Consider the following 224,414-nt stretch of genomic DNA (forward strand, 5'->3'; position numbering starts at 1 on the left):
TCCAAGGTACGGGCCACGCTGGCCCAGAATGGCATTCAGGCCACCCTGGTGAAAGTGAAGGAAGCCCCGGGCGCGCGCTGACCCGCCTTTGATACCCACTTCCGAGGAGCCTCCGCCATGATCCATCGCCGCCGCTTCCTGAGCCTCGCCGCCGCCGGCGCAGCGCTTGTCTGCCTGCCTCCCGGCCTGGCGCGCGCCGCCGTGGCCGCAGGCCGCGACTACGCCCTGGTGGAATTCCCCCAGCCCACCCTGGATCCCAAGCGGGTCGAGGTGCTGGAGCTCTTCTATTACGGCTGCCCCCACTGCTTCGAGCTGGAACCCCTGCTCAACCAGTGGCTCAAGCGCCTGCCGCGCCACGCCTATTTCCGGCGCATGCCGGCCATCTTCAACGACGCCTGGGTCCCCCTGGCCAAGGCCTACTACGCCGCGGAGGCCCTCGGCGTGCTGGACAAGCTCCACGGTGACCTGTTCAACGCCATCCACCTGCAGGGCATCAACCTCAACAAGCGCGACACCCTGCTGCGCTTCGTGGCCCAGCGCGGCGTCGATGCCACCCGCTTCGGCGCCGCCTACGATTCCTTCGGCGTGCAGGCCAAGGTGCAGCAGGCGCGCGACCTCACCAGCGCCTATGGCATCGAGGGCGTGCCCTCCATGATCGTGGACGGCAAGTACCGCACCTCCAGCAGCATGACCGGCAGCCACGAAAAGCTCTTCCCGGTGCTTGACGAACTCATCGCCCTTGCCTGGAAACAGCACGGGGCGAAACGATGACGCAGCAGTGAGACGCCCATGACCATTCGCGTGATCCTGGTGGACGACCATCCGCTGTTCCGCAAGGGCCTGGAACACCTGTTCGCGAGCGAACCGGACGTGGCGATCACCGGGCAATTCGCCACCCTGGCCGAGGCCCGCAAGTGGCTGCAGGAAGGCGGGCAGGCGGACGTGGCCCTGCTCGATCGCGGCCTCCCCGACGGCGACGGCCTGTCTCTGGTCGGCGATTTCCGGCGCGCGGGCCTGCGCGTGGTCATGCTCACCATCGCCGACGAGGATCGCGAGATCCGCGACGCCATCGAGCGGGGCGTGGATGGCTACATCCTCAAATCCAGCGAGCCCGAACAGATCCTCCAGGCCATCCGCTCGGTGCATGCCGGCCACAGCATGCTACCCGCCCACATCATGCAGAAGATGGCGCGCGGGGAACTGGCCCAGAACGTGTTCGACAAACTGTCCCAGCGCGAGCTGGAGATCGTCACCTATGTGGCGCGGGGCATGAGCAACCGCGCCATCGGCGAAGCCCTGGGCCTGTCCGAGAATACCGTGCGCAACCACCTGCGCAGCATTCTGGACAAGCTGGGCCTGGCCAACCGGGTCCAGGTGGCCACCCTGGCCCTGGAACAGGGTCTGGTGCGCCGTCGCGATAGCGGCAAACCCCAAGGCTGACGCGGGCGGCTCGACCACCCCCCGGGCGCCCGGGAGGCCACGCCCGGGGTTGCAGCAACCCCGGGGCACGGGGAAGCGGCCCACCCGCCTGGCGCAGGCGCCCAGCTGCAGTTAGTTGATTAGGACTAGACAGCCCTGGTTTTTGTGTTATATTGGCAGGGCAAGTGTGATGCTTGTTTCTGTTCAACTAGTGCTTTCCGCCCCGACTCCCCTCGGGGCTTTTTTTTGCCCCGCAGCCGCAAGCCCGAATGCTATGCTCCCACCGGAGCGTGTGGAGGCGAAACGATGAAAGCGGCGGAACTGCTCGTGCGCTGCCTGGAAGAGGAAGGCGTGCGCTTCATCTACGGCGTGCCGGGCGAGGAAAACCTGGACGTGATGGACGCCCTGCTCGGTTCGTCCATCCGTTTCATCACCACCCGCCATGAGCAGGGCGCGGCCTTCATGGCCGACGTGGAGGGTCGGCTCACCGGACGGCCGGGGGTATGCCTGTCCACCCTGGGGCCGGGGGCCACCAACCTGGTCACCGGCGTGGCCGACGCCAACCTGGACCATGCCCCCCTGGTGGCCATCGCCGGCCAGGCCGCCACCAACCGCCTGCACAAGGAGTCGCACCAGGTGCTGGATCTGGTGAATCTGTTCCAGCCCATCACCAAATACGCCACCCAGATCCTCAATCCGGAAATCATCCCGGAGGTGGTGCGCAAGGCCTTCAAGACCGCCGGCAGCGCCAAGCAGGGCGCCTGTTTCATCGAATTCCCGGAAAACATTGCCCACATCGCCGACGTCGAGGCACGGCCGCTGCGCCCGGTGCCGGTGACCCTGCCCCATCCCGCGCCGGAGCGGGTGGTGGCGGTGGCCGAGGTGATCAGCCAGGCCCAGTTTCCCCTGATTTTGGCCGGCAACGGGGTGGTGCGTGCACGCTGCTGCGACGCCCTGGTGGCCTTTGCCGAAAAGCTCAACATCCCGGTGGTGAGTACCTTCATGGCCAAGGGGGCGATCCCGGATTCCCATCGTCTGTCCCTGGGCACGGTGGGCCTGCAGGCCCACGATTACGTCTCCTGCGGCTTCGATCGGGCCGACGTCATCATATGCGTGGGCTACGACCTGGTGGAATATCCGCCCCGGCTGTGGCACCGCTCGGGGGACCGCAAGATCCTCCACATCGACACCCATCCGGCGGAAGTGGATGCCTTCTACCAGGTGACGGACGGCGCGCTGGGGGATTTCCGTGCCACCCTCGCCGCCGTGGCCGGACAGGCCCGGCCCTACCACGGGGCGCTGCACGAGCGCCTGCACGAGACCATTCTGCGCGAGCTGCACGCGGACGACGATGACGTGGAGTTCCCGGTCAAGCCCCAGCGCATCGTCGCCGACCTGCGCCGGGCACTCGGTCCCGAGGACATCGTCATCTGCGACGTGGGGGCCCACAAGATGTGGATGGCGCGCATGTATCCCTGTGAGCGCCCCAATACCTGCATCATCTCCAACGGCTTCGCCAGCATGGGCATCGCCGTCCCGGGCGCGGTGGCGGCCAAGCTCAATTTTCCCGAGCGCAAGGTGGTGGCGGTGACGGGGGACGCCGGCTTCCTGATGAATTCCCAGGAAATCGAGACCGCCATGCGCCTGAAGCTGCCCCTGGTGATCCTGATCTGGAACGACGAGTCCTACGGGCTCATCGAATGGAAGCAACAGATCCACTTCGGCCGCACCGCCCACGTGCGCTTCACCAATCCGGATTTCGTGAAATACGCCCAGGCCTTCGGTGCGCGCGGCTGGCGCATCTCGCGCACGGAGGAACTGCTGCCGGTGCTGCACGAAGCCCTGGCCTGCGACACCGTGGCCATCATCGACTGCCCGGTGGACTATCGGGAAAACCTGCGGCTGACCCAGAAGCTGGGGGAGATGGTCTGCCCCATCTGATCCGAACGGGCGCGCTTCAGGCGAAAAAACCCTTGTCCCACAACTCCAGGGTGAGGCGCACGTAATCGCGTGCGCCGGGGCTCGAAGGGGCGAAGGCCAGCACATCCTTGCCCACGGTGGGACTGGTGGCGAGGGCCACGTTCTCCACCACGCGGGTTTCACACACTTCCTCCCCGAAGCGCTCGCGCAGCTTGTCGTGGATCTCAAAGGCGAGCTTGCGCCGGGCATCGAAACGGGTGAGCACGATGCGTTTCTCGATCCGCCGGCCCAGCGGCCCCTCCAGGGCGCGCAGGGCGAGGTCCAGCTTGTGCACGCCCTGGAAGGACAGGAAGTCCGCCGAAACCGGCACCAGCACGCGGTCGGCGGCGAGGATGGCGTTGAGGGACAGCACGCCCAGCATGGGACAGCAGTCGATGAGGATGGGCACGCCCTCCCGTGCCAGCTCCTCCTCCAGGCCCTGCTTCAGCCGGCGCGCCGCGCTGGCGCTCCTGCCGTGCAGGGCCTCGATTTTGGACAGCTCCATGTGGGCGGGAATCACGCGCACCCCGTTGGGCAGTTCCCGGGTGAGCTGGGCCAGCACCTTCTCCTCGCGGAAGAAGGCGGCCACGGAATCTGCGCCCGCGATCTGCCCGAGGCCCACGGACAGGGTGAGATGGGCCTGGGGATCGAGGTCGATGGCAATGGGGTCCTTGCCCATGCGGGCGAGGGCCGCCGCCACGTTGAGGGTGGTGGTGGTCTTGCCCACCCCCCCTTTCTGGTTGAATACGGCGATGACCGCCAAGAATCCGCTCCTGCGCCGAACCTTCCTAGTTTACCGGCCGAAGCGGAGCTTGCCGATGGCCGTCACACCCTGAGGGCGTCCAGGGCCTTGCCTGCGGCCAGCCAGTCCTGCACCCACTTGGGCTTGCGGCCGCGTCCGCTCCAGGTCTGCTGGGGATTGTCCGGGTTGCGGTACTTGGCCGTGGTGCGGGCCCGTGCCGGCGCCTTGCGCCGGCGGACAGGGGCGGCGCGCTTGCGGCCGCCACCCAAAAGCTCCTCCAGCTCGAACCCGCGTGCCGCGGCGAGGGCTGCCAGCTCCTTCAGCGCCTTTTTCTTCTCCGCGGTCGCGCGGCGCGCGATCTCCTTCTCCACACGAGCCTTGAGCGACTTAAGTTCCTTGAGGGAAAGCGTCTTGAGATCCATTTTTCTCCTTTTCCGGGAAGGGTCAGGCCTTTACTTTATAGCTCGGCCCCGGCGCGGCGCCCGCGCGCCTACCATTCTACTCTGCCGCGCGCCGCGCGGGGCAAGGCTCATTCCACGGTGACGGACTTGGCCAGGTTACGCGGCTTGTCCACGTCGGTGCCTTTCTGGAGCGCGGCATGGTAGGCGAGCAACTGCACCGGGATGGCATGCACCACCGGCGACAGCACCCCGGCATGACGGGGCGTGCGGATCACGTGCACCCCTTCCGACTCGGTGAAGTGGCTGTCCAGATCGGCGAACACATAGAGCTCGCCGCCCCGGGCGCGCACTTCCTGCATGTTGGACTTGAGTTTCTCCAGCAGGGCATCGTTGGGCGCGATCACCACCACCGGCATATTGCTGTCCACCAGCGCCAGGGGCCCATGCTTGAGCTCACCCGCGGGATAGGCCTCGGCGTGGATATAGGAGATTTCCTTGAGCTTGAGCGCCCCCTCGAGGGCAATGGGGTAGTGCACGCCGCGGCCCAGAAAAAGGGCGTGCTCCTTGCTGGCGAAGCGTTCTGCCCAGACCTGGATCTGGGGTTCGAGATTGAGGGCATGCTGGACGCTGCCCGGCAGCTGACGCAGGGCGTCCAGGTAGGCCGCCTCCCGCTCCGGAGGCAGCCGGCCCGCCAGTTTGGCAAGCGTCGCGGTCAGAACGAACAGCGCCACCAGCTGGGTGGTGAAGGCCTTGGTGGAGGCGACACCGATCTCGGCGCCGGCGCGCGTGTAGAACACCAGACGGGAGGCACGGGGAATGGCGCTTTCCTGCACGTTGCAGATGGACAGGGTGAGCTCCTGCCCCAGGGATTTGGCGTATTTCAGCGCCTCCAGGGTGTCCAGGGTCTCGCCGGACTGGGAAATGGTCACCACCAGCTGATCGGGGCGCGCCACCACCGGACGGTAGCGGTATTCGCTGGCGATGTCCACGGCGCAGGGAATGCCGGCGATGGCCTCCAGCCAGTAGCGGGCCACGGAGCCTGCATAGAAGCTGGTGCCGCAGGCCAGGATCTGCACACTCTGCACGCCGGACAGCAGGGCGGCCGCCTCGGCCCCGAACAGCTCGGGCGCAAAACCCCGCTCCAGCACGGGCTCGATGGTGTCGGCAAGGGCCCGCGGCTGCTCGTGGATTTCCTTCTGCATGAAGTGGCTGTAGGGCCCGAGCTCCAGGGAAGCCAGCGAGACATCGCTCACGTGGATGCGCGGCTTAACCAGCCGCCCCGCGCGATCATGGATTTCCACGCCGTCGCGGCGCACGATGGCCACATCGCCTTCCTCCAGATAGATCACCCGCCGGGTGCTCGCCAGCACGGCGGAGACGTCGGAGGCGATGAAGTTTTCGCCTTCGCCCAGGCCGATCAGCAGCGGACAACCCATGCGCGCCACCACCAGCTCGTCCGGATCGTCCAAGGCCACCACCGCGATGGCATAGGCGCCCACGAGCTCCTCCACCGCGGCGCGCACCGCCTGGTAGAGGTCGTGGCGCTGCTGGTAGTGATGGTGCACCAGATGGGCAATGACCTCGGTGTCGGTCTGGGACTCGAATTCGTAGCCCAGCGCGCGCAGCGCCTCGCGCTTGGCCTCGTGGTTCTCGATGATCCCGTTGTGCACCACCGCGATCAGCCCGCGCGAGACATGGGGGTGGGCGTTGGGTTCGGTCACGCCCCCGTGGGTGGCCCAGCGCGTGTGGCCGATGCCGATTTCTCCCTGGAGGTTCATGCCCCGGGCCGCGGACTCCAGTTCCGCCACGCGGCCCACGCGGCGCACACGCCGGATCCCGCCATTGATCACGGCCACACCGGCGGAGTCGTAGCCACGGTATTCCAGCCGGCGCAGGCCTTCGATGAGCAGGGGAACGACGTTGCGCCGCGCGATGGCGCCTACGATGCCGCACATGGATGTTCTCCGTCAGGATGCGGGCCCGGGCCCCTCACTTCTTCTTCACCGGCCGCTGCCAGCCTTCGATGGTGGTCTGTTTGACGCGGGAGAGGGTGAGCTTGCCCGCCGGTGCATCCCGGGTGAGGGTGGTGCCCGCCCCCAGGGTGGCGCCCGCACCCACCGTCACCGGCGCCACCAACTGGGTGTCGGACCCGATGAAGGCGTCGTCCTCGATCACCGTGCGGTGCTTGTTGGCCCCGTCGTAATTGCAGGTGATGGTGCCGGCGCCGATGTTGACACGCCGGCCGACGCTGGCATCCCCCACATAACTGAGGTGGTTCACCTTGCTGCCCTCGCCGATCTGGCTGGCCTTGATTTCCACGAAATTGCCGATGTGGACTTCGTTAGCGAGACTCGTGCCAGGACGGATGCGGGCGAACGGGCCGAGGCGGCAGGCGGGGCCGATCTCGGCGCCGTCGATGTGGCTAAAGGCCTGAATCCGCGTGTCTTCCGCGACGATCACGTCCTTCAGCACACAGTGGGGCCCGACCTGCACCCGGTCCCCCAGATGCACCCGGCCCTCGAACACGCAGTTGACATCGATGACGACATCCCGACCGCAGGTGAGGGTGCCCCGCACGTCGATGCGCGCCGGGTCCAGGATGTGGGTGCCCGCCCCGGCCAGGGCGCAGGCGAGATTGCGCTGATAGATGCGCTCCAGCTCGGCCAGCTGCAGCTTGGTGTTGACCCCCAGCACCTCCCATTCGTGATGGGGATGCACCGTCTCGATGGGCAACCCCTCCGCCACCGCCATGGCGATGATGTCGGTCAGGTAGTACTCCCCCTGGGCATTGCCGTTGGACAGCCGGCCCAGCCAGTCGCCCAGACGGGCCGTGGGCGCAGCCAGAATGCCGGTATTGATTTCGGTGATGGCCTTCTCCTGGGCACTGGCGTCCTTCTGCTCGACGATGCGCAGCACCCGCCCGGCCTCACCGCGCACGATGCGGCCATACCCGGTGGGATCCTGGAAATGGGCCGTGAGCAGCGCCAGCCGGTCCGGACCGGCATGATCCAGCAGGCGGCGCAGGGTGGCCTCCGGCGTCAGGGGCACATCGCCGTAAAGGACCAAAGTGACGCCGCCACTCACCAGATGGGGCAGGGCCTGGGCCACGGCGTGGCCGGTCCCCAATTGTTCCGCCTGATGCACCCAGTGAATGTCCGGGCCCGGAATCGCCGCCGGCACCGCCTCGCCGCCGTAGCCATAGACCACGCACAGGCGCGCGGGAGCCAGGCGGCGCGCCGTATCCACCACATGCTGCAGCAGGGGCCGCCCTGCGAGGGGATGCAGCACCTTGGGCAGGTCGGAATACATGCGGGTGCCCTTGCCGGCGGCGAGAACGACGACATTGAGGGGTGAAGTCATGGAGGAGCCCGGGGATCGGATCAGCGTTGGTGTCCTGGGAAACCGCCTTCAGGCGCGCCGGGAGTGGGTGCGAGGCAAGGCCGGCCGCGATGTTCCGGATTATAAACCGCCGGCATGGCGCAAGCCCAAATGAAAAAGGCGGCCCAAGCCGCCTCCTTCCTGCCTGCGTGGGGGCTATTTCAGCTTGCGCAGGCGCTGGATCGCCGCCAGCTGGGCCACGGCCTCCGCCAGCTCGGCCTGGGCCTTGGCGATCTCCATGGCGCCGGTGCGATTCTTCATGGCCTCCTCGGCGGCGCGCTTGGCTTCCAGCGCCTTGGCCTCGTCCAGGTCCTTGCCGCGCACTGCGCTGTCCGAGAGCACGGTGACCACGTCCGGCTGCACTTCCAGAAGCCCGCCGTTGACCCAGATCAGCTCTTCCTCTTCCTGATCCGGCACCTTCACCCGCACCGAACCGGGCTTGAGGCGGGTGACCAGGGGCGCATGGCGCGGATAGACGCCCAGTTCCCCGGCTTCCCCGGGCAGGATCACGAACTCGGCCGGGCCGGAATAGAGCAGCTGCTCCGCGCTCACCACGTCCACGTGTATTGTCATTGCCATACCTTTGCTTTCCCCTCAAGGGTCTCGCCGGGTGCAGGGAAGCGGGGCGCTGCCCCGCTGCCTGCCTCACTGGAGCGTCTTCGCCTTTTCGACGGCTTCCTCGATGGTGCCCACCATGTAGAAGGCCTGCTCCGGCAGATGGTCGTACTCGCCGTTGACGATGGCCTTGAAGCCCTTGATGGTCTCCTTGAGGGGCACGTACTTGCCGGGCGCACCGGTGAACACCTCGGCCACGAAGAAGGGCTGGGACAGGAAGCGCTGGATCTTGCGGGCACGGGCCACCACCAGCTTGTCCTCGGGGGAGAGTTCGTCCATGCCCAGGATGGCGATGATGTCACGCAGCTCCTTGTAGCGCTGCAGGGTGGCCTGCACCTGGCGCGCCACGTTGTAGTGCTCCTCGCCCACCACCAGCGGATCCAGCTGGCGGGAGGTGGAATCCAGGGGATCCACGGCGGGGTAGATACCCAGGGCGGCGATGTCCCGGGACAGCACGACGGTGGCATCCAGGTGGCCGAAGGTGGTGGCCGGCGACGGGTCGGTCAGGTCGTCCGCCGGCACGTACACCGCCTGGATGGAAGTGATGGAGCCCACCTTGGTGGAGGTGATGCGCTCCTGCAGCTTGCCCATTTCTTCCGCCAGCGTGGGCTGGTAACCCACCGCGGAGGGCATGCGGCCCAGCAGCGCCGACACCTCGGTACCGGCCAGGGTGTAGCGGTAGATATTGTCGATGAACAGCAGCACGTCCCGGCCCTCGTCGCGGAAATACTCCGCCATGGTGAGGCCGGTGAGGGCCACGCGCAGACGGTTGCCCGGCGGCTCGTTCATCTGGCCATAGACCAGGGCCACCTTGTCCAGCACCCCGCCTTCCTTCATCTCGTGATAGAAGTCGTTGCCCTCGCGGGTGCGCTCACCCACACCGGCGAACACGGAATAGCCCGAGTGCTCCACCGCGATGTTGCGGATGAGTTCCATCATGTTCACCGTCTTGCCCACGCCGGCGCCACCGAACAGGCCGACCTTGCCACCCTTGGCGAAGGGGCAGATGAGGTCGATCACCTTGATGCCGGTTTCCAGAAGCTCCCGCGAGGCGGCGAGCTCGTCGAACTTGGGCGCGTGGCGGTGAATCGAGGCGGTCTGCTCGGCGCCGATGGGCCCCTTCTCGTCGATGGGTCGTCCCAGCACGTCCATGATGCGGCCCAGGGTCTTGGGACCGACCGGCACCGAAATGGGGGCGCCGGTGTTGTCCACCTTGAGGCCACGGCGCAGGCCATCGGTGGACCCCAGCGCGATGGTGCGCACCACGCCGTCACCCAGCTGCTGCTGCACCTCCAGCGTGAGATCGGTACCGACGACTTTCAGCGCATCGTAAACCTTGGGCATCGAGGCGCGATCGAACTGCACGTCGATCACCGCACCGATACACTGAACGATAGTTCCTTGGCTCATGGTCGTTTCCTAAATTAGTCCAGATTCGAAATCTTTCGCGCTTGCCGCGGGGCGCAGGAAAAACGCTCCGCAAGTTTTGCGTGCACCCGGGTTCTCACACCGCCGATGCGCCGCCGACGATCTCCGACAGCTCCTTGGTGATGGCCGCCTGACGGGTCTTGTTGTACACCAGGGTCAGCTCGTCGATCAGGTTGCCGGCGTTGTCGCTGGCCGCCTTCATCGCCACCATGCGGGCGCTCTGCTCGGAGGCCATGTGTTCCGCCACGGCCTGGTACACGGTGTATTCCACGTAGCGCTTGAGCAGCGTGTCGATCACCACCTTGGCATCCGGCTCGTAGATGTAGTCCCAGTGATGCTCGAAGATGCCCCGGTCCTCACCACCCTCGATGCGGGACAGCTGGTCCGGCTGGTCGACGATGGGCGCAAGCTGCATCATCACCGGCTCCTGCTTCATGGTGTTCACGAACACCGTGGAGCAGAGATGGATTTCGTCGATCTCGCCCGCCATGTACTTGTCGAGCATCACCGTCACCGGCGGCAGGAGCTTGTCCATGTGGGGCGTATCGCCCATGTGGGTGAGATAGGACACGACGTTGGCGTTCATGCGCTGCATGAAGCCGAAGCCCTTGTTGCCGATGGCGCACACCTGCACCTGTTTGCCCTGGGCGTCCCATTCGCGCATCTTCGCCAGCGCCACGCGCAGGACGTTGGTGTTGAGACCGCCGCACAGGCCCTTGTCCGAGGTGACCACGATCAGCCCCACCGCCTTCACCTGCTCACGCTTCTGCAGCAGGGGATGGCGATACTCGGTGCGGGCGTAGCTCATGCGGCGCATCACGGCGCGGATCTTGGCCCCGTAGGGACGCGCGGCACGCATGCGCTCCTGCGCCTTGCGCATCTTGGAGGCCGCCACCATCTCCATGGCCTTGGTGATCTTGCGCGTGTTCTTGACGCTGTTGATCTTGGCACGAATCTCGCGGCTGCTAGCCATTGTGTTTCCTCAAGCAGTGAAGGCAGGCACGCCTGCCGTCCATCCTCAGTACGTGCCCGTCTTCTTGAAGTCCTCGACGGCGGCGGCGAGTTCCTTCTCGGTGGCCTCGTCGAGGTCGTTGGTGGCGGAGATCTTCTCGAGGATGTGCGGGTACTTGCTCTTGATGTGGGCCTGCAGCGCCGACTCGAAGGCCAGCACCTTCTTCACATCCACGTCGTCCAGATAGCCCCGGTTGACCGCGAACAGGGACACCGCCATCTGCGCCACGCTCATCGGGCTGAACTGGGGCTGCTTCATCAGCTCGGTGACCCGCTTGCCGCGCTCCAGCTGTTTGCGCGTGGCCTCGTCCAGATCGGAGGCAAACTGGGCGAACGCGGCCAGCTCGCGGTACTGGGCCAGCGCCAGACGCACGCCACCGCCCAGCTTCTTGATCACCTTGGTCTGGGCGGCACCGCCCACGCGGGACACCGAGATACCCGCGTTGATGGCGGGCCGGATGCCGGCGTTGAACAGGTCGGTCTCCAGGAAGATCTGGCCGTCCGTGATGGAAATCACGTTGGTGGGCACGAAGGCGGTCACGTCACCGGCCTGGGTTTCGATGATGGGCAGGGCGGTGAGCGAGCCGGTGCGGCCCTTCACCTCGCCGTTGGTGAATTTCTCCACGTACTCCTCGTTCACCCGCGCCGCGCGCTCCAGCAGGCGGCTGTGCAGGTAGAACACGTCGCCGGGATAGGCCTCGCGACCCGGCGGACGGCGCAGCAGCAGGGAGATCTGGCGATAGGCCCAGGCCTGCTTGGTCAGGTCGTCATAGACGATGAGGGCATCCTGGCCGCGGTCGCGGAAGTACTCGCCCATGGCGCAGCCCGCGTAGGGGGCGATGTACTGCATCGCCGCCGAATCCGAGGCGGAAGCGGCCACCACGATGGTGTACTCCATGGCGCCGTACTCTTCCAGCTTGCGCACCACGTTGGCGATGGTGGAGGCCTTCTGGCCGATCGCCACGTAGATGCAGAACATGTTTTGACCCTTCTGGTTGATGATGGCGTCCACCGCCACGGCGGTCTTGCCGGTCTGGCGGTCGCCAATGATCAGCTCCCGCTGGCCGCGCCCGATGGGCACCATGGAGTCGATGGCCTTGAGACCGGTCTGCACCGGCTGGGACACCGACTTGCGCGCGATCACGCCGGGGGCGATCTTTTCCACGGGGGAGGTGAGCTTGGCGTTGATCGGGCCCTTGCCGTCGATGGGACGGCCCAGGGCATCCACCACGCGGCCCAGGAGTTCCGGGCCCACCGGCACCTCCAGGATGCGGCCGGTGCACTTGACCGTGTCGCCCTCGGTGATGTGCTCGTAATCGCCCAGCACCACCGCACCCACGGAATCGCGCTCCAGGTTGAGCGCAAGGCCGAAGGTGTCGCCCGGGAATTCCAGCATTTCCATGGCCATCACGTCGGACAGCCCGTGGATGCGCACGATGCCGTCCGTCACGGACACCACCGTGCCCTGGGTGCGGGTGTCCGCGCCGGTTTCCAGGCCCTGGATCTTGTTCTTGATCAGTTCGCTGATTTCAGAGGGATTGAGTTGCATAGCTACTCCTAAGATTTGAGCGCGGACGCCATTTTGGCGAGCTGGCCGGCCACGGAACCGTCGATCACCACGTCACCGACGGTGATGCGCGCACCGCCAATGAGGTCCGGCTCCACCCGGGTGCTGACTTTCACGCGGCGGCCGAAGCGCTTCTCCAGCCCCGCCACCAGATCCCGCACCTGCTCTTCGGTGAGGGGGAAGGCAGAGGCGATCACCGCTTCCAATTCGTTCTCGTGCTCGCGCCGCAGCGCCTCGTACAGTTCGGCGATGGTGGGCAGCAGGGCCAGGCGATCGTTTTCGCTGAGGAGCTGGATGAAGTTGCGGCCGGCATCCGTGACGCCGGTCCCGCACACGCCGAGAAACACCCGCGCCAGATCGGCGGGCGGCACGTTCGGGTCGGCGATCAGCGCGGCCATCTGCGGGTCCCTGGCGACAGTGGCGCACAGCTCCAGCATGCGCGACCAGTCGACGAAGGCGCCGCTTTCCCGAGCGATGCGGAAGACCGCTTCGGCATAGGGGCGCGCGACGGTGACGAGTTCGGCCATCAGAGTTCCTTCTTGAGCGCTTCCAGCAGGTCGGCGTGGGCCTTGGCGTCGATCTCGCGGCGCAGGATGCGCTCGGCGCCCGCCACCGCCAGGGCGGCCACCTGGTCGCGCAGCATCTCCCGCGCGCGGGTGGCTTCCTGTTCGATCTCGGCCCGTGCCGCAGCAATCATGCGGTCGCCTTCCGCCTTGGCGGCATTCTTGGCTTCCTCGATGATCTCGGTGCCACGCTTCTCCGCCTGGGCGATCACCTCCGCGGCCTGCTGCTTGGCTTCGCGCAGCACATCGGCGGCCCGCTTGGAAGCGAGCTCCAGCTCGTGCTTGCCCCGCTCACCGGCAGCCAGCCCATCCGCGATGAGCTTTTTGCGTTCCGCCAGCGCAGCCATGATGGGCGGCCACACGTACTTCATGCAGAACCAGACGAACACGGCGAACGTGATCGACTGCCCGATCAAGGTGAGATTGATGTTCATGCGTCTACCCTTTGAGAGGGCCTGTGGGAGACAGGCTTAACCGGCCAGGGCGAAGATGACGTAGAACGACACACCCACGGCGATCATCGGCACGGCGTCGGTCAGACCCATCATGATGAAGAACTGGGTCCGCAGCATCGGGATCAGCTCCGGCTGGCGCGCGGCGCCCTCCAGGAAACGCCCGCCCAGGACACCGATGCCGATGGCGGCACCCAAGGCGCCCAGGCCCATCATGATGGCACCGGCGATGATCAGCATTGCTTGGATTTCAGTCATTGCACTCTCCTGTTTGCAGAATCAAAGAATCAAACCAGAACCTTTGCGTGGCGGCGCCTCAATGGTGCTCGGGCACGGTGTGCGCCATGTCCATGTAAACGATGGTCAGCGTCATGAAGATGAACGCCTGCAGCGTGATGATCAGGATGTGGAAGATGGCCCAGCCCAACTGCAGCAGGCCGCCGAACAGGCCCAGGATCCAGCCGCCGTACATCAGCGCGATGAGGATGAAGATCATCTCGCCGGCATACATGTTGCCGTACAGTCGCAGCGACAGGGACAGGGGCTTGGCCAGCAGGGAGACGAATTCCAGCAGGAAATTGACAGGGATGAACAGGGCCTGCAGCAGGGGGTTTTTCGAGCTGAACGGGTGCAGGGTGAGCTCGCCCAGGAAGCCGCCCGCGCCCTTGATCTTGAAGCTGTAGTAGAGCATCAGCACGAACACGGCGAGGGACAGGCCGAAGGTGATGTTGGGATCCGTGGTGGGCACCACCTTGAAATAGACGTGGTGGGGATCCATTCCAAACAGGCTCGCACCCAGCTGGCCGGCAAGGAAGGGCAGCCAGTCCACCGGCAGCAGGTCCATGAGATTGAGCAGGAACACCCAGGCGAAAATGGTGATGGCCAACGGCGCGACCAGGTCGTTCTTGCCGGCGAAGGAGCCCCGGACGTTGGTATCGACGAACTCGCAGATCCATTCCGCGAAATTCTGCGCCAGGCCGGGCACGCCCGATGTCACCCGACGCGCCACACGGCGGAAGAACCAGAGAAACACCAGGCCGAGGGTGATGGACCAGAACATGGAATCCACATGGATGGCCCAGAACCCCATCTGCTTGGCCTCGGCGGCGGAGTGGGCGAAGGTCCAGGTGTCCTGCTGCAACACCACCTTCTGGCCATCGATCTCCCGCTCGGTGCCCGCGGGCAGCTTGCCGAAGGTGAGGTTCTGCAGGTGATGCTTGATGTAGTCGGACGAAGTGAGGTTTTCAGACGACATGTTTTCGCTTCTTGGCTCAGGTATCCGTTCCATGCAGCAGGGGGGCGATGAACCAGCCCAGCTGGCCCACGACAAAGCCCGCCGTCAGCGCCAGGGGCTCGAGGCCGATGGCGCCCAGCCCCAGGCCCAGCAGCAGGGCGACCAGCGCGAAGCGCTCCAGACTGGATCGGTAGGCCCCCGCGAGCGGGCGGCGCGCCATGTTCTCCCCTTGCGCGCCCCGGCGCATGCGCCACATCAGCAAAGCGGTGTTCGCGAGGGCGATCAAAACGCCGAACGAGGCTGCCTCGGCCGCCGCCGGGCCCGACAGCTGCAACGCGGCCCCGGTGGCAAGCACCAACAGGACGAGCTGCAAATTCAGCACCTGCCGGGGATGCCGGATTCCACGCTGCGCTCCCCAGGCGGGTCTCATGGGCGGCAAACCGAGAAAAGACCGCGATTATAGCCAGGGGCTTATAAAAGCGTCAAATACCCCGGAAAAAGCCGCCGTATGTTACCAATTCAGGAAACACTGATAAACCCTCATGCGCCGCGCAGGCGGGCGAGGATGGCATCGAGCTGGTCGAGATTGGCGTAATCGATGGTGAGGCTGCCCGCACCCCGGCGCCCGTGACGGATGCGCACGGTCGCACCCAGTGTCTCCGACAGCTCTTCCTGCAGACGCAGGATGTCGCGATCCGGTTCGGCGCGCTGCGCGGGGCGGGCGGGTTTGAGCAGGCGCGCCACCAGTCTTTCCGTTTCCCGCACCGACAGCCCCTTGGCCGCCACCTCGTGGGCCACGGTGAGCTGCTGGGCGGCCGGCAGCGGCAGAAGCGCCCGCGCATGACCCATGTCCAGCGTGCCGGCGAGCACCATGTCCTGTACCGCCTGGGGCAGCTGGCGCAGGCGCAGGAGATTGGTGACCGCGGAGCGGGAACGGCCCACGGCCTCTGCTGCGCCCTCGTGGGTCATGCCGAATTCCTCGATCAGGCGCTGGATGCCATGGGCTTCCTCGATGGGGTTGAGGTCCTCGCGCTGGATGTTCTCGATGAGCGCCATGGCCAGCGCCGCCTCGTCCGGCACCTCACGCACCAGGACCGGCACCTGCCGGAGCCCCGCCATCTGGGCGGCGCGCCAGCGGCGCTCGCCCGCGATGATCTCGTAACGGCCGGAGGGCAGACGCCGCACGAGAATGGGCTGCATGACGCCCTGGGCCTTGATGGAGGCCGCCAGCTCCGCCAGGGAGGCGGGATCCATGTGGGCGCGCGGCTGATACTTGCCCGGCTGGAGAAGCCCGATGTCCAGTTCCCGCGGGGTGTCCGGGGTGGACGGCGCGGCTTCGCCTCCCAGAAGGGCGTCAAGGCCGCGGCCCAGACCTTTCATCTTTGCCATGGAAGTTCCTGTGTCACGGCGTCACCCCCACGCCCTCGCGCCGGCGCAGGAACTCCCCGGCCAGCGCGAGATAGGCGAGAGCGCCCTTGGAGGAACGGTCGTGATAGAACACGGGCAGCCCATAGCTGGGCGCCTCGGCCAGGCGCACGTTGCGGGGAATGATGGTGCTATAGACCTTGTCGCCGAAATGCTGGGTGAGCTGTTGGGAGACCTGCTGGGCCAGGGCGTTGCGCGGGTCGAACATGGTGCGCAGAAGCCCCTCGATCTCCAACTCCGGGTTGAGATGGGCGCGCACCTTCTTCACGGTGTTGACCAGATCGGTCAGCCCCTCCAGCGCGTAGTACTCGCACTGCATGGGAATCATCACCGAATGGGCCGCCACCAGGCCGTTGAGCGTCAGCAGATTCAGTGCCGGCGGACAGTCGATGAGGATGTAGTCGTACTCCCCGGCCACAGCCTCCAGTGCCTGGCGCAGCCGGCGCTCGCGCCGCTCCTCGTCCACCAGCTCCACCTCGGCGCCGGCCAGCTCCCGGTTGGCCGGCAGCAGATCGTATTTGGCCTGGGGCGCAGTGAGGCGGGTTTCCGCCACCGTGTGCTGTTCCAGCAGCACGTGGTACACCGTGCGCTCAAGCCCGCTCTTGGCGATGCCGCTGCCGGTGGTGGCGTTGCCCTGGGGATCCAGGTCCACCAGCAGCACGCGCCGCCGGGCCGCGGCCAGCCCTGCGGCCAGATTGACGCTGGTGGTGGTCTTGCCCACGCCACCTTTCTGGTTCGCAATCGCCAGTATCCTGACCATTTTCAGCCCACCTCCATCACCACCAGATGCCGCTGCGCCGCCAGCCCCGGCACCCGAAGCGGGATCACCTCGCGCAGCGTCACATCCGCCGGCAGCTGGCCCAGTTCCTCATGGGGATAGAGGCCCTTCATCGCCAGCAGCCGCCCGCCCGGCGCGACCAGGTGTCGGGCCAGGCGCACGAATTCCCGCAGATCGGAAAACGCCCGGGAAATCGCCGCGTCCGCGGGCGCGGGCAGGTGCAGATGCTCCACGCGATCGCACAGCACCGAGGCGTTGATGAGCCCCAGCTCCACCAGCACCTGCTGCATGAAGCTGGTTTTCTTGTGGCTCGAGTCCACGAGCAGCACCCGCATCCCGGGCCGGGCGATGGCCAGCGGAATGCCGGGCAGGCCCGCGCCGGCCCCCACGTCCACCAGAGTTGCCGGTTCACCCAGATGGGGCAGCACCGACAGGCTGTCCAGCAGGTGCTGGGTGACCATGGCCTCCGGCTCGCGCACGGCGGTGAGATTGTAGACCTTGTTCCACTTCACCAGCAGATCCAGGTAGGCGAGCAGGCTCGCCTCCTGCTGGGGGCTGAGTGCCAGGCCCAGTTCCTCGAGGCCCGCGTGCAGGGTGTCCGCCAGGCTGGCCACGGTCATGCGCTTTTCTTCTCCCGCCGTTTCAGGTGGACAAGCAGGAGGGAAATGGCGGCCGGCGTCACGCCGGAGATGCGCGCCGCCTGGCCCAGGGTCTCGGGCCTGTGGGCGTTGAGCTTCTGCTGCACCTCGATGGACAGGCCCCTCACTTCACGGTAATCCAGATCCGGCGGCAGGCGCAGGTGCTCGAAGGCGCGATGGCGTTCCACTTCCTCCTTCTGGCGCTCGATGTAGCCCTGATACTTGGCCTGGATCTCCAGCTGTTCGACGACCTGGGCGTCGCTCACCGGAGCGGTCCCTTCCGGCAGCGCACCGGGCAGGCTCATCAGGCTGGCATAGCTCACGCCGGGGCGACGGAGCAGGTCGAACAGGCTGTATTCCCGCTCCAGGGGCTGGCCCAGCACCCGCACCGCATCGGCCTCGGGCACGATGCGGGGATTGACCCAGGTGTCCTTCAGGCGCTCCTGCTCGCCGGCGATGGCATCGCGCTTGCGGTTGAAGTGCTCCCAGCGCGCATCGTCCACCACACCCAGGCGGCGGCCGATTTCAGTGAGGCGCAAATCGGCATTGTCCTCGCGCAGGGACAGCCGATATTCGGCACGGCTGGTGAACATGCGATAGGGCTCCATCACACCGCGGGTGATGAGGTCGTCCACCATGACCCCGATATAGGCCTCGCCGCGCCCCGGACACCAAGCTTCCCGTTCCTGCACGTAGAGGCCGGCGTTGATGCCGGCCAGGATGCCCTGGGCGGCGGCTTCCTCGTAGCCGGTGGTGCCGTTGATCTGGCCGGCGAAGAACAGGCCCCGGATGGCCTTGGTCTCCAGGGAGCTTTTCAGCGCCCGGGGGTCGAAATAGTCGTATTCGATGGCATAGCCCGGGCGGGTGATGTGGGCGTGCTCGAAGCCGCGGATGGAGCGGACCAGCTCCAGCTGTACGTCGAAGGGCAGGCTGGTGGAAATGCCGTTGGGATAGATCTCATGGGTGGTGAGGCCCTCCGGCTCCACGAACACCTGATGGCTGTCCCGGTCGGCGAAGCGGTGGATCTTGTCCTCGATGGAAGGGCAGTAGCGCGGTCCCACCCCTTCGATCACCCCGGTGTACATGGGCGAGCGGTCAAGCCCGCCCCGGATGATCTCGTGGGTGCGCGGGTTGGTATGGGTGATCCAGCAGGAGACCTGGCGCGGATGCTGGCTTGCGTCCCCCAGGAAGGAAAACACGGGCACCGGGTCGTCCCCCGGCTGTTCCGTCATCACGGAATAGTCGATGGTGCGGCCGTCGATGCGCGGCGGCGTGCCGGTCTTGAGGCGGCCCACCGGCAGCTTCAGTTCCCGCAGGCGTGCGGCGAGGCTGATGGAAGCCGGATCGCCCGCGCGCCCGGCGCGGTAGTTGGCAAGCCCCACGTGCACCAGCCCGCCCAGGAAGGTGCCGGCGGTGAGCACCACGGCGCGCGCCCGGAAGCGGATCCCCAGCTGGGTCACCGCGCCCGCCACGTGGTCGCCTTCCAGAATGAGATCGTCCACCGCCTGCTGGAAGATCCACAGATGGGGCTGGTTTTCCAGCCGGCGGCGGATGGCCTGTTTGTAGAGCACCCGGTCCGCCTGGGCACGGGTGGCGCGCACCGCCGGGCCCTTGCTGGAATTGAGGATACGAAACTGGATGCCGGCCTCGTCGGTGGCCGCCGCCATGGCGCCCCCCAGGGCATCCACTTCCTTCACCAGGTGGCCCTTGCCAATGCCACCGATGGAGGGATTGCAGGACATCTGCCCCAAAGTCTCGATGTTGTGGGTAAGGAGGAGCGTATCCACCCCCATGCGGGCGCAGGCGAGCGCCGCCTCGGTGCCGGCATGGCCGCCACCGATCACGATGACACCGAAGACCTGGGGGAAGTCCATGGCTGGAAACGTCCGGAAAAGGTGTCCATGATACGTGAAAAGCGCGCCCGCCGTAAGCGCGGCGCCGTGTAGAAACAGGGGCTTATGCCGCCGGGACGGTTTGCGCTAAGCTGAAAACAGGACCGAGCCACAAAGTACGCATCATGCCCAGACTGTTGAACCTCGCCCGCGCCGCCCGCCTCGTGGGCACCTCGCGCGGTACCCTGCAGCAGAAGATCCAGGCCGGGGAGTTGCAATCCTTCGATGGCCGGGTGAGCCTGGAGGAACTCCAGCGGGTGTTTCCGGACGCGGCGCTGGAAGACAACACCGTCCTGGAACACGTGGAGGGCATCAAGGAAAAAGCCTTCGGACGCCGCATCGCCGAACGCACCCTGCCCCCTGCCGAGGTGTTGGCCGCGCGCGTGCACGAGATGGGGAAGGAACTGGCGGAATCCAAGGCCCTGCTCGCCCACAGCACCGGCGTGCTGGAACGGCTGAACCAGCTCCTGGACGAGTGGACGCAACAGGACGACGCCACCGCCCGGACGGCACGCCGGCTCAAGGCGTGGCTGCACGATCAGCTGCTGGCCTCCCCGGCCACGGAGGACCGCGCCTGGGGCCTGCTACTGCGGGACAGCCTGCTCAGGGTGATGGCCGCCCAGGTCCGGGTGCTGCCCACCGGGGAAGAGTTCTTCGTGGAAGGGGGGGACACCATCCTGGAAGCCGCTTTGCGCGCCGGCGTGCCCCTCGCCTACGGCTGTTCCAGCGGCCAGTGCGGCACCTGCCGCGCCCGGGTGGTGTCGGGCGAAGTCCGGCAGGTGCGGCCGACCGAGTACAAGCTGCCGCCGGGTGCGCGTGAGCGGGGCGAGGTGCTGCTGTGTTCCACCACCGCGGTGACCGACCTGGTGCTGGAGGCTTCCGTGGCCCAGACCGGCCGGGACATTCCCGTGCAAAGCCTGCGCGCCGAAGTACGCGGCGTGGAGCATCCCACCCCCGAGGTGGCGGTGCTCCATCTGCGCACCCCCAAACGCAACCGGCTGCGTTTCCTGGCCGGGCAACGGGTGCGCCTGACCTTTGGCCAGTCCCTCACGGCGGAGCTGCCGGTGGCCAGCTGTCCCTGCGAGGACCGGCATCTGGAATTCCACGTGCGGCGCATGGAAGGCAATCCCTTCGCGGACCACGTGTTCCACTCGCTCACGCCCGGGGAGGAGGTGGGGGTGGAGGGTCCCTTTGGCGACTTCGTGCTGGACCGCCGCTCCACTAGGCCCATTCTGTTCCTCGCCTTCTGCACCGGCTTCGCTCCCATCAAGAGCCTGATGGAACATGCGCTGGCGCTGGAAAATGCGCCGGCCATCCATCTGGTGTGGGTCGCCGCGCGGCCGGAGTCCCTGTATGCCGCCAATCTCGGCCGCGCCTGGGCCGATGCCCTGGACCACGTGCATTTCACCCCGGTGCTGGCGGGGGGCGATCTGGAAGCCACCGCCAGCCGCCAGGCGGAAGTCGTGCCGCGCGTGCTGGAGCAGGCGTTGGGCGCACGCCCCGGGCTAACGGAGATGGATGCCTATGTCGCCGGCCCCACGCTGGCGGCGCAGGCCGCGCGGGCCTGGCTTGCCGCGCGGGGCGTGGTTCACCTGGTGACCGACGAGGAGGGCTGAACGCCCGCCCGGCGGCACACAGACTTATTTCCCGATGCAGAAGCGCGAGAAGATCTCGCCCAGGAGATCGTCCGGGGTGAATTCCCCCGTGATGGTGGCGAGCTGGTTCTGGGCGAGCTTGAGCTCCTCGGCGAGCAGTTCCAGCGCCTGCCAGTTGCGGTCCGCCGCCTCCAGATGGCGGCGCGCCTGCTCCAGGGCGCGCAGATGCCGGGTGCGCGCCATGAAGACGCCTTCCCCGGTCTGGTGCCAGCCCGCCAGTTCCAGCAGCCGCTGCCGCAGCAGATCAATGCCCGCCCCGCTTTTGGCGGACAGGTAAACGCTGTCGCCTTCCAGCCGGGCGGGCTCGCCGGTGAGGTCGATCTTGTTGAACACTCTAAGCACGGGCAGACCCCCCGGCAGCCTGGCGAGAATGGCGCTGTCCGCCTCGGCCAGACCTTGGCTCGCTTCCATGACCACCAGGGCCAGATCGGCCTTCTCCACGGCCGCCCAGGTGCGGGCGATGCCCAGACGCTCCACCTCGTCGGCCGTGTCGCGCAGACCGGCCGTATCGATGATGTGCAGGGGAATGCCGTCGAGGTGGATTTCCTCGCGCAGCGTGTCGCGGGTGGTGCCGGCCACGGGGGTGACGATGGCCACCTCCTCGCCGGCCAGCCGGTTGAGCAGGCTGGATTTGCCCACGTTGGGCCGGCCAATGAGCACCACCTGGAGCCCCTCGCGCAGGAGGCTGCCCTGGCGGGCGCGGGCCTGCACCGTGGCCACGCGCGCCAGGAGGTCGGCGAGCTTGTCCCGGGCGCGGGCCGCGCTGAGGAAATCGATTTCCTCCTCCGGAAAGTCGAGGGTGGCCTCCACCAGCATGCGCAGGTCGATGAGCGCATCAACGAGGGCCTGGATCTCCCGGGAGAACTCCCCACGCAGGGAGCGCAGGGCGCTTTTGGCTGCCTGGGTGGAGGCGGCATCGATGAGGTCTGCCACCGCTTCGGCCTGGGCCAGGTCCAGCTTGTCGTTGAGATAGGCGCGGCGGGTGAATTCGCCCGGCTCGGCCAGGCGCGCCCCCAACTCAAGGCAACGTTCGAGCACCAGCTGAAGCACGGCGGGGCCGCCATGACCCTGGAGCTCCAGCACGTCCTCGCCGGTGAAGGAGTGGGGGGCAGGGAAAAACAGGGCGATGCCCTGGTCCAGTACCTCGCCGCCCGCTCCACGGAAATCCGCCAGGGTGGCGTGGCGCGGGGCGGGCACGCGGCCGAGCAGGGCCTGGGCGATTTCCCGCACCGCGGGTCCCGAGACGCGCACCACCCCAATGCCGCCCCGGCCGGGGGGCGTGGCTACCGCGGCGATGGTGTCACTTGGCCCCACCCTTGGTCTCGACGCCCAGGACGGTATTGATGCGCCACTGCTGGAGGATGGAGAGCAGATTGTTCACCAGCCAGTAGAGCACCAGGCCCGCGGGGAAGAAGAAGAACATCACCGAGAACACCACCGGCATGATCATCATGACCTTGGCCTGGATGGGATCCGGCGGCGTGGGATTGAGCTTGGTCTGGACGATCATGGACAGGCCCATGAGCACTGGCAGCACGTAGTAGGGGTCGGGCGCGGTGAGATCCTGGATCCAGAGGGCAAAGGGCGCGTGGCGCATTTCCACGCTGTAGAGCAGCACCCAGTAGAGGGCGATGAAGACCGGAATCTGGATCAGGACCGGCAGACAGCCGCCCATGGGGTTGATCTTCTCGGTCTTGTAAAGCTCCATCATGGCCTGATGCAGCTTCTGGCGGTCGTCGCCATACATCTCCTTGATCTTCTGCAGGCGCGGGGCGACTGCCTTCATCTTGGCCATGGAACGGTAGCTGGCGGCGGAGAGAGGGTAGAAGGCCAGCTTGATGAGCACGGTGAGAGCAATGATGGCCCAGCCCCAGTTGCCCAGCAGGCCGTGCAGGGTCTTGAGCAGCCAGAACAGGGGCGCGGCAATGATGGTGAGCATGCCGTAATCCACCGCCAGCTCCAGGCCGGGGGCGAGGGTCTTCAGGGTCTCCTGGTCCTGGGGACCCACGTAGAGCCCCGTCCGGAGACTGCCCGTGCGGCCCGGGGCAATGCGACCCACGGGCAGGACCACGCCCGCGGCATACAGGTGATCGGCGAGCTTGCGCGTGTAGTACTCCCGCTCCGGGCCGGCGGGCGGCAGGTAGGCCGCCAGGAAATAGTGCTGGAGCATGGCCACCCAGCCGTCCCGGGCCTTGACCGGGGGCTTGCCCTTGGCGATGTCGGAAAAGGCAATTTTGTGGAACTTGGCCGCCTCGGTGTAGATCGCCGGGCCGGTATAGGTGGGCATCAGGCTGGATTCCCCCGCGGGCGGGCTGTCGTCGCGCAGGAACTGGAAATAGGCGTCCGCATCGATGTCGGCCGCGGTACCGTTGTGAACGTCGAAGCGCACGTCCACGAGATAGCTGCCGGGCCGGAAGGTATACACCTTGTCCACCCGCACCCCGGTGGGGCTCTGCCAGGTCAGGCGCACGTCTAGGCTCCCTGCCCCGGGCGCGAGCTGGTACTCACTCTTTTCGGCCTGGAACACCTCCTTGTGGGTGGGCAGGGTGCGCCCCAGCAGGCCACTTTGGGCCACGTACCAGTGGGGAGGCTCGTCCGCCAGCAACACCATGGGCTTGCGGCGGTCTTCGGTCGCCCCATGGCGCAGCAGCACCAGCTTGCGCAGATCGCCACCTTGAGTGTCGATTTCGGCCTCGATCACGTCGGTTCGCACCCGGATGCGCTGGCCCTTGGGGAGCACCGCACCCTGGGCGGCGGGGGGCTGCGTACCCGCCAGCGTCTGCCGGGGCTGGGGCACGGCGTCGGCGGAAGCAGCGCTGGTAGCGGGTGCCGCCGGGGCCTTGGGCGCGTGGTAGTCCTGCCAGGCCTCCCAAAGAAGGAGGAGGGAAAAGGAAAAGACGATGAAGAGAATCAGGCGCTGGGTGTCCATCGAAGGGTCTCGGAAGAATCTCGAAGCAAGGGCCCCGTTCAGCTGCCCGACGTGACCGGGGGCTCACCGCGCGCCGGCGGCACCGGGTCGCTGCCGCCCGCCGCCCAGGGATGGCAGCGGCCGATACGGCGCAGGGCAAGCCACGCTCCCCGCAGCGCGCCATGCCGGCGAACCGCTTCGCAGGCATAGTCCGAACAGGTGGGGTGATAGCGGCAGTGGGCGCCAATGAAGGGGCTCACCAGGAGCTGATACCCGCGAATCAGGCCAAGGAGGAGTCGGGACATGGGCAGAGTTTAGCCAGAAGCTGGGACAGTTCTTGGCGCACGGTCTGGAAATCCTCGCGCCCGAAGCGGCGGGTGATGCGCACCACCAGGTCACAGCTCCCCAGCCCGGGCTGGGACAGCCGGAACACTTCCCGCACCACGCGCCGCATGTAGTTGCGGTCCACCGCGCGCGGGGCCACCCGGCGGGGCACCATCACCGCCAGACGGGGAAAACCCAGGTCGGTGGGCCTGACCTGGACCGTCACATAGGCGCCCGCGGAGCGCCGCCGAAAATCGAAAACGGACGAGATCTCGTCCGTTTTCCGCAAATGGCTGCGTTTGGGGAAGCGGTACCGGGCCTTCACCGATGGGGGCCGCGCACCGCCGGCGCCTTCAGACGGCGAGACGCTTCCGGCCCTTGGCGCGACGGGCATTGATGACGGCGCGGCCGCCTTTGGTCCGCATGCGCACCAGGAAACCATGGGTACGCTTGCGGCGGACGACGGAGGGCTGGTAGGTGCGTTTCATGTTGGCCTCTAACAGGGGTCGAAGATCGGAAACTGCGTATTTAACCGGGAAAAGCCTTTCTCTGTCAATGATTAAATCCTTGTCGGCGGCAGTTCGGCAGGCGTCGCCGCTGTGGATAACTTCGTCGGATGGGGTACAATGGGCGCTTCCTTCCCCGCCCGTCCCCTGGGCTGCGTCCTTCCCCAGCACAGACCTTAAAGAGGCATGAACCGGATGGATGGCTTTTGGCAGCGCTGTCTCGACCGCTTCAGCAAAGAGCTGACGCCCCAGCAGTTCAACACCTGGATCAAGCCCCTCCAGGCCGAAGGGGGCGAGGCAGGCGTGCGTCTGCTGGCGCCCAACCGCTTCGTGCAGCAGTGGGTGAAGGACAAATTCCTGGGGCGCATCCAGGAATGGGCGGAGACCGAACTGGGGCGTCCGGTGAACATCGAGGTCGTGCTGGGCCAGGCCGAGGCCCGGGCCCCGGCCTTTGCCCCTGAGAACAAGTCCTTCTCGCCCCCCAAGCCGGGGCGGGAAGGGCATTCCGGACTCAATCCCGCCTTCACTTTTGCCAACTTCGTCACGGGCAAGGCCAACCAGCTCGCCCGGGCGGCGGCCCTGCAGGTGGCGGAAAACCCGGGGTCAGCCTACAACCCCCTGTTCGTGTACGGTGGCGTGGGGCTGGGCAAGACCCATCTGATCCAGGCCATCGGGAACCTGGTGCTGGAACACAACCGCCATGCCAAGATCAGCTATATCCACGCGGAACGCTACGTGTCCGACGTGGTGCGCGCCTATCAGCACAAGTCCTTCAACGACTTCAAGCGCTATTACCATTCCCTGGACCTGCTGCTGATCGACGACATCCAGTTTTTTGCCGGCAAGAGCCGCACCCAGGAGGAATTCTTCTACGCCTTCAACGCCCTGATCGAGGCACACAAGCAGGTGATCATCACCTGCGACACCTATCCCAAGGAGATGCAGGGCATCGAGGACCGCCTGGTGTCCCGCTTCGGCTGGGGACTCACGGTGGCGATCGAACCACCGGAACTGGAGATGCGGGTGGCCATCCTCCTCAAGAAGGCGGAAGGGGAGAAGGTCGCCCTGGGCGAGGACGTGGCCTTCTTCATTGCCAAACAGATCCAGTCGAACGTGCGGGAACTGGAAGGGGCGCTCAAGCGGGTGGTCGCTTACTCGCGCTTCACCGGCCACCCCATCACGGTGGATCTGGCGAAGGAGGCCCTCAAGGACCTGCTCGCGGTGCAGACCCGCCAGATTTCCATCGAAAACATCCAGAAGACCGTGGCCGACTACTACAAGATCAAGGTGGCGGAGATGTACTCGAAAAAGCGCTCGCGGGTGGTGGCGCGTCCGCGGCAGATCGCCATGGCCCTGGCCAAGGAACTCACCCAGCTCAGCCTGCCGGATATCGGCGATGCCTTCGGCGGTCGCGATCACACCACGGTGCTACACGCCTGCCGGCGCATCGAGGAGCTGCGCAGCCAGGATCCAACCCTAAACCGGGATTTCGCCCTGCTGATGCAGACGCTCCGGGGGTGATGCAGCCGGGATGGACTGGGGACGTTTTGTGGACAAGTCGTCCCCCGGGGAGGCGGACAGAAAGCATCCACAAAACCATTCCTTGGCCATCCCCAGTGCCATGCACAGGCCATCTGAAGCTAAGTTATTGTAAGGTTGTAATTTTTTGAGTTTTCCACATATCCTGCAGGCTTATTAGACTTACCATCAGGAAAGAAACAACAATGCTATTGACTCAGACCGACAGGGAAACGCTGCTCAAGGGCCTTTCTGCCGTCACGGGCATTGTCGAGCGGAAACACACCCTGCCCATCCTGTCCAACGTGTTGCTGGAAGGGCAAGACGGGCGGCTGGGGTTCCTGGCCACCGATCTGGAGATCCAGGTCCATGCCGAGACGGCGCCGGTGGAGGTCCAGCAGCCTTTTCAGACCACCTGTTCGGCGCGCAAGCTGCAGGACATCCTGCGTGCCCTGCCGGAGGGGACCCAGGTCAGCCTGGACCTGCAGGATTCGCGGCTCCTCCTCAGGGCCGGCAAGAGCCGGTTCACCCTGCAGACCCTGCCGGCCGAGGACTTCCCCCGTTTCCCCGCCGGGGACGGGAGCGAGCGGGAAATCCGCCTGACCCAGAAGACGTTGCGCCAGGCCATCCATCTGGTGCAGTTCGCCATGGCCCAGGCAGACATCCGCTACTACCTCAATGGCATGCTGCTGGTGGTGGGGAATGGGGAGCTGCGGGTGGTGGCCACCGACGGGCATCGCCTGAGCCTGTGCCGACGGGAGGTGGAGCAGGCCTCGGGAGAACCCCAGGAAATCATCGTTCCCCGCAAGACGGTGCTGGAGTTGCAGCGCCTGTTGTCCGATGCCGACGAAGAGGTGAGTATCCGGCTGGGCAAAAACCAGGTGCATTTCAGCTTTGGCAGCATACTGCTGGATTCCAAGGTGGTGGACGGCAAGTTCCCGGACTACACGAGGGTAATTCCCGTCGGCTACAGGAACCGCTTCCGGATCGACCGGTTTACCCTGCTGCAGGCGCTTCAGCGGGCCGCCATCCTGTCCAACGAAAAGGTGCGGGGGGTGCGGCTGGTCCTCACCAAGGACAGCCTGAAGGTCCTCTCCAACAATGCGGAGCAGGAGGAAGCGCAGGAAGAGCTGGATATTGAATATGCGGGGGATGCCCTGGATATTGGATTCAACGTGAGTTATCTGCTGGATGTGTTGAACCACCTGCAGAGCAGGGAAGTGGAGTGGGCGCTGGGCGATTCCTCCAGCAGTGCGCTGCTGACCGTCCCCGATGACCCGGGCTTCCAGTATGTGGTGATGCCCATGCGTATTTGACATGTTTCACGTGAAACAAGGACCCTTTGGAAACCCCCATGAGTGATTTGAACGTCAGGAAGTCCGGCCGGGAGTGGTGTGTCTTTTCCGGCGAGGAGAAAGTGGCCTGCTTCAAAACCGAGCAGGAAGCCAACCAGCACAAGGCCGACCTCGAGGCGCAGAGCTACGATTCCTCGGCGATCAAGGTGCTGCGGGGCCTGGAAGCCGTGCGCAAGCGTCCCGGCATGTACATTGGCGACACCGCCGACGGCACGGGCCTCCACCACATGGTGTTCGAGGTGGTGGACAATGCCATCGACGAAGCCCTGGCGGGCTATTGCAATGAAATCCGCGTGACCATCCACACGGACAACTCCATCAGCGTCACCGACAACGGGCGCGGCATCCCCACCGACATTCATCCCGAGGAAGGGCGGTCGGCGGCGGAGGTGATCATGACGGTGCTCCACGCCGGCGGCAAGTTCGACTCCAATTCCTACAAGGTGTCCGGCGGCCTGCACGGGGTGGGCGTTTCCGTGGTCAATGCCCTGTCCGAATGGCTGAAGCTCACCATCCGCCGGGACGGCAAGGTGCATTTCATGGAATTCCGCCGTGGTGAGCCGGTGGCACCCCTGCGGGTGATCGGCGAAACCAGGCAGCGGGGTACCGAAGTCCATTTCATGGCCGACAAGGAAATCTTCGGCCCCATCGAATACCACTACGACATTCTCGCGCGCCGGCTGCGGGAACTGTCCTTCCTCAACAACGGGGTGGCCATCACCCTGGTGGACCAGCGCACCGGCAAGGAGGAAAACTTCGCCTTTTCCGGTGGCGTGAAGGGTTTCGTGGAGTACATGAACCGAGCCAAGACCGTGCTCCACCCCAACATCTTCTACGCCAGCGGCGAAAAGGACGGCATCACCGTGGAAGTCGCCATGCAGTGGAACGACTCCTACCAGGAAAACGTCCTATGTTTCACCAACAACATTCCCCAGCGGGACGGCGGCACCCACCTCACCGGCCTGCGCGCGGCCCTCACCCGCACCCTGAACAACTACATCCAAGGCGGCGATCTGGCCAAGAAGGCCAAGGTGGAAACCACCGGCGATGACATGCGGGAAGGCCTCACCTGCGTGCTGTCCGTCAAGGTGCCCAATCCCAAGTTCTCCAGCCAGACCAAGGACAAGCTGGTTTCCTCCGAGGTGCGCCCGGTGGTCGAGGAAATCGTCGCGGCCAAGCTGGGGGAATTCCTCGCGGAACATCCCACGGATGCCAAGGCCATCGCCTCCAAGATCATCGAGGCGGCGCGCGCCCGGGAGGCCGCGCGCAAGGCCCGGGAGATGACCCGTCGCAAGGGGGTCTTGGATTCCATGGGACTGCCCGGCAAGCTGGCAGACTGCCAGGAAAGGGACCCGGCCCAGTCCGAGCTTTACATCGTGGAGGGCGATTCCGCCGGCGGCTCCGCCAAGCAGGGACGTGACCGAAGGTTTCAGGCGATCCTGCCCCTCAAGGGCAAGATCCTCAACGTGGAGCGGGCGCGTTTCGACAAGCTCCTTTCCTCGGCCGAGATCGCCGCCCTGATCACCGCCCTGGGCACCGGCATCGGCAAGGACGAGTATTCTCCGGACAAGGCCCGTTATCACCGCATCATCATCATGACCGATGCGGACGTGGACGGCTCCCACATCCGCACGCTGCTCCTCACCTTCTTTTACCGCCAGATGCCGGAGCTGATCGAACGGGGCTACGTCTACATTGCCCAGCCGCCCTTGTACCGGGTCAAGCACGGCAAGCAGGAGCGCTACCTCAAGGACGACCATGAACTGAAGCAGTACCTGCTCGAACTCGCGCTCCACGAGACGGTGCTCACCCCCGCAGCCGGAGCGCAGCCCCTCACGGGCGAGGCCCTGGAAGGGCTGGCGAAGTCCTATCTCCTGTCCGAGGCGGTCATCGAGCGTTTGTCCAAAGTCATAGATAAATCAACGCTTTACGCACTGCTCAAGGCGCCCGCCCTGGATCTTTCCGATCTGGCTGCGGCGCAACGCTCGGCTGCCGCCCTGGCCGGCGTGCTCAACGATCCGGCAGTGACTCTGCGCGCCGAATACAACGAGGCCACCGAGAGCTGCCGCATCGTCATCACCCGGACCTATCACGGCAACCTGCAGGTCTCCGCGCTGGACCGGGACTTCGTGGAGAGTGGCGACTACGCCCAGCTGCGTGCCACGGCCGACCTCCTGCAAGGTCTCCTGGGCCCGGGGGCCAGCATCCGCCGGGGCGACAAGGAAATCGCCATCACCGATTTCAAGCAGGCCCTGGACTGGCTCATGGAAGACGTGCAGCGCAACCTGCAGATCCAGCGCTACAAAGGCCTGGGGGAGATGAATCCGGAGCAGCTGTGGGAGACCACCATGAATCCCGCGGTGCGCCGTCTCCTCAAGGTCCAGATCGAGGACGCCATCGCGGCGGACGACATTTTCACCACCCTCATGGGGGAAGCCGTGGAACCCCGGCGCGCCTTCATCGAAACCAACGCCCTGGTGGCGCGCAACATCGACGTCTAGGCTTCCCAGCCAAAAGGCCGCGGCGACGCGGCCTTTTTCATTACCCCTTGTCCGGGGGCGTCACCACCTCGCTGTAGCCGCATTCCTTGCGTGGGCAGACCTTTTCGGTTCCGCGCCGCTTGGTGGTCTTCAGGGTCAGGATGGGCCAGCCGCACTGGGGACAGGGCTCGGCCAGGGGGGGATTCCAAACGGCGTACTTGCACGCCGGGTAGGTGCTGCAGGAATAGAACAGCTTGCCGTACCGGCTCTTGCGCTCGATGAGGCTGCCCTTGCCGCATTCCGGGCAGGCAATGCCCGTGTCCCGGGGCTTTTCCAGGGGCTCGATGTAACGGCACTTGGGGTAGGCTGCGCAGCCGATGAACTTGCCGTAGGGTCCGGACTTGATCACCAGCCCGCTGCCGCATTTGGGACAGTGGCGTCCCTCCAGCATTTCCGCGGGGGCCGCAGCCGCCTGCTCGGCGGCGGTTTCATTGGCATTGCGGGTGTAGTCGCAATCGGGATAGCCGGTGCAGCCGATGAAGCGGCCCCGCTTGCCCAGGCGCAGCGTCAGGGGCTTGCCGCACTTGGGGCAGGCCTCGTCGAGCTGTTCGGTGGTGACGTCCTTGCGGGCGATGGCCTGCTTTTCCGCGAGCTGGCGCGAGAAGTCCTGCCAGAAGCGCTCCAGAACCGGGATCCAGTCCTCCTTGCCGGTGGAAATGTCATCCAGCTGGTCCTCCAGGCGCGCCGTGAAATCGTAGTCCACGTAACGCGTGAAGTGTTCCGTCAGGAACTTGTTCACCACCCGGCCCACGTCCGTGGGCACGAAGCGTTTCTTGTCCAGCACCACGTACTCGCGCTTGAGCAGGGTGGAGATGATGCTGGCGTAGGTGGACGGGCGCCCGATGCCGTACTCCTCCAGGGCCTTGACCAGGCTCGCCTCCGAATAGCGGGGCGGTGGCTGGGTGAAGTGCTGCTCCCCGAACAGCTCGTCCACGGGAATGGCTTCCCCTTCCTCGAGGGACGGCAGCCGGGTTTCTCCTTCTTCCTCTTCCGGGGCCTCGTCCTCTCCCTCGAGGTACACGGCGATGAAACCGGGGAAGGTCATGGTCTGGCCGCTGGCGCGGAACAGGTTGCCCGCGCCCAGCTCGATGTCCAGGCTGACGGTGTCGAATTTGGCCGGGCTCATCTGCGAAGCGAGTGCCCGCTTCCAGATCATCTCGTAGAGCTTAGCCTGTTCCGCGGTGAGGTATTTGCGCATCTCCTGCGGCGTGCGCGCAATGGAAGTGGGGCGGATGGCCTCGTGGGCCTCCTGGGCGTTTTTCGACTTGTTTTTGTAGGTCACCGGCTGTTTGGGCAGATAGCCCGGCTCGAACTGCCTGGCGATATAGGCCCGGATGTCCTCCACCGCCTCCTGGGCCAGGTTCACCGAGTCGGTGCGCATGTAGGTGATCAGGCCCACCGCGCCGCCGCCGATGTCCACGCCCTCGTAGAGCTGCTGGGCGATGCGCATGGTCTTTTCCGCGGAGAACCCCAGCTTGCGCACCGCCTCCTGCTGCAGGGTGGAGGTGGTGAAGGGGGGCGCCGGCGCCCGGGTCTTCTTGCGTCGCTCCACGGCGCGCACGATGGCTTCCTCACCGGCGGCGCGCAGCTTGGCGAGCACGCCGTCGGCTGTGGCGGCATCGCTCAGGTCGAACTGCTCGAGCTTGCGTCCCTCGAACTGGAACAGCCTGGCGCCGAAGCTCTGGCGCCCCTTGTGGGAGCGCAGATGGATGCTCCAGTACTCGCGGCTGACGAAGGCCTCGATTTCCTGCTCCCGCTCCACGATGAGGCGCAGGGCGGGGCTTTGCACCCGGCCTGCCGACAGCCCGCGGCGCACCTTGCGCCACAGCAGGGGCGAGAGATTGAAACCCACGAGATAGTCCAGGGCACGCCGGGCCTGCTGGGCGTTCACCAGGGGCATGGAAATGTCCCGGGGATGGGTGATGGCCTCCTTCACCGCGTTCTGGGTGATCTCGTAGAACACCACCCGTTTCAGGGGCTTGTCCTTGAGCAGCTTTTTCTCCCGCAGGATCTCCGCAATATGCCAGGCAATGGCTTCGCCCTCCCGGTCCGGGTCGGTGGCCACCAGGATTTCGTCCGCCTGCCTGACCGCCTTGGCCAGGGTTTCCACATGCTTGGCGTTGCGCTCGATGAGCTGATACTTCATCGCGAAGCCGTGCTCCGGATCCACTGCCCCGCTCTTGGGAACCAGATCCCGCACGTGCCCGTAGGAGGCCACCACGTCGAAGCCGTTGCCGAGGTACTTCTTGAGGGTCTTCGCCTTGGAGGGCGATTCGACGATGAGCAGACGCTGGGACATGACGGAGGGAACCGGGAGAAGTCGGGCGCCGGATATTAAGGGCTCACAGCCCGGGCTGGCAAGCCGAACGGGGGGTCAGTGCAGGCGGCCGCCGGTTTGGCCGGTGAGGAAATCTTCCATGAAGACGTAATCCCGTCCCCGGCTCCAGAGCACCATGAGCACGATCCATTTCAGCTGCTCGGCGGTGACGTGGGGCTCGTTCAGGGCTAGGGCACGGTCGATCACGCACTCCCGCTCCAGGGGCGTGAGGACCCCCGAGGCTTCCAGGAAGGCGATCAGCCCCTGGCTTTCGGTATCCAGCCGCAGTTGCTCCGGCGCGGCATAGCAGCGCAGGGCGTCGCTTCCGGCCAGGCTTTCGGCATAGCCTTCGGCCTCGCTCAGGGTCGCCAGTCCCCTGAACCAGTCGAAGGCCTGGGAGATTTCCGCATCCCCGAAGCCGGCGGCCGACAGTTCCCGCGCAAGCCTGCTTTGATCGGGCTCGAGCTCGACTTCGAAGTAGTTTTCGAAGAGGTAGACGAGGATGTCGAACACGGGCGCTTCCCGATCAATGGTAGGAAGGGAACTCAATGGATTGCCTGATACAGGCCACCGGGAAGCGCGGCCACGCGGCCCGCCAGCTCCAGTTCCAGCAGGATGGAGGAAAGCCTTTCGGGCGTCAACCCTGTGCGCGTGACCAGACTGTCCAGGCCGAGGGGGGCGTGGCCGAGGGCGCGCAGACACGCCTCGGCCTCCCGGGACAGGGGCGTCTCCCCGGCTGGGGCGGGGTCGGGCGCGCGCGCCCGCCAGCCCAGTTCGTCCAGGATGTCCTGGGCGCTTTCCACCAGTTTCGCGCCCTCTTTGATCAGGCGGTGACACCCCTTGCTCAGGGGCGAATGGATGGAGCCGGGCAAGGCAAACACCTCGCGCCCCTGTTCCGCCGCGAGGCGGGCCGTGATCAGGGAACCACTCTTCAGGGCGGCTTCCACCACCAGCACCCCGCGGGCGAGTCCGCTGATGAGGCGGTTGCGGCGGGGAAAGTTCTGGGCCCGGGCAGGTGTTCCCAGGCAGAATTCCGACACCAGGAGTCCGTCCTCGGCCAGGCGGTGGGCCAGGCTACGGTTGGCGGCGGGATAGACGATGTCCAGTCCCGTGCCCACCACGGCGATGCTGCCGCCGCCCCCGGCCAGCCCCCCTTCGTGGGCGGCGGCATCCACCCCCAGGGCCAGGCCGCTCACGATGCAGAATCCCGCCCGGGACAGGGCCTCGGCAAAGGCCTGGGCATCGCGGCATCCCTGCGCCGTGGCGTGGCGGCTGCCGACGATGGCGAAGCCCGGGCGCGCAAGCAGGGCCGGGTCGCCCTTCAGGTAGAGAAGCGGTGGCGGATCCGGGATCTCCAACAGGCTCCGGGGATAGGCGGCATCCGCCAGGGTGAGGATCTGGTTGGCCGGATCCTCCAGCCAGCGGGCCGTGGCCTCCAGGATGGCCGGGTCGAACCGGCGCGCGGCGATGGCCTGGGCGAGTTCCGGCTCCACCACCTTGGCCAGGGCCGGGGGCGCCGTGGCCAGGATGCGGTCGGGGGTTCCGAAAGCGGCGAGCAGCCGGCGGAAACGCTCCTGGGACAGGCCGGGAATGAGGGAGAGGCCGACCCAGTCCAGGCGTTCGTCGGCGACGCTCATCGGCTCGAGCGGGACGACGGCCTCAGGGGTTGGTGACCACGTCTCCCTGATGGACCGCAGACGCCGCCTGCATCACCAACGCGTAGGCCACCCGGTCGAAGGTGCGGAACACCAGGAGCAGACCGTAGCGCTCCTCCGGCAGGGTGACCGTCGCCTTGTCGGCATCCTCCGGCGGGCAGGGGCCCCAGGCCTGGGCGCGGTCATAGAACTGGTCGAAACTGATCTTTGCGTCTTTCTTCAGGCACTCGGTCTGGTGCCAGTTGCGCAGGGGCCGGGGCTCCTTGGCCTTGTTCTCTGCCACGGGCACGGTCATCCCGTGGCGGTAGATGGCCAGCACCTGGCCCCTTTCCAGACCGTCCCGGCTGCCCCGGTTGAGGGCGACGATGGCCTTGGGCCCGGCTTCCGCCACGCCCGAATACACCGAGACGATGCGTCCCCGGACGGGCCGGTCCGGGGCGTGGGGCACGAAGTTGCTGAGCTCGCCTTCGCTCACGCGCACCAGGCGGTCGCCCCGGTTGATCTCGGCCACCGCGCGCAGAATCTCGATCGTGGAGGTCTCGCCAAAACGCTTCACCCGGGCTTCGCCCAGATAGACCGCCTCATAGCCCAGGATCTCCTGGGTGTCGGGGTCCACCAGGGCTCGGCCGGGCCGGAACACCTGCCACTGCTGGGGATCGCCCGGCTTGAGCCCGGTCACATAGGCCCGGTTGCCGGCACCGATGACCACCCGGTTCTCCTCGGAGGCGACGATCTCGGGCGCACCGGCCAGACCATCCTTCTCGATCACCAGCGGCTGGGACAGGAAGGGCCCGATGTCCGCCGGAGAGATCACGGGAATGGGCGGTGTGTCCGGATGGGGTTCGATGCGTGCGGAAGGCGTAAGGACCACCGTCTCGCGGCCCGTGTATTTCTGGTTCTTCACCAGGCGCAGGCGGGCCTTGCCGTCGGCCAGGCGCTCCAGCACCACCACATCGCCGGGATAGATGCGGTGGGGATTGCGGATCTGGTCGCGGTTGAGCTGCCAGATCTCCGGCCAGCGCCAGGGCTGGTCCAAAAACTTGCCGGCGATGCCCCACAGGGTATCGCCCTTGACCACCACGTAGCGCTCGGGCGCGCCGTCCTTGACCTGCGCCTCCTGCGCGCGGGCGCCCGGGGAAACAAAACTGCCGATGACGAGCAACGTTATAATGGCTTTGCGCATGGGCACCCTCGATCGACGTGCAATGGCGGGGAACTCCAGCCAAAACGTGCGGCCTTATGCAATCCGGATGCTGGAGTTTGGTTTAAATTCTGCATATAAAAGCTTCACTGGGCAAGCGTTTTTTCGATGGCGATATTAAAAATCCTACATTACCCGGATGAACGTCTGCACACGGTGGCCAAACCCGTGGCGGTGGTGGACGACCGCATCCGCAGGCTGGTGGACGACATGGCCGAAACCATGTATGCCGCGCCCGGCATCGGCCTGGCCGCCACCCAGGTGGACGTACACGAACGGGTGATCGTCATCGACGTCTCGGAAACCCGCGACCAACTGCTGGTGCTCATCAATCCGGAGCTTTTGCGCGTGGAAGGGCAGGCCGAACACGAGGAAGGCTGTCTGTCCGTACCCGGCATCTACGACCGCGTGACCCGGGCGGCGCGCATCACGGTGCGCGCCCTGGACCGCAACGGCCAGCCCTTCACCCTCGACGCCGAGGGTCTGCTTGCGGTGTGCATCCAGCATGAGATGGATCATCTCCAGGGCAAGGTGTTCGTCGAGTATCTGTCCCGCCTGAAACAGAACCGCATCAAGCAAAAGCTCAGGAAACGCCAGCGCGAGACCATGTGAGGCGGCCATGCAGCTCGTGTTTGCGGGCACGCCGGAATTTGCGGCCGCCGCGCTGAAATCCTTAATCGCTGCCGGGCACGACATCGCCCTGGTGCTCACCCAGCCGGACCGCCCGGCGGGCCGCGGTCTCAAGCCAAAACCCAGCCCCGTCAAGGCCCTGGCGCTGGAACACGGCCTTGCCCTGGCCCAGCCGGCGAGCCTGCGGGAGGCCGCGCTGCAGGAAACCTTACGCAAGATTCATCCGGAAGTGATGGTGGTGGCCGCCTACGGGCTGATCCTGCCCCGGGCGGTGCTGGACATTCCAACCCGGGGTTGCCTCAACATCCATGCGTCCCTTTTGCCGCGCTGGCGCGGCGCGGCTCCCATCCAGCGCGCCCTGCTCGCGGGGGATGCCGAGACGGGCATCACCATCATGCAGATGGACGAGGGGCTGGACACCGGGCCCATGCTGCTCCGGAAGCCCTGTGCCATCGAGCCCGAGGATACTGCCCAGACGCTCCACGACCGGCTGGCCGCCCTGGGTGCCGAGGCCATCGTGGAAGCCCTGGACCGGCTCGACAGCCTGGTGCCGGTGCCCCAGGACGAAGGGCTTGCCACCTACGCGCCCAAGCTCACCAAGGAGGAGGCCCTGATCGACTGGAACCAGTCCGCCGAGACCATTGCCCGGGCGGTGCGTGCCTACAATCCCTTTCCCGTGGCCTACACCTGGCTCGACGGCGAGCGCCTGCGCATCTGGTTTGCCCGTGCCGAGGCGGGCGAGGCGCCGCCCGGGCGGGTGGTCGCCGTCGGTCGGGAAGGCGTGCAGGTGGGCACGGGGGCAGGCCTGTTGCGCATCACCGAGCTGCAGCGGGAAGGCGGCCGGCGGCTCAGCGCGGAGGCATTCGCCGCGAGCCGGCTGCTGCGGCCGGGCCAGCAGCTTGGCCGTGCGCCCAGCTGAGGCGCCCCCGGCACCGGTGCCCCCGCGCCCAACAAGCCCGCCGGGGCCGCCCGGTTGAAATTGTTCCGACCCTGCTGCATCTAAGGACGCGGAAGCTTTTTTGGAGAGAAAAATGTTTGGCAACTGGATCAAGACGGCCCTGCTCATGGCGGCCATCGTCGCCCTGTTCGGCGCCATGGGACTTGCGCTGGGCGGGGCCACCGGCATGCTGCTGGGTCTCGCCTTCGCGGCCGCGACCAATTTCTGGGCCTACTGGAATTCGGACCGGCTGGTGCTGCGCATGTACCACGCGCAGGAGGTGGACGCCGCCAGTGCCCCCGGGCTCTACGGCATCGTCGCCGAGCTGGCAAACCGGGCGGGCCTGCCCATGCCCCGCGTCTATATCATCGACGAGGACCAGCCCAATGCCTTCGCCACCGGACGGGATCCGGAGCATGCCGCCGTGGCCGCCACCACCGGCATCCTGCGTCTGCTCACGCCCCGGGAGCTGCGGGGCGTGCTGGCCCATGAGCTCGCCCACATCCGGCATCGCGACACCCTGATCTCCACACTGTCGGCCAGCATTGCCGGCGCCATTTCCACCCTGGCCCAATTCGGCATGCTGTTTGGTGGCCGTGGCGACGAGCGTGAAGGCGTGCATCCCGCGGTGGCGCTGTTGGTCATGATCGTGGCTCCCATCGCCGCCCTCGTCATCCAGATGGCGATTTCCCGCACCCGGGAGTTCGAGGCCGACCGGGGCGGTGCGGAAATCTCGGGCGATCCCGAAGCCCTCGCCGCCGCCCTGCAGAAGATCCACGCCTATGCCCACCAGCTGCCCATGCCCACGGCGGAGGCGCATCCGGAGACCGCCCAGATGATGATCGTCAATCCCCTCACGGGCGGCGGCCTCATGAGCCTGTTTTCCACCCACCCGCCCGTGGAGGCTCGCGTGGCGCGGCTGTTGGCGCTGGCACGTGGCGTGGCCTGAGCCCCAGGCCCTGGCGGCACAGGCAGTGGCCGCGGTGGCGGCCGGGCGCAGTCTGAGCCAGGCGCTGCCGCAGGCGTTGCAGGGTGAACTGCCGCCGCGCCTGCGGGCGGCGGCCCAGGACCTGAGCTATGGCACCCTGCGCCATTACGCGCGCCTGGAAGCCCATCTCAAGGCTCTTGCGCCGCGTCCCGTGACGGATGATCTGGTGCGCGCCCTGGTCCTGGTGGGGCTGTATCAGCTGTTCGCGGCGCGCGCACCCGAGCACGCCGTGGTGCATCAGACCGTGGAAGCCGCGCGCCGCCTGGACAAGCCCTGGGCGGCAGCCTTCGTCAACGGCGTGCTGCGCAACTACCTGCGCCGGCGGAACGAGCTGGAGGCGCAGGCGGAACGGCGTGACACCACCCGCTTCAGCTACCCCCGCTGGTGGATCGACCGGCTGCGCCGGCAATACCCCCAGCAGTACCGCGCCCTCCTCGAGGTGGGGCTGGGCCATCCCCCCATGACCCTGCGTGTGAATCTGCGCCGGATCGGCCGCGACGCCTACCGGGAATTTCTGCGTGAAGCGGGCATTGCCAGTCAGCCGGTGGGCCCCGCGGGGCTGCGTCTTGCCCTGCCGGTGCCGGTGGAAGCGCTGCCGGGCTTCGCCGAGGGACTGGTCTCGGTGCAGGATGCAGGGGCCCAGCGCGCCGCCGAGTGGCTGGATCTCGCGCCGGGGCAGCGGGTGCTGGATGCCTGTGCCGCCCCCGGTGGCAAGACCGCGCACATCCTGGAGACGGCTGATGTGGACCTCACCGCGCTGGACCGGGACGCCCGGCGTCTGGCGCGGGTGCAGGAAAACCTGGACCGGCTGGGCCTGCAGGCGGACGTGCGCGCGGGCGATGCCGCGCAGCCGGAGGCGTGGTGGGATGGCCGTCCCTTCCAGCGCATCCTGGCGGATGTGCCCTGTTCCGCCTCGGGCGTGGTGCGGCGCCATCCGGACAGCAAATGGCTGCGCCGGGACAGCGACATTCCCGCCCTGGCCGCGGAACAGGGACGTATCCTGGATGCGCTGTGGCGCCTGCTTGCCCCGGGTGGTAAATTGCTGTACGTCACCTGTTCCCTGTTCGCCGAGGAAAATCAGGCCGTTGTCCAGGCCTTTCTGGCGCGGCAGTCCAGCGCCCGTCTGCTGCCCCTGCCGGAGCATCCGGAAGGCTGCGTCCAACTCCTGCCAGACTCCAACCATGACGGCTTCTTCTATGCCCTGCTCGGCAAGCCCGCGGCCTGAGCGTCGGCTGCGTGCCCTGGCTGGGGTGATCCTCGCCGGCTGCCTGGCCTGGCTGTCTGCCGCCTGGGCGGCAGACGGGGCCACCATCAAGTCCGCGGAGCTCATTCCCGGCGAGGAGTGGTATTACCTCTACGCCGACATCGACGTGAACTTCCCCAAGGCGCTGGAGGAGGCCCTCAACAAAGGCGTGAGCCTCAACTTCATGCTGGAGTTCGAGCTCACCCGGCCGCGCTGGTACTGGCTCGACGAGACCGTGGCCAGTGTGCGCCAGAACCTGCGCCTGAGTTATCACGCGCTCACCCGCCAATACCAGTTCTCCAGCAATCAGGGCAACCGTTCCTATGCCAGCCTGGCGGAAGCGAAGGAGGAACTCCGGCACATCACCGAATGGAAGGTGCTCGACCGCAGCCAGCTCAGGAAGGGCGTCACCTATCAGGGGGCGTTGCGCCTGCGTCTGGACGTGAACCAGCTGCCCAAGCCGCTGCAGGTGGAGGCCCTGAGCTCCCGGGACTGGAGCTTCAACTCGGACTGGTACCGCTTCACCGTGACGCCCTGAGCCATGCGCTACGTGGTCGGCTTTTCCATCACCCTGGGCACGGTGCTGCTCTACCTGCTGTGGCGGGCGAGCAGCAACACCGCGCTGTTCGCCGAGCACTACACCCTGCTCATCGTGCTCAACGCGGTGGTAGCCAGCCTGCTTTTGGCGCTGATCGGTTACGAAATCTGGCTGGTGCGCCGGCGCATCCGCGCCCAGCAGTTCGGCGCGCGGCTCACCAAGCGCCTGATCCTGGTGTTCGCCCTCATGGCCATCGTGCCGGGCACGGTGATCTATGGGGTGTCGGTGCAGTTCCTCACCCGGTCCATCGAGTCCTGGTTCGACGTGCGTGTGGACAACGCCTTGGAAGGTGGCCTCAACCTGGGGCGCAGTGCCCTCGATGCCCAGCTCGCCGAGCTCACCCGCAAGGCGGAGGCCATGGCCCTGGCGCTGGCGGACGAGCCCGCCAGCGGCCACATCACCACGCTGAACCGTCTGCGGGAACAGGCGGGTGTGGCGGAAGCCACCCTGTTCTCGGCGCGCGGGTCGGTGATTGCCTATTCCAGCGCCGATGCGCGTGCCTTGAGTCCCGAGCTGCCGGGCGCCGCCATCCTGCGCCAGGTGCGCCAGCAGCAGCCCTACCGGGGCCTGGAGGTGCTGGGCGAGCGGGGCCTGTATCTGCGGGCGGTGGTGCCGGTGAACGTGCTGTCCCTGGCCGAGGACATCCGCATCCTGCAGCTGATGCAACCCGTGCCGGAGAAGCTGGCCCGCGATGCCGAGGCGGTGCAGGCGGTCTATCGCGACTACCAGGAACTTTCCTTCTCGCGCCGCAGCCTGTCGCGCCTGTTCACCCTCTCCCTCACCATGACCCTGCTGCTCGCCCTGCTCTCGGCGGTGGCGGCCGCCTTTGTCGTGTCCCAGCGTCTGAGCGCACCCCTGGGGCTGCTGGCGGAAGGCACGCGCGCGGTGGGCAAGGGTGATTTCACGCCGGTACAGCCCGTCAAGGCGCGCGACGAGCTGGGGATGCTCATCAATTCCTTCAACGCCATGACACGCCAGCTGGCGGAGACCCGGGCCCAGGTGGAATCCAAGCAGCGCCAGCTGGAGGCGGCCAAGGGTTATCTCGAAACCATCCTGGCGCACCTCTCCAGTGGTGTGCTGGCCTTCGACGAACGCTTCCATCTGCGCACGGCGAATCCCACCGCGGCCCAGATCCTGGCGGTGGATTTCGATGCGCTGCGTGGCCTCAGGGCCTTCGCCTGGGGCGAGCGGGCAGCGCGCCTGGCGCCCTTCTCCGAGGCCCTCGCCCGACATTTCCGTGACGCGGGGGACCGGGACTGGCAGGAACAGATCGAACTTGCGCGGGAAACCGGCAGCCAGGTGCTGCTTTTGCGCGGCACGCGCCTGCCGGCGGAAGCCGAGGGCGGCTACGTGGTGGTGTTCGACGACATCACCCACCTGATCCAGGCGCAACGCGCCGCCGCCTGGGGCGAAGTGGCGCGGCGCCTGGCCCACGAGATCAAGAACCCCTTGACGCCCATCCAGCTTTCCGCGGAGCGGCTGGAGCACAAGCTGGCCCCCAAGCTGGAGCCGACCGATGCCGCCATGCTGGCGCGTGCCACCCAGACCATCGTCAACCAGGTGGCGGCGCTCAAGAGCATGGTCAACGACTTCAGCGAATATGCCCGCGCGCCCGCGCTCGAGGCGCGGCCGCTGGATCTCAACGCCCTGGTGGGCGAGGTGCTCACGCTCTACGAGCATTCGGAGGTGCCCGTGACCACCGAGTTTGGTGCGGGACTAGCCGTCGAGGGGGATGCCAAGCTGCTGCGCCAGGTGATCCACAACCTGCTGCGCAATGCCCAGGATGCCCTGGCCCAGTCGGCCGACGGACGCATCACGGTGCGCACCGAAGTGAGCGGCAGCTGGGCTCAACTCAAGGTCATGGACAACGGCCCGGGCTTCCCCCAGGAGATCCTGGCGCGGGCCTTCGAGCCCTATGTGACCACCAAGGCGCGGGGCACGGGACTGGGGCTTGCCATCGTCAAGAAGATCGTGGACGAACACCACGGCGAGGTGGAGATCCGCAATCTGGAGCCCCAGGGGGCCTGCGTCTGTGTGCGTCTGCCCCTGACACGCCCCCAGGCCAGCGAACAGGCGGCATAATCACCCCATGAGCAACATTCTCGTAGTGGACGACGAAGCGGGTATCCGCGAGTTGCTGCAGGAAATCCTGCATGACGAGGGCCACCAGGTGTGGCTCGCCGAAAGTGCCCAGCAGGCGCGCAGCCTGCGCGACGCCAACCAGCCGGATCTCGTGCTGCTGGACATCTGGATGCCGGACACCGACGGCATCACGCTGCTCAAGGAGTGGTCAGCCAACGGCCAGCTCACCATGCCGGTGGTGATGATGTCGGGCCATGGCACCATCGATACCGCGGTGGAGGCGACCCGCATCGGGGCCTACGATTTCCTGGAAAAACCCATCGCCCTGCAGAAACTCCTGCACACGGTGAACCGGGCCCTCAAGCGCGCCGAAGTCCTGGCGCGTCCCCGGGAAGGGCTGGCCGCCCTGGGTGGCGGCCCCGTGGTCGCGGCCCTGCGCGAGCGACTGGCGCAGGTGGCTTTGCGGCGCGAGCCCGTGCTCCTGCTGGGCGAGCCGGGCTGCGGTTTCGAGCATTGCGCGCGCGTGCTGCACACACCGGGCACGCCATGGCTGGCACCGGAGGACACCGCCTGGCTGCTGGACAATCCCCTGGACACCCTGCAGCAGGCCAGGGGCGGGCTCCTGTACCTGCATGACGTGGGCCGTCTCAACCGGCTGGAACAGAAGGGCCTGGCGCTGCTCCTGCCCAAGCTGGCGCGCAGCGAGACCCGCCTGGTGACCAGCGCCACCCCGGCCCTCAGGCGGCTCGCGGAGAGCGGCGCGTTCGATGCCGACCTCTACCATGCCCTGTCCGCGATCACCGTTCCGGTGCCGGCCCTGCGCAGCCATCGCGAGGACGTGCCGGACATCGCCCGCGCCCTGCTGGAGCGGCTGGTGGAAGCGCGCAGCGTACCCCTGCGCCGCTTCAGCACGGCCGCCCTCAACGCCCTGCGCCAGCACGACTGGCCGGGCAATCTGCACGAGCTGGAAAACGTGGTGCGCAGTGCGGCCCTGGCCGCGCTGGGAGACGAAATCGGCCTGGAGGAAGTCACCCCGCTGCTGCAAGCGCCGGCAGCCGCGCCGCCGGGCCCGCCCCTCGACCTGGACCAGCCCCTGCGCGAGGCGCGCGATGCCTTCGAAAAGCTTTACTTCGAGTACCACATCGCCAAGGCCGGCGGCAACATGAGCCGCGTGGCCGAGGCGGTGGGCCTGGAGCGCACCCACCTCTACCGCAAACTCAAGCAGCTGGACGTGCGCGTCACCCGCCGGAACGACTGAAAAACCCTGAATCTGGCAGGGCCGGCAGCGCCGGGCCGATAATGCTGCCGGCCTGTCTTTACCCAACGCACTCGAGAAAGGAACCTGAATGAGCGACGCTCTCAACTACCTGGTCGCCGCCCGCGGCGATGCCCTCGGTCACTACTTCAAGTTTCTCAAGGACGCGGGCAAACACCTGGACCCGAAGACGCGGGATCTCATTTCCGTGATCACCAAGGTGCATGCCCAGACCGAGGCGGGCTTCAAGCAGTATCTCACACGCGCGCTGCGTGACGGCGTGAAGCCCATCGAGGTGATCGACGCGCTGATCATGGCTTTTCCCGCCCTGGGCCTGGCCAAGATCGTGTGGGCGGCGGAAATCATCCTCGCCATGGACATGCCGGAATTCCGCCCGGAGAATCTCACCCGGGAGGCGGCCTGGCACGACGTGGGGCCGGTGGAGGGCTTCAAAGACGGCGAGACCGCGCGTGTGCCCTGCGACACCCGCGAGCTGTTCGTCTATCGCCAGGGGCAGGAATTCCGGGTCTATGACAGCCGCTGTCCCCACCAGGTGACCAACATCCCCCATCTCGCCCTGGAAGGCACCACCCTCACCTGCCCGAAACACCACTGGAAGTTCGACATCACCACCGGCGAATGCATCGCAGTGGGCAACCAGCCCCTGCGGCGCTTCGAGACCAAGGTCGAGAACGGCCGGCTGCTCGCCTATTGGTGAGGCCCGGAACCGCGGCTGCTGCCTGCGTGCCGGCCGGTCCCGGTAGTGACACCGGCGCCGGCTGGCCCCTATAATCGGTGGTTTCGCAAGGCATTTTCGTCCATCCAGGGAGTCATCATGTCCGTCAAGCACCCCGTCGTTGCGGTCACGGGTTCCTCGGGCGCCGGCACCACCACGGTGAAGCGCGCCTTCGAGCACATCTTCCGCCGCGAGAACATCACCGCTGCCATCATCGAGGGCGACAGCCTGCACAGCCTGGACCGCAAGGCCTTCAAGGAAGCCGTGGCCAAGGCGGAGAAGGAAGGCCGGCGTCCGCCCAGCCACTTCGGGCCGGAGGCCAACCACTTCGACCTGATCGAGAAGACCTTCAAGGAATACGGCGAGAAGGGCACCTGCATGCGCCGGTTCTACATCCACAGCGAGGAGGAAGGCAAGCCGTGGGGACAGGAGCCCGGCACCTTCACGCCGTGGGAGCGCATCGGCAAGGGCACGGATCTGCTGTTCTACGAGGGCCTGCACGGCGGCGTGGTCACCGACAAGGTGAATGCCGCCCAGTACGTGGACCTGCTGGTGGGGGTGGTGCCCATCGTCAATCTGGAGTGGATCCAGAAAATCCATCGCGATGCAGCCGAGCGCGGCTATGCGCCGGACGTCATCGTGGACACCATCCTGCGCCGCATGCACGACTACGTGCACTACATCACGCCGCAGTTCTCCCGCACCCACATCAACTTCCAGCGGGTCCCCACGGTGGACACCTCCAACCCCTTCATCGCCCGCGACATTCCCACGCCGGACGAGAGCTTCGTGGTGATCCGCTTCCGGCGCGAGATCGCCCAGACGGTGGATTTCCCCTACCTGCTCAACATGATCCCCCATTCCTTCATGTCGCGCCCCAATACCATCGTGGTGCCCGGCGGCAAGATGGGTTTCGCCATGGAGCTGATCCTCACGCCCATGATCCACGAGCTCATCGCCCGCAAGAAGAAAGCCACGGCCCGCAAGACCACCGCGCGCAAATAGGGTCTCGTCCGCCGGCCAAGCCAAGGCCGCCATGGGCGGCCTTTTTCGTCGCCGGGTGCCGCCTCACCCCGCACAGGGTGCCGGGAAGCGCCTGCCGGATGCACTATTCGCGGACGGTCCATCCCTTGCGCCGGCGCAGGCGGCAGCGGCTCGTCCCACCGCTGCCGCTGCCCGCGCCCGGGGGCAGCGGCCCGCCCAACGCGGGGTGGCCATGCTGCCGTCAACGGTGCGGTGGAAGGACTATAGTTCTTCCATGGTTTACCGCGTGCTCGCGGACGTGGTCCTTGCGGCCCATCTGGGTTTCATCCTGTGGGTGGGGCTGGGCGGCTTTGTCCTGCGGCGCCGGCCGCGGCTTGCCTGGCTGCATCTTCCCGCGGTCGTGTGGGGCGCGGCGATCGAATTCACCAACGGCGTTTGTCCCCTCACGCCCCTGGAAAACAGCCTGCGCCGCGCAGCGGGTCAGGCCGGCTACGGGGGTGGCTTCATCGAACACTATCTCGTGGCACTCATCTATCCGGAGGCCCTGACGCCCGCGTTGCAATGGCTGCTGGGCGGACTGGTGCTTGCCATCAACGTGCCCCTCTACATCTGGCTGTGCGCGAGGCTGTGGCGCGGGCGCAGGCCGCGTCGCTGCGTATAATGAAGCTTTGCGCCGATTCGCCGTGACGCCAGCCTTTCTCGCCAACCTCAATCCGGAGCAGCTCGCCGCCGTCACCCTCCCCCACGAGTCCGCCCTCATTCTCGCGGGCGCCGGCTCCGGCAAGACGCGGGTGCTCACCACGCGCATCGCCTGGCTGATCCAGACCGGCCAGGCGAGCCCCGGGCACGTGCTCGCCGTGACCTTCACCAACAAGGCGGCCCGGGAAATGCTCACGCGCATCGCTGCCATGCTGCCCATCAACACGCGGGGCATGTGGGTGGGCACCTTCCACGGCCTCGCCAACCGCCTGCTGCGCGCCCATCACCGGGAGGCGGGTCTGCCCCAGCTGTTCCAGATCCTGGATGCCCAGGACCAGCTCGCCGCCATCAAGCGCCTGCTGAGGGCACACAACGTGGACGACGAGAAATATCCGCCCCGGCAGGTGCAGTACTTCATCAACGACGCCAAGGAGCAGGGGCTGCGCGCGGCGCAGGTGGATGCGCCGGATGAGGCCAGCCGGGTCTATCGTGACCTCTACCAGGCCTACGAGGAGCAGTGCCAGCGGGAGGGGGTGGTGGATTTCGCGGAGCTTTTGCTGCGCTCCTTTGAGCTTTTGACACACAACGAGCCCCTGCGCGCCCATTACCAGGCCCGCTTCCGCTACATCCTGGTGGACGAGTTCCAGGACACCAGCCGTTTCCAGTACGAGTGGCTCAAGCTGTTGGCGGGGCAGGACAACGCCGTGTTCGCGGTGGGCGACGACGATCAGTCCATCTATGCCTTCCGGGGCGCCCATGCCGGCAACATGCAGGATTTCCTGCGGGACTTCCGTGTGCGGCAGATCATCAAGCTGGAGCAGAACTACCGGTCCCAGGGCAACATCCTGGATGCGGCCAATGCCCTGATCGCCCACAACGCCGGCCGCCTCGGCAAGAACCTGTGGACCGCCCAGGGAGCGGGTGAACCGATCCGGGTGTTCGCCGCGGCCACGGACCAGGAGGAAGCCCAGTTCGTGGTGGAGGAAGTGCGCGCGCTGCGCGACGAGGGACTGCCCCTGTCCGAGATCGCCCTTTTGTACCGTTCCAATGCCCAGTCACGGGTGCTGGAACACGCCCTGTTCTCCGCCGGGCTGCCCTATCGTGTCTATGGGGGCCTGCGTTTCTTCGAGCGCCAGGAAGTGAAGCATGCCCTGGCCTACCTGCGTCTGATGGCCAACCCGGAGGATGACAACGCTCTTTTGCGGGTGATCAATTTCCCCGCGCGCGGCATCGGCGCGCGCACCATCGAGCAAATCCAGGAAGCCGCGCGGGAACAGGGCATCTCCCTGTGGGCGGCGGCCTGCCGCCGCGGCGGCAGGGACAGCACGCGGGGCGTGCCGGCCTTCGTGCTGCTGATCGAGGCCCTGCGCCGGGACACGGCCGGCATGAGCCTTGCGGAGAAGGTGGAACACATGCTCCACGCCAGCGGCCTGCTGGCCCACTACCGTGCCAGCCGCAGCGAGCTAGACCGGGTGGAAAACCTGGAGGAACTCATCCCCGCCGCAGCGGCCTTCGAGGCGGAGTACGGCGCCGAGCCCGAGGGCGACCTGCCCGACGTGCTCACGGCCTTCCTCGCCCACGCCGCGCTGGAGGCCGGGGAGCACCAGGCTGCGAGCGGTCAGGATGCGCTCCAGCTCATGACCGTGCACGCGGCCAAGGGCCTGGAATTCGACGCCGTGTTCATCACTGGGCTGGAGGAAGGCCTGTTCCCCCATGAGAACAGCCTGTTCGAGCACGCGGGGCTGGAGGAGGAACGGCGCCTGATGTACGTGGCCATCACCCGCGCCCGCCGGCGGCTCTACCTCAGTCATGCGGAAACCCGCATGCTCCATGGCCAGGTGCGCTATGGGATTCCCTCCCGCTTCCTGGACGAGATCCCGCGCCATCTGCTCGCCCCGGTGGGCGGCGCGGCTCTTCCCCCGGCGCCGGCGGTGCCGGCAGCGCCCGACCATGGCTGGCGGGTGGGCCAGAGTGTGGTGCACGCCAAGTTCGGCGTGGGTGTGATCGTGGACTGCGAAGGCCGTGGGGCCGATGCGCGGGTGCAGGTGAATTTCCGCGAAGGGGGCCTCAAGTGGCTGGCGCTGGAATACGCCAAACTGAGCCCGGCCTGAAGCCTTCCCGTAAGCGGCGCTGCCGGTCCCGCCCTGCGCCGGGGTGCCGACCGCCCCTCAATGCCCTGCGTTCTGCGGCGCTGTCTCGAATACGTCCACGTAGGATGCATACATGGACGCCAGGACCACTGCCGCGAAGGCACAGAACAGCGGGAACGCGAGGAACAGCCCGAAGATTTGCGCGACCGCCGGCCCGGCGATGCGCAGCGTGAGCCCGACCACGCCCTGCAGCATCAGGGAAGCGAGGGCGTCCAGCAGGAAGAGCAGCACGCCATAGACCAGAAACGGCCAGACGTTGCGCAGGCTGGCCGCCAGGGACAGGCGCAGCGCCGCCCCGGCGGAAAGCCCTTGGAACAGCACCAGCGCCGGCGCAAACCAGTTGGCCATGGCCAGGGGCAAAAGCAGCGCCAGCATGAGCAGGCTGGGCAGGGTGAGCCGGGTGAGGGCTTCCTTGAGCACCGCTTCATCCGGCTGGGGGCTTCCCATGAGTTCCAGCAGGCGCGTCATTTCCTCGCGCCAGCCCAGGGAGAAAATGAGCATGGCCACCAATACCGCGAGCAGGTTCACGCCGCCCACGGCGATCAGGGAGCGCGCGGCCGTACGCAGACCCGCCGTCAGGTGGGAGAAGCCCAGCGGCTCGCCGGCTGCCGCCGCCCGTCCCGCTGCCATGAAGCCGGCGGCAAGCCCGGGGGTGAGCAGGAACACGGCCAACAGCCCCAGGATCGGCAGGGTGCCCAGCAGCAGGGTTCCGAGGAAGCTCATCCCCACCAGGGCCAGCCACGGCCAGGGCTGCGCCAGGAACAGTGCCACGCCGGCGCGCAGCCAGCCGTAGCCATACAGGGGATTGCAGCGGCGGATGTTCATGGCACCCAATGCCCGCGCAGTTCGGCTTCGTGCTGGATATGACTTTCCAGCACGCGCTGGAAGTGCCGGGGATCCTTGGCGTGGGTGACTTCGCCGGCACGGGGGAAATGCAGGTCAAAGAGGCGCGACAGCCAGAAGCGCAGCGCCGCGGCACGCAGCATCACCGGCCAGGCCCCCTTCTCGATGGCGGTGAGGGGCCGGCGCCCGTGATAGCTCTTCAGCATGGCGGAGACGCGGGCGCCATCCAGGGTGTAGTCGTCCTTCAGGCACCAGTCATTGACCGTGATGGCCAGGTCATAGAGCCAGGCATCGTTGCAGGCGAAATAGAAGTCGATCACCCCGGACAGGCGCGGGCCCACGAACAGCACGTTGTCGCGGAACAGGTCGGCGTGGATCACGCCCCGCGGCAGGTCCTCGAAGCGGTAGAGCGCCTGGAAGCGCAGTTCCTCCGTCAGCAAAGCCTGGGCCTGGGAATCGAGCTTTGCCATCACCGCCCGTGCCGTCTCCCGCCACCAGTGGGGCCCGCGGGGATTGGCGAGACTTGCGCCATAGCTTCTGCCCGCCAGATGCAGATCCGCCAGCACTTCCCCCACCTGGGCGCAGTGATCCGGGCCCGGCTGCATGTCCGGCGCGCCTTCCAGGCGGGTGACGATGCAGGCGGGCTTGCCCTTGAGGGGGTTGAGGTAGCGGTTGTCGAGGCTGGCGATGGGCTGGGGACAGGGAATGCCGTGGCTCGCCAGATGGGCCATGAGATGGATGTAATAGGGCAGGCTTTCTTCCGCCATGCGCTCGAACAGGGTCAGCACATAGCGGCCGTGGCTGGTGGTGACGAAATAATTGGTGTTCTCGATGCCGGCGGCGATGCCCTGGAACTCGATCAGCGTGCCCAGGGAATACTGGCCGAGCCACTCCCTGAGCTCCTCCGGAGTGACGGTGGTGTAGACGGACATGGGAATTCAGAACTGGTGGATCACCCAGCGCGGCACGCGCGTGCCCGAGTCGAGGTTGTCCATGCGGATGAAGCTGCCGTCGCCCTTGTCGTCCACCAGGTAATAGGGCTTGCCGTATTTGGGCGTGATTTTCATCATGTAGAGCTTGCCGCCGATGCGGAATTCCTCCACCACGTCCTCGCCGCGCTGGCGGATGGTCACTTCGGGCTCCAGTTGGGGGTTGAGCTCATAGCCCGGCGGGGGCGGGGGCGGTTCCGGCACCGGCTGCAGGTTGGGAGGCAGCGGCGCGCGCTCCTGGGCGAAGGCGGCACTGGCGAAACAGAACAGGAGCGGCAGGGCACGGCGCATGGAATGTCCTCGCAGGGGGAGCATGAGCGGGCATTATACCGTGGGCGCTGCCGGCCTTCCCGGCGCCCATCACAGGTGCAGCTGGATCTCCCGCTCGGCGGCCGTGGGTTCGAAGCCGCGCAGCTCGTAATGCTTGAAGATCGCCTCCACCACCGCCTTTGGCTCGTCGATGAGCTGGATCAGGTCCACGTCTGCGGCATCGATCATGCCTTCCGTGACCAGGGTCTTGCGGAACCAGTCCACCACCGGCGCCCAGAAGGGGGAATGCACCAGGATGATGGGCATCTTGCGGGTTTTGCCGGTCTGCACCAGGGTGAGCGCCTCGAACAGTTCGTCCAGCGTGCCGAAGCCGCCAGGCATCACCACATAGGCCGAGGCGAAGCGCACGAACATCACCTTGCGCGCGAAGAAATGGCGGAAGGTCTGGGAAATGTCCTGGAAGGGATTGGAGTGCTGCTCGTGGGGCAACTGGATGTTGAGGCCGACGCTGGGCGAGCGGCCGAAATAGGCGCCCTTGTTGGCCGCCTCCATGATGCCGGGCCCGCCGCCGGAGATGACCGCGAAGCCGGCGTCGGAAAGCTGGCGCGCGATCTGTTCCGTGAGGAGATAGTAGGGATGATCCGGCGGGGTGCGCCCGCTGCCGAAGATGGACACCGCGGGGCGGATGGCGGCGAGACGTTCGGTGGCTTCCACGAACTCTGCCATAATCTCGAACACCCGCCAGGATTCCCGCGGCGAGAAGGCGCGCGCCTGAATGTCGGGATCCAGGATCTTCGGAAGTTTTTCTTTCATCGATATTCGACCCCGCGAGAATGAAAACCCTGCTGCTGGTGGACGGCTCGTCCTATCTCTACCGCGCCTTCCACGCCCTGCCCGATCTGCGCAACGCCGAAAACGAGCCCACCGGCGCCATCTACGGCGTGCTCAACATGCTGCGCCGGCTGCGCAGGGAAGTGCCGGCCGATTATATCGCCTGCGTATTCGACGCAAAAGGAAAGACCTTCCGGGACGAGCTCTATCCCGAGTACAAGGCCCATCGTCCGCCCATGCCGGACGATCTCGCCGCGCAGGTGGAGCCCCTCAAGGAAGCCATCGCCGCCATGGGCTGGCCGCTATTGGTGATCGACGGTGTCGAGGCCGATGACGTGATCGGCACCCTGGCCCGGGAAGCGGAACGCAACGGCATGCGCACCGTGATTTCCACCGGCGACAAGGACATGGCCCAGCTGGTCAATGCCCACGTCACCCTGGTCAACACCATGACCAACGAGACCCTGGACGAAGCGGGTGTGGTGCAAAAATTCGGCGTGTCGCCGGAACGCATCGTGGACTATCTCACCCTCGTCGGCGACAGTGTGGACAACGTGCCGGGGGTGGACAAGGTGGGTCCCAAGACGGCAGTGAAATGGCTCACCCAGTACGGCAGCCTGGACAACCTCCTGGCCCATGCCGGCGAGATCGGCGGTGTCGTGGGGGAAAACCTGCGGCGGGCGCTGCCCTGGCTGCCGCGCACGCGCGAGCTGGTCACCATCCGGCGCGATCTGCAGTTGCCGGTGCACGTGACCGAACTGGTGCCGCGGGAACCGGACCGGGACAGCCTGCGCCGGCTGTTCACCCGGTTCGGCTTCAAAAGCTGGCTTAAGGAGCTGGACGCCGCGGCCGATGCGCCGGCCGGTGGTGATCCCGGCCCCACCCCTCCCGCGGGCCAGGCGGTGTACGAAACCCTGCTCACGGAAGCCCAGCTGGAGGCGTGGCTGGCGCGCCTCATGGCTGCGGAGCTCGCGGCGGTGGACACGGAAACCACCAGCCTCGATCCCATGCAGGCGCGCATCGTCGGCATCGCCTTCGCCACCGGTCCCCATGCGGCGGCCTATCTGCCCCTGGCGCACCGCTACCCGGGGGCACCGGCGCAGCTCGACCCCGAGCGTGCCCTCGCCCGCCTCAAACCCTGGCTGGAGAATCCGGCGTGCCCCAAGCTGGGTCAGAATCTCAAATACGACAAGCACGTGTTCGCCAACCACGGCATCCGGCTCGAGGGCATCGCCCACGACACCCTGCTCGAGTCCTACGTGCTGGAGGCGCACAAATCCCACGACCTGGATTCCCTCGCCCACCGCCATCTGGGCTACAAGACGGTCAGCTACGCCGAGGTGGCGGGCAAGGGCGCCAAGCACATCGGCTTCGACCAGGTGAGCATCGAAGCGGCCACCCGCTATGCCGCCGAGGATGCCGACATCACCTGGCGGCTGCACGAGGTGCTGTTCCCCCGCCTGGCCCGGGACGCCAGGCTGCGGAAGGTATATGAGGAGATCGAGCTGCCCACGCTGGAGGTGCTGTGGGACATGGAGCGCACGGGCGTGCTGCTCGACTGCGCCAGGCTCGCGGTACAGAGCGAGGAGATCGGACGCAAGCTTTTGGAGCTGGAGAACCAGGCCCATGCGCTGGCGGGCCAGCCCTTCAATCTCAACTCACCGCGCCAGATCCAGGACATCCTGTTCGGCCGCCTGGGGCTGCCGGTGAAGAAGAAAACCCCGGGCGGCGCCCCTTCCACCGACGAGGACGTGCTGGCCGAGCTGGCCCTGGACTATCCCCTGCCCAAGCTGATCCTGGAATACCGGGCGCTCGCCAAGCTCAAGTCCACCTATACCGACAAGCTGCCGCGCATGGTGGACCCCGTCACGGGGCGCGTACACACCAGCTACAACCAGGCGGTGGCGGTGACCGGCCGGCTGGCGAGCTCGGATCCCAACCTGCAGAACATTCCGGTGCGCACCGCGGAAGGCCGGCGCATCCGCGAGGCCTTCATCGCCCCGCCCGGCTGCCAGCTCGTCTCCGCGGACTATTCCCAGATCGAGCTGCGCATCATGGCCCACCTGTCCCAGGATCCGGGCCTGCTCAGGGCCTTCGCCGAAGGCCAGGACATTCACCGCGCGACCGCGGCGGAAGTGTTCGGCATGGCGCCGGAAGCGGTCACGGCGGAGCAGCGGCGCTACGCCAAGGTGATCAATTTCGGGCTGATTTACGGTATGTCCGCCTTCGGGCTCGCCGCCCAGCTGGGCATCGAACGCAGTGCCGCCCAGGCGTGGATCGACCGCTACTTCGCCCGCTATCCCGGTGTGGCCGCCTACATGGACCGCACGCGCCGGCTCGCGCGGGAACAGGGCTATGTGGAAACCGTGTTCGGCCGGCGCCTGTGGCTGCCGGACATCCACAGCAGCAGTCCCGCCAGGCGCCAGGCGGCGGAGCGCGCCGCCATCAACGCGCCCATGCAGGGAACCGCCGCCGATCTCATCAAGCTCGCCATGATTGCCGTGCACCGTTGGCTCAAGGCCCGGCAGCTGCATAGCCGTCTCATCCTGCAGGTGCACGACGAGCTGGTGCTGGAAGTGCCGGAGGCCGAACTGGCGGTGGTCAAGGCCGAACTGCCCCGGCTCATGACCGGCGTGGCCCGGCTCGACGTGCCGCTGGAGGTGGAAGTGGGCGTGGGTCCCAACTGGGAGCAGGCCCACTGAGGCGCCGGGCGGAGCACCGGGTCGTCGTTGAGAAAGCAGGACGCTGCGTATAAAATGGGCGCCTTTTCCCCGGCCGTCCCGCCATGCAAATCGGTCCCCATCGTCTGCGCAACAATCTGATCGTCGCTCCCATGGCGGGGGTCACGGACCGGCCGTTCCGCCAGCTGTGCAAGCAGATGGGGGCGGGCATGGCCGTGTCGGAGATGGTCACCTCCAACTCGTTGCTCTACGGCTCCGCCAAGACCCAGCGCCGGGCCAATCACGATGGCGAGGTGGAGCCGATTTCGGTGCAGATCGCCGGGGCCGATCCGCGGATGATGGCCGAGGCCGCCCGTTACAACGTGGACCATGGTGCCCAGATCATCGACATCAACATGGGCTGTCCGGCGAAGAAGGTGTGCAACGTCATGGCCGGCTCCGCCCTGCTGCAGAACGAAGCCCTGGTGGCGCGCATCCTGGAAGCGGTGGTGAAGGCCGTGCCCGAGGTGCCGGTGACCCTCAAGATCCGCACCGGCTGGGACCGGGAACACAAAAACGCCCTCAACATTCTGAAAATCGCCGAGGCCGCCGGCGTGGCGGCGCTGGCCATCCACGGCCGCACCCGCGCCTGCGGCTATTCCGGCGAGGCCGAGTACGACACCATCGCGGCGGTGAAGGCCGAGGCCCGCATTCCCATCATCGCCAATGGCGACATCACCTCCCCCGAGAAAGCCAGGTACGTGCTCGACTACACCGGGGCGGATGCCATCATGATCGGTCGCGCGGCCCAGGGCCGGCCGTGGATTTTCCGGGAAATCGAACACTATCTCGCCACCGGCGAGAAGCTGCCGGAACCGGAGGTGTCGGAAATCCATGCCGTGCTGCTGGCGCATCTGGAGGCGCTGTATGACTTCTACGGCGAATACACCGGGGTGCGCATGGCACGCAAGCACATTTCCTGGTACACGCGCGGGCTGGCCGGTTCGGCGGCCTTCCGCCACCGCATGAACCAGCTGGAATCGAGCCGGGAGCAGGTGGCGGCGGTCAATGCCTTTTTCGGTGAGCTCGCCGCGCGCAGCACGCGCCTGGTGTACGCAGCAGACGAATCCAAAGCAGAGCTCGAAGCCGCGTAGGCGGTCATCGGGCCGGAAGGGAACAGGGATGGCATCCAAGGAAACCGAGCTTTCCGCCTGCGTGCGCAAGGCCGTGCACGATTACTTCAAGCATCTGGATGGGGAGGAGCCCGGCGGCATCTACGACATGGTGATCAGCTGCGTGGAAAAGCCGCTCATCGAGACCGTGCTCCAATATGCCCAGGGCAACCAGACGCGCGCCGCGGAATGGCTCGGCATCAACCGCAACACCCTGCGCAAGAAGATGCAGGCCTACAAGATCAAATAGCTTTTTGGTGTCACGTCTATGAGTCGAATCCAGCGCGCCCTCATCAGTGTCTCCGACAAGGCCGGCATCGTCGACTTCGCCAGGGGGCTGGCCAAGCTCGGCGTGGAGATCCTGTCCACCGGCGGCACCGCCCGGCTGCTTGCCGAGCAGGGCGTGCGCGTGATCGAGGTGGCCGATTACACCGGTTTTCCGGAAATGCTGGACGGGCGGGTGAAGACCCTGCACCCCAAGATCCATGGCGGGATCCTTGGCCGGCGCGACGTTCCCGAGCACGTCAAGGCCATGCAGGAAGCCGGTATTCCGCCCATCGACATGGTGGTGGTGAACCTGTATCCCTTCGCCGCCACCATCGCGCGCCCCCACTGCACGCTGGCGGATGCCATCGAGAACATCGACATCGGCGGCCCGGCCATGGTGCGCGCCGCAGCCAAGAACTACCAGCACGTGGCGGTGGTGGTGGATCCGCGCGACTACCGGGCGCTTCTGTCGGAGCTCGAGATGACGGGTGGCATCCTCGCCGGCGAGACCCGCTTCAACCTGGCGCGCAAGGCCTTCGCCCACACCGCGGAATATGATTCCACCATCGCCAACTATCTCACCGCCATCGATTCCCAGGGGCGGCGCGAGGGCTTCCCGGAACGCTTCAACATCAATCTCGTGCGGCTGCAATCCCTGCGCTACGGCGAAAATCCCCACCAGAAGGCGGCCTTCTATGCCTATCCCGGCGAGAAGGCGGCTTCCGTCGCCACGGCGCGCCAGCTCCAGGGCAAGGAGCTTTCGTTCAACAACATCGCCGATGCCGACGCGGCGCTGGAATGCGTGAAGCAGTTCCGCGACGGGCCCGCCTGTGTCATCGTCAAGCACGCCAACCCCTGTGGCGTGGCGCTGGGGGGCACCCTGCTGGAAGCCTATGAGCGGGCCTACCGGACCGACCCGGAGTCCGCCTTCGGCGGCATCATTGCCTTCAATGGCGAGCTCGATGGCGAAACCATGCGGGTGATCGTGGAGCGCCAGTTCGTGGAAGTGATCATCGCCCCCAGGATTTCCGCCGCCGCCCTGGAAGCTGCCGGCGCCAAGAAGAACGTGCGGGTGCTGGAATGCGGCGAATGGCCGGCGGAACCCGAGCCGCGCCTGGACTTCCGCAAGGTGACCGGCGGCGTGCTGGTGCAGGACGCCGATTTGGCCCTGCACGGCGAGCTCAAGGTGGTGACCCGGCGCGCCCCCACCGAACGGGAAATGGCCGACCTGCTGTTTGCCTGGCGCGTGGCCAAGTTCGTCAAGTCCAATGCCATCGTCTATGCCCGGGACCACATGACCATCGGCGTGGGCGCGGGACAGATGAGCCGCGTCAACTCGGCGCGCATCGCCGCCATCAAGGCGGAGCAAGCGGGGCTTGCCGTCGCCGGGGCGGTGATGGCCTCCGACGCCTTCTTCCCCTTCCGTGATGGCATCGATCAGGCGGCGCAGGCCGGCATCACCGCCGTGATCCAGCCCGGCGGCTCGTTGCGCGACGAGGACGTGATCGCCGCGGCGGACGAACATGGCATGGCGATGGTGTTCACGGGCATGCGCCATTTCCGCCACTGAAAGGACCCATGGCGCGCGCCATCGCCGTCGGTCTGCTGCTCGGGGGCGCCGTGGCCTGCGCCCACGGGGCGGACGGAAACGGTCTCTGGGCGCGCGGACGGGACACCGTGGCGCGAATCTGGCAGGCGGGTGACAGTGATTTCTATCTGCCGCTGCACACCCACCACCTGCGCTTCGCCTACGAGCGCGCCAAGATCGACAGCTATCAGGAAAATCCCCTGGGTCTGGGCTATGGCCGCAGCCTTTACCAGGACGGCATCTGGCGGGGCCTCTATTGCTGTGGCAGCCGGCGCCGGACTGGCGCGTGGGCGGGGGCTTCACTGTCTTCGTCATGACCCGCGCCGACATCGGGCATTACACCCCCTTCCCGGGCGTGCTGCCCATGGCCTCCCTGGGCTGGCGCGCTGCATCCTTGGAAATGGCCTACGTGCCGGGCAGCCGCGGCGCCGGCAATATCCTGTTTTTCTGGGGCCGCATCGAATTGGACAGGCAATGAGGCAAGCATGAAGACACTGGTCATCGGCTCCGGCGGGCGGGAACACGCCCTCGCGTGGCGCCTTTCGCGCTCGCCGCGCATGCAGAAGGTATTCGTGGCACCCGGCAATGCCGGCACGGCGCTCGATCCGAACCTGGAAAACGTGCCCCTGACGGAGATCCCGGCGCTCGTCGAGTTCGCCCGCCGGGAGGGCATCCACCTCACCGTGGTGGGGCCGGAGGCTCCGCTGGCGGCGGGCATCGTGGATGCTTTCCGTGAGGCGGGTCTGCGCATCTTCGGCCCCACCCGGCAGGCGGCGCAACTGGAAGCCTCCAAGGACTACGCCAAGGCCTTCATGAAGCGTCACGGCATTCCCACGGCGGCCTACGCCACCTTCACGGACGCCGCCGCGGCCCATGACTACATCGAGGCCCAGGGCGCGCCCATCGTGGTCAAGGCCGACGGCCTTGCCGCAGGCAAGGGCGTGGTGGTGGCCATGACGACCCAGGAGGCCCATGCCGCAGTGGACATGATGCTCGCCGACAACCGCCTGGGCGAGGCGGGCGCGCGGGTGGTGATCGAGGAGTTCCTCGCCGGCGAGGAGGCGAGCTTCATCGTCATGGTGGATGGCGAGCACGTGTTGCCGCTGGCCACCAGCCAGGACCACAAGCGGCTTCTGGACGGCGACCGGGGGCCCAATACCGGCGGCATGGGCGCCTATTCCCCCGCACCCGTGGTCACCCCGGAGCGGCATGCCCGCATCCTGCGCGAGATCATCCTGCCCACCGTGGCGGGCATGCGCGCCGATGGGGTTCCCTACACGGGCTTCCTCTACGCCGGCCTCATGATCGATGGCCAGGGCAATGCCAAGGTCCTGGAATACAACTGCCGCATGGGCGACCCCGAGACCCAGCCCATCATGATGCGCCTCAAGAGCGACTTGCTCACCCTGCTGGAACATGCCACCAGCGGCAGCCTGGACCGCGTGGAGGCGGAATGGGACCGGCGCACCGCCCTGGGCGTGGTGCTCGCCGCCGCCGGCTATCCCGACGCGCCGCGCAAGGGCGATGTCATCACCGGGCTGCCGCCGGCAGGCGAGGACTACATGGTGTTCCACGCGGGGACGGCCCTCAGGGACGGCCAGGTGGTCACCAGTGGCGGACGGGTGCTGTGCGTCACCGCCCTGGGCGACACGGTGCGGATGGCCCAGCGCCGCGCCTACGAGATCGCCAGCCAGATCCACTTCGACGGCATGCAGATGCGTCACGACATCGGCTACCGCGCCCTGCGGCGCTGAAGCCACACGCGGGAGAAGACCATGGATATTCTGCGCGTCCGGCAATTCCTCACCGAACTGCAGCAACTCATCGTGGAACGCCTGGAGCAGGTGGACGGCAGGCCCTTCCGGCGCGATGCCTGGACGCGCCCGGAGGGGGGCGGCGGCCTGAGCTGCGTGCTCGAGGAGGGCAACGTGCTGGAGCGGGGCGGCGTGAACTTTTCCCACGTGCGCGGCGAGGCCCTGCCCCCCTCGGCCAGCGCCAGCCGCCCCCAGCTCGCGGGCCGGCGCTTCGAGGCCATGGGGGTCTCCCTGGTGCTGCATCCACGCAATCCCTATGCCCCCACGGTGCACATGAACGTGCGTTTCTTCGTGGCGGAAAAGGAAGGCGCTGAGCCGGTGTGGTGGTTCGGCGGCGGCATGGATCTCACGCCCTATTACGGCTTCGAGGAGGACGCCGTGCATTTCCACGCCACCTGCCGCGCAAGCCTCGCGCCTTTCGGCGAGCACTACTATCCCCGCTTCAAGAAATGGTGCGACGAGTACTTCTACCTGCGGCACCGGGGCGAGCCGCGCGGGGTGGGCGGCATCTTCTTCGACGATTTCAGCGAACGGGGCTTCGAGCACGCCTTCAATCTCACGGAAAGCGTGGGTGACCATTTCCTGCCGGCTTACCTGCCCATCCTGGAGCGGCGCATGGACACGCCCTATGGCGAGCGCGAGCGGGATTTCCAGGCCTACCGGCGCGGCCGCTATGTGGAATTCAATCTGGTTTACGACCGGGGCACCCTGTTCGGACTGCAAAGCGGCGGGCGCACCGAATCCATCCTCATGTCCCTGCCGCCGGTGGTGAAGTGGCGCTACGACTGGAAGCCCGAGCCGGGCACCCCGGAAGCGCGGCTGTACACCGATTTTCTCGTGGCGCGCGACTGGGTCTGACCCGGCTTGCGCCTATACTTGAGCGGGCATGGGGGTCTTCAATCTGCCCAACCTCCTCACCACCCTGCGCGTCATCGCCGCGCCCCTGCTGGCCTGGGCGCTGGTCGGCCGCCAGTTCGAGCTGGCCTTCTGGGTGTTCGTGGCGGCAGCCGTCACGGATGCACTGGATGGCTGGATTGCCCGCCGCTTCCATCTCCTCACGGCCTATGGCGCGGTCATGGATCCCCTGGCGGACAAGCTGGTCACCCTGGTGTGTGTGGTGCTCCTCACCTGGCTCGGTGTCGTGCCCCTCTGGCTCACCCTGGCCCTGGTGGTGCGCGACACGGTGATCGTGGGGGGCGCTTTTGCCTATCAGCGCGCCTTTGGCGAGGTGCACATCCAGCCCACCTGGCTGGGCAAGCTGCACACCCTGGTGGCCTTCGCCCTGTTCGCCCTGGTGCTGGCGGAGGGCGCCCGCTACCTGGAGCTTGCGGTCTGGCGCGACGCCCTGTTCTGGCTGGTGTTTGCCTTTACCCTGGCCAGCGGCGTGCAGTACGTGGTGCTGTGGGGGCGCAAGGCGGCCCAGGCCTCACGCCGATAGGTGTGCCAGCCAGTCGCCCGCCGGCCCCGGCCGGTGGAAGTGGTAGCCCTGGAAGCGCTCGCAGCCCAGCCGCCGCAGGAACTCGAACTGGGCGGCCGTTTCCACCCCTTCCGCCACCACCTCGAAGCCGAGATGGGTGGCCATGGCCAGGATGGTCTCCACCAGGGCCACGTCGTTGAGGTCGTGGGGCACGTCCGTGACGAAGCTCTTGTCGATCTTGAGCTCGGACACCGGCAGGCGTTTCAGGTAGGCAAGGGAGGAATAGCCTGTGCCGAAGTCGTCGATGGAAAAGCGCACGCCCAGGGCGGCCAGCGCCGTCATGCGTGCCACGGCCTCCGAGGCGTGCTCCACCAGCAGGTTTTCCGTGATCTCCAGCACCAGATAGCCGGGATCCGCGCCCGTCTCGGCGAGGATCGCCTGCACCCGCCCCACCAGCTCGGGATGGTGGAACTGGCGCGGACTCATGTTCACCGCGATGCGCAGGCTGTGCCCGGCGGCGGTGAGGCGGGCGATGAGCCGGCAGGCTTCCCGGAGCACCCATTCCCCGATGGGCACGATGAGCCCAGACTCCTCCGCCACCGGGATGAAGCTTGCCGGCGGAATCAGCCCATCCCGCGGATGGCGCCAGCGCAAAAGGGCTTCGGCGCCCACCGGCCTGCCCTGTCCATCGACCTGGGACTGCAGGAAAAGCTCAAAGGCCTGCTGTGGGATTGCTTCCCGCAGCGCCTGTTCCAGGGCGTAACGGCGGCTCACGGCCTCCTGCATGGTAGTCTCGAAATAGGCGATCGCGTTGCGCCCGCCTTCCTTGGCGCGGTACATGGCAATGTCCGCCTCCCGCATCAGGTCGTCGATGCTTTCGTGGTTCTTGGGGAACAGGGTGATGCCGATGCTGGCATTGGAGACATAGCTGCTTTCCCCGATGTTCACCGGCTGTTCCAGCGCCACGCGGACCTTCTCCGCCACCGACAGGGCCAGTGCCGCGGCATCCGTCAGGTTGGCCGCGAGATCCGGCAGCAGGATGACGAACTCGTCGCCACCCAGGCGCGCCACGGTGTCTCCCTGACGCACATGCAGCACCAGGCGCTGGGCCACCTCCCGCAGCAGGGCATCGCCCAGTTCGTGCCCATAGACGTCGTTGATGCGCTTGAACTGGTCCAGATCCACGAACAGCAGGGCGCCGGTGCGGTGGGTGCGGCGCGCGCTCGCCAGCGCCTGGGTGAGGCGGTCCCGAAGCAGGGCCCGGTTGGGCAGGTCCGTGAGGGCATCGTGGTAGGCGAGGCGCTCGATCTCGGCCTCCGCCCGCTTGGTTTCCGTGATGTCCAGGCAATGGCCCACATAGCCCAGGAAGTGTCCTTCACTGTCGTAGCGCGGGCTGCCCTGGTCCACGATCCAGCGGTATTCGCCGGAGTGGTGGCGCAGGCGGTATTCCATGCGGAAGGGCTCGCGTGCGTCGAAGGCCCGCTCGTAGGTCTCCAGCACCCGTGGCAGATCCTCAGGATGCACGCCCTCGGTCCAGCCGGCGCCCAGTTCCTGCTCCAGGGTGCGCCCGGTGAATTCCAGCCACACCCGGTTGAAATAGTCGCACAGCTTGTCCGGTCCCGAGGTCCAGATGAGAGCCTGGCCCGCGTCGGCCAGGGTGCGGAAATGTTTCTCGCTGTCGGCGAGCTGCCGGCGCAGGCGGTATTCCTGGGTCACGTCGCGGAAGACCAGGACCACGCCCTCCACCCGGCCGTCCGGGCCGCGAATGGGGGCGGCGGAATCGGCGATGTGGCGGCGGCTGCCGTCGCGGGCGACCAGCACGGTGTGATTGGCCAGTCCCACCACGGTGCCCTCCGCCAGCACCCGGTCCACGGGGCTTTCCTGGGCGAGGCCGGTGAGGGCGTTCTCGATCACGAACACTTGGGCCAGCAGGCGGCCGCGCGCCTCGTCCTGGCGCCAGCCGGTGAGGGCCTCCGCCACCGGATTCATGAGGGTGATGCGCTGCTGCGCGTCGGTGGCGATGAGGGCATCGCCGATGGACTGCAGGGTGATGGCCAGGCGCTGCTCGCTCTCCGCCAGCCGGGCCTGGGCCTGGGCCACCGCGTCGGCCATGCGGTTGAACTCGAGGGCAAGCTGGGCAATTTCCTCGGCACCCTCTTCCGGTACACGCACCGAACGGTCGCCGGCGCCGAACTCCCGGGCCGCGGCGGACAGCTGCGCCAGGGGCCGGCTCACCTGGCGCATCAGGAATCCGCCCAGAAGCGCCAGCAAAAGTACCAGCCCCACCAGGTCGGGGGCCCGGTCCCGGAAGGCGAGCAGGCGCGCCTGGGCGCGCACGCCGGTCAGATCGAACTGCACGTAGACCAGCCCACGGCGGGAACTGCGCACCTCCGTGGCTGCGGCGGGCAGCTCGAAGGGATGGAACACCTCCAGCCGGTTGCCGTCCGGATGAAGCCTGAGGGTCGGCATACGCTGGCGTGCGAACTCGCGGGCCTCCTGCCAGGGAAAAGCCGGCAGCACCTGGGTGACCAGCTGGCCGCGCCAGGCGTAACGGTGGGCACTCACCACGCGCCCGTCGTCATCCAGGATGAGTACGGCCCGCGTGCGCGGGTCGGTGGCGGTGTGGGCGAGATCCGCCTCCACCAGCCCCCTTGCGTGATCCAAGCCCTGCTCCGCCATGCGTGCCAGATGGGCGCCGATACTCAGGCAGTCGGCCCGGCCCTGCTCGAGGATGCGCGCCTGTTCCCGCTGCAGGGCACCGAAAAAGGACACGCCCCCGATCACCAGCAACAGCAGCGCCAGTCCCAGGGGCAGGATCACGCGCAGCGGCGCGCTCTTCACACGGCCTCCGGCAGGAAACGGGGATCGGCCAGGCCGGTTAGGTCCACCGGCCCGTGCAGCAGGCGACTGGCACGCATGATGGCGGCCACCCGCTCCGCAGCGGCCAGCAGTCGCGGCGGCTCGCCGGCGAGCCAGGCCCGGTTGGCGGCGGCATCCATCAGGCGCACCCCGCGCAGGGCGGCGAGCACCGCGTCCGGGGCAATGCCCATGCGCGGTGCCATGCGCGCGGCGGCATCCCGGGGCTCGCGTCGCAGGTGGTCGAGCGCGGAGAAATACGCGGCGATCAGGCTGCGGAAGCTATCGGGGGCCGGTTCCAGGGCGGCCGTGCGCGCCACCAGCACATCCACGATCAGGCCGGGGAAGGCCCGGCTGTCCAGCAGTCGGTGCGCCCCCAGCGCCTCGAGGCGCGTGGCGTGGGGCTCGTAGCTCACCAGGGCGTCCACGGTGTCGTCCTGCCAGGCAGCGAGCTGGCGATCGGCGGTGAGGGGAACCTTGATCACCTGCTCCGGATCGAGGCCGGCGATCTCCAGGGTCTTGCTGAGCATGAGCGCACCGGCGGCGGTTTCCTCCAGACCGATGCGCCTGCCTGCGAGTTGGGCAGGGCGGCGGATGTCGGGGCGGGCCATGACCACGTCGGCGCCGGCGGAATCGTCGAACACCAGCACCGCCCGCACGTCAAGGCCACCTTCCCGCGCCAGCAGGCACTCGTCCAGGGTGAGGGCGGCGGCTTCCACTTCACCGCTGGCCAGGGCCATCAGGCTCATGGTGTTGGAGGGCATCTCCACGAGGCGCACGGCTTGCTCGTCGAGGAGGCCCAGCTCGCGGGCGAGGAACAGGGGCTCATAGCCCACCCAGACGATGCTTGCCACGCGCACCAGAGGTCGCGGCGGCCCACAGGCGGCGAGCAGGGGCAGGGTGCAACCCGCGGCCAGGAAGCGGCGGCGGTTCATGGGCATGGTAGTTTCCCTCCGGGCGAAATGGCCGGGCGGCATGCGCCTTTTGCCCTCATGGTAGTCGGGGTCACGGTCCGTGCAAAGCCCGCGCGCCAAGGCCCGCCTGCTTTCCGGCTATACTCGCGCCACAAGAACGTCGCACGCAAGGGAGGAGCGCATGAAATTCGTCGAGTCGCTGGTCGCTACCCTGTCCAGCTGGGTGTGGGGACCGCCCATGCTGATCCTGCTGGTGGGAACCGGCCTCTACCTCACCGTCATCCTCAAGGGACTGCAATTCCGCGCCCTGGGTCACGCCTTTCGTCTGGTGCTGGACAAGGAGCATGGCCAGTTGGGAGACATCAGCCATTTCGCGGCGCTGATGACGGCACTGGCCGCCACCGTGGGCATCGGCAACATCGTGGGTGTGGCCACGGCCATCACCCTGGGCGGGCCCGGCGCCGTGTTCTGGATGTGGGTGACCGGCCTGGTGGGCATGGCCACCAAATACGCCGAGGCGGTGCTCGCAGTGAAATACCGGGAAAAGGGCGAGCACGGCATGCGCGGCGGTCCCATGTATTACCTGGCGAAGGGGGCCAATCTGCCCGCCCTGGGCTGGCTCTTTGCCCTGTTCACCGCGCTGGCCACCTTCGGCATCGGCAACATGACCCAGGCCAATGCCGTGGCGGGCATCTTCGAAAACGTCTTCCATATCGAGCGCTGGGTGACCGGACTCACTCTCATGCTGCTCACGGCGCTGGTCATTCTGGGGGGCATCCGCTCCATCGCCCGGGCCACCTCGGTGATGGTGCCCTTCATGATTTTGGGCTATGTGCTGGCCTCTCTGGTGGTGCTGGTGATGAATGCCGCCGAGATTCCCCATGCCCTGGCGCTCATCTTTCAGCACGCCTTTCAGCCCGTCGCCGCGACCGGTGGCTTCGCGGGCGCCACCGTCGCGGCCGCCATCCGGTACGGTGTGGCGCGCGGGGTGTTCTCCAATGAATCCGGCCTGGGCTCGGCTCCCATCGCCGCCGCCGCGGCGCGCACGGGGGATCCAGTGAAGCAGGCCCTGGTGTCCATGACCCAGACTTTCATCGACACCCTGGTGGTATGCACCATGACCGCGCTGGTGATTCTCACCGCCACGCCCTGGCTGGAAGGTGCCAAGGCCGATGTCCTCACCAGTCTGAGCTTTGCCCAGAGCCTGGGTCAGGGGGGCACGCTGGTGGTGGCCCTGGCCACCGCCCTGTTCGCCTATTCCACCCTGCTCGGCTGGAGCTATTACGGTGAGCGCGCGGTGGAGTATCTCGCGGGACCCCGGGTGGTACGTCCCTATCGTGTGGTGTTCGTGGTGGTGGTGATGGTGGGCGCCATGCGCGAGCTGGACTTCGTGTGGAATTTCTCCGACCTCATGAACGGCCTCATGGCGATTCCCAATCTGATTGCCCTGTTGCTGCTGGCGCGGGTGGTCAAGGCGGAGAGCGAGCGTTATTTCGGAGGCAGATGATGCGCAGTCACTGGAGCAACCGCTGGGCCTTCATCATGGCCACCGCAGGTTCCGCGGTGGGCTTGGGCAATGTCTGGAAATTCCCCTATCTGGCGGGCACCAACGGTGGTTCGGCCTTCGTGTTGGTGTATCTCGCCTGCGTTCTGCTCATCGGCCTGCCCCTGCTCATGACGGAGATCATGCTGGGACGCCGGGCGCAGAAAAATCCCGTGGACGGCATGGCGGCGCTCGCCCGGGAAGCGGGCGCGAGCCCCCTTTGGCGCTATCTCGGCCTCATGGGAGTGGTGGCGGGTGTGCTCATCCTCGGCTATTACAGCGTGGTGGCGGGCTGGGTGGTGGCCTACGGTGTGCGTGCGGCCTACACCGGTTTTGCCGGCCTCAATGCCCAAGGGGCCGCCGCCTTGTTCGAGACCTTCCTGTCGCGGCCCGGTGAGCTCGTGCTGTGGCATACCGTGTTCATGGCACTCACCATGGTGGTGGTGGCCCATGGAGTCACCTCGGGGCTGGAGCGGGCCAACAAGGTGATGATGCCGGGCCTTGTGTTTGCCCTGCTCATTCTCCTGGGCTACAGCCTGGCCGTAGGCGACGTGGGCCGTGCCCTGGCGTTCCTGTTCACCCCGGACTTCTCCAGGATCACACCCCGGACGGTGCTCGACGCCATGGGCCAGGCCTTCTTTTCGCTCTCCATCGGCATGGGCGCGATCATGGTCTATGGCTCCTACCTCCAGCGCCATGTGTCCATTGCGCGTGCCGCGGGCTACGTTGTGGCCGCGGATACCGGTATCGCCGTCTTGGCCGGCATTACCGTGTTTGCCCTGGTGTTCGCCCACGGTGGACAGCCGGCTTCCGGTCCCGGGCTGGTGTTCCAGACCCTCCCCGTGGCCTTCGGGCAGATGCCCGGGGGCCAGCTCTTCGCCGTGGTGTTCTTCATCCTCCTCCTGTTCGCAGCGTGGACCTCATCCATTTCCCTGGTGGAGCCGGCCGTGGCGTGGCTGACGGAAACCACGCGGCTCACGCGCAAGCAGGCCGCCCTCGGGGTGGGAATGCTGGTGTGGCTGCTGGGGGTGGGTGCGGCCCTCGCCTTCAACGTGGGCAAGGATTACAAGATTCTTGGGTTCAATTTCTACAATGCCCTGGACGATCTCACCGCGAAGATCATGCTGCCCCTGGGGGGGCTGCTGATGGCAGTGTTTGCGGTGTGGGTGATGCACGCTGCCCACGCCCAGGAGGAACTCGCCCTCAAGGCGCGCGGCTATCGTCTCTGGCTGTTCACCGCCCGCTGGATCGCGCCGGCGGGCATCATCCTGGTCTTCCTCAATTCGCTGGATCTGTTGCCCGTGGCCCGGAGCTGAAACGAAAAAGCCGGCGCAAGGCCGGCTTTTTCGCTGCGTCGTCCCGTGTTATTTGAGGGAGAGCACCCATTGCACGATGGCCTTGACGTCGCCATCGGGCACCTGGGGGTTGGGCGGCATGGGCACCGAGCCCCACACGCCGGAGCCACCCTTCTTCACCTTGTCGATGAGATGGGCCTCGGCGGTCTTGTCACCCTTGTACTTCGCGGCCACGTCCTTGTAGGCCGGACCCACCACTTTCTTGTCCACCTGGTGGCAGCTCATACAGGCGTATTTCTGCGCCAGGGCCTGCCCGTCGGCGGCCAGGGCGGGCGCGCCGGCGAGGACACCGGCGGTGGCGAGGGCGATGAGGCTGTATTTCATTGATGTCTCCTTGTAGGACTGGGAAAACCGGGTTTGCCAATGTTGGCCAAGCCCAATGTTAGCCAAGCACTGAGACTTTGCATAGCCGCAGGACTTGCTCGAAGTCAAGCGGGGCTGGCAGGCATTCAACGCCCCGACACACCCAGGCGTTGACAGCGGGGCTCTCGGGTCGGTTCAACGGTGGCGGCAGCGACGCCAGTCCGTTGGGCAGGGGGAGCACCCGGGCACACGGCGCCTCCCGCGCCAAACGGCGCCCCCAGCCGGCCACTTCCCTCACCGGGCCCCGAAGCAGTACCAGGGGTGGCGGATCCAGCTCGTCCTCCAGGGCCATCAGGAGCGTGGGGAAGCCCTCGGGCTGATGGGCGATCTGCGCTGCGAAGGCCTCGAGGGCGCGCCGCGCCGCCTCCAGGTAACGAGCCTCGCCCAGGAGGTGGCCCAGCAGCTGCAGGGCGCGCACCGCCACCCCATTGCCCGAGGGGGTGGCCTGGTCATAGCCGGGTTTGGGCCGGTGGATGAGGGGTTCGTGGTCGTGGCTGGTGAAGAAAAACCCGCCGTTGGCGTCCTGGAAGCGGTCGAGCAGGGCCTCTGCGAGCGTCCGGGCAAAGGCCAGATCCTCCGGGCGCCAGCCCGTCTGCAGGCATTCCAGAAGGCCCCAGAGGAGGAAGGCGTGATCATCCAGGTAGGCATTGAGCCGGGCCCCGTCCTTCCACACGGCGCACAGCCGCCCCGCCGGCAGCATGTGGTCGCGCAGGAAATCGACGGCCCGCCACGCCCGGTGGAGCCAGTCGGGACGGTCCAGCAGACGGGCGGCGCGTGCCAGCCCGCCGATCATGAGGCCGTTCCAGGCGGTGAGGATCTTGTCATCCCGCCCGGGGGGCACGCGCCGGTTTCTCGTCGCGAACAGCTTGGCCCGGGCGCCGGCGAGCAGCTGGCCGGCATGGGGCTCGTCCAGCCCCAGCGCCTGCGCCACCCGGGGCAGGGGGCGGGCGATGAGCAAATGCCAGGCCCGGCCTTCGAAATTCGGTGCGTCCTCCAAGCCATAATGGGCCGCGGCGACGGCGTGCTCTTGTGGTGTGAGCACCCGCTTCGCCTCTTCCGGGGTCCAGACGTAGAAGCGCCCTTCCTCGTGCTCGGAATCGGCAGCCAGCGCAGCGTAGAACGCCCCCTGGGGATGGGTCATTTCCCGTGCGAGCCAGTCCACCGTGGCTTCGCACACGCTGCGCCAGCGGGGGTTGCCGGTGAGGGCATGGCCCTGGGCGTACAGGCCAAGGAGGGGCCCGTTGTCGTAAAGCATCTTTTCGAAATGGGGGATGGCCCAGCGGGCATCCACGCTGTAGCGGAAGAAGCCGCCCAAAAGCTGGTCGAACAGTCCACCCTGTTCCATTTTCTCCAGGGTGAACAGGGCCATCTCCCGCAGACGCCCGCCCCGGGCGAGGGCAAACTCCAGTTCCGCCGGCCGGGGGAATTTGGGCGGGGGGCTGAAACCGCCCCAGGTGGGGTCGAAGGCAGCCGCCAGGGCGTCGGCGGCGGCCGACAGCGGCTCCGGTGTGAGGGCTTGCTCGCCTTCGGCGCCTCTTCCCGCCTCCAAGGCGGCAAACAACCCGGGGTTCTGGCTGGCGATCTCGTCCCGGTGCTGGTGGTAGAAGCGGGCCACCTGGGGCAGGAGGTCCATCAGGCCCGGCAGGCGATGGCGCGGGTGCTTGGGGAAATAGGTTCCGGCGAAAAAGGGAATCTGCTCCGGGGTGAGAAAGACCGTGAGGGGCCAGCCTCCGCTGCGCCCCGTGAGCAGGGCGTGGGCGGCCTGATAGATGTGATCGAGGTCCGGCCGCTCTTCCCGGTCCACCTTGATGTTCACGAAATGGGCGTTCATGAGCGCCGCCACCTCGGGGTCGGTGAAGCACTCCTGGGCCATGACATGGCACCAGTGGCAGGCGGAATAGCCGATGGAAAGCAGGATGGGCCGGTCCAGCCGACGTGCAAGAGCGAGTGCTTCCTCACCCCAGGGATACCAGTCCACGGGGTTGTCGGTGTGCTGGAGCAGGTAGGGGCTGGTTTCCCGGGCGAGGCGGTTGGGCATGGGTGTTCCGGATGGGGCGGTCGGGGGCCGTGGCAGCCGCGGCCTCCAGCCTAGCATAATCCCGAGTATCGCGCTCGGCTATTTCGGCGGCTCGAACAGGCCGTTGCGGGCGAAGGTCCACAGCAGGCGGGCGCAGGCCACGGTGGTTTCCTCCGGCCCGAATTCGGGCCAGCGGTCGCGCATGGCCGCAGCCAGGGCCGGGAGGTCGTGTTGCCCGTCGCACAGCAGGGCCAGGGCGCGCCCGGCCTCGTCCAGCTCCAGGGCGCTGTGGCGGATGCCGGCGGGGGCGAGACCATGGCTGATCTGCCAGCGTGCCAGGGCATGCAGGCGCGGGCGCGGGCTGGGCTCAAGCGGCCAGTCCTGGGCCTGGGGGGCGAGGCCCACCAAACGCCAGCCGGCCAGGGCGGCGAGTTCCGTGGCAAGGCGCGTCTGCTCGTCCGCGAGGCCGGGCGCCCCATGGGCAGCCACCACGGCCCGCGCTGCCGCGGCCAGTTCTCCGTAGGGCAGCGAAGACGGGAAACGCTCGCTGAGCACCATCAGGGCCGCCTTGGTCAGGGGGTGGCTGGCCTGGAAGGGTGTCCGGGTGGCGGTGCGAAAGGTCTGGGGCGTGTCCCGGGTGAGGTCCAGTTCCTCCTCGGAACCCACGTCCGCGAACAGAGAGAGGGCGGTGATGCGGCCCGGGTCGAGGACCGGTTCCGTCGCCCCCGTGGGGGTGAGCAGGCTGCGCCGGAAGGGGCGGAGGGCGAGGAAGTCGTAATACTGCAGGCGGCGCGGCAGGGGGTATTCGGCTACTGCCGCGCGCGCCCGGGCGTCGAGCCCCTGTCCCAGATCGGCGGCGAATTCGGCATCCCCCACGTAGGAGAGCCCCGCCCCACGGGCCTGTTCCAGGAAGGTGGTGAAAAGCACAGGCTCGTTCTCGGCTTCCAGGTACTCGTGGTAGAGATAACCCGCCGGCGCACTCCGCAGGTAGGCCAGTTCCTGGGCCACGAGCCGGGCATCCGGGGCGTCCAGGGCGGCGAAGGCGGGGGCCATGCGGTCCAGGAACTCCTGCGCCAGGGCCAGCCGCGCCCGGGGATGGCGGGCCTCGCCCACGTGATGGAGCAGCATGTCCCGCACCATGGACCGGGCCCGCCAGCCGGGCAGGGTGTTGTAGCTCACGTAGGCGATGCCGCCCGGGGCCGTCACGCCGGCGATGAGATCCAGCAGCCGGGCGCGCAGGGCCTGGGGCACCCAGGAATAAAGCCCGTGGGCGATGACGAAATCGAAGCGTCCCAGGTCGCCAAGCCCTTCGCCCACGTCCCGATGCAGCAGCCTGACGTTGGCAAGCCCCAGGGCCGCGATGAGGTCGCTGCCGTCTTCCACCTGACGCCGCGACAGGTCCACCCCCACGTATTCGTTGCCAGGGCGGTAGAAGGCCATGGGGATGAGATTGCCGCCGCTGGCTGCGCCCAGCTCCAGCACCCGGCAGCCTTCCACCGGCGGCGCAGCGAGTCCCGCGAGGCGGCCCACCGCCGCCAGCGCATCCGGGTGGGTGGCGGGGATGGGGATGCTCTCGTAGGGGATGAGGTCGTAGCTTTCCAGGGTGGAGGCACCCACCGCGGCGGGCGGTGCGCTCATTCGGATATCAGGGCGCGCAGGGTCTTCACGATGTCCGGATGGTCGAACTCCCGGCCCCCCATGGCCCGGTAGGCGATGCGCCCCTGCTTGTCCACCACGAAGCTGGAGGGCAGCCCTTTCACGCCCCAGGCGGGACCGCTCTTGCCCTCGTGGTCGAGGAGGATGGGAAAGGTGGGCGCGGGATCGAGCTGGCCGGTGAAGGTGAACACCAGATCGAAGTTTTCCATCTGGTCCACGGCGAGTATGGCGAAGGGCGCGTCCTTCAGGGTCTGGTGCAGGCGTTCCAGGGAGGGCATCTCCCGCCGGCACGGCGGGCACCAGGTGGCCCAGAAGTTGACCAGCACCACCTGGCCCCGATAGTCCGACAGGCGCACCAGCTTGCCGTCCAGATCCTTGAAGGCAAAATCCGGCGCCGCCGGACGCGGCTTGACGGGCGTGAGCCGGGCGGTGAGTTCCGGCAGCTGGGTCTGGGCCTCTACGGTGGAAGTGAGCAGGGCGGCGAGCGCCATGCTAGCGCAGGCCAGAGCCCTGCGGACATTCCAGATTTTCCAGCTTGGCCTTGTAGGTCTTGCCATGTTGCCTCCAGGTGTAGATCAGGTCGAAACGGGTGCCGGGCGGAATCTTCGGCGTGGTGAAACCCTGGGCCCAGTCGCCCACGTCGAACTCGATGTCGTCCGGCAGGATGGAATAGCTGAAGTCCGCCCCCAGCTTCTTCCATACCGCGATCCACTCCGACTTGGTGCGCAACCGGTGTTTCCGGCCGTCGCGGGTCACGTAGCGCCATTCCGCCACACGGTAGGACAGGGGCGCGACGGATTCGTTGCGCGCCACGGTACCGAAGATGCAGTAGCCCTTCATGCTGGCGTAGATCGCGGGCGGCAGGTCCCGCGAGGCATAGGTGGCCTCTACGAATTCGGGCAGAAGCTGGATGAGCTCCAGGCTGAAGCCCCGGTCCACCTTTTTCCAGCTCTTGAGTCCCGTCTCCGGGTTGACCATTTCCACCTGTTGCGCCGCCCAGGGGGTGCCCCACAGGGCGAGCAGCATGGCGATCAGCACCGCGCGCATGGGCGTCACCTCCGCTTCAGCTGGCTGACGTCACGCACCGCGCCCTTGGCGGCGGAGGTGGTGAGTGCGGCATAGGCCTCGAGGGCCGCCGAGACGATGCGCTGGCGGGCCGCCGGCTGCCAGGCCCTGGCGCCCCGCGCTTCCATGGCGGCGCGGCGGCGCGCCAGTTCCTCTTCACTCACCTTGAGGTGGATGCGCCGCTGGGGAATGTCGATCTCGATGATGTCGCCCTCTTCCACCAGCCCGATGGTGCCGCCTTCCGCGGCTTCCGGCGAGACATGGCCGATGGACAGCCCGGAGGTGCCGCCGGAAAAGCGGCCGTCCGTGACCAGGGCACACAGCTTGCCCAGCCCCTTCGATTTCAGATAGGAGGTGGGATAGAGCATCTCCTGCATGCCCGGCCCGCCGCGCGGCCCCTCATAGCGGATGATCACCACGTCGCCCGGCTTGATGCGGTCTCCCAGGATGGCCTCGACCGCATCCTCCTGGCTTTCGAAAATCCGTGCCGGCCCCGAGAAGGTGAGGATGCTCTGGTCCACCCCCGCGGTTTTCACGATGCAGCCGTCCTCCGCCAGGTTGCCGTAGAGCACGGCCAGCCCGCCGTCCCTGGAATAGGCATGGGCGACGTCGCGCACGCAGCCGTTGGCCACGTCGGTATCCAGGCTGTCGTAGCGCCTGCTCTGAGAAAAGGCCACGGTGGTGGGCACGTTGCCGGGCGCGGCCCGGTAGAACTCCAGCACCTTTTCGTCACCGGTGCGGCGGATGTCCCAGTGTTCCAGGGCATCACCCAGGCTGGCGCTGTGCACCGTGGGCACGTCCCGGTGGATGAGTCCCGCGCGGTCCAGCTCGCCCAGGATGCGCATCACACCGCCGGCCCGGTGCACGTCCTCCATGTGGTAGTCGGGGGTCGCGGGAGCCACCTTGCACAGGTTGGGCACCTTGCGCGACATGCGATCGATGTCCTTCATGGTGAAGTCAACGCCCGCCTCCCGCGCCGCCGCCAGCAGGTGCAGCACGGTATTGGTGGAACCCCCCATGGCGATGTCCAGGGCGATGGCGTTCTCGAACGCCTCGAAGGTGGCGATGGAACGGGGCAGCACGCTGGCATCGTCCCGCTCGTACCAGGCGCGCGCCAGCGCCACGATGAGGCGTCCCGCCTCGACGAACAGGCGCCTGCGGTCGGCATGGGTGGCCACCAGCGAGCCGTTGCCCGGCAGGGCCAGACCCAGGGCCTCGGTGAGACAGTTCATGGAGTTGGCGGTGAACATGCCGGAGCAGGAGCCACAGGTGGGGCAGGCGGAACGCTCCGTGATCTGCACGTCTTCGTCGCTTTCCTGGGGGTTGGCGGCCGCCACCATGGCGTCCACCAGATCCAGCTTGACCGTCTTGCCGTGCAGCACCGCCTTGCCCGCCTCCATGGGGCCGCCGGAGACGAACACCGTGGGGATGTTGAGGCGCAGGGCAGCCATGAGCATGCCCGGGGTGATCTTGTCGCAGTTGGAAATGCACACCAGGGCATCGGCGCAGTGGGCGTTCACCATGTATTCCACGCTGTCGGCGATCAACTCGCGGGACGGCAGGGAATAGAGCATACCGCCGTGGCCCATGGCGATGCCGTCATCCACGGCGATGGTGTTGAACTCCTTGGCCACGCCTCCGGCTTTTTCGATCTCGGCCGCCACCAGCTGGCCCAGATCCCTGAGGTGCACGTGTCCCGGCACGAACTGGGTGAAGGAATTGGCGATGGCGATGATGGGCTTGTCCCAGTCGGTTTCCTTCATGCCGGTGGCGCGCCACAGGGCGCGCGCGCCGGCCATGTTGCGGCCGTGGGTGGTGGTCCAGGAACGATAGCGGGGCATGGTCTTCTCCAGAGACGTGGACGCCCGCAGCTGCGGGCGTCGGCGGGAAAGGCTAGTTCAGTATAATCGCCGATTCTAAACAAAACCGGCCCCCCCTGCATGTTGGTCCATCCCCAGTTCGATCCCGTCGCCCTCCATCTCGGTCCCCTGGCCATTCGCTGGTACGGGCTCATGTATCTGCTCGCCTTCGTCTTCGTGCTGCTGCTGGGGCGCTGGCGTATCCGGCACCAGCCCTGGACCGGCTGGAACGAAAAGATGCTGGACGACGTGCTCTTCTACGGCGTGCTGGGTGTGGTGCTGGGCGGCCGCCTGGGCTACGTGCTTTTCTACAAGCCGGCGGAGTACCTGGCCGATCCCGTGGCCATCCTGCGCGTCTGGGAAGGGGGCATGAGCTTCCACGGCGGCTTTCTCGGCGTGGTGCTGGCCGTGCTGATCTTCGCCCGGCGCCATCATCTGCCGTGGCTGGCCGTCACCGATTTCATCGCGCCGCTCGTGCCCCTGGGACTGGGTGCCGGCCGCATCGGCAACTTCATCAACGGCGAGCTGTGGGGCCGTCCCGCGAACGTGCCCTGGGCCATGATCTTTCCCCAGGTGGACGCCACGCCGAGGCATCCCTCCCAGCTCTACGAATTCGCCCTGGAAGGCCTGGCCCTGTTTGCCATCCTGTGGTGGCTCGCGCGCCAACCCCGGCCGCGGGGCACGCTGTCGGCGGCCTTCCTCCTGGCCTACGGCAGCTTCCGCTTCCTGGTGGAATTCACCCGCGAGCCGGACCGCTTCCTGGGCACCCTGGCTCTTGGGCTGTCCATGGGGCAGTGGTTGTCGCTGCCCATGATCGTGGCGGGACTTGTGCTTTTGGTCTGGTCGCGCCGCGCCTGACAGCGGGCAGGAGAAAGCCGGCGCGAGGCCGGCTTCTTTGGTGAGGCAGGTGCCTTCAGGGACGAATGTACGTCCAGCCCGCGCGCTGTTTCTCGCCGATTTCCAGCACGCCGGCCTTGACCACACCCACGCCCGGCACCAGGTCTTCCTTCTGCACCTTCATGCCCTTCATGGTGTTGCCGCAGGCCACCACTTTCACCCCATCCTTGAGGGCATCCTGGATGCGGTTGGCCACTTCCGACTCCGCCTTGAGCATGTTCAGCCCCGGCCCGTAGGCCACGATTTCCACCTCGGCCTTATCCGCCCCCAGATCCTTCTGTACGTTCTTGGCGTTGTTGAGGGCAAGGTTCCATTTCGCCGGATCATTGTCGCTGACCTGGATCACGAATCCCGGCTTTTCCGGTTTCGCCGCCTGCTGGGCGCAGCCGGCGAAGGCCAGCACTGCCAGCGCAACGAAAAACGACCGCGCAACGCGGCCCGCCCAAGTGTGATGGTTTTGCATGGTTGTCTCCTGTTCGATCAAGCGCCGACCTGGCGCGGCTCTTATCCTACCAGAGGACACGGCCCTGCCATTTACGCCCGCCCCCTTTGCCCCTAAAATGGCGCCTTCGCGTGGGGCGGTAGCTCAGCTGGGAGAGCGTCGCGTTCGCAATGCGAAGGTCGGGAGTTCGATCCTCCTCCGCTCCACCATCATTTCCAAAGCCGGCCTGGTGCCGGCTTTTCGTTTCGGGCGTTTCTGTGGGCAACGCGCCCACCCGCTCCGGGGGTGTGCGGAATCCCTTGTTTTTAGGCTGCCGGGGCTTGTATCCCGCTTTCGCTGTGCTAGCATTGGCCCAGCGCTTTTTCCCCCAACCCACAAGGAGACAATATGGCCAAGGCCGCTGCACCCGCGAAAGCACCCACGAAGACCGAAATCATCGCCCACATCGCCCAGGAAGCCGGCATCACCAAGAAGCAGGCCGGTGCCGCGCTGGCCGCGCTCCAGAGCATGGCCGGCAAGGCCCTGAAAAAAGGCGGCGTGTTCATGATCCCGGGCTTCGTGAAGGCCAAGGTGGTGGTGAAGCCCGCCACCAAGGCGCGCAAGGGCATCAATCCCTTCACCAAGGAGGAGATGGTGTTCAAGGCCAAACCCGCCCGCAAGGTGGTCAAGGTCCAGGCTCTCAAGACCCTCAAAGACATGGTCTGAGTCGCCAGGCCGGGCGACAGGAACGCCGGGACCCAGCGGGGTGCCCCGGCGTTTTTGTTTGCGGCATGCCGTGGGGAAGTCATGAACCGCCGGGTAATGGGGATCGTTCTGTTTGCGCTTCTGGCGGCCTGCGCGACTCCGCCGCGCCACCAGACCGTCAAGGAATACGTGGCGCCGCCAGCGGCCCAGGCGTGTGTGGACGACTGCGTACGCCGCCGCGAGACTTGCCAGGCGGATTGCGCCCAACGTTATCAGGCCTGTCGTGACACCCTGCTGCCGGAGGCGCGTGCCCGGTACATGCAGCGTCTGGAGGCGTATCAGAAGGCTTTGGCCGATTACCGTTGGGAGCTGGAACGCTACCGCCTGGAGCTGATGCTGGGCTGGGGGTACTGGCCCCCCTACTGGGGATGGTGGGGTGGGGTGCCCCCCTTTCCGCCACCGCCACCGCCTGCGGCGCCCACCCTGGAGCAGGAGCTGGAACGCCTGAGCCGGGAACGCTGCGACCACGACTGTGGCTGCGAGACAGCCTATGATGCCTGCTTTAAGGCCTGCGGCGGCATCATCCGCCATGAGACCCGCTGTGTCGCCGGCTGCGGGGCCAAACCGTGAGGCGGGGTTTCCGGCGCCCTCAGCCGCCGGCGAGGGTCTTCTCGATGCGCCGGGCGAATACCGTCATTTCCTTGGCCGCCTGCTTGTCGCCCTTTTTCTCCGCGGCCTCGATGCCCTGGCGGTAGGCAGCGAGCGCATCCTCGAGTTGGCCTGCCTGGGCCAGGGCCTTGCCCAGGAGCTTCCAGGCGGCGGAATAACCCGGGTCGAAGGCGACTGCCGCGCGCAAATGGGTGACGGCCTCCAGGGGGCGGTCGAGTTTCAGATACTCGTTGCCCAGACCGAAGCGCAGCAGGGCGTTGTCCTTGCCGCTTGCCAGCATTTTTTCCAGGTTTTCCAGGGCGGGGCTCACCATGGCGGGGTTTCCCTGCGGGTATAATCCGCGTTTCGCACCAGACATTTAAGCGGACCCATGCAGCCCCATTATTCCCCCCGCGAGATCGAAGCTCAAGTCCAGGCCGAGTGGGAGTCCTCCGGCGCCTTCATCGCCCGCGAAGATCCAACCAGGCCCAAGTACTACTGCCTGTCCATGTTTCCCTATCCTTCCGGGAAGCTGCACATGGGGCACGTGCGCAACTACACCATCGGCGATGTGCTGGCACGCTTCCACCGCATGCGGGGCTACAACGTGATGCAGCCCATGGGTTGGGATGCCTTCGGCCTGCCCGCGGAAAACGCGGCCATGGCCAGTGGTGTCGCGCCCGCGCGCTGGACCTACGACAACATCGCCTACATGAAGCAGCAGCTCAAGCGTCTGGGCTTCGCCATCGACTGGACGCGCGAGGTGACCACCTGCCGGCCCGAGTATTACCGCTGGAACCAGTGGCTGTTTTTGCGCATGCTGGAAAAGGGCATCGCCTACCAGAAGACCGGCCTGGTCAACTGGGACCCGGTGGACCAAACCGTGCTCGCCAACGAGCAGGTGATCGAGGGGCGCGGCTGGCGTACCGGCGCCGTGGTGGAAAAGCGCGAGATTCCCATGTATTACCTCGCCATCACGCGCTATGCCGAAGAGCTCCTCGCCGAGCTGGATCATCTGCCCGGCTGGCCCGAGCAGGTGAAGCTGATGCAGAAGAACTGGATCGGCAAGAGCCACGGGGTGCGGGTGGGCTTTCCCTACACCCTGCCGGATGGCGGCCGGGACGTCCTGTGGGTGTTCACCACCCGCGCCGACACCCTGATGGGCGCGACCTATGTGGCGGTGGCGGCGGAACATCCCCTGGCGGCCCAGGCGGCGCGCCGGGACGCGCGGCTCGCCGCCTTCATCGAGGAATGCCGCAAGGGGGGCGTGACCGAGGCCGAGATCGCCACCCAGGAAAAGAAAGGCATGCCCACCGGCTTCAGCGTCACCCATCCCCTCACCGGCGAGGCGCTGCCGGTGTGGGTGGCCAACTACGTGCTGATGGGCTATGGCGAAGGCGCGGTGATGGCCGTGCCGGCCCACGACGAGCGCGACTACGAGTTCGCCACCAAGTATGGTTTGCCCGTCCGGGTGGTGATCGAGCCCCTAGCGGGCGGTCCCGCGCCCCTGCCCTTCGTGGAACACGGGCGCTGTGTCAATTCCGGCAGGTACGACGGCCTCGGCTTCGAGCAGGCGGTGGATGCCATCGCTGCCGATCTCGCCGCCCGGGGGCTCGGCGAGAAGAAAGTCACCTGGCGCCTGCGCGACTGGGGCATTTCCCGCCAGCGCTACTGGGGCACGCCCATTCCCATCATCCATTGCGAAACCTGCGGCGAGGTGCCGGTCCCGGATGACCAGTTACCCGTGCTGCTGCCGGAAGACCTGATTCCGGACGGCTCGGGCAATCCGCTGGCGAAGAGCGAGGCCTTCCTGCGCTGCACCTGCCCGAAATGCGGCAGGCCTGCGCGGCGCGAGACCGACACCATGGACACCTTCGTCGACTCCTCCTGGTATTTCCTGCGCTACTGCAGCCCGGATGCGCAGACCATGGTGGATGCCCGCGCCGACTACTGGATGCCCGCGGACCAGTACATCGGCGGCATCGAGCATGCCATTCTGCATCTGCTCTACTCCCGTTTCTGGACCAAGGTCATGCGCGACCTGGGCCTGACGCGCCTATCCGAGCCGTTCGCGAATCTGCTCACCCAGGGCATGGTGCTCAACCACATCTTCTTCCGCAGGACGGAGAAGGGGGGCATCACCTATTTCGCGCCGGACGAGGTGGAGGTGCGCCGCGACGAAAAGGGCGCCATCATCGGCGCGGTGGCGCGCGCCGACGGCCAGCCGGTGGAATACGGCGGCATCGGCACCATGTCCAAGTCCAAGAAGAACGGCGTCGACCCCCAGGCCCTGATCGACCAGTACGGCGCCGACACCGCGCGGCTGTTCATGATGTTCGCCGCGCCCCCGGAGAATACCCTGGAGTGGTCCGATGCCGGTGTGGAGGGGGCCTGGCGCTTCCTCAACCGGCTCTGGAAACTGGTGTATGCCCATGTGGAAAAAGGCGTGGTGCCCGCCTACGCCGGCGGGGAACTTCCACCCGCCCTCAGGGAGCTGCGCCGCCAGGTGCACGCCACCCTGCAGAAGGTCACGGACGACATCGGCCGGCGCAAGACCTTCAACACCGCCATCGCCTCGGTGATGGAACTGGTGAACGCCCTCGGCAGGGTCACGGACGATTCGGCGCCGGCCCGGGCGGTGATGCAGGAGGCGCTGGAACTGGTCGCCCACATGCTCTGGCCCATCGTGCCCCACATCTGCGAAGCCCTTTACCGCGAACTGCGTCCCGGCGCGAGCCTCACCCATGCCCGCTGGCCGGAGCCCGATGCCAGCGCCCTGGTGCAGGAGGAAATCGAGCTGGTGGTGCAAGTGAACGGCAAGCTCCGGGGCCAGATCCGGGTGCCGCGCGAGGCGGACCGGGAGACCATCGAGGCCCTGGCCCGCGCCAATCCCAACGTCCAGAAGTTCATCGCCGGGCAGGCCATCCGCAAGGTGGTGGTGGTGCCGGGCCGGCTGGTGAACATCGTGGCGGGATGATCATGCTGCGCCGCGCCCTCGGCCTGAGCCTGCTGCTCCTGCTCGCCGCCTGCGGTTTCCAGCTGCGCGGCGCGGCAACCTTGCCCTACCAGAGCCTCTACATCGAAAACGCCGGCCCGGAAATGGGGGTGGAGCTGGCGCGCGCCATCCGCACCAGCGAAACCCGCGTGGTGGAGGACCCGGCCCAGGCCCAGGCCGTGCTCCAGGTCCTGTCCCAACAGCGGGAGAAGCAGATCCTCTCCATCAGTGGCGCGGGTCGTGTGAGCGAATACCGGCTCCTGTACCGCGTCGCCTTCCGCGTGCGCGATGCGGCAGGCAGAGAACTGCTGCCTGTGCAGACCATCGAGCTGCGGCGCGAGCTCACCTATGACGCGTCGCGCGCCCTGGCCAAGGAGGCGGAGGAAGCCCTGCTCTACCGCGACATGCAAAGCGACGCCGTGCAGCAGATCGTGCGCCGGCTGGCCGCCGCCCGCCCGGCCCGCTAGCCATGCAGGTGCGGGCGGCCGACCTGCCCCGGCATCTCGCGCGCGGGCTTGCGCCCCTCTATGTGATCACGGGGGACGAGCCCCTCCTGGTGATGGAAGCGGTGGATGCCATCCGCGCCGCGGCGCGCGCCCAGGGCTATGGCGAGCGCGAGGTGCTCACCGTGGAAGGCGGCTTCAAATGGAGCGAGCTCGCCGCGCGGGCGGGAAGCCTGTCCCTGTTCGCGGCACGGCGCCTGCTCGAATTGCGCATTCCCGGTGGCAAGCCCGGCGTCGAGGGCGGCGCCGCGCTGGAAGCCTATTGCGCCGCCCTGCCGCCGGACACCCTGACCGTGGTCACCCTGCCCCGTCTGGACCGGCGGGCAGCCCAAGCCGGCTGGTTCCAGGCGCTGGCCTCGGCGGGCGTGGTGGTGGACGTCGCCCCTGTGGAGCTGGATCGGCTGCCGGCCTGGCTTGCGGAACGCCTCGCGCGCCAGGGGCAGAGCGCGGACGAGGAGACCCTGCGCTTCCTGGCCCAGCAGGTGGAGGGCAACCTCCTCGCCGCCCATCAGGAAATCCAGAAGCTTGGCCTGCTCTATCCGCCGCGCCGCCTGAGCTTCGAGGAGGTGAGCGAGGCGGTGCTGGATGTTTCCCGCTACGATGTGTTCCAGCTGGCCGATGCCATGCTGTCGGGAGAAGTGGCCAGGCTCGCGCGCATTCTGGATGCCCTGGCGGCGGCCGGAGAAAAGCCGGTGCCGGTGCTGGGGGTGCTCACCTGGGCCATCCGTGGCCTCACCCGCGCCCGCGCGGCGCTGGACGGGGGCGCGGGCTGGGATGCCGCGTTGCGGGAAGGCGGTTTCTGGGGCCCCCGCCGGGCGCTTGCGCAACGGGCCGTGGGCAAACTCACGGCGGCCCAGCTGGCCGCTGCCCTGGGACACGCGGCGGAAGTTGATAGAATGAGCAAGGGCCTGGTGCCGGGGGACGTGTGGGACGAGCTGCTGCAGCTCGCTCTGCGCATCGCCCGGCCGGCCTGAGGGACTTCCGCCAAGGCGCCGGGCCTTGCCAGAGGTTTCTTCGGAAATTCGTGGGATGGACATCAAACAGTACATGAAACAGGTGGGTCAGCAGGCCCGCGCCGCCTCCCGTGCCATGGCCCGGGCAGACACCCAGGCGAAGAACCGGGCGCTCCTCACCATGGCCGCGGCCATCGAACGGGATCAGGAAAAACTCCTTGCCGCCAATGCCCGCGACCTGGAACGGGCGCGCGCCGCCGGGCTGGATGCGGCGCTCCTGGACCGGCTCGCCCTGAGTGCCAGGGCGGTGGCGGCCATGGCGGAGGGGCTGCGCCAGATCGCCGCCCTGCCGGATCCGGTGGGCAGCATCACCGACCTCAATTACCGGCCTTCGGGCATCCAGGTGGGACGCATGCGCGTGCCCCTGGGGGTGATCGGCATCATCTACGAGGCGCGCCCCAACGTGACGGCGGACGCCGCGGGGCTGTGTCTCAAGAGCGGCAATGCGGCCATCCTGCGCGGCGGGTCGGAAGCCATCGAGTCCAACCAGGCCATCGCCGCCTGCGTGCGCGAGGGGTTGAGCGCCGCCGGCCTGCCGGAAACGGCGGTGCAGGTGATCGAAACCACGGACCGGGCCGCGGTGGGCGAGCTCATCACCATGAAGGAATACGTGGACGTGATCGTGCCCCGGGGCGGCAAGGGCCTGATCGAGCGGCTGATCAACGAGGCGCGCATTCCCGTGATCAAGCACCTGCACGGCGTGTGCCACGTCTATATCGACGACCGGGCCGATCTGGACAAGGCGGTGAAAATCGCCGACAACGCCAAGACCAGCCGCTACGGCACCTGCAACACCATGGAAACCCTGCTGGTGGCGGAGGGCGTGGCCCAGGCGGTGCTGCCGCGCATCGCCCGGATCTATGCCGAAAAGGGTGTGGAAATGCGCGGTTGCGACAAGTCCCGCGCCATCGTCCCGGAAATGAAGCCCGCCACCGAGGAAGACTGGAGCACGGAGTATCTCGCGCCCATCATCGCCATCCGCGTGGTGCCGGATCTGGACGCGGCCATCGAGCACATCAACACCTACGGCTCCCAGCACACCGACGCCATCGTCACGGAAGACTACAGCCGGGCGCGCCGCTTCCTGCGCGAGGTGGATTCCAGCTCGGTGATGGTGAATGCCTCCACCCGCTTCGCCGACGGCTTCGAATACGGCCTGGGCGCCGAGATCGGCATTTCCACTGACAAGATCCACGCACGCGGCCCCGTGGGCCTGGAAGGCCTCACCTGCCAGAAGTTCGTGGTGCTGGGCGACGGCCAGGTGCGGACGTGACTCCTCCCGGCGCCCGGCATCGCGGCAGCACGCGCCGGCCAGAGGCGCTGGCCCCGCGTCCTTCATGATCGGCATCCTCGGCGGCACCTTCGATCCCATCCACTACGGCCACCTGCGCCTGGCCCAGGAGGTGGCGGAGGGCGTGGGGCTTTGCGAGGTCCGCTTCATTCCCACCGGCAGTCCCTGGCACCGCAGCACGCCCCGCGCCGCGGCCGGGCATCGGCTGGCCATGGTACGCCTAGCCTGTGCCGGCAACACCCTGTTCTCCGTGGACGAGCGGGAAGTGGCCGGCAACGCGCCGGGCTACACCGTGGACACGCTCGGCGCCCTGCGCAGCGAACTGGGCCATGAGCGCTCCCTGTGCCTGATCCTGGGGGCGGATGCCTTCCTCGGGCTCACCACCTGGCACCGCTGGCCTCTGCTGTTCGATCTGGCCCATCTGGTGGTGGCGCAACGCCCCGGTTGCCCCCCCCTGGACGGGCATCCGGGTCTGCCGCCGGCCCTGGCCGCGCAATGGCGCGCGCGCCGCGTGGCCGATGTCACCTTCCTGGCCAAGGCCCCGGCCGGCTGCATCTACCTGCAGACCATCACGGCCCTGGACATTTCCGCCACCCGCATCCGTGCCGAACTGGCGGCGGGCCGCACCGCCCGCTATCTGCTGCCGGATACCGTCCTGGATTACATTCACCGAAACCGACTCTATGAACGAAGCCCCCAACAGTGAAACCCTGCGCCAGGTGGCCGTGGCCGCCCTGGAAGACATCAAGGCCCGGGACATCGTGGTGATGGACGTCAAGCAGCTTACTTCCATCGCCGATTTCATGATCGTGGCCAGCGGCGAGTCCGCGCGCCAGACCAAGGCTCTCGCACGCAACGTGGTGGAAAAGGCCAGGGCCGCGGGTGCCCAGGTCATGGGTGTGGAGGGCGAGGAAAGCGGCGACTGGATCCTGGTGGACCTGGGCAGTGTCATCGTCCACATCATGCATCCGGCGGTGCGCGCCTACTACAACCTGGAAGAGCTCTGGGGCGCCTCGCCCAGCCGGGCACGGGGAAGGGTATCTTAGAGCCCATGCGCCTGGCGATCATCGCGGTGGGTCAGCGCATGCCGGACTGGGTGCAGGAGGGCTTTGCCGAATACCGGAAACGCATGCCGCGCGAGGCCCGCATGGAGTTGATCGAGATCCGTCCGGAAAAGCGCGACGGCGGACGCAGCACGGAGCAGGTGCTCGAAGCGGAAGCCGCGCGCATCCAGGCCGCCCTGCCGCGCGGGGCACTGCGGGTGGTGCTGGACGAGCATGGCCAGGCTTTCACCAGCCAAAGCCTCGCCGTGAAGCTGGACGAATGGCTCGCCAGCGGGCGCGACGTGGCCTTCGTGATCGGTGGCGCTGATGGCCTCGCCCCGGCGATCAAGCGCCAGGCCGATCTCACCTGGTCCCTCTCGTCCCTGACCCTGCCCCACGGGCTGGTGCGTGTGCTGGTGGCGGAGGCGCTCTACCGCGCCATGACCATCCGCCAGGGTCATCCCTATCATCGCGAGTGAGCATGGGCCTGCTATGGTTCGGCCTCTATGCCGGGGTGCTGATCTGGTCTGCCATTGCGCCCCGGGACTATTTCACCTGGTTTCTGGAGGTGCTGCCGGCGCTCGTCGCGCTGCCGCTGCTGGTGGCCACACGCCGGCGCTTTCCCCTGACGCCGCTGGCCTACTGGTTGATCCTGGCCCATGCCGTGATCCTCATGGTCGGCGGACACTACACCTACGCCCAAGTGCCGCTGTTTGACTGGCTGCGCGAGGCCCTGGGCTGGCAGCGCAACAATTACGACAAGGTGGGGCATCTGGCCCAGGGCTTCGTCCCCGCCCTGCTGGCACGGGAGATCCTGGTGCGGCTGCGCGTCGTGCGTGGCCGGGGCTGGCTCAATTTCCTGATCCTCTGCTTCTGCCTCGCCCTGAGCGCGGCCTACGAGCTCATCGAATGGGGCGTGGCGCTGGCCTCCGGGGACGCCGCCGGGGCCTTTCTCGCCACCCAGGGCGACCCATGGGATACCCAGTCGGACATGGCCTTTGCCCTGCTGGGCGCGGGGCTGGCCCTGCTCGGCCTGGCGCGCCTCCATGACCGGCAGCTCGCGCGCCTGGCGAAAGGCCAGCCATGAAGCGGCCCGCGCCCGTCGTCTATCTCGCCTCCGCCTCGCCGCGCCGGCGCGAGCTTCTGCACCAGCTGGGCATCGCCCACCGGGTGCTGGTGCCGGACGTGAATGAAGCCCCTTTGCCGCGGGAAACGCCGGAGCAGCAGGTGCGCCGGCTGGCGCGCATCAAGGCCGAGGTAGGCGCGATGCGCGTGCTGGAACGGCGGCTGAAGCCCCTGCCGGTGCTGGCGGCGGATACGGTGGTGGTGCTGGGCCGGCGTGTCCTGGGCAAGCCGGCCGACGCCCAGGAAGCGGCGGCCTGGCTTGCGCGCCTGTCGGGCCGCCGCCACCGGGTGCTCACCGCGGTGGCCGTGATGTTTCGGGGTAAACTCCAGCTTGCCCTGTCGGAGACCCAGGTGGTGTTCCGGCGCCTCACCCAGGCCGAGATCGAGGCCTACGTGGCCAGCGGCGAGCCGCTGGACAAGGCCGGTGCCTATGGCATCCAGGGTCGGGCGGCGGCCTTCGTGCGCCGCATCGAGGGCAGTTACACCGGGGTGATGGGCCTGCCCCTGTTCGAGACGGCCCGGCTTCTGCAAAAGGTGGGCATCCGCATACCGTGAGCGAAGAGATCCTGATCAACGTCACGCCCCAGGAAACCCGCGTGGCCGTGATGCAGCAGGGCGTGGTGCAGGAACTGCACATCGAGCGCGCCTCGAGCCGCGGCCTGGTGGGCAACATCTACCAGGGACGGGTGGCGCGCGTGCTGCCCGGCATGCAGTCGGCCTTCGTGGAAATCGGCCTGGAACGCGCCGCCTTCCTGCATGTGGCGGACATCTGGCAGCAGAAACCCCAGGAGGGGCGGCCCATCGAGAAAATCCTGCACGAGGGCCAGACGCTTCTGGTGCAGGTGATCAAGGACCCCATCGGCACCAAGGGCGCTCGCCTCTCCACCCAGGTGAGCATCGCCGGGCGGCTGTTGGTCTATCTGCCCCAGGAGACCCACATCGGCATCTCCCAGCGCATCGAGGACGAGCAGGAACGGGAGCTCCTGCGGGAGCGGTTGACCCATCTGCTGCCGGCGGATGCCCGCGGCGGCTACATCGTGCGCACCAGCGCGGAGACTGCCACCGAGACCGAACTCGCCGCCGACATCCAGTACCTGCAGCGCATCTGGCAGGGCATCGAGGAAAAGGCGCGCAGCGCGCCCCCCCAGACCCTGCTCTACCAGGAACTGGACCTGCCCCTGCGTGTGCTGCGGGATTTCGTCCACGACGACACCGCGCGCATCCTGGTGGATTCCCGCGAGACCTATGCCCGCATGCAGGCCTTCGCCGGCAGCTATGTGGCCAACGTCGCGCCGCGCATCGAGCATTACCAGGGCGAGCGGCCCCTGTTCGATCTCTACCAGGTGGAAGCGGAAATCGAGAAGGCGCTCTCGCGCAAGGTGGAGCTCAAGTCCGGCGGTTATCTCATCATCGACCAGACCGAGGCCCTCACCACCATCGACGTCAACACGGGTGCCTTCGTGGGGGGGCGCAACTTCGACGACACCATCTTCAAGACCAACCTGGAGGCGGCCCATGCCATCGCCCGCCAGCTGCGGCTCAGGAATCTGGGGGGCATTATCATCATCGACTTCATCGACATGGACAACGCGGAACACAAGGCGGCGGTGCTGGACGAGTTCCGCAAGGCGCTGGCGCGCGACCGCACGCGCATGACGGTGAACGGCTTTACGGCCCTGGGGCTCGTCGAGATGACCCGCAAGCGCACCCGGGAAAGCCTGGCCCACGTCCTGTGCGAGCCCTGTCCTGTCTGCCAGGGACGGGGCGAGCTCAAGACCGCCCAGACCGTGTGCTACGAGATTCTGCGCGAACTCCTGCGCGAGGCGCGCCAGTACAACGCGCGGGAATTCCGCATCCTCGCCTCGCAGCCGGTGATCGACCTGTTCCTGGACGAGGAATCCCAGAGCCTTGCCCAGCTCGCCGACTTCATCGGCAAACCCATCTCCCTCCAGGTGGAGAACCAGTACACCCAGGAGCAGTACGACATCGTGCTGATGTGATTCAGCGGGAACGCAGGTCCCGTTCCAGCACCAGGGTGAGGCCGGCTTCGGTTCCGGCAGCGGCCGGCTCCGGGACGGCTGCCTGCGCCGTGGGGGGCGGGGGGGCCGGCCGGCTGGCCGCGGGTGCCGGCGGGCTCACGATGGGGCGCGTGGGCGGTTCCGGCAGGGGAGGCGGGGTCCACAGGACGTAGATGAGGCCGCCGCCCCCGGCGAGCAGCAGGAGCACCGTGGGCCAGAAGGGATTGGCCAGCAGCCCGCTGCGGTTGAGGGCCAGCCGATGGGTGATGCGCTGGGACAGGGGCGCCAGGCGCCGGGCCTTCAGGCGCCGCCACAGGCGGTGGCTGCCGGCCAGCACGATGCTCACGGGGTAGTTGCTGAGCTGGCGCACGGCTTCCAGGGTTTCGTCTTGGTAGCGGTCCGCAGCCTCGCACAGGAGAACGAAGCGGCCCCGCGGTGCGGGCTGCATCAGCCGCCGCCCGATACGCGCCGCCAGCGGCAGGCGCTCCTCGCCGTCGGCGGGCAGTTGCAGCTGCGCGGCCAGCGCGCCATGGAATTCCGTTGGCGGCAGGGGCGCCTTGATGCGCAGCAGGGTGCCCCGGCGGGAAATGCCGTGACAGAGATCCGCCAGAAAGCCGCTCATGCGGCCGTCCATCCTGCCCGTCACCACCACGATGTGCCGGTCCTGGGCCAGCAGTCCCGCCACCCCGTCGGCGATGCTGGGGGGAATGTCCTGGTCATAGGCGTGGGTGGATAGGAACCGGGCCGGATCGAGGGTGGTGGCGCTCATATCTCCTCGACCGAGAACAACCGGTGATATTCCTTCATGGCGTAACGGTCGGTCATGCCGGCGATGTAGTCGGCGATGGCCCGCGCCTTGTCCCGCCGGGCTTTCTCCTGGTGTTCCGGCGGCAACAGACGGGGATCGTCCATGAAGGCCTCGAACAGGGCAGTGATGATGCGCCGCGCCTTGCGGCTCATGCGGTTGACCCGGTAGTGCTGATAGAGACGGGTGCGCAGGAACTGCTTGAGTTCCTGCTGCTCGGCGCGGATGGCGGGGCTGAACCCGATCAGCGGCGGCGCCGCGCGCACCTCCTCGATGGAGGCAGGCGCCACCTCGGCAATGTTGCGGCTGCTGTTTTCCACCAGGTCCAGGATCAGGGTGTTGATCATGCGCCGCACGGTCTCGTGGATCACGCGCCGGCCGGTGAGCTGGGGATAGCGCCGCCTGACTTCCTCCAGGTGGCGCGCGAACACCGTCACCTCCGACAGCTCCTCCAGGGTGATGAGCCCGGAGCGCAGGCCGTCGTCCACGTCGTGGTTGTTGTAGGCGATCTCATCGGCGAGATTGGCCACCTGGGCCTCCAGGGAAGGCTGGCGCCGGTCAAGGAAACGTTCGCCCACATCCCCCAGCTCCTGGGCCTTCGCCGGGGAGCAATGCTTGAGGATGCCCTCGCGGGTTTCGAAGGTGAGGTTCAAGCCATCGAATTCCGCATAGCGTTCTTCCAGCACATCCACCACGCGCAGGGACTGGAGGTTGTGCTCGAAGCCGCCGTAGTCCCGCATGCAGGCGTTGAGGGCATCCTGGCCGGTGTGTCCGAAGGGCGTGTGGCCCAGGTCGTGGGCCAGGGCGATGGCCTCCACCAAATCCTGGTCCAGGCGCAGGCTGCGCGCGATGGCGCGGCCGATCTGGGCCACTTCCAGGCTGTGGGTGAGACGGGTGCGGAACAGGTCGCCTTCGTGGTTCACGAACACCTGGGTCTTGTATTCCAGGCGGCGGAAGGCGGTGGAGTGGATGATGCGGTCGCGGTCGCGCTGGAATTCGGTGCGGCCTGCCGGCGCGGGTTCTGGGTAGCGGCGGCCGCGGCTCTTGGCCGGGTCGGCGGCATAGGGGGCGCGTTCCCCCGCCGGATAGTCAGAGGGGTGCGACATTTTCCCGGAGGGTTGCGGCGAGCAGGGCCTCGGGCACGTCGGCGGTGACCACGGCCTCGCCCAGGCGCCTGAGCAGGACGAAACGCACACGGCCCCCCTCGACCTTCTTGTCCAGCCCCATCAGGGCCTGGTAGCGGGCCACACCCAGATCGGGTGCACGGTCCGGCAGGCGCGCCCGGCGCACCAGGGCACGCACCCGTTCCACGTCGTCCGGCGTGAGCCAGGAAAGACGCATGGACAGATCCGCCGCCAGCACCATGCCCGCCGCCACGGCCTCGCCGTGCAGCCACACGCCGTAGCCCAGTCCCGCCTCGATGGCGTGGCCGAAGGTGTGGCCCAGGTTGAGGATGGCGCGCACGCCACCCTCGCGCTCGTCGGCCGCCACCACCTCGGCCTTGTTGCGGCAGGAACGCAGGATGGCGAAGGTGAGGGCCTCCCCATCGCGGGCGAGCAGGCGTTCCATGTTGGCTTCCAGCCAGGCGAAGAATTCGGGATCGCGGATGAGGCCGTACTTGATCACTTCCGCCAGACCCGCGGAGAGTTCTCGGTCGGGCAGCGTCTGGAGCGTGTCGGTATCGGCCAGCACCAGGCGCGGCTGGTAGAAGGCGCCGATCATGTTCTTGCCCAGGGGATGGTTGATGCCGGTCTTGCCTCCCACCGAGGAGTCCACCTGGGCAAGCAGCGTGGTGGGCACCTGGATGAAGGGCACGCCCCGCAGATAGGTGGCTGCGGCAAAGCCGGTGAGGTCACCGATGACGCCGCCCCCCAGGGCGATCAGGGTGCCCTTGCGTTCCATGCGCGCTGCCAGCAGCGCGTCATAGATGCGGCCCAGGGTGTCGGCATTCTTGTATTGCTCCCCGTCCGGCAGCTCGATGGGCAGCACACTCACGCCCGCACCTTCCAGGGTGGCGCGCAGGGTATCGAGATAGAGGGGCCCGACCGTGGTGTTGGTCACCACCGCCACGCGGGGCATGGGCAGATGGGGCAGGATCAGCTCGGCGCGCCTGATCAGGCCCGCACCCACGTGGATGGGATAGCTGCGCTCGCCGAGCTCAACCGTGAGTGTTTGCATGGGCGGTGGGAGCAGCCCGGAGGGCCGCCAGTTTTTGTTCGATCTCGCGCACCACCTGGTGCACGCTGTGCGGGCCCGAGGTGACGATGATGTCGGCGATCTCGCGATAGAGGGGATCCCGCTCATTCAGGAGTTGCGCAAGTTTCGCGCGGGGATCGGCGGTCTGCAGCAGGGGCCGGTTGCGGTCATGGCGGGTGCGCGCCCAGAGGTCGTCCACGCTCGCCTGGAGATAGATCACGATGCCGTTGTCGGCCAGGGCCGCGCGGTTCTCCGGCCGCAACACCGCTCCGCCGCCGGTGGCCAGCACGATGTCGCGGCGCGTGACCAGCTCCCGGAGCAGATCCGCCTCCCGGCGCCGGAAGCCTTCCTCCCCCTCCAGCTCGAAGATCACCGGAATGCGCACCCCCGTCCGGGCCTCCAGCTCCTGGTCGGCGTCGATGAAGGTCTTGTTGAGGTGACGCGCAAGCAGCCGGCCCACCGTGGTCTTGCCGGCGCCCATCAACCCCACCAGAAACAGATTGCCCGTCATCGCTTTTGCAGCACCCATGACGGGCAATTCTAGCGGAAAAGCCCCGCCCTCCCAACGGAAGGGCGGGCCTGTGCGGGACTCAGCGCAGGTTCAGCGATTCCTTGAGGATGCGCGGGGTGACGAAGATCAGCAGCTCCGTCTTGTTGTCCTGCTTGCTGGTGTTGCGGAACAGATGACCCAGCACGGGAATGTCGCCGAACAGGGGCACCTTGGTGATCCGCTCCGACTCGTCCTGGGTGTAGATGCCGCCGATGGCCACGGTGCCGCCGTTTTCCACCAGCACCTGGGTGCTGATCTGCTTGGTGTCGATGGGCGGCACCCCTGCCACGATGCGGTCGAAGTTGGGCGAGTCCTTGTTGACTTTGATGTCCATGATCACGTTGTCATCGGGCGTGATCTGAGGCTTCACCTTGAGGGAGAGCACCGCCTTCTTGAACTGCACCGCGGTGGCGCCGCTGCTGGTGGCCTGCTGGTAGGCAATTTCCGTGCCCTGCTCGATGGTGGCTTCCACCTGGTCGGCGGTCACCACCCGCGGGTTGGAGATGATCTTGCCGCGGCCATCGGACTGCAGGGCGGTGAGCTCCAGGTTGAGGAAACGTCCCGCCCCCGCCCGGAACAGGGTCAGGGCGATGCTGCCCGGGTTGAAGCCGGCCACTTTGGCGGCCGCCATGTTCACGTTCAGGAACTGGGGCACCGTCGGGGCATCGGCGATCTGCCCGGTGTGATAACCGGTATCCTCAAAGCTGCCACCGGGGACGACCCGGGTTTTGCTGCCGCTGCTCACGGGGATGTAGCTGTCGGTGTAATGCACCCCCAGCCGGGCACCCAGGTTCTTGGCGAAGCTGTCCTGGGCCTCGACGATGCGCGACTCGATCATCACCTGCTTCACCGGTACGTCCACCTGATCGATCAGGCGGCGGATCTCCTCCATCTTGGAGGGGGTGTCCTGGATGAACAGGGTGTTGGTGCGCGGGTCGATCACCGCGCTGCCCCGCTTGGACAGGATGCGCTGCTTCTCGTCGGTCAGAACCTTGACGAAGTTTTCCGCCCGCTGGAAGCGCAGGTGGAAGGTCTCGGTGTGCAGCGGCTCCAGGTCCAGGATCTGCTGCTTGGCCTCGAGCTCGAGTTTTTCCTTGGTGGCGAGCTCATCCGTGGGGGCGATCCAGATCACGTTGCCATTCTTGCGCATGGACAGCCCCCGGCTTTGCAGGATGATGTCCAGTGCCTGGTCCCAGGGCACGTCCTTGAGACGCAGGGTCAGGTTGCCGGTGACCGTGTCGCTGGTGATGATGTTGAGTCCCGTGAAATCGGCGATCACCTGCAACACCGCCCGCACTTCCACGTTCTGGAAATTGAGGGACAGCTTCTCGCCGGTGTAGCGCTTGCCGCGCACCAGACGGGCAGGATCTTCCTGCACCGGCTTGATGTCCACGATGAACTGGCGGTCGGCCTGATAGGCGGAGTGCTCCCATTCACCCTTGGGTTCCACCACGATGCGCGCGGTGCTGCCCTGCTGGAAGGTGTCCACGGTGAGCACCGGCGTGCCGAAGTCCGTCACGTCCATGCGCCGCTCCAGGTTCCTGGGCACGGTGGTGTTGAGCAGGTCGATGACCAGGTTCTTGCCCTGCTGCCGGATGTCGATGCCCACGTTGGGATCCGACAGGTCCACCACCACGCGCCCCTCGCCGGCACGGCCGCGCCGGAAGTCCACGTCGCGGATGCTATGGCCGCTGGTGCCGCGGTCCTCGGCGAAGTGGGTGGTGCGGGTGGCCACGGTGGCGGATGGCGCGACGCCCTGCAGGGCGATCACCAGGGTATTGCCCTCGATGGTGGTGTCATAGGGGGTGTTGCGGGCGAGGTTGAGCACGAGTCGGGTCTTTTTGCCCGACTGGACCACGTTCACGCTGCGCAGGGCCCCTTCGCCCACGTTGATGGTGCTCTTGCCCAGGGCATTGGCGGTGTCAGGGAAATCCAGGGCGATGCGCGGCGGATTGTTGATGGTGAAGCCCGCGGGCGGATTGGCGAGGGGCTGTTTCAGTCCCACCTTGAGCAGGAGCTTGCCGCCCTGGAGCACGGTGTAGTCAATGGCGGTGATGCTGTTGCTGGCCGCCTCTTCGCTGTCCTGGGCCAGGGCGAGGGGCGCGAGCATCATCCAGAGGCACAGGGCCGCGACGTGCTTGAGGGGGAGAAGGGTCCGTATGCTCATAGTGCACCTCTGAGGTTTCATCTCGGGTTGGTTGCGGGCTATTTCTTCGCCGGTTGGGCGGGCTCTTCGCTCAGGGTGAGCGAGGCGGGGCGTTCGATCCAGTCGCCGCCGCTGTCCTGCACGATTTCCGTGAGCTTCACTTCGTTTTCCGTCACCTGGGTGATGATGCCGAAGTTCTGCCCCAGGTGATTGCCGGGTTTGACCCGGTAGAGACTGTTGTCCGGCGTCTTGATGATGGCGTAGGTCACCTTGCCCTGGCTCAGCGTGCCCACCATCTTCAGGCTTTCCAGCGGATAGTTTTCCAGGGCCTCCTTGGGCCGGTTGAAGTCCGGCGCGAGCCCGCCGCCACCGCTTCCTTTCGGCGGTTCCAGCTTGCGGGGTTTGAAGGGATCCGGCAGATCCATGGCCTCGTAGGTGAAGGGCTCATAGGGCTTCACCTCCGGCAGGGGCGCAACCTTGCCGCGCAGGTCCTTGCCGGCGTTCTTCACGAACTCGCGGGGATCGTCCGTGCCGCCGCCGCAGGCGGTGAGCAGGAGCGGCAGGCAGAGCATGACCAGGCGTCTCATTTGCGGCCCCCTTTCTGCTTGGCCTCGCGCTGGGCCTTGCGCTGGGCGGCGAGCTCTTCTTCGTCCAGGTAGCGGTAGGTGACGGCAGTGGCTTCCATGACCAGCTTGCCGTCCTTGCCCGGGTAGATATGGATGTCCCGGAGATTGACGATGCGCGGGAGCTGGGCGACGTCACTGGCGAAGCGCCCGAGGTCGTGGTAATCGCCCGTGACCTTAATGGCGATGGGCAGCTCGGCGATCTCGCCCTTGATGGTCTCCTGGCCGGGCTTGAACAGTTCGAACTCCAGGCCGCGGCCGAGCCCCGCCTGGTTGATGTCGGTGATCAGGGCATCCATCTCCGCCTTGTTGGGCAGCTGCCGCACCAGGGCGCCGAAGGACTGCTCCACCTCCGCGAGCTGCTGGCGATAGAGGTCCAGGTTGACCGCCTGTTTTTTCTTGTCCAGGAATTCGCTGCGCAGCTTCTGCTCCTCCTGGCGTGCCCGGTCCAGGTTGGCGAATGCGTCGCTCCACACCAGGAAATAGCCGGCGGTCACGATCAGGCCGAACAGGATCACCATGGCGGCGATCTTGAAGGGCACCGGCCAGATGCCGATTTCCCGGAGGTTGAGCTTGTTGATGTCGTCGACCAGGCTCATGACCGCTTATCCTTGGCAGGGGTGTCCGTCTTTGCCTCGCTGCCGGCAGCCTGCGGCGCGGACAGCGTGACATCGAGGGAAAACTCGTTGGCCCGCACGTTGTTGACCGTGACCGCCTTGATCTCCACCAGGTGCGGGTTTTCCAGCCAGGGCGAGGCGTCCAGGTTGCGCATCAGGGTGGAGACCCGGGCATTGGACTGGGTATAGCCCTGGATGCTGACCTTCTGCCCGGTCTGCTTGATGTCCTTGAGATACATGCCGGGCGGCAGCTGGCGTACCATCTGGTCCAGCAGACGCACGGCGGTGGCGCGCCCTGCCTGCAGCTCCTCCACGACCTTCTTGCGGTCGAGCATGAGCTGGGTCTTCTCCTTCAGGCTTTTGATTTCCTGAATGTCCTTGTCCAGCTTGGCGATCTCGGATTTGAGATAGCGGTTGTTCTCTTCCTGGCGCTCGATCATGGCGCCGATGACCAGGGAACCGGCAAACACCGTGAGCACGCCCAAGATCGCCACCCCCACCGAGATGACGATCATCTGCTGCTGGCGCGCCTTGCGCCGGGCTTCCCGGTGGGGCAGGAGGTTGATGCGGATCATTGGTCGAACCTCCGCATGGCCAGACCGCAGGCCACCAGCAGGGCCGGCGCATCAATGGTGAGCTGGCGCGGCTTGATGCGCGAGGACAGCGCCATGTTCGCGAAGGGATTGGCGATCATGGTGCTCACCTGGGTGCGGTTGGCGACGATCTCGTCCAGCCCCGGCAGCATGGCGCAGCCGCCGCCGAGCAGGATGTGGTCCACATGGCTGAACTGGCTGGAGGAGAAGAAGAACTGCATGGCGCGCGCCACTTCCAGCGCCAGAGTGTCCATGAAGGGCTGCAACACTTCCGCCTCGTAGTTTTCCGGCAGGCCGCCCTGGCGCTTGGCCATTTCGGCTTCCTCGGCGGAGAGGCTGTAGCGGCGCTGGATTTCCTGGGTGAGCTGGTTGCCGCCGAAGGTCTGCTCGCGCAGGTAGATGGGCTGGTTGTCGTGCACCACGTTGATGTGCATCATGGAGGCGCCGATGTCCACGATGGCCACCGTCTGCTGCCGGCCGCCGTTGGGCAGCTGCTGGGCGATGAGTCCATAGGCGGTGAGGGTGGCATAGGCATCCACGTCCATCACCACGGCCTTGAGCCCCGCGCTCTCCGCCGCGGCCACGCGGTCTTCCACCTTTTCCTTGCGGGCGGCGGCGATGAGGACTTCCACTTCCTCCGGCCCGCTGGGCGCCGGCCCGAGCACCTGGAAATCCAGATTCACTTCGTCCAGGGCGAAGGGAATGTACTGGTTGGCTTCCGCCTCCACCTGCACTTCCAGCTCTTCCTCGCGCAGGCCGGCGGGTGCGATGATCTTCTTGGTGATCACCGCGGCCGAGGGCAGCGCCAGGGCCACGTTCTTCACCCGCGTGCCCATGCGCTTCCAGGCGCGGCGCAGGGTTTCCGCCACGGCGTCCAGATTCATGATGTTGCCATCGGTCACCGCGTCTTTGGGCAGCGGCTCGATGGCATAGCGCTCCACGCGGTAGAGGTTTTTGCCAGCCTCCTCGATCTCCACCATCTTCACCGCCGAGGAGCTGATGTCCACGCCGATGAGGGGAGGCGACTTGGCCTGAAGGAGGTTCGATAGCAAGGCGGAAATCCCTTTCTGTTGGGGCTGGTTAGGGGACTTTATAATAGTTTTGGTTTAAATCCTAGCAACAAGCATTTAGGGTGTAAAGCAATTTTTTTCACGTTCATCCCATGGGAATAACGGCGGTTTTCCGGGGATCTTGAGGGTCCCGTGGCTTTCCTTAAGAAAGTTTCACCCCCGGGGCGGCGCCGCGAGGCACCCGCCGGGGTCCGCTCGGGCTCCCTATGAAGTAGAATGGCGGCGAAACGTCCCGCCTGCCGAAAATCCATTCCATTCTCATGTCCTCCCGCTGGTGGCTTCTGCCCCTCAAACTCCTCGCGATCGTCTTCGTGCTGGCTGGGCTCGCCGTGGTGCTCGCGGCGGTGCTGGTCTATCCCACCCTGCCGGATCTCACCGTCCTCACCGATTACCGGCCCAAGGTGCCGCTGCGCGTCTATACCGCTGACGGCGCCCTGGTGGGCGAGTTTGGGGAGGAGCGGCGCACGGTGGTGCGCATCGGTGCCGTGCCCAAAACCATGATCCAGGCCATCCTGGCCGCCGAGGACGAGCGCTTCTACGAGCATGGCGGCGTGGACTACCTGGGCGTGGCGCGCGCGGCGCTCGCCAACCTCCTCAAGCGCGGGGTGCGCGAGGGCGCGAGCACCATCACCATGCAGGTGGCGCGCAATTTCTTCCTCACGCCCGAGAAGACCCTGAGCCGCAAGTTCAACGAGGCCCTCATGGCCTTCAAGATCGAGCGGAACCTGAGCAAGGATCAGATCCTGGAGCTCTACATCAACCAGATCTATCTGGGCCAGCGCGCCTACGGTTTCAGCGCCGCCGCCCAGACCTATTTCGGCAAGCCGCTGGAAAAATTGACGGTGGCGGAAATGGCCATGCTGGCGGGCCTGCCCAAGGCGCCCTCCCGCTACAACCCGGTGGCCAACCCGGCCCGCGCGAGCCTGCGCCAGCACTACGTGCTGCGCCGCATGCGTGAGCTGGGCTTCATCGACGAGCCCACCTACCAGGCGGCACTGCGGGAGAAGCTGGTCGTCCGCCATGAACCGACGGTGTACGAGGTGAAGGCGGACTATGTGGCCGAGATGGCGCGCCAGATGATGTTCGAGCGCTATCAGGAGGCGGCCTACACCAGCGGCTTTCGGGTCATCACCACCCTGCGCCGGGCCGAGCAGGAGGCGGCCAACGCGGCGGTGCGCCAGGGCCTGCTCGACTACGACCGGCGTCATGGCTACCGCGGGCCGGAGGGGCGGCTTCCGATTCCGGAGAAAATGGCCAACCCGGACGAGGAGCTGGAGGACCTGCTGCAGGACGTGGAGGAAAGCAACGGCCTCATTCCCGCCATCGTGCTCACCGCCCAGCCCAAGGCGGTGCGTGTGTTCATCAAGGGGCAGGGGATGGCGGATCTCACCGGGGAGGCCCTGGCCTTCGTGCAGAAAGCCCTCTCGGACAAGGCGGCCAGGCCCATCGTGCGTGGTTCCCTGGTGCGGGTGGCGAAAGATGCCAAGGGACACTGGCAGATCCTGCAGCTGCCCCAGGCGGAGGCGGCGCTCATCTCCCTTGCGCCCCAGGACGGCGCCATCCACGCCCTGGTGGGGGGCTTCGACTATTTCCGCAACAAGTTCAACCACGCGGTCCAGGCCTGGCGTCAGCCCGGTTCCAGTTTCAAGCCCTTCATCTATTCGGCGGCCCTGGAAAAGGGGTTCACTCCTGCCACCATCATCAACGACGCGCCCATTGCCCTCGATCCGGCCGTCACCGGCGGCAAGCTGTGGGAGCCCAAGAACTTCGACGGGACCTTCAGCGGGCCCACGCGCATGCGCGAGGCGCTGGTGAAATCCAAGAATTTGGTTTCCATCCGCATCCTGCAGGCCATCGGCACACGTTACGCCCAGGACTACATCACCCGCTTCGGCTTCAATCCGGAGCAGCACCCCCCCTATCTCACCATGGCCCTCGGGGCAGGCTCCGTGACACCCTTCCAGATGGCCACCGCCTACGCCGTGTTCGCCAACGGCGGCTATCGCGTCAAGCCCTATTACGTTAAGCAGGTGCTGGATGCACGGGGCACGGTGCTCGCCCAGGCCGCCCCCGTGCGGGCCGGAGAAAGCGCCGAGCAGGTGATCGACCCGCGCAATGCCTTCCTCATGACCTCCATGATGCAGGATGTAGTGCGCCGCGGCACCGCTGCCCGCGCCATGCAGCTGGGCCGCAGCGACCTCGCGGGCAAGACCGGTACCACCAACGACCAGGTGGACGCCTGGTTCTGCGGCTTCAACCGCAGCCTGGTGGCCGTGGCCTGGATCGGTTTTGACCAGCCCAGGAGCCTGGGCGGCGCCGAGACCGGCGCCCAGGCGGCCCTGCCCATCTGGATGGCCTATATGGGCAAGGCCCTGAAGGGCGTGCCGGAACAGCAGTGGACCCCGCCGGAAGGCGTGGTGAGCCTGCGCATCGATCCCGCCACCGGCCGGCGCGTGAGGGAAGGGGGCATCCCGGAATGGTTCTACCAGGAAAACGTGCCGCCGGAGTCCGGGGGCTGGGGTGAGGACGGTGCCAGCGACACCGTAATGGACCAGATCTTCTGACCATGGGCCGCACCAACCCCCACCTGCGCCAGCAGATGCGCATGCGCATCGCCCAGGCCGCGGCGCGCCTGATGGCCGAGGACGGCATCCAGGACTACGCCCTGGCCAAGCGCAAGGCCGCCCGTCAGCTGGGCGCGCAGGACACCCACAGCCTGCCCACCAACGCGGAAATCGAGGAAGCCCTGCGCGCCTACCAGTCCCTCTATCAGGGTGCCGAGCAGGCCGAGCGGTTGCGCGCCCTGCGGCGCCAGGCCTGCGTGGTGATGCGGCTCCTGGCGCGCTTCAATCCCCATCTCACGGGGTCCGTGCTGACGGGCACTGCTGCGCGTCATTCGGACATCAACCTCATGCTGTTCACGGACAGCGACAAGGACGTGGAGCTGTTCCTGCTCAATGCTGGCCTGCCCTACCAGCGGGGCGAGAAACGCTACCGCTTCGGGGACTGCGTGCGGGTGGTGCCGGCATTCACCCTGCAGCACGGCGGGCCGGCGGACGTGAACCTGGCCGTTTTTCCCACCGATGCCATCCGCGAGAGCCCGCGCAGTCCGGTGGATGGCCGTGCCCTGCCCCGCGCGCGCCTGGCCGAGGTGGAAGCCCTGCTCGTTTAATCCGTGCCAGAGGCGCGTCGGCCTGATGGGCTGACCAGCGCCTGCCACACCTGACGGGCTCGCCAGGCCCGGGAGCGCGTCATGCGCTTGGCATGGAAAGTGCTTACACTTGCGGGTGCGCCGCCGGCGTGGGGCGGCCGTTTCCCTCGACAGAAGACCCCCTTGATCCGAATCTTCAGCCATTACCTGTCCAAGGGCCTGCTGCTGCTCATGGTGGCCGAGCTGGCCGTGCTGCTGGCGGCCCTGCCGCTGGTCTCGGCCCTCCGCGGTCAGCCCGTGCCGGCCGTGATCGGTGTGGCCAACCTGGGTTTCACCCTGGTGCCCTTCGGGCTCATGGCGCTGTTCGGACTCTATCGACGGGATTTCGACGAGGGGCTGGGCAGCATGGTGCTGCGTGTCCTCACGGCCCTGGCCCTGGGTTTCCTGCTCCTGTGGCTGCTGGGCTGGCTGGTGCCGCGCCTGGCCATGCCCACCGTGACCCTGGCCGGGGCGACGGGACTCGCCGCCGCGGCCATCGTGCTGCTGCGGTTCGCGTTCTTCCGCTGGGCGGACCTGGCGGTGCTCAAGACACGCGTGCTGGTGCTGGGCACTGGTACCCGCGCGGCCCGTGTCCTGGAACTCATGCGCCAGCCGGAAAGCCGGCGCCGGCTGCACATCGTGGGCTTTCTGCCCCTGGGCGGCACCCACCATTTCGTCAGTCACAGCCTGATCCTGCCGGACGAGGCGCCCCTGTCGGAGATCGTGGACAAGTACCAGATCGACGAGATCGTGATCGCCATTCGGGAGCGGCGCGGCGGCAACTTGCCGGTGCACGAGCTGTTGGACTGCAAGCTCAAGGGCATCCGCGTGGTGGAGCTGTCCACCTTCTTCGAGCGGGAGCGGGGGCAGGTGCAGCTGGATTCCCTCAACGCGAGCTGGATGGTGCTGTCCGAGGGCTTCCACCAGGGGCTGGTCCGGGATGCGGTCAAGCGCACCTTCGACCTCACGGTGAGCGCCGCCATCCTGGTGGCGACCCTGCCCATCATGCTGCTGGCGGCCCTGGCCATCGTCGCCGAAAGCGGCTTTCCCGTCCTCTACCGGCAGGAGCGCGTGGGCCGGGGTGGGCGCGTGTTCACCATTTACAAGTTCCGCAGCATGACCCAGGACGCGGAGGCCGACGGCAAGCCGCGCTGGGCCCAGGCGGGCGACAGCCGGGTCACGGCGGTGGGCCGCTTCATCCGCAAGACGCGCATCGACGAGCTGCCCCAGCTCATCAATGTGTTCAAGGGGGAAATGAGTTTCGTGGGCCCGCGCCCCGAGCGGCCCTTCTTCGTCAACCAGCTCATGGAACAGATTCCCTACTACGGCGCCCGCCACAGCATCAAACCCGGGGTGACCGGCTGGGCCCAGGTGCGCTACAGCTACGGCGCGTCCCTTGAGGATGCCATCGAAAAGCTGCAATATGACCTCTACTACGTGAAGAACCACAGTTTCTTCCTGGATCTCATGATCCTGTTCGAAACCGCCCTGGTCGTGCTGCTGGGCAAGGGCGCGCGCTGACGGGGCGGCCATGAGCATGCACATCGGGGCCTTGAGTTATGGGCTGGCGGCCCTGGCCTTCGGCCTGTTCACCCTGCTTCTGCTCCTCAACTGGCGCGGTCGGCTGCAGGGTGGCCTGCTCACGGTGGCCGCCGCCGCCACCAGTCTCTGGGCGGGCACCCTGGCCTACACATTGGTCACCGGCAGCGCCCGGCCCGGCGGCGTGATGGCACTGGAATACCTCCGCGACGGGCTCTGGCTGGCCTTCCTGTACCAGCTCCTCGAGGCGCGCGCGCGCCTGGCGGGCGAGACACCCGCCCGCTTGCGCCGGCGTTTCTTCCTGGGGGGCGCGGTGCTGTTCCTGCTGGCGGTCGCCAGCCTGCTGGCGAGCGGGCCCGCCCGTGGGGGGCTGTCTGCCTGGGCGCGCAGTCTGGGGGGCATGGGGCTGCTCATCGCGTCGCTCCTGGGCATGGCCCTGATCGAGCAGCTCTACCGCAACGCCGGCGAGACCCAGCGTTGGGCCATCAAGTATTTCTGTCTCGGCCTCGGCGCCCTGTTCGCCTACGATTTTTACCTCTATTCGGAAGGCTTCCTGTTCCAGCGCCTCGATGAAGGCGTCTGGAGCGCACGGGGCTTCGCCAATGCACTGGTGGTGCCCCTGCTGGCGGTCTCCGCGGCGCGCAATCCCCAGTGGTCGGTGAATCTGCACGTCTCCCGGCGCATGGTGTTCCACAGTGCCACCCTCATCGGCGCCGGTGTTTACCTGCTGCTCATGGCGGCAGCGGGTTACTACCTCCGCTATTTCGGTGGCAGCTGGGGCGCCGTGCTGCAATCCGTGTTCCTATTCGGCGCGCTGGTCATCCTCGCGGCGGTGGTGTTCTCGGGCACCATGCGGGCGCGGCTCAAGGTGTTCCTGAGCAAGCATTTCTTCACCTACAAATACGACTATCGGGAAGAATGGCTGCATTTCACCCGCACCCTGTCCAGCGGGGAGCCCACTGCGGTGCGGGAGCGGGCCCTGCAGGCGGTGGCGGGGCTGGTGGACAGTCCGGGCGCCGCGCTGTGGCTCGCCCAGGACGACGGCACCCTCGCCTTTGCCGCCCACTGGAACCTGCCCCTGAACCCGGAACCCCTGGCCGCCGAGGCGCCCCTGGCGCAATTCCTGCGCAGCCGCCAGTGGGTGGTCAATCTGGAGGAATATGCCGAGTCCCCCGATCTCTACGGCGACCTCGCCCTCCCCGCCTGGCTGGAGGGCCGCCGCGATGTCTGGCTCATCGTGCCGCTCATGGTGCACGAGGACCTGATCGGCTTCATGGTGCTGGCGCGCCCACGCAGCCGGCGCAGCTTCAACTGGGAGGACTCCGACCTGCTCAAGACCGCGGGGCGTCAGGCCGCGGCCCATCTGGCCCAGGCCGGCGCCCTGGAGGCGCTGGCCCAGGCGCGCCAGTTCGAGTCCTTCAACCGCTTTTCCGCCTTCGTGGTGCACGATCTCAAGAACGTGGTGGCCCAGCTCTCCCTCCTGTTGAAGAACGCGGAAAAGCACAAGCACAATCCGGAATTCCAGGAGGATATGCTGGCCACGGTGGACCACGCGGTACAGAAGATGTCGCGGCTTTTGTCCCAGCTGCGCGCCGGCTACCAGACCGCCCAGGGCGCGGCCCTCGTCAACCTGCGCGAGGTGCTGGCGGGGGTGGTGGCGGACAAAGGCGCCTACCGGCCGCAGCCCCGCTTCGAGGCGGCGGTGACGGAGGCCTGGGTGGTGGCGGAGCGCGAGCGGCTTGCCCGGGTGCTGGGGCATCTGGTCCAGAATGCCATCGAGGCCACGCCGGAGACGGGCAGGGTCGAGGTGACCCTGGATACCGCCGGCGAGCAGGCCGTGATCCAGGTGCGCGATACGGGGCGGGGCATGGACGAGGTTTTCCTGCGCACCCAGCTGTTCCGCCCCTTCGCCAGCACCAAGAGCGCGGGCATGGGCATCGGCGCCTACGAGTGCCGGGAATACGTGCGGGAGCTGAAGGGCGACATCCGGGTGGAAAGCCGGCCGGGCGAGGGGACCACCTTCACCGTGACCCTGCCCCTCACCCGCCGGGAAAATCAGCGGGAGGGGGCGCTGCCCCTCCAGGGAGCGAGCGGTGGCTGACAGTCCGAACGGCGACAAGCCGGTGCTGCTGGTGGTGGAGGACGATCCGGGGCTGCAAAAGCAGCTCAAGTGGAGCTTCGACGACCTCGAGGTGGTGATTGCGGGGGACCGTCAGGAAGCCCTGGCCGCCCTGCGTCGCCACGAGCCGGCGGTGGTCACCCTGGATCTGGGCCTGCCGCCGGATGCGGACGGCGCCTCGGAGGGCCTGCTCACCCTGCAGGAAATTCTCGCCCTCGCCCCGTCCACCAAGGTGATCGTGGTCTCCGGCAACCAGGACCGTGCCAATGCGGTGAAGGCCGTGGGCATGGGCGCCTACGACTTCTACCAGAAGCCCTTCGATCTCGAGGTCCTCCAGCTCATCATCAAGCGTGCCTTCCACGTGGCCCAGCTGGAGGCGGAGAACCGCAAGCTGCAGCGCCTGTCCATGGGGGCTGCGCTCAACGGCATCCTCACCGCGGCGGAACCCATGCTCAAGGTCTGCCGCACCATCGAAAAGGTGGCGCCGGTGGATGCCACGGTGCTGCTGCTGGGCGAGTCCGGCACCGGCAAGGAGCTGCTGGCGCGCGCGCTGCACGAGCTCTCGCCGCGGGCCGGCAGGCGCTTCGTGGCCATCAACTGCGCCGCCATTCCGGAGACCCTCCTGGAAAGCGAGCTGTTCGGCTACGAAAAGGGTGCCTTCACCGGCGCCAGCAAGCAGACCAAGGGCAAGATCGAATACGCGGACGGCGGCACCTTCTTCCTCGACGAAGTGGGCGACCTGCCCCTGCCCCTGCAGGCCAAGCTGCTGCGTTTCCTGCAGGAGCGGGTGGTGGAGCGCCTGGGTGGCCGGGAGGAGATTCCGGTGGACGTGCGGGTGGTATGCGCCACCCACCGGGACCTGACCGCCCTCATTGCCGAAGGGCGTTTCCGCGAGGATCTCTACTACCGCATCAGCGAGATCACCGTCTCCATCCCGCCCCTGCGGGAGCGGCCCGGCGACGCCGCGCTCCTCGCCCAGGCTTTCCTGGAGCGTTTTGCCGAGCAGTTCAAAAAACCCGTGAAGGGTTTCACGCCGGAGGCGGTGGCGGCCCTGGAGGCCCACAGCTGGCCCGGCAACGTGCGCGAGCTGGAGAACTGCATCAAGCGGGCGGTGATCATGAGCGAGGGGGCTCGCATCGAGGTGGCCGATCTGGGCCTGGCCAGTGCGGGTGCCGTGGCCGAGCCCCTCAATCTGCGCCAGGTGCGGGAAGAGGCGGAACGCCAGGCGGTGGCCCGCGCCCTGGCGCGGGCCGGCGGCAACATCGCCCGGGCGGCGGAATTGCTGGGCGTTTCCCGCCCCACGCTGTACGATCTCGTCAACCGCTATGGCCTCGCGGCCAAGACGGAAAACAAACCGGCGACATGACCGGGAACCGGCGCAGACCAGACATGACAACCCCAAGGAGACACCCATGCTGGACTCCAGCCCACGGCTGCGTCACCTCGTCCTGGCTCTCGCTTTAGCGGGCCTGATCGGCGGCTGTTCCGGCGACAAGCCGGAAACCATTTTCGCCCGGGCGCAGCAACACTATCAGGCGGGCGACACCAAGGCCGCCGTCATCGAACTCAAGAACGTCCTGCAAAAGGAGCCGGCGCACCGCCAGGCGCGCCTGCTCCTGGGGCGCTCCTACGTGGACGAGGGCGACGGCGCGTCCGCCGAGAAGGAACTGCGCCGTGCCCTGCAGCTGGGGGCAAGCACTGAGGAAGTGCTGCCCCTCCTGGGCCGGGCGCTGCTGCAGCAGCGGGAATACCAAAAGGTGCTGGACGAAATCCCGGCCGACGTGAAGGGCCCCCAGGCGGCCGTCCTGCTCGCCCAGCGCGGCGAGGCGCTGGCGGCACTGGAGCAGGGCGCCGAGGCCCGCCAGGCCTTCGAGGCGGCGCGGGCCCTGGCTCCGGGGCTGCCGGAAGCCAACCGCGGGCTGGCCGCCCTGATGCTGGCGGAAGGCAGGTCGGAAGAGGCCATCCGGCTGGCCGACGAATCCATCCGCGCAGCAGGCGACAAGGCCGATCCCTGGGTGCTCAAGGGCGACCTGTTGCGGGCCAAAGGCCAGAACCAGGAGGCCGCCGCGGCCTATGGCGAAGCCCTCAAGCGCAACCCAAGCCATCTCGGTGCCCATCTTTCCCTCGCCCTCATCCGCCTGGGCGAGAAGGATTTCGCCGCCGCCCAGCGCCACATCGACGACGCCCGCCGGCTCGAACCCAGGGCCCTGCCGGTGCGTCTTGCCCAGGCCCAGCTCTGGCTCGGTCAGCAGCAGTTCGCCAAGGCCCGCGACGAACTGCAGGAAGTCCTCAAGCTCGCCCCCAACAATGGTTCGGCGATCCTCATGATGGGCGCCGCCCAGCTGGGGCTGAACAATCTCAGCCAGGCGGAAACCTACCTGTCCACCTTCGTCAAGGCGGTACCGGGGCATGCCCATGCGCGCCGGCTGCTTGCCGCCACCTACCTGCGCCAACGGCAGCCCGACAAGGCGCTGGAGCAGCTCAAACCGCTGCTTGACGGAAACCCCGAGCCTGCCGTGCTGGCCCTGGCCGGCGAGGCCCACCTGCAGCGCAAGGAATTCGCCCAGGCCACGGAGTATTTGGAAAAGGCCAGCCAGGCCCATCCCGGGCAGGCTACCCTGCGCACGGAACTGGCCATCAGCCGTCTCGCCCAGGGGCAGACCGAAGCCGGACTGGCCGAGCTCACCGCCGCCGCACGCCTGGAAGGCAGTCCGGTGCAGACCGATCTCGTCCTGATCGCCACCCACCTCGCCCGCCGGAACTACGATGCCGCCCTGGCCGCCATCGACGCCCTCGGGCAGAAGCAGCCCAAGCTGCCTTTGGTACCCAATCTGCGTGGCGCGGCCCTGCTGGGCAAGAAGGATACCGCGGGGGCGCGGCGGGCCTTCGAGCAGGCGCTCGCCCTCGATCCGGCCTTCTATCCGGCGGCGGCCAACCTGGCGCGGCTGGATCTGGCGGCCGGCGATTCCGCCGCGGCGCGCAAGCGGTTTGAAGCGGTGCTCGCCGCCGACCGCAGGAACGTGGGCGCCATGGTGGGGTTGGCGGCCCTGGAAGGGAAGCTGGGCAACACCCGGGCGGCGGTGGACTGGCTCACCCGCGCGGCGCAGACGGATCCCAAGGCCATCGCCCCCCGGGCGCTTCTTGCCCAGCACTATCTCGCCCAGCGCGAGCCGCAGCGGGCGCTGACCCTGGCGCGGGAGGCCCACACGGCCAACCCGGACAGCCCGGAGGCGCTGGAACTGCTGGGGAACGTCCAGCTCGCTGCCGGGGAAAAGGACAATGCCCTGGCCACCTTCACCCGGCTCACCGAATTGCGCCCGGATTCCGGTGCCGCCTTCCTGCGCCTGGCCTCGGCCCAACTTGCCGCCGGCCGGACCCAGGAGGCGCGCAAGTCCCTGGAGCGGGCGCTTGCCCTCAAGCCGGACCTCCTGGACGCCCAGCTCGCCCTGATCGGGCTCGATCTGCGGGAAAAACGCGTGGAGGAGGCTCGGCACCGTGCCCGGGAGATCCAGAGCCGCCATCCCGGGGCGGCGGGCGGCTATTTGGTGGAGGGTGACATCCTGGCCAGCCAGAACCAGCCCGCCCAGGCGGCCGCCCTCTACCGCCAGGCCCTGGAACGGGAGGCGAATCCGGTCATCGTCATGAAGCTCCATGGCAGCCTCTTGGCCGCGGGCAAGCCCGCCGAGGCCGGGAAGGTGGCCGCAGACTGGCTCAGGAACCATCCGGACGACGTGGGCCTGCGCCTCTATCTGGGCGAAGCCCACATGAAGCGCGGCGAGAACCGGGAGGCCATCGCCCAGTATCGCGCCGTGCTTAAGCAGGCGCCCGATCAACCGGTGGCCCTCAACAACCTCGCCTGGCTGCTCAACCAGCAGGGCGACGCCGAGGCCTTGCCCCTCGCCGAGCGGGCCCTCAAGCTGCGCCCGGAGGATCCCAACATCCTCGATACGCTGGGCTGGATCCATCTCAGCCGGGGCAGGCCGGACCGGGCGCGCGACCTCCTGGCCCGGGCGGTGGCTGCCGCCCCGGGCCAGCCCAGCGTGCGCTACCACTATGGGGTGGCCCTCGCCCAAAGCGGCGACCCCGGCCGTGCCCGCCAGGAACTGCAGCGGGCCCTGGACACCGGGGTGCGTTTCCCGGAAGAGAAGGACGCCCAGGCCCTCCTCGCCAAGCTCAAAACCGCCCGGCCCTGAGCCGGCTGCCCGCAAAGGATCCCCCATGAGAACGCTCGCTTTTGTCTGCATGGCCACCCTGGCCCTTGGGCTTGGGCTATCCGGCTGCGACCGGCTGCGCAGCTACACCGACCAGGAACACGTCCAGCGCGCCAAGGATTTCCAGGCGAAGGGCGACCTGCGCGCCGCGGAGATCGAGCTCAAGAACGCCGTGGCCAAGAACCCCGGGAATGCCGAGGCGCGCCTGGAGCTCGGCAAGCTCTATCTGGAACTGCGGCAGGGCGAGGCAGCGCAGAAGGAGCTTGCCCAGGCGATCCGTCTCGGCGCCCAGACGGACGGTTCCAGGCTGGCCCTGGCCCGGGCGCTGCTCCTTGCCAACCAGCCGGAGCAGGCCCTGGCCTGGCTCGAACCGGGCCCCCAGACCACCGACCGCATGGCAGCCAAGCTGATCGCGACCCAGGGCGACGCCCGCCTGGCCATGCGCAAGCCCAGGGAAGCCTGCGCCCTCTATGAGCGGGCTGCCGACCGGGATCCCCAGGGGGCCGTCGAGGCCTACTGGGGCCTCGCGGTCTGCCAGGCCCTGCGCCGGGACCTCGCCGGTGCCCAGGCCATGCTGGAAAAGGCCCGGGATCTCGATCCCGGCAACGACGCCACCTGGGCGCGGCTGGCCGAAGTGCTGCACACGCGGGGCGATGCCGCCGGCGCCGAGAAGGCCTACAAAGAAGCGTTGCGCCTCAATCCGCGCAACCTGGAAGCCCTGATCGGTCACGGCGCATTGGCGGTGAGCCGCGGCCGCCTGCAGGAAGCCGAGCGGGACCTGAAAAGCCTGACGGTCACCGGCATCGAGACGCCCGGGCGCCTCTATCTCGCGGCCCTCGTCGCGGCCGCGCAGAAAAACGGGCCGCGCGCGCTGGAGGTGCTGGGTGCGCTGGAGAAGGCCTATCCCAGCTATTTTCCGGCCTGGCTGCTGGCCGCGCGCATCCACCACGGGGAAAACCATCTGGCCCTGGCGGAACAGTACGTGGACCGCTACCTGGCGGTGCAACCGGGGGATCCGGCCGCCGCGGGCCTGAAGGCGTCCATCCTGCTGGGGACGGGGCGTGCCGGGGAGGTGCCCGATGTCCTCGCTCCCTACGTCGCGCGCTATCCGGAGGATGCGCATCTTTTCTATCTGCTGGGTCTGGCCTATCTGGAGACGGGGGATGCGGCCCGCGCCCGGTCCGCCCTGGAAAAGGCGGCCACGCTCAAGCCCGAGGTGGCGAGCCTGAAAACGCCCCTTGCCGCCGCCCTGCTGGCCCAGGGCGAGCGGGTGCAGGCCATCAGTCTGCTCAGTGCGGCTTCCACTGCGGACGCGGCGCACATCGATGCCGATCTGCTGCTCGTGGCCATCCACCTCCAGGCCGGGCAGTATCCCGAGGCGCTGGCGGCGGTGGCAACCATCGGGAAAAAACGCCCCCGGGACGCCCTCGCGGACCGGCTGCGGGCCGGCATCCACCTGCGCCAGGGGGATCGCGCCGCCGCGCGTGCGGACCTGGAACGGGCCCTGGCCAAGGCGCCAACCGATTTTGCCGCCGCCTCGGCCCTGGCGCAGCTGGATCTGGACGAGGGCCGTCCCGAGGCGGCGCGGCAGCGTTTCCTGGCGCTGCTTAAGCATGATGCCGGCAACGTGCCGGCCATGCTCGCCCTGGCGCGGCTGGCCGCCGCGGGTGAGCGGGAGGGGGAATTTCTGGACTGGATCGGGAAAGCCGGTCGCAGCGCCCCCCAGGCGCTCGCGCCCCAGGCCCTGCTCGCCGAGTATTACCTGAAAACCGGCAAACCCCAGCAGGCACTGAGCGTGGCCAACGGCGCCCAGGCGGCCCATCCCGATGATCCCCGCGCGCTGGATCTGCTCGCCCGCACCCAGCTGGCGGCGGGCGATCTGCGCAACGCCCTCGCCAGTTACGGCAGGCTGGCCGAGGCCCGCCCCAACGATCCGGCGCCACGCCTGGGGATCGCCCGGGCGCAGATGATGCTCGGCCAATATCCCGAGGCGCGTTCCACCCTGGAATCGGCCCTTGGGCGCTGGCCGGACGCCCCCGCCCTCCTGGAAGCGGCGGCCCAGCTGGAGATCCTGGCCGGCCACCCCGAGCAGGCCCTGGCTCATGCCCGCAGGCTGGCCGGCTCGGGGGCGGTGGCGGGACGGGTGCTCGAGGGAGACGCCCTGCTCCTGATGAAAAAGCCCCTGGAGGCGGTGCGCGTCTTCGAGACCGCAGCGGCCCGGGCCCCCGGGGGCGAGACCCTGGCCCGGCTGGCCCGGGCCCTGTTGCTGGCGGGCCGGGGTGAGGAAGCGGACCAGCGCCTCGCGCAGTGGCTCGCCGAGCACCCACGGGATGCCGCGGCGCGGCGGGCCCGCGTCGATGTCGCCCTGGCGCGGGGACAGGTGGAGCTGGCCGTGGGCGAGCTGGAGCGGCTGGTGGCCCAGGCGCCCCGCGATGTCGCCAGCCTCAACGATCTCGCGGCGCTCTACCAGGAGCGGGGTGACGGACGGGCCCTGGAAATGGCGGAACGGGCGTATCGCCTCGCGCCGGACCTGCCCATGGTCCAGGATACCCTGGGCTGGATCCTGCTGGAGCGCAGGGAGTTGGAACGGGGAGGGGAGCTGATCGCCCAGGCCTACGCCCGCCTGCCGGGTCATCCCGTGGTGCGTTATCACCATGCGGTGGCGCTCGCCCGGAAGGGCGAGACCGCCAAGGCGCGGCGGGAGCTCGAGGCCCTGCTCAAAAGCGGCGAACATTTCCCGGAGCAGGCCAAGGCCCGGGCGCTGCTGGCCAGCCTGCGGGGCGACTGAGCGCGGAATTGCCCGGAACGGAAGCCAGATCCCGTCCGGCTCCCGCGGCGGGGTGAATGGGGCGGTGAGCCCCGCCCACTGCCTGGGCTGCGCGGGTCAACCAGGGGTCGGCCGTGTTGCAGGGCGTCATGGCCGCCGCCCGCGCCCTCGCTCGTGTCCCCTTTGAAGACGGCAGCCGGTCTGCGCTTGGGGAGACCGCCCGGGGAACCGCGGGGTGCAGGCGCCCAAAAGAAAACGGCCCCGTGGGGGGCCGTTCAGGTTTGGACCGGGTCCCGGCCCGGGTCAGCTCAGGCGACGGGCCTTGCGCCGACGCAGGCCGAGGGCCACCAGTCCGCCGCCCAGCAGGGCCAGGGAGGCCGGCTCCGGAATGAGGCGGAACTGCCCGTTGTTGCTCACGATGAAGTTGCTGGGCGGCGTGTTGAAGTTGGCGCCGTATCCGCAATTGGCCGTGCCCCCACAGGACAGTTCCTCGGCGATCTCCGACTTGACGTTCCCGATCGGGCTTTTCACCCAGCTGGCATTGGTGGTGGTGAAGCCGAACAGCACCGGCGGCAGGGACGGCACCAGGGTGCACAGGTCATTCCCCAGGCTGTCGAAGGCATAGCCACAGGAAAGATTCGTGAAGGCAAACACCATGCTCAAGAAGCCGTTGGGCAGGCCGCTGGTGTCCACGGCCCCGTTGCCGCCCACCAGCGTAAGCGTCGCGAACTGGGTCCCATCGTTCGCGCCGAAATAGCCGGTGGTGGAGCCGTAGTTGAACGTGGCGTCGGAATAAAGCTTAAGCGTACCGCCGGTGAAGCTGATGCTGCCACCAAGCGTCCCGCTGCCCGTCACCCCCGTGAGCAGGCCGGTGATTTGCCTCGACCACGACTGGGGTACGCCGTCCACGCCCGAGATCACGAAGGCGCCGTTGTCCGTGAAGGTAAACGTGGTCGAGGACGTGAAGGTATTTTGGATGTAGCTGTTGCCGATGTAGTCCAGATACTCGCTGACCGTGACGGCGCCGCCGAGACCGCCACCGGTGGGATTGAATTGCCAGTTCTGCAGGAAGGCCGAGGCGCTCAGGGGGGCGCAGGCCGCCGTGAGGGCGGCGGCCGCCAGCAGGTGTTTGAAAGCGTTGCGCATGATCGATATCTCCTGTTCTTCGTTTCGGAACCCGGCCCAAGGCCGGGGCAATGCTGTGTGCCCATCGATAAGCAATGGCCGTGCCAGAAAAAATTACTGCTTGAGAATCAATGCATTAGTGACTCGCCCCGCGGGCGCTGCGGTCGCGAGTGTAAAAAAATCCGACAACCCCGGGCGCTGGCCCGGTCATTCCACGAGCTCGCCGAGGGGCCGCCGCAGGGAACGGGCCCGGGCCTGGGGGGCGTGGCCCACCCGGCCGAGGAACACCGTGCGCGGCGCGGCATCACCCAGCAGGCGGTCGAAGGCGGCGCGGATGGCCCGGGCTGCGCGGCCGGCGTGGGCCGCCGCGGAGAACGGGCGTCCCTCCCGGGCATAGCGGCTGAAGATGACGGGGGTCATTTCCGGCTGCACCTGCAGTCCCAGCCGGGTGGCGGCCAGCCAGAAGCGCTGCACCGCCCGGCCAGCGGCGACGTAGTCGTCCACCTCCCCCGGCGGGTTGCGGGCGATGAGGGCGAAATGGGCGGCGCAGGCAAGCCCCGGCAGCAGGTCGAGCTCCAGGCGGGGTAACAGGGTTCCGGCCAGCCAGCGGTTGAAGAAGCGCACCCGCTGCCAGGAGGCCATGACCCAACGGGTGAGGCGCAGGGTGAGGGGATCCAGACCGATGGCCTGGTCCGGCACCCGGTCGGCGCTGAAGCGGGCGTTCCACTCGATGATGGCCCGGTGCACGGCATAGGCTTCCGGCAGGGTGAGGCGCAGGCGGGCGTTGCGAAACGACAGCCAGGCCACCCGCCAGCGCGCCGCCCAGCCCTCGAACCAGCGCACCTCCCATTCCGGGCCCACGGCGGCCTCGAGCATGGACTTTTCCCGGGGAGTCAGGGGGCGGGGGGAAAAGGGGCGGCGGTTGACGGACCGGACACGGATGAAATCGGCCAGCGGATCCGGCACGCCGGCCGGGTTGGGCGTGAGGGTCACGTCGAAGCTGGGATGGGTGTCGGGCCCGGGGCGGCGGCGGATGTCCGCCCCCAGTCCGAAGCGGCCGGCCGCCAGGGAGAGGGTTTCCAGCAGCGCACCGAGGGCGAGCTGGCTGGCGTGGCCGTCCAGGTCATAGACGCAGTGATCCCGGGTATCGAATCCGTGGATGACCAGCCGGCCCTCGTCCAGGACTTGGAAGCGCCAGGGCTGGGTGTTGTCCCCGCTGGGCGCCCAGCGCGCGAGTTCCAGGATTTGTTCCATTACGCTCCGGGGTGGCGTCTCTGCCGGGGCGCGCTGGGCGGCGAATGCGGCCAGCCGGCGGCGCGCCACCGCCAGCGTCAGCCGCTGCAGCGGATGGCGGTTGCCCCCGGGCCGCCAGGTGTGCACCAGTTGGCGCCGGTAGGCGTCGAACTGGTATCCCCAGGGCGCCGCCCGCACCGGCCCGCGCTCAAGCAGCAGTTTGAGCACCTCCGTGGCGGCGATGCCGGCACACAGCTCGCAGGCCATGACGGTGGAAGGACCGCGCCGGGCGGCCAGATCGACGCGCCCCGGCTCGACCAGATAGGCGCGCTGCAGTGCGGCAGGCGCCAAACCCACCAGGAAGCGCAGCGCCTTTTCCTCGTCGGACTGCCCGGCGAAACGGAAATAGTCCTCGAAACTCATGCCCTTAGGGGAGAACACCAGGAGCGCGGCACCCATGCCCAGGGGGGCGGCCGTCACCGCGGGAATGCCCAGCCGCCGGCAGGCGGCGAAAACCCTCTCCCGGGCTTCGAAGGCAAAGAAGTCGAGCCCGTCCACATAGACATCGGCGCCTGCCAGGAAGGCGTCCACATTGTCCGGGGTCACGCCCCCGGCGAAACAGTCCAGAACCAGCTCCGGGTTGATGTCGCGCGCGGCGGCGGCCATGACCTCCAGCTTGGAACGCCCCACCGTGGACAGGGTGGCACCGGCCTGGCGGTTGAAGTTGGCCAGATCGAAACTGTCCGGGTCCGCCAGGCGGAAGCCGCCGATGCCCAGGCGTGTCAGGGTGAGCAGGTGGTAACCGCCCACGCCCCCGAGGCCGGCGATGGCCACGCGGCTGGCCCGCAGGCGGGCCTGTTCTTCCGGGGTCAGCCAGCCGATGTTGCGGCTGAAGGCGGTGCCATAGTCGAATGGGGTCATGGATGCTTCCCCCGTCGGGCCGCCAGCCGGGGATGGCGCCGCTCCCATTCCCGCCTGAGGCGGTTCTGGTGATGGCGATGCCAGAGCACCAGCAGGGCCGGGAGCAGCACCAGCTCGAAGAACTGGCCGGCGATGAGGCCGGTGGCGGACATGAGACCGAAATCCACCGTGGGCTGGAACCGGGAGCCCGTGAGCAGCAGGAACTGGGCGGTGAGCAGCACGAAGATGGCGAGCACCGCCCGCCCGGAAGCCTCGAAGCTGCGCGCCACCGCCCAGGTGTGGTCCAGCCCTTTTTCCAGGCGGGCCTGGTAGCCATGGTAGAGGTGGATGGTGTCGTCCACGGTGATGCCCAGAAGCTCCCCGGCGATGAGCACCGTGGCCATGTCCAGATGCATGTCCAGCGCCCCCATGACGGCGAAGATGAAGAAGAGGGGCGCGAGATTGGGAATCAGGGCGATGAAGCCGCCCCGCCAGGACCGGAACGCCAGCGCCAGCAGCAGGAAGATGGTGACGAAGGCAAACAGGAAGCTGTTGACCTGGCCGGACAGCAAAAGCGCGTTCTGGTCGGCGAACAGCCGCCCCCAGCCGCCGATGTCCCAGCGCAGGTCGTCGAGCCGGCGCCGTTCCAGTTCCGCGCGGATGCGCTGGATCACCCCGTCGATGGCCACGGCGCCGTGGACGTTGAGGCTCATGGCGATGCGCGTGCGGCGGAATTCCCGGTTGACCACTTCCTCCAGGTCCCGGCCGTCGTAGATGAGCAGGAGCTGGGAGAGGGCGCGATCGCTGTCGGGCAGGCGCCGGAAGCGGGGATCCTCGCCATGGAAGGCCCAGTTCATCTCCTCCACCAGATCCACCATGGAGAAGGTGCGGTCCACCTCCGGCTGCTTGTCCAGCCAGGTCTGGAAGTCCCTGAGACGGCGGAGCACCTCCACCCGCTTGAAGCCATCCCGCTCCGGCGCGTCGAACACCACCTCGAGGCCGATCACGCCGGAAAGTTTGTCTTCGGCAATCCGGGTGGAGACCGTCAGGGGATGATGCTCCGGAAAGAATTTGAAGAGGTCCGATTCCGGCGTGACCTTGACTAAAAGCGGCACGGCCGCCGCCACCAGGAGGCCCAGGGCGGCCACCACCCAGCCCGCGCGGCGCATGGAGAACGTGGCGATCCGGAAGGCGATCTTGTCGGTGACGGACAGGACCGTCTTGTGACGGGGCCAGGGGCCCCTATCGAAGCGCACCAGCAGCGGCGGCACCAGATGGAACACCACGACATAGATCACCAGCACGCCCACGGCACCGATCATGGCGTAGTTCTGGATGGGGGGAATGGAGGTGTAGTAGAGGCTGCCGATGCCCGCCATGGTGGTGAGCACGTTGAACAGGGCGGCCACGTGCACCTCCCGGCGCGCCCAGAGCACCCGCTGCGGCCGGCGCAGGCCCCGCTCCCGGGCCCGGGCCAGGGCGGCGTAGAAATGGATGAGGGCGGTGGCACTGTAGGCGGCGAGCAGCGGTGGCACCATCGCCGTGACCAGGGTGTAGGGTTTGCCCAGATAGACCGACATGGCCACCGTGCTGCTCATGGTGGTCATCAGGGTCACGGCGCCGATCAGCACCGGCGGAAGCCGCCCCACCACCCAGTAGAGGAGGAGCAGCGACAGACCCATCACGATGGGCAGCAGCGCCGTGGTGTCCACCAGCATGGAACGCAGTTCCGCCGCGTCCAGGGGCACCGTGCCGGCCACCGCCACCAGCCGGTCGCGCAGGCCCGCCTGCTGGACTGCCTCATGCACCGCGGTCTCCAGGGCCTGACGCTGAAGACTTTGCGCAAGGGGCTTGGGCCGCACCAGGATGGCCAGGGCCGAGCCGTCCCGGGCGGCCAGCAGCCCGGGGGCGAAGCGGTCCGCCAGCACCCGGCGCCGCAGCTCCTCCGGACTCTGATGATCCAGCGCCGCGGGATCCACCAGCCGTTCCACGGTGAAGCCGTCTTCGGTGCCGGCGATGTGATCCACCGTGGTGACGGCGAACACCCGGTCCACCAACGGGTGGCGGGCGAGGCGCTCGGCCACCGCGTGCTGGCGGCGCAGGAAATCCGGCGTGAACAGGTCGTCGCCCTGGAACACGGCGATCAGGTTCTCGTCGCCCGGGAATTCCCGGCGCAGGCTTTTTTCCAGCAGCGTGGCCGGTGCGTCCGGCGGGAAATAGAGCTGGGGGGCGTTGTTGAATTCGATGCGGGTGGCGATGATCCCCACCGCCACCACATTGACGGTGGCCAGCACCGCCGCCGCCAGCCACCAGGGCAGCAGGAAGCGCTGGAAGCGGTCTAGTAGCGGACCTGCCACCCGATCACCACCAGGTCGTGGTCGCGGTGGAAGCCGCCCACGCCCCTGTCGTCCCCACCGTAGAAATGACCTGCCACGTAGAACTCGTGGGGTTCGAAGCCACGGTAGGTGAGCTTGGGACTCACGTAATTGTCCCGATGATTGAGGCCGGCCAGCCAGCGCAGATTGAACCGCCACCGGTCGCCGGCGAAGGGATGTTCCACCTCACCGGTCAGCGCGTTGAAGGTTCTGCGCTCCAGCAGGGCCTCGGGAGTGGACAGGCGGTGGCCGGCGAGCTGCAGCGTCACCCGGGTGTCGCGGTCACCGGGGAAGAACTCCACGCCTGCCACCACGTCGGTGGACGGCACCAGGCGATATTGGAAAGCGGTGGTGGTCACGGGGGTGTCGGAGGTGCGCGCCGCTTCCAGGCGGAAGGTGGCGCCGCCCCACTGGAACTCCCCTTCCAGTCCCGCCACGGTGGCCATGGGGTGCACCACGGTGAAGGTGGGCAGGTTCGGCGCGAAATTGTTGAAGCGGTAGTAGGGCAGGGACTGGCGCGCCCGCTGCAGGGAAACACCCCAGTCGAAGCCGCCGCCGGTGCGGGTCAGACGCAGGCCCCCGCCGCCCGCGCCGTGCTTGTCCTCGCCGAAGGTGGCATTCTGCACCAGGCTTGGGGGGAGCAGCGCCGGATCCACTCCGAGGATGCGCCCGCGCCGGCGGTCCACCGGGTGCCAGACGCTCTCCCAGGGCGGGAGCTCCGCGGGCTGGAACACCGGCACCCAGACCGCGTCGAGCTTGTAGTCGTCCAGGGTCTTCTCCACGCGCAGAGCGCCCACACTCCGGCGCCGCTGGGCGAGGGGATCGAGATTGAAGCGGTTGAGATCCACCCGCGACAGCCGGTCGATGGGGGGCAGCTCGTCCGTGCGTCCCCACAGGATGTTCTGTGCCCCCAGGGTCACCCGCAGGCCCTCGCCCCGGTAGCGCACGAAGGTTTCACCCGTGTCGGCGCGCAGGCGGTCGGCATTGGGGTCGCTTTGCAGGTAACCATCCAGCCGGACGGCGGCCTGCCACTCCCAGGCACGGGAGGGCTGCCAATGCACGGCTGCGGTCAAATGCCCGTAGGACTGGCTGGCGGGCGCGGCCCCGTCGAGGAAGCCGCCCGCCTCCAGCTGGGCCCGCTCCAGTTTCAGCTGGGGGCCGGCCTCCCGCGCCTTCTTCGCCGAGCGGCTCTTGCGGACGGGTGTGGTGTCTTCGCCGTCGTCGGCGGGAGCGGCGGCCGCCGTGACGACCAGCGTCGCCGCCAGGGCGGCGCACAGCAGGCGGGGGGTCTTCATGCTCTCCTCCTTCCCATCAGGGGCGGTAGTCTTCTTCCAGGCTCTCGTCTTCCAACGCTTCGGTGGTGAACAGCCGGGCAGGCAGGCGCCGGTTGTACTGGATCTTCTCCACCGTGAGCCGGGTGGCGTTGCCGGTGGTGAGGTCGGTCATGGTGCTGTCGGTGACGGTCCAGAAACCGGAAATCCGGCGGAAGGCGGCCACCGTCAGCCGCTTGCTGGGTTCCTGCTCGTTCTTCTCGTAGAAATCCACCCGCAAAGGAATCAGGGTGTTGGGATCGATAAAGCTCACGCGTTTGAGATAGGCGGAATTGCCGGCTTCGGCGGGGATGCTTTCCAGCACCTCGCAGACGATGCCGTTGATGGTCTCGCGGCCCAGGATGCGGTGACGGTCCTGGTGGACTTTTCGTTCCCGCAGGTCCTCGTAGTAATACTCGGAGTTGACGAAGCGGCCGCCCTTGCGGTTGGAGGCGATGCGGCGCACCCGCTCCATGGCGGGCAGATAGATCCACTGATCGCTTTCCCCGCTCTTGTGGTCCAGGGTGAGGAGCCCCGTCCCCGCGATGTCCTCCGGTTCGGTGAAGCGGATCAGCGACGCCACTTCGCCCGGGGCCTTGTCCAGACGGTAGAGCACCATGCGCCGGTGGCGGGGGGGCCGCCCCGGCTGGGTGAGGGACATGGTGAGCACGCTCACCGCGTCCTGCCCGTTGGGCCGGTCATAGACCTTCTGGGCCAGGGCCTCCCCGGCCGCATCCGCCAGGGCGGCGGGGGCACAGACAGCCGTGAGGGCCACACAGGATAGGACGCAAAGCAGGCGGCGCATCCATGCATTATGCATGGTCCTCGCCGTGATGTCGATGAAAAGACAATGACTTGCCACCGATTCCTCGGGTGGAGGATGAAATGGTTCAGCGGTCGCCCAAAAGCCGCCGGGTGATGCCCGCTTCCTCTTCCGGGCTGAAGAACCAGGGATAGAGGGAATGTTCGCCCCGTGCCTGGTCCCGCTGGCCGCCGAACTGGCGGATCTTCTCCGCCACGTAGTCGGCGGACAGGGAAAGCAGCACGGCGGGGGCCTTGGCGCGGGGGCACATGCGCTCCGGCCCGATCTGCTGGAAACCCAGGATCTTGCGGTAGAACCCCACGTGGCGGGGGTTCACCTCGATCACCGCATCCGTGTACTGGTGGATGTTGCGCCCGTAGATGTAGGCGAGATGGAACAGGGCGGCCAGCACCCGCATGGAATGGATGTCCCGGTCCGCGGCGAGCTTGATGAATTCCCCCACCCGCCGCCCCTCGGCGCGCAGCCGATCCACCTCGGCCTTGTACATCTGGTCGGCGAGCAGGCCCGCGGGAGAATCGAAACCGATGGTCAGGGTGCCGATCACCCGTTCCTGGAAGGAGGCCACCAGGGTGATGCGGTTGGCTTCGGCCTGGGCGAGGCCATCCTCCGTGGCATAACCCCGCCAGGAATACATCTTCTTTACCAGCAGGCTCGCGGATTCACGCCGGTCCGGCGTGCTGGCGAAGCGGATCTTGAACTTTTCCTGGCCCAGGGAGACCTGGGAGATGCCCGCCTCTTCCTGGGGTTCCGCCGACATCCGGGACAGGGGTTTGGGCGGGGCCGGCACGTCCACGATAGTGCGCGCCCAGACCTCCTCCGGCAGCTTGGGGGCTGCAGGGGCGGTGCTCTCGGGAGGCGCGGGCCTGAAACGGCGGAATCCAAACATGATGTCATTATAACGGCGGCATCGTCGCGGACTTGAGGAATCGTCTGGCTGGCGGGATGCAGGCATTTGCGCGAGAATGGGCCTTCCCGAGAGAAAGCCATGGCCGAGACTTCCGCCTCCCCGCGCACTGCCGTGATCGACTGGGACGCCGACCAGTCGCAATATGCCCGTTTCCTGTTGCGTGCGCGCGCGGAGATCGTGCAGGTGCTGCGGGGTGTGGCCAGAAGCCGCGAGCTCGTCACGCTCTATTTCGACCAGGGCCAGCGCTTCTTTCTGACGAGCCTGCTTGCCGTCGATCCGGAGCATGACGCCCTGTTGCTGGACTGGGGGGTGGACGAGGATCTCAACCGGCGGGCGCTCGCCGCCTCTCACCTGGTGTGTGTCACCGCCCACGAGCGGGTCAAGGTCCAGTTTGCGCTGGATGGTGTCACGCAGGTGGAATGGAACGGCCGGCCGGCCTTCCGCGCACGCCTGCCCAGGGTGCTGCTCAAACTGCAGCGGCGGGAGTACTACCGGCTGGTCTGTCCCCTGCGTGCCCCCCTGGTGTGTCATCTCCCCCTGGAGGCAGAGCCCCTGGATGCCCAGGTGGTGGACATCAGCGTGGGCGGGGTGGGGCTCGGTCACCTGGCACCGAACACGCCGCTCCAGGTGGGCGAACGGTACCCCGGCTGCTCCCTCGTTCTGCCGGGCGAGGGGCCGCTGATCATGACCCTGGAGGTGCGCAGCCTGCAGGACATGGCCCTCAAGAACGGCGGCCTAGTGAAGCGGGCCGGCTGCCGCTTCGTGGACCTGCCTGCCGCCCAGCAGGCCATGATCCAGCGTTACATCATCCGCGTGGACCGGGAACGCCTGGCCCTCGCCAAGGGCGCCTGACTAGCCCTCCCGGAGCCAGCGTGCCGCATCCAGGGCGAAATAGGTGAGGATGCCGTCGGCGCCGGCCCGCTTGAAGGCGAGCAGCGCTTCCAGGACGCAGGCGCGCTCGTCAAGCCAGCCATTCCCGGCCGCGGCCTTGAGCATGGCGTATTCCCCGCTCACCTGGTAGGCAAAGGTGGGCGCGCCGTAGGTATCCTTGACCCGGCGCACGATGTCCAGATAGGGCATGCCGGGCTTCACCATCACCATGTCCGCGCCTTCCGCGAGGTCCAGCCCCACTTCCCACAGGGCTTCGTCCGAGTTGGCACAATCCATCTGGTAGGTGTACTTGTTGCCGGTGCCCAGATTGGCGGCCGAGCCCACGGCGTCGCGGAACGGGCCGTAGAAGCTGGAGGCGTACTTGGCGGAATAGGCCAGGATGCGCGTGTGGATGAAGCCGTTTTCCTCCAGGGCGGCACGGATGGCACCGATGCGCCCGTCCATCATGTCCGAGGGGGCCACCACGTCGGCCCCGGCCTGGGCATGGGTGAGCGCCTGCTTCTTCAGGACGGCCACCGTCTCGTCATTGACCACGTAACCCTTAGCATCGGTGAGACCATCCTGGCCGTGGCTGGTGTAGGGGTCCAGGGCCACGTCGGTGATGATCCCCAGCTCCGGCAGCCTGGCCTTGAGGGCGCGCACCACCCGCGGCACGAGTCCTTCCGGGTTGTAGGCCTCGCGGGCATCGGCGCTCTTGAGGGCGGGGTCCACCACGGGAAACAGGGCCAGGGCGGGAATGCCCAGGGCCAGGCATTCCTCCGCCACCGGCAGCAGCTGATCCAGGCTCAGGCGCTCCACCCCGGGCATGGAGGGCACCGCCTCGCGGCGGCCGGTGCCCTCCAGGACGAACACGGGAAGGATCAGGTCATCGACGGTCAGGCGGTGTTCCCGCATGAGGCGGCGGGAAAAATCGTCGCGCCGCATGCGGCGCATGCGCCGGTGGGGATAGCTGCCCAGGATGTGCATGTAAAACTCCGAAATCGATCAATGGCTTGGAGATGGGGGGCCGGGCGCAAAAATTTTCCGGGAACCATTTTGCGCGGCGCCTATCATAGGAAGCAGATGGCAGCGATGTCATCTCCCGCTTCTCCTCCCTGAGCGGGTGCCTTAATCCCATTAAGGCGTTTGCCCCCGGTTTTTGCTCCCCTTTGACCGGGGGTTTTTTATGCCTGCCCGCCGGCGGCCACTGCTGCGTCTGCCCCTCCGAGCCAGCCGGCGAGCACCGCCTCCGCTTCCTCCACCCCCTGTTTTCTGAGGCTGGAGAAGAGCTGCACGGTGGCGCCCGGACACTGCGCCGCCAGCGCCCGCCGCACGGCCTGGAGGGTCCGCGCCGCCTCGCCCCGGGACAGCTTGTCGGCCTTGGTGAGCAGGCAGTGGATGGGCCGGCCGGTGGGGGCGAACCAGGCGATCATCTGGCGGTCCAGGGGCGTCAGGGGATGGCGGGCATCCATGATCAGCACCAGTCCCACCAGGCTGTTTCGGGTCTGCAGGTAGTGGGAAAGGGTCGCCTGCCAGTGGCGGCGCACCGCCTCCGGCACCTTGGCATAGCCATAGCCCGGCAGGTCCACCAGATAATCGCCGTCCCCGATGCGGAAGAAGTTGATGAGCTGGGTGCGACCGGGTGTCTTGCTCACGAAGGCCGTCCGGCGTCCCGCCAGGGTGTTGATGGCGCTGGACTTGCCCGCATTGCTGCGTCCGGCGAAGGCGATTTCCCGGCGCGTGGCCGGCAGATCGCGCAGGTCGTGCACCGACTTCTCGTAGTGGAGGCGGGAGAACAGGGGCATGGGGCGTTTTCGCGGGCAGGGGCTTGTGGTATAAAATCCGCCTTTTCGGACTTCGCTGTCGGTTTCCCACCCCCTCGAAAAGCTTGAAGGAGCGTCATCCATGAAATCCATCCTGGCCCTGGCCCTGGCTTCCGGCGCGCTCGCCGTCGGTGCCGCGCAGGCCGAAACCGCCCCCGCCAAAGCCGATCCTGCCAAGGCCGCGCCCATCGTCAACCAGGTCTGCGCGGCCTGTCATGCGGCCGACGGCAACAGCGCCAGCCCGGCCAATCCCAAGCTCGCGGGCCAGCACGCCGAGTATATCACCAAGCAGCTGCGCGACTTTAAGGCGGCCCTCGCCGATCCCAACAAGGAGGGGGTGCGCAAGAGCGCCGTGATGGGCGCCATGGTGGCCACCCTGAGCGACGAGGACATGGTCAACCTGGGCGCCTATTTCGCCGAGAAGCCCATCAAGCCGGGTGCGGCCAAGCAGCCCTACACCAACGGCGAGAAGCTCTGGCGCGGTGGCAACGCCGCCAGCGGCGTGCCGGCCTGTGCCGGCTGCCACGGCCCCACGGGGGCGGGCATTCCCGTGCAGTATCCCCGTCTGGGCGGCCAGCATGCCGATTACATCATCGCCCAGCTCAAGGCCTTCCGGACCCGGGATCGGCAGAACGATCCTGCCAAGATGATGCGCATGATCGCCGACCGCATGACGGAGCAGGAAATCAAGGACGTGGCCAATTACATCGCAGGCCTGAAGTAAGGCCGGCCGGCGCGGGATGCGAAAAGGGAGGCAGGGCCTCCCTTTTTTGTCGGTGCGTGGTCTTCAGCCCAGGGCCGCGAAGGCGCGCTCGGCTGCCTCCAGGGTGTGGGCGAGTTCCGCCTCCCCGTGGGCGGCGGAAACGAAACCGGCCTCGAAAGCGGACGGCGCCAGGTACACCCCCGCCGCCAGCATGGCGTGGAAGAAGCGGTTGAACGCCTCCCGGTCGCAGGCCAGCACCTCGGCGTAGCTCGCCGGCGGCCGCTCGCAGAAATAGATGCCGAACATGCCGCCCACCGACTGGGCGCTGAAGGCGACGCCGTGGCGGTGGGCGGCCTCCGTGAGGCCCTGCATGAGGCGGGCCGTGGTGTCCGCCAGCCGGTCGTAGAACCCCGGCTCCTGCACGCGTTTCAGGGTGGCGAGCCCCGCCGCCACCGCCACCGGATTGCCCGACAGGGTGCCGGCCTGATACACGGGCCCGTTGGGCGCGAGCTGTTCCATGATCTCCCGCCGACCGCCGAAGGCGCCCACCGGCAGGCCGCCGCCGATCACCTTGCCCAGGGTGGTGAGATCGGGCTCGATGCCGAACAGCCCCTGGGCGCCGCCCAGTCCCACGCGGAATCCGGTCATCACCTCGTCGAAGATGAGCACCGCCCCGTGGGCGCTGCAGCGTTCCCGCAGGGTTTCCAGAAACCCCGCCGTCGGCAGGATGAGATTCATGTTGCCCGCAATGGGCTCGACGATCACGCAGGCGATTTCATTGCCCATCTGGTGGAACAGGCGTTCCACCGCCCCGACGTCGTTGTAGGGCAGGGTGAGGGTGTGGGCCGCGATCTCCGGGGGCACCCCCGCGGAGCTGGGCTGGCCGAAGGTGAGGGCACCGGAGCCCGCCTTGACCAGCAGGCTGTCGGCATGGCCGTGGTAGCAGCCTTCGAACTTGACGATCCGGGCGCGGCCGGTGAAGCCCCGGGCCAGACGGATGGCGCTCATGGTGGCCTCCGTGCCCGAGGACACCAGCCGCACTTCCTCCAGGCCGGGCAATAGACGGGTGAGGGTTTCCGCCATTTCCAGTTCCCGCGCGGTGGGGGCGCCGAAGGACAGGCCTTCCCGGGCGGCGGCACAAACGGCCTCCACCACCTCCGGATGGGCATGGCCCAGGATCATGGGGCCCCAGGAACCCACGTAGTCCACGTAGCGCCGGTCGTCCTCGTCCCACAGCCAGGCACCCTGGCCGCGTTTGAAGAAAAGCGGCGTGCCGCCCACGGAACGGAAGGCGCGCACCGGTGAATTGACGCCGCCCGGGATGAGGCGGCGGGAGCGTTCGAACAGGGTTTCGTTGCGGGAGATCATGTCAGATTCGTTCAGTGCAGGGTTGCGAACAGGCGGGCGAAGCGGGCCGCGGCGGCCCGCACGTCCGGAGCGTCGAACAGCGCGGAGATCACCGCCAGGGCATCGGCCCCCGCCTCGATCAGGGCCGGGGCGTTGTCGGGCGTAATGCCGCCGATGGCCACCACCGGCACGGTGAGCACCCGCTTTGCCTCTGCGAGCTTTGCCACGGGGCACAGGGGCGCCTGCGGCTTGGTGGGCGAGGGAAAGAAACTGCCGAAGGCCACATAGTCGGCACCTGCCTCGGCGAGCCTGCGCGCACGGTCAAGGTCGCAGTAGGCGGATATGCCCACGATTTTGTCCGGCCCCAGGTTGATGCGGGCTTCGCGCAACGGCGCATCGTCCCGCCCCAGATGCACGCCGTCGGCGTCGGTCAGGGCGGCGAGCCGGATATCGTCGTTCACGATCAGGGGGACGCCATGGCGGTGGCAGAGCTCGACCAGTTCCGCCGCCTGCTCGTGGCGCAGGGCGACATCGGCGGACTTGCTGCGATACTGGACCAGGCGGGCACCCCCTTCCAGCGCCTGCTCCACCAGGGCGAGCAGGCGGGCCGTGTCCGGCAGGTCCGGCGTCAGGGCGTAGAGCCCCTCAATCGTCGCCTTCATCCCGCTCCCGCGCCCAGAACAGGCGGTCCGGCAGATACTGGCCCATGCCCGGCCGGAAACCGTGCTTGAGGCTTTCCCAGGTGAATTCCTGGGCATCGCGCACCGCCGAGAGGATGTCCGCCCCCTGGGCGACGGCCGCGGCGATGGCGGAAGCCAGGGTGCAGCCCGAGCCGTGGTAGCTGCCGGGCAGGCGCGGCCAGCGCTCCCGGCTCAGCACGCCGGACTCGCCATAGAGAGTGTTCACCACTTCCGCCCCGGGCTCGTGGGTGCCGGTGATGAGTACGTACTCACACCCCATGGCGATGAGGCGGGCGGCGCATTCGTCCAGGGAAGGCTGGTCGTCTTCGTTGGCTTCGTCGCTGGCCAGCCGGCGTGCCTCCAGGCTGTTGGGGGTGAGCAGGGTGGTCTGGGGCACGAGCAAGTCCAACAGGGCCGAGATCATGTCCTCGCTGGCCAGTTCATCGCCACGCCCCGAGGCCAGTACCGGGTCCAGGATCAGGGGCACGTCCGGATAGTCGGACACCACCTCGGCGATGGCGGCGATGTTTTCCACGCTGCCCACAAGCCCGATCTTGAAGGCGGCGACCGGCATGTCTTCCAGCACCGCCCGGGCCTGGTCGGCCACCCATTCCGCATCCAGGGGAAACACCGCGTCCACCCCGGCGGTGTCCTGCACGGTCACGGCGGTGAGCGCCGTCAGGGGATGCGCGCCCATGGCGGCGATGGTCAGGATGTCGGCCTGGATGCCCGCGCCACCCGTGGGGTCGGTGGCGGCGAAGGTGAGCACCATGGGTGGGGGTTGGATGGGCTGGGCGTCGGCCATGGCGTATCACTGGGTCGGCCGGAACGGTATCCCACCCCGGCGATGATGGGTAAAATTGCATTTTAACCCGATTCCCCCCTTCCATGAACGATACCCGACCCTACCGCGCCTTCATGTGTCTCATCTGCGGTTTCATCTACGACGAAGCCCAGGGCCGTCCCGAGGACGGTATTCCCCCGGGCACGCGCTGGGAGGACGTGCCCCCCAACTGGACCTGCCCGGACTGCGGCGCGCGCAAGGAAGATTTCGAACTGCTGGAGATCTGATCCCCGCCGCAAGCGACGAAACCTCGTCAGCGCGTGCCCGCCCTGCCGGTCTCAAGATTTCCTTTTCCCGGCCGATACCAGGCTCAGCACTGCCCCGGCGCGCCGGACGGGGCTTTGGTACGGAAATTGCACGACCTGCCGGCGCGACAGTATGGGCGGCCAGGACAGGAAACTTCCGGTAATGGATGAGAAATGCCCCTTACGGGGCTTGATTTTCCTATACAATGACCGGACTTGTGCCCGGCCGCGCACAGGATGACAATGACAATGGCTTGGGGGTCGTGTGGCTGAGACAACGAACAATCTGGCAGGCATCAAGGTGATGGTGATCGATGACAGCAACACCATTCGCCGCAGCGCCGAGATCTTCCTGGCGCAGGCGGGTTGCGAGGTGATCCTCGCCGAGGATGGGTTCGACGCCATGGCCAAGATCGCCGATCATCAACCGGACCTGATCTTCGTCGACATCATGATGCCGCGTCTGGACGGCTACCAGACCTGCATGCTGATCAAGAAGAACCAGCGCTTCCGCAACACCCCGGTGATCATGCTGTCCAGCAAGGACGGTCTGTTCGACCGGGTGCGCGGCCGCATGGTTGGCTCCGACGAATATCTGACCAAACCCTTCACGAAGGACACGCTGCTCGCGGCGGTGCGCAAGCACGTGCTGGCCACCCCGGCCGCGGCGGCCTGATTCCCTGTGTGGACATCATTAGCGAGGACCCGCACCCATGCCCATAACCAAAGTCCTGGTCGTTGACGATTCCCCCACCGAACGCCACTTCCTCTCGGAGATCCTGACCAAGCAGGGCTATCAGGTGATCATGGCGGAAAGCGGCGAGGAGGCCATGGAGAAGGCCAAGAGCCAGAAGCCCGATCTCATCCTCATGGATGTGGTGATGCCGGGTCTCAACGGCTTCCAGGCCACCCGCGCCATCAGCCGCGATGACGAGACCAAGCACATTCCCATCATCATGTGCACCTCCAAGGGTCAGGAGACCGACAAGGTGTGGGGCATGCGTCAGGGCGCGCGCGACTATCTGGTCAAACCCATCAACCAGGACGAGCTGCTGCGCAAGATCGCGGCCCTCGGCTGATTTCCCGCCCATGGCACGCAAAACCAGTCTGCGCGAGTTCCAGGAAAGCGTCGTTGCGCGCCTCCAAAGCGCCAGCGCCGGCGGCGCGGCGGCGGTGGCTTCCAAGGTGGGTGTCCTGGTGGGCCGGGAGCGCTGGCTGGTCAACCTGTCGGATGTGAGCGAGGTGATCCCGCTGCCCGCCCTCCAGCCCGTTCCCCTCACCAAGCGCTGGTTCCTGGGTGTGGCCAACGTGCGGGGTGTGCTCTATGGCGTGGTGGACTTCGCGGATTATCTCTATGGCCAGCCCGGGCAGACCGGGCCGGACAGCCGGCTCCTGCTCATCCACCCCAGACACGGCGTGAATGCCGGCCTGGTGGTGCGCCAGATGCTGGGGCTCAAGAATCCGGAGCAGCTCACACCGGGGCAGACCGAGGAGCTGTCGGCCTGGGTGGCCGCCGAATACGTGGATGCCGAGGGCCAGATCTGGAAGGAGCTGTCCATGCAGGGGCTGGTGAACCAGGCGGAGTTTCTCAACGTCGGCGCGTGAACCGGCGGGATCGGGCGACGCCGGCGCGCCTTCGGGAGTGCCGGGGCCCGGCGCACAAGAAAATCGGGCAAACGGGATCAAGGAACGGAGAATGACAATGGCATTGTTCAACAAGAAACCGGCCGCCAAGAAGGGGGAGGGTTCCTCGCTCCACACCACCCTCATCATGCAGGGCCTGCGCAAGCTGTCGGGCAAGGAACCCACCCAACTGCCTCTCATCGGCCACCTGCCCCCGGAAAAGCAGCAGCTCTATTCGGGTGTGGCGGCGCTGGTGTTCATCCTGCTGGCGCTGGGCACCCTCGCCCTCAATGCCTACCTGGTGGGCAACAAGGCCAAGTACGTGGGGACTGCGACCGAGATGCAGATGCTTTCCCAGCGCATCGCCAAGGGCGCGCAGCAGGCGGTGCTGGGTAACCCGGAGGCGTTCCGCCAGCTGAAGGAATCCCGCACCGCCTTCGACCGCGACCTCAAGCGTCTCATGTTGGGTGAGGGCACCCTGCCTGCCTCCCCCGGCTCGGTGCAGCCGGTGCTCAAGGAACTGGAAGGGGTGTGGAAGCGCATGGCCCAGCAGACCGACCAGATCCTGCAGCAGGAAAAAAGCCTGGTGGAACTGAACAAGGCGGTGGCGGCCATCAATGCCGCCAACGTGCAGATGCTGGAGCTGTCCGAGCAGGTGGTCTCCCTCATGTCCCAGACCGGCGCGGCGGTGCGTGACGTGTCCATGGCCTCGCAGCAGGTGATGCTGACCCAGCGCATGGCGAAGAACGCCAACAACCTGCTGTCCTCCGACGTGATCGACCCCGAGGTGGCCTTCCTGCTGGGCAAGGACGCCAACAACTTCCGCGACGTGCTGCTGGCCCTGCTCAACGGCAGTGAGGACCTGCGCATCAATGCGGTCAAGGACGCGGACACGCGGGAGAAACTGAAGGAGCTCGAGACGGTATTCAACGAGTTCTACGGCCACGTCAACAGCATCCTGCAGAACATGCAGAGCCTGGTGAATGCCAAGCAGGCCGGGCGCGAGCTGTTCGTGGGGTCGGACAAGCTGCTCGCCCTGACCCAGAAGCTTACCGAGGCCTATGAAAACATCGGGCGCGTGGTGGGCCCGTGGCTCGCTGCCCTGTTCGGCGCCGTCGGCATCTTCGCGGCGGTGCTGTTTGCCTGGTCGGTGGTGAACGAGGCCCGCCGCCGCGCCATCCAGAGCGAGGAGGAAAACAAACGCAACCAGGAAGCCATTCTGCGGCTGCTCAACGAAATGGGCGACCTGGCGGAAGGCGACCTCACGGTGCGCGCCTCCGTGACCGAAGACATCACCGGGGCCATCGCCGACTCCATCAACTACACCATCGACGAGCTGCGCCTGCTGGTGTCCGAGATCAACAAGGCCACCGAGCAGGTGACCAACGCCACCCAGCAGGCCCAGGCGATTTCTGCCCAGCTCCTCGAGGCGGCGCAGCGCCAGTCCCGGGAGATCGAGGAAACCTCCCAGTCCGTGCTGCAGATGGCAGAGTCCATCAACGAAGTGTCGGCCAGCGCCGCCGAGTCCGCGCGGGTGGCGCAGCAGTCCCTGGAGGCGGCGCAGAAGGGCCAGGAGGCGGTGCACAACCAGATCGCCGGCATGAACGAGATTCGCGAGCAGATCCAGGAGACTGCGAAACGGATCAAGCGCCTGGGCGAATCCTCCCAGGAAATTTCCGAGATCGTGGAGCTCATCTCCGACATCACCGAGCAGACCAACATCCTGGCGCTCAACGCCGCCATCCAGGCGGCCTCGGCGGGTGAGGCGGGACGCGGCTTCACCGTGGTGGCCGAGGAGGTGCAGCGGCTGGCGGAACGTTCCGGCGAGGCCACCAAACAGATCGGCGCCATCGTGAAGACGATTCAGACCGACACCCACGACGCCGTGGCGGCCATGGAGAAGAGCACCCAGGGGGTGGTGGAGGGCGCCAAGCTCTCGGACGCCGCCGGTCAGGCCCTGGCCGAGATCGGACGCGTGTCCCGGGAACTGGCGGCGCTGATCGAGACCATCTCCCAGCGCACCCAGGCCCAGGCGGAAATGGCCAAGGTCGTGGCCAAGAACATGCAGGACATCCAGGCCATCACCACCCAGACCACCGAGGGCACCAAGCAGACCGCGGTGTCCATCGGTCAGCTGGCCAGCCTGGCCGCCGACCTGAAGGGCTCCGTGGCCGGCTTCAAGCTGTCCTGATTCTCTCCGCGGGCCGGACATGAGCACACCATTGGATTTCGACATCGGGCCCCTGACCTGGGTCAAGGGCGAGATCGACGCGGCGCTGGCCAAGGCGCGGGAACAGCTCACCCTGTTCGCCGGCAACACCGCCGACACCACGCCGCTGAAGTTTGCCCAGACCCATTTGCACCAGGTCACGGGCGCGGTGCAGATGGTGGGGCTGGACGGCCTCGCCCGCTTCGCGGAGGAAGTGGAGCGCCTGCTTTCCGCCCTGGAAAAACGCGAGGTGGAAGCCGACGGCGAGCGCCTGGACCTGGCCGATCAGGGGCTCACCGCCCTGTCCCGCTATCTGGACGATCTCATGGCCGGCGCGCCCGACGTGCCCCTGCGCCTGTTCCCTATCTATCGCGACCTGCTCACGGCACGGGGGGCGGAGCGCATCAGCGAAGCCGATCTGTTCTATCCCGATCTCTCGGTGCGGGCGCCGCGCGCGGCCAGCGAGTCACCCGTGTCCGAGGCGGACTTTCCCCGCTACGTGCGCGCCGAGCGCAGCAAATACCAGAAGGGCCTGCTCCACTGGCTGCGCCACCCTGGGGAAAAGGACGGCCTGCGCCAGATGAAGGCGGCGCTGGAGGCCATCGAGGCCACCCAGACCCAGCCGGCCAACCGCACCTTCTGGTGGAATGCCGTGGCCTTCGTGGACGGCCTGCTGGAAGGCGGGCTTGCGCCGGAATTCCCGGTGAAATCCCTGTGTGCCCGCATCGACCAGCAGATCCGCCGCCTGGGCGAGCGTTCCAGCAAGGTGGCCGAACGCCTGCTGCGCGATGTGCTGTACCACATCGCCCGCGCCAAGCCTGCCACCGAGCGGCTGGCCAGCGTGAAGCAGGCCTACGCCCTGGACGAATACCTGGCCGCTCAACCCCTGGCGCCGGCCGGGGCCGACGCGACGATGGAACGCCTGCGGCCGCTGCTGCGCGAGCTGGCCGAGCTGGTCGCCGCAGCCAAGGAGGCCTGGCTCAAGTTCACGGCGGGCAACCCGGATGCCCTCAAGGCCTTCCAGGCGCACGCCGCGCGGCTCCAGGAGAAGGCGGGCGGGCTCGGGAATCCCGCCCTGGAGGAGCTGCTCCAGGGCATCGCCCAAGGGGCGGAGCGACTCCTGGCGGGGACGCCGCGCAACGAGACGGTGGACATGGAAATGGCCACCGCACTCCTGCTCGCGGAAAACGCCATCGAAAACTTTGCGCACCTGTCGCCGGCCTTCGTGGGCCAGGCCCACGTGCAGGGCAAGCGCCTGGCGGCCGCGCTGGCCGGCGAATCCGTGGCCGACATCGAGGTCGTGCCGCTGCTGGACGAGATGGCGCGCCGTGCCCAGGAGAAACTCCTGCTCGCCCAGGTGGGCACGGAAATCCAGACCAATCTGCGCCAGGTGGAACAGGTGCTCGATGCCTTCTTCCGCGATCATGCCAAGCGCGCGGAGATCCCCAGGCTCGCGCCCTACATCACCCAGATCGAGGGTGCGCTGCGCATCCTGGAACTGGAACGGGCGGCCGAGCTGCTCGAGGCCTGCCAGCGCATCATCGACCGCTTTGCCGATCCCGCCTACGAACCGCCGCCCGGCGAGCTGGAACTCCTTGCCGAGGGACTGTCCGCCCTGGGCTTCTACGTGGAGGCCGTGCAGCACGGCCGCCCGGATGCCTTCGAAATCCTGGCGCCCGTGATCAAACGCTTCCCGGAACTGAAGCGGCGCGAGGAAGAAATCCGGGAAGAGGAAGAAACCGTGCTGCCCCCGCTGGCCAGCGTGGAGGAAGGCCTGGAAGACCAGAAGAAACTGGCCCAGACCCTCTACGATGCCTGGAAGGCCGATCCCACCGACGCCAACCGGGAGGCGCTGCTCGCCCAGGTGGCCCTGCTCCAGCAGGATGCCGACCTCATGGACGATGCCCGCCTCAAGGAACAGGCGACCCGCGTGCTCGATCTGCTCGCCGGCGCGGGGGCGGGGGAAGAGCTGGATGCCGCCATCGCGGCCCTGGCCGCGCCCCGGGTGGCCACGGTGACGCCCTCCGCGGAGACGGCCGCCCTGCTGGAAGCCAGCAAGGAGGTCATCGACCGGGAGATGCTGGAGGTCTATCTGGAGGAAGCCCAGGACGTGCTCGCCACCGTGGCCGAGCATCTGGCCGTGGTGCGTGCCCACCCGGAGGACCAGGGGGCGCTCACCACCATCCGTCGCGGCTTCCACACCCTGAAGGGCTCGGGACGCATGGTGGGGCTGACCGACCTGGGCGAGGTAGCCTGGGGCATCGAGCAGACCATGAACAAATGGCTGCAGGAAGAGCGCCACGCCAGCCCGGAACTCATCGACATGCTGGAGCACGCCCATGCCGCCTTCACGGACTGGGTGGACACTCTCAACCGCGAGGGACACGTGACGGTGCACGCGGACGACCTGCTGGCCAAGGCCGCCGCCCTGCGGGGCGAGCCCCCTCCCGGCCCGCCCGCGCCCGCCACGCCGCCGGCCGGCCCCGGTGGCGAGACCGTTGCCGAAGCCGTCGCCGCGCCCGCGCCCATGGCGGCGTCCCAGCCCACCGCCGAAGCTCAGTCGGAAGTTACGGCGGCCCCGGCGGAAGCAATGACCCCCGAGCTCCCCGCCGCGACCGGTGGAGGCGATGGCGGCGAGGCAGCCGCCTCCCCGGCTGAGGAACCCGAGGTGGCGGCGCCCGGCAGGGTGAGCGCCGCTGTGGATGTGTTGCCCCCGGTTGGGCTCTCCCAAGACGCGCCGGCCCTGGCCGCGGTCCCTGAAAACGTGTCGGAAGAACCGCCGGACCAGCCGGCCCCCGCAGAGCCCGCGGCGCCCCTGGAAGCCATCGTGGAAACCCTGCCGGCGCCTGCTGCGAGTGAAATCGAGGTGGGCGGCCGTGTGCTGTCGGCGACCCTGTACGATCTCTTTCTCAACGAGGCGGCCCAGCATCTGTCCCGGCTGCGCCAGGGGCTGGGCGCGCTGCGCGATGATCCGGCCGCCCCCATCGGCTACGATTTCATGCGCGCCGCGCACACCCTGGGGGGCATATCCAGCACCGTGGGCTTTGGCGCGCCGGCGGATCTCGCCTATGCCCTGGAACGCTTCCTGGTGGACCTGCTCGACCATCCGCGCGCCCTGCCCGCTGAAGACGTGGCGCTCATCGGCAGCAGTATCGAGGCGCTCGAGGCCATGGTGGACGCGATTCGCCGGCGGGAGGCGCCGACCCCTGCAGCGGATCGGGTGACGGCGCTGGCAGAGCGGCTCGACGCGGTGTGCGCGGCCCGCGCCCAGGCGGAGCCCGCCGAGCCGGAAGCGGTGTCTGTCCCGGCGGCGGGCGCCTCCCCGGCACAGGCCGTTGAGGTCCCGGAGCAGAGGGACGGCTCCGCGGCGGCACCGGCGGAGGCTGCCGCACCCGGGGCGCCGGCGCCAGAACAGTCAGTCCCAGAGCAGCCGGTTCCGGAACAGCCGGTCTTGGCACAGGCCGCCAGGGAGCAACCGGTTTCGGAAACGACTGCCACCGCCCCGGCCGCCGGCCCCGAGAGTGCCAGCGGCATCCGGGACGACCTGGACGCAGACCTGTTGCCCATCTTCCTGGAAGAGGCCCAGGAACTCATCCCCTTCATCGGCCAGCAGCTGCGCACCTGGGCGGCCACACCGGCCGACACGGCCGCGCAGCAGGCCCTGCAGCGGGCCCTGCATACCCTCAAGGGTTCGGCGCGCATGGCCGGTGCCATGCGTCTGGGGGAGCTCACCCACCAGATGGAGACGCGGGTGATCGCGGCCATGAAGGAGGGCACGCCGGATGCCGCCCTGTTCCATGAGCTGACCGCCTCCTTCGACCGCATCGGCGATCTGCACGATGCCCTGGTGCGCGGCGAGACCGCGCCCGCGGCCCCTGCGCCAACCCCCGCCGCCGCCCCCAGCGGGCCGGTGCCGGTGGTGCTGGGCCTGCGCGCCCAGACCGCCGCGCCGCTTCCCGGCGCGCCGGCCGAACCGGAACAGGCCGCGCGTGCCATGCTGCGGGTGCGCGCCGACGTAGTGGACCGCCTGGTCAACGAGGCCGGCGAGGTGAGCATCGCCCGTTCCCGCATCGAGGGCGAGATCCGCAACTTCAAGCAGTCGCTGAAGGAACTCACGGACAATGTGATCCGCCTGCGTGCCCAGCTGCGCGAGGTGGAAATCCAGGCCGAGACGCAGATGCAGTCGCGTCTGTCCATGGCCCAGGACGCCCACCAGGAATTCGATCCCCTGGAATTCGACCGCTTCACCCGCCTGCAGGAGCTCACGCGCATGATGGCGGAGTCGGTGAACGACGTCTCCACCGTGCAGCAGGCCCTGCTCAAGAACATCGACGAGGCGGAGGCCGCGCTGGTGGCCCAGGCGCGCATGAACCGTGAACTTCAGCAGCAGCTCATGCACATCCGCATGGTGCCGCTGTCCAGCATCACCGAGCGGCTGCACCGCATCGTGCGCCAAACCGCCAAGGAACTGGACAAGCAGGCCGTGCTGACGGTGCAGGGCGAAGGGGTGGAACTGGACCGCAGCGTGCTGGAAAAGATGACCGCACCCTTCGAGCACCTACTGCGCAATGCCGTGGCCCATGGCCTGGAAGGGGAGGCCGAGCGGGAAATCGCCGGCAAGCCCGCCACCGGTCAGATCAGCCTCGTGGCGCGCCAGGAAGGCAACGAGGTGGTGCTCACGGTGAGCGACGACGGTGCCGGCATCGACCTCGACCGGGTGCGCGCCAAGGCGGTGGAACTGGGCATGCTTGCGCCGGACGAGGAGGCGGCCCCGGCGCGCCTGCTGGAAATGATCTTCCAGCCCGGTTTCTCCACCGCGTCCGAAGTCACCCAGATCGCCGGGCGCGGCGTGGGCATGGACGTGGTGCGCAACGAAATCGCCAGCCTGGGCGGCCGCATCGAGGTTGCCTCGGAGAAAGGCCGGGGCACCACCTTCACCATCTATCTGCCCCTCACCCTGGCGGTGACCCAGGCGGTGCTGGTGCATGCCGGCGGCCAGGTGTATGCCGTTCCCTCCAGCATGGTGGAGCAGGTGCAGGAACTGCGGCCGGAGGCCCTTGCCGAGGTCTATCGCAAGGGTCAGGTGGAATGGCTGGGCAACGTCTATCCCCTGCACTATCTGCCGCGCCTCCTGGGTGACGATACCACCCAGCCCGAAGCGCGCGCCTATACCTCCATCATGCTCCTGCGCAGCGGCAGCCAGCGCTGCGCGCTGCACGTGGACAGCCTGGAAGGCAACCAGGAAATCGTCATCAAGAACATCGGCCCGCAGCTTGCGCGGGTCACGGGCATTTCCGGGGCCACCGTCCTGGGCAACGGCCGCATCGTCCTCATCATCAACCCGGTGCAGCTCGCCCACCGGGAAACGCCCCATGTTTCCGCGCGGGTTTCCATGCCCGCGCGCGAGGCCCTCACCACCACGCCGGTCATCATGGTGGTGGACGACTCCCTCACCGTGCGCAAGATCACCGGCCGCCTGCTGGCCAAGGAAGGCTACCAGGTCATCACCGCCAAGGACGGCGTCGATGCCCTGCAGCAGCTGCAGGAAACCCTGCCCGCGGTCATGCTGGTGGACATCGAGATGCCGCGCATGGACGGCTTCGAACTCACCAAGAACGTGCGTGGCGATCCCCGCACCCGCCACATTCCCATCATCATGATCACCTCGCGCACTGCGGAAAAACACCGCAACTATGCGAAGGAGCTCGGGGTGAACGTCTATCTGGGCAAGCCCTACCAGGAAGAGGAACTGCTCGCCCACATCGAGCGCTTCGTGCGCGAGGGTGCTGCGCTGGCGGCCTGAGCCGGGGGGTTGGGGCTGAAGCCCCTTCCACGAAAATTGCCCCCTCCCCCTCGATGGAGGGCGGGGAGGGGGTGGCCGGGTGCCACCTCTTCGGCGACCCAGTGCCCGGATCATCGCGGCTGAAGCCGCTCCCACCCGCCACCAAGAGGCCGGCTGGCTCGGGAGGCGCTTCAGCGGCGACCCGGCGATCATCGCGGCTGAAGCCGCTCCCACCCGCCGCCAAGAACTCACATCGGCTTTGTGGGAGGCGCTTCAGCGGCGATGCATGGTAGCGGAAGCCCAAGCATCGCGGCTAAAGCCGCTCCCACCCGCCACCAAGAGGCCGGCTGGCTCGGGAGGCGCTTCAGCGGCGACCCGGCGATCATCGCGGCTGAAGCCGCTCCCACCCGCCACCAAGAGGCCGGATGGCTCGGGAGGCGCTTCAGCGGCGACCCGGCGCGCTGGCAAAGTCATCGCGGCTAAAGCCCCTCCCCCAGCCGTCCTATGCGCCGAAGGCGGCGTGCCACTGGTCCCGGTAGAACAGCAGCACGACGATCCCCAGCACGATGCGGTACCAGGCGAAGGGAATGAAACTGTGGCTGCCCACCCAGCGCAGCAGGCCCTTCACCGCCAGCATGGCGGCCACGAACGAGGCCGCGAAGCCCACCGCGAACAGGGGCAGGTCGGCGGCGTGCAGCAGTTGCCAGTTCTTGTAAACGTCGTAGAAGGTCGCCGCGAACATGGTGGGAATGGCCAGGAAGAAGGAAAACTCGGTGGCCGCGCGCCGCGACAGTCCGAACACGACGCCACCCATGATGGTGGCCCCGGCGCGGGAGACGCCCGGGAACATGGCCAGGGACTGGGCGAAGCCGATCTTCAGGGCATGCCGCCAGTTCATGGCATCCACGCTTTGCACGCGGGGGTGATAGACCCGCTTCTCGATGTAGAGGATGGCCAGCCCGCCCGCGATCAGGGCCGCGGCCACGGTGACCGGATTGAACAGGTGGGTCTTGATGGTGTGGTGGAACATCACGCCCAGCGCAGCGGCCGGCAGGAAGGCGATGAACAGGTGGAACACGAAGCGCTGTTCCCGCGGCACGCGCGCCACGCCGCGTACCACCTCGGCGAGGCGCGAGCGGTAATCCCAGCACACGGCGAGAATGGCGGCGAGCTGGATGGCGATCTCGAACACCTTGCCCCGCTCGTCGTTGAAGTGGAGCAGATCGCCCACCAGGATGAGGTGGCCGGTGGAGGAGACGGGCAGAAACTCGGTGAGCCCCTCGACGATGCCGAGCAGAAGGGCCTTGAGCAGGAGGACGGCGTCCATGGAGCCTCGGGCGGCGCAAAGCCGGCATTCTACCGGCTTTGCACCCGGACGCGCGAACCTTGACCGCTCTTCAGGCCTTGCGGTAGATCTCGGCGCCGCCTTTCACGAACTCGATGGATTTCTGCTCCATGCCGCGCGCCAGGGCCTCCTCCTCGCTCACGCCTTCCCGCGCCGCGTATTCGCGCACGTCCTGGGTGATCTTCATGGAGCAGAAATGCGGCCCGCACATGGAGCAGAAGTGGGCCACCTTGGCCCCGGCCTGGGGCAGGGTCTCGTCGTGGAATTCCCGCGCCCGGTCCGGGTCGAGCCCGAGGTTGAACTGGTCCTCCCAGCGGAACTCGAAGCGCGCCTTGGACAGGGCGTTGTCGCGGATCTGCGCCCCCGGATGTCCCTTGGCCAGATCGGCGGCATGGGCGGCGAGCTTGTAGGTGATGATGCCCTCCTTGACGTCCTGCTTGTTGGGCAGGCCCAGGTGTTCCTTGGGCGTGACGTAACACAGCATGGCAGTGCCGTACCAGCCGATCTGGGCGGCGCCGATGGCGCTGGTGATGTGGTCGTAGCCCGGCGCGATGTCGGTGGTGAGCGGCCCCAGGGTGTAGAACGGCGCCTCACTGCACCATTCCAGTTCCTTCTCCATGTTCTCCCGGATGAGCTGCATGGGCACGTGGCCGGGCCCTTCGATCATCACCTGCACGTCGTGCTTCCAGGCGATCTGCGTGAGTTCCCCCAGCGTCTTCAGCTCGGCGAGCTGGGCCTCGTCGTTGGCGTCATAGATGGAGCCGGGACGCAGGCCGTCGCCCAGGGAGAAGGCCACGTCGTAGGCCTTCATGATCTCGCAGATTTCCTCGAAGTGGGTGTAGAGGAAATTCTCCTTGTGATGGGCCAGGCACCACTTGGCCATGATGGAGCCGCCGCGGGAGACGATGCCCGTCAGCCGGTTGGCGGTCAGGGGCACGTAGGCGAGCCGCACACCGGCGTGGATGGTGAAGTAGTCAACGCCCTGTTCCGCCTGTTCGATCAGGGTGTCCCGGAAGATTTCCCAAGTGAGTTCCTCCGCCCTGCCATCCACCTTTTCCAGGGCCTGGTAGATGGGCACGGTGCCGATGGGCACCGGGCTGTTGCGGATGATCCATTCCCGGGTCTCGTGGATGTGCTTGCCGGTGGAGAGGTCCATGACCGTGTCCGCGCCCCAGCGGATGGCCCAGGTCATCTTTTCCACTTCCTCGCCGATGCCGGAGGACACCGCGGAATTGCCGATGTTGGCATTGACCTTCACCAGGAAATTGCGGCCGATGATCATCGGCTCCGATTCCGGGTGATTGATGTTGGCCGGAATGATGGCCCGCCCCCGCGCGACCTCGGCGCGCACGAATTCCGGTGTGATGGTTTCGGGGATCGACGCCCCGAAGCTCTGGCCCCGGTGCTGGCGGGTGAGCATCTCCGCCATGCGTTGCCCGGTGGGGCCGGCGGCGCGCAGGCTCTCCAGATATTCCTGGCGCCGCAGGTTCTCGCGGATGGCCACGAATTCCATCTCGGGCGTGATGATGCCGCGCCGGGCGTAGTGCATCTGGGTCACGTTCATGCCGGCGCGGGCCCGGCGTGGCCGGCGTTTGAGATCGAAGCGCAGATGGGCGAGCTTCGGGTCGGTCAGGCGGGCACGGCCGTATTCCGAAGTGGGGCCCGGCAGCTCCTCGGTATCGCCCCGCTCCTCGATCCAGCGTGCGCGCAGGGGCGGCAGACCCTTGCGGATGTCGATGGTCACCTCGGGGTCGGTGTAGGGCCCGGACGTGTCATAGACGAAAATCGGCGGATTGGGCTCGGCGCCGAAGGACGCGGGTGTATCCGCCTGGGTGATTTCACGCATGGGCACGCGAATGTCCGGGCGCGAACCCTCCACGTAAATCTTGCGCGAATTGGGAAAAGGCTTGATCGCCGCTTCGTCCACCTTGGCGGTGGCGGCGAGGAATTGGGGATTGGCGTTCATGGCGCGCTCCGGTAGAGGGGGAGCGGCGGCGGGGTGACCGTCGCTTCCCTACGGCGGTATCAACCGCATCAGGTTCAAAGGGTATCTCTCACTCCCTTCCGGGAGACCCCCAGCGAGTCCGGCAAAGGTACGGCATTTGTGGAATAATCGCAAGATTCATAAGGAAAAACACGGAGGCATCATGGATTTGGAGAAGGCCCGGTTCAACATGGTGGAGCAGCAGATCCGTCCCTGGGGCGTGCTGGACGAGACGGTGCTCGCGCTGCTCTATCGGGTGAAGCGGGAGGAATACGTTCCGCCGGTCTATCGCAGCCTGGCCTTTTCCGACCTGGAGATCCCCCTTGGTCACGGCCAGACCATGCTCGCGCCCAAGCTGGAGGCGCGCCTGCTGCAGGAGCTGCACCTAAAGCCCACGGACAAGGTGCTGGAAGTGGGCACGGGCAGCGGCTACTTCACCGCCCTGCTCGCCCATCTGGCGCAGGAGGTGGTGAGTGTGGAGATCATCCCGGAATTTTCCCGGGAAGCCCAGGCGAAGCTCGCCGCTCATGACATCGGCAACGTCACCCTGGAGGTGGGCGACGCGGCCCGGGGCTGGGCGCGCCACGCCCCCTACGATGCCATCGTCCTCACCGGCTCGACGCCGGTGCTGGCGGAGGCGTTCCTGGCGAGCCTGCGCCCCGGTGGCCGTCTGGTGGCGGTGGTGGGCGAGCCGCCGGTGATGGAAGCGCGCCGCGTGCGCCTGATCGAACCGGGCGTGTCCGAGACCGAGGACCTGTTCGAAACCTGCATCGCGCCCCTGGTGAACGCTCCCCAGCCGGCGCGCTTCGCCTTCTGATGGAACACCTGACGCCCGCCCAGCTCGCCGCCTGGCTGGCCGATCCCAACCGGCCTTGGCCGCTGCTTTTGGACGTGCGCGAGCCCTGGGAATACGACATCTGCCATCTGCCCGGCGCTGTGCTCGTGCCCATGCGCGAGCTCCTCGAGCGGCTGGCTTCCCTGTCGCCCGAACAGGAAACCGTGGTGATCTGCCATCACGGCATCCGCAGCTACCAGGTGGCCAGGGTGCTGGAGCGGCAGGGTTTTCGGGCCGTGTATAATCTGACGGGCGGTCTGGCCGCCTGGGCGCGCGACGTGGACGCGTCCATGCCCACCTACTGACCTTCCACCGCGAAAGACAGCCCATGAAGACGCTCTTAGCGGCGCTCGCCGCCATCGGACTCGCGTCGCCCGCCATGGGGGCGGATCTGCTGCAACTCTACCGGGAGGCGTTGAGCCAGGATCCCGCCTATCAGGCCGCACGTGCGGCCCGGGACGCGGGGCGGGAGAAGCTGCCCCAGGGGCGCGCGGGCCTGCTGCCCTCGGTGAGCTTCAATGCCAACACCACTTATAACGACGTGGAGACCACCTACCGGTCGTCCCTGCCCGGGCTGCTGTCCAGCGGCACCAGCCGCTACAACAGCCATGGCTACAGCGTGAGCGTCGCCCAGCCCCTCTACCGCAAGCAGAATTTCGCCGCCTACGAGCAGGCCAAGGCGGCGGTGGCGGCCACCGACGCCCAGTTCGACCAGGCAGGACAGGACCTGGTGTTGCGGGTGGCCCAGGCCTATTTCGACGTGCTGCTCGCCCAGGACAACGTGGCCCTGGCCCAGGCCCAGAAGGCCGCCATCGCCGAGCAACTCGCCCAGGCGAAGAAGGCCTTCGAGGTGGGTACCGCCACCATCACCGACACCCACGAGGCCCAGGCCCGCTACGACCTGGTCGCGGCCCAGGAGATCGCCGCGCAAAACGACCTCGAAATCAGGCGCCGCGACCTGGAGCGCCTCACGGGCAAGCCTGTCGACCGGGTCGAACCCCTGCGCGGCGAGCCGCCCCTGGAGGCGCCCCCGGGGGAAATGGAAGCCTGGGTGGAACGGGCCCTGGCGAACAATCCCGGCGTGATCGCGGCGCGCGCCGCCCTGGAGGCCGCCAACCAGCAGGTGGAAGTGGCCCGGGCCGGGCATCATCCCACCCTGGACCTGGTGGCGGGCTACAGCGACAGCCGGGTGGGCGGCGGCACTTTTGGCGGCTTCGACCAGACCGCCAAGACCATCGGCCTGCAGTTGGCCATTCCCCTCTACCAGGGCGGCGGCACCGACTCCCGTGTGCGCGAAGCCCTGGCCAACCAGGAAAAGGCGCGTCAGGAACTGGAGGCCGCGGTGCGCGGCGTCACCCAACAGGTGCGCCAGGCCTACCTCAACGTCACCAACGGCATTGCCCAGGTCCGCGCGCTCAAGCAGGCCCTCGCCTCCAACCAGCTTTCCCTGGAATCCACCCAGCTCGGCCTGGAAGTGGGCGTGCGCACCAGCGTGGACCTGCTCAACGCGCGCCAGCAGCTCTTCACCGCCCGGCGCGACCTGGCCCAGGCCACCTATGCCTACATCCTCGCCCGCCTGCGCCTGGAAGCGGCGGTGGGCGACCTCAACGAAGCGGACGTCGCTGCCACCAACACCTGGCTCGCCAGCCGCTGAAGCACCTCCCACCACCAAGGTGGGGCCGCAAGGTCTGTGGGAGCGGCTTCAGCCGCGATACTTGGGCTTCCGCCATCTATCGCCGCTGAGGCGCCTCCCACTGCCCGATAGGCACCAAGTTCTGTGGGAGCGGCTTCAGCCGCGACACTTTTGACCTGATTGCCGCCGCCATCTATCGCCGCTAAAGCGGCTCCCACAGCTGATGGGCTTTGGGTCCTCTGTGGGAGCGGCTTCAGCCGCGATGCTTGGGCTTCCGCCGCCATCTACCGCCGCTGAAGCGCCTCCCACTGCCCGATAGGCGCCAAGTTCTGTGGGAGCGGCTTCAGCCGCGATACTTTTGACCTGATTGCCGCCGCCGTCTATCGCCGCTGAAGCGCCTCCCACAGCTGATGGGCTTTGGGTCCTCTGTGGGAGCGGCTTCAGCCGCGATTTCCCCCGGCTTCGATGGCCGCCAGGGTGCGCTCGGTGGCGCCCCGGTGGGCGGCGGCGAAGCGGCGACCCGCTTCCCCCATGGCCCTGCGCCGGGCCGGGTCGGCCAGCAGCTGCAGGGCGGCGGCCAGGGCCGCGTGCGCATCCGCCACGCGCAGCGCCGCGCCCGCCGCCAGGGCATCCTCCGCCGCCTGGGCGAAGTTGAAGGTGTGGGGCCCCAGGATCACCGGGGTGCCCATGGCGCAGGCCTCGATGAGATTTTGGCCACCATGGGGCAGGAGGCTGCCGCCAAGGATCGCCACGTCGGCCGCGCCATAGTAGGCAAACATTTCGCCCATGCTGTCGCCCAGAAGCACGCGGGTGTCGGCCGCCACCGGCGCGTTTTCGCTGCGGCGCTGAAAGGCGATGCCCCGCCGTGTGAGCAGGCTGGCGACCTCGCCGAAGCGCTGGGGGTGGCGGGGCACGATGACGAACAGCACGTTTTCCGGCGACAAGGCTGCGAATGCGTCGAGGAGCAGCGCCTCCTCCCCCTCACGCGTGCTCGCGGCCAGGAGCACGGGGCGACTGCCCAGGGCGTCCCGCAGCCTGCTCGCCCGCTGTTCGGTGTCCGCCGGCGGAGTCACGTCGAACTTGAGATTGCCGGTCACCAGCACGTGTTGTGCCCCCAGCGCCTCCAGCCGGGCGGCGTCGGCCCCGGTCTGCGCGGCCACGCCCGTGAGGGCGGCGAAGGTGCTGCGGCTCAGGCGCGGAAAACGGGCATAGGCCCGCGCGGAGCGCTCCGAAAGCCGCGCGTTGACGAGCCAGACGGGCACGCCCGCGGCGCGGCAGCCCGCCACGAGGTTGGGCCAGACCTCGGTTTCCATCAAGAGCGCGAGCCTTGGCCGGAAATGGCCCAGGAAGGCGCCCACGGCGAAGGGATAGTCGTAGGGGCAATAGGCCTGCAGCACCGCATCGCCGAACAGCTGCCGTCCCGTCTCCCGGCCGGTGGGGGTCATGTGGGTGACCAGGATCCGGCACTCGGGGTGACGCTGCGCCAGCGCCCGGATGAGGGGCGCGGCGGCCCGGGTTTCCCCCACGGAGACGGCGTGGACCCAGATCACGGGTTGTTCCGGCGCGCTGCGGTAGCGGCCGAAGCGTTCCGCCACGTGTTCCAGATAACCGGGCTCGCGCCGCGCCCGCCACACAAGGCGCAGCAGCACCAGGGGCAGCAGCGCGTAGAGCACCAGGGTGTAGAGCCGGCGCATTCAGAGCACGCCCCGGGTTTGCCAGTCATCCACCACGGCGAGGACCTCCGCCACGCTGGGGAAGCGTCCGGGTGCGCCCAGATTGGCGTGGGGCGTTTCCGCCCACACACCATTCCGGCGGGGATCGGAGCCCCCGTAAAGGCCAAGGGTGGGGGTGCCCACGGCGGTGGCCAGGTGCACCAGCCCCGTGTCCACGCCCACGATCAGGCGGGCGTGGGCGAGCAGGGCGGCGGCCTCGGCAAGCGTCATGCGCGGCGCGGGCAGCCCGCCCGGGATCTGGTCCGCGATGCGGCGTGCCCGCTCATATTCCGCAAGGTTGCCCCAGGGCAGCATGAGGTTCAGTCCCCGCGTGGCGAGGGCTTGCCCCAGGGCGGCCCAGTGGGCTTCCGGCCAGAGCTTGTCCGCGCGGCTGGTGGCGGTGAGCAGCACGGCATAGGGCGGCTTGGGCGCGAAGCTCGGGGCCCGCGGGGGACGGGGCAGGCCGTAGTCCAGGGGCAGATTGCGCGGCAGCGCGAGGGCCGCCGCCGCCAGCATCCGGTAGCGCACCACCGCGTGGGCCTCCGGGTCCACGTCGTGGCACCGGTCGTAGAACCACGCCGCCAGGGGCTCGCGCGCGCTGGCGGCGCAGTAGCCCACCCGCTCGCCCCGGGCCAGGCGGGCAGCCAGGGCGCTCTTGATCAGGCCCTGGGTGTCGAGGATCAGGTCGTAGGTCTGAGCGCCGAGCCGGCGCCGGAAAGCGGCCATTTCCCGCCACACCGCGGGGCGCCAGAGCTGTCTGCGCCAGCGCCGCAGGGCCACGGTGATCACGGCTTCCACGCCGGGGTGCAGCCGGGGAATGTCGGCGAAGGCCTCCTCCACCAGCCAGTGGATGGCCGCGTCCGGATGGCACGCGCGAATGTCCGCCACCACCGGCAGATTGTGGATCACGTCGCCCATCGAGGAAGTCTTGACCAGCAGCACCCGCATGGGGGCGACAGCGTACACGCAAACCCCCGCCGGCGCATATAGAATGGCGGCTTAATGGCCCGTCTGCCCGTGTCCGCCACCATCATCGCCCGCGATGCCGCGCGGGAGATCGGCCCCTGCCTCGAGTCGGTGGCCTTTGCCGACGAGATCCTGGTGGTGGATTCGGGCAGCCAGGACGGCACCCCGGAAGTGGCGGCCGCCCATGGGGCGCGGGTGCTGCACCAGGCATGGCTGGGCTACGGCCGCCAGAAGCAGTTTGCCGCGGAGGCCGCAGCCCATGACTGGGTGCTCTCCCTCGATGCCGACGAGCGGGTGACGCCCGAGTTGCGGGCCGCCATCGAGAGGGCGCTGGCGGCGCCCACGGCGGCGGGCTTCGAAATGGCGCGGCGCAACCGCTTCCTGGGACGCTGGCTCCGGCACGGGGAAGGTTACCCCGACTGGTCCCTGCGCCTGTTCGACCGCCGGCGGGCGCGCTGGAGCGACGATGCCGTCCACGAGAAGGTCATCTGCGATGGCCCGGTGGCCCGGCTCCCGGGTGATCTGCTGCACGAATCCTGCGACACCCTGACGCGCTATCTCGCCAAGCAGAACCACTACACCAGCCTGCAGGCGGAGGCGCTCCACCGCGCGGGACGGCGTGCCCACTGGGGCAGCCTGGTGCTGAGCCCCCTGCTGCGCTTCGTCAAGTTCTACTTCCTGCGCGCGGGCTTTCTCGACGGGTTGCCGGGGCTGGTGCACATCGGCATCGGCTGCATGAACAGCTTCGTCAAATACGCCAAACTTCTGGAACTGCAAGGAAAGGACAGGCCTTGAGAATCCTGGTCACCGGCTGCGCCGGCTTCATTGGCATGCACACCGCCCAGCGTCTGGTCGCCCGCGGCGACGAGGTGGTGGGGGTGGACAACCTCAACGACTACTACGACGTGCAGCTCAAGGTGGACCGGCTGCGGCAGCTGGAGGGCAAGCGGGGGTTCGCCTTCGCCGAACTGGATCTGGCCGACCGGGCCGCCTGCGCCGAGCTGTTCGCCAAGGGACGGTTCGAGCGCGTGGTGCATCTCGCCGCCCAGCCCGGCGTGCGCTATTCCCTGAAGAATCCCCAGGCCTACATCGATTCCAACCTGGTGGCCTTCGGCAACGTGCTGGAAGGCTGCCGGCATCACGGCGTGGAACACCTGGTCTATGCCAGCAGCTCATCGGTGTACGGCGCGAACCGCAAGATGCCCTTTTCCGAGCACGACAACGTTGACCATCCGGTGAGCCTGTACGCCGCCACCAAGAAGGCCAACGAACTCATGGCCCACACCTACAGCCATCTGTTCGGCCTGCCCACCACGGGGCTGCGGTTCTTCACGGTGTATGGTCCCTGGGGCCGGCCCGACATGTCGCCGTCGCTGTTCGTGGGGGCCATCCTGCGCGGCGAACCCATTCGGGTCTTCAACGAGGGCCGCATGCAGCGCGACTTCACCTACATCGACGACATCGTGGAAGGCGTGGTGCGTGTGCTGGACCGGATTCCCCAGGGCCGGCCGGATTTCGACCACGCCCACCCGGACCCGGCCGCGAGCCACGCGCCCTACCGCATCTACAACATCGGCAACCACGAGCCGGTGGAACTCATGACCTTCATCGAGACCATCGAGGAGGCCGTGGGGCGCAAGGCCGAAAAAATCTTCCTGCCCATGCAGCCGGGGGACGTGGAGGCCACCTATGCCGACACCAGCCTGTTGCGGGAGGCGGTGGGCTTCGCCCCCGCCACGCCCCTTGCGGAGGGCATCCGCAAATTCGTGGCGTGGTACAGGGCCTATTACGGCGGCCGTTCCGCCTGACGCCACCGCCTCTTCTGCCCGAAGGTACAGGCACTCCCGCGCGAAACCGGCGGGGGCGCGGCGCCGGGCCGGGGGCATCAGATGTCAGGGACGGCTACAATAGCCCTCTGGCAGCCGGGCCGGCGCAGCGCCTCCTTCCTGCGCCCGACGCAGCATTCCCAGGAATCCAACGCAGGCAGTCTCATGTCCACTTCGATTCTCGTCACCGGCGGCGCCGGCTTCATCGGATCCAACTTTGTGCTCCAGTGGCTGGCGCGCCACGACGAGCCGGTGGTGAATCTCGACCGGCTCACCTACGCAGGCAATCTGGACAATCTCGCGGCGGTGGCGAACGACCCGCGCCACATCTTCGTGCGCGGCGACATCAACGACCGCGCCCTGGTGGAGCGCCTGCTGGCCGAACACCGGGTGCGTGCCATCATCCACTTCGCCGCGGAATCCCACGTGGACCGTTCCATCCACGGGCCGGAGGACTTCATCACCACCAACGTCAACGGCACCTTCCATCTGCTGGAGGCGGCGCGGGCCCACTGGTCGGGGCTCGACGCGGGGAAGCGGGAGGCGTTCCGCTTCCTGCACGTTTCCACGGACGAGGTCTACGGGTCGCTGGGGCCCCACGATCCGCCCTTTTCCGAGACCACCTGTTTCGCCCCCAACAGCCCCTATTCCGCGTCCAAGGCGGCTTCCGACCACCTCGCGCGGGCCTGGCATCACACCTACGGGCTGCCGGTGCTCATCACCCACTGTTCCAACAACTACGGGCCCTATCAATTTCCGGAAAAGCTCATCCCCCTCATGATCCTCAATGCCGTGGCGGGCAAGCCGCTGCCCATCTACGGCGACGGGCTGAACGTCCGCGACTGGCTCTACGTCATCGACCACTGCCAGGCCCTCCTGCGTGTGCTGGAGGCGGGCCGTCCCGGCGAGACCTACAACATCGGGGGCTCAAACGAAAAGACCAATCTGGAAGTGGTCCAGGCCCTGTGCGCGATTCTCGACGAGCTGCGCCCCGAGGGTGCGCCCCATGCGAGGCTCATCACCTTCGTCAAGGACCGGCCTGGCCACGACCGCCGCTACGCCATCGACGCCGGCCGCATGGAACGGGAACTTTGCTGGAAGCCGAAGGAGAGCTTCGAGAGCGGGCTTAGGAAAACGGTGGAATGGTATCTCGCCCACCCGGACTGGGTGGCGCGGGTCACGAGCGGCGATTACCGGGAATGGCTGCAAAAGCAGTACGGCACGGGGGGGGCATGAAGGGCATCATCCTTGCGGGCGGTGCGGGCACGCGGCTGCATCCGGTGACCCTGGCGGTGTCCAAGCAGCTGCTGCCGGTGTACGACAAACCCATGATCTACTATCCCCTCAGCACCCTCATGCTGGCGGGCATCCGGGACATCCTGGTCATTTCCACCCCCCAGGACACGCCGCGCTTTCGGCAGCTTCTGGGCGACGGCAGCCAGTGGGGGCTCAACTTTTCCTACGCCGTGCAGCCCAAACCCGAGGGCATCGCCCAGGCTTTCCTCATCGGTGCCACCTTTATCGGCTGCGGGGGCTGTGCCCTGATCCTGGGCGACAACATCTTCTACGGCCATGAGCTCGCCCAGGACCTGCAGCGGGCGGCGGCGCGGCAGCAGGGCGCCACCGTGTTCGCCTACCCGGTGCAGGATCCCGAGCGTTACGGCGTGGTGGAATTCGGTCCCGACCGCCGGGTGCTCTCCATCGAGGAAAAACCTGCAAAGCCCCGTTCCCGCTATGCGGTGACCGGGCTTTATTTCTACGACAACCAGGTGATCGACATCGCCCGAAACCTGCGGCCCTCGCCCCGGGGCGAACTGGAAATCACCGACGTCAACCGCGAATACCTCGCCCGGGGCGAGCTGGAAGTTTCCATCATGGGGCGCGGCATGGCCTGGCTCGACACCGGCACCCACGAAACCCTGCTGGAAGCCTCCCACTTCATCGAAACCATCGAACGCCGGCAGGGCCTCAAAATCGCCTGCCCGGAAGAAATCGCCTGGCGCATGGGCTACATCGACAGCGAACAGCTCCTGCGCCTCGCCGCCGATCTGGGCAAAAGCCGCTATGGGCAATACCTGCGCGGCCTGATCGACGAGCGGGTGTTCTGACCGGCCTGCAGAGGGTCGCGCCTCGTGGGAGCGGCTTCAGCCGCGATGCAGGGGCTTTCCACTCTGCAAAGTCGGCGCTGAAGCGCCTCCCACAGCCCGGGCGGGCGCCATGCCTTGTGGGAGCGGCTTCAGCCGCGACAAAGCAGCTCACTGCACCAAGCTCGCCGCTGAAGCGCCTCCCACAGCTTGGGCGGGCGCCATGCCCTGTGGGAGCGGCTTCAGCCGCGACAAAGCAGCCCACTGCACCAAGGTCGCCGCTAAAGCGCCTCCCACAGCCTGGGCGGGCGCCATGCCTTGTGGGAGCGGCTTTAGCCGCGATGCGGAGGCTTTCCACTCTGCAAAGTCGCCGCTGAAGCGCCTCCCACAGCCTGGGCGGGCGCCACGCCCTGTGGGAGCGGCTTCAGCCGCGATGCGGAGGCTTTCCACTCTGCAAAGTCGGCGCTGAAGCGCCTCCGACAGCCCGAACTGGCGCCATGCCTTGTGGGAGCGGCTTCAGCCGCGACAAAGCAGCTCACTGCACCAAGGTCGCCACTGAAGCGCCTCCCACAGCCCGGCCGGGTCCCATGCCCTGTGGGAGCGGCTTCAGCCGCGACAAAGCAGCCCACTGCACCAAGGTCGCCGCTGAAGCGCCTCCCACAGCCCGGCCGGGTCCCATGCCCTGTGGGAGCGGCTTCAGCCGCGACAAAGCAGCTCACTGCACCAAGGTCGCCACTGAAGCGCCTCCCACAGCCATTCCCTCAGACGCGGTCGCGTCTCCATAATCGGCCAGGTGTATTTGGTCACGGCAGCAACCAGGCATCGCCAACCCGTGTTCAGCGACTGGCGCCTGGGGCGGCTGGTGGTGGCCGAATTCCGCAATAGCGATGCAGCGGGGCAGACCGAGACGCTGGCCTATGTCGTGATGCCGGACCATTTCCACTGGCTCATGCGCCTGCGTTCGGCGACCCTCGCCCAGGTGGTGCGCCGGGTCAAAGGCCGGTCCGCCGCGGCAGTCAACCGGCTGCGCGGGGCAGGCGGCGCGGTCTGGCAGGATGGCTATCACGACCACGCCATCCGGCGGGAGGAGGATTTGCGCGCGGTGGCGCGCTACGTCGTGGCCAACCCCCTGCGGGCCCGCCTGGCGCCCAGCCTGGCCGTATATCCCCTATGGGACGCGGTATGGCTTTGAGCGCCCGCGGTCGCCGCTGAAGCGCCTCCCACAGCCTGGGCGGGCGCCATGCCTTGTGGGAGCGGCTTCAGCCGCGACAAAGCAGTCCACTGCACCAAGGTCGCCGCTGAAGCGCCTCCCACAGCACGAAGGGGCGCCATGCCTTGTGGGAGCGGCTTCAGCCGCGATGCAGGGGCTTGCCACTCTGCAAAGTCGCCGCTGAAGCGCCTCCCGCAGCCCGGCCGGGCGCCATGCCTTGTGGGAGCGGCTTCAGCCGCTACAAAGCAGTCCACTGCACCAAGCTCGCCGCTAAAGCGCCTCCCACAGCCCGAACTGGCGCCATGCCTTGTGGGAGCGGCTTCAGCCGCGACAAAGCAGCCCACTGCACCAAGGTCGCCGCTAAAGCGCCTCCCACAGGCCGGGCGGGCGCCATGCCTTGTGGGAGCGGCTTCAGCCGCGACAAAGCAGTCCACTGCACCAAGGTCGCCGCTGAAGCGCCTCCCACAGCCCGGGCGGGCGCCATGCCTTGTGGGAGCGGCTTCAGCCGCGATGCGGAGGCTTTCCACTCTGCAAAGTCGGCGCTGAAGCGCCTCCCACAGCTTGGGCGGGCGCCATGCCCTGTGGGAGCGGCTTCAGCCGCGATTCAGCTGGTCTCGCCGCCGAAACCCTTCCAACCCCGGTTTCCTTCGGCCCGACCGGCCGGCCGCGTTGACACCCCTGGGCCAACATGGTCAAATCATGTGTTCAATGAATGAACGAACCATGCTGGACACCGCCACCCGCTACCGGCTGCTGAAGCTTCTCGAAGCAAGGCCCGACGCATCGCAGCGGGAGCTTGCCCGGGAGCTGGGGGTAAGCCTCGGCAAGGTGAACTACTGCCTCCGGGCCCTGGTGGACAAGGGCTGGGTCAAGGCGCGCAATTTCCGCAACAGCCGGAACAAGCTCGCTTATCTCTACGTCCTCACGCCCCGCGGTGTGGCGGAAAAGGCGCGGCTCACCGTGGAATATCTCAAGATCAAGCTGGCCGAGGCCGAGGCCCTGGAACAGGAAATCGCCGCCCTGCGGGCGGAGGCGGCGCGGGTGCAGCAAAGCGGGGAGAATTCATGCGTGTGACACCGAACCGGCTGGCCGCGCATCGCGGGCGTTTGGGTGGCTTTACCCAAAATCCGGAGCCGACCGGACCGTGCGGGCTCACCGCCGATGCCCGGGTGTGCCTGAACAGGCGCCACCCGCGTGACACGATGGTTGGTGGATGCATGGACGGCCCCCCTGCCCGGCGCTCGACGCGGGCCCAGTCTTCGTGCAAACCCTGGGGCGCCGCACCGGGCGCTCCGGCACCCACTTCTGACCAGGTAGCTCTCCCATGACAAAAAAAGCCCTCATCACCGGCATCACCGGCCAGGACGGCGCCTACCTCGCCGAATTCCTGCTCGCCAAAGGCTATGAAGTGCACGGCATCAAGCGCCGCACCAGCCTCTTCAACACCCAGCGCATCGATCACCTCTACCGCGACCCCCACGAGCCCGGTGTGCGCTTCTTCCTGCACCACGGCGACATGACGGACTCCTCCAGCCTCATGCACATCATCCAGAAGGTGCAGCCGGACGAAATCTACAACCTTGCCGCGCAAAGCCATGTGGCCGTCTCCTTCGAGGAGCCGGAATACACCGCCAATGCCGACGCCCTGGGCACGCTGCGCATCCTGGAAGCCATCCGCACCCTGGGGCTGACAAACAAGACACGCTTCTACCAGGCCTCCACCTCGGAGCTCTTCGGCAAGGTGCAGGAAATCCCGCAGCGCGAGACCACGCCGTTCTATCCGCGCAGCCCCTATGCCGCCGCCAAGCTCTACGCCTACTGGATCACGGTCAATTACCGCGAGGCCTACGGGATTTACGCCTGCAACGGCATCCTTTTCAACCACGAGTCCCCCATCCGGGGAGAAACCTTCGTCACGCGCAAAATCACCCGGGCGCTGGCACGCATCAAACTCGGGCTGCAGGACTGCCTCTATCTCGGCAACCTGGACGCCAAGCGGGACTGGGGCCATGCGCGGGATTACGTCGAAGCCATGTGGCTGATGTTGCAGCAGCCCGAGCCCGAAGACTTCGTCATCGCCACCGGCGAGCAATACAGCGTGCGGGACTTCGTCAACGCCGCCGCCCAGGAGCTGGGCATGAAGATCCACTGGGAAGGCAAAGGCATTGAAGAAAAAGGCTACCTTGTCCCTTGTCCCTTGTCCCTTGAACCTTGTAACCAGCCCCTCGAACCTCGACGCCCCATCGTCGCCGTCGATCCACGCTACTTCCGCCCCACCGAGGTCGAAACCCTGCTGGGCGATGCCGCCAAGGCGCGGCAAAAACTCGGCTGGCGCCCGCGCGTGGGCTTCGCCGAGCTTGTGCGCCAAATGGTCGCGGCCGACCTCAGGGAAGCCGAGCGCGAACAGCTGCTTAGGCATCACGGTCACTCTTTGTGAGAGCCAAGTTTCAAGGTGCAAAAAAGAAAGTACAAGGAGCAAGATGAACGGGGATGGCAAGGTTTGAAGAGTTGGAGGTGTGGAAGCGATCGGCGCGGTTGAGTGCCGACCTTTACAAAGCGCTGTGCGATCTCAAGGATTTTGGGTTTCGGGATCAGATCACCCGCGCGGGCTTATCCATTCCCTCCAACATCGCCGAGGGCTATGAACGGGGATCGGACAAGGAAATGGCCAACTTTCTGAATTACGCCAAAGGCTCGGCCGGTGAGCTCAGAACGCAAATTTACATCGGCATGGACATCGGCTACATCGAACGGGAACAGGGACGGCGCTGGCTGGCTGAAGCAGAGGAAATCTCCAAAATGCTCCACGCCCTGATCAAAACCATCCGCTCCCGAAGCCCTTAAACCTTGCCCCTTGCAGCTTGAACCTTGCCCCTTGAACCTTGAACCTTGTACCTTGAACCTTTCACCTTGAACCTTTCACCTTGGACCTTGCCCCTTGAACCTTGAATCTAAAATTTACGTCGCCGGCCACCGCGGCCTTGTGGGTTCCGCACTCATGCGCCAGCTCACGGCGCGGGGCTATACGAACCTCCTCACCCGCACCCACGGGGAACTCGACCTCACCCGCCAGGCGGACGTGGAAGCCTTCTTCGCCGCCGAGCGGCCGGAATATGTCTTCCTTGCCGCGGCGAAAGTGGGGGGCATTTACGCCAACAACACTTATCCGGCGGAGTTCATCCACCAGAACCTCGCCATCCAGACCAACGTCATCCATGCTGCCTGGAAACATGGCGTCAGGCGCCTGCTGTTTCTCGGCTCCTCCTGCATCTACCCGCGGGACTGCCCGCAACCCATCAAGGAGGAATATCTGCTGACCGGGCCGCTGGAACCCACCAACCGGCCCTACGCCGTGGCCAAGATCGCCGGCATCGAAATGTGCTGGGCCTACAACCGGCAGTACGGCACGCGCTTCCTGGCCGTCATGCCAACCAACCTCTACGGCCCGGGTGACAACTACGACCTCATGAACAGCCACGTCATCCCGGCCATGCTGCGCAAGTTCCACTTGGCCAAACTCGCCATGGAAAAAAACTGGCCCGCCATCGAAGCCGACGAGCGCCGCCACGGCCCCATCCCCGAACCCCTTCGCACCGAACTCCTTGAATCTTGCACCTCCCCCCTTGCACCTTGTGCCTTGTCCCTTGCCCCTAAACTATGGGGCACCGGCACCCCCCGGCGCGAATTCCTCTACAGCGACGACATGGCCGACGCGTGCATTTACCTCATGAACCTGCCGGACGACCAATTCGACCAACTCCTCCGTCCCTCCGCCACCCCCCTTGAACCTTGCTCCTTGAACCTTGCTCCTGTTGTGAACATCGGCACCGGCACGGACATCACCATCCGCGAGCTTGCCGAACTCGTGCGCCAGGTGGTGGGGTATGAGGGGGAAATCGTGTTCGATGCCAGCAAGCCCGATGGCACGCCGAGGAAGGTGCTGGATGTTTCGCGCCTCACCGCCATGGGCTGGCAGGCCCCGACACCTTTTCGCCTTGGTTTGCAATTGGCCTACAGCGCTTTCGCAAAATGACTCTCGCAAAACTCTTTGCGTATGTGCCTGCCTTGCTCGCGGAAGCGCTGACGCGTGCGCGCGTGGCCTATCTACGTCTTCGCCTAGGCTATCTTGGCCCCGGTGCGCGGATTTATGGTCGATGCAGGATCACCTGTCCCTCCCACATCAGGATCGGTGCCGATACTTCGATTGGCGGGCAAGTTTCACTGCAAGCCTCATCCCAAGGCTTCATTGTCATTGGCGCGCGTTGCGCCATTGCCGCCTACACCCGGATCATCACGCCGACCCACGATCCGTCCTGCCCATCGTCGCCGTGGGCATCAACAAATCGGTGCATATCGGTGACGATGTCTGGATCGGCACCGGCGCGATCATTCTTCCCGGTGTCAAAATCGGTAGTCGCAGCATTGTCGCTGCAGGGGCCGTGGTGAACAGGGATGTTCCGGAAGATGTTTTGGTGGCCGGTGTCCCGGCACGCATCGTCAAACGCCTGCCGCCCGCAGAAGTGCGTTTTGCGAATGGTATGCGGGCAAAGCAAAGAAAAGGGGCAGTTTCATGAAACTCCATCTCGGGTGCGGCAAACGCTTCATCCCCGGATTCGTCCATATTGATGCAATCGATTATCCTCACGTGGATCACGTGGCAACGATCGACAATCTTTCCTTCATTCCGGATGGGTCGGTCGATCTGATCTACAACTGCCATGTTCTCGAGCATTTCAAACGCCGGGACGTGCCCCGGGTGCTGAACGAATGGCATCGCGTGCTACGGCCAGGGGGCGTTCTCAGAATCTCTGTGCCGGATTTCGCCCAGATTTGCGAAGTCTACCGGCGCTTCGGCAAGCTCGACCTCGTGATCGGTCCGCTGTTCGGCCGGCAGGATTATCTTTACAACATTCATTACAACGTCTTCGACTTCGAGACGCTCTCGCGCAACCTGGTTGAGGCGGGCTTCGTCAACGTGCGGCGCTACGACTGGCGGCAGACGGAACATGCCGAGGTGGACGATTTTTCCCAGGCCTACATTCCACACATGGACAAGGAAAACGGGATTTTGATCAGCTTGAATGTCGAATGCGAGAAGCCTCTGCCATGAGTTTCTTCGCCAGCCTGTCTGCTCGGATTGGGTACCTTTACAGGCTCCATGTCCTCCGCGATCCCTTTCTTCGCGAAGTACGTCGATGGTTCAAGGACCGTGGAGATCAAACGCTGCGCCTCGACTATCCCTTGACCAGCGAAAGCCTGGTGATTGATGTGGGCGCGTATCGTGGTGACTTTGCAAACGCGATTTACCAACGATTTGGCTGCAGGGTTCTGCTGTTCGAGCCAGTGGTTGAGTTCTATGCGCATTGTGTCGAGAGGTTTAGGGCGATTCCGCGCATCGAGGTCTATGAATATGGTCTTGGCGCTAAAGATGCGTCGCTGCCGATCGAAGTGAAAGGGGATGGCTCCTCGTTCGTGCACCTTCACGCGCCGCAAAGATGGGCTTCAATTAGGTGTGCAGACCGAGTGTTTGGGGAACTGGCACTCGATCAAATCGACCTCATGAAAATAAACATCGAAGGCGGGGAATACGACCTATTAGAGTTGCTGATTTCTTCCGGCTGGATCAGGCGCATTCGTTTTCTGCAGATTCAGTTCCACGATTTTTTTCCCGAAGCAGCCATGCGCCGCGAGGCCATTCGCGAAAAACTCTCGGCGAGCCATAAAGAAATGTGGAATTACAAGTTCGTATGGGAGAGCTGGGCTGCGAAACAACCAGACCTGAGCCGCAGCGTTTTCCGTTAGGTTTGTCGGAGACGGTAAACCATCACGACCGCGCGTTACCCTTAATGTAGATCGCATGAAATCATCGCTTCCCAAAAGTGCTCGCAGAATGACTGGAGCCGTTGTTTACAGCGGGGGTTCCGCGCGGCCTTTTCTAGACGAGTCTACGCGCGATGGGCTTGCCTTGCCATGGTTGGCCTTGCGCGATGCTTTCCGATCTGCAGGAGGTGACCTTTTAGTCAGCGATGATGCTGAAGATGTGGAGCTGGATTTTGTCATCCACGTCAACGCCCAGCGGTGTCTACACGATGTCCCGGCGTTCGCGATTCTGACGGAATGCGGGCTGGTGCATCCGCCCAATGTCGATCCGCAGATGCTGCAACAGTACAGGGGAATTTTTACCTGGATGCCCGATCTCGTTAGCCGGGGACTCGCAACAGAGATTCGTTTGGCCCACCCACTGGGCGAGGGTGTAGTCGATGGTTATCAGCATCGACCCCAACTTCTGGTGTTGATTGCGTCCAACAAGGCACTGCCCGTGTGGCGGCCGGCGCAGGATCTCTATCGTGAACGTGTGCGGGCGATTCGTTGGTTCGAGAAGCATGCCCCCCAGGCTTTTGCGCTCTACGGATATGGCTGGGACAAATCCCCTCGTTTGCCGACGCGGCTGGGCGGCATGGTCCAGCGTGTCGAGTCTGTACTCCCCTGGCGACCCCAATGGTTTCCTTCGTGGAAAGGGGTGATCGCCAGCAAGCGGGAGGTTTTACGGCACGCGCGGTTTTCGCTGTGTTATGAGAACGTCCGCGGGCTGCGCGGCTACATCACCGAAAAAATCTTCGACGCCTTTTGTGCCGGCAACGTGCCGGTGTACTGGGGCGCGGAAGATATCACCGACCATATACCGGCGGACTGCTTCATCGACCGGAGAGCATTCGGCGATTACGCGGATCTCTACCATTATCTCACGAGTATGTCTGAGACGCGCTATATCCAGTACCAGCAGGCCATTTGCGATTTTCTGGCCTCCCCCGCAGCGAGACGTTTTTCCACCGAGACCTTCGCCACTACCATCGTTGAAAAAGTGCTCGATACTTTGCGGCGTGGCCATGGATAAGCGTGCCGAGTTGTTTGTCGTCACAGCCGGGCGCATTGCTTCTTCGGTGAGCGCGGTTGCCGCGCTGTATGCGATGACGCGGCTCCTGCCCGTCCGTGAATATACCCTGCTGGCGCTGTTCACGGCGTTTCAGTCGTTTGCCGGGTTTGTGCTCGTCAACCCGGCAGGTCAATGGCTCACACGGCACCTGCACGAGTGGCATGACGGCCGCGTGCTTCTCCATCACCACTCGGAACTGAACCGCTTCGTTGGGGTGGGGGCGTTGCTGACCGGATTGGCGTGCGGATTTTGGTTTGTGGGCGTGGGCCAAGGTTCTGTTGCCCAGGCAGTCGCGGCGGGGGTGGCCCTGCTCGGAACCGTATGGTTCTCAACCAACGCAATACACCTAACGATGACCCTGAATTCGCTCGGTCACAGGTGGGTTGCTGTTCTCTGTCAGATGGCAGTGGCATTGCTGCCCCTCGGCTGCTCCGTCGTCCTGGCTGCGTACCGACCGGAGGCCGTGGCCTGGCTCGCGGGTCAGGCCGTGGGGAGCGGTGTGGCCAGTCTCGTGGTGCGCCTGGTGTTGACCCGTTTGCTCAAGGCACAGACAGAGAAAACCCCAGGCCCGTTTTATCTGGATGCAGGCTACTGGCATTTTGCGCTGCCGCTTGCGGGCCTGACGAGCATGATGTGGCTGTACGGGAACGGCTATCGCTTCGTGCTCGAACGCGCGTGGGATGCCACGACCCTAGGTTTATTCCTGCTGGGGCTCAGCATTCCGGCGCAGATGACGGCCGTGCTCGAAAGTGTCGTCATGCAGTTCGCTTATCCCTATTATTTTCGCCGCATCGCGGGCGGCACAGACCTGGCTATACAGACCGAGGCGACATCGAGCATGACCAACGCCCTCTTGCCGCTCTATTGGGTTTGGGGTGGGTTTCTGTGTCTGGCGGCGCCCCATGTGCTGTATCTCATTGCTACCCCCCAGTACCACGGCGCGGCCCAATGGCTGATCGCCGGTACGCTGCTGGAAGTGGCGCGCCTGTCCGCCAATGCATGGACGCTCACGGCACAGGCGAGAAAGGATTTCCGGCCCCTGGTCGTTCCTGCCGCGCTGGGTGCCCTCGGCAGCCTCGCCGCAGCCATCCTTACCTTTCGCCTGGGCGGTTCCCCCTGGTTTTTTGCGGGCGGATTGCTCCTCGCGGCATCCCTGCAAACCATTTTGACCATCCGGCGGGCGAAGGGCATGCTGCCCATTCGCTTTTCAACGAAGCGGGCTGTTTTTGCCGGGGCAGTCTTGCTTGGCGCCCTGTTCCTGTCATTCCCCCTCCAGGCAGACCGTGGTATCGGGGTTTCTCTGGCCATCATCCTCCTCGCCGCAGGGCTAACAGGATGGGTAGCCTTCCAGCATCTTCGCAGCGCGACGTTTTTCCATGCCCTGCTTCGTCAGAAATTGAGCTGAGCCATGATCATCGTTCGTCTCTGTGGTGGCCTCGGCAACCAGATGTTTCAGTATGCGGCGGGGGTGGCGGCTGCCTGGCGCAGAGGAAGTGAAGTCAAGTTCGATACTGAGTGGTTTGAGACCACGCGCCTGCACCAGGGCCTCGAGTTGCAACGCGTCTTTGGGCTCGAGCTACCCGAGCCGTCAAGCAAGGATCTTCAAAAAGTGTTGGGCGCGTGCGCACGACCTGCGGTGAGGCGGTTGTTGTCGCGCCGTTCTTTGCGGAGCCTCCGGCCGAAGGCGCTGGTCATCGAACCCCATTTCCATTACTGGGGCGGCATCGAGCATCTGCCCGACGATGTGTACCTGGACGGCTACTGGCAAAGCGAAAGATATTTTTCCTGCGTCGCCGACACGATCCGGCAACAGTACCGTTTCATCGAGCCGCTGGACCCGCGCAATGCCGCGCTAATCGATGAAATGCAGGGCCGCGAGAGCGTCTCCCTGCACATTCGCCGCGGCGATTTTGTGAGCGACCCCCGGGCAAGACGTGTACACGGCGTGGACTTGTCGGAATATTACCCAGCTGCGGTTGCTACGATGATCGAAAAGACCGGAGCTGAGCGCTTCTATGTCTTTTCCGATGACCCCCAATGGGTTCTGGAGCATCTCAGATTGCCCGTCCCGTACACGGTGGTCGACCACAACCGCGGCGCAGCAAGTTATCGCGACATGCAGCTGATGAGCGCGTGTCGGCATCATATCATCGCCAACAGCAGCTTCAGCTGGTGGGGAGCGTGGCTCAATCCGCGTCCGGACAAAATCGTCATTGCGCCCAGACAGTGGTTTAATGTTGACGACTTTGACACACGAGACCTGTATTGCCCTGGATGGACCGTTTTGTGACTTCCAATAAGCAAAGCAACAAGCCGTTGCTGTCGGTGCTGATGCCGGTATTCAATGCCGAAGCCTACGTCGGGCAGGCGGTCGAGTCGATTCTTGGGCAGAGCTTTCAGGATTTTGAGTTCATCATCATCGATGATGGCTCCACTGATAATAGCCTTTCCATTCTGAAGCGTTATGCCGCGCAAGATGCTCGTATAAACCTTGTTAGCCGTGAGAACCGAGGTTTGGTTGCGACGCTCAATGAGGGGATCGCCCTAGCCCGCGGAGAATGGATAGCCCGCATGGATGCCGACGATGTGGCCATTCCCGGTCGATTTCGTTTACAGCTTGCCGCGCTTGAACGTGAAAAGGCGGATTTTTGTGGAGGGGCTGTCGAGTGTTTCGGCGCCTGGCGTGCCTTCTGGCCCTACCCACTGACTCATGAAGCCTGCGAGGCTCGCCTGCTGTTCCATGTGCCCTTCGCCCATCCGACCGTTATCGGACGGCGGTCGGCGTTTGCAGAATTAGGCTACGATCCTGATTTTGCGCAGGCACAGGATTACGATCTCTGGCAACGCGCCTGGGCGAGCGGCTACAAATTCGTCAATGTCCACGAAATCGTATTGCGCTACCGCGTGCACGCAGGCCAGGTTTCGGCAAGAAAAACGGCCGAGCAACAGAACAAGGCGGATGCTGTGCGCAGGCGCCATTGGCAGGCGCTGTTGCCGGGGATGGATGAAGGGGAAATCGACCGCATCCTTCAAATGCTGCGTACCGGCAAGGGCGAAACCTCACCCCTGCTGCCGTGGCTTCTGAGTCTGTTGAGCCGCTACTCCGGCGAGGCGCGGGAAACACTGCTGTTCGACAGCTATCGGGCGTTCTGTCGGCTGGCGGGGAATGATCGGGCCGCGGCGAGTAATTGGATTGCACTTAATAAGCACGCCTTTCCTGGCGCCTTCGGAATAAGGAGTGTTTTGCGCTACGGACAATTGTGGGTGTTGTCGACTTTTAGGGTGAAGAAGACCGGTGCGCTTTATCGATTGTTGTTTCGTGCTTATCGTTCGGCTTCGTCTTTTTGGGGCGGTAGGTTGGGCTAATGTTGTCGGTCGTGATACCACTTTACAACAAGGCGCCGCATATTACCAATGCAGTGGAAAGCGTTTTGGCGCAAAGCGAGCTGCCGGATGAGATTATCGTGGTGGATGATGGTTCGACGGACGGTGGTGGAGATCTGCTGTCACCATATGTTGAAAAATTTGGTGTTCGGCTGATCCGGCAAGAAAATTCAGGCGTCAGTGCAGCAAGGAATCGGGGGGTCTATGCGGCAACGGGTGAATACGTCACTTTTCTCGATGCCGACGACGTCTGGCTGCCTAATCACCTTGCGACTCTGCGGCGGTTGATTGACAAATATCCTGAGGCCTCCTTATTGAGCACGGCGCACGCGATCGAGCGGGATGGTCAGCGATATCGACCAAAATGCAACTACAAAGAGGGTTGGGAGGGGCTCGTTCAGGACTTCTTCGCAGAATACGCCGCGGGTTTGGGGTTGGTCAACTCCATCACGGCTGGTGTCAGAAAAAAAGACTTTCTTCGTGCGGGTGGTTTCCCTGCTGGCGTGAGGCGAGGGGAAGATATTGTTTGCTGGATCAATATGGCCTTGCGCTATCCGGTTGCCCATGCCGAGGTTGTCACAGCGGTCTATTACCAGGACGCGGTGAATCGCACCGACAGGCTGCGGGAAACAGAACCGCCTGGATCCTTGCAACATATTGCCAAGCTGTTGCAAGGGGATGGTCTGACTAGTTCCCAAAGAGCGGGATTGACGCGGTTGTTCGATCGCATCGCTTTTTTCACGGCGGCGGGTTTTCGTGCGAATGGGGACGTGGTGGGGGTCGATGCCATTAAGAAGCTGGCCTGGCAAACCGGACGCTATCGAATCAGCCTGGCGACGACTGCGTTGCGTTTCACGCCCGGCGGAGTGCTGCGGGTTGCTAAGAGATTTCGTCACCCGCGTGTGATTGCGGCGGCTAGTTCCTGAAAAGAAACGGTAGTCAATGTGCGGCCTGACCGGTTTCTGGACGCCTGAGCGTTTGCCCCAGCCGCTGGATATCGTCGCGCGGCGCATGGCCGACACCCTGACCCACCGCGGGCCCGACGACGCGGGTGTGTGGGTGGATGAGGGGGTGGGGCTGGCGCTCGCGCATCGGCGGTTGTCCATTCTCGATCTTTCCCCTGCCGGCCACCAGCCGATGGTGTCGGCCTCGGGCCGGTACGTGATCGTATTCAATGGGGAGATCTACAACCATCTTGAGTTGAGGACGGCCCTCACCCCCAACCCCTCACCCCCGGCCCCTCTCCCGGAAGGAGAGGGGTATGGCCCTCACCCCCAACCCCTCTCCCAACGGGAGAGGGGTGTGGTCCCCACCCCCGACCCCTCTCCCGGAAGGAGAGGGGAGGGTCCCTCACCTAAGCTCCTCCCCCCGGGACAAAGGGGAGTGAGGTGGCGTGGCCATTCCGATACCGAAACGCTGTTGGCTGCCCTTGAAGCCTGGGGTATCGAAAAGACGCTTACCCGCTGCGTGGGCATGTTCGCCCTGGCACTGTGGGACCGGGCGACCCGCACGCTCACACTGGCGCGCGACCGCATGGGTGAAAAGCCGCTCTACTATGGCTGGGTGCGCGGGGCGCTGGTGTTTGGCTCGGAGCTGAAGGCGCTGCGGGCGTATCCGGGTTTCGACAACGCCGTCGATCGGCGCGCGCTGGCGCTCTTTATGCGGCACAACTACGTGCCCGCGCCGTGGAGCATTTTTGAGAACATCTGGAAGCTGCCGCCGGGGTGTTATGTGCAGTTTGTGGCAGCTGCCCACACCGCCGTCCCCTCTCCCGAAGGGAGAGGGGAGTGGCCCTCACCCCCAACCCCTCTCCCAATGGAAGAGGGGGGTGCGCTGATCCTCCCTACAGACGGCGAGGCACGCAGCAATGAACCCCTCTCCCGCTTGCGGGAGAGGGGCAGGGGTGAGGGTCGCCGCATGCCAGATGACCTGCGCGAATTCGTGCGCAAACTCCGCCGCGACGCTACGGATGCAGAACGCCTGATGTGGTTTTTGCTGCGCGATCGCCGCCTGGCCGGGCGTAAGTTTCGCCGCCAGCATCCGGTAGCGCCCTATGTGCTCGATTTTTATTGCCCGGAGCTTGCTCTGGCCATCGAGCTGGATGGCGGGCAGCATGCGGTGGCTCGGGCCCACGATGCCCGAAGAGATGCTTTTCTCGCGCAGCGTGGGATTCGCGTTTTGCGGTTCTGGAATCATGAGGTGCTCACGCAGACCGAGGCAGTGCTTGAGCGGATATGGCGCGAGGTTTGCCCCTCACCCCCGCCCCCTCTCCCGGAGGGAGAAGGGTGTGCCCCTCACCCCCAACCCATCTCACAGGGCGAGAGGGGCGCAGCCCTCACCCCCAACCCCTCTCCCAATGGGAGAGGGGAGATTACCCACACCCCCAACCCCTCTCCCAATGGGAGAGGGGAGATTACCCTCACCCCCGTCCCCTCTCCCGGAGGGAAAGGGGAGTGGCCCTCACCCCCAACCCCTCTCCCGGAGGGAGAGGGGTCTCTTTTGTACCCCTCTCCCGCCAGCGGGAGAGGGGTGAGGGGTGAGGGTGGCGCGGCGGTGCCTTATTGCCTCGGCACCTTCCCCACCCCCGGCTCGATGGGGAAGGTCACGCCTTACTGGTCGCTGCGCCAGGTGGTCGAGGCAGGCTTGCGCGAGCCCTTTGCGGGCACGGAAGCCGAGGCGGTGGAAGAACTCGACCGCCTGCTGCGCCAGAGTCTTGCCGGCCAGATGATCGCCGACGTGCCCATTGGGGCGTTTCTCTCCGGCGGCATCGATTCCAGCACGGTGGTGGCGCTGATGCAGGCGCAAAGCAGTCGGCCAGTCAAAACCTTTACCATCGGCTTTCACGAGGGGGATTACAACGAGGCCGTGCATGCGGCGGCGGTGGCGCGGCATCTGGGCACGGACCACACCGAGCTCTACGTCACGCCGGAGGAGGCCATGGCGGTGATCCCGCGGCTGCCGGCGCTCTACGACGAACCCTTCGCTGATTCGTCGCAGATTCCCACTTTTTTGGTGGCCCAACTCGCCCGCCAGCATGTAACGGTGAGCCTTTCCGGGGATGGCGGCGATGAGCTCTTCGGGGGCTACAACCGTTATTTCTGGACGCGCGCGCTGTGGAAGCGATTGAGCACGGTGCCCATGCCGATGCGCCGCGCCCTTGCCGCCGTGATGACGGCACCGTCCCCGCAGGCCTGGAACCGCGTTTTTGCGCTGGTCGGGCCATTGCTGCCGCGGCGTCTTCGGGTGAAGCTCGCGGGCGACAAGATGCACAAGCTGGCGGAGTTGGTGGGGCTCGATTCCCTTGAGGCGGTGTACCGCTATCTCGTCTCCCACTGGAAGCATCCGGCCGAGGAACTCGTGATCGGCGCGACCGAGCCGCAGACCATTCTCTCTGAGCGTGCGGACTGGCCGGCAGAGCTCGCTCAGGGCCGGCGCCCCTTCGAGGACGTGATGATGTTCCTCGACCAGCTCACCTACCTGCCGGACGACATTCTGGTGAAGGTGGACCGTGCGGCGATGGGGGTGAGTCTGGAAACCCGCGTGCCGCTCCTGGATCACCGCATCGTGGAATTTGCCTGGCGGCTGCCTCTTTCGATGAAGATCCGCGACGGCCAATCCAAATGGCTGCTGCGGCAGGTGCTCTACCAATACGTGCCCCGTGAACTCATCGAACGGCCGAAGATGGGCTTTGGCGTGCCGCTGGACCAGTGGCTGCGCGGGCCGCTGCGCGCGTGGGCGGAGGATCTGCTTTCCGAGGAGCGGCTCAGGCGCGAGGGCTTTGTCAACCCCGCGCCCGTGCGGGAGAAGTGGGCCGAGCATCTCTCCGGCCGGCGCAACTGGGCGTATTACCTGTGGGATGTCTTGATGTGGCAGGCCTGGCTGGAGTCCCAGCATGCCCAATCATGGAACTTCCCGACCATAACGTGTCCGGTTAATTGTCAATTCAATTGACATCCGCCCGGATGGCCGGCTAGACTGGCCGCCATGATTCCCCGGCAGGCGCTGGTTTCTCTGCGGCAACTCGCGGGCTGGTATCCGGCGGTCGCGATCGTTGGGCCGCGCCAGTCGGGCAAGACGACCCTGGCCCGCCTCGCGTTTCCAGACAAACCCTATGTCTCGCTGGAAAACCCGGACGAGCGGGACTTTGCGCGCCAGGACGCGCGCGCCTTTCTAGGCCGCTTTCCCGAAGGGGCGATCCTAGACGAGATGCAGCGCGCGCCGGAGCTCTTTTCCTGGTTGCAGGAAGTGCTCGATGCCGACCGCCGCACCGGCCGCTTCATCCTGACGGGCTCGTGGCAGCCGGGCTTGCGCGGCGGCATCGCCCAGTCCCTGGCGGGTCGGGTGGGGCATTTGAACCTGCTGCCCCTGTCGATGCAGGAACTGCAGGAGGCGAGGCGCCTGCCCGGCACATTGGCCGAGTATCTGCTCAAAGGCGGGTTTCCGCCGATTTACCATCGGGCGATTCCGCCCCATGTATGGTTTGCCGATTACACGGCGACGTATCTCGAACGCGATGTGCGCCAGATTCTGGAATTGCGCGATTTGGCTGCCTTTCACCGTTTCCTGCGCATGTGCGCAGCGCGCACCGGGCAGCTCGTCAATCTCTCGCAGCTTGCCGCCGACTGCGGGATCACCCACAACACGGCCAGGAGCTGGCTGTCGGTGCTCGAGGCGAGCTTCCTGGTCTTTCTGCTGCCGCCCTGGCATCGCAATCTCGGCAAGCGGCTGGTGAAAACGCCGAAGCTCTATTTCCTCGATGTGGGGCTTGGGGCCTGGCTCGCCGGCCAGCGCAGCGAAGAGGCCATTGCGCTGGGGCCGATGCGCGGCCCCCTGTTCGAGACCTGGGTGGTGAGCGAGACGGTCAAGACCCTGCGCAACCGGCTCCTGCCCCATGAACTGTTTTTCTACCGCGATGCCCATGGCCGGGAGATCGATCTGATCCTGGAAGTGGACGGGGCGCCGCGCCTGGCGCTGGAGTGCAAGGCGGGCGAGACCCCGGCCGGGGACTGGTTTGCGCCGCTCGAAAGGCTGGCCAGAGAAATCGGCGCTGCCAGCGCTGCGGTGGTTTTCGGGGGCGACGGTGACCAGCCGCGCGAACCGGTGCCGGCTGTCGGCTGGCGCCACCTGCCGGACCTGCTGGCAAGGGCGATGGGGTAGGCGATGCCGGCGGCAGGCAAGCACCTTTTGTTTCTGGTCACCGAGGACTGGTATTTTGTTTCGCACCGTCTTGCCTTGGCCAGGGCGGCGAAGGAGGCCGGGTTCGAAGTGACGGTGATCACCCGCTGCAATACCAAATGCGCGGCGATTAAGGCGGCGGGGCTGCGGGTGGTGCCGTTCGGGATGGCGCGGCGCGGGTTGAACCCTTTGGGGCTGCTGCGCGAAGTGATAGGTGTGGCGCGGCTCTACCGGAACCTCAGGCCGGATATCGTGCATCATGTGGCGCTGCGTCCGGTGGTGGTGGGCGGGCTGGCGGCACGGCTGGCAGGAGTGAGGAATGTGGTGTCCGCCGTGGCGGGGATGGGGTACGCGTTTGCCCTCACCCCCAGCCCCTCTCCCCGAGGGAGAGGGGAAGATGCCCTCACCCCCGGCCCCTCTCCCCGAGGGAGAGGGGAAGATACCCTCACCCCCGGCCCCTCTCCCAAGGGGAGAGGGGGGCCTATTTTGTCCCCCTCTCCCGCCAGCGGGAGAGGGGTTAGGGGTGAGGGCGGCGGTTCTTCTGCGTTACAGCCTACTTCCCATCCATACGCCAGAAGGGGATCCCTTTTAACCAGGCGGCTTCTTGGGTTCGCTCTCGAAAAGCTTTTGTCTCTCGCGCTTACGCGCGGCACGGTCATCGTCCAGAACCCGGACGACGCGGCGTTGGTGCGGCAGCTCGGTGTGGCGGACGGCCGCATCGCGCTGATTCCCGGGGCCGGCGTGGATACGGAACGGTTCGTGCCCCGGCCGGAACCGGCAGGCGTGCCCGTGGTGATGCTGGCCTCGCGGCTGCTGTGGGACAAAGGGGTGGGCGAGTTCATTGAAGCGGCGCGCAGCCTCAGGGGGCGCGCGCGTTTCGTCTTAGTCGGTGCGCCGGACCCGGGCAACCCGGCGAGTGTTGCCGAAGCCGATCTTGAAGCGTGGGTGCGGGAGGGCGTGGTGGAATGGTGGGGCCGGCGCGATGACATGGCCGCAACCCTCAATGCCGCGCACATCGTTTGTCTGCCTTCTTACCGCGAAGGGATGCCCAAGGTGCTGCTCGAGGCCATGGCCTGCGGGCGGGCATGCGTCACCACCGATGCGCCGGGCTGCCGCGACTGCGTGCGGGATGGTGACAATGGCCTCATCGTGCCGGTGAAAGATGCGGCGGCGCTCGCTGCTGCGATCGGGCGGCTGCTGGACGATCCGCGCTTACGCCGGCAAATGGGCGAACGGGGGCGGCAACGGGCGGTGACCGAGTTCAGTCAGGAAGTCGTGATCGGGGCTACATTGGCACTGTATCGCGGGGCGCTGTCCTGATGGACAGTCGGCCAGGGAATTTGACAATCGTGATAAGTGTTGTGGATAATCCGGATATTCCACAATAGAGATGTTATATGACCGAAGTCGTCCGGATCCTGGACCTAAAATCCTTGCTGGCGCGGAAGTCCTTTTTTCTCTTCGGGCCACGGGCTACGGGAAAATCGACTTTGGTCCGTCAGCAGTTGGGGGATGAGGCTTACGTCATCGATCTGCTGGATTCGCGCCAATATCTACGGCTGTCCGCGAGCCCATACGAGTTGAAGGCGATGACCGAGGCGAGCCAAAGGCCACTGGTGGTGATCGATGAGGTGCAGCGGATTCCCGAGCTTTTGAATGAGGTCCATCGACTGATCGAGCTCAAAGGACAGCGTTTCCTGCTGACGGGCAGCAGTGCCCGTAAGCTGCGCCGCGGGCAGGCCAATCTGCTTGCAGGGCGGGTCTGGGAGGCACGTCTTTTCCCGCTCATCTGGCGGGAAATCAGCGATTTCGATCTGGATCGTTATCTGCTGGTCGGCGGCTTGCCGTCCGTCTGGTTGAGCCAGGAGCCGGTGGAAGAGCTTGACGCCTATGTCCACACCTACCTCACCGAAGAGATCATGGCCGAGGGCCTGGTGCGCAAGCTGCCACCGTTTTCCCGTTTCCTGCGGGCGATGGCGCTTTCCAATGGCGAGATGCTCAATTTCACGAAGCTGGCGAACGATTGTCAGGTGCCGCCCTCCACGGTCACGGAATACGTCGCATTGCTCGAAGACACGCTGGTAGGCTATCTGTTGCCGGCCTGGACGGCCTCCAGGAAGCGCAAAGCCATCCGCACGGCGAAGTTTTATTTCTTCGACTGCGGGGTGACGCACATGCTGGCCGGGACGCGTTCCTTAGACCGCAATTCCGATCTTTGGGGCAAGAGCTTCGAGCAGTTCATCGGCGGGGAGCTGCGCGCGTTTCTGAGTTACCAGCGCATCAAACGACCCCTTTCCTATTGGCGCTCGACCCATGGCGATGAAGTGGATTTCCTGATCGGCGAAGAGCTCGCCATCGAGGTCAAGGCAAGCCAGCGTGTGAGTTGGCGCGATTTCAAAGGCCTGGATCGCCTTGCGGAAGAAGGGGTGTTCAAGCACTACCTGCTGGTGAGCCAGGATCCTATCGAACTGAAGGATGGCGCACGCCATGCCTTGCCGTGGCAGCGCTTTCTGGAAGAGCTATGGGCGCGGCGCTGGATTTGACGCGTGCGGCATTGAGCAAGAGCCAGCGAAGGTGCGTGGCATGACCGTCCTCGTTACTGGCGCCGCGGGCTTTATCGGCAGCAGGCTCGCTGCCTCACTCGTCCACGATGATTTGATTCTACGGGCGCTGGTGCGGCGGCCGGCTGGGCTGGCCAACGAGGTGCCGGGTGATCTGCTCGATACAACTTCGCTTGCCCGCGCCTGCGAGGGTGTCGAGACCGTGTTCCACTGCGCGGGGCTGGCCGATGCCGATGCGCGGGATGGGGAGCAGCTTTGGCGCGTCAATGTCGAGGGGACGAAGCACCTGCTCGACGCAGCAGGCCGGGCCGGGGTGTGCCGCTTCGTGTTCTTTTCCAGCGTCAAGGCGATGGCGGAGCCGGGCGAGGAATGCGTCGATGAGGATTGGCCCGGTGAGCCGGCCACACCCTATGGCCGCGCCAAGCGGGCGGCGGAAGACGCGGTGCTGGAGGCCGGCGCACGCTTCGGCATGCATGTGGTGAATCTGCGCCTGGCGATGGTCTATGGCCGCGGCAGCCGCGGCAATCTGTGGAAGATGGCGCAGGCGGTCAAGAAGGGCTGGTTCCCCCCGCTGCCGGAGACGGGCAACCGGCGTTCCGTCGTGCATGTGGCGGACGTGGTGGCCGCGGCGCGCCTCGTGGCGCGGGATGCGCGTGCCAATGGCCGCACCTACATCGTCGCCGATCCGCGAGCTTATTCGGGCCGGGAAATTTATGATGCGCTGCGCGTGGCAGTCGGCCTGCCGCCGGCGCGCTGGCGGGTGGCCGCTGCGGCGTTTCGACTGGCAGGGGCGCTTGGCGGGCCGGCGGCGCGGATCAGCGAGCGGCTCTTTGGTTCGGCCTGTTACTCTCCGGCGCGCATCGAACGGGAGCTGGGCTGGCGGGCGGGCGTGGGGCTTGCGGAAGGCCTGCGGGAGATGTTTCCGTGATCCGGGCGCTGGATGTCATGCTGGCCGCTGTGGGGCTGGTCCTGGGCACGCCGGTGATGGCGGTGATTTTTCTGGCCGGCCTGTTCGACACGGGGTCGCCCCTTTTCTTCCAGGAGCGGGTGGGCCGCCACCGGCAGCCGTTCCGTCTGGTCAAGTTCCGGACCATGCGCCCCGGTACACCCGATGTGGGCACCCACCTGGCCGATCCGTCCCGGGTGACCGCTCTGGGGCGTTTCCTACGCCGAACCAAACTCGACGAGCTGCCACAGCTGTGGAACGTGCTCAGGGGCGAGATGAGCCTGGTCGGGCCCCGACCCTGCCTGCCGAACCAGACCGAACTCATTGCCGCCCGCGAGTGCCTGGGAGTGTTCGCGGTGCGGCCGGGGATCACAGGCCTTGCCCAGATCCGGGGTATCGACATGTCGGACCCGCAGCGGCTGGCCGCGGTGGATGCGGAGATGGTTCGCGGGTTCAGTGTGGGCAGTTATCTGAGAATCCTGCTGGCGACCATTCTGGGTGCCGGCCAGGGGGACCGGGTGAGGGCGGATCGGGGCTGAAGCCCCTCCCACAGAAGATGGGGCCCCAGTGGGTTGTGGGAGGCGCTTCAGCGGCGACATTGGGGGCCGGATGGGGGAATCGCGGCTGAAGCCGCTCCCACAAACAGCTCCAAGAAGCTCTGCTGTGGGAGGCGCTTCAGCGGCGACACTGTGGGGCAAATGGGGGATCGCGGCTGAAGCCGCTCCCACAGAAAATGGGGCCCCAGTGGGTTGTGGGAGGCGCTTCAGCGGCGGCACTGCAGGGGCAAATGGGGAATCGCGGCTGAAGCCGCTCCCACAAACAGCTCCAAGAACCTCTGCTGTGGGAGGCGCTTCAGCGGCGACACTGTGGGGCAAATGGGGGGAATCGCGGCTGAAGCCGCTCCCACAGAAACAGCCCCAAGAGACCCTGTCTGTGGGAGGCGCTTTAGCGGCGACCAGCGCAGGCAGATGGACCAGTTGCAACCAAAGCCGCCCCCACCGCCGCCGCCAACCCGCTTGCCGGTGTGGGGACGATGCCCGCGAGGGGCCAACACGGTAAACTTGGGTAACCATGCTCACCACCCCAAACCGCTGAAAGCCGGCAGCCTGCATCGACCCTTTCCCTGATGGCCTTCTTTTCTCCCGACAATCCATTCCTGCCCTGGCGCAACCCGCGGGCCCTGGCTGCCTTCGCCCATGATGTGGCGGCTGCGGCGGCCGCCTGGTGGCTTGCCTTCTGGCTGCGCTTCAGTCCGGACTGGCCGCTCCAGTTCACCCATCTGTTCTGGCAGGGCCTGCCCGCGGTGGTGCTGACCCAGGCGGTCTGCTTCGTCGGGTTTGGCCTTTACCGCGGCATGTGGCGCTTCGCCAGCCTGCCCGACCTGAAGCGCATCCTGGCTGCGGTGGGTGTGTCGGCGCTGGCCGCGCCGGCGGGGCTGTTGCTGCTCATCCCCGGTGCGGTGATTCCCCGCTCCGTGCTCGTCCTGGATCCCCTGCTGCTGGTGACGATCATGGGAGGCAGCCGGCTGGCCTACCGGGCGTGGAAGGAGCACCGCCTCGCTGCGCTCACCCATCCGGAACAGCGTCCCGCGCTGATTATCGGTGCAGGTTCCGGCGCGGATTTCTTCCTGCGGGAGCTGCGGCGCAATGCCTCGGCGCTGCGTCCGGTCGGCCTGCTGGACGACGATCCGGCCAAGTTGGGGCGCAGGCTGCAGGACGTGCCCGTGCTCGGGCGGATCGAGGATCTGCCGGCCCTCGCGCGCCGCACCGGCGCCGAGGTGGCGGTACTCGCCATGCCTTCTGCGCCCCACGGGGTGAAGCGGCGCGCGGCCGAGCTGGCCCTGCAGGCCGGAGTCGAGCTCCTCACCCTGCCCGCGCTGGAGGACGTGGTGGCGGGACGCGTGACCATCCAGGCCCTGCGGGGGCTGGAACTGGAAGACCTCCTGGGCCGCGATCCGGTGCGCCTGGATCTGGACGGACTCACCGGTGCGATCGAAGGCCACACCGTACTGGTCACCGGCGGGGCCGGGTCCATTGGCTCGGAGCTTGCTCGCCAGCTGGCCGCCTTCCGCCCGGGCCGCCTCGTCCTCGTCGATGCTTCGGAATTTGGGCTCTACCGCATGGGGGAGGAGTTCGCCCGGCGCTTTCCGGATCTGCCAATCGAGCTCGCCGCCGCCGACGTGCGCGACGCGGCACGCATGCAGGCGCTGTTTGAGCGCCACCGCCCGGCGCGCGTGTACCATGCCGCGGCCTATAAGCACGTGCCGCTGATGGAGGGGGACAACGCCCTCGAGTGCCTCAGGAACAACGTGCTGGGAACGTGGGTCACGGCACGCGCAGCGATCGCGGCAGGCGCGGAGAAGTTCGTGTTGGTTTCCACGGACAAGGCGGTGAATCCCACCAGCGTCATGGGGGCCTCCAAGCGCCTGGCGGAACTGGTCTGCCAGAGTCTGGAGGGACAGGCTACCCACTTCGTTTGCGTGCGCTTCGGCAACGTGCTGGGCTCCTCGGGCAGCGTGGTGCCCAAGTTCCGGGCCCAGATCGAGGCAGGCGGCCCCGTCACCGTTACCCATCCCGAGGTCGTGCGCTATTTCATGACCATTCCCGAAGCGGCGCAGCTCGTGCTGCAGGCCGGGCTGATGGGCAGGGGCGGTGAGATCTTCGTGCTGGACATGGGCGAACCGGTGAAGATCGTGGAACTGGCCCGCCTGATGATCCGGCTCGCGGGCCGCAGCGAGGAAGAGATCCCCATCGTCTTCACCGGCCTGCGGCCGGGCGAAAAACTCTACGAGGAACTCCTGGCCGACGAGGAAGCCACCCTGCCCACCCCCCACCCCCGGGTGCGCGTGGCCCGGGCTGCGGGCGATCCGGCTTGCGTGGCCCAGGCCCTGGACTGGATCCGCGCGACGGTGGACGCACCTGCGCAGATGGTGCGCGCCCAACTGAAGGGCTGGTTGCCGGACTATCAGCCAGTGCGGGCGGCGGATGCTCTGTCTCCCACTTCGTTGCAGAGCGCGTCGTAGGCTGCCAGGACCTCTTCCACGGTGATATCCGCCACGTGGCGGCTGGTGGGCTGCAACACGCGGTGTGGTACGCCCCATGGCCGCCAGTGGGCCGGGTCTGAATTCCCGAAAAATGCCACGATGGGTTTGCCAAGCCCCGCCGCGATGTGCATGGCGCCACCATCCGAGCAGATGACGATGTCGGCAAGGGAAAGCCCGGCGACCAGCTCACCCACCTCCCCAGTGGGCACGGGTGAGATCCTGGCGCTGGCCATTGCCGCGATGATTTCCTGGGCCTTCTCGTCGTCTCCGGGGTGGCGGGGGTTATCGGCCTTCCCGGGCGCCCAGAAGACCAGAATGCGTGCGGCACGGCCTGACGCAAGCAGCGTCCTACCCAGGGCAGCGAAATGCCCCGCCGGCCAGCGTTGGGCAGGCTTGCGTGCAGAAACGTGAAAGGCAACTGTGCGGCCGGGCACGGTGGGCAAAGGGAGTCGGCTTGCAAGCCTTTCCACGCGGTCGGGATCCACCCTGACGAGAACGGGGCCAGGTTGCCCCGTGACCCCGAGAGAGCGACCCAAGGCGAGGGTCACCTCGACTTCGTGACCGGATGCGGAAAAATCACGCTCGAGAATCCTCCGCACCCCGGCTAGCCTGGCGAGGCGCCTCGCCCCGGGTGACGGGCAGATTGCGACATCAATCCTGGCGCGCCGAAGGTGCCACAGAAGCCCAATGGTGTTACACCAGACGCCGAGGCGACTTTTCCCAGGCGCGCGGTGCTTCGCCTTCTGGTAGACGAAGACCGCATCGACATCGGGGTTCCCATTGAGAACCGGTGCGTTGTAGGTGTTGGCCAGAACTGCAATCCATGCTGTCGGATGGGCCTGCCGCAGAGCGTGAAGCAGGGGGGTGGTGCAGACCAGATCGCCGATATTGTCCCGTCGGATTACGAGAATTTTCACGGCCGCCATTCCCCTGCCCAGGCAACCACAGACTGGAGACGGGCCACAAAAACCTCGAAAGAGAAGCGTGCGAGATGGGGCTGGGCGGCAACGGGGTCTATGCGCATGGGCGCTTCGACGGCCTCTCTCAGCACCCGCGCGAAGTCGGCGCCCCCGTCTGTTCGCGGGTCGCGGTAGAGCCTGCCGGTGACACCATCCCGTATTGTTTCATTGAAGGGGGGCGCATCCGGGGCGAGCACCGGTGTGCCGCATGCCTGTGCTTCAATGACATTTAGACCCAGCGCCTCTTTTTCCGGGAGTCCGGTAAGAAGGTAGTCCACGCCAGCGTAAACTTCCGCAATGTTGGCCTGCATGCCCCAGAAACGTGTCCTGTCGGCTAAGGGGCGTAGGGCGCGCCGCAGGTCGCGTACCGACGCGTACCCCCCTGCGCCGAATACTTCGAGGGAAATGCCCGGCTGCCGGGCCAGAACGGGCGCCAAAATGGAAAACAAAAGGGGGAACTGCTTAATCGGTGTGATCCGGGACACGATGGCGAGGGTAATGCCGGGTCGTCGCTGATAGACTGGATGGTGCAGAAAGGCTTCCCAAAATGGCTCAATATACCCCAGCAGCCGGTCGCGGAGCTTCCTGCGGTCCCAGTCGTAGCAGCTTGCACGGCGGATCGGTCCCCGTGCCTCGCGACGTGTGACTTCGGCCACACCGTAAAGGGGCTCCTGCCATACAGGCAGCCCCGCTTCGATCAGGCCACGCTGCACCCAGCCGGAAACTGGGAACAGCATGTGGTGTCCCTGCAGCGAAGCCGGATTGCGTCCCTGCACCGGCATATGGACTACAGCGGTGCAAAGGTCACGGCCCCGTGCCAGGATCTCCCGCGGTACGGGGCCGTGACCCAGGATCCAGCAGGGCTTCTCCGGTACTGCAGTGGCAACTGCGTCAGTCCAGGCCGGAATGAGTTCCGTATCGCTGGCAAGTGATAGTCGCTGCCAAAAATCCGCCCGGGGGTGAACGATCAGCCGGCTTGGAACGCCCAGCGCCGATAGCGCTCGGGTGAGAAAGGCGGTATAGACCTCGCCGCCACCAAAGTGAGGCTGGAGGTTAATCTGGACGACGCGCATGACTCAATGCAAAGAGCAGACCGATTGCCAGCGCAGCGGCTGCGAGCCTTGATCCGTAAAACAGGCCATCGATCGATCCCCGAAGGAAAAATTGAAGGCCCACGAAAAACAGGGCGAGCCCTTCTCCGTGCCCCGTTTTCCACATTCGCCAGGCTGAATCCAAAAGCACGCAGACGAAGCCGAGGAGTAGGACTGCACCCACGACGCCATTGGCCAGGGTGAAGTCCAGCCAGCCGGAGTGGCTGCTTACGGCGCCCGGAATACCCCAGCGTTGCTCCACCCATCGCCCAAAGGCATCTCCCCCGTAGCCCAGCCCCTCAGGGTGCGCGCGGATGCCCTCCAGAGCCATGCGGGCCCAGGTGAGGCGCAAAAAAAAGGAACCATCGCTTCCTTCGGGCAGCGTATCCGCGATGGGCGCATTGCCCATCAGAGTGGCTGCATCAGGCGGACGCGTGACTGCCGCGCGAAGCTCGGCATATGCAGACGCCCAGCGGTCCTGACTGGTTGTCAGGAAGACGATGATGGCGCAAAGGGCCACGGCGAGCCACAGCCACCGTGTCCGAAGGGGCTGCCGAGAGGTCCCCAGGACCATTGCAACTGCGAACAGGAGAGCAGTCATTAGCTGTCCAGCCTTGGCGCGGAGCACAACTTCGGCGGTGAGAGCGAGCAGCAGCAGTAGAACCGTCCATCGGTTCGCCCATGCAAAAAGCCTGTGCCCCTGGGCGCGGGCTACCAAATCGGCCAGCAGCAGTGCAGTTGCAGTGGTCACGAACGGCGATGCGTAGCCATAGTTGCCCAGCCAGCTCATCCCCCATTGCAGGGGTTGCCCAAAAATGAGCCGCGTGGCTTGGTAGCCGAGTGTCCCCACGACATGAAGCATTGCTCCGGCAAGCAGAGCTATTGTGACTTCGCCGGGGCGGGGCCACAGGCGGATGAGCTCGACGCCAATGGCAGCCAGCAAGATGACTTTTCCCCATTCAGCCAACCACGCAGCAAAGGCATCTGCAGGCTGCCGCGCGACGACCAGCGCATGGAATGCAAGCCAGGCCGTGAGGACCAGAAACGCAGTTACCAGCCACTTCGATCCGCCAGTTTGTGTGACAGTGGCGCGCTCCCGACGGTGCATTCCCAGGAGCACGAGGTGTGTAATGCCGCAGGCCAAAAACAGCGTCCTCAAGGCGCCCGTGCCGGGGATTGACTGCAGGCCATAAAGCAACGGCAGCCAAGCAAGACTCCATGGATTTTGAATCAGCCGTTTCACTTCCATCCAAAGCCCCTGATCAGGCTCGTGGCCCACAGGCGAGCGATGCGCCGGCGTTGGGTGACGCCCCGAGCGTGGCGCCAAAGGAACCCGAAAAAGCCCGCCTTCCGGAGGCTACCCCACCAGCGCTGCGCGGCGGCACGGTCGGGCATTCTTTCCAGTTTGTGGAAAATTGCAAAGGCGCCGTCGACGAGATTGTGCTCAAGCAGGCGCCTTAGGTCTTGATCCTCCACGCCCGCCGCCAGGGCGGCGAGTTCGTGGGCGTTCACGACGCTACTGCGCACGATGCCGTCCAGTCTGTTCTGGAGCACCTCGCGGGAAAAATAACGAACCGGGATCCGGTAACGTACTGCAGACAGGTCGAGACTTTGGACCCTCGATGCCAGAAGCAGGGCCTGCGTCGTCCAGATCACGTCCTCATGGATAAGCCCCGGGATGAAACGCAGGCGGTGCTGTTCCAGGAATTCGCGGGAGTAAACGTGCATCCACACCATGTGCAGCAGCCGCCCGGCTCGCAAGCGCAGTCTGAGCCAAGTGGGGCCGTCGACCACTGGGCTCGCGTAGCCGGGACCATAGACAGGACGGTCTGGCTCCCGTCCTTCAAAGTGATAGGTGGCGTTGAGAATAACGAGGTCCAACCTGCCGGCTTCAAGTGCCTGTACGGCCCTTTCATAAGCATCCGGTTCCACCATGTCATCGGAGTCGAGGAAGGCTATATACCTGCCTCTTGCATGAGCGAGACCCGTGTTTCGGGCAGCGGAAAGCCCGGCATTGGGCTGTCTGATGATTTTCATGTTGGGCAACCTGCTCTGATATTCCGCCAGGATTGCCGGACACGCGTCGGTTGAACCATCGTCCACCGCGATGATTTCGTCGGGCATAAGAGAGGAGGCGGCCAGGCTGTCCAGGCAGGCCGCCAGATAGGGAGCCACGTTGTACACGGGCAACACCACCGAAAGGAGGGCGGCATTCATCCCAGTCTGCCCCTTTTGCCGGCATGCCAGTCCTCCAGCGCTTGGTGGAGCTTTTCTGCCCGATGGGCATAGGTGTGGTTCGCGAGGACGTGGTGATGACAGCGTTCCGCAAGCTCCCGTGCCAAGTCGAAATGGCGAAGCCAGAAGTCGATCTTCGCTACGCAGTCCTCCAGCCCTTCGTATTCGGCCCAGTTTTCCCCAAGAACGAAATCATCCCTTGCGTGCAGACGGCGATCGCACAGGAGAAAGCCACCACAGGCCGGGATGCCGTAGCACCTCTCCGGCAAACCCGATGCAACTGGCGCGCCGTATTCGCAACACGCGCCGAAATTGAGATTGATGCGACTCCTCTGGATCAGCTCCACTTGTTCGGCGGCTGAGAGACCGGTGGCTTCGCGGAAAAGGAAACGGATACCTTTTTCCCGAAGCCGGTCCCCCAAGGCTGCAAAAAACACTTCCCGGGCTTGCATTTCCTTATAGCGACGACCGTTCATGGCCCCAATGAAACTCACGTCCCACAGATAGCGGTCCGGGTTGCGCAACTCTGCCAGAGTGGTGCCGTTTAGGTGGTAACTCTCAACGTCAGCGGCGTTAGGGAGGTAGATAATGGCGTCCGCGAACTGGCGCCGGGTATCGATTAGTGTATGCGTGGCGTATAGGTCGTAAAGACGTGACCGGTCGAGAAGATCAAGGCGCCACGGAGCACGGTTGAGATAGTGCGGCGCGTCCTGGTTCCACGCAAAGAGGGGGATGCGGTGCGGACGCAGCCGTTGGCGCAACCACCACACTTGTAGCGGATGGCGGAGACCCTCGTAGAACCATGTGTAAACCCCAAGGACACGACCGGGGTTGTCGCGCAGGGCAGCTTCGCCCGCACCTTCCGCACAAAGCATCAGGCCGCGTCGCTCCAGCTCCCGCTGCAGTGCCGGGTGCAGGCTGAGATGATTGAGTACCAGAATATCACGCCCCATCAGGACAAACGATGGAGAAAAAGGACGTTCTTCCGGAGCAGCGTGAAATCGATGGCAAAGCCCCGTGCAACAAGGCTGGCGAGCATTCCGGAGAGAGTGGCGTTGTCCAGCACGTCCGGATGTGTCTCGACGCAGATCTTCTTGACTGATGAGAGATCTGCTTCGGCAAACAGTTCGAATTCACCTCCTTCTATGTCAACAATGAGAAAAGTGGGTCGGACCCGCCGAAGCTCGGTGTTTAAATCCAACTGCGGAACGGTGGTTTGGTGGCTCCCTGCGCGGTGGGCGGAGGATGACCAGAAGTCCTCGGCGAGGTGGAAGCGGCGCGTTCCTTCCCCCTTGCCGAGTATTGCGTTCACGAGGTGTGGACGGACCTGGTTGCGGGAGAAGACCTCTTCCAGCAGCGGGATCAGGCCGGGATTCGCCTCGTAGGTGAAAACGCGGTCGGAACCAATAATGCGTGCGCAGTAGACAGCGAGAAAACCCAGTCCCGTCCCCACCTCGAAGACTGTGTCGTCCGGGGCAAGTCGTCTGCTGACGATCTCGAATTCCTTGTCCTCGTACTCGCCCAGCCAGATTTGCCGCGCGACCCCAAGAGGGATCCCGGCTTTTAGCAGCGGGAGCATAACACCGTGTTGACCTGCCCATGCGGGCTTGTAAAAGTGCCAGAGGATTTTTTTCAGCCTGCGACGTGTTCTGCGTCCGCCTGCCATTTCGGTCACCTTGTCTTTTTGACCTGCGCGGGGACCCCGGCCACAATGGCATAAGGTGGTACATCTTCCCGGACAACCGCTCCTGCCGCGACGATTGCACCGTCCCCGATGCTGACGCCCGCCAAAATCACCGAGTTGGCCCCTATCCAGCAGTCGCGTCCGATCCGTATTGGCCCTGGTGTGATGGGCTGGGACCTGATGGGAATGTCGCGTGCCGTCTGATGCTGGTATGAGATGATTTGGACGGCCGGCCCAATCAGGGTATCGTCACCGATATCGACCCCGCCGGTGCCATTAATGATACTGAAATTGTTGACCTCAACGCGATTGCCCAACCGCACGCCACCGAGCCCCCCCTGCAGGTATGCATACCGGTTCAGTGTTACCTTGTCTCCCAAGTACACCCCTTTGCTGCGGGTTGCGTCGATTGAGGAAGAAGAATGGATCTTGCAGCCGTGCCCCAGGTAGATACGCCCGTGCCCCTTGAGGTAGGCAGATAAGGAAACCTTGTTTCCCCGTAGCCGTTCACGCGCGACGAAAATGATATGTCGGAGTAATCTCATGGCTCCAGCGTGTGTTGGTCCAGCCAACTGATTAATACACAAAACGTGTAAAGAAGGCGGGCGCTGCCCCGCCCCTTCATTACAGCAACGGCCAGTTGCCGCAGTTGAGGGTGATTTATCCAAGGCGCGCGGAGGGGTGCAGCCTCCAACTGAGCTTCCAGCCAGGGACGCCACGGGCCGAACAGGTTGGCACGGAGCGGGACGGAAAAGCCATGTTTCTTTCTATCCCATACAGCTCTGGGAAGTTTTTCGCGCGCCAAGGCCCGAAGCAGGACTTTGCCTCCAACCTTGTCGAAATGAACGGATGCGGGAAGCGCAAGAACACGTTCTACCAGGGGACGTGCCAGGAACGGAACTCGCACTTCCAAGCCATGCGCCATGCTGGCACGATCAGTCTTGGTCAGACAGTTCTCGGAAAGGTAGGTCCACAGATCGGCGCGCAACAGCGCACCGCGATCATAGTGTCCGAAGCGCTCTGCCAACTCTCGCCACAACGCGAGCGTGTCTTCCGGGTGGGCGTGCGCCACGAGCTCCGGTGCAAGATAGCGGCGGATGTCCTTTCTCGTCCCTGGATAGTCGCCGAGTTCGACCCGTTTGTACAGCAGGTACGCGGCCTCTGCAAGCGCGCGGCGGGTAAGGGCGCGTGGCGCGAGGCCGTACTCCATCAGCAGGCGCAGGAACTTTTTTGGGAAAGAATCCGGGTGATGGTTCGCGGTGTCGAGAAAACGCGGATAACCGCCGAACAGTTCATCAGCGCCATCGCCTGAAAGCCCGACGGCCACATGGTGGCGTGCCAGGCGGGAAAGCGCCCAAGTGGCCACGTAGGCCGGATCTGCCAAAGGCTGATCAAGACTGGCCAAGGCCGCAGCGAGGATCTCCGCGGTGATGGCGGGCGCGTCGAGCTCATGATGTTCCGTTCCGTAGCGGGCGGCCACTGCTCGGGCTGCTGAACTTTCATCGTACGCCGCGTCGGTGAAGCGCACACTGAACGTCCGGATCGGAAAGGATCCGGCCTCGGCCATGTAGTGCACGATAAGACTGCTGTCTACGCCACCGGAAAGGAAGGCTCCAACAGGGACGTCAGCCACCAGTTGATCCTTGACAGCGCGGGCCAGCAGGCCATCGATTTCGCGAACAAGCAGGTTGGAGTCCGGCGCGGATTTCCCCGGGCAGGGAATATCCCACCACTTTTTCACAATGGCCTCGCCACGACGCCATGTCAGGCAGTGCCCAGGTGGCAGGGCATTGATTTCGCGAACCAGCGTGTTGGGGGCAAGAGGTGCCTGGAAGGCAAGATAGTCGCGGAGCCCTTCCGGATTGATGTGCATGGGCAAGCGGCCAAGGTGGAAGAAGGGCTCCATCGTGGAGGCCGCGATCAGCGTGCCCGCGAATTCACGCCAAAATAGCGGCTTTATGCCGAGCGGATCACGGGCGAGAAAAACCGATCCTTCATTCTTATCATGAATTGCGATGGCGAACATTCCGTCCAGCCGCTCCAGCATGGATTCGCCCCAGTGCTGAAAAGCAGTGAGGACGACTTCACTATCAGATCGCGTGCGGAAGGCGTACCCAAGCGACTCAAGTTCCCTGCGCAACGCCAGAAAATTGTATATTTCCCCGTTGTAAACCATGGCCAGCCGGCCATCCGCGCTGAGCATGGGCTGGCGCCCGCCCTCAATGTCGATCACCGCGAGGCGCGCATGTCCCAGCATCGTTTCGCCGTGCCTAAGAGTTTCCAGCGCATCGGGCCCACGGGAGCGCAAGGCCGCGAGCGCCGCCCCGAAGGATGCCGCAGCTTTGCCGTCGGTCATCAAGAGGAAGCCGCACATGCCTGTGACTCCAGCACGTCAGCGGCCAACGCCTCCCAAGCACCCATTACCCCACCCTGCTCATAAGGTGCCAAGATGCGGTCGACCAGATGTGCGGGCGGCCGGGGGAGGACCAAAACCCGGCGGATGACCTCGGCAAGTTGGTCCGAGTCGCCGCAGGCCGCCAAGCCCTGTGCAAGCGGGCCGGTTAGAATCTCGCGCGGGCCCGAGGGGCAGTCAGTGCTCACGACGCGGGTACCGCACGCCAAGGCTTCAACGAGGACGTTGGGAAAGCCTTCGTGGTCCGAGCACAGCACCATAAGCTCGGCGTGGGCCATCCAGGGGTAAGGATTGAGCTGGAAACCGGCGACCCTGACACGAGCACTCAGGCCGCGGGCCCTAATCTTGGCATCTAGGTCTGGGGAGTCAGCGGTCAGCAGAACCAAGTCGTGGGGCAGTCCCTCGGCAACAAGCTTGGCAAAGGCAGCGAGAAGAAGGTCGTGCCGCTTCTGAGTCGTGTAGCGACCGACATGAAGGATATACGGCTTGGACGGTACTTCGGCCAGCGGTGCACGTGCCTGCTGCCGGATCGCCTCCAAATGGAATGGGTTCGGGATTACGCGCAGACGCTCGGGGATAACCCCGAAGTATGTAGCGAGATCATCAGCCACCCCGTGAGACACTGCCACCAACGGGCGGTTCCCGTAGAGGGAGCGGTAGCGCCGCAAACGGCGTTGTCTTTTCCCTGTGGGTAAGCGTGCGACTTCGGCTGAAAGGGTGTTCGCGATACGGCAGACATGCCGCGGCAGTTGGGCGAGGGCAGCTATTTCGTCTGCAAAGGGCAGTGTGGAAACGAGGACATCGTAAGACCTTCGTCCAAGGAGCGCTTGTAATCGCCGGGCAAGCAGGCGCTTGGCCAGCCATCCGTGACCGGCGCGCGTATCGAGGCTGTGAAATTCACAGCCGGACGGGGGTTGATAGCTGCCGCTGGCCTCACATACCACGAACACCACGCTGTGGTTCCGTTCACGCAGCCCAGTGGCGATTTTCAGCAAGGCCTTCTCGGCACCACCCCCGGCGAGATTCGTTGTAAAGAATACGAAATTCATCGGTTCAGGACCTGCGCGACGGCCTGCCAGACCTGTTCGACGCCGATATCCTCCATGGATGCGTCTGGTGTGCAGCGGCCTGCCAGCGGGTGATCGATAACATGGCAGCGTGGACGCTCGCGGGGTGCCAGAAGCCAGCTGGGCGAGTAACAGTGGTACAACGCAACCATGGGGCCTTCGAGTGCTCCCATGAGATGAGTTGGCCCGGTGTCTACACCGATGTAAAGATCCAGCATTCCCATCAGAGCGCCCGTCTGGCGCAGACTGAGCCGACCGGCGCACAGGGTTGCGGCATCGCCCAGCTGGTTGGCGAGCCAGAGTCCCCGGCCTCTGCTTTCCAGCCGGCCACCAAAAATCAGAAAGTGGGCTTCGGGGTGAGCCCGACGGATCAGGCCGCAAAGCTTGTAAAAATTTTCGACAGGCCAGTCGCGGTAACCCTTGGTTGGGAAGCTTGCGATCTGCAATCCGACCAAGGGGCGGCGTCCCGTTACGCCCTGCCGCTCAAGAAAATGCTGCGCCCAGTTTGCCTCCCCGTCCGTGATGCGGTAGGCAAGGCGGAACCCGGCCGGGCTGATGCCCATGGCCGCAGGTAACAGAAGGTGAATGTCGACAGCGTGCATGCTTCGCGGGCCAGGATGGTCGACGGCGCGGAAGAGCCTTGCGTTGAGTCGGTCGTCCGCCTGGCGAAACGCGACAACGCGATTGGCGACCCGCAGGGCGTACCGAACCAGCGGCTCATCGAAGTTACATACGAAAGCCAGATCGTAAGTTTTGGCGGGTATCCACCCCATGAGATTCGCTCTGCGCTTCTCGATCCTGCCCGTACGGTAAACGAACGGTAGGTGGCGTAGAACTTCCTCTCGCTTCGGGTGGGACAGGACATGCAGTCGTGCCTCGGGCCAGTGCGCTGCCACGGCACGCATGGCTGGCGTGGCAAGCAACGTGTCGCCAATCCTGGAGACGTTGATGAACAGAATGTCAGCCGGATTGCCCTTCATTGGGATTGACAAATTCGTACAGATAGTCCGGGAACGAAAACTCAACGGGTCGTAGCCGCCAGGCTACTAGCCTTCTCCAAAAAAGGGACGGACGCGTCATTGGCTTCACAAGCCGGTAACTGGCAAGGCGGAGGTTGCTGCGTCGGCCGAGCTCCAAGGCCATGGTGGGAGTAATCCAGGCGACGTGGTCCAAGTTGACGACCATGACTCCGTCGCGCATGAACTGCCTATAGAATTTCCGCGAAAAAGGATTGGGCGTGGCGACGAACACCGCTCCATGTTCGCTTAGATGTCTGCATGCGAAGCGAAGCAAGGCGACTGCGTTGTTTACGTGCTCAATGACGTCGCCTACGAAAACCACGTCGAAACGCTCGCCTAGATCGACTTCGGAGGTTGCGTCGACGCACCGGACATCAAAACCGCGGGCTCGGAGTTCATTGACGAGGGATGGGATGACGTCTAGGCCAACGCAGCGCGCCGCCACGCGGGCGATGCGGCCGTGCCGCCAGCCAGGTTGGTCGAGATATCGCGCGCTGTGTGACACGACACCAATGTCGAGCACGCTCTTGCCCATGACCAGGCTTTCCATGTGTCCCGTCAAATCTGTATCCGTAACGACCTGACGGACAGAGGAAAGCCATTCCCGGACAAGTTGCCTCGCTCTAGGATCATTGGGATCGTCCGAAATGGTCGTCCAGTCGGGATAAATGGTCATGCTCTCGTCACCTTTGCGAAAATCGCGGCCATGGCATCCAGCATCTGCGTCCGACCATAGCGGTGGCATGCGGCTTCATAAGCGGCGCGACTCAGTCGGTGGGCGAGGTTATCGTCGTTCATAACACGGCTCAGTGCGTTTGCCAGCGCTTTTGTGTCACGCGGCGCGACGATCAGGGCGCTCTCTTCATGTCTTACCACTTCTGGAATCGCGCCGACCGCGGTGGTTACGATTGGGAGGGCCGTAAACATGGCCTGAAGCAATGCCTGGGGAACCCCTTCGTTGGCGTAAGAGGGAAGGCAGAATATGTCGAGCGCACGCAGCCAGTCCTCTGGATTGTCCTGCTTGCCCACCATGTGAACCCGGTCGGTGATGCCCGAGGCCTCAATACGCTCTTCGATTATGGGCTGCATAGGTCCGGCGCCGACGATGAGAAGACGCCAACCTTCGGCTGCCATGCTGGCAAATGCCTGGAGCAGGTCCAGATGGCCTTTCCAACTTCGCAGCGTTGCCACGATTCCGACATAGCGATTGTCAGGATCGAGGCCTAGGGCCCGGCGAGCTGCAAGCTTGTCACCGGGATGGAAACGGCCGGGATCAACACCGGTTGGCACCGAAGTCACCCGTGCAGATGGCAGGCCGAAGCGGTCAATCAGATGGCAGCGAATCATTTCGCCTGTCGTAACGACATGATGGATTGCCCTTCCGTAGAGCCAACGGTTGGCAGGATTCACAGAGACCTCGGCCGAAATGTGACGGGTGCGGACGAGTGGCGGTGCGTCGCGAAGCCACGAACTGGCAATCGCGGCGATCCAGGTGTCCGTGGAACTGTGGCTGTTGACGACATCGGGTCTCAGGTGGAGAAGCAGACGACGGAATGCCAAGATGGCCCTTGGCGACAACCGCGCGATGGATAGCGGGATCATTTCGACGCCATACCGCGCGCCTTCTCGGAACAGAGGGGCCTCGGGGGGACATGCCACATATACTTGATGGCCACGTTCGCGCATACCCCGCGCTTCTTCGAGAATGCGAATTTCCTGCCCTCCCCAGCCGCAGGACGATTCCGTGTGCAGGATTTTCATACCGACGGACCCAGGACATCGAATTGCTGTTGGTGGAGGCGGGCATAAACATCGCCCCGCGCAAGCAGTTCCCGGTGCGTGCCGCTTTCGACTACCTGCCCTCGGTCGAGAACCACGATGCGGTCGGCGCCCTCGATGGTGGAAAGCCGGTGGGCGATGACCAGGGTGGTGCGGCCCCGCATGAGGTTTTCCAGGGCGGCCTGCACGTGGCGTTCGGATTCGGTGTCCAGGGCCGAGGTGGCCTCGTCCAGGATGAGGATGGGCGCATCCTTGAGCAGGGCGCGGGCGATGGCGATGCGCTGGCGCTGTCCCCCCGAGAGCTTCACGCCGTTCTCCCCCACCAGGGTGTCGAAGCCCTGGGGCAGCTGTTCGATGAATTCCAGGGCGTGGGCGGCGCGGGCGGCGGCGACGATGGCTTCCCGGCTCACCTCGCCCAGCCGGCCGTAGGCGATGTTGGCGGCGATGGTGTCGTTGAACAGCACCACGTCCTGGGACACCAGCGCTATCTGTGCCCGCAGGTCGGCCAGCCGGATCTCGGCGATGTCGATGCCGTCGATGAGGATGCGCCCCGCCGTGGGTTCATAGAAACGCGGCAGGAGGTTCACCAGGGAAGTCTTGCCGCTGCCGCTTTTGCCCACCAGGGCCACGGTCTCGCCCGGCTGGATGGTCAGGTTCACGTCATCGAGCACCAGCGGCCCCCCGGCCTCGTAGCGCAGGCTCACGTGCTCGTAACGCACCTCGCCCCGGGCGCGCTCCAGCGTGCGTGTGCCCGTGTCCTGTTCGCCGGGGCGGTCGAGCAGGCCGAACACCACCTCGGCCGCGGCCAGGCCCCGCTGCAGGGCTTCGTTGACGCCGGTCAGCCGTTTGATGGGAGCGAGCAGCATGAGCATGGCGGTGATGAAGGAGACGAAGCCGCCCACGGTGGTCTTGTCCTGGGCCGCCTGTACGGTGGCGAGATAGATGATGATGGCCAGGGCGATGGCGGCGAGCAGCTGCACCAGGGGCACGTTGAGGCCCGAGGCCACGGTCTGCTTGATGTCGAAGCGGCGCAGGCGGTTGGTGGCATCGAAGAAGCGCCGCTTTTCGTAGTCCTGCCCGCCGAAGATCTTCACCACCTTGTGGGCCTCGATGGTCTCGCCCAGCACGTGGGTGATGTCCTGCATGGCCTGTTGCGCGCCCCGGTACATGCGCCGCAGGCGCAGCGTGAAGTAGCGCACGGTGACGGCGATGGCCGGTGCCATCACCAGGGTGATGAGGGTGAGCTGCCAGTTGAGGTAGAGCAGCCAGCCCATGAGTCCCAGGATGGTGAAGGAGTCCCGTACCACCACGGTGATGACGTTGGTGCCGGCGGAGGTGACGGAATTCACGTTGTAGGCGATGTTGGCGATCAGCGCCCCCGAGGGACTGTTGTCGAAGTCCCGCGTGGGCAGGGTGACCAGCTTGGCGAACATGCGGTTGCGCAGTTCCAGCACCACGCGCGTGGCGAGCCAGCTGGTGGCGTAGTTGGCGGCGAAGGTAAAGAGGCCGCGCAGCAGGAACAGCCCGACAATGGCCAGCGGGATGAGCTTCATGAGGAAGGGGTCGCGCTCCACGAAACTGCCGTCGAGCAGCGGTTTCATGAGCGCCGGCAGGGCCGGCTCGGTGGCTGCCACCAGGATGGTGAACAGCAGCGAGGCGGCGAACATCTTCCACCAGGGCTGGGCGATCCTGAGCAGCCGGAGATAGAGCTGGGCGCTGGAAAGGGTGGGGCTGGTCACGCGGATTCCGCAGGCGCGGCGCTGGGTCGGGAAAAAGGCGCAAGTGTACCGGAATCAGGGCCTTGTGCTCCAGTCAGGAGCCGCCGGTAGAGGGCGAGCAGGGCCTGGGTGGCGGCCTCGGCGCCCAGGGTTTGGGCCCGTGCCCGCGCCGCCACGCCCATCGCTGCCCGCGCGGCGGGATCCAGCAGGCGTGCCAGGGCCTCCGCCACGCCCGGAACGTCCAGGGCGTCGCGCACGAAGCCGGTTTGGCCCTCCTCCAGCACCTCGGCCGCCCCGGACTTGGTGGAGGTCACCACCGGCAGGCCGCAGGCCAGGGCCTCCAGGGCCACATTGGGAAAGGGGTCGTAGAGGGTGGGCAGCACCAGGGCATCCGCCGCGTGGTAGCAGGGCAGCACCGCCTCGCGCGGCCCCAGGAAATGCACGCGCGGCGCGCAGCCCAGGCGCCGGGCCAGGCGCTGGTAGCGGGCCTGGTGCCGGTCGCGTCCCACCACCACGAGCCGCGCCGCCGGGTCGGCAAGACGGGCGAAGGCAGCCAGGGCGGTGGCCAGGCCCTTGCGTTCATAGCCGGAGCCCAGGAACAGGAATACCGTCGCCCCGGCGGGCAGGCCCAGTTCACGGCGCGCCGTGCTGCGCTGGGCGCTGTCGGCGGGGTGGAAGCGGTCCAGATCCACCCCGCTGTAGATCACGTGGAGCTTGTCCGGGTCGATGGCGAAATGGGCGACGATTTCGTCGCGCACCATGCGCGAATTGCAGATCACCGCCTTCAGCCGCGGGCTCTCGAACAGCCGCCGCTCCGCCGCCAGCAGGTAGCGGTGGTAGGGGCTCAACGCCTGCCAGAGGCGGTCGGGCCAACCCCGCAGGCGGGCGCGCTGCGCGAGCCACACCCGGTGCACGCCGTCTCCCGCCCGGTAGAGGTCGCAGCAGGCCAGCCGCTCGTGGGACTGCACCAGGTCGAAGGGATGGTCGTCGAGGGCGCGGCAGACACAGCGGGCAAAGCCCCAGTCCCGCCACAGGCTGCCCAGATGGAAGGGATCGCAGCGCAACACCTCCCCCGCTCCCTGCCAGTGGCGGGTCACCAGGGTGACTTCCACGCCCTGGGCACGCAGGGCCTCCAGGGCCCGGGCGACGAAGCGTTCCGCCCCGCCGAAGGGGGTGTAGCGCTGGCGCACGAGGGCGAGCCGCAGCTTCCCCCGCCCGGACGGGCTAGCCGCCACCGCCAAGGAGGTCCTCCACGGCCTCGAGCACCCGCTCGGGCGGGATCGACAGCAAGCACTCGCTCACCTTTCCCCCGCCGCAGCCATCCTGCCCGCAGGGACGGCAGGGATGGTCCGAGGTCAGGACCCGGCTGGGTACGTTCCAGGGGCCCCACTCCCGTTCCCCACTGGGTCCGAACAGGGCCACGGTGGGTGTGCCCACGGCCGCCGCCAGGTGCATGGGCGCCGAATCCATGCCGATGAAGGCACGCGCGCGGGCGAGCAGGGCGCCCAGTTCCTTAAGGCCCAGCCTGCCGCCCAGATCCACCACCGGGGCGGTGCTCAGGGCCCGCACCCGGGCGAGGAAATCCCGCTCCGCGGCTTCCGGCGCGGCGGTCAGCACCACCCGCCAGCCCCGGGCGGAAAGGCCGTCCACGACCCGCGCCGCGTGGGCCGCGGGCCAGGTCTTGAACCACCAGCGCGAACCCGGATGGAAGACCAGAAAGCCGCCCCGGTCCAGCCCGTGGCCACCCAGCAGGGCGTCCACGGCCGCTTCGGCTGCTGGCCCCGGGACAAAAGTGAGTGCCCGCTCATCCGGCTCGGGGCGGATGCCGATGCGGCGCAGGGCATCCAGGTGCAACTCCACGGTGTGGCGCCGGTTGCCGGCGAGCCAGGGGTAAAGGTGGGTGAAACTTTGGCGCCAGAAGCGCCCCGGGCGCTGGCGTGCCACCGCGTAGCGGGCGCCGCTCAAGCGGGCAAGCCACGCCCCCCGCGGATGCTCCGTGAGGTGGATCACCAGGTCGTAGCGGCGCGCCTGCAGCTTGCGCAGGAGCCCCCACTCTGCCGCCAGCCGGGCGGTAACGGGCAGGGTCTTCCAGTTCTTGTCGATGGTGTGGATCTGGGCGATGGCCGGGTGGCCTTCCAGCATCGCGGCGCAGTCGCGATAGACCAGGGCATCGAGCTCCAGATGGGGCGCACGGCGGGCGAGCACGGTGAACACCGGGCTCGTGAGCAGCACATCCCCCAGGTGACGCAGCTTGATCACCAGCACCCGCCGCAGGCGCTCCAGGTCGATGGCGTCATCGGGGGTGGGCAGGAAGAACGGGGCGGCGGGCGCGGCCATGGCCGGCACGATAGCAAACTCCCTGCCAAAAGGGAAATTGCCTTGCAGGTTAAGGGCTTGCCGCGCCAAATAAGGAATTTTGCGGCGGCCTGTTTGACAGCACCCCTGCCTGGCGGCATAATCGCGGGTTTCGTTCGGAGGGGTTCCCGAGCGGTCAAAGGGAGCAGACTGTAAATCTGCCGGCACTGCCTTCGAAGGTTCGAATCCTTCCCCCTCCACCAGGTTTCGGCAAGTATTGGGAGCATCGCCTCGACCGTTAAGTCGACCGTCAAGTCGGGCCGAGACACCGCCTTCGCGGGTGTAGCTCAATGGTAGAGCAGAAGCCTTCCAAGCTTAAGACGAGGGTTCGATTCCCTTCACCCGCTCCAATACCCAAGGGGGCCCCGTCCATTTGGGTATTGGCCGGGCCGGGGCGCGGCAGGGGTGGATCGGTGATCCCCCGGCCTGCCCGGGCAGCCCAGGTCTCCTGCCCATGTAGCTCAGTGGTAGAGCACTCCCTTGGTAAGGGAGAGGCCACGTGTTCGATCCACGTCATGGGCACCAGGTATTGAGTCAGTCTCGTCGAGAGGAAAGCGATCATGGCAAAGGAAAAGTTTGAGCGTAAGAAGCCGCATGTGAATGTGGGGACGATTGGCCACGTGGACCATGGCAAGACCACTTTGACGGCGGCGATCACCACGATTTTGGCGAAGAAGTATGGTGGTGAGGCGAAGAAGTATGACGAGATTGACTCGGCGCCGGAGGAGAAGGCGCGGGGTATTACGATCAACACTGCGCACGTCGAATACGAGACCGAGAAGCGGCACTATGCCCATGTGGACTGTCCGGGGCATGCCGACTATGTGAAGAACATGATTACGGGTGCGGCGCAGATGGACGGTGCCATTTTGGTGGTATCGGCTGCGGACGGTCCCATGCCGCAGACGCGGGAGCACATTTTGCTGGCGCGTCAGGTGGGGGTGCCCTACATCGTCGTGTATTTGAACAAGGCGGACATGGTGGACGATCCCGAGCTTCTGGAGCTGGTGGAGATGGAAGTGCGGGAGCTTCTGTCCAAGTATGATTTTCCTGGGGACGACACGCCCATCATCGTGGGGTCGGCGCTCAAGGCGCTGGAGGGGGACCAGAGCGAGATTGGCGAGCCGTCGATTCTCAAGCTGGCGGATGCGCTGGACAACTACATTCCGGACCCGGTGCGTGCGATTGACCAGCCGTTTTTGATGCCGATTGAGGATGTGTTTTCCATTTCCGGGCGTGGCACGGTGGTGACGGGCCGTGTGGAGCGTGGGGTGGTCAAGGTGGGTGACGAAGTGGAGATTGTGGGCCTGCGTCCGACCCAGAAGACCACGGTGACGGGTGTGGAGATGTTCCGCAAGCTGCTGGACCAGGGGCAGGCTGGGGACAATGTGGGTGTGCTGCTGCGGGGTACCAAGCGTGAGGAAGTGGAGCGTGGGCAGGTGCTGGCCAAGCCGGGCACCATTACGCCGCACACCAAGTTTACGGCGGAGATTTATGTTCTGAGCAAGGAAGAGGGGGGTCGTCACACCCCGTTCTTCAATGGTTACCGTCCGCAGTTTTATTTCCGGACGACGGACGTGACGGGTGCGGTGGAGTTGCCGGCGGGCGTGGAGATGGTGATGCCTGGTGACAACGTGCAGATCACGGTGAGCCTGATCCAGCCGATTGCCATGGAAGAGGGGCTGCGGTTTGCGATCCGCGAAGGCGGCCGCACCGTGGGCGCCGGCGTGGTGTCCAAGATCATCGAGTGATCGGGTAAGTGGTGGGCGGCATGCCGTGGCCGGGGCGGCGCCCCGGCGCACGACCTTCCGCCCACGAAATCAAAGGCCAGTAGCTCAATTGGCAGAGCGGCGGTCTCCAAAACCGCAGGTTGGGGGTTCGAGACCCTCCTGGCCTGCCAGACACGCAGGTGGCGGCCGGGCGTGCCGTGAGGGCGGGTCGCCTTCCGGGCGCGCCGACCCGGAAATGCACGCCTGAGGACCGGCCCCGAAGGCTGGGTCCCCCGCAGCGCGCCCCCGGGCACTGAACCCAAAGGGATTCATGACAGACAAACTCAAACTGGTCCTGGCAGCCCTGCTCGTGGTGGCGGGGCTGGCCGGGTTTTACGCGTTGGCCAGCCAGCCCATGGTGCTGCGTGTGCTCGCGGTCCTGGGCGGGGTCGCGGCCGCCGCGCTGGTGGGCTGGTTCACCGCGCCCGGCCGGCAGTTCGTGGGGTTTGCGCGCGAATCCATCGCGGAAGCGAAGCGTGTGGTCTGGCCCACCCGCAAGGAAGCCATGCAGACCACCGGGGTGGTGTTCGTGTTCGTGGTGCTCATGGCGCTGTTCATCTTCGTGGTGGATGCCTCGCTGGGCGCGATCCTGCGCATCTTGATGGAACGGGGGAGCTGATGGCCAAACGCTGGTACGTGGTGCACACCTATTCCGGCTTCGAGAAGAGCGTGAAGCGCGCCCTCGAGGAGCGCATCAAGCGCGAGCACATGGAGGACAAGTTCGGCCAGATCCTGGTGCCGGTGGAAGAGGTGGTCGAGATGAAGGGCGGCCAGAAGCGCACCAGCGAGCGCAAGTTCTTCCCGGGCTACGTCCTGGTGGAAATGGAAATGGACGATGCCACCTGGCATCTGGTGAAGAGCGTGCCCAAGGTCACCGGCTTCGTGGGCGGTTCCGCCGCCAAGCCCACGCCCATCAGCGAGAAGGAAGTGCAGGCCCTGCTGCAGCAGATGCAGGAAGGGGTGGAAAAGCCCCGGCCCAAGGTGCTGTTCGAGGTGGGCGAGGCGGTGCGTGTCACGGAAGGTCCGTTCACGGATTTCCACGGCAACGTGGAAGAGGTCAACTACGACAAGAACAAGCTCCGGGTTTCGGTCATGATCTTCGGCCGTTCCACCCCGGTGGAGCTGGATTTCAGCCAGGTGGAGAAGGCCTGAGGCCGTGGTGATACGGGCCCGCCGGAAGCCCCGATTCCGGCACGAGGAGCGCCAGTAGGGCAACCGACCGCGCGTTTGGACTCACTCAAGGAAAGGAAGCCATCATGGCAAAGAAAATCGTCGGCTACATCAAGCTGCAGGTGCCGGCGGGCAAGGCCAATCCCTCGCCCCCCATCGGCCCCGCCCTGGGCCAGCGCGGCCTGAACATCATGGAATTCTGCAAGGCCTTCAATGCCCAGACCCAGGGCATGGAACCCGGCCTGCCCATTCCCGTGGTGATCACCGCCTATGCGGACAAGTCCTTCACCTTCGTGATGAAGACGCCGCCCGCCAGCGTGCTGCTGAAGAAGGCGGCGAAGGTCGAGAAGGGCTCGTCCAAACCCCATACCGACAAGGTGGGCCGCATCACCCGCGCCCAGGCTGAGGAAATCGCCAAGATGAAGATGCCGGATCTCACCGCCGCCGATCTGGAGGCCGCGGTGCGCACCATCGCCGGCAGCGCCCGCAGCATGGGCATCGAAGTGGAGGGCGTCTGACATGGCCAAGCTTTCCAAACGCCGCCAGGCCATCCTGGCCAAGGTGGACCGCAACAAGCTCTATCCCGTGGACGAGGCGCTGAAACTGGTCAAGGAGACCGCCACCGCCAAATTCGACGAGGCCGTGGACGTGGCCGTCAATCTGGGGGTGGACGCGCGCAAGTCCGACCAGCTGGTGCGCGGCTCCCTGGTGCTGCCCAAGGGTACCGGCAAGACCGTGCGCGTGGCGGTGTTCGCCCAGGGCGCGGCGGCCGATGCCGCGCGCGAGGCGGGTGCCGACATCGTCGGCTTCGACGATCTCGCGGCCCAGATCAAGGAAGGCCGCATGGACTTCGACGTGGTCATCGCCACGCCCGATTCCATGCGCGTGGTGGGCCAGCTGGGCCAGATCCTGGGCCCGCGGGGCCTGATGCCCAACCCCAAGGTGGGCACGGTGACGCCCAATGTGGCCGAGGCGGTGAAGAATGCCAAGGCCGGCCAGGTGCAGTACCGCACGGACAAGGCGGGTATCGTCCACTGCACCATCGGCCGCGCCTCCTTCGCGCCGGAGGACCTCAAGGCCAACCTGCTGGCGCTGGTGGATGCGCTGAACAAGGCCAAGCCTGCCGCCGCCAAGGGGGTGTACCTGAAAAAGATCGCCGTCTCCAGCACCATGGGGGTGGGCGTCAAAGTGGATCAGGCCTCTTTGACGGCTTGAGGCAGGTTCCCTCCCCCTCCCATCGAGGGAGGGGGAAACTGTAAGAACTTTGGGCCCGGTCACTCGACCGGTCGCCGCATCTCCACCGGTTACCGCGCGCAACTCCGGTAACCGGCGGGGATGGGCGGCCGGGTTGGGTGAACGGGGTTATCAAAGACCGTAGGCGCCCGCAAGGGCTTAATGCCGGCAACGGATGCCGGGGGTCGGAGGTCTTTCCGTCCTTCGTCTCCCGTCCTCTGTCTTCCGGACCCTACGCAGATGGCGTACCCAAGACAGGATGATCGTTCTGCAACAGATGTTCTCCTATCGGAAGGTCGCCGATTCGCGGCGCAGTATCGGCCGCTTTCGACGTAAGGAGTAAGACCGTGGCTCTCAACCTGGAGAAAAAGCAGGAAGTGGTGGCCGAGGTAAGCGCCCAGGTGGCGCGTGCCCAGGCCATCATCCTGGCTGAATACCGCGGCCTGGAGGCGGGAGACATGACCGCCCTGCGCGCCCAGGCGCGCAAGGCGGGCGTGTACTTCCGCGTGCTCAAGAACACGCTGGCCCGGCGCGCCGTGGCGGACACGCCGTTTGCTCCCCTCGCGGAGAAGATGGTGGGTCCGCTCGCGTTCGCGATTTCTGCCGATCCGGTGGCTGCCGCCAAGGTGCTCAACGAGTTCGCCAAGGGCAACGAAAAGCTCGTGATCAAGGGGGGCGCCATGCCCAACACGATCATGGGCCCGCAGGAAGTGGCGAGTCTCGCCGCCCTGCCGTCGCGCGAAGAGCTGCTCGCCAAGCTGCTGGGCACCATGCAGGCGCCGATCGCGCAGTTCGTGCGCACCCTCAACGAGGTGCCGGCGCGCTTCGTGCGCACCCTGGCTGCCGTGCGCGACAGCAAACAGGCTGCTTGAACCAACAACCCTTTTGCTATTTTGACTGGAGAACATCATGGCCGTATCCAAAGCTGAAATCCTCGATGCCATTGCCAACATGACCGTGCTTGAGCTGTCCGAGCTCATCAAGGAAATGGAGGAAAAATTCGGCGTGTCCGCCGCCGCTGCCGCAGTGGCCGTGGCTGCTGCGCCCGCCGCCGGCGCCGCTGCCCCCGCCGAAGAGAAGACCGACTTCACGGTGATGCTCACCGCCGCCGGCGAGAAGAAGGTGGAAGTGATCAAGGTGGTGCGCGCCATCACCGGCCTGGGCCTGAAAGAAGCCAAGGATCTGGTGGATGGCGCGCCCAAGCCTGTCAAGGAAGGGATCCCCAAGGCAGAAGCCGAAGCGATCGCGAAGCAGCTCCAGGAAGCCGGCGCCACTTGCGAAATCAAGTAAGCACGGCTTTGACGGCGACTGGCTGGCAGCCCGCGAGGGCCGCCGGCCTTTTGCCGCTTCTGGAGCCCGATTCCACAACCGAGATCAGAACTGAGCGGACATTGCCCGCTCACTTGTGATTTCGCCGGGCCGCCCGCCCGGGCCGATTTCCGCTTCCCTGAACGGAGATGCCATGACCTACTCATTCGCCGAGAAGAAACGTATCCGCAAGAGCTTCGCCAAGCGCGCCAGCGTGCTCGACGTGCCGTATCTGCTCGCCACGCAGCTGGATTCCTACCGCGCGTTCCTGCAGGAGGGCGTGCCCCCCGGCGAGCGCAAGGTGGAGGGCCTGGAAGCGGCGTTCCGCTCCATCTTTCCGATCGTTTCCCACTCCGGCAATGCGCGCCTTGAGTACGTGAGCTACACCCTGGGCGATCCTCCCTTCGACGTGAAGGAGTGCCAGCAGCGGGGGCTCACCTACGCCGCGCCGTTGCGGGTCAAGGTGCGCCTGGTGATCATGGACCGCGAGGCCTCCAAACCCACCATCAAGGAGGCCAAGGAGCAGGAAGTGTACATGGGCGAGATTCCGCTCATGACCAACAATGGCTCCTTCATCATCAACGGCACCGAACGGGTCATCGTCTCCCAGCTGCACCGCTCGCCCGGCGTGTTCTTTGAGCACGACCGCGGCAAGACCCACTCCTCCGGCAAGCTCCTGTTCTCCGGCCGCATCATTCCCTACCGCGGTTCCTGGCTGGACTTCGAGTTCGATCCCAAGGACTACCTGTATTTCCGGGTCGACCGCCGGCGCAAGATGCCGGTGACCATCCTGCTCAAGGCGCTGGGCTACACGCCGGAGCAGATCCTGCAGATCTTCTTCCAGTTCGACACCTTCCATCTCGGCAAGAAGGGCATCGAGTTCGAGCTGGTGCCGGAACGCCTGCGCGGCGAGGTGGCGCGCTTCGACATCACCGCCAAGGGCAAGGTGATCGTGCCCAAGGACAAGCGCATCACCGTCAAGCACATCCGCGAGATGGAAGCCGCGGGCCTGAAGAAAATCGTGGTGCCCGAGGACTTCCTGATCGGTCGCGTGCTGGCCACCAACGTGGTGGACAAGGAAACCGGCGAGCTCATCGCCCGCGCCAATGACGAGATCACCGAGGAGGTGCTGAAGAAGCTCATGGAGGCCGGCATCAGCACCATCCAGACCCTCTACACCAACGATCTGGATCACGGCCCCTACATCTCCCAGACCCTGCGCATCGACGAGACCGCCGACATGATGGCGGCGCGGGTGGCCATTTACCGCATGATGCGTCCCGGTGAGCCGCCCACCGAGGAGGCGGTGGAAACCCTGTTCAACCGCCTGTTCTTCTCCGAGGAGACCTACGACCTGTCCAAGGTGGGCCGGATGAAGTTCAACCGGCGCGTGGGACGCAGCGAACTCACCGGTCCGGGCACCCTCACCCCGGAAGACATCGTGGAGGTCATCCACCTGCTGGTGGAGTTGCGCAACGGGCGCGGCGAGATCGACGACATCGACCATCTGGGCAATCGGCGCGTGCGCTCCGTGGGCGAGCTGGCGGAGAACCAGTTCCGCGCCGGTCTGGTGCGGGTGGAGCGGGCCGTGCGCGAGCGTCTGGCCCAGGCCGAGTCGGAAAACCTCATGCCCCACGACCTCATCAACGCCAAGCCGGTGTCCGGGGCGGTGAAGGAGTTCTTCGGCTCAAGCCAGCTGTCCCAGTTCATGGACCAGACCAACCCGCTGTCCGAGATCACCCACAAGCGGCGCGTGTCGGCCCTCGGGCCGGGCGGCCTCACCCGGGAGCGTGCCGGCTTCGAAGTGCGCGACGTGCATCCCACCCATTACGGCCGGGTGTGCCCGATCGAGACGCCGGAAGGTCCCAACATCGGCCTGATCAACTCCCTGGCTCTGTACGCCCGCACCAACGAGTACGGCTTCCTGGAGACGCCCTACCGCAAGGTGGTCAACGGCAAGGTTACCGACGAGATCGAGTATCTGTCCGCCATCGAGGAAGGCCAGTACGTGATCGCCCAGGCGAATGCCGAGCTGGACAAGCACGGCCGCTTCAAGGACGAATTCGTGTCCTGCCGCCACTGGAACGAGTTCACCATGGCGCCGCGGGAGAACGTGCAGTACATGGACGTCGCGCCCGCCCAGATCGTGTCGGTGGCGGCCTCCCTCATCCCCTTCCTGGAGCATGACGACGCCAACCGCGCCCTGATGGGCTCCAACATGCAGCGCCAGGCCGTGCCCTGCCTGCGTCCGGAAAAACCCCTGGTGGGCACCGGCATCGAACGCACCGCGGCAGTGGACTCCGGCACCGTGGTCACCGCCAACCGCGGCGGCGTGGTGGACTACGTGGACGCCACCCGTATCGTGGTGCGCGTCAACGACGACGAGACGGCGCCGGGCGAGGTGGGCGTGGACATTTACAGCCTGACCAAGTTCACCCGTTCCAACCAGAACACCAACATCAACCAGCGCCCGCTGGTGAAGGTGGGCGACGTGATCAGCCGCGGCGACGTCATCGCCGACGGCGCCTCCACGGACACCGGCGAGCTGGCGCTGGGCCAGAACATGTTCGTGGCCTTCATGCCCTGGAACGGTTACAACTTCGAGGACTCCATCCTGATCAACGAGCGCGTGGTGGCCGAAGACCGCTACACCTCCATTCACATCGAGGAGCTGTCGGTGGTGGCGCGCGACACCAAGCTCGGGCCGGAGGAGATCACGCGCGACATCCCCAACCTGTCGGAGCGCATGGCCGCGCGCCTGGACGAGTCCGGCATCGTCTATATCGGTGCCGAGGTGCAGGCGGGCGACGTGCTGGTGGGCAAGGTCACGCCCAAGGGCGAGACCCAGCTCACCCCGGAGGAGAAACTGTTGCGCGCCATCTTCGGCGAGAAGGCCTCGGACGTGAAGGACACCAGCCTGCGCGTGCCGTCCGGCATGTCCGGCACGGTGATCGACGTCCAGGTGTTCACCCGCGAGGGCATCGAGCGCGACAAGCGCGCGGCGCAGATCATCGAGGACATGCTCAAGGAGTACAAGAAGGATCTCGCCGACCGCATGCGCATCGTGGAAGAAGACACCTTCGGCCGCATCGAGCGCCTGCTGATCGGCAAGGTGGCCAACGGCGGGCCGAAGAAGCTGGCCAAGGGCAGCAAGATCACCAAGGCCTACCTGTCGGAGCTCAACCGCTATGAGTGGTTCGACATCCGGCTGGCCAACGAGGAGGCTGCCACCCAGCTCGAGCTGCTGAAGGAGAGCCTGGAAGCCAAGCGGCGCGAGTTCGACCAGATGTTCGCCGAGAAAAAGAAAAAGCTCACCTCCGGCGACGAGCTGCCCCCCGGCGTGCTCAAGATGGTCAAGGTCTATCTGGCCGTGAAGCGCCGCCTCCAGCCCGGCGACAAGATGGCGGGCCGCCATGGCAACAAGGGCGTGATCTCCAAGATCGTGCCGGTGGAGGACATGCCCTACATGGAAGACGGCACGCCGGTGGACATCGTGCTCAACCCCCTGGGCGTGCCTTCGCGCATGAACGTGGGCCAGATCCTGGAGACCCACCTGGGCTGGGCTGCCAAGGGCCTGGGCCAGCAGATCGCCAAGATGCTGGAGGATGCGCAGAACCTCACGGTGGCCCAGCTGCGCAAGTATCTGGAAAAGATCTACAACCGCACCGGCCGCCCGGAACGGCTGGACACCCTGACGGACAAGGAGATCGTCGAGCTGGCGGTGAACCTCAAGGACGGCGTGCCCTTCGCCTCGCCCGTGTTCGACGGCGCGACCGAAGAGGAGATCAAGGACATGCTGGAACTGGCGGGCCTGCCCCGCTCGGGCCAGGTCACGCTCTATGACGGCCGCACCGGGGAACCCTTCGAGCGGCCCGTGACCGTGGGCTACATGCACATGCTGAAGCTGCACCACCTGGTGGACGACAAGATGCACGCGCGTTCCACCGGCCCCTACTCCCTGGTCACCCAGCAGCCGCTGGGCGGCAAGGCCCAGTTCGGCGGCCAGCGCTTCGGCGAGATGGAGGTGTGGGCGCTGGAAGCCTACGGCGCCGCCTACACCCTGCAGGAAATGCTCACGGTCAAGTCCGACGACGTCAATGGCCGGACCAAGATGTACGAGAACATCGTCAAGGGCGACCACAGGATCGACGCGGGCATGCCCGAGTCCTTCAACGTGCTGGTGAAGGAAATTCGGTCCCTGGCCATCGACATCGATCTGGAGCGCGACTGATTCGGTGAGGTGACGGGCGGGCGCGCCAAGGCTGCGGCGGGCGCCCCGGCCGGTTCCTCACTCCTCACGGAGGTTATATGAAAGCACTGCTCGATTTGTTCAAACAGGTCACCCAGGAAGAGGAATTCGATGCCATCCGCATCGCCCTCGCGTCTCCGGACAAGATCCGCTCCTGGTCCTATGGCGAAGTGAAGAAGCCCGAGACCATCAACTACCGCACCTTCAAACCGGAGCGGGATGGCCTGTTCTGTGCCAAGATCTTCGGGCCGGTGAAGGACTACGAGTGCCTGTGCGGCAAGTACAAGCGCCTCAAGCACCGCGGCGTGATCTGCGAGAAATGCGGCGTCGAGGTGACCCTGTCCAAGGTGCGCCGCGAGCGCATGGGCCACATCGAGCTGGCCAGCCCGGTGGCCCACATCTGGTTCCTCAAGTCCCTGCCCTCGCGCCTGGGCATGGTGCTGGACATGCCCCTGCGGGACATCGAGCGTGTGCTCTATTTCGAGGCCTACGTGGTGGTGGAACCCGGCATGACCCCGCTCAACCGCGGCCAGCTCCTGACCGAGGACGACTATCTGGCCAAGGTCGAGGAATACGGCGACGAGTTCAAGGCCGCCATGGGCGCGGAAGGCATCCGTGACCTGCTGCGGGCCATCGACATCAACAGCGAGGTGGAAAAGCTGCGCGCCGAGCTCGCCAGCACTGGCTCCGACACCAAGCTCAAGAAGATCGCCAAGCGGCTCAAGGTGCTCGAGGCCTTCCAGCGTTCCGGCGTGCGTCCGGAGTGGATGATCCTGGAGGTGCTGCCGGTGCTGCCGCCGGAGCTGCGTCCCCTGGTCCCCCTGGATGGCGGCCGCTTCGCCACCTCCGACCTCAATGACCTGTACCGCCGGGTGATCAACCGCAACAACCGGCTCAAGCGCCTGCTGGAGCTCAAGGCGCCGGAAATCATCGTGCGCAACGAAAAGCGCATGCTCCAGGAAGCGGTGGATTCCCTGCTGGACAACGGCCGCCGCGGCAAGGCCATGACCGGCGCCAACAAGCGGCCCCTCAAGTCTCTCGCCGACATGATCAAGGGCAAGGGCGGCCGCTTCCGCCAGAACCTGCTTGGCAAGCGGGTCGACTATTCCGGCCGCTCCGTGATCGTGGTGGGCCCGACCCTCAAGCTGCACCAGTGCGGCCTGCCCAAGAAGATGGCGCTGGAACTGTTCAAGCCATTCATCTTCCACAAGCTGGAGGTGATGGGGCTGGCCACCACCATCAAGGCCGCCAAGCGCATGGTGGAGCAGGAAACGCCGGAGGTGTGGGACATTCTGGAAGAAGTGATCCGCGAGCATCCGGTGCTGCTCAACCGTGCCCCCACCCTGCACCGCCTGGGCATCCAGGCTTTCGAGCCGGTGCTGATCGAGGGCAAGGCCATCCAGCTCCATCCGCTGGTGTGTGCCGCTTTCAACGCCGACTTCGATGGCGACCAGATGGCAGTGCACGTGCCCCTGTCGCTGGAGGCCCAGATGGAGGCGCGCACGCTCATGCTGTCCTCCAACAACGTGCTGTCCCCCGCCAACGGCGACCCCATCATCGTGCCGTCCCAGGACATCGTGCTGGGCCTTTATTACATGACCCGGGAGCGCATCAACGCGCGCGGCGAGGGCATGTACTTCGCCGACGTGGCGGAAGTCTCGCGTGCCTATGAGACGCGCCAGGTGGATCTGCACGCCCGCATCACGGTGCGCATCAAGGAATACGAAATCGGTCCCGACGGCGAAAAGATCGAGAAGATCACCCGCTACAACACCACCGTCGGCCGCGCCCTGCTGTCGGACCTGCTGCCGCCGGGGCTGCCCTTCGAACTGGTCAACAAGACGCTCAAGAAAAAGGAGATCTCCAAGCTCATCAACGCCAGCTTCCGGCGCGTGGGGCTGCGCGAGACCGTGATCCTGGCAGACAAGCTCATGTATACGGGCTTCTCCTTCGCCGCGCGCGCCGGCATCTCCTTCTGCGTGGACGACATGCTGGTGCCCCAGGAGAAGCAGGCCATCATCGCCGCCGCGGAAGAGGAGGTGAAGGAGATCGAGCGCCAGTACGCCTCCGGTCTGGTGACCCAGGGCGAGCGTTATAACAAGGTGGTGGACATTTGGGGCCGCGCCGGCGACCTGGTGGCCAAGGCCATGATGGAGCAGCTGGGCACCGAGGAGGTGATCGACCGCGACGGCAACAAGGTCAAGCAGGAATCCTTCAACTCCATCTACATGATGGCCGACTCGGGCGCGCGGGGTTCCGCCGCCCAGATCCGCCAGCTCGCCGGCATGCGCGGCCTGATGGCCAAGCCGGACGGCTCCATCATCGAGACGCCCATCACGGCCAACTTCCGTGAGGGGCTGAACGTGCTGCAGTACTTCATCTCCACCCACGGCGCGCGCAAGGGTCTGGCCGATACCGCGCTCAAGACCGCCAACTCCGGCTACCTCACCCGCCGCCTGGTGGACGTGACCCAGGACCTGGTGATCACCGAGCAGGACTGCGGCACGGAAAACGGCGTGGCCATGAAAGCGCTGATCGAGGGCGGCGAGGTGGTCGAGCCGCTGCGGGAACGCATCCTGGGCCGGGTGGCCGCCGCCGACATCGTCAGCCCGGACAACGGCGCCGTGCTGGTGCGCGCCGGCACCCTGCTCAACGAGGACCTGGTGGACATGATCGAGGCGGCCGGCGTGGACGAGGTGAAGGTGCGCACGCCGCTTACCTGCGAAACCCGCTGGGGCCTGTGTGCCCAGTGCTATGGCCGCGACCTGGCACGGGGCAGCCTGGTGGCGGTGGGTGAGGCGGTGGGCGTCATCGCCGCCCAGTCCATCGGCGAGCCCGGTACCCAGCTCACCATGCGCACCTTCCACATCGGCGGCGCCGCCTCGCGCGCCGCGGTGGCCAGCCAGATCGAGGTCAAGTCCAACGGCACGGTGCGCTTCGGGCCGACCATGCGCTATGTCACCAATGCGCGCGGCGAGCAGGTGGTCATCTCGCGCACCGGCGAGATCATGGTGCAGGACGATTCCGGTCGGGAACGCGAACGCCACAAGGTGCCCTACGGCGCGACCCTGCACGTGCTGGACGGCAACGCCGTCAAGGCGGGCAAGGTGGTGGCCACCTGGGATCCCCACACCCGGCCCATCATCACCGAGTACGCGGGCAAGGTCCGCTTCGAGAATGTGGAGGAAGGGGTCACGGTGGCCAAGCAGATCGACGAGGTCACCGGTCTGTCCACCCTGGTGGTGATCGATCCCAAGCGCCGGGGCACGGCGGCCAAGGGCCTGCGCCCGCAGGTCAAGCTGATCGACCCCGAGGGCCGGGAAGTCAAGCTGGCCAATTCCGAGACGCCGGTCAACATCAGCTTCCCGGTGGGCGCCATCATCACCGTCAAGGACGGCCAGGAGGTGGCCGTGGGCGAGGTCCTGGCGCGCATTCCCCAGGAGACCTCCAAGACCCGCGACATCACCGGCGGTTTGCCGCGCGTGGCCGAGCTGTTCGAGGCCCGTTCGCCCAAGGACGCCGGCCTGCTGGCCGAGGTCACCGGTACGGTTTCCTTCGGCAAGGACACCAAGGGCAAGCAGCGCCTCATCATCACCGACCTCGATGGCGTGGCCCACGAATACCTGATTCCCAAGGACAAGCACGTCACCGTGCACGAGGGCCAGGTGGTGAACAAGGGCGAGACCATCGTCGATGGGCCGCCCGATCCCCATGACATCCTGCGCCTGCTGGGGGTGGAGGCCCTCGCCCGGTACATTACGGACGAGGTGCAGGACGTCTATCGCCTGCAGGGTGTGCGCATCAACGACAAGCACATCGAGGTGATCGTGCGCCAGATGCTGCGTCGGGTGAACATCACCGATCCGGGCGATACCCGCTTCATCCAGGGCGAGCAGGTGGAACGGGCCGAGGTGCTGGAGGAAAACGACCGCGTCATCGCCGAGGGCAAACGCCCGGCCAGCTTCGAGTACGTGCTGCTGGGCATTACCAAGGCTTCGCTGTCCACCGACTCCTTCATCTCGGCGGCCTCCTTCCAGGAGACCACCCGGGTGCTCACCGAGGCGGCTATCATGGGCAAGCGCGACGAGCTGCGCGGCCTCAAGGAGAACGTCATCGTCGGCCGGCTCATCCCCGCCGGCACCGGCCTGGCCTACCACAACAACCGCAAGCGGCAGAAGCTCGGGCTGGATGCCGTCACCGGCACCACCGAGATCACCCTGGCGGAGGAGGGCGGGGGCAGCGGTCAGGAGGAAGTGGCCTGAGGGCGGCCCCGGGCGGTGGTTGACAACTGCCCGGGGGCTTTCTAAAATCTGCTGTCTTTTCAGCAGCCCGGAATATAAACCGACCCGCCGCAAGCCAACCGGGGACGGCTCGGGCGATGGATCAACAGACGTTGGGACGGCGCAGAGTGGCGCGCCGTCCCTTCGTTTTTAGCCAAAGGAACACGTATTTATGCCAACGATCAACCAACTGGTGCGTAAGGGACGCAAGGCACCCGTGTCCAAGAGCAAGGTGCCTGCGCTGCAGGGCTGTCCGGCCAAGCGCGGCGTGTGCACGCGTGTGTACACCACCACCCCGAAAAAACCGAACTCGGCGCTGCGCAAGGTGGCCAAGGTGCGCCTCACCAACGGCTTCGAGGTCATCAGCTACATCGGCGGTGAAGGCCACAACCTGCAGGAGCACTCGGTGGTGTTGATCCGCGGCGGCCGCGTCAAGGATCTGCCTGGCGTGCGTTACCACATCGTGCGCGGCAGCCTGGATACCGCCGGCGTCAAGGACCGCAAGCAGGGCCGTTCCAAGTACGGTGCCAAGCGGCCCAAGGCAGGCTGACGGCTTTGGCCTGCGCGGCCCTGAGCGAACCCAGAATCTGACAGACCGAGGAAAGCATGCCACGTCGTAGAGAAGTTCCCAAACGCGAGATCCTTCCCGATCCCAAGTTCGGCAGCGCGGAAGTGTCCAAGTTCATCAACGTGCTGATGATCGGCGGCAAGAAGTCGGTTGCCGAGCGCATCATGTACGGCGCGCTGGAGCAGATCGCCAAGAAGAGCGGCAAGGACCCGGTGGAAGTGTTTTCCCAGGCGCTGGCCAATGCCCGCCCCATGGTGGAGGTGAAGAGCCGGCGTGTCGGCGGCGCCAACTACCAGGTGCCGGTGGAGGTGCGTCCCTCCCGCCGGGTGGCGCTGGCCATGCGCTGGCTGCGTGACGCGGCGCGCAAGCGCAGCGAGAAATCCATGGGCATGCGCCTGGCCAACGAGCTGATGGACGCCGCCGAGGGGCGTGGCGGCGCAGTGAAGAAACGCGAGGAAGTGCATCGCATGGCGGAGGCCAACAAGGCGTTCTCCCATTTCCGCTTCTGAAGGCGGGTCGATCCAACACGGGCACGCGCAGCGAGTGACGGCGGCGCGTTGCCGACTTGCAGAATTTGAGGCTTATTCAAAGTGGCACGTAAAACACCCATCGAACGATACCGCAACATCGGTATCTCGGCGCACATCGACGCCGGCAAGACCACGACCACCGAGCGCATCCTGTTCTACACCGGGGTGTCCCACAAGATCGGCGAGGTGCACGACGGCGCCGCGATCATGGACTGGATGGAGCAGGAGCGGGAGCGCGGCATCACCATCACCTCCGCGGCGACCACCTGCTTCTGGAAGGGCATGGACGGCAGCTTCCCGGAGCATCGCATCAACATCATCGACACCCCGGGCCACGTGGACTTCACCATCGAGGTGGAGCGTTCCATGCGCGTGCTGGACGGCGCCTGTATGGTCTATTGCGCGGTGGGTGGCGTGCAGCCCCAGTCGGAGACCGTGTGGCGCCAGGCCAACAAGTACAAGGTGCCGCGCCTGGCTTTCGTCAACAAGATGGACCGCACCGGCGCCAATTTCTTCCGGGTGGAAGAGCAGATGCGCAGCCGCCTCAAGGCCAACCCGGTGCCCATCCAGGTGCCCATCGGCGCCGAGGAGAACTTCAAGGGTGTGGTGGACCTGATCCGCATGAAGGCCATCATCTGGGACGAAGCCTCCCAGGGCACCCGTTTCGAGCTGGCCGACATTCCCGCCGATCTCGTGGACACCTGCAAGAAGTGGCGCGAGAAGATGGTGGAGGCGGCCGCCGAGGCTTCCGAAGAACTGATGAACAAGTATCTGGAAGAGGGCGATCTGTCCGAGGCGGAAATCAAGCAGGGACTGCGGGCGCGCACCATTGCCTCGGAGATCGTGCCCATGCTGTGCGGCTCGGCATTCAAGAACAAGGGCGTGCAGGCCATGCTGGACGCGGTGATCGAATTCCTGCCCTCGCCGGTGGACATCCCCGCGGTCAAGGGCGAAACGGAAAACGGCGAGCCGGCGGAACGCAAGGCCTCGGATGACGAGCCCTTCTCGGCGCTGGCGTTCAAGATCATGAGCGACCCCTACGTGGGCCAGCTCACCTTCTTCCGCGTCTATTCCGGGGTGGTTACCTCCGGTGACACCATCTACAACCCGGTCAAGGGGCGCAAGGAACGCATCGGCCGGCTGCTGCAGATGCACGCCAACCAGCGCGACGAGATCAAGGAAGTGCGTGCCGGTGACATTGCCGCTGCGGTGGGTCTGAAGGAAGCCGGCACCGGCGACACCCTGTGCGATCCCGCCAATCCCATCATCCTGGAGCGCATGGAGTTCCCCGAGCCGGTGATTCACGTGGCGGTGGAGCCCAAGACCAAGGCCGACCAGGAAAAAATGGGCATCGCCCTGAGCCGGCTGGCCCAGGAGGACCCGTCCTTCCGGGTGCGCACCGACGAGGAATCGGGTCAGACCATCATCTCCGGCATGGGCGAGCTGCACCTGGAGATCATCGTCGACCGCATGAAGCGGGAGTTCGGGGTCGAGGCCAATGTGGGCGCGCCCCAGGTGGCCTACCGGGAAACCATCCGCAAGTCGGTGGAAGTGGAAGGCAAGTACATCAAGCAGTCCGGCGGCAAGGGCCAGTACGGTCACGTCGTGCTGGTGCTGGAGCCCCAGCCGGAAGGCGCCGGCTACCAGTTCGTGGACGAGATCAAGGGCGGCGTGATCCCGCGGGAATTCATTCCCTCGGTGGACAAGGGTATCCAGGACACCATGAAGAGCGGCGTGCTGGCCGGCTTCCCGGTGGTGGACGTGAAAGTGCGGCTGATCTTCGGTTCCTACCACGAGGTGGACTCCAGCCAGATCGCGTTCGAGATGGCGGCCTCCATGGCGTTCAAGGATGGCATGCGCAAGGCCAACCCCGTGCTGCTCGAGCCCATGATGGCGGTGGAAGTGGAAACGCCGGAGGAATACATGGGCGATGTGATGGGCGACCTCAACCGCCGGCGCGGCATCATCCAGGGCATGGAAGACATTCCCACCGGCAAGGTGATCAAGGCCGAGGTGCCCCTGGCGGAGATGTTCGGCTATTCCACGGACCTGCGCTCCATGTCCCAGGGCCGGGCCACCTACTCCATGGAATTCAAGCACTACGCCGAAGCGCCGAAGCACGTGGCTGACGCAGTGATCAACAAGAAATAGTCTCAACCCTTTTCGAGAGGATCGATCATGGCAAAGGAAAAGTTTGAGCGTAAGAAGCCGCATGTGAATGTGGGGACGATTGGCCACGTGGACCATGGCAAGACCACTTTGACGGCGGCGATCACCACGATTTTGGCGAAGAAGTATGGTGGTGAGGCGAAGAAGTATGACGAGATTGACTCGGCGCCGGAGGAGAAGGCGCGGGGTATTACCATCAACACGGCGCATGTCGAATACGAGACCGAGAAGCGGCACTATGCGCATGTGGACTGCCCGGGGCATGCGGACTATGTGAAGAACATGATTACGGGTGCGGCGCAGATGGACGGTGCCATTTTGGTGGTATCGGCTGCGGACGGTCCCATGCCGCAGACGCGGGAGCACATTTTGCTGGCGCGTCAGGTGGGGGTGCCCTACATCGTGGTGTACCTGAACAAGGCGGACATGGTGGACGATCCCGAGCTTCTGGAGCTGGTGGAGATGGAAGTGCGGGAGCTTCTGTCCAAGTATGATTTTCCTGGGGACGACACGCCCATCATCGTGGGGTCGGCGCTCAAGGCGCTGGAGGGGGACCAGAGCGAGATTGGCGAGCCGTCGATTCTCAAGCTGGCGGATGCGCTGGACAACTACATTCCGGACCCGGTGCGTGCGATTGACCAGCCGTTTTTGATGCCGATTGAGGATGTGTTTTCCATTTCCGGGCGTGGCACGGTGGTGACGGGCCGTGTGGAGCGTGGGGTGGTCAAGGTGGGTGACGAAGTGGAGATTGTGGGCCTGCGTCCGACCCAGAAGACCACGGTGACGGGTGTGGAGATGTTCCGCAAGCTGCTGGACCAGGGGCAGGCTGGGGACAATGTGGGTGTGCTGCTGCGGGGTACCAAGCGTGAGGAAGTGGAGCGTGGGCAGGTGCTGGCCAAGCCGGGCACCATTACGCCGCACACCAAGTTTACGGCGGAGATTTATGTTCTGAGCAAGGAAGAGGGGGGTCGTCACACCCCGTTCTTTAATGGTTACCGTCCGCAGTTTTATTTCCGGACGACGGACGTGACGGGTGCGGTGGAGTTGCCGGCGGGCGTGGAGATGGTGATGCCTGGTGACAACGTGCAGATCACGGTGAGCCTGATCCAGCCGATTGCCATGGAAGAGGGGCTGCGGTTTGCGATCCGCGAAGGCGGCCGCACCGTGGGCGCCGGCGTGGTGTCCAAGATCATTGAATAGAGCGGTGAGGGTGAGGTGAGCGGGGTGACGCGCAAGCCGCACCTCACACCCCACGCCTGACACTTCACGGGAACTTATGATGCAAAGCCAGAAAATCCGGATTCGACTCAAGGCGTTCGACTATCGTCTCATCGACCAGTCGGCGCTGGAGATCGTGGAAACCGCCAAGCGTACCGGCGCGGTGGTCAAGGGCCCGGTGCCCCTGCCCACGCGCATCGAACGCTTCGACATTCTGCGTTCTCCCCACGTCAACAAGACCTCGCGCGACCAGTTCGAGATTCGCACGCATCTGCGCCTGATGGACATCATCGACCCCACCGACAAGACCGTGGATGCGCTGATGAAGCTCGACCTGCCCGCCGGCGTGGACGTGGAAATCAAACTGTAAGGATTGCGCAGGCAACGCCGCGCAATGGCAAACGAGCCGGTCAATTGCAACCGGCCTGGTTAAAAGGAAACGAAAATGAGCCTCGGACTTGTCGGTCGCAAGATTGGCATGACCCGTCTGTTCACCGATGATGGCCGCGCCATCCCGGTGACGGTGGTGGACGTGTCCAACAACCGCGTGACCCAGATCAAGACGCCTCAGACGGACGGTTATGCCGCGGTGCAGGTCACCTATGGCAAGCGTCGCCCCACTCGCGTCACCAAGCCCATGGCGGGTCACTTCGCCAAGGCCGGCGTGGAAGCGGGCCATGTCGTGCGCGAATTCCGCGTCAGCGAAGACGAGGTGTCGGCATTCACGCTCGGCAAAGTGATTGGCGCCGATCTGTTCCAGCCCGGCCAGCTGGTCGATGTCACGGGTATCACCAAGGGCAAGGGCTTCGCCGGCACCATCAAGCGCCACAACTTCGGCTCCCAGCGGGCGTCCCACGGCAACTCCCGGTCCCACAACGTGCCGGGTTCCATCGGCATGGCCCAGGATCCGGGCCGCGTGTTTCCGGGCAAGCGGATGTCGGGCCACATGGGCTCGGTGCAGCGCACCGTGCAAAAGCTGGAAATCGTGCGCGTGGACACGGAAAAACAGGTGCTCCTGATCAAGGGGGCGGTGCCCGGCTCCAGGGGCACCGATGTAATCGTGCGTCCCAGCGTCAAGGCGGGTGCTGAGAAGGCAGGTGCGTGATGGAACTGAAACTCATCAATGAACAGGGCGCCCAGGTTGCCAGCGTGCAGGCCTCGGACGCTACTTTCGGGCGGGAGTACAACGAGGCCCTGGTCCATCAGGTGGTGACGTCCTATCTGGCCAACGCGCGTACCGGCACGCGTGCCCAGAAGGACCGCTCCCAGGTGTCCCATACCACCCACAAGCCCTGGCGGCAGAAGGGCACCGGCCGCGCGCGGGCGGGCATGTCTTCCAGCCCCCTGTGGCGTGGCGGCGGCAAGGTGTTCCCCAGCAGCCCTGACGAGAATTTCTCCCACAAGATCAACCGCAAGATGTACCGGGCCAGCATGCGTGCCATCCTGTCGGAACTGGCGCGTCAGGGCCGCCTGGCGGTGGTCGAGGACCTGAAGGTGGAAGCGCCCAAGACCAAGCTTCTGGCGCAGAAGCTCAAGGGCATGGGGTTCGACCGGGTGATGGTGGTCACCGACAGCATGGACGAGAATCTTTATCTCTCCTCGCGCAACCTGGCAGATGTGCTGGTGGTCGAGGCGCAGCATGCAGACCCCTACAACCTGGTGCGTTATCCGAACGTGCTCCTCACCAGGAGTGCGGTCAAGAAATTCGAGGAGCTCCTGGCATGAACCCCGACCGTCTGATGCAAGTGATCCTGGCCCCGGTGATTTCCGAAAAGGGCACCTTCGTGGGCGATCTCAACAACCAGGTTCCGTTCCGGGTGGCCGCGGATGCCACCAAGCCGGAGATCAAGGCCGCCGCGGAGCTTCTGTTCGGTGCCAAGGTGGATTCGGTGCAGGTGGTGAACGTGAAGGGCAAGACCAAGCGTTTCGGCCGCACCATGGGCCGCCGCCGCAACTGGAAGAAGGCGTACGTCTGCTTCGCGCCCGGCCAGGAAATCAATTTCGCCGGCTCCCAGGCGTGAGCGGCGCCGCACAACAGCAGCCAGGAGAATAGAAAGTGCCACTGGTCAAAGTCAAACCCACATCCCCCGGCCGCCGCGCCGTGGTGAAGGTCGTCAACCCCGACCTCTACAAGGGCCGACCCTTCGAGGCCCTTGTGGAGCCCAAGCCGAAGAAGGCGGGCCGCAACAACAACGGCCACATCACCACCCGGCACCAGGGAGGCGGCCACAAGCACCACTACCGGATCATCGACTTCAAGCGCAACAAGGATGGCATCCCGGCCAAGGTGGAGCGCTTGGAATACGATCCCAACCGCAGCGCCCACATCGCCCTGCTGTGCTACCGTGACGGCGAGCGCCGCTACATCATCGCGCCCAAGGGTGTGACGGCGGGCATGGAGCTCTTGAGCGGTTCCGAGGCCCCGATCAAGCCGGGCAATGCCCTGCCGCTGCGCAACATCCCGGTGGGCACCACCATCCACTGCGTGGAAATGCAGCCGGGCAAGGGCGCCCAGCTGGCCCGCGCCGCGGGCGCGGCGGCGCAGCTTCTGGCGCGGGAGGGCAGCTACGCCCAGATCCGCCTGCGCTCCGGCGAGATCCGCAAGGTGCACGTGGACTGCAAGGCGACCATCGGCGAGGTGGGTAATGCCGAGCACAACCTGCGCTCCATCGGCAAGGCGGGTGCCAACCGCTGGCGCGGCATCCGGCCCACGGTGCGCGGCGTGGCGATGAACCCCATCGACCATCCCCACGGCGGTGGCGAGGGCAAGACGGCCGCCGCCCAGCCCCCGGTCAGCCCCTGGGGGGTGCAGACCAAGGGCTATCGCACGCGGCGCAACAAACGCACCAGCAACATGATCGTGCGTCGTCGTTACCAGAAATAACCGAGGTTTCAGAATATGGCTCGTTCCATCAAGAAAGGCCCGTTCGCCGATGCCCACCTGTTGAAGAAGGTGGAAGCGGCCAATGCCACCCGCGACAAAAAGCCGATCAAAACCTGGTCGCGCCGGTCCACGATCCTGCCGGATTTCGTCGGGCTGACCATCGCGGTGCACAACGGCCGCCAGCACGTGCCGGTGTTCATCACGGAAAACATGGTGGGGCACAAGCTCGGCGAGTTCGCGCTGACCCGGACCTTCAAGGGGCACGCCGCGGACAAGAAAGCCGGCAAGAAGTGATTAGGAGAGCATCATGAGAGTGACCGCTGTTATGCGTGGCCAGCGCCTGTCCCCCCAAAAGGGCCGGCTGGTGGCCGATCTGGTGCGCGGCAAGCCGGTGGAGCAGGCGCTGAACATTCTGACGTTCTGCCCCAAGAAGGGCGCCAAGCTGATCAAGAAGGCGCTCGAGTCCGCCATCGCCAACGCCGAACACAACGAGGGTGCCGACATCGACGAGCTGAAGGTGACCAGTATCTGCGTGGACAAGGGACCGGTGCTTAAGCGCTTCGCCGCTGCGGCCAAGGGCCGGGGGGTGCGCATCACCAAGCCCACCTGCCACATCACCGTCACCGTCGGTGACAAGTAAAAGGGACGAACATGGGACAAAAGATCAATCCGATTGGCTTCCGCCTCGCCGTCCAGAAAAACTGGGCGTCCAAGTGGTATGCCAATAGCCGCAACTTCCCGGCCATGCTCAACGAGGACATCAAGGTGCGCGAGTTCCTGAAGAAGAAACTCGCCCATGCCATGGTGTCCAAGATCGTCATCGAGCGCCCGGCCCGCAACGCCCGCATCACCATCCACACTGCCCGTCCCGGTGTGGTGATCGGCAAGAAGGGTGAGGACATCGAGAACCTGCGCGTCACCCTGCAGAAGATGATGGGGGTGCCGGTGCACGTCAACATCGAGGAAGTGCGCAAGCCCGAGCTGGATGCCCAGATCATCGCCGACAGCATTGCCCAGCAGCTGGAGAAGCGCGTGATGTTCCGCCGCGCCATGAAGCGCGCCATGCAGAACGCCATGCGTCTCGGTGCCCAGGGTATCAAGATCATGAGCTCAGGCCGTCTCAACGGCATCGAGATCGCCCGTACCGAGTGGTACCGGGAAGGCCGTGTGCCGCTGCACACCCTGCGCGCCGACATCGACTACGGCTTCGGCGAGGCCAAGACCACCTACGGGGTGATTGGCATCAAGGTCTGGGTATTCAAGGGTGAAAACGTGGGGCGCAACGAGGTGGCCGCGCCGGCCGAGCCGGCGCCCGAGCGCAAAGCGCGCAAAGCAGGAGTGAAACATGCTGCAGCCAGCTAGAAGGAAATACCGCAAGGAGCAGAAGGGCCGCAACAAGGGTGTGGCCACGCGCGGCAACAAGGTGAGCTTCGGTGACTTCGGTCTCAAGGCCATTGGCCGCGGCCGCCTGACCGCGCGCCAGATCGAGGCGGCACGGCGCGCCATGACCCGCCACATCAAGCGTGGCGGCCGCATCTGGATCCGCATTTTCCCCGACAAGCCCATCTCCCAGAAGCCGGCGGAGGTGCGCATGGGTAACGGCAAGGGCAACCCCGAGTACTGGGTGGCCGAGATCCAGCCGGGCAAGGTGCTCTACGAGATGGACGGCGTGAACGAAGAACTGGCGCGCGAGGCCTTCCGCCTGGCCGCCGCCAAACTGCCCATCGCCACCACCTTCGTCACCCGGCAGGTGGGTGCCTGACCAGGCTGAAAGGTGAATCATGAAAGCAAGTGAACTGAGAAAGAAATCCGTGGACGAGCTCAAGGCCGAGCTGTCTTCCCTGCTCAAGGCCCAGTTCGGCCTGCGCATGCAGATCGCGACCCAGCAGTCCACCAAGACCGACCAGTTGAGGAAGGTGCGCCGCGACATCGCCCGCGTGCGCACCCTACTCACGGAAAAAGCGAGGCAAGCATGACTGACGCGCCCAAGAACCGCCGCACCCTCACCGGTCGCGTGGTGAGCGACAAGATGGACAAGACCGTGACCGTTCTGGTGGAGCGGCAGGTGAAGCACCCCATGTACGGCAAGGTCGTGCGTCGCTCCAAGAAGTACCACGCCCACGACGAGAACAACGAATTCCACGTGGGGGACCTGGTGGAAATCCAGGAGACCGCGCCCATCGCCAAGACCAAGGCCTGGCGGGTGACGCGGCTGATCGAAAAAGGGCGGGTGATTTGAGTCCTTGCGCGGCCCTGGTGGCAGCGCTATAATTTCGCCCTTTCGCTGGCGCGCCTCGGCCGTTCCCGCCATGACGCGGGCCGCAACGGGGCCGGAGGCGGGCCACCCAAAACTGACCGTCGGCAGGTTGTGCCGCCGGGGGGCTCCTCCGGGTCCCTCGCGGCGGCACGAGACGGATTAAGTTGGAGAACAGATCATGATTCAAACCGAGTCCATGCTGGACGTCGCGGACAACACCGGTGCGCGCACCGTGATGTGCATCAAGGTGTTGGGCGGCTCCAAGCGCCGTTACGCCAACATCGGCGACATCATCAAGGTCAGTGTCAAGGATGCCGCGCCCCGCGGGCGCGTCAAGAAAGGCGAGATCTACAACGCCGTGGTGGTGCGCACCGCCAAGGGCGTGCGCCGTCCCGACGGTTCGCTGATCAAGTTCGACGGCAACGCGGCCGTGCTGCTCAACAACAAGCTGGAGCCCATCGGCACGCGCATTTTCGGCCCCGTCACACGCGAGCTCAGGACCGAGCGCTTCATGAAGATCGTCTCGCTCGCGCCGGAAGTGCTGTAAGGAGCAAACATGCGCAAGATCAGGAAAGGGGACGACGTGGTCGTCCTCACGGGCAAGGACAAGGGCCGGCGCGGCATCGTGCTGCGCGTGGTGGATGACGAGCGCGTGGTGGTGGAAGGCGTGAACCGGGTGAAGAAGCACCAGAAACCCAACCCCCTGCGCGGCCTCGCCGGCGGCATCGTGGAAAAGGAAATGCCGATCCACATTTCCAATGTGGCGCTGTTCAATCCCGCGACCCAGAAGCCCGACCGGGTGGGGTTCCGCGTGCTGGAGGACGGGCGCAAGGTCCGTTACTTCAAGTCCAACGGCGAAGTGGTCGACGCATAAGGAAAAGCCATGGCTCGCTTGCAAGAGTTTTACAGGGAACAGGTCGTGCCCCGGCTCATGAAGGAGTTCGGGTACAAGTCCGTGATGGAAGTGCCGCGCATCGAGAAGATCACCCTCAACATGGGTGTGGGCGAGGCCGTGGGCGACAAGAAGGTGCTGGAGCACGCGGTCGGCGACCTGGCGAAGATCGCCGGCCAGAAGCCGGTGATCACCAAAGCGCGCAAGTCCATTGCCGCCTTCAAGATTCGCCAGGGCTATCCCATCGGCTGCATGGTGACCCTGCGCAAGGCGCGCATGTACGAATTCCTGGATCGCCTGATCAACATCGCCATTCCGCGCATCCGTGACTTCCGCGGCATCTCCGCCCGCTCCTTCGACGGGCGCGGCAATTTCAACATGGGCGTGAAAGAGCAGATCATCTTTCCGGAAATCGAGTACGACAAGATCGACGCGCTGCGTGGCCTGAACATCACCATCACCACCACCGCCAAGACCGACAAGGAAGGCCGCGCCCTGCTGGCGGCCTTCAGCTTCCCGTTCAAGAACTGAGGTTGCTATGGCCAAGTTAGCACTCAAGAACCGCGAACAGAAGCGCCGCAAGCTGGTGGCCAAATACGCCGCCAAGCGTGCCCAGCTGCTCGCCATCATCAACAACGCCAAGGCCTCCGACGAAGAGCGCTACGAGGCGCGTATGAAGCTGCAGCAGCTGCCGCGCAACGCAAGCCCGGTGCGTCTGCGCAACCGCTGTGCGCTGACTGGTCGTCCGCGCGGCTACTTCCGCAAGTTCGGCCTGTCCCGCAACAAAGTGCGCGAGTTCGCCATGGCCGGGCAGATCCCGGGCATCGTCAAGGCCAGCTGGTGAGGGGTTGAAGCATGAGCATGAGTGATCCCATTTCCGACATGCTGACCCGCATCCGCAACGCGCAGCGTGCGGAGAAGGCCAGCGTCTCCGTGCCCTCGTCCAAGCTCAAGGTGGCCATCGCCAAGGTGCTCAAGGACGAAGGCTACATCCAGGATTTCCTGGTCCGCGACAACGACGGCAAGCCGCAGCTCGACATCAGCCTGAAGTATTACGCGGGCCGCCCCGTGATCGAGCGCATCGAGCGTGTCTCGCGCCCCGGCCTGCGCATCTACCGCGGTGCCAAAGATCTGCCCAAGGTCATGAACGGTCTGGGCATCAGCATCGTCTCCACGCCCAAGGGCGTGATGACCGACCGCCAGGCCCGTGCGGCCGGCGTGGGCGGTGAAGTCCTGTGCATCGTGGCGTAACGGGGAACGGACATGTCTCGCGTCGCTAAGAATCCGATTCAGGTGCCGGCAGGGGTGGAAGTGACCCTGGGCACGGAGGAAATCGTCGTCAAAGGGCCCCTGGGCACCCTCAAGCAGCGTCAGCATCCCGCCGTCAGGGTGGTGCGCGAGGGTGACGTGCTGAAGGTGGAACAGGTGGCGGAGGGTCATGCGGCCCACGCCATGTCCGGCACCATGCGCGCCCTGCTGGCGAACATGGTGCAGGGGGTGAGCAAAGGCTTTGAGCGCAAGCTGACCCTCGTGGGAGTGGGCTATCGCGCTCAGGCCAAGGGCGACGTGCTCAGCCTGGCGCTGGGCTTTTCCCATCCGGTGGAACACAAGATGCCAGCCGGCGTCAAGGTGGAAACCCCCAGCCAGACCGAAATCGTCCTCAAGGGGGCGGACAAACAGGTGGTCGGCCAGGTCGCCGCGGAGATCCGCGCCTACCGTCCGCCCGAGCCATACAAGGGCAAGGGCGTGCGCTATGCGGACGAAGTGGTGGTCCTGAAAGAGACCAAGAAGAAGTAAGAGGCATACGTCATGGACAAAAAACAGGCTCGTCTGCGTCGCGCACGCAAAACCCGTGCCAAAATCGCCGAGCTCAAGGCGGTGCGGCTGGCGGTGCATCGCACCAACTGTCACATCTATGCGCAGCTCATCGACCCCAGTGGCAGCCGGGTGCTGGCGGCGGCCTCCTCGCTGGACAAAAGCCTGCGCGGCGAGCTGCGCAACGGCGGCAACATTGCCGCGGCCGCCCGCGTCGGCAGGCTGATTGCGGAAAAGGCCAAGAGTCTCGGCATCGAGAAGGTGGCGTTCGACCGCTCCGGGTTCCGCTATCACGGGCGGGTCAAGGCCCTGGCCGAAGCGGCCCGCGAAGGCGGCCTGCAGTTCTAATCGAGGTTGAACATGGCAAAAGTGGAAACGGAAGAGCGCGGCGACGGCCTGCGGGAAAAGATGATCTCGGTGAACCGCGTCACCAAGGTGGTGAAGGGCGGTCGCATTCTGGGCTTTGCGGCCTTGACGGTGGTCGGTGACGGCGATGGCGGCATCGGCATGGGCAAGGGCAAGGCCAAGGAAGTGCCGGTGGCAGTGCAAAAGGCCATGGAGGAAGCCCGCCGCAACATGGTCAAGATTCCCCTCAAGAATGGCACCCTCCAGCACGCCGTGATCGGCCATCACGGGGCCTCCAAGGTAATCATGCAGCCCGCTTCGGAGGGCACCGGCATCATTGCCGGCGGCGCCATGCGGGCGGTGTTCGAGGTGATGGGCGTGACCGACGTGATGTGCAAGTGCATCGGCTCCACCAATCCCTATAACGTGGTGCGTGCCACCCTGGATGGCCTGCTCAAGCAGTCCACGCCCTCGGATGTGGCAGCCAAGCGCGGCAAGCGCGTGGAAGAGATTCTGGGATAAACCATGGCGACTTCTGGCAAGAAAATCAAAGTCACGCTGGTGAAAAGCACGATCGGCACCATCAAGTCCCATCGTGAATGCGTGCGCGGTCTGGGGCTGCGCCGCCTCAATCACACGGTGGAGCTCGAGGACACGCCGGCCGTGCGCGGCATGATCAACAAGGTGTCCTATCTGGTGAAGTGCGAGGGCTGAACATGCGACTGAACACCATCAAACCCGCTGCCGGCGCCACCCATGCCCGCAAGCGCGTGGGGCGGGGCATTGGCAGCGGTCTGGGCAAGACCTGCGGCCGCGGGCACAAGGGTCAGAAGTCGCGCGCCGGCGGGTTTCACAAGGTGGGCTTCGAGGGTGGCCAGATGCCCCTGCAGCGCCGGTTGCCCAAGCGCGGTTTCGTTTCCCCCCGCAAGGGTGAGGTCGCCGAGGTGATGCTGTATGCGCTGAAGCAACTGCCGGGTGACACGGTGGACCTGCTCACGCTGAAGCAGGCGGGCCTGGTGCCGGCCCGTGCCCTGGGGGCCAAGATTGTGCTGTCGGGCAGCATCGACCGCGCCCTCACCGTGCAGGGCGTGGGTGTGACCAAAGGTGCGCGCGCCGCCATCGAGGCGGCGGGCGGCAAGATCGTCGAGTAGGAGCGCCCTTGGCCCTCGCCAGTGGTGTGGCCGGCGCCCTCGCGGGCGCCAAGCTGGGCGACCTGAAGCGGCGCCTGCTGTTCCTGCTGGGCGCCCTGGTGGTGTTCCGCATCGGCACCCACATCCCGGTGCCGGGCATCGACCCGGAGCAGCTCAAGGCGCTGTTCGAAGGCCAGCAAAGCGGCATCCTGGGCATGTTCAACATGTTTTCCGGGGGTGCGCTTTCGCGCTTCTCGGTGCTGGCCCTGGGCATCATGCCCTACATTTCGGCGTCCATCATCATGCAGCTGCTGACCGTGGTGTCGCCGCAGCTGGAGGCGCTCAAGAAGGAAGGCGAGGCGGGCCGCCGCAAGATCACCCAATACACGCGCTACGGCACCGTGGCGCTGGCGTTCTTCCAGTCGCTGGGCATCGCCATCGCGCTGGAGTCGCAACAGGGGCTGGTGCTGGAGCCGGGCTTCATGTTCCGCATCACCACGGTGATCACCCTCACGGCAGGCACCATGTTCCTGATGTGGCTGGGGGAACAGATCACGGAACGGGGCATTGGCAACGGGATCTCGCTGATCATCTTCGCGGGCATCGTGGCGGGACTGCCACGCGCCATTGGCGGCACCCTGGATCTGGTGCGCACGGGGGCTTTCTCCATTCCCCTGGCTCTGTCCATCTTCGCGGGCGTGGTGCTGGTCACCTACCTGGTGGTGTTCGTGGAGCGCGGCCAGCGCAAGATCACGGTGAACTACGCCAAGCGCCAGGTGGGCAACCGCATCTATGCCGGGCAGAGCACCCATCTGCCGCTGAAGCTGAACATGTCGGGGGTGATCCCGCCGATCTTCGCCTCCAGCATCATCCTGTTCCCGGCCACCCTGGCGGGCTGGTTTGGGCAGAGCGACAAGCTGACTTGGCTCAAGGACATCGCCGGCATGCTGTCGCCGGGGCAGCCGCTGTACGTGATGCTGTACGCGGCGGCGATCGTCTTCTTCTGTTTCTTCTACACGGCCCTGGTGTTCAACCCCAAGGAGACCGCGGAGAATCTGAAGAAGAGCGGAGCCTTCCTGCCGGGCATCCGGCCGGGTGAGCAGACCGCGCGTTACATCGAGAAGATCACCATGCGGCTGACGCTGGTCGGCGCCCTCTATGTGACCCTGGTCTGTCTGCTGCCCGAGTTTCTGATTTTGAAGTACAACGTGCCGTTTTATTTCGGTGGCACGTCGCTTCTGATCATCGTGGTGGTGACCATGGATTTCATGGCCCAGGTGCAGGCCTACATGCTGAGCCACCAGTATGAAAGCCTGCTCAAGAAGGCCAATTTCAAGGGTGGTTTGGTGCGCTAGGCGGCAACGGCGGTTGTATGGCCAAGGAAGACACGATCGAGATGCAGGGTGAGGTGCTGGAAAACCTCCCCAACGCGACGTTCCGGGTCAAGCTGGAAAACGGCCACGTGATTCTGGGCTATATCTCGGGCAAGATGCGCATGCATTACATCCGCATCCTGCCCGGGGACAAGGTGACGGTGGAGCTCACCCCCTATGACCTCACCCGGGGCCGCATCATCTATCGCGCCAAGTGAGTGATCGTGCCGGGCCGCGGGTGCGACCGGCGGGGGGAATCAATCGGGAGAACGAACATGCGAGTGCAAGCATCGGTCAAGAAAATCTGCCGCAAGTGCAAGATCGTGCGGCGCAAGGGTGTGGTGCGGGTGATCTGCGCCGATCCCCGCCACAAGCAGCGCCAGGGCTGAAGCGGCCTGGCTTGATAGGCGCCTGCTTTATTGTTAACATTGTCAGTTTTCGGTTTGCGGAAAGCTTTCTGCAAGGAGTAACGGAATGGCCCGTATCGCCGGGGTGAACATCCCCAACCACCAGCATGCCGTGATCGCACTGACCGCGATCTACGGCATCGGCCGCTCGCGCGCGCGCAAGATCTGTGAGGCGGCGGGCGTCAACCCCACCACCAAGATCAAGGATCTCAACGACAGCGACCTGGATCGTCTGCGCGACGAGGTGGGCAAGTACACGGTGGAAGGCGATCTGCGCCGCGAAGTGACCATGAACATCAAGCGCCTGATGGACCTGGGCTGCTACCGCGGCCAGCGTCACCGGCGCGGTCTGCCGGTGCGCGGCCAGCGTACCCGCACCAATGCGCGCACCCGCAAGGGTCCGCGCAAGGCCATCCGTGCCAGCAAATAAAGCCTGCCGCAGCCAGCACTAAAGGACGAATTCACCTATGGCAACCAAGACCACCACCCGGGTGCGCAAGAAGGTCAAGAAAAACGTGGCCGAGGGCATCGCCCACATCCACGCCTCCTTCAACAACACCATCGTCACCATCACCGACCGCCAGGGCAACGCCCTGGCCTGGGCTACTGCCGGCGGCGTCGGCTTCAAGGGCTCGCGCAAGAGCACGCCCTTTGCCGCGCAGGTCGCGGCCGAGGCGGCCGGCAAGGCGGCCCAGGAATATGGCGTGAAGAATCTGGAGGTGCGTATCAAGGGGCCGGGGCCCGGGCGCGAATCCGCGGTGCGTGCCCTCAATGCCGTGGGTTTCAAGATCACCCAGATCGCGGATGTGACGCCGGTGCCGCACAACGGTTGCCGCCCCCCGAAGAAGCGCCGCATCTAAGCTAGGAGAACGACTGTGGCCCGCAATACCGATCCCAAGTGCCGCCAGTGCCGCCGCGAGGGCGAGAAGCTGTTCCTCAAGGGCGAGAAGTGCTACACGGACAAGTGCGCCATCGAGCGCCGCAGCTATGCCCCGGGTCAGCACGGCCAGAGAAGTGGCGCCCGTCTGTCCGACTACGGCAAGCAGCTGCGTGAGAAGCAGAAAATGCGCCGGGTCTATGGCGTGCTGGAGCGCCAGTTCCGCGGCTACTACTTCGAGGCCGACCGCCGCAAGGGCATTACCGGCGAGAACCTGCTGCAGCTGCTGGAAAGCCGTCTGGACAACGTGGTGTATCGCATGGGTTTCGGCGCGTCCCGTGCCGAGGCGCGCCAGGTGGTGCGTCACAACGGCATTCTGGTGAACGGCAAGCGGGTGAACATTCCGTCCTACCAGGTGCGTCCGGGTGATGTGATCGAGGTGGCGGAGCGCGCGAAGAACCAGCTGCGCATCAAGGCCGCCGTGGAAGCCGCCGAGGGCCGGGGCTTTCCGGAGTGGGTGTCGGTGGATACCAAGGCGCTCAAGGGCACTTTCAAGGCGCTGCCTGCCCGGTCCGATCTGCCGGCCACAATCAACGAGCATCTCGTCATCGAGCTTTACTCGAAGTAACCGCTTCTCAGGACATGGCTGCCCGGACCCATGGCGTCCGGGCAGCCCGCTAAAGGTACGAGGACCCATCCATGCAAAGCAGCGCTACCGAATTCCTGAAGCCGCGTGTCGTCGACGTGGAGCAACTCTCTCCGCTGCGCGCCCGCGTCGTGATGGAGCCGTTCGAGCGCGGTTACGGCCACACGCTGGGCAATGCCCTGCGCCGCATCCTGCTCTCCTCCATGCCCGGCTATGCCATCACCCAGGTGAGGATCGACGGCGTGCTGCATGAGTACTCCGCCATCGAAGGTGTGCAGGAGGACGTGGTGGACATCCTGCTCAACCTCAAGGGCGTGGCTCTCAAGCTGCACAACCGCAGCGAGGCCACCCTGCGCCTGGTCAAGAAAGGCAAGGGCGTGGTCACCGCCGGTGACATCGAGGCCACCCACGACGTGGAAATCATCAATCCGGATCACGTGATCGCCCACATCACCGGCAACACCGAGCTCAGCATGGAGCTCAAGGTGGAGCAGGGCCGGGGCTACCAGCCGGTGGCGTCCCGCCGCATCGAGGATCAGGAACACACCATTGGCACCATCATGATGGATGCCTCCTTCAGCCCGGTCCGCCGCGTGAGCTACACGGTGGAAAGCGCCCGCGTGGAGCAGCGCACCGACCTGGACAAGCTGGTGATGGACATCGAGACCAATGGCGTGGTGGATCCGGAGGAAGCGGTGCGTTATGCGGCGCGCATCCTCATGGACCAGCTGTCCGTGTTTGCCGAGCTCAAGGGCACGCCCGCGGTCACCGAGACACCGCGCGCCCCGGCCATCGACCCCATCCTCCTGCGGCCGGTGGACGATCTGGAACTCACGGTGCGTTCCGCCAACTGCCTCAAGGCGGAGAACATCTACTACATCGGCGATCTCATCCAGCGCACCGAAACCGAGCTGCTCAAGACGCCCAACCTGGGTCGCAAATCCCTCAACGAAATCAAGGACGTGCTGGCCTCCAAGGGGCTGACCCTGGGCATGCGCCTGGAAAACTGGCCGCCGCCCGGGCTCGAGCACCACGGCAAGTAAGCAGATACCAACAAGGATAGGCAACCATGCGTCACCGTCTAGGCAACCGCAAACTGAACCGGACCAGCAGCCACCGTCTGGCCATGCTGCGCAACATGACCAATTCCCTGCTGCGGCACGAGGTGATCAAGACCACCCTGCCCAAGGCCAAGGAACTGCGCCGGGTGGCCGAGCCCCTCATCACGCTGGGCAAGAACCCGACGCTGGCCAACCGCCGTCTGGCCTTCGACCGCCTGCGTGACCGGGAGATGGTGGTGAAGCTGTTCGACGAGCTGGGCCCGCGTTATCGCAACCGGCCGGGTGGCTATCTGCGCATCCTCAAGTGCGGGTTCCGGCAGGGGGACAACGCGCCGATGGCCTATGTGGAGCTCCTGGACCGGCCTGAGACCGGCACGGCGGCCGCGCCGGAAGGCGCCGCCGAATAGGGCGCAGGCACAGGACGCAACAGGGAAAAACCGGGTGCAAGCCCGGTTTTTTCATGGCGCGGCCGGTGGCTGAGGGGAGACGCGCATGAGCGTGCTGCTGTTCACCGATTTCGGGGCAGCCGACCTCTACGTGGGGCAGGTGAAGGCGGTGCTCGCCCAGCAGGCACCGGGCATTCCGGTCATCGACCTGCTCCACGAGGTGCCCGCCTATGACATCGAGGCGGGCGCCCATCTGCTGGCCGCCCTCGCGACACGCTTTGCCCTGGGCGACGTCTGTCTGGCGGTGGTGGATCCGGGCGTGGGCGGCAGTCGCCGGCCGGCGGTGGTGCAGGCCGACGGGCGCTGGTTCGTGGGCCCGGACAACGGGCTCTTGTCCCTGGTGGCGAGCCGCGCGCGGGAGCGGCGCGTCTGGCACATCGCCTGGCAGCCGGAACAGCTTTCCGCCAGCTTCCACGGGCGCGATCTGTTCGCTCCCGTCGCCGCCTGGCTGGCGCGGCAAAGCCTGCCCGGCGAATACTTACGGCCCGTGCGCAACCTGGACGTGCTGCTGCCTACAGCGCCCCTTGCCCGCGTGATCTACGTGGACCACTACGGCAACTGCCTGACCGGGCTGCCCGCAGCGGGGCTTTCCCCGGAAACCTGGATCGAATGCGGACCCCACCGTCTGCCCCATGCCCGCACCTTTTCGACGGCGCCGGCAGGGCGGCCCTTCTGGTACGGCAACAGCATCGGCCTGGTGGAAATCGCCATTCCCAACGGACACGCCGCCCAGACCCTGGGTCTCCGGGTGGGCAGTGCCGTGCGCGTGCTCTAGAACCCTGTCACAGGCGCACGGACACGAAGGCGATTTCGTCGCCGTTGGCGATGGCGGTAGTGGTTTCGGCGAAGCGCTTGTTGACGGTGATGCGCAACAGACCGGTGCCGAAGGTCTTTCCCCACTGCCCGCCGCGCGCCTTGAGCAGCGCCAGCAGGTCGGCCACGGTGGCGACATCGCCCGGCAGTTCGATTTCCTCGTAGGCCGTCCCCAGCTCGTCCACCAGGGCGGCGAAGTAATACAGCTTGATCATCGTCATCCCTCGAACGGTGGTGGTGTCACTCGGAGTACTTCCTCGGCCGTGGTGAGGCCCGCCGCCACCTTGGCCGCACCCGCCGCACGCAGGGCGCGCATGCCTTCCCGGTAGGCCGTCTCGCGCAGGCGCGCGAGATCGGTATGGGGCGTGATCAGGCGTGCGATGGCCGGGCTCATGGCGAGAATCTCATAGACGCCGACCCGACCGCGGTAGCCGGTCATGCGGCATTCCAGGCAGCCGTTGGGCCGGAAGACGCGGGCGGGTCTGGCCGCCTTCCAGGGGCGGGTAAGCTCGTTCCAGGTCTCGTCCCCGATCACATCCGGCTGCTTGCAGTGCGGGCACAGCGTGCGCACCAGGCGCTGGGCGAGCACGCCGAGCAGCGTGGACTTGATGAGATAGGCCGGCACCCCCAGGTCCAGCAGGCGGGTGATGGCGGAAGGCGCGTCGTTGGTGTGCAGCGTGGACAGCACCAGGTGCCCGGTGAGCGCGGCCTGGATGGCCATTTCCGCCGTTTCCAGATCGCGGATCTCGCCCACCATGATGATGTCCGGATCTTGGCGCATGAGGGTGCGGATGCCGCTGGCGAAATCCAGGCCGATGCCCGGCTGCACCTGCATCTGGTTGAACTGGGGCACCACCATTTCGATGGGGTCCTCCACGGTGCACATATTGACTTCCGGCTCAGCCAGTTGCCGCAGGGACGTGTAGAGCGTGGTGGTCTTGCCGGAACCGGTGGGGCCGGTGACCAGCACGATGCCGTTGGGCTGGGAGACCAGGGCATGCCAGCGCGCCGCCTCCTCGTCGCTGAAACCCAGCTCGCGGAAATCCCGCACCAGGATGTCCGGGTTGAAGATGCGCATCACCAGCTTTTCGCCGAAGGCGGTGGGCATGGTGGACAGACGCAGCTCGATTTCCTCGCCCCGGGGCGTGACGGTCTTGATGCGGCCGTCCTGGGGGCGGCGTTTTTCCACCATGTCCATGCGTCCCAGCAGCTTGATCCGGCTGGTGATGGCTTGGTACACGGCGTTGGGCATCTGATACACCAGATGCAGCACGCCGTCGATGCGGAAACGCACGTTGGCAGCCTCGCGCCGTGGCTCGATGTGGATGTCGCTGGCCCGCTGCTCGAAGGCATACTGGAGCAGCCAGTCCACGATGCGCACCACGCTCTGGTCGTTGGCGTCCAGCGTGCCCATGCGCCCCAGCGCCACCAGCTGCTCGAAATTGGTGATGCCGCTGCCTGCGCCCTCGTGGGCCTTGAGGGCATGCTTCACCGATTGCGCCAGACTGTAGAACTCGGCGATGTAGCGCAGGATGTCGAGGGGATTGGCCACCACCCGCCGGATGGTCTTGCGGGTCGCCTGCTCCACGCTGTTTTCCCATTCGCGGGACCAGGGCTCGGCAGTGGCGATCACCACCTCGCCGGCGCGGATCTCCACGGGCAGCACGCGATAGCGTGACGCATAGGCGTGGGACATCACCTCGGTCACCGCCGCCACGTCCACCTTGAGGGGGTCAATGTGGTAATAGGGCAGCCCCGCCTTGGCGGCGAGCCATTCCGTCAGGAATTCCAGGGTGAGGGGCGCGTCGGCGGCAAGACTCCGCCATTTCTGGGCCGCGATCACCACCAGGGGATGCTGGTCGCCGCGGGCGGCGCGCTGGGCCGCCGCCAGCTCGGCTGCCTGTTCCGGGGTGATGTGTCCGTCGGCAAGCAGCGCATCCAGGACCGCGGGCAGACGCAGCAGGCCCGGGGCAAAGGCCGCCGGGCCGGGGGTTGGCTCGGCGGCAGGCTTGGGCTCGGGTGCAGGCAGGCTCATGACCTGCCTACGCTACGCAGGGGCTGGGGGCCTGTCAACCGCGGCTCAGCCGCGTGCCAGTACCTGGCGCAGGTAATGCCCGGTATGGCTGCCCGGTGTCCGGGCCACCTGCTCGGGGGTGCCTTCCGCGATGATCCGGCCGCCGCCCTCGCCGCCCTCCGGGCCCAGGTCGATGATCCAGTCCGCGGTTTTGATCACGTCCAGGTTGTGCTCGATGATCACCACGGTGTTGCCGTGGTCGCGCAGGCGATGCACCACCGACAGCAGCAGTTCGATGTCCTGGAAATGCAGTCCGGTGGTGGGCTCGTCCAGGATGTAGAGGGTGCGGCCGGTGTCGCGCTTGGACAGTTCCAGGGCAAGCTTCACGCGCTGGGCCTCGCCGCCGGAGAGGGTGGTGGCCGACTGCCCCAGGGTGATGTAGCCCAGGCCCACGTCGAGCAGGGTCTGCAGTTTCTTGGCCACGGCGGGCACGGCGGCGAAGAATTCGTAGGCCTGCTCCACGGTCATTTCCAGCACGTCGTGGATGGTCATGCCCTTGTAGCGGATCTCCAGCGTTTCACGGTTGTAGCGCTTGCCGTGACAGACATCACAGGGCACGTAGATGTCCGGCAGGAAGTGCATCTCCACCTTGATCACGCCGTCGCCCTGGCATGCCTCGCAACGCCCGCCCTTGACATTGAAGGAGAAGCGGCCCGGCCCGTAGCCCCGCTCGCGCGCTTCCGGTACACCGGCGAACAGCTCCCGGATGGGCGTGAACAGGCCGGTGTAGGTGGCAGGATTGGAACGGGGGGTGCGGCCGATGGGGCTCTGGTCCACGTCGATGACCTTGTCGAAGAATTCCAGCCCCTCGATTCCGTCGTGGGGGGCCGGCTCCAGGGCTGAACCGTAGAGGTGCTGCGCCACCGCCGGATAGAGGGTGTCGTTGATGAGCGTGGACTTGCCGGAGCCGGACACACCCGTAACGCAGGTGAGCACGCCCACCGGCAGCTTGAGGGTGACGTTTTTCAGGTTGTTGCCGCGCGCGCCTTTGAGCACCAGCCAGCGTTTGGCGTCGGGCTTGTGGCGTTTCTTCGGGACGGGAATGGACCGGCGTCCGGAAAGATACTGGCCGGTGAGGGAGCGGGGGTCGGCCTTGATCTCCTCCGGCGTGCCCTGGGCCACCACCTGCCCGCCATGCACGCCCGCGCCCGGGCCGATGTCGATCACGTGGTCGGCGATGCTGATGGCCTCCTCGTCGTGCTCCACCACGATCACGGAATTGCCCAGGTCGCGCAGATGACGCAGCGTGGCCAACAGCCGCCCGTTGTCCCGCTGGTGCAGCCCGATGGAGGGCTCGTCGAGGACATACATCACGCCGGTGAGGCCGGAGCCGATCTGGGAGGCGAGCCGGATGCGCTGCGCCTCGCCGCCGGAGAGGGTTTCCGCCGAGCGGTCCAGGGAGAGATAGTCCAGTCCCACGTTGGTGAGAAAGCGCATGCGCGAGACGATTTCCTTGACGATCTTTTCCGCGATCGCCTGGCGCGCGCCGGGAAGCTGCAGATTTTCGAAGAAGGGCAGCGCCTCCCTGAGGGGCATGCGGCTCACTTCGTAGATGGCCTTGCCCCCCACCCGCACATGGCGCGCCTCCCGGCGCAGGCGCGTGCCCCCGCATTCGGGGCAGGGCTTGGTGTTGAGATACTTGGCGAGCTCCTCGCGCACGGTGAGCGAATCGGTCTCGTGGTAGCGCCGCTCCAAGTTGTGCAGGATTCCCTCGAAAGGGTGCTTGCGGGTGGTGAAGCCTCCCCGCTCGGCCAGGTACCTGAAGGGGATTGCTTCGTCCCCGCTGCCGTAGAGCAGGATGTTCTGGATGCGTTTGGGCAGGTCCTCGAAGGGCGTGTCCAGATCGAAGCCGTAATGCATGGCCAGGCTTTGCAGCATCTGGAAGTAGAACTGGTTGCGCCGGTCCCAGCCCTTGATCGCGCCCGAGGCGAGGGAGAGATGGGGAAAGGCCACCACCCGTCTAGGATCGAAGAAGCTGATCACGCCCAGCCCGTCGCATTTGGGACAGGCGCCCATGGGGTTGTTGAAGGAGAACAGGCGCGGCTCCAGTTCCACCAGGGCGTAATCGCAAACGGGGCAGGCGAACTTCGCCGAAAACAGGTGCTCGCGGCCGGTATCCATTTCCACCGCGATGGCTCGGCCGTCGGCGTGGCGCAGCGCGGTCTCGAAGGACTCCGCCAGGCGCTGCTTCACCTCCGGCCGCACCTTGAGCCGGTCCACCACCACCTCGATGGTGTGCTTCCGGTTCTTGTCGAGCTTGGGCAGGCTGTCGATTTCGAAGATCCTGCCGTCGATGCGCAGGCGCACGAAGCCCTGGGCGCGCAGCTCCTGGAACAGCTCCAGATGTTCGCCCTTGCGGCCGGTGATCACCGGCGCCAGGATCATGAGCTTGGTGTCCTCCGGCAGCGCCAGCACGTGGTCCACCATCTGGGACACGGTCTGGGCTGCCAGCAGCACGTCGTGCTCCGGGCAGTAGGGATCGCCCACGCGGGCATAGAGCAGGCGCAGGTAGTCATGGATTTCCGTGACCGTGCCCACTGTCGAGCGCGGATTGTGGGAAGTGGCCTTCTGTTCGATGGAAATCGCCGGCGACAGGCCCTCGATCAGGTCCACGTCCGGCTTTTCCATCATCTGCAGGAACTGGCGCGCGTAGGCCGAAAGGGATTCCACGTAGCGGCGCTGGCCTTCGGCATACAGGGTGTCGAAGGCGAGGGAGGATTTGCCGGAGCCGGACAGCCCGGTGATCACCACCAGGCGGTTGCGTGGAATGTCCAGACTGATGTTCTTGAGATTGTGGGTGCGGGCGCCGCGAATCTTGATGAATTCCATGGCGGGTCGTGTTCTCGCTGACGGCCGGGCCCGGTGGGCGCGGGCGAACCTGCTAATATACGCATTTTTTGCGCCGTGCTCCATTCCGGATCAGCCATGACCGACAGCGAACGCATGTCCGCCTTCGAGCTGAAGGCGGCGGTGAGCCTGGCCAGCATCTACGGACTGCGCATGCTGGGCATGTTCCTGATTCTCCCCGTGTTCGTGTTTTATGCGGAGCACGAACTCGCCGCGACCCACACCCAGGCCGGGCTCGCGCTGGGCATCTACGGCCTCACCCAGGCCGTTCTGCAACTGCCCTTTGGCATGGCCTCGGACCGCTTCGGGCGCAAGCGGGTCATCTACTTCGGGCTGGGCCTGTTCGCGCTGGGGAGTTTCATCGCCGCCTTTTCCCACGACATCCGCCTCACCATCTTGGGGCGGGCCATCCAGGGCTCGGGCGCGATTTCCGCCGCGGTCACCGCCCTGCTGGCCGATCTCACCCGGGAGGAACACCGCACCAAGGCCATGGCCATGATCGGTGGCACCATTGGCGTGACCTTCGCCATTTCCCTGATCGCGGGCCCGGCCTTCTATCACTGGATCGGTGTGCCCGGCATTTTCGCGATGACCGGGGCGCTCGCGCTGCTGGCCATCGCCGTGGTGCGCTTCTTCGTGCCCAATCCCCGCGTCACGCGCTTTCATTCCGACACCGAGGCCACGCCCGCCCGACTCAAGGACGTGCTGCGCGACGTGGAACTTTTGCGTCTCAACTTCGGCATCTTCGCCCTGCATGCCGCCCAGATGGCGCTGTTCGTGGTCATCCCCCTCGCCCTGAAAAAGGCCGGCAACATCGACCAGAACCACCACTGGCTGATCTATCTGCCCATCATGGTGCTGTCCTTCCTGCTCATGGTGCCGGCCATCATTTACGGCGAGAAGAAATTCCGGCTGAAGGAAGTCTTCCTCGCCGCCATCGCCCTGATGC

207 protein-coding genes, 5 tRNA genes, 6 pseudogenes and 1 riboswitch (2 of these 219 running past the window's edge) are annotated in these 224,414 nt (G+C 66.1%); of the genes and pseudogenes, 136 read left to right on the plus strand and 82 right to left on the minus strand.

The window, feature by feature from the left end:
• The 4 genes from ACZ42P_RS09250 to ACZ42P_RS09265 form a co-directional block, all read left to right on the plus strand.
• Positions 1-81 carry the end of an SPOR domain-containing protein gene (locus ACZ42P_RS09250; RefSeq protein WP_464897269.1) on the plus strand. Its footprint begins 492 nt before the window's first position, so 81 of the gene's 573 nt are visible here — the last part of the coding sequence; its start codon lies beyond the left edge, outside the window; its stop codon occupies positions 79-81.
• Positions 82-117: 36 nt separating this feature from the next.
• Positions 118-771: a thiol:disulfide interchange protein DsbA/DsbL gene (locus tag ACZ42P_RS09255; RefSeq protein WP_464897270.1), complete on the plus strand. Its 654-nt coding sequence runs from the start codon at positions 118-120 to the stop codon at positions 769-771.
• A gap of 18 nt (positions 772-789) precedes the next feature.
• Positions 790-1,440: a response regulator gene (locus ACZ42P_RS09260; RefSeq protein ID WP_464897271.1), complete on the plus strand. Its 651-nt coding sequence runs from the start codon at positions 790-792 to the stop codon at positions 1,438-1,440.
• Positions 1,441-1,725: 285 nt separating this feature from the next.
• On the plus strand, positions 1,726-3,360 hold the full coding sequence (locus ACZ42P_RS09265; RefSeq protein WP_464897272.1) for an acetolactate synthase large subunit: 1,635 nt from the start codon (positions 1,726-1,728) through the stop codon (positions 3,358-3,360).
• A 16-nt stretch (positions 3,361-3,376) separates the two neighbouring features.
• Here ACZ42P_RS09265 and ACZ42P_RS09270 read toward each other — a convergent pair whose 3' ends face one another.
• From ACZ42P_RS09270 to mnmG, 17 genes are all read right to left on the minus strand, one after another.
• Complete coding sequence (locus ACZ42P_RS09270) at positions 3,377-4,141, minus strand: ParA family protein (protein ID WP_464897273.1); 765 nt, start codon at positions 4,139-4,141, stop codon at positions 3,377-3,379.
• A gap of 62 nt (positions 4,142-4,203) precedes the next feature.
• Positions 4,204-4,542 carry an H-NS histone family protein gene (locus ACZ42P_RS09275; RefSeq protein WP_464897274.1) on the minus strand — a complete coding sequence of 113 codons (339 nt, stop codon included), beginning with the start codon at positions 4,540-4,542 and terminating at the stop codon, positions 4,204-4,206.
• Between the two features lie 107 nt (positions 4,543-4,649).
• Complete coding sequence (gene glmS, locus ACZ42P_RS09280) at positions 4,650-6,476, minus strand: glutamine--fructose-6-phosphate transaminase (isomerizing) (protein WP_464897275.1); 1,827 nt, start codon at positions 6,474-6,476, stop codon at positions 4,650-4,652.
• Between the two features lie 34 nt (positions 6,477-6,510).
• Positions 6,511-7,881 (minus strand): bifunctional UDP-N-acetylglucosamine diphosphorylase/glucosamine-1-phosphate N-acetyltransferase GlmU, encoded by a 1,371-nt coding sequence (gene glmU / locus ACZ42P_RS09285; protein ID WP_464897276.1) that lies wholly within the window; start codon positions 7,879-7,881, stop codon positions 6,511-6,513.
• Positions 7,882-8,055: 174 nt separating this feature from the next.
• Entirely contained in the window at positions 8,056-8,478 is a 423-nt protein-coding gene (locus tag ACZ42P_RS09290) for a F0F1 ATP synthase subunit epsilon (RefSeq protein WP_464897277.1), read from the minus strand.
• Positions 8,479-8,544: 66 nt separating this feature from the next.
• Positions 8,545-9,924 carry a F0F1 ATP synthase subunit beta gene (gene atpD, locus ACZ42P_RS09295; RefSeq protein WP_464897278.1) on the minus strand — a complete coding sequence of 460 codons (1,380 nt, stop codon included), beginning with the start codon at positions 9,922-9,924 and terminating at the stop codon, positions 8,545-8,547.
• A gap of 94 nt (positions 9,925-10,018) precedes the next feature.
• Positions 10,019-10,915: a F0F1 ATP synthase subunit gamma gene (atpG, locus tag ACZ42P_RS09300; protein WP_464897279.1), complete on the minus strand. Its 897-nt coding sequence runs from the start codon at positions 10,913-10,915 to the stop codon at positions 10,019-10,021.
• 45 nt (positions 10,916-10,960) lie between these two features.
• On the minus strand, positions 10,961-12,502 hold the full coding sequence (gene atpA, locus ACZ42P_RS09305) for a F0F1 ATP synthase subunit alpha (protein ID WP_464897280.1): 1,542 nt from the start codon (positions 12,500-12,502) through the stop codon (positions 10,961-10,963).
• A gap of 8 nt (positions 12,503-12,510) precedes the next feature.
• Positions 12,511-13,047, minus strand: a complete 537-nt coding sequence (locus ACZ42P_RS09310; RefSeq protein ID WP_464897281.1) for a F0F1 ATP synthase subunit delta — start codon at positions 13,045-13,047, stop codon at positions 12,511-12,513.
• Positions 13,047-13,517: a F0F1 ATP synthase subunit B gene (locus ACZ42P_RS09315; protein ID WP_464897282.1), complete on the minus strand. Its 471-nt coding sequence runs from the start codon at positions 13,515-13,517 to the stop codon at positions 13,047-13,049. The genes ACZ42P_RS09310 and ACZ42P_RS09315 overlap by 1 nt, the downstream gene beginning before the upstream one ends.
• Before the next feature lie 36 nt (positions 13,518-13,553).
• Positions 13,554-13,793, minus strand: a complete 240-nt coding sequence (gene atpE / locus ACZ42P_RS09320; RefSeq protein ID WP_347307862.1) for a F0F1 ATP synthase subunit C — start codon at positions 13,791-13,793, stop codon at positions 13,554-13,556.
• A 58-nt stretch (positions 13,794-13,851) separates the two neighbouring features.
• The gene (atpB, locus tag ACZ42P_RS09325; RefSeq protein WP_464897283.1) at positions 13,852-14,790 is read right to left on the minus strand and encodes a F0F1 ATP synthase subunit A; all 939 of its coding nucleotides are present in this window, start codon (positions 14,788-14,790) and stop codon (positions 13,852-13,854) included.
• Positions 14,791-14,806: 16 nt separating this feature from the next.
• Entirely contained in the window at positions 14,807-15,199 is a 393-nt protein-coding gene (locus ACZ42P_RS09330) for an ATP synthase subunit I (RefSeq protein ID WP_464897284.1), read from the minus strand.
• Between the two features lie 110 nt (positions 15,200-15,309).
• On the minus strand, positions 15,310-16,158 hold the full coding sequence (locus ACZ42P_RS09335) for a ParB/RepB/Spo0J family partition protein (protein WP_464897285.1): 849 nt from the start codon (positions 16,156-16,158) through the stop codon (positions 15,310-15,312).
• 13 nt (positions 16,159-16,171) lie between these two features.
• Complete coding sequence (locus tag ACZ42P_RS09340) at positions 16,172-16,954, minus strand: ParA family protein (RefSeq protein ID WP_464897286.1); 783 nt, start codon at positions 16,952-16,954, stop codon at positions 16,172-16,174.
• 2 nt (positions 16,955-16,956) lie between these two features.
• Positions 16,957-17,592 (minus strand): 16S rRNA (guanine(527)-N(7))-methyltransferase RsmG, encoded by a 636-nt coding sequence (gene rsmG, locus ACZ42P_RS09345; RefSeq protein WP_464897287.1) that lies wholly within the window; start codon positions 17,590-17,592, stop codon positions 16,957-16,959.
• Entirely contained in the window at positions 17,589-19,484 is a 1,896-nt protein-coding gene (mnmG, locus tag ACZ42P_RS09350; RefSeq protein ID WP_464897288.1) for a tRNA uridine-5-carboxymethylaminomethyl(34) synthesis enzyme MnmG, read from the minus strand. Before mnmG ends, rsmG begins: the two co-directional genes overlap by 4 nt.
• Positions 19,485-19,627: 143 nt before the next feature.
• On the opposite strand from mnmG, the gene ACZ42P_RS09355 reads away from it, so the two are divergent.
• Positions 19,628-21,118 carry a 2Fe-2S iron-sulfur cluster-binding protein gene (locus ACZ42P_RS09355; RefSeq protein ID WP_464897289.1) on the plus strand — a complete coding sequence of 497 codons (1,491 nt, stop codon included), beginning with the start codon at positions 19,628-19,630 and terminating at the stop codon, positions 21,116-21,118.
• A 24-nt stretch (positions 21,119-21,142) separates the two neighbouring features.
• On the opposite strand, the gene mnmE is transcribed toward ACZ42P_RS09355, so the two are convergent.
• Genes mnmE through rpmH form a run of 5 tightly spaced genes read right to left on the minus strand, consistent with a single transcriptional unit; the run spans position 21,143 to position 24,877 of the window.
• Complete coding sequence (mnmE, locus tag ACZ42P_RS09360; protein WP_464897290.1) at positions 21,143-22,471, minus strand: tRNA uridine-5-carboxymethylaminomethyl(34) synthesis GTPase MnmE; 1,329 nt, start codon at positions 22,469-22,471, stop codon at positions 21,143-21,145.
• On the minus strand, positions 22,458-24,086 hold the full coding sequence (gene yidC / locus ACZ42P_RS09365) for a membrane protein insertase YidC (protein WP_464897291.1): 1,629 nt from the start codon (positions 24,084-24,086) through the stop codon (positions 22,458-22,460). The genes mnmE and yidC overlap by 14 nt, the downstream gene beginning before the upstream one ends.
• A 38-nt stretch (positions 24,087-24,124) precedes the next feature.
• Positions 24,125-24,370 (minus strand): membrane protein insertion efficiency factor YidD, encoded by a 246-nt coding sequence (yidD, locus tag ACZ42P_RS09370; RefSeq protein ID WP_464897292.1) that lies wholly within the window; start codon positions 24,368-24,370, stop codon positions 24,125-24,127.
• Positions 24,346-24,783 (minus strand): ribonuclease P protein component, encoded by a 438-nt coding sequence (rnpA, locus tag ACZ42P_RS09375; RefSeq protein ID WP_464897293.1) that lies wholly within the window; start codon positions 24,781-24,783, stop codon positions 24,346-24,348. The genes yidD and rnpA overlap by 25 nt, the downstream gene beginning before the upstream one ends.
• Positions 24,743-24,877, minus strand: coding sequence for a 50S ribosomal protein L34 (gene rpmH / locus ACZ42P_RS09380; RefSeq protein WP_347307630.1), 135 nt, complete (start codon positions 24,875-24,877; stop codon positions 24,743-24,745). Before rpmH ends, rnpA begins: the two co-directional genes overlap by 41 nt.
• A 213-nt stretch (positions 24,878-25,090) precedes the next feature.
• Here rpmH and dnaA point away from each other — a divergent pair, with 213 nt between their 5' ends.
• The 3 genes from dnaA (at position 25,091) to gyrB (ending at position 30,269) form a co-directional block, all read left to right on the plus strand.
• The gene (dnaA, locus tag ACZ42P_RS09385; RefSeq protein WP_464897294.1) at positions 25,091-26,416 is read left to right on the plus strand and encodes a chromosomal replication initiator protein DnaA; all 1,326 of its coding nucleotides are present in this window, start codon (positions 25,091-25,093) and stop codon (positions 26,414-26,416) included.
• A gap of 203 nt (positions 26,417-26,619) precedes the next feature.
• Positions 26,620-27,729 carry a DNA polymerase III subunit beta gene (dnaN, locus tag ACZ42P_RS09390; RefSeq protein ID WP_464897295.1) on the plus strand — a complete coding sequence of 370 codons (1,110 nt, stop codon included), beginning with the start codon at positions 26,620-26,622 and terminating at the stop codon, positions 27,727-27,729.
• A gap of 38 nt (positions 27,730-27,767) precedes the next feature.
• Entirely contained in the window at positions 27,768-30,269 is a 2,502-nt protein-coding gene (gene gyrB / locus ACZ42P_RS09395; RefSeq protein WP_464897296.1) for a DNA topoisomerase (ATP-hydrolyzing) subunit B, read from the plus strand.
• A 40-nt stretch (positions 30,270-30,309) separates the two neighbouring features.
• Here the strand turns inward: gyrB and topA are convergent, their stop codons facing one another.
• The 4 genes from topA to ACZ42P_RS09415 form a co-directional block, all read right to left on the minus strand.
• A complete protein-coding gene (gene topA / locus ACZ42P_RS09400; protein ID WP_464897297.1) occupies positions 30,310-32,607 on the minus strand; it encodes a type I DNA topoisomerase in 2,298 nt (765 codons plus the stop codon).
• A 75-nt stretch (positions 32,608-32,682) separates the two neighbouring features.
• The gene (locus ACZ42P_RS09405) at positions 32,683-33,138 is read right to left on the minus strand and encodes a Smg family protein (protein ID WP_464897298.1); all 456 of its coding nucleotides are present in this window, start codon (positions 33,136-33,138) and stop codon (positions 32,683-32,685) included.
• Positions 33,139-33,170: 32 nt separating this feature from the next.
• Positions 33,171-34,262: a DNA-processing protein DprA gene (gene dprA / locus ACZ42P_RS09410; RefSeq protein WP_464897299.1), complete on the minus strand. Its 1,092-nt coding sequence runs from the start codon at positions 34,260-34,262 to the stop codon at positions 33,171-33,173.
• A gap of 22 nt (positions 34,263-34,284) precedes the next feature.
• On the minus strand, positions 34,285-35,463 hold the full coding sequence (locus ACZ42P_RS09415) for a LysM peptidoglycan-binding domain-containing protein (RefSeq protein WP_464897300.1): 1,179 nt from the start codon (positions 35,461-35,463) through the stop codon (positions 34,285-34,287).
• Positions 35,464-35,589: 126 nt separating this feature from the next.
• On the opposite strand from ACZ42P_RS09415, the gene def reads away from it, so the two are divergent.
• The 12 genes and pseudogenes from def to ACZ42P_RS09475 all read left to right on the plus strand — a co-directional run bounded on the left by def (position 35,590) and on the right by ACZ42P_RS09475 (position 47,744).
• Positions 35,590-36,093 (plus strand): peptide deformylase, encoded by a 504-nt coding sequence (gene def / locus ACZ42P_RS09420; RefSeq protein WP_464897301.1) that lies wholly within the window; start codon positions 35,590-35,592, stop codon positions 36,091-36,093.
• A gap of 7 nt (positions 36,094-36,100) precedes the next feature.
• On the plus strand, positions 36,101-37,030 hold the full coding sequence (fmt, locus tag ACZ42P_RS09425) for a methionyl-tRNA formyltransferase (protein ID WP_464897302.1): 930 nt from the start codon (positions 36,101-36,103) through the stop codon (positions 37,028-37,030).
• A gap of 112 nt (positions 37,031-37,142) precedes the next feature.
• On the plus strand, positions 37,143-37,997 hold the full coding sequence (htpX, locus tag ACZ42P_RS09430) for a zinc metalloprotease HtpX (RefSeq protein ID WP_464897303.1): 855 nt from the start codon (positions 37,143-37,145) through the stop codon (positions 37,995-37,997).
• Positions 37,984-39,261: a 16S rRNA (cytosine(967)-C(5))-methyltransferase RsmB gene (gene rsmB, locus ACZ42P_RS09435; protein ID WP_464897304.1), complete on the plus strand. Its 1,278-nt coding sequence runs from the start codon at positions 37,984-37,986 to the stop codon at positions 39,259-39,261. The genes htpX and rsmB overlap by 14 nt, the downstream gene beginning before the upstream one ends.
• Positions 39,218-39,817 carry a DUF4390 domain-containing protein gene (locus tag ACZ42P_RS09440; protein ID WP_464897305.1) on the plus strand — a complete coding sequence of 200 codons (600 nt, stop codon included), beginning with the start codon at positions 39,218-39,220 and terminating at the stop codon, positions 39,815-39,817. The genes rsmB and ACZ42P_RS09440 overlap by 44 nt, the downstream gene beginning before the upstream one ends.
• A gap of 3 nt (positions 39,818-39,820) precedes the next feature.
• On the plus strand, positions 39,821-41,959 hold the full coding sequence (locus tag ACZ42P_RS09445; RefSeq protein ID WP_464897306.1) for a sensor histidine kinase: 2,139 nt from the start codon (positions 39,821-39,823) through the stop codon (positions 41,957-41,959).
• Positions 41,960-41,966: 7 nt separating this feature from the next.
• Positions 41,967-42,719 (plus strand): annotated as a pseudogene (locus tag ACZ42P_RS09450) (response regulator); the annotation flags it as partial.
• 48 nt (positions 42,720-42,767) lie between these two features.
• Positions 42,768-43,217 (plus strand): AAA-type ATPase lid domain-containing protein, encoded by a 450-nt coding sequence (locus tag ACZ42P_RS09455; protein WP_464899394.1) that lies wholly within the window; start codon positions 42,768-42,770, stop codon positions 43,215-43,217.
• An 88-nt stretch (positions 43,218-43,305) separates the two neighbouring features.
• Entirely contained in the window at positions 43,306-43,932 is a 627-nt protein-coding gene (locus ACZ42P_RS09460) for a Rieske 2Fe-2S domain-containing protein (RefSeq protein WP_464897307.1), read from the plus strand.
• Positions 43,933-44,049: 117 nt separating this feature from the next.
• On the plus strand, positions 44,050-44,955 hold the full coding sequence (locus tag ACZ42P_RS09465) for a phosphoribulokinase (RefSeq protein ID WP_464897308.1): 906 nt from the start codon (positions 44,050-44,052) through the stop codon (positions 44,953-44,955).
• 253 nt (positions 44,956-45,208) lie between these two features.
• Complete coding sequence (locus ACZ42P_RS09470) at positions 45,209-45,595, plus strand: DUF2784 domain-containing protein (RefSeq protein WP_464897309.1); 387 nt, start codon at positions 45,209-45,211, stop codon at positions 45,593-45,595.
• 22 nt (positions 45,596-45,617) lie between these two features.
• Positions 45,618-47,744: a UvrD-helicase domain-containing protein gene (locus ACZ42P_RS09475; RefSeq protein WP_464897310.1), complete on the plus strand. Its 2,127-nt coding sequence runs from the start codon at positions 45,618-45,620 to the stop codon at positions 47,742-47,744.
• A 57-nt stretch (positions 47,745-47,801) separates the two neighbouring features.
• Here ACZ42P_RS09475 and ACZ42P_RS09480 read toward each other — a convergent pair whose 3' ends face one another.
• The 4 genes from ACZ42P_RS09480 to ACZ42P_RS09495 all read right to left on the minus strand — a co-directional run bounded on the left by ACZ42P_RS09480 (position 47,802) and on the right by ACZ42P_RS09495 (position 50,698).
• The gene (locus ACZ42P_RS09480) at positions 47,802-48,608 is read right to left on the minus strand and encodes a BPSS1780 family membrane protein (protein WP_464897311.1); all 807 of its coding nucleotides are present in this window, start codon (positions 48,606-48,608) and stop codon (positions 47,802-47,804) included.
• Complete coding sequence (locus tag ACZ42P_RS09485) at positions 48,605-49,558, minus strand: homoserine kinase (protein ID WP_464897312.1); 954 nt, start codon at positions 49,556-49,558, stop codon at positions 48,605-48,607. The genes ACZ42P_RS09480 and ACZ42P_RS09485 overlap by 4 nt, the downstream gene beginning before the upstream one ends.
• Before the next feature lie 6 nt (positions 49,559-49,564).
• Positions 49,565-49,906 carry a DUF2782 domain-containing protein gene (locus tag ACZ42P_RS09490; protein ID WP_464897313.1) on the minus strand — a complete coding sequence of 114 codons (342 nt, stop codon included), beginning with the start codon at positions 49,904-49,906 and terminating at the stop codon, positions 49,565-49,567.
• A gap of 69 nt (positions 49,907-49,975) precedes the next feature.
• Entirely contained in the window at positions 49,976-50,698 is a 723-nt protein-coding gene (locus ACZ42P_RS09495; protein WP_464897314.1) for an LOG family protein, read from the minus strand.
• Between the two features lie 20 nt (positions 50,699-50,718).
• Between ACZ42P_RS09495 and polA the strand changes: the two genes are divergently transcribed.
• The 8 genes and pseudogenes from polA (at position 50,719) to ACZ42P_RS09535 (ending at position 59,655) form a co-directional block, all read left to right on the plus strand.
• The gene (gene polA, locus ACZ42P_RS09500; RefSeq protein WP_464897315.1) at positions 50,719-53,418 is read left to right on the plus strand and encodes a DNA polymerase I; all 2,700 of its coding nucleotides are present in this window, start codon (positions 50,719-50,721) and stop codon (positions 53,416-53,418) included.
• A gap of 83 nt (positions 53,419-53,501) precedes the next feature.
• Positions 53,502-54,530 carry a tRNA dihydrouridine synthase DusB gene (dusB, locus tag ACZ42P_RS09505; RefSeq protein WP_464897316.1) on the plus strand — a complete coding sequence of 343 codons (1,029 nt, stop codon included), beginning with the start codon at positions 53,502-53,504 and terminating at the stop codon, positions 54,528-54,530.
• A gap of 28 nt (positions 54,531-54,558) precedes the next feature.
• The gene (locus tag ACZ42P_RS09510) at positions 54,559-54,798 is read left to right on the plus strand and encodes a helix-turn-helix domain-containing protein (protein WP_464897317.1); all 240 of its coding nucleotides are present in this window, start codon (positions 54,559-54,561) and stop codon (positions 54,796-54,798) included.
• An 18-nt stretch (positions 54,799-54,816) separates the two neighbouring features.
• The gene (gene purH / locus ACZ42P_RS09515) at positions 54,817-56,385 is read left to right on the plus strand and encodes a bifunctional phosphoribosylaminoimidazolecarboxamide formyltransferase/IMP cyclohydrolase (protein WP_464897318.1); all 1,569 of its coding nucleotides are present in this window, start codon (positions 54,817-54,819) and stop codon (positions 56,383-56,385) included.
• Between the two features lie 8 nt (positions 56,386-56,393).
• A pseudogene (locus ACZ42P_RS09520) lies at positions 56,394-56,881 on the plus strand (hypothetical protein).
• A 7-nt stretch (positions 56,882-56,888) separates the two neighbouring features.
• Positions 56,889-58,157, plus strand: coding sequence for a phosphoribosylamine--glycine ligase (gene purD, locus ACZ42P_RS09525; RefSeq protein WP_464897319.1), 1,269 nt, complete (start codon positions 56,889-56,891; stop codon positions 58,155-58,157).
• Between the two features lie 21 nt (positions 58,158-58,178).
• The gene (gene hemF / locus ACZ42P_RS09530; protein WP_464897320.1) at positions 58,179-59,075 is read left to right on the plus strand and encodes an oxygen-dependent coproporphyrinogen oxidase; all 897 of its coding nucleotides are present in this window, start codon (positions 58,179-58,181) and stop codon (positions 59,073-59,075) included.
• Positions 59,076-59,103: 28 nt separating this feature from the next.
• The gene (locus ACZ42P_RS09535; protein ID WP_464897321.1) at positions 59,104-59,655 is read left to right on the plus strand and encodes a CDP-alcohol phosphatidyltransferase family protein; all 552 of its coding nucleotides are present in this window, start codon (positions 59,104-59,106) and stop codon (positions 59,653-59,655) included.
• On the opposite strand, the gene ACZ42P_RS09540 is transcribed toward ACZ42P_RS09535, so the two are convergent.
• Both ACZ42P_RS09540 and ACZ42P_RS09545 read right to left on the minus strand, forming a co-directional pair.
• Complete coding sequence (locus ACZ42P_RS09540; RefSeq protein ID WP_464897322.1) at positions 59,644-62,475, minus strand: bifunctional diguanylate cyclase/phosphodiesterase; 2,832 nt, start codon at positions 62,473-62,475, stop codon at positions 59,644-59,646. The two genes, ACZ42P_RS09535 and ACZ42P_RS09540, sit on opposite strands and share 12 nt — an antisense overlap.
• The gene (locus tag ACZ42P_RS09545) at positions 62,472-63,431 is read right to left on the minus strand and encodes an ABC transporter substrate-binding protein (RefSeq protein WP_464897323.1); all 960 of its coding nucleotides are present in this window, start codon (positions 63,429-63,431) and stop codon (positions 62,472-62,474) included. The genes ACZ42P_RS09540 and ACZ42P_RS09545 overlap by 4 nt, the downstream gene beginning before the upstream one ends.
• Before the next feature lie 154 nt (positions 63,432-63,585).
• On the opposite strand from ACZ42P_RS09545, the gene ACZ42P_RS09550 reads away from it, so the two are divergent.
• Both ACZ42P_RS09550 and ACZ42P_RS09555 read left to right on the plus strand, forming a co-directional pair.
• On the plus strand, positions 63,586-64,911 hold the full coding sequence (locus tag ACZ42P_RS09550) for an alanine/glycine:cation symporter family protein (RefSeq protein ID WP_464897324.1): 1,326 nt from the start codon (positions 63,586-63,588) through the stop codon (positions 64,909-64,911).
• Positions 64,908-66,263, plus strand: coding sequence for a sodium-dependent transporter (locus ACZ42P_RS09555; protein ID WP_464897325.1), 1,356 nt, complete (start codon positions 64,908-64,910; stop codon positions 66,261-66,263). Before ACZ42P_RS09550 ends, ACZ42P_RS09555 begins: the two co-directional genes overlap by 4 nt.
• Before the next feature lie 48 nt (positions 66,264-66,311).
• Here ACZ42P_RS09555 and ACZ42P_RS09560 read toward each other — a convergent pair whose 3' ends face one another.
• From ACZ42P_RS09560 to ilvD, 6 genes are all read right to left on the minus strand, one after another.
• The gene (locus ACZ42P_RS09560; protein ID WP_464897326.1) at positions 66,312-66,626 is read right to left on the minus strand and encodes a c-type cytochrome; all 315 of its coding nucleotides are present in this window, start codon (positions 66,624-66,626) and stop codon (positions 66,312-66,314) included.
• Positions 66,627-66,684: 58 nt separating this feature from the next.
• Entirely contained in the window at positions 66,685-68,703 is a 2,019-nt protein-coding gene (locus tag ACZ42P_RS09565) for a thioredoxin domain-containing protein (protein ID WP_464897327.1), read from the minus strand.
• 78 nt (positions 68,704-68,781) lie between these two features.
• A complete protein-coding gene (locus ACZ42P_RS09570) occupies positions 68,782-70,320 on the minus strand; it encodes a methyltransferase regulatory domain-containing protein (protein WP_464897328.1) in 1,539 nt (512 codons plus the stop codon).
• Positions 70,317-70,829 carry a TlpA family protein disulfide reductase gene (locus ACZ42P_RS09575; RefSeq protein WP_464897329.1) on the minus strand — a complete coding sequence of 171 codons (513 nt, stop codon included), beginning with the start codon at positions 70,827-70,829 and terminating at the stop codon, positions 70,317-70,319. The genes ACZ42P_RS09570 and ACZ42P_RS09575 overlap by 4 nt, the downstream gene beginning before the upstream one ends.
• Before the next feature lies 1 nt (position 70,830).
• The gene (locus tag ACZ42P_RS09580) at positions 70,831-71,385 is read right to left on the minus strand and encodes a hypothetical protein (RefSeq protein WP_464897330.1); all 555 of its coding nucleotides are present in this window, start codon (positions 71,383-71,385) and stop codon (positions 70,831-70,833) included.
• 5 nt (positions 71,386-71,390) lie between these two features.
• The gene (gene ilvD, locus ACZ42P_RS09585) at positions 71,391-73,244 is read right to left on the minus strand and encodes a dihydroxy-acid dehydratase (protein ID WP_464897331.1); all 1,854 of its coding nucleotides are present in this window, start codon (positions 73,242-73,244) and stop codon (positions 71,391-71,393) included.
• 99 nt (positions 73,245-73,343) lie between these two features.
• On the opposite strand from ilvD, the gene lgt reads away from it, so the two are divergent.
• Positions 73,344-74,120, plus strand: coding sequence for a prolipoprotein diacylglyceryl transferase (gene lgt, locus ACZ42P_RS09590; RefSeq protein WP_464897332.1), 777 nt, complete (start codon positions 73,344-73,346; stop codon positions 74,118-74,120).
• Between the two features lie 55 nt (positions 74,121-74,175).
• On the opposite strand, the gene ACZ42P_RS09595 is transcribed toward lgt, so the two are convergent.
• Entirely contained in the window at positions 74,176-74,622 is a 447-nt protein-coding gene (locus tag ACZ42P_RS09595) for a DsrE family protein (RefSeq protein ID WP_464897333.1), read from the minus strand.
• 112 nt (positions 74,623-74,734) lie between these two features.
• Here ACZ42P_RS09595 and ACZ42P_RS09600 point away from each other — a divergent pair.
• From ACZ42P_RS09600 to ACZ42P_RS09610, 3 genes are all read left to right on the plus strand, one after another.
• Positions 74,735-74,810, plus strand: a tRNA-Ala gene (locus ACZ42P_RS09600).
• A 178-nt stretch (positions 74,811-74,988) separates the two neighbouring features.
• Positions 74,989-75,306 carry an HU family DNA-binding protein gene (locus ACZ42P_RS09605; protein ID WP_464897334.1) on the plus strand — a complete coding sequence of 106 codons (318 nt, stop codon included), beginning with the start codon at positions 74,989-74,991 and terminating at the stop codon, positions 75,304-75,306.
• Between the two features lie 81 nt (positions 75,307-75,387).
• Positions 75,388-75,915, plus strand: a complete 528-nt coding sequence (locus tag ACZ42P_RS09610; RefSeq protein WP_464897335.1) for a hypothetical protein — start codon at positions 75,388-75,390, stop codon at positions 75,913-75,915.
• Between the two features lie 19 nt (positions 75,916-75,934).
• Here the strand turns inward: ACZ42P_RS09610 and ACZ42P_RS09615 are convergent, their stop codons facing one another.
• Positions 75,935-76,267 carry a tetratricopeptide repeat protein gene (locus ACZ42P_RS09615; protein WP_464897336.1) on the minus strand — a complete coding sequence of 111 codons (333 nt, stop codon included), beginning with the start codon at positions 76,265-76,267 and terminating at the stop codon, positions 75,935-75,937.
• Between the two features lie 57 nt (positions 76,268-76,324).
• Between ACZ42P_RS09615 and leuS the strand changes: the two genes are divergently transcribed.
• From leuS to rng, 10 genes are all read left to right on the plus strand, one after another.
• The gene (leuS, locus tag ACZ42P_RS09620) at positions 76,325-78,910 is read left to right on the plus strand and encodes a leucine--tRNA ligase (RefSeq protein WP_464897337.1); all 2,586 of its coding nucleotides are present in this window, start codon (positions 76,325-76,327) and stop codon (positions 78,908-78,910) included.
• 2 nt (positions 78,911-78,912) lie between these two features.
• Positions 78,913-79,395 (plus strand): LPS-assembly lipoprotein LptE, encoded by a 483-nt coding sequence (locus tag ACZ42P_RS09625; RefSeq protein ID WP_464897338.1) that lies wholly within the window; start codon positions 78,913-78,915, stop codon positions 79,393-79,395.
• A 2-nt stretch (positions 79,396-79,397) separates the two neighbouring features.
• Complete coding sequence (gene holA / locus ACZ42P_RS09630; RefSeq protein ID WP_464897339.1) at positions 79,398-80,405, plus strand: DNA polymerase III subunit delta; 1,008 nt, start codon at positions 79,398-79,400, stop codon at positions 80,403-80,405.
• A 55-nt stretch (positions 80,406-80,460) separates the two neighbouring features.
• Positions 80,461-81,717, plus strand: coding sequence for a glutamate-5-semialdehyde dehydrogenase (locus ACZ42P_RS09635; RefSeq protein ID WP_464897340.1), 1,257 nt, complete (start codon positions 80,461-80,463; stop codon positions 81,715-81,717).
• A gap of 64 nt (positions 81,718-81,781) precedes the next feature.
• Positions 81,782-82,441, plus strand: a complete 660-nt coding sequence (gene nadD / locus ACZ42P_RS09640) for a nicotinate-nucleotide adenylyltransferase (RefSeq protein WP_464897341.1) — start codon at positions 81,782-81,784, stop codon at positions 82,439-82,441.
• Complete coding sequence (rsfS, locus tag ACZ42P_RS09645; RefSeq protein ID WP_464897342.1) at positions 82,419-82,781, plus strand: ribosome silencing factor; 363 nt, start codon at positions 82,419-82,421, stop codon at positions 82,779-82,781. The genes nadD and rsfS overlap by 23 nt, the downstream gene beginning before the upstream one ends.
• A 5-nt stretch (positions 82,782-82,786) precedes the next feature.
• Positions 82,787-83,257: a 23S rRNA (pseudouridine(1915)-N(3))-methyltransferase RlmH gene (gene rlmH / locus ACZ42P_RS09650; protein WP_464897343.1), complete on the plus strand. Its 471-nt coding sequence runs from the start codon at positions 82,787-82,789 to the stop codon at positions 83,255-83,257.
• Positions 83,258-83,259: 2 nt separating this feature from the next.
• Positions 83,260-83,865 (plus strand): DUF2238 domain-containing protein, encoded by a 606-nt coding sequence (locus ACZ42P_RS09655; protein ID WP_464897344.1) that lies wholly within the window; start codon positions 83,260-83,262, stop codon positions 83,863-83,865.
• Positions 83,862-84,458 carry a Maf family protein gene (locus tag ACZ42P_RS09660; RefSeq protein ID WP_464897345.1) on the plus strand — a complete coding sequence of 199 codons (597 nt, stop codon included), beginning with the start codon at positions 83,862-83,864 and terminating at the stop codon, positions 84,456-84,458. The genes ACZ42P_RS09655 and ACZ42P_RS09660 overlap by 4 nt, the downstream gene beginning before the upstream one ends.
• The gene (gene rng, locus ACZ42P_RS09665; protein ID WP_464897346.1) at positions 84,455-85,903 is read left to right on the plus strand and encodes a ribonuclease G; all 1,449 of its coding nucleotides are present in this window, start codon (positions 84,455-84,457) and stop codon (positions 85,901-85,903) included. The genes ACZ42P_RS09660 and rng overlap by 4 nt, the downstream gene beginning before the upstream one ends.
• 1 nt (position 85,904) lies before the next feature.
• Here the strand turns inward: rng and ACZ42P_RS09670 are convergent, their stop codons facing one another.
• The 9 genes from ACZ42P_RS09670 to ACZ42P_RS09710 form a co-directional block, all read right to left on the minus strand.
• Complete coding sequence (locus ACZ42P_RS09670; protein ID WP_464897347.1) at positions 85,905-86,690, minus strand: hypothetical protein; 786 nt, start codon at positions 86,688-86,690, stop codon at positions 85,905-85,907.
• Positions 86,687-87,832, minus strand: a complete 1,146-nt coding sequence (locus ACZ42P_RS09675) for a deoxyguanosinetriphosphate triphosphohydrolase (RefSeq protein ID WP_464897348.1) — start codon at positions 87,830-87,832, stop codon at positions 86,687-86,689. Before ACZ42P_RS09675 ends, ACZ42P_RS09670 begins: the two co-directional genes overlap by 4 nt.
• A complete protein-coding gene (gene aroB, locus ACZ42P_RS09680) occupies positions 87,816-88,904 on the minus strand; it encodes a 3-dehydroquinate synthase (protein WP_464897349.1) in 1,089 nt (362 codons plus the stop codon). Before aroB ends, ACZ42P_RS09675 begins: the two co-directional genes overlap by 17 nt.
• Entirely contained in the window at positions 88,885-89,451 is a 567-nt protein-coding gene (locus ACZ42P_RS09685; RefSeq protein WP_464897350.1) for a shikimate kinase, read from the minus strand. The genes aroB and ACZ42P_RS09685 overlap by 20 nt, the downstream gene beginning before the upstream one ends.
• Before the next feature lie 61 nt (positions 89,452-89,512).
• On the minus strand, positions 89,513-91,639 hold the full coding sequence (pilQ, locus tag ACZ42P_RS09690; protein WP_464897351.1) for a type IV pilus secretin PilQ: 2,127 nt from the start codon (positions 91,637-91,639) through the stop codon (positions 89,513-89,515).
• Between the two features lie 38 nt (positions 91,640-91,677).
• Entirely contained in the window at positions 91,678-92,205 is a 528-nt protein-coding gene (locus ACZ42P_RS09695; protein WP_464897352.1) for a pilus assembly protein PilP, read from the minus strand.
• Positions 92,202-92,840 (minus strand): type IV pilus inner membrane component PilO, encoded by a 639-nt coding sequence (locus ACZ42P_RS09700; RefSeq protein ID WP_464897353.1) that lies wholly within the window; start codon positions 92,838-92,840, stop codon positions 92,202-92,204. The genes ACZ42P_RS09695 and ACZ42P_RS09700 overlap by 4 nt, the downstream gene beginning before the upstream one ends.
• A complete protein-coding gene (locus ACZ42P_RS09705) occupies positions 92,837-93,433 on the minus strand; it encodes a PilN domain-containing protein (protein ID WP_464897354.1) in 597 nt (198 codons plus the stop codon). The genes ACZ42P_RS09700 and ACZ42P_RS09705 overlap by 4 nt, the downstream gene beginning before the upstream one ends.
• Positions 93,430-94,503, minus strand: coding sequence for a pilus assembly protein PilM (locus tag ACZ42P_RS09710; RefSeq protein ID WP_464897355.1), 1,074 nt, complete (start codon positions 94,501-94,503; stop codon positions 93,430-93,432). Before ACZ42P_RS09710 ends, ACZ42P_RS09705 begins: the two co-directional genes overlap by 4 nt.
• 278 nt (positions 94,504-94,781) lie before the next feature.
• On the opposite strand from ACZ42P_RS09710, the gene ACZ42P_RS09715 reads away from it, so the two are divergent.
• The 7 genes from ACZ42P_RS09715 (at position 94,782) to prsT (ACZ42P_RS09745) (ending at position 108,368) form a co-directional block, all read left to right on the plus strand.
• Positions 94,782-97,085 (plus strand): penicillin-binding protein 1A, encoded by a 2,304-nt coding sequence (locus ACZ42P_RS09715; protein WP_464897356.1) that lies wholly within the window; start codon positions 94,782-94,784, stop codon positions 97,083-97,085.
• Positions 97,086-97,087: 2 nt separating this feature from the next.
• Positions 97,088-97,693 (plus strand): nucleotidyltransferase family protein, encoded by a 606-nt coding sequence (locus ACZ42P_RS09720; RefSeq protein WP_464897357.1) that lies wholly within the window; start codon positions 97,088-97,090, stop codon positions 97,691-97,693.
• 162 nt (positions 97,694-97,855) lie between these two features.
• Complete coding sequence (locus ACZ42P_RS09725; RefSeq protein ID WP_464897358.1) at positions 97,856-99,232, plus strand: TIGR03013 family XrtA/PEP-CTERM system glycosyltransferase; 1,377 nt, start codon at positions 97,856-97,858, stop codon at positions 99,230-99,232.
• Positions 99,233-99,242: 10 nt separating this feature from the next.
• Positions 99,243-101,351 (plus strand): XrtA/PEP-CTERM system histidine kinase PrsK, encoded by a 2,109-nt coding sequence (gene prsK, locus ACZ42P_RS09730; protein WP_464897359.1) that lies wholly within the window; start codon positions 99,243-99,245, stop codon positions 101,349-101,351.
• Entirely contained in the window at positions 101,344-102,735 is a 1,392-nt protein-coding gene (gene prsR, locus ACZ42P_RS09735) for a PEP-CTERM-box response regulator transcription factor (protein WP_464897360.1), read from the plus strand. Before prsK ends, prsR begins: the two co-directional genes overlap by 8 nt.
• Positions 102,736-102,781: 46 nt before the next feature.
• Positions 102,782-105,562 (plus strand): XrtA/PEP-CTERM system TPR-repeat protein PrsT, encoded by a 2,781-nt coding sequence (prsT, locus tag ACZ42P_RS09740; RefSeq protein WP_464897361.1) that lies wholly within the window; start codon positions 102,782-102,784, stop codon positions 105,560-105,562.
• Positions 105,563-105,587: 25 nt separating this feature from the next.
• Positions 105,588-108,368 (plus strand): XrtA/PEP-CTERM system TPR-repeat protein PrsT, encoded by a 2,781-nt coding sequence (gene prsT / locus ACZ42P_RS09745; protein WP_464897362.1) that lies wholly within the window; start codon positions 105,588-105,590, stop codon positions 108,366-108,368.
• 282 nt (positions 108,369-108,650) lie between these two features.
• Here the strand turns inward: prsT (ACZ42P_RS09745) and pepA are convergent, their stop codons facing one another.
• From pepA to ACZ42P_RS09775, 6 genes are all read right to left on the minus strand, one after another.
• On the minus strand, positions 108,651-109,493 hold the full coding sequence (pepA, locus tag ACZ42P_RS09750; RefSeq protein WP_464897363.1) for a flocculation-associated PEP-CTERM protein PepA: 843 nt from the start codon (positions 109,491-109,493) through the stop codon (positions 108,651-108,653).
• 186 nt (positions 109,494-109,679) lie between these two features.
• Positions 109,680-111,626, minus strand: coding sequence for a ThiF family adenylyltransferase (locus ACZ42P_RS09755; protein ID WP_464897364.1), 1,947 nt, complete (start codon positions 111,624-111,626; stop codon positions 109,680-109,682).
• Complete coding sequence (locus tag ACZ42P_RS09760; protein ID WP_464897365.1) at positions 111,623-113,962, minus strand: efflux RND transporter permease subunit; 2,340 nt, start codon at positions 113,960-113,962, stop codon at positions 111,623-111,625. The genes ACZ42P_RS09755 and ACZ42P_RS09760 overlap by 4 nt, the downstream gene beginning before the upstream one ends.
• Complete coding sequence (locus ACZ42P_RS09765) at positions 113,944-115,275, minus strand: DUF1302 family protein (protein ID WP_464897366.1); 1,332 nt, start codon at positions 115,273-115,275, stop codon at positions 113,944-113,946. Before ACZ42P_RS09765 ends, ACZ42P_RS09760 begins: the two co-directional genes overlap by 19 nt.
• Before the next feature lie 16 nt (positions 115,276-115,291).
• Complete coding sequence (locus ACZ42P_RS09770) at positions 115,292-116,110, minus strand: outer membrane lipoprotein-sorting protein (RefSeq protein WP_464897367.1); 819 nt, start codon at positions 116,108-116,110, stop codon at positions 115,292-115,294.
• A gap of 70 nt (positions 116,111-116,180) precedes the next feature.
• Positions 116,181-116,999 carry an N-acyl amino acid synthase FeeM domain-containing protein gene (locus ACZ42P_RS09775; RefSeq protein ID WP_464897368.1) on the minus strand — a complete coding sequence of 273 codons (819 nt, stop codon included), beginning with the start codon at positions 116,997-116,999 and terminating at the stop codon, positions 116,181-116,183.
• A gap of 99 nt (positions 117,000-117,098) precedes the next feature.
• On the opposite strand from ACZ42P_RS09775, the gene ACZ42P_RS09780 reads away from it, so the two are divergent.
• Positions 117,099-117,872: a flagellar brake protein gene (locus ACZ42P_RS09780; RefSeq protein WP_464897369.1), complete on the plus strand. Its 774-nt coding sequence runs from the start codon at positions 117,099-117,101 to the stop codon at positions 117,870-117,872.
• Here ACZ42P_RS09780 and hemB read toward each other — a convergent pair whose 3' ends face one another.
• Both hemB and yihA read right to left on the minus strand, forming a co-directional pair.
• The gene (gene hemB, locus ACZ42P_RS09785; protein WP_464897370.1) at positions 117,873-118,877 is read right to left on the minus strand and encodes a porphobilinogen synthase; all 1,005 of its coding nucleotides are present in this window, start codon (positions 118,875-118,877) and stop codon (positions 117,873-117,875) included. It lies immediately after the preceding gene.
• Positions 118,878-119,074: 197 nt separating this feature from the next.
• A complete protein-coding gene (gene yihA, locus ACZ42P_RS09790) occupies positions 119,075-119,695 on the minus strand; it encodes a ribosome biogenesis GTP-binding protein YihA/YsxC (RefSeq protein WP_464897371.1) in 621 nt (206 codons plus the stop codon).
• 100 nt (positions 119,696-119,795) lie between these two features.
• Between yihA and ACZ42P_RS09795 the strand changes: the two genes are divergently transcribed.
• The gene (locus ACZ42P_RS09795) at positions 119,796-120,437 is read left to right on the plus strand and encodes a c-type cytochrome (RefSeq protein WP_464897372.1); all 642 of its coding nucleotides are present in this window, start codon (positions 119,796-119,798) and stop codon (positions 120,435-120,437) included.
• 63 nt (positions 120,438-120,500) lie between these two features.
• Here ACZ42P_RS09795 and hemL read toward each other — a convergent pair whose 3' ends face one another.
• Genes hemL through thiD form a run of 3 tightly spaced genes read right to left on the minus strand, consistent with a single transcriptional unit; the run spans position 120,501 to position 123,248 of the window.
• Positions 120,501-121,781 (minus strand): glutamate-1-semialdehyde 2,1-aminomutase, encoded by a 1,281-nt coding sequence (gene hemL / locus ACZ42P_RS09800; RefSeq protein ID WP_464899395.1) that lies wholly within the window; start codon positions 121,779-121,781, stop codon positions 120,501-120,503.
• Between the two features lie 14 nt (positions 121,782-121,795).
• Positions 121,796-122,425 carry a thiamine phosphate synthase gene (thiE, locus tag ACZ42P_RS09805; protein ID WP_464897373.1) on the minus strand — a complete coding sequence of 210 codons (630 nt, stop codon included), beginning with the start codon at positions 122,423-122,425 and terminating at the stop codon, positions 121,796-121,798.
• Positions 122,409-123,248: a bifunctional hydroxymethylpyrimidine kinase/phosphomethylpyrimidine kinase gene (thiD, locus tag ACZ42P_RS09810; protein ID WP_464897374.1), complete on the minus strand. Its 840-nt coding sequence runs from the start codon at positions 123,246-123,248 to the stop codon at positions 122,409-122,411. The genes thiE and thiD overlap by 17 nt, the downstream gene beginning before the upstream one ends.
• Positions 123,249-123,331: 83 nt before the next feature.
• Here thiD and ACZ42P_RS09815 point away from each other — a divergent pair, with 83 nt between their 5' ends.
• From ACZ42P_RS09815 to ACZ42P_RS09840, 6 genes are all read left to right on the plus strand, one after another.
• On the plus strand, positions 123,332-123,514 hold the full coding sequence (locus ACZ42P_RS09815; RefSeq protein WP_464897375.1) for a rubredoxin: 183 nt from the start codon (positions 123,332-123,334) through the stop codon (positions 123,512-123,514).
• Between the two features lie 322 nt (positions 123,515-123,836).
• The gene (gene pilG / locus ACZ42P_RS09820; RefSeq protein ID WP_464899396.1) at positions 123,837-124,208 is read left to right on the plus strand and encodes a twitching motility response regulator PilG; all 372 of its coding nucleotides are present in this window, start codon (positions 123,837-123,839) and stop codon (positions 124,206-124,208) included.
• 37 nt (positions 124,209-124,245) lie between these two features.
• Positions 124,246-124,611 carry a response regulator gene (locus ACZ42P_RS09825; RefSeq protein WP_464897376.1) on the plus strand — a complete coding sequence of 122 codons (366 nt, stop codon included), beginning with the start codon at positions 124,246-124,248 and terminating at the stop codon, positions 124,609-124,611.
• 10 nt (positions 124,612-124,621) lie between these two features.
• Positions 124,622-125,137: a chemotaxis protein CheW gene (locus tag ACZ42P_RS09830; RefSeq protein WP_464897377.1), complete on the plus strand. Its 516-nt coding sequence runs from the start codon at positions 124,622-124,624 to the stop codon at positions 125,135-125,137.
• Between the two features lie 97 nt (positions 125,138-125,234).
• Positions 125,235-127,346 (plus strand): methyl-accepting chemotaxis protein, encoded by a 2,112-nt coding sequence (locus ACZ42P_RS09835; protein WP_464897378.1) that lies wholly within the window; start codon positions 125,235-125,237, stop codon positions 127,344-127,346.
• A gap of 19 nt (positions 127,347-127,365) precedes the next feature.
• The gene (locus ACZ42P_RS09840) at positions 127,366-133,167 is read left to right on the plus strand and encodes an Hpt domain-containing protein (RefSeq protein ID WP_464897379.1); all 5,802 of its coding nucleotides are present in this window, start codon (positions 127,366-127,368) and stop codon (positions 133,165-133,167) included.
• A 481-nt stretch (positions 133,168-133,648) separates the two neighbouring features.
• On the opposite strand, the gene ACZ42P_RS09845 is transcribed toward ACZ42P_RS09840, so the two are convergent.
• Positions 133,649-134,473 carry an undecaprenyl-diphosphate phosphatase gene (locus tag ACZ42P_RS09845; RefSeq protein WP_464897380.1) on the minus strand — a complete coding sequence of 275 codons (825 nt, stop codon included), beginning with the start codon at positions 134,471-134,473 and terminating at the stop codon, positions 133,649-133,651.
• Positions 134,474-134,543: 70 nt separating this feature from the next.
• Positions 134,544-136,457: a phosphomethylpyrimidine synthase ThiC gene (gene thiC / locus ACZ42P_RS09850; protein ID WP_464897381.1), complete on the minus strand. Its 1,914-nt coding sequence runs from the start codon at positions 136,455-136,457 to the stop codon at positions 134,544-134,546.
• A gap of 28 nt (positions 136,458-136,485) precedes the next feature.
• A riboswitch (TPP riboswitch) is annotated at positions 136,486-136,578 on the minus strand.
• Positions 136,579-136,638: 60 nt separating this feature from the next.
• Here thiC and ACZ42P_RS09855 point away from each other — a divergent pair.
• Genes ACZ42P_RS09855 through ACZ42P_RS09865 form a run of 3 tightly spaced genes read left to right on the plus strand, consistent with a single transcriptional unit; the run spans position 136,639 to position 138,964 of the window.
• A complete protein-coding gene (locus ACZ42P_RS09855) occupies positions 136,639-137,292 on the plus strand; it encodes a protein-L-isoaspartate O-methyltransferase family protein (RefSeq protein ID WP_464897382.1) in 654 nt (217 codons plus the stop codon).
• Positions 137,292-137,615 (plus strand): rhodanese-like domain-containing protein, encoded by a 324-nt coding sequence (locus tag ACZ42P_RS09860; protein WP_464897383.1) that lies wholly within the window; start codon positions 137,292-137,294, stop codon positions 137,613-137,615. The genes ACZ42P_RS09855 and ACZ42P_RS09860 overlap by 1 nt, the downstream gene beginning before the upstream one ends.
• Positions 137,616-137,638: 23 nt before the next feature.
• Positions 137,639-138,964, plus strand: coding sequence for a TolC family outer membrane protein (locus ACZ42P_RS09865; protein ID WP_464897384.1), 1,326 nt, complete (start codon positions 137,639-137,641; stop codon positions 138,962-138,964).
• A gap of 419 nt (positions 138,965-139,383) precedes the next feature.
• On the opposite strand, the gene waaA is transcribed toward ACZ42P_RS09865, so the two are convergent.
• Both waaA and waaC read right to left on the minus strand, forming a co-directional pair.
• Complete coding sequence (waaA, locus tag ACZ42P_RS09870; protein WP_464897385.1) at positions 139,384-140,637, minus strand: lipid IV(A) 3-deoxy-D-manno-octulosonic acid transferase; 1,254 nt, start codon at positions 140,635-140,637, stop codon at positions 139,384-139,386.
• Entirely contained in the window at positions 140,638-141,621 is a 984-nt protein-coding gene (gene waaC, locus ACZ42P_RS09875) for a lipopolysaccharide heptosyltransferase I (RefSeq protein WP_464897386.1), read from the minus strand.
• Positions 141,622-141,657: 36 nt separating this feature from the next.
• Here waaC and ACZ42P_RS09880 point away from each other — a divergent pair, with 36 nt between their 5' ends.
• The 26 genes and pseudogenes from ACZ42P_RS09880 (at position 141,658) to ACZ42P_RS10005 (ending at position 168,763) form a co-directional block, all read left to right on the plus strand.
• The gene (locus ACZ42P_RS09880) at positions 141,658-142,416 is read left to right on the plus strand and encodes a glycosyltransferase family 2 protein (RefSeq protein WP_464897387.1); all 759 of its coding nucleotides are present in this window, start codon (positions 141,658-141,660) and stop codon (positions 142,414-142,416) included.
• On the plus strand, positions 142,413-143,429 hold the full coding sequence (locus tag ACZ42P_RS09885; protein ID WP_464897388.1) for an NAD-dependent epimerase: 1,017 nt from the start codon (positions 142,413-142,415) through the stop codon (positions 143,427-143,429). The genes ACZ42P_RS09880 and ACZ42P_RS09885 overlap by 4 nt, the downstream gene beginning before the upstream one ends.
• Positions 143,430-143,612: 183 nt before the next feature.
• Entirely contained in the window at positions 143,613-144,683 is a 1,071-nt protein-coding gene (gene rfbB, locus ACZ42P_RS09890) for a dTDP-glucose 4,6-dehydratase (protein ID WP_464897389.1), read from the plus strand.
• The gene (gene rfbA / locus ACZ42P_RS09895; protein WP_464897390.1) at positions 144,680-145,555 is read left to right on the plus strand and encodes a glucose-1-phosphate thymidylyltransferase RfbA; all 876 of its coding nucleotides are present in this window, start codon (positions 144,680-144,682) and stop codon (positions 145,553-145,555) included. Before rfbB ends, rfbA begins: the two co-directional genes overlap by 4 nt.
• Before the next feature lie 751 nt (positions 145,556-146,306).
• Positions 146,307-146,723, plus strand: a pseudogene (locus ACZ42P_RS09900) (REP-associated tyrosine transposase); the annotation flags it as partial.
• Between the two features lie 726 nt (positions 146,724-147,449).
• Positions 147,450-147,815 (plus strand): MarR family EPS-associated transcriptional regulator, encoded by a 366-nt coding sequence (locus ACZ42P_RS09905; protein WP_464897391.1) that lies wholly within the window; start codon positions 147,450-147,452, stop codon positions 147,813-147,815.
• A gap of 250 nt (positions 147,816-148,065) precedes the next feature.
• Positions 148,066-149,178, plus strand: coding sequence for a GDP-mannose 4,6-dehydratase (gene gmd, locus ACZ42P_RS09910; RefSeq protein ID WP_464897392.1), 1,113 nt, complete (start codon positions 148,066-148,068; stop codon positions 149,176-149,178).
• 53 nt (positions 149,179-149,231) lie between these two features.
• Positions 149,232-149,585 carry a four helix bundle protein gene (locus ACZ42P_RS09915; RefSeq protein WP_464897393.1) on the plus strand — a complete coding sequence of 118 codons (354 nt, stop codon included), beginning with the start codon at positions 149,232-149,234 and terminating at the stop codon, positions 149,583-149,585.
• Between the two features lie 154 nt (positions 149,586-149,739).
• Complete coding sequence (locus ACZ42P_RS09920; protein ID WP_464897394.1) at positions 149,740-150,774, plus strand: GDP-L-fucose synthase family protein; 1,035 nt, start codon at positions 149,740-149,742, stop codon at positions 150,772-150,774.
• Positions 150,775-150,895: 121 nt separating this feature from the next.
• Complete coding sequence (locus ACZ42P_RS09925; protein WP_464897395.1) at positions 150,896-151,315, plus strand: DapH/DapD/GlmU-related protein; 420 nt, start codon at positions 150,896-150,898, stop codon at positions 151,313-151,315.
• Positions 151,312-151,851 carry a class I SAM-dependent methyltransferase gene (locus ACZ42P_RS09930; protein ID WP_464897396.1) on the plus strand — a complete coding sequence of 180 codons (540 nt, stop codon included), beginning with the start codon at positions 151,312-151,314 and terminating at the stop codon, positions 151,849-151,851. The genes ACZ42P_RS09925 and ACZ42P_RS09930 overlap by 4 nt, the downstream gene beginning before the upstream one ends.
• Complete coding sequence (locus ACZ42P_RS09935) at positions 151,848-152,543, plus strand: FkbM family methyltransferase (protein ID WP_464897397.1); 696 nt, start codon at positions 151,848-151,850, stop codon at positions 152,541-152,543. The genes ACZ42P_RS09930 and ACZ42P_RS09935 overlap by 4 nt, the downstream gene beginning before the upstream one ends.
• A gap of 55 nt (positions 152,544-152,598) precedes the next feature.
• On the plus strand, positions 152,599-153,636 hold the full coding sequence (locus ACZ42P_RS09940; RefSeq protein WP_464897398.1) for a glycosyltransferase family 10 domain-containing protein: 1,038 nt from the start codon (positions 152,599-152,601) through the stop codon (positions 153,634-153,636).
• Positions 153,629-155,080 carry a polysaccharide biosynthesis protein gene (locus ACZ42P_RS09945; protein ID WP_464897399.1) on the plus strand — a complete coding sequence of 484 codons (1,452 nt, stop codon included), beginning with the start codon at positions 153,629-153,631 and terminating at the stop codon, positions 155,078-155,080. The genes ACZ42P_RS09940 and ACZ42P_RS09945 overlap by 8 nt, the downstream gene beginning before the upstream one ends.
• A gap of 3 nt (positions 155,081-155,083) precedes the next feature.
• The gene (locus ACZ42P_RS09950) at positions 155,084-155,965 is read left to right on the plus strand and encodes an alpha-1,2-fucosyltransferase (protein WP_464897400.1); all 882 of its coding nucleotides are present in this window, start codon (positions 155,084-155,086) and stop codon (positions 155,963-155,965) included.
• A complete protein-coding gene (locus ACZ42P_RS09955) occupies positions 155,950-157,041 on the plus strand; it encodes a glycosyltransferase family 2 protein (RefSeq protein ID WP_464899397.1) in 1,092 nt (363 codons plus the stop codon). The genes ACZ42P_RS09950 and ACZ42P_RS09955 overlap by 16 nt, the downstream gene beginning before the upstream one ends.
• Positions 157,041-157,985, plus strand: a complete 945-nt coding sequence (locus ACZ42P_RS09960; protein WP_464897401.1) for a glycosyltransferase family A protein — start codon at positions 157,041-157,043, stop codon at positions 157,983-157,985. Before ACZ42P_RS09955 ends, ACZ42P_RS09960 begins: the two co-directional genes overlap by 1 nt.
• A 16-nt stretch (positions 157,986-158,001) precedes the next feature.
• A pseudogene (locus ACZ42P_RS09965) lies at positions 158,002-158,826 on the plus strand (asparagine synthetase B family protein); the annotation flags it as partial.
• A 222-nt stretch (positions 158,827-159,048) separates the two neighbouring features.
• A pseudogene (locus tag ACZ42P_RS09970) lies at positions 159,049-159,243 on the plus strand (endonuclease domain-containing protein); the annotation flags it as partial.
• Positions 159,244-159,660: 417 nt separating this feature from the next.
• Positions 159,661-161,010 (plus strand): annotated as a pseudogene (locus ACZ42P_RS09975) (asparagine synthetase B family protein); the annotation flags it as partial.
• A gap of 33 nt (positions 161,011-161,043) precedes the next feature.
• A complete protein-coding gene (locus ACZ42P_RS09980; protein WP_464897402.1) occupies positions 161,044-162,216 on the plus strand; it encodes an ATP-binding protein in 1,173 nt (390 codons plus the stop codon).
• Between the two features lie 27 nt (positions 162,217-162,243).
• Positions 162,244-163,554, plus strand: coding sequence for a glycosyltransferase family 4 protein (locus ACZ42P_RS09985; RefSeq protein WP_464897403.1), 1,311 nt, complete (start codon positions 162,244-162,246; stop codon positions 163,552-163,554).
• Between the two features lie 77 nt (positions 163,555-163,631).
• Positions 163,632-164,777, plus strand: coding sequence for an ATP-binding protein (locus ACZ42P_RS09990; RefSeq protein ID WP_464897404.1), 1,146 nt, complete (start codon positions 163,632-163,634; stop codon positions 164,775-164,777).
• 40 nt (positions 164,778-164,817) lie between these two features.
• The gene (locus ACZ42P_RS09995) at positions 164,818-165,723 is read left to right on the plus strand and encodes an NAD-dependent epimerase/dehydratase family protein (RefSeq protein ID WP_464897405.1); all 906 of its coding nucleotides are present in this window, start codon (positions 164,818-164,820) and stop codon (positions 165,721-165,723) included.
• Entirely contained in the window at positions 165,720-166,280 is a 561-nt protein-coding gene (locus ACZ42P_RS10000) for a sugar transferase (protein ID WP_464897406.1), read from the plus strand. Before ACZ42P_RS09995 ends, ACZ42P_RS10000 begins: the two co-directional genes overlap by 4 nt.
• Positions 166,281-166,867: 587 nt before the next feature.
• The gene (locus ACZ42P_RS10005; protein ID WP_464897407.1) at positions 166,868-168,763 is read left to right on the plus strand and encodes a polysaccharide biosynthesis protein; all 1,896 of its coding nucleotides are present in this window, start codon (positions 166,868-166,870) and stop codon (positions 168,761-168,763) included.
• On the opposite strand, the gene ACZ42P_RS10010 is transcribed toward ACZ42P_RS10005, so the two are convergent.
• From ACZ42P_RS10010 to rfaQ, 15 genes are read right to left on the minus strand one after another with little or no spacing between them, the layout of a single operon-like run.
• Complete coding sequence (locus ACZ42P_RS10010; RefSeq protein ID WP_464897408.1) at positions 168,706-169,701, minus strand: glycosyltransferase family 9 protein; 996 nt, start codon at positions 169,699-169,701, stop codon at positions 168,706-168,708. The genes ACZ42P_RS10005 and ACZ42P_RS10010 overlap by 58 nt on opposite strands.
• Entirely contained in the window at positions 169,698-170,816 is a 1,119-nt protein-coding gene (locus tag ACZ42P_RS10015) for a glycosyltransferase family 4 protein (protein ID WP_464897409.1), read from the minus strand. Before ACZ42P_RS10015 ends, ACZ42P_RS10010 begins: the two co-directional genes overlap by 4 nt.
• The gene (locus ACZ42P_RS10020; protein WP_464897410.1) at positions 170,797-172,083 is read right to left on the minus strand and encodes an O-antigen ligase family protein; all 1,287 of its coding nucleotides are present in this window, start codon (positions 172,081-172,083) and stop codon (positions 170,797-170,799) included. Before ACZ42P_RS10020 ends, ACZ42P_RS10015 begins: the two co-directional genes overlap by 20 nt.
• Positions 172,074-173,051: a glycosyltransferase gene (locus tag ACZ42P_RS10025; protein WP_464897411.1), complete on the minus strand. Its 978-nt coding sequence runs from the start codon at positions 173,049-173,051 to the stop codon at positions 172,074-172,076. The genes ACZ42P_RS10020 and ACZ42P_RS10025 overlap by 10 nt, the downstream gene beginning before the upstream one ends.
• Complete coding sequence (locus ACZ42P_RS10030; protein WP_464897412.1) at positions 173,048-174,022, minus strand: glycosyltransferase family protein; 975 nt, start codon at positions 174,020-174,022, stop codon at positions 173,048-173,050. Before ACZ42P_RS10030 ends, ACZ42P_RS10025 begins: the two co-directional genes overlap by 4 nt.
• Positions 174,022-174,735 (minus strand): FkbM family methyltransferase, encoded by a 714-nt coding sequence (locus tag ACZ42P_RS10035; protein ID WP_464897413.1) that lies wholly within the window; start codon positions 174,733-174,735, stop codon positions 174,022-174,024. Before ACZ42P_RS10035 ends, ACZ42P_RS10030 begins: the two co-directional genes overlap by 1 nt.
• A gap of 5 nt (positions 174,736-174,740) precedes the next feature.
• Positions 174,741-175,298, minus strand: a complete 558-nt coding sequence (locus ACZ42P_RS10040) for an acyltransferase (protein ID WP_464897414.1) — start codon at positions 175,296-175,298, stop codon at positions 174,741-174,743.
• On the minus strand, positions 175,295-177,127 hold the full coding sequence (asnB, locus tag ACZ42P_RS10045; protein ID WP_464897415.1) for an asparagine synthase (glutamine-hydrolyzing): 1,833 nt from the start codon (positions 177,125-177,127) through the stop codon (positions 175,295-175,297). Before asnB ends, ACZ42P_RS10040 begins: the two co-directional genes overlap by 4 nt.
• Entirely contained in the window at positions 177,109-178,215 is a 1,107-nt protein-coding gene (locus ACZ42P_RS10050) for a glycosyltransferase (RefSeq protein ID WP_464897416.1), read from the minus strand. Before ACZ42P_RS10050 ends, asnB begins: the two co-directional genes overlap by 19 nt.
• Positions 178,212-179,213 (minus strand): glycosyltransferase family 9 protein, encoded by a 1,002-nt coding sequence (locus ACZ42P_RS10055; protein ID WP_464897417.1) that lies wholly within the window; start codon positions 179,211-179,213, stop codon positions 178,212-178,214. The genes ACZ42P_RS10050 and ACZ42P_RS10055 overlap by 4 nt, the downstream gene beginning before the upstream one ends.
• Positions 179,194-179,928: a class I SAM-dependent methyltransferase gene (locus ACZ42P_RS10060; protein ID WP_464897418.1), complete on the minus strand. Its 735-nt coding sequence runs from the start codon at positions 179,926-179,928 to the stop codon at positions 179,194-179,196. The genes ACZ42P_RS10055 and ACZ42P_RS10060 overlap by 20 nt, the downstream gene beginning before the upstream one ends.
• Positions 179,925-181,013, minus strand: a complete 1,089-nt coding sequence (locus tag ACZ42P_RS10065) for a glycosyltransferase family 4 protein (protein ID WP_464897419.1) — start codon at positions 181,011-181,013, stop codon at positions 179,925-179,927. Before ACZ42P_RS10065 ends, ACZ42P_RS10060 begins: the two co-directional genes overlap by 4 nt.
• Positions 181,010-182,770: a lipid A export permease/ATP-binding protein MsbA gene (gene msbA, locus ACZ42P_RS10070; RefSeq protein WP_464897420.1), complete on the minus strand. Its 1,761-nt coding sequence runs from the start codon at positions 182,768-182,770 to the stop codon at positions 181,010-181,012. The genes ACZ42P_RS10065 and msbA overlap by 4 nt, the downstream gene beginning before the upstream one ends.
• Complete coding sequence (locus ACZ42P_RS10075) at positions 182,767-183,984, minus strand: glycosyltransferase family 4 protein (protein ID WP_464899398.1); 1,218 nt, start codon at positions 183,982-183,984, stop codon at positions 182,767-182,769. Before ACZ42P_RS10075 ends, msbA begins: the two co-directional genes overlap by 4 nt.
• Complete coding sequence (gene rfaQ / locus ACZ42P_RS10080; protein WP_464899399.1) at positions 183,974-185,086, minus strand: putative lipopolysaccharide heptosyltransferase III; 1,113 nt, start codon at positions 185,084-185,086, stop codon at positions 183,974-183,976. The genes ACZ42P_RS10075 and rfaQ overlap by 11 nt, the downstream gene beginning before the upstream one ends.
• Before the next feature lie 136 nt (positions 185,087-185,222).
• On the opposite strand from rfaQ, the gene ACZ42P_RS10085 reads away from it, so the two are divergent.
• From ACZ42P_RS10085 to ACZ42P_RS10315, 47 genes are all read left to right on the plus strand, one after another.
• Positions 185,223-185,307: transfer RNA gene (locus tag ACZ42P_RS10085), tRNA-Tyr, on the plus strand.
• Positions 185,308-185,380: 73 nt separating this feature from the next.
• Positions 185,381-185,454 (plus strand) — tRNA-Gly (locus ACZ42P_RS10090).
• A 100-nt stretch (positions 185,455-185,554) separates the two neighbouring features.
• Positions 185,555-185,629: transfer RNA gene (locus tag ACZ42P_RS10095), tRNA-Thr, on the plus strand.
• A 35-nt stretch (positions 185,630-185,664) separates the two neighbouring features.
• Positions 185,665-186,855 (plus strand): elongation factor Tu, encoded by a 1,191-nt coding sequence (gene tuf, locus ACZ42P_RS10100; protein WP_464897421.1) that lies wholly within the window; start codon positions 185,665-185,667, stop codon positions 186,853-186,855.
• A 73-nt stretch (positions 186,856-186,928) separates the two neighbouring features.
• Positions 186,929-187,004: transfer RNA gene (locus ACZ42P_RS10105), tRNA-Trp, on the plus strand.
• A 140-nt stretch (positions 187,005-187,144) separates the two neighbouring features.
• On the plus strand, positions 187,145-187,492 hold the full coding sequence (gene secE, locus ACZ42P_RS10110; protein WP_464897422.1) for a preprotein translocase subunit SecE: 348 nt from the start codon (positions 187,145-187,147) through the stop codon (positions 187,490-187,492).
• Positions 187,492-188,025 carry a transcription termination/antitermination protein NusG gene (gene nusG, locus ACZ42P_RS10115; protein ID WP_464897423.1) on the plus strand — a complete coding sequence of 178 codons (534 nt, stop codon included), beginning with the start codon at positions 187,492-187,494 and terminating at the stop codon, positions 188,023-188,025. Before secE ends, nusG begins: the two co-directional genes overlap by 1 nt.
• 104 nt (positions 188,026-188,129) lie before the next feature.
• Complete coding sequence (gene rplK / locus ACZ42P_RS10120) at positions 188,130-188,561, plus strand: 50S ribosomal protein L11 (protein ID WP_464897424.1); 432 nt, start codon at positions 188,130-188,132, stop codon at positions 188,559-188,561.
• Position 188,562: 1 nt separating this feature from the next.
• Positions 188,563-189,258, plus strand: coding sequence for a 50S ribosomal protein L1 (rplA, locus tag ACZ42P_RS10125; RefSeq protein WP_464897425.1), 696 nt, complete (start codon positions 188,563-188,565; stop codon positions 189,256-189,258).
• Positions 189,259-189,623: 365 nt separating this feature from the next.
• Positions 189,624-190,148 (plus strand): 50S ribosomal protein L10, encoded by a 525-nt coding sequence (rplJ, locus tag ACZ42P_RS10130; RefSeq protein ID WP_464897426.1) that lies wholly within the window; start codon positions 189,624-189,626, stop codon positions 190,146-190,148.
• 37 nt (positions 190,149-190,185) lie between these two features.
• Positions 190,186-190,566, plus strand: a complete 381-nt coding sequence (gene rplL, locus ACZ42P_RS10135) for a 50S ribosomal protein L7/L12 (protein WP_464897427.1) — start codon at positions 190,186-190,188, stop codon at positions 190,564-190,566.
• Between the two features lie 172 nt (positions 190,567-190,738).
• Positions 190,739-194,815, plus strand: a complete 4,077-nt coding sequence (gene rpoB / locus ACZ42P_RS10140) for a DNA-directed RNA polymerase subunit beta (RefSeq protein ID WP_464897428.1) — start codon at positions 190,739-190,741, stop codon at positions 194,813-194,815.
• A gap of 77 nt (positions 194,816-194,892) precedes the next feature.
• Positions 194,893-199,095: a DNA-directed RNA polymerase subunit beta' gene (gene rpoC, locus ACZ42P_RS10145; protein WP_464897429.1), complete on the plus strand. Its 4,203-nt coding sequence runs from the start codon at positions 194,893-194,895 to the stop codon at positions 199,093-199,095.
• A gap of 190 nt (positions 199,096-199,285) precedes the next feature.
• Positions 199,286-199,663 carry a 30S ribosomal protein S12 gene (rpsL, locus tag ACZ42P_RS10150; protein WP_464897430.1) on the plus strand — a complete coding sequence of 126 codons (378 nt, stop codon included), beginning with the start codon at positions 199,286-199,288 and terminating at the stop codon, positions 199,661-199,663.
• 56 nt (positions 199,664-199,719) lie between these two features.
• Positions 199,720-200,190 (plus strand): 30S ribosomal protein S7, encoded by a 471-nt coding sequence (rpsG, locus tag ACZ42P_RS10155; protein ID WP_464897431.1) that lies wholly within the window; start codon positions 199,720-199,722, stop codon positions 200,188-200,190.
• Positions 200,191-200,271: 81 nt separating this feature from the next.
• Complete coding sequence (fusA, locus tag ACZ42P_RS10160) at positions 200,272-202,362, plus strand: elongation factor G (RefSeq protein ID WP_464897432.1); 2,091 nt, start codon at positions 200,272-200,274, stop codon at positions 202,360-202,362.
• 27 nt (positions 202,363-202,389) lie between these two features.
• Positions 202,390-203,580 carry an elongation factor Tu gene (gene tuf / locus ACZ42P_RS10165; protein WP_464897421.1) on the plus strand — a complete coding sequence of 397 codons (1,191 nt, stop codon included), beginning with the start codon at positions 202,390-202,392 and terminating at the stop codon, positions 203,578-203,580.
• Positions 203,581-203,659: 79 nt separating this feature from the next.
• On the plus strand, positions 203,660-203,968 hold the full coding sequence (rpsJ, locus tag ACZ42P_RS10170; RefSeq protein ID WP_347307651.1) for a 30S ribosomal protein S10: 309 nt from the start codon (positions 203,660-203,662) through the stop codon (positions 203,966-203,968).
• Between the two features lie 75 nt (positions 203,969-204,043).
• Positions 204,044-204,703 carry a 50S ribosomal protein L3 gene (gene rplC, locus ACZ42P_RS10175; protein ID WP_464897433.1) on the plus strand — a complete coding sequence of 220 codons (660 nt, stop codon included), beginning with the start codon at positions 204,044-204,046 and terminating at the stop codon, positions 204,701-204,703.
• Positions 204,703-205,323, plus strand: coding sequence for a 50S ribosomal protein L4 (gene rplD / locus ACZ42P_RS10180; protein WP_464897434.1), 621 nt, complete (start codon positions 204,703-204,705; stop codon positions 205,321-205,323). The genes rplC and rplD overlap by 1 nt, the downstream gene beginning before the upstream one ends.
• Positions 205,320-205,619 (plus strand): 50S ribosomal protein L23, encoded by a 300-nt coding sequence (gene rplW, locus ACZ42P_RS10185; protein ID WP_464897435.1) that lies wholly within the window; start codon positions 205,320-205,322, stop codon positions 205,617-205,619. Before rplD ends, rplW begins: the two co-directional genes overlap by 4 nt.
• Positions 205,620-205,654: 35 nt before the next feature.
• The gene (gene rplB, locus ACZ42P_RS10190; RefSeq protein ID WP_464897436.1) at positions 205,655-206,482 is read left to right on the plus strand and encodes a 50S ribosomal protein L2; all 828 of its coding nucleotides are present in this window, start codon (positions 205,655-205,657) and stop codon (positions 206,480-206,482) included.
• Positions 206,483-206,497: 15 nt separating this feature from the next.
• Positions 206,498-206,776, plus strand: coding sequence for a 30S ribosomal protein S19 (rpsS, locus tag ACZ42P_RS10195; RefSeq protein WP_347307420.1), 279 nt, complete (start codon positions 206,498-206,500; stop codon positions 206,774-206,776).
• Positions 206,777-206,789: 13 nt separating this feature from the next.
• Positions 206,790-207,122, plus strand: a complete 333-nt coding sequence (gene rplV / locus ACZ42P_RS10200; protein WP_464897437.1) for a 50S ribosomal protein L22 — start codon at positions 206,790-206,792, stop codon at positions 207,120-207,122.
• 11 nt (positions 207,123-207,133) lie between these two features.
• A complete protein-coding gene (rpsC, locus tag ACZ42P_RS10205) occupies positions 207,134-207,844 on the plus strand; it encodes a 30S ribosomal protein S3 (RefSeq protein ID WP_464897438.1) in 711 nt (236 codons plus the stop codon).
• Entirely contained in the window at positions 207,828-208,244 is a 417-nt protein-coding gene (rplP, locus tag ACZ42P_RS10210) for a 50S ribosomal protein L16 (RefSeq protein WP_464897439.1), read from the plus strand. Before rpsC ends, rplP begins: the two co-directional genes overlap by 17 nt.
• A 19-nt stretch (positions 208,245-208,263) precedes the next feature.
• Positions 208,264-208,458: a 50S ribosomal protein L29 gene (gene rpmC, locus ACZ42P_RS10215; RefSeq protein WP_464897440.1), complete on the plus strand. Its 195-nt coding sequence runs from the start codon at positions 208,264-208,266 to the stop codon at positions 208,456-208,458.
• The gene (gene rpsQ, locus ACZ42P_RS10220) at positions 208,455-208,721 is read left to right on the plus strand and encodes a 30S ribosomal protein S17 (protein ID WP_464897441.1); all 267 of its coding nucleotides are present in this window, start codon (positions 208,455-208,457) and stop codon (positions 208,719-208,721) included. Before rpmC ends, rpsQ begins: the two co-directional genes overlap by 4 nt.
• A gap of 196 nt (positions 208,722-208,917) precedes the next feature.
• Positions 208,918-209,286, plus strand: a complete 369-nt coding sequence (gene rplN, locus ACZ42P_RS10225; protein ID WP_347307412.1) for a 50S ribosomal protein L14 — start codon at positions 208,918-208,920, stop codon at positions 209,284-209,286.
• A 9-nt stretch (positions 209,287-209,295) separates the two neighbouring features.
• Complete coding sequence (gene rplX / locus ACZ42P_RS10230; protein WP_464897442.1) at positions 209,296-209,613, plus strand: 50S ribosomal protein L24; 318 nt, start codon at positions 209,296-209,298, stop codon at positions 209,611-209,613.
• Positions 209,614-209,622: 9 nt separating this feature from the next.
• On the plus strand, positions 209,623-210,162 hold the full coding sequence (gene rplE, locus ACZ42P_RS10235; protein WP_464897443.1) for a 50S ribosomal protein L5: 540 nt from the start codon (positions 209,623-209,625) through the stop codon (positions 210,160-210,162).
• Between the two features lie 7 nt (positions 210,163-210,169).
• On the plus strand, positions 210,170-210,475 hold the full coding sequence (gene rpsN, locus ACZ42P_RS10240; RefSeq protein WP_464897444.1) for a 30S ribosomal protein S14: 306 nt from the start codon (positions 210,170-210,172) through the stop codon (positions 210,473-210,475).
• A gap of 11 nt (positions 210,476-210,486) precedes the next feature.
• The gene (rpsH, locus tag ACZ42P_RS10245; protein ID WP_464897445.1) at positions 210,487-210,882 is read left to right on the plus strand and encodes a 30S ribosomal protein S8; all 396 of its coding nucleotides are present in this window, start codon (positions 210,487-210,489) and stop codon (positions 210,880-210,882) included.
• Positions 210,883-210,894: 12 nt separating this feature from the next.
• A complete protein-coding gene (gene rplF, locus ACZ42P_RS10250) occupies positions 210,895-211,428 on the plus strand; it encodes a 50S ribosomal protein L6 (RefSeq protein ID WP_464897446.1) in 534 nt (177 codons plus the stop codon).
• A 12-nt stretch (positions 211,429-211,440) separates the two neighbouring features.
• Entirely contained in the window at positions 211,441-211,794 is a 354-nt protein-coding gene (gene rplR, locus ACZ42P_RS10255) for a 50S ribosomal protein L18 (protein WP_464897447.1), read from the plus strand.
• Between the two features lie 12 nt (positions 211,795-211,806).
• Positions 211,807-212,313 (plus strand): 30S ribosomal protein S5, encoded by a 507-nt coding sequence (gene rpsE / locus ACZ42P_RS10260; RefSeq protein ID WP_464897448.1) that lies wholly within the window; start codon positions 211,807-211,809, stop codon positions 212,311-212,313.
• A 3-nt stretch (positions 212,314-212,316) separates the two neighbouring features.
• The gene (rpmD, locus tag ACZ42P_RS10265) at positions 212,317-212,505 is read left to right on the plus strand and encodes a 50S ribosomal protein L30 (protein WP_464897449.1); all 189 of its coding nucleotides are present in this window, start codon (positions 212,317-212,319) and stop codon (positions 212,503-212,505) included.
• Positions 212,506-212,507: 2 nt separating this feature from the next.
• Positions 212,508-212,942: a 50S ribosomal protein L15 gene (gene rplO / locus ACZ42P_RS10270; RefSeq protein WP_464897450.1), complete on the plus strand. Its 435-nt coding sequence runs from the start codon at positions 212,508-212,510 to the stop codon at positions 212,940-212,942.
• A gap of 8 nt (positions 212,943-212,950) precedes the next feature.
• Positions 212,951-214,276, plus strand: coding sequence for a preprotein translocase subunit SecY (gene secY / locus ACZ42P_RS10275; protein ID WP_464897451.1), 1,326 nt, complete (start codon positions 212,951-212,953; stop codon positions 214,274-214,276).
• A 17-nt stretch (positions 214,277-214,293) separates the two neighbouring features.
• Positions 214,294-214,512: a translation initiation factor IF-1 gene (gene infA, locus ACZ42P_RS10280; protein ID WP_347307390.1), complete on the plus strand. Its 219-nt coding sequence runs from the start codon at positions 214,294-214,296 to the stop codon at positions 214,510-214,512.
• A 57-nt stretch (positions 214,513-214,569) separates the two neighbouring features.
• Positions 214,570-214,683 (plus strand): 50S ribosomal protein L36, encoded by a 114-nt coding sequence (gene rpmJ / locus ACZ42P_RS10285; protein WP_347307388.1) that lies wholly within the window; start codon positions 214,570-214,572, stop codon positions 214,681-214,683.
• A gap of 85 nt (positions 214,684-214,768) precedes the next feature.
• Positions 214,769-215,131 carry a 30S ribosomal protein S13 gene (gene rpsM, locus ACZ42P_RS10290; protein ID WP_464897452.1) on the plus strand — a complete coding sequence of 121 codons (363 nt, stop codon included), beginning with the start codon at positions 214,769-214,771 and terminating at the stop codon, positions 215,129-215,131.
• Positions 215,132-215,168: 37 nt separating this feature from the next.
• A complete protein-coding gene (rpsK, locus tag ACZ42P_RS10295) occupies positions 215,169-215,561 on the plus strand; it encodes a 30S ribosomal protein S11 (RefSeq protein WP_347307383.1) in 393 nt (130 codons plus the stop codon).
• A gap of 15 nt (positions 215,562-215,576) precedes the next feature.
• Positions 215,577-216,206 carry a 30S ribosomal protein S4 gene (gene rpsD / locus ACZ42P_RS10300; protein ID WP_464897453.1) on the plus strand — a complete coding sequence of 210 codons (630 nt, stop codon included), beginning with the start codon at positions 215,577-215,579 and terminating at the stop codon, positions 216,204-216,206.
• A gap of 71 nt (positions 216,207-216,277) precedes the next feature.
• Complete coding sequence (locus tag ACZ42P_RS10305) at positions 216,278-217,267, plus strand: DNA-directed RNA polymerase subunit alpha (RefSeq protein ID WP_464897454.1); 990 nt, start codon at positions 216,278-216,280, stop codon at positions 217,265-217,267.
• Positions 217,268-217,293: 26 nt separating this feature from the next.
• A complete protein-coding gene (gene rplQ, locus ACZ42P_RS10310; RefSeq protein WP_464897455.1) occupies positions 217,294-217,692 on the plus strand; it encodes a 50S ribosomal protein L17 in 399 nt (132 codons plus the stop codon).
• 85 nt (positions 217,693-217,777) lie between these two features.
• Positions 217,778-218,506, plus strand: a complete 729-nt coding sequence (locus ACZ42P_RS10315) for an SAM hydrolase/SAM-dependent halogenase family protein (protein ID WP_464897456.1) — start codon at positions 217,778-217,780, stop codon at positions 218,504-218,506.
• A gap of 7 nt (positions 218,507-218,513) precedes the next feature.
• Here the strand turns inward: ACZ42P_RS10315 and ACZ42P_RS10320 are convergent, their stop codons facing one another.
• The 3 genes from ACZ42P_RS10320 to uvrA are packed head-to-tail and all read right to left on the minus strand — an operon-like array spanning position 218,514 to position 223,447.
• Complete coding sequence (locus ACZ42P_RS10320) at positions 218,514-218,759, minus strand: MoaD/ThiS family protein (protein WP_464897457.1); 246 nt, start codon at positions 218,757-218,759, stop codon at positions 218,514-218,516.
• 2 nt (positions 218,760-218,761) lie between these two features.
• Positions 218,762-220,579 carry a type IV pilus assembly ATPase TfpB gene (gene tfpB, locus ACZ42P_RS10325; RefSeq protein WP_464897458.1) on the minus strand — a complete coding sequence of 606 codons (1,818 nt, stop codon included), beginning with the start codon at positions 220,577-220,579 and terminating at the stop codon, positions 218,762-218,764.
• Between the two features lie 45 nt (positions 220,580-220,624).
• On the minus strand, positions 220,625-223,447 hold the full coding sequence (gene uvrA, locus ACZ42P_RS10330; RefSeq protein ID WP_464897459.1) for an excinuclease ABC subunit UvrA: 2,823 nt from the start codon (positions 223,445-223,447) through the stop codon (positions 220,625-220,627).
• 96 nt (positions 223,448-223,543) lie between these two features.
• Between uvrA and ACZ42P_RS10335 the strand changes: the two genes are divergently transcribed.
• A protein-coding gene (locus ACZ42P_RS10335; protein ID WP_464897460.1) for an MFS transporter crosses the window boundary here: on the plus strand, positions 223,544-224,414 show its 5' portion. 524 nt of this gene lie beyond the right edge of the window; only the first 871 of its 1,395 coding nucleotides appear in the window; it begins with the start codon at positions 223,544-223,546; the stop codon falls past the right edge of the window.

It is taken from the genome of Thiobacter subterraneus (genome assembly GCF_055379455.1).

Excerpts from the sequence above, each read along its gene's own strand:
- rpsG (WP_464897431.1), top strand. The coding sequence starts at position 199,720 with ATGCCACGTCGTAGAGAAGTTCCCAAACGCGAGATCCTTCCCGATCCC.
- htpX (WP_464897303.1), top strand. The coding sequence starts at position 37,143 with ATGTTTGGCAACTGGATCAAGACGGCCCTGCTCATGGCGGCCATCGTC.
- ACZ42P_RS09340 (WP_464897286.1), bottom strand. The coding sequence starts at position 16,954 with ATGGTCAGGATACTGGCGATTGCGAACCAGAAAGGTGGCGTGGGCAAG.
- leuS (WP_464897337.1), top strand. The coding sequence starts at position 76,325 with ATGCAGCCCCATTATTCCCCCCGCGAGATCGAAGCTCAAGTCCAGGCC.
- ACZ42P_RS09575 (WP_464897329.1), bottom strand. The coding sequence starts at position 70,829 with ATGGCGCTCGCCGCCCTGCTCACTTCCACCGTAGAGGCCCAGACCCAG.
- ACZ42P_RS09535 (WP_464897321.1), top strand. The coding sequence starts at position 59,104 with ATGGGGGTCTTCAATCTGCCCAACCTCCTCACCACCCTGCGCGTCATC.
- ACZ42P_RS09825 (WP_464897376.1), top strand. The coding sequence starts at position 124,246 with ATGCCCATAACCAAAGTCCTGGTCGTTGACGATTCCCCCACCGAACGC.
- ACZ42P_RS09445 (WP_464897306.1), top strand. The coding sequence starts at position 39,821 with ATGCGCTACGTGGTCGGCTTTTCCATCACCCTGGGCACGGTGCTGCTC.
- atpB (WP_464897283.1), bottom strand. The coding sequence starts at position 14,790 with ATGTCGTCTGAAAACCTCACTTCGTCCGACTACATCAAGCATCACCTG.
- ACZ42P_RS09935 (WP_464897397.1), top strand. The coding sequence starts at position 151,848 with ATGAGTTTCTTCGCCAGCCTGTCTGCTCGGATTGGGTACCTTTACAGG.
- atpD (WP_464897278.1), bottom strand. The coding sequence starts at position 9,924 with ATGAGCCAAGGAACTATCGTTCAGTGTATCGGTGCGGTGATCGACGTG.
- ACZ42P_RS09675 (WP_464897348.1), bottom strand. The coding sequence starts at position 87,832 with ATGTCGCACCCCTCTGACTATCCGGCGGGGGAACGCGCCCCCTATGCC.
- ACZ42P_RS09635 (WP_464897340.1), top strand. The coding sequence starts at position 80,461 with ATGGACATCAAACAGTACATGAAACAGGTGGGTCAGCAGGCCCGCGCC.
- rpsH (WP_464897445.1), top strand. The coding sequence starts at position 210,487 with ATGAGCATGAGTGATCCCATTTCCGACATGCTGACCCGCATCCGCAAC.
- yidD (WP_464897292.1), bottom strand. The coding sequence starts at position 24,370 with ATGTCCCGACTCCTCCTTGGCCTGATTCGCGGGTATCAGCTCCTGGTG.
- rpsK (WP_347307383.1), top strand. The coding sequence starts at position 215,169 with ATGGCAACCAAGACCACCACCCGGGTGCGCAAGAAGGTCAAGAAAAAC.
- rplC (WP_464897433.1), top strand. The coding sequence starts at position 204,044 with ATGAGCCTCGGACTTGTCGGTCGCAAGATTGGCATGACCCGTCTGTTC.
- ACZ42P_RS10315 (WP_464897456.1), top strand. The coding sequence starts at position 217,778 with ATGAGCGTGCTGCTGTTCACCGATTTCGGGGCAGCCGACCTCTACGTG.
- glmU (WP_464897276.1), bottom strand. The coding sequence starts at position 7,881 with ATGACTTCACCCCTCAATGTCGTCGTTCTCGCCGCCGGCAAGGGCACC.
- rpsN (WP_464897444.1), top strand. The coding sequence starts at position 210,170 with ATGGCCAAGTTAGCACTCAAGAACCGCGAACAGAAGCGCCGCAAGCTG.
- gmd (WP_464897392.1), top strand. The coding sequence starts at position 148,066 with ATGACAAAAAAAGCCCTCATCACCGGCATCACCGGCCAGGACGGCGCC.
- ACZ42P_RS09860 (WP_464897383.1), top strand. The coding sequence starts at position 137,292 with ATGGAACACCTGACGCCCGCCCAGCTCGCCGCCTGGCTGGCCGATCCC.
- rplF (WP_464897446.1), top strand. The coding sequence starts at position 210,895 with ATGTCTCGCGTCGCTAAGAATCCGATTCAGGTGCCGGCAGGGGTGGAA.
- ACZ42P_RS09465 (WP_464897308.1), top strand. The coding sequence starts at position 44,050 with ATGTCCGTCAAGCACCCCGTCGTTGCGGTCACGGGTTCCTCGGGCGCC.
- ACZ42P_RS09915 (WP_464897393.1), top strand. The coding sequence starts at position 149,232 with ATGGCAAGGTTTGAAGAGTTGGAGGTGTGGAAGCGATCGGCGCGGTTG.
- rfaQ (WP_464899399.1), bottom strand. The coding sequence starts at position 185,086 with ATGGCCGCGCCCGCCGCCCCGTTCTTCCTGCCCACCCCCGATGACGCC.
- rfbA (WP_464897390.1), top strand. The coding sequence starts at position 144,680 with ATGAAGGGCATCATCCTTGCGGGCGGTGCGGGCACGCGGCTGCATCCG.
- ACZ42P_RS09770 (WP_464897367.1), bottom strand. The coding sequence starts at position 116,110 with ATGCATAATGCATGGATGCGCCGCCTGCTTTGCGTCCTATCCTGTGTG.
- ACZ42P_RS09605 (WP_464897334.1), top strand. The coding sequence starts at position 74,989 with ATGGCCAAGGCCGCTGCACCCGCGAAAGCACCCACGAAGACCGAAATC.
- ACZ42P_RS09855 (WP_464897382.1), top strand. The coding sequence starts at position 136,639 with ATGGATTTGGAGAAGGCCCGGTTCAACATGGTGGAGCAGCAGATCCGT.
- ACZ42P_RS10055 (WP_464897417.1), bottom strand. The coding sequence starts at position 179,213 with ATGAAGGGCAATCCGGCTGACATTCTGTTCATCAACGTCTCCAGGATT.
- thiE (WP_464897373.1), bottom strand. The coding sequence starts at position 122,425 with ATGAAGGCGACGATTGAGGGGCTCTACGCCCTGACGCCGGACCTGCCG.
- rplK (WP_464897424.1), top strand. The coding sequence starts at position 188,130 with ATGGCAAAGAAAATCGTCGGCTACATCAAGCTGCAGGTGCCGGCGGGC.
- def (WP_464897301.1), top strand. The coding sequence starts at position 35,590 with ATGGCGATATTAAAAATCCTACATTACCCGGATGAACGTCTGCACACG.
- ACZ42P_RS09310 (WP_464897281.1), bottom strand. The coding sequence starts at position 13,047 with ATGGCCGAACTCGTCACCGTCGCGCGCCCCTATGCCGAAGCGGTCTTC.
- pepA (WP_464897363.1), bottom strand. The coding sequence starts at position 109,493 with ATGCGCAACGCTTTCAAACACCTGCTGGCGGCCGCCGCCCTCACGGCG.
- ACZ42P_RS09865 (WP_464897384.1), top strand. The coding sequence starts at position 137,639 with ATGAAGACGCTCTTAGCGGCGCTCGCCGCCATCGGACTCGCGTCGCCC.
- ACZ42P_RS10030 (WP_464897412.1), bottom strand. The coding sequence starts at position 174,022 with ATGGGGCGTGATATTCTGGTACTCAATCATCTCAGCCTGCACCCGGCA.
- ACZ42P_RS09485 (WP_464897312.1), bottom strand. The coding sequence starts at position 49,558 with ATGTCCGTCTACACCACCGTCACTCCGGAGGAGCTCAGGGAGTGGCTC.
- yihA (WP_464897371.1), bottom strand. The coding sequence starts at position 119,695 with ATGCCCCTGTTCTCCCGCCTCCACTACGAGAAGTCGGTGCACGACCTG.
- ACZ42P_RS09955 (WP_464899397.1), top strand. The coding sequence starts at position 155,950 with ATGGACCGTTTTGTGACTTCCAATAAGCAAAGCAACAAGCCGTTGCTG.
- ACZ42P_RS10025 (WP_464897411.1), bottom strand. The coding sequence starts at position 173,051 with ATGAATGCCGCCCTCCTTTCGGTGGTGTTGCCCGTGTACAACGTGGCT.
- rpmD (WP_464897449.1), top strand. The coding sequence starts at position 212,317 with ATGGCGACTTCTGGCAAGAAAATCAAAGTCACGCTGGTGAAAAGCACG.
- thiC (WP_464897381.1), bottom strand. The coding sequence starts at position 136,457 with ATGAACGCCAATCCCCAATTCCTCGCCGCCACCGCCAAGGTGGACGAA.
- rpoB (WP_464897428.1), top strand. The coding sequence starts at position 190,739 with ATGACCTACTCATTCGCCGAGAAGAAACGTATCCGCAAGAGCTTCGCC.
- rplX (WP_464897442.1), top strand. The coding sequence starts at position 209,296 with ATGCGCAAGATCAGGAAAGGGGACGACGTGGTCGTCCTCACGGGCAAG.
- rlmH (WP_464897343.1), top strand. The coding sequence starts at position 82,787 with ATGCGCCTGGCGATCATCGCGGTGGGTCAGCGCATGCCGGACTGGGTG.
- rpsE (WP_464897448.1), top strand. The coding sequence starts at position 211,807 with ATGGCAAAAGTGGAAACGGAAGAGCGCGGCGACGGCCTGCGGGAAAAG.
- asnB (WP_464897415.1), bottom strand. The coding sequence starts at position 177,127 with ATGTGCGGCTTCCTCTTGATGACCGACGGCAAAGCTGCGGCATCCTTC.
- atpA (WP_464897280.1), bottom strand. The coding sequence starts at position 12,502 with ATGCAACTCAATCCCTCTGAAATCAGCGAACTGATCAAGAACAAGATC.
- ACZ42P_RS09315 (WP_464897282.1), bottom strand. The coding sequence starts at position 13,517 with ATGAACATCAATCTCACCTTGATCGGGCAGTCGATCACGTTCGCCGTG.
- aroB (WP_464897349.1), bottom strand. The coding sequence starts at position 88,904 with ATGCAAACACTCACGGTTGAGCTCGGCGAGCGCAGCTATCCCATCCAC.
- atpE (WP_347307862.1), bottom strand. The coding sequence starts at position 13,793 with ATGACTGAAATCCAAGCAATGCTGATCATCGCCGGTGCCATCATGATG.
- ACZ42P_RS09880 (WP_464897387.1), top strand. The coding sequence starts at position 141,658 with ATGGCCCGTCTGCCCGTGTCCGCCACCATCATCGCCCGCGATGCCGCG.
- ACZ42P_RS09565 (WP_464897327.1), bottom strand. The coding sequence starts at position 68,703 with ATGCCCAACCGCCTCGCCCGGGAAACCAGCCCCTACCTGCTCCAGCAC.
- lgt (WP_464897332.1), top strand. The coding sequence starts at position 73,344 with ATGTTGGTCCATCCCCAGTTCGATCCCGTCGCCCTCCATCTCGGTCCC.
- ACZ42P_RS09290 (WP_464897277.1), bottom strand. The coding sequence starts at position 8,478 with ATGGCAATGACAATACACGTGGACGTGGTGAGCGCGGAGCAGCTGCTC.
- ACZ42P_RS09960 (WP_464897401.1), top strand. The coding sequence starts at position 157,041 with ATGTTGTCGGTCGTGATACCACTTTACAACAAGGCGCCGCATATTACC.
- ACZ42P_RS09670 (WP_464897347.1), bottom strand. The coding sequence starts at position 86,690 with ATGAGCGCCACCACCCTCGATCCGGCCCGGTTCCTATCCACCCACGCC.
- ACZ42P_RS09415 (WP_464897300.1), bottom strand. The coding sequence starts at position 35,463 with ATGCGCAAAGCCATTATAACGTTGCTCGTCATCGGCAGTTTTGTTTCC.
- fmt (WP_464897302.1), top strand. The coding sequence starts at position 36,101 with ATGCAGCTCGTGTTTGCGGGCACGCCGGAATTTGCGGCCGCCGCGCTG.
- rpsS (WP_347307420.1), top strand. The coding sequence starts at position 206,498 with ATGGCTCGTTCCATCAAGAAAGGCCCGTTCGCCGATGCCCACCTGTTG.
- atpG (WP_464897279.1), bottom strand. The coding sequence starts at position 10,915 with ATGGCTAGCAGCCGCGAGATTCGTGCCAAGATCAACAGCGTCAAGAAC.
- ACZ42P_RS09705 (WP_464897354.1), bottom strand. The coding sequence starts at position 93,433 with ATGATCCGCATCAACCTCCTGCCCCACCGGGAAGCCCGGCGCAAGGCG.
- rplL (WP_464897427.1), top strand. The coding sequence starts at position 190,186 with ATGGCCGTATCCAAAGCTGAAATCCTCGATGCCATTGCCAACATGACC.
- ACZ42P_RS09980 (WP_464897402.1), top strand. The coding sequence starts at position 161,044 with ATGATTCCCCGGCAGGCGCTGGTTTCTCTGCGGCAACTCGCGGGCTGG.
- ACZ42P_RS10305 (WP_464897454.1), top strand. The coding sequence starts at position 216,278 with ATGCAAAGCAGCGCTACCGAATTCCTGAAGCCGCGTGTCGTCGACGTG.
- ACZ42P_RS09920 (WP_464897394.1), top strand. The coding sequence starts at position 149,740 with ATGCGCCAGCTCACGGCGCGGGGCTATACGAACCTCCTCACCCGCACC.
- ACZ42P_RS09685 (WP_464897350.1), bottom strand. The coding sequence starts at position 89,451 with ATGGGTGCTGCAAAAGCGATGACGGGCAATCTGTTTCTGGTGGGGTTG.
- dprA (WP_464897299.1), bottom strand. The coding sequence starts at position 34,262 with ATGAGCGTCGCCGACGAACGCCTGGACTGGGTCGGCCTCTCCCTCATT.
- rpmJ (WP_347307388.1), top strand. The coding sequence starts at position 214,570 with ATGCGAGTGCAAGCATCGGTCAAGAAAATCTGCCGCAAGTGCAAGATC.
- rnpA (WP_464897293.1), bottom strand. The coding sequence starts at position 24,783 with ATGCCCGTCGCGCCAAGGGCCGGAAGCGTCTCGCCGTCTGAAGGCGCC.
- rplE (WP_464897443.1), top strand. The coding sequence starts at position 209,623 with ATGGCTCGCTTGCAAGAGTTTTACAGGGAACAGGTCGTGCCCCGGCTC.
- ACZ42P_RS09840 (WP_464897379.1), top strand. The coding sequence starts at position 127,366 with ATGAGCACACCATTGGATTTCGACATCGGGCCCCTGACCTGGGTCAAG.
- ACZ42P_RS09255 (WP_464897270.1), top strand. The coding sequence starts at position 118 with ATGATCCATCGCCGCCGCTTCCTGAGCCTCGCCGCCGCCGGCGCAGCG.
- nadD (WP_464897341.1), top strand. The coding sequence starts at position 81,782 with ATGATCGGCATCCTCGGCGGCACCTTCGATCCCATCCACTACGGCCAC.
- secE (WP_464897422.1), top strand. The coding sequence starts at position 187,145 with ATGACAGACAAACTCAAACTGGTCCTGGCAGCCCTGCTCGTGGTGGCG.
- ACZ42P_RS09460 (WP_464897307.1), top strand. The coding sequence starts at position 43,306 with ATGAGCGACGCTCTCAACTACCTGGTCGCCGCCCGCGGCGATGCCCTC.
- ACZ42P_RS09830 (WP_464897377.1), top strand. The coding sequence starts at position 124,622 with ATGGCACGCAAAACCAGTCTGCGCGAGTTCCAGGAAAGCGTCGTTGCG.
- ACZ42P_RS09610 (WP_464897335.1), top strand. The coding sequence starts at position 75,388 with ATGAACCGCCGGGTAATGGGGATCGTTCTGTTTGCGCTTCTGGCGGCC.
- dusB (WP_464897316.1), top strand. The coding sequence starts at position 53,502 with ATGCAAATCGGTCCCCATCGTCTGCGCAACAATCTGATCGTCGCTCCC.
- ACZ42P_RS10005 (WP_464897407.1), top strand. The coding sequence starts at position 166,868 with ATGGCCTTCTTTTCTCCCGACAATCCATTCCTGCCCTGGCGCAACCCG.
- rplO (WP_464897450.1), top strand. The coding sequence starts at position 212,508 with ATGCGACTGAACACCATCAAACCCGCTGCCGGCGCCACCCATGCCCGC.
- ACZ42P_RS09950 (WP_464897400.1), top strand. The coding sequence starts at position 155,084 with ATGATCATCGTTCGTCTCTGTGGTGGCCTCGGCAACCAGATGTTTCAG.
- ACZ42P_RS09765 (WP_464897366.1), bottom strand. The coding sequence starts at position 115,275 with ATGAAGACCCCCCGCCTGCTGTGCGCCGCCCTGGCGGCGACGCTGGTC.
- ACZ42P_RS09925 (WP_464897395.1), top strand. The coding sequence starts at position 150,896 with ATGCAGGATCACCTGTCCCTCCCACATCAGGATCGGTGCCGATACTTC.
- ACZ42P_RS09845 (WP_464897380.1), bottom strand. The coding sequence starts at position 134,473 with ATGGACGCCGTCCTCCTGCTCAAGGCCCTTCTGCTCGGCATCGTCGAG.
- ACZ42P_RS09695 (WP_464897352.1), bottom strand. The coding sequence starts at position 92,205 with ATGAGACGCCTGGTCATGCTCTGCCTGCCGCTCCTGCTCACCGCCTGC.
- thiD (WP_464897374.1), bottom strand. The coding sequence starts at position 123,248 with ATGGCCGACGCCCAGCCCATCCAACCCCCACCCATGGTGCTCACCTTC.
- ACZ42P_RS09780 (WP_464897369.1), top strand. The coding sequence starts at position 117,099 with ATGGCCGAGACTTCCGCCTCCCCGCGCACTGCCGTGATCGACTGGGAC.
- rfbB (WP_464897389.1), top strand. The coding sequence starts at position 143,613 with ATGTCCACTTCGATTCTCGTCACCGGCGGCGCCGGCTTCATCGGATCC.
- tfpB (WP_464897458.1), bottom strand. The coding sequence starts at position 220,579 with ATGAGCCTGCCTGCACCCGAGCCCAAGCCTGCCGCCGAGCCAACCCCC.
- rpsL (WP_464897430.1), top strand. The coding sequence starts at position 199,286 with ATGCCAACGATCAACCAACTGGTGCGTAAGGGACGCAAGGCACCCGTG.
- ACZ42P_RS10320 (WP_464897457.1), bottom strand. The coding sequence starts at position 218,759 with ATGATCAAGCTGTATTACTTCGCCGCCCTGGTGGACGAGCTGGGGACG.
- ACZ42P_RS09595 (WP_464897333.1), bottom strand. The coding sequence starts at position 74,622 with ATGCAAAACCATCACACTTGGGCGGGCCGCGTTGCGCGGTCGTTTTTC.
- ACZ42P_RS09930 (WP_464897396.1), top strand. The coding sequence starts at position 151,312 with ATGAAACTCCATCTCGGGTGCGGCAAACGCTTCATCCCCGGATTCGTC.
- topA (WP_464897297.1), bottom strand. The coding sequence starts at position 32,607 with ATGTCCCAGCGTCTGCTCATCGTCGAATCGCCCTCCAAGGCGAAGACC.
- purD (WP_464897319.1), top strand. The coding sequence starts at position 56,889 with ATGAAGACACTGGTCATCGGCTCCGGCGGGCGGGAACACGCCCTCGCG.
- rplW (WP_464897435.1), top strand. The coding sequence starts at position 205,320 with ATGAACCCCGACCGTCTGATGCAAGTGATCCTGGCCCCGGTGATTTCC.
- ACZ42P_RS10020 (WP_464897410.1), bottom strand. The coding sequence starts at position 172,083 with ATGGAAGTGAAACGGCTGATTCAAAATCCATGGAGTCTTGCTTGGCTG.
- ACZ42P_RS09560 (WP_464897326.1), bottom strand. The coding sequence starts at position 66,626 with ATGAAATACAGCCTCATCGCCCTCGCCACCGCCGGTGTCCTCGCCGGC.
- tuf (WP_464897421.1), top strand. The coding sequence starts at position 185,665 with ATGGCAAAGGAAAAGTTTGAGCGTAAGAAGCCGCATGTGAATGTGGGG.
- tuf (WP_464897421.1), top strand. The coding sequence starts at position 202,390 with ATGGCAAAGGAAAAGTTTGAGCGTAAGAAGCCGCATGTGAATGTGGGG.
- ACZ42P_RS09815 (WP_464897375.1), top strand. The coding sequence starts at position 123,332 with ATGAACGATACCCGACCCTACCGCGCCTTCATGTGTCTCATCTGCGGT.
- rplV (WP_464897437.1), top strand. The coding sequence starts at position 206,790 with ATGAGAGTGACCGCTGTTATGCGTGGCCAGCGCCTGTCCCCCCAAAAG.
- rplP (WP_464897439.1), top strand. The coding sequence starts at position 207,828 with ATGCTGCAGCCAGCTAGAAGGAAATACCGCAAGGAGCAGAAGGGCCGC.
- ACZ42P_RS09330 (WP_464897284.1), bottom strand. The coding sequence starts at position 15,199 with ATGAGACCCGCCTGGGGAGCGCAGCGTGGAATCCGGCATCCCCGGCAG.
- holA (WP_464897339.1), top strand. The coding sequence starts at position 79,398 with ATGCAGGTGCGGGCGGCCGACCTGCCCCGGCATCTCGCGCGCGGGCTT.
- ACZ42P_RS09550 (WP_464897324.1), top strand. The coding sequence starts at position 63,586 with ATGAAATTCGTCGAGTCGCTGGTCGCTACCCTGTCCAGCTGGGTGTGG.
- ACZ42P_RS09700 (WP_464897353.1), bottom strand. The coding sequence starts at position 92,840 with ATGAGCCTGGTCGACGACATCAACAAGCTCAACCTCCGGGAAATCGGC.
- ACZ42P_RS09570 (WP_464897328.1), bottom strand. The coding sequence starts at position 70,320 with ATGAGCGCACCGCCCGCCGCGGTGGGTGCCTCCACCCTGGAAAGCTAC.
- rplQ (WP_464897455.1), top strand. The coding sequence starts at position 217,294 with ATGCGTCACCGTCTAGGCAACCGCAAACTGAACCGGACCAGCAGCCAC.
- ACZ42P_RS09545 (WP_464897323.1), bottom strand. The coding sequence starts at position 63,431 with ATGCCCATGAACCGCCGCCGCTTCCTGGCCGCGGGTTGCACCCTGCCC.
- ACZ42P_RS09355 (WP_464897289.1), top strand. The coding sequence starts at position 19,628 with ATGCCCAGACTGTTGAACCTCGCCCGCGCCGCCCGCCTCGTGGGCACC.
- prsT (WP_464897361.1), top strand. The coding sequence starts at position 102,782 with ATGCTGGACTCCAGCCCACGGCTGCGTCACCTCGTCCTGGCTCTCGCT.
- rpsC (WP_464897438.1), top strand. The coding sequence starts at position 207,134 with ATGGGACAAAAGATCAATCCGATTGGCTTCCGCCTCGCCGTCCAGAAA.
- ACZ42P_RS10040 (WP_464897414.1), bottom strand. The coding sequence starts at position 175,298 with ATGAGATTACTCCGACATATCATTTTCGTCGCGCGTGAACGGCTACGG.
- ACZ42P_RS09260 (WP_464897271.1), top strand. The coding sequence starts at position 790 with ATGACCATTCGCGTGATCCTGGTGGACGACCATCCGCTGTTCCGCAAG.
- yidC (WP_464897291.1), bottom strand. The coding sequence starts at position 24,086 with ATGGACACCCAGCGCCTGATTCTCTTCATCGTCTTTTCCTTTTCCCTC.
- polA (WP_464897315.1), top strand. The coding sequence starts at position 50,719 with ATGAAAACCCTGCTGCTGGTGGACGGCTCGTCCTATCTCTACCGCGCC.
- rsmG (WP_464897287.1), bottom strand. The coding sequence starts at position 17,592 with ATGACCGTGGCCAGCCTGGCGGACACCCTGCACGCGGGCCTCGAGGAA.
- rpsQ (WP_464897441.1), top strand. The coding sequence starts at position 208,455 with ATGACTGACGCGCCCAAGAACCGCCGCACCCTCACCGGTCGCGTGGTG.
- ACZ42P_RS09615 (WP_464897336.1), bottom strand. The coding sequence starts at position 76,267 with ATGGTGAGCCCCGCCCTGGAAAACCTGGAAAAAATGCTGGCAAGCGGC.
- ACZ42P_RS09580 (WP_464897330.1), bottom strand. The coding sequence starts at position 71,385 with ATGCGCGCGGTGCTGATCGCCATGCTGCTCGCCCTGTGGGGCACCCCC.
- ACZ42P_RS09480 (WP_464897311.1), bottom strand. The coding sequence starts at position 48,608 with ATGAACATCCGCCGCTGCAATCCCCTGTATGGCTACGGCTGGCTGCGC.
- hemF (WP_464897320.1), top strand. The coding sequence starts at position 58,179 with ATGGATATTCTGCGCGTCCGGCAATTCCTCACCGAACTGCAGCAACTC.
- ACZ42P_RS09940 (WP_464897398.1), top strand. The coding sequence starts at position 152,599 with ATGAAATCATCGCTTCCCAAAAGTGCTCGCAGAATGACTGGAGCCGTT.
- ACZ42P_RS09835 (WP_464897378.1), top strand. The coding sequence starts at position 125,235 with ATGGCATTGTTCAACAAGAAACCGGCCGCCAAGAAGGGGGAGGGTTCC.
- ACZ42P_RS10065 (WP_464897419.1), bottom strand. The coding sequence starts at position 181,013 with ATGAAAATCCTGCACACGGAATCGTCCTGCGGCTGGGGAGGGCAGGAA.
- ACZ42P_RS09275 (WP_464897274.1), bottom strand. The coding sequence starts at position 4,542 with ATGGATCTCAAGACGCTTTCCCTCAAGGAACTTAAGTCGCTCAAGGCT.
- ACZ42P_RS09655 (WP_464897344.1), top strand. The coding sequence starts at position 83,260 with ATGGGCCTGCTATGGTTCGGCCTCTATGCCGGGGTGCTGATCTGGTCT.
- ACZ42P_RS09755 (WP_464897364.1), bottom strand. The coding sequence starts at position 111,626 with ATGACCCCATTCGACTATGGCACCGCCTTCAGCCGCAACATCGGCTGG.
- ACZ42P_RS09335 (WP_464897285.1), bottom strand. The coding sequence starts at position 16,158 with ATGGCAAAGATGAAAGGTCTGGGCCGCGGCCTTGACGCCCTTCTGGGA.
- rpsM (WP_464897452.1), top strand. The coding sequence starts at position 214,769 with ATGGCCCGTATCGCCGGGGTGAACATCCCCAACCACCAGCATGCCGTG.
- rplN (WP_347307412.1), top strand. The coding sequence starts at position 208,918 with ATGATTCAAACCGAGTCCATGCTGGACGTCGCGGACAACACCGGTGCG.
- pilG (WP_464899396.1), top strand. The coding sequence starts at position 123,837 with ATGGTGATCGATGACAGCAACACCATTCGCCGCAGCGCCGAGATCTTC.
- purH (WP_464897318.1), top strand. The coding sequence starts at position 54,817 with ATGAGTCGAATCCAGCGCGCCCTCATCAGTGTCTCCGACAAGGCCGGC.
- prsT (WP_464897362.1), top strand. The coding sequence starts at position 105,588 with ATGAGAACGCTCGCTTTTGTCTGCATGGCCACCCTGGCCCTTGGGCTT.
- pilQ (WP_464897351.1), bottom strand. The coding sequence starts at position 91,639 with ATGAGCATACGGACCCTTCTCCCCCTCAAGCACGTCGCGGCCCTGTGC.
- ACZ42P_RS09720 (WP_464897357.1), top strand. The coding sequence starts at position 97,088 with ATGGGCCGCACCAACCCCCACCTGCGCCAGCAGATGCGCATGCGCATC.
- rplR (WP_464897447.1), top strand. The coding sequence starts at position 211,441 with ATGGACAAAAAACAGGCTCGTCTGCGTCGCGCACGCAAAACCCGTGCC.
- prsK (WP_464897359.1), top strand. The coding sequence starts at position 99,243 with ATGAGCATGCACATCGGGGCCTTGAGTTATGGGCTGGCGGCCCTGGCC.
- rpsJ (WP_347307651.1), top strand. The coding sequence starts at position 203,660 with ATGCAAAGCCAGAAAATCCGGATTCGACTCAAGGCGTTCGACTATCGT.
- glmS (WP_464897275.1), bottom strand. The coding sequence starts at position 6,476 with ATGTGCGGCATCGTAGGCGCCATCGCGCGGCGCAACGTCGTTCCCCTG.
- ACZ42P_RS09555 (WP_464897325.1), top strand. The coding sequence starts at position 64,908 with ATGATGCGCAGTCACTGGAGCAACCGCTGGGCCTTCATCATGGCCACC.
- dnaA (WP_464897294.1), top strand. The coding sequence starts at position 25,091 with ATGGATGGCTTTTGGCAGCGCTGTCTCGACCGCTTCAGCAAAGAGCTG.
- uvrA (WP_464897459.1), bottom strand. The coding sequence starts at position 223,447 with ATGGAATTCATCAAGATTCGCGGCGCCCGCACCCACAATCTCAAGAAC.
- ACZ42P_RS10035 (WP_464897413.1), bottom strand. The coding sequence starts at position 174,735 with ATGGCAGGCGGACGCAGAACACGTCGCAGGCTGAAAAAAATCCTCTGG.
- ACZ42P_RS10015 (WP_464897409.1), bottom strand. The coding sequence starts at position 170,816 with ATGCGCGTCGTCCAGATTAACCTCCAGCCTCACTTTGGTGGCGGCGAG.
- rpmH (WP_347307630.1), bottom strand. The coding sequence starts at position 24,877 with ATGAAACGCACCTACCAGCCCTCCGTCGTCCGCCGCAAGCGTACCCAT.
- waaA (WP_464897385.1), bottom strand. The coding sequence starts at position 140,637 with ATGCGCCGGCTCTACACCCTGGTGCTCTACGCGCTGCTGCCCCTGGTG.
- nusG (WP_464897423.1), top strand. The coding sequence starts at position 187,492 with ATGGCCAAACGCTGGTACGTGGTGCACACCTATTCCGGCTTCGAGAAG.
- rpoC (WP_464897429.1), top strand. The coding sequence starts at position 194,893 with ATGAAAGCACTGCTCGATTTGTTCAAACAGGTCACCCAGGAAGAGGAA.
- ACZ42P_RS09440 (WP_464897305.1), top strand. The coding sequence starts at position 39,218 with ATGACGGCTTCTTCTATGCCCTGCTCGGCAAGCCCGCGGCCTGAGCGT.
- rsfS (WP_464897342.1), top strand. The coding sequence starts at position 82,419 with ATGAACGAAGCCCCCAACAGTGAAACCCTGCGCCAGGTGGCCGTGGCC.
- ACZ42P_RS09265 (WP_464897272.1), top strand. The coding sequence starts at position 1,726 with ATGAAAGCGGCGGAACTGCTCGTGCGCTGCCTGGAAGAGGAAGGCGTG.
- ACZ42P_RS09775 (WP_464897368.1), bottom strand. The coding sequence starts at position 116,999 with ATGTTTGGATTCCGCCGTTTCAGGCCCGCGCCTCCCGAGAGCACCGCC.
- dnaN (WP_464897295.1), top strand. The coding sequence starts at position 26,620 with ATGCTATTGACTCAGACCGACAGGGAAACGCTGCTCAAGGGCCTTTCT.
- ACZ42P_RS09795 (WP_464897372.1), top strand. The coding sequence starts at position 119,796 with ATGAAATCCATCCTGGCCCTGGCCCTGGCTTCCGGCGCGCTCGCCGTC.
- gyrB (WP_464897296.1), top strand. The coding sequence starts at position 27,768 with ATGAGTGATTTGAACGTCAGGAAGTCCGGCCGGGAGTGGTGTGTCTTT.
- ACZ42P_RS09945 (WP_464897399.1), top strand. The coding sequence starts at position 153,629 with ATGGATAAGCGTGCCGAGTTGTTTGTCGTCACAGCCGGGCGCATTGCT.
- ACZ42P_RS09495 (WP_464897314.1), bottom strand. The coding sequence starts at position 50,698 with ATGAAAGAAAAACTTCCGAAGATCCTGGATCCCGACATTCAGGCGCGC.
- rplA (WP_464897425.1), top strand. The coding sequence starts at position 188,563 with ATGGCCAAGCTTTCCAAACGCCGCCAGGCCATCCTGGCCAAGGTGGAC.
- ACZ42P_RS09510 (WP_464897317.1), top strand. The coding sequence starts at position 54,559 with ATGGCATCCAAGGAAACCGAGCTTTCCGCCTGCGTGCGCAAGGCCGTG.
- ACZ42P_RS09490 (WP_464897313.1), bottom strand. The coding sequence starts at position 49,906 with ATGCGCCGTGCCCTGCCGCTCCTGTTCTGTTTCGCCAGTGCCGCCTTC.
- infA (WP_347307390.1), top strand. The coding sequence starts at position 214,294 with ATGGCCAAGGAAGACACGATCGAGATGCAGGGTGAGGTGCTGGAAAAC.
- hemB (WP_464897370.1), bottom strand. The coding sequence starts at position 118,877 with ATGCACATCCTGGGCAGCTATCCCCACCGGCGCATGCGCCGCATGCGG.
- ilvD (WP_464897331.1), bottom strand. The coding sequence starts at position 73,244 with ATGCCCCGCTATCGTTCCTGGACCACCACCCACGGCCGCAACATGGCC.
- rplD (WP_464897434.1), top strand. The coding sequence starts at position 204,703 with ATGGAACTGAAACTCATCAATGAACAGGGCGCCCAGGTTGCCAGCGTG.
- rpmC (WP_464897440.1), top strand. The coding sequence starts at position 208,264 with ATGAAAGCAAGTGAACTGAGAAAGAAATCCGTGGACGAGCTCAAGGCC.
- ACZ42P_RS09625 (WP_464897338.1), top strand. The coding sequence starts at position 78,913 with ATGCTGCGCCGCGCCCTCGGCCTGAGCCTGCTGCTCCTGCTCGCCGCC.
- ACZ42P_RS09995 (WP_464897405.1), top strand. The coding sequence starts at position 164,818 with ATGACCGTCCTCGTTACTGGCGCCGCGGGCTTTATCGGCAGCAGGCTC.
- ACZ42P_RS10050 (WP_464897416.1), bottom strand. The coding sequence starts at position 178,215 with ATGAATTTCGTATTCTTTACAACGAATCTCGCCGGGGGTGGTGCCGAG.
- ACZ42P_RS09715 (WP_464897356.1), top strand. The coding sequence starts at position 94,782 with ATGTCCTCCCGCTGGTGGCTTCTGCCCCTCAAACTCCTCGCGATCGTC.
- ACZ42P_RS09660 (WP_464897345.1), top strand. The coding sequence starts at position 83,862 with ATGAAGCGGCCCGCGCCCGTCGTCTATCTCGCCTCCGCCTCGCCGCGC.
- ACZ42P_RS09470 (WP_464897309.1), top strand. The coding sequence starts at position 45,209 with ATGGTTTACCGCGTGCTCGCGGACGTGGTCCTTGCGGCCCATCTGGGT.
- ACZ42P_RS09905 (WP_464897391.1), top strand. The coding sequence starts at position 147,450 with ATGAATGAACGAACCATGCTGGACACCGCCACCCGCTACCGGCTGCTG.
- ACZ42P_RS10060 (WP_464897418.1), bottom strand. The coding sequence starts at position 179,928 with ATGACCATTTATCCCGACTGGACGACCATTTCGGACGATCCCAATGAT.
- ACZ42P_RS09990 (WP_464897404.1), top strand. The coding sequence starts at position 163,632 with ATGACCGAAGTCGTCCGGATCCTGGACCTAAAATCCTTGCTGGCGCGG.
- mnmG (WP_464897288.1), bottom strand. The coding sequence starts at position 19,484 with ATGGACTTCCCCCAGGTCTTCGGTGTCATCGTGATCGGTGGCGGCCAT.